Below are 230686 nucleotides of genomic sequence, written 5' to 3'. Positions count from 1 at the left end.
CTACTAATATTGGCATATATCCTTTAGATTTAGGCATCGGAAACTCTTTGTGAGCGGCTACTAAAATTTGGATATTTTTCATTTTTTAAAACGCACCATCCTGTTTTAATATACTTATTACACATTTAAAGAAAACTACTATATCAAACCATAAAGAAGCCTTTTTAACATACTCTAGTTCAATATCACAACGTTCAGGATAACCTACATTACTCCTTCCGCTTGCTTGCCATAATCCTAAAGCTCCTGGCTTGACAGAAAGAAACATTTTTCTATCTAAACCTCGATATTCTACAAGTTCTTTTTTAACAATTGGTCTTGGACCAATCAAACTCATTTGTCCCACGAAAATATTTAAAAATTGTGGAATCTCATCTAATGATGTTTTTCTTAAAAAAGTCCCAATTTTTGTAATTCGAGGATCTTCACCTTCTGGAAGTTTAAAATCATTTTCTATATATTTTTGATATAATTCTGGATTTTTTTCAGTACTTCATCCGCATTATATACCATAGATCTAAATTTCCACATCTTAAATGGTTTACCTTCTTTTCCTATCCTGGTCTGACCATAGAAAGGACTGTGCTTATCTTGACGATAAATCAAAAAAGAGATTACTAAGCTAGGAACAAATAAAACAATGATTGCTAAAGAACTAACTACAATATCTAAAGTCCTTTTAAAGAAATGATAGAAGACACGACCATCTTCATCACTTTTGATTTTTTCAAAAGTCTCTTCCTTTATTTCTTCTCTCTCCACTATGCTTCTATCCCCCATATAATAGCTAAAATATCCAAAACCGTTTCTTTTTCTTTAAAGGTTTCCAATTTAAATTAACATTATCAGAATTAATAATGTTTCGCGCATTTTGCTTAAAGCTATTAGCAACATCCAATCCTTGCGTCTTTTCCAACTTCTCATAAGCGTCATGCATTCGACTCTCTCGTTTTGGCAATGTGTGTGCATCTGAAGCAAAAGTTGCTACTTGTCCTGCTTCTACAAATCTATCAGCTAATTTTTCAATTTCTTTACCAAATACACCTACATACGAACTAGCAGTTATTTGTGTTAAACATCCTTGTTCAATAAATTCTTGTAATTTTTCTGGATGAGCCAAGATACCAGAATTTCTTTCTGGATGAACAATTATTGGTGTTATCCCCCGTCCCAATAATTTAAAAGTCATATCTTTGGCATAAGTTGGTACATCTTCACTTGGAAATTCCAATAACATATATCTGCCATCTTCATCACAAAAAAGGATATCATCGTCGTCCAAGGCTTGAGGTAAATTACCATTTAAACGAACTTCTTGACTAGGAAAGACCGTTAAAGGAATGTTGTTTTCTTCTAACGCTCTCTGAAAATCAGCAGTTTCTTTTATGATATCTTTTTTATGATTTAGGTACTTTCCGTTTAAAGTATGCGGCGTCATCAATGCATGAGTAATTCCATCTGCCACTGCTGCCTCAGCTAACCCTAATGATGAATTTAAATCAGGCGATCCATCGTCAATACCTGGCAATATATGTGAGTGAATATCAACTAATACCATTTTCTCTACTTCGATTCTCCATCTTTTTGTTGACCATATCCATAGCCATATCCATTAACCGTAGCCATATCCATAGCCATCTGGACCCGTTCTTACGTCATTCATTACATACCCTAAAACATGTGTTTTTGTTAGCTTAAGCATTTCTAAGGCACGTTCAATACCTGCCTTTTGGGTAACGCCTTGACGAACAACAAGAACTACTCCATCCATTTCACCAGCAAGAATTTGGGTATCAGAAACTTCAAGAACAGGAGCAAGGTCTAAGATAACTAAATCATAGTGCTCCTTAACCATGTTTAAGAATGCCCGCATTCTATTAGAACCCAATAATTGTGCTGGATTAGGTGGAATAGGACCAGCAGGCATAACTGAAAGATTTGGAATAATATCTTCTCTTACAATATCTGCCATGTCTACTTCATTAGAATGTGATGTTAGAATTGTTGTCAATCCTACTCGGTTAGGAATATCAAAAGTTTGATGCAACGTAGGTCTATGAAGATCGGCATCAATTAGTAATACTTTCTTCCCTGCTTGAGCCATAGTCACAGCAGTATTAACTGTAACAGTTGACTTACCTTCACTAATATTAGCAGAAGTAAAGGCTAAGGCCTTAATTTGATGATCGACACTTGTAAAATCAATATTTGTCTTTACAGTTCTAAATTGTTCACTAACTGGATTTTGTGGTTTAGCTACAGTTATTAACTTAGCACCATATTGCATGGTTTCATCAGTACCACGTTTTTTACGTCTATTAAATAATCCCATTTATACGCTCCTATACTCGTTTCTTCTTACCAGAATTATTATTATTGTTAATACTAAAATTATTAGATAAGTGGAAGTGTGATACATGACCTAAATTAGTTAAACCTAATTCCTTAGTCAAGTAATCGTCGTCTCTTACTGTAGTATTAAATGAATCACGTAAAACGATTAACGCAACACCAATAATTAAGCCAAGTACGATTCCAGCTAAAGTAAAGAGTGTAGTTTTTGGAAAAGTTTTAATACCACGTGTAGCTGGAGACACAATAGTTACATTATTAACATTCATAATGCCCTTAATCTTACTCTTAAATGTCTGAGCTACCGCATTTGCAATTGCCTGAGTCTTTTCAGGATCGTTACTTTTAGCACTAATAGTGAAGACTTGTGATTGTTGTTGTGTAGTAACAGAAACGGCTTTTTGCATTTCTTTAGCACTAACATTATATCCACGACCAGCTCTTCTAACTACTGCTGGTTCTGCTGGACTAACTAATTTCTTAGTACCATCTGCCAAAGTTCTGTATTTAGCCTTCTTAGCAGGCTTTACTACCTCAGTAGGGTTCTTAATCCACTTAGAAGCATCTTTTAAGATAACTGGACTAGTAACAATATCCTTATAGGTATTAATCACCTGAACATCAGCTTGTTGTGCATTAAATGCTTGATTTGCATCATTTTCATTACGCTTCTGGTTAACTAAGATTTGAGTAGTTGAAGTATATTTAGGTTCAACCACAAAAGCAGCTAAGATAAAACCAACTGCTCCTAAGCCAATTGCCCATAAAATAATAGACCAGATATGTGCTCGAAGGAGCATCCATAATCTACGTAAATCGATTGTATTTTCAGTTTTTGTACTGTTTTCCACTTTTTCCTATTCTCCTGTCTTTAAGGTTTCCGGCTTAAGCCCTAAGGCAGCTCGTAACTTATTACTAATTCTTTGACACTCTGCTTGACTAACTGATTCATAGGCAACGCCGCCTTCCCAGTCGCCTTGTCCATGAGCGTAGTCAGTAGTCACATTATCAGTTGCATGACGATAATTCTGAGCTAAAGCAACCATATTGTCAAAAGTTAAATTCGTCATGGTTTGCTTAGAAACTGAGTTCAAGAATGGTTGGTTTACGACTGTCTTGTAAGAAATGGAACTCTTTAATAATGCCATAATTACAAGTCTTTGTCTCTCTTGACGCCCATAATCTCCTTGAGGATCGTCATATCGCATCCTACTAAATGCCAAAGCTTTCTTCCCATTCATATGATAAGTTGCGCCCTTAGTAAAATGATAACCTTCATAATCAAAGGTTAATGGTGACTTAACTGTCACTCCTCCAACTTGATCAATCGCCTTTTCTAATCCTCCCATGTTTACCATTACGTAAGCATCAGTTGGAATATTGAAGTACTTTTTGATCGTTTTGACAGTTTCGTCTACACCACCATAAGTATAAGCTGAATTAATCTTGGCTGGTGAATAATCTGGATAACCCGGTAAGTTAACTTTCATGTCTCGAGGCAAACTAACAACTGTAGTCTTATTAGTCTTAGGGTTAATTACCATCATCATGATGGTATCAGTTCTACCCTTGTAAGAACGGCCAAATTCACCTGTATCTGTTCCTAATAAAAGCAAGCTCATTGGCTTTTTATCTTTAAGGGTGTCGCTAACCTTTCGATCACTAATTTCGTTACTCATCGGATTATACATATTGTTAGTGGCAACATGGATATTGTGCCAAGCGATAATAACCGCAATGATGTCCACCACAAGGAAAACACCTAATACAATCCAAAAGATACGCCAAAACTTTTTACGTCGATGATGACGGTGATGATGTGAGCGATGTCTTAATTCATTATCACTATTATTATGATCCATTTTATTCCTCTTTTATTTTTCGTTTTTTAGTAACACTAAAAATCATTATACAAAAAATATTTGAAAATTCATAGAAAATTCACAATTAGCATAAAAAAACACTTTTATTAAATATAAAACATGCTCTAAATAGCGATCTAACCACCTTCACGCATATAAGTATACTTTCACCCCCCCCCATAAAATCAATATGACTTCGTTTAAAAACTCATTATGTTATTTATTTAAGAGAGGATCTTACTTATTTTTACAGTGATTTTCGTAATTTTAAAAGCAAATCTTTTTTCACTCTCTGCAAGGTTCTTCTGGAGCATCCCGCCCGCTCAACCAATCCAGAAATTTCTCTTTGCGCCAGCAAATGCTCAAAGAACAAAAGTCGCTCAATCTTGTTTAACTTCTTAACTTCATCCTTCAAAACAACTAAGCTATCCCAATCAACTTCAAGTTTTGAAAAATCTTGTGCGTTATCTATTTCTTGATTTTTCTCTTCTCGGCGCTGAATCTTTCTTAATTCATCTAGCGTATGCCAAAGAATCTTTTTAAAAGCTAGCTTATCAATATTTTGATCTGGATTTTCTTCAATCATCCCTGCATAAATCAAAACACCATCTTGAAATAAATCAGCATAGTCTTGATAATCTCGCCTTACGCCGGCTGCCTTAATTGCTCCACCAACTAAACGACGATTTTCCCATGCTTTAATAAAACTTTCTTCTCTAATCATGTGACCATTCCTTTAAGTAATGTCACAAGCGCTTGTGCATTGAGCATCATATCAAGAACAAAGTCGTATCAAAATCCAAGAGCTAGGCAGCGCAAAACCTAGTCAACTCTAACTTTCTATCTTTTCTTTACTAACTCCTTTCCCTCAGCTTCGCTCTTTATCCTGTCAATTTCTGGTAAAGAAAAAACACGCTCAAAAAGCGTGTTACAAGATTGATTTAATTCTTCTAGACAATCGATAAATCAAGTTATGGTCCTGCACTTGCCAATCTTTGATATCAAAAAAGTCAGCACAATGGCGACCATAATTTTTGTGAAATTCTTCAATTGTTTCTTCAGCAAGCTCAGTTAAGTTCATGGCATTCTGAATTTTAGTTAAGTAAAAGTATTCTTGATTAGCAACCAAGTTATTCTTTCGGCACTTGCAGAGATTCAAATGAAAGCCATGCGAATTAGCATACTTCACTAGCATCTGTCCCAAAACATGATTATGAGTAATCCCCTCAGCTAACCGCTTATACAAGTGCGGCGCACAATCTTCAAACTCAAAGTTATAACTACAGCCATTCTCTTGATAAGAAAAAGTTACTTTTCCATCTTCTTGCTGTACTGTCTGCATATGATGCAAACCAATCCAGGAAGTATGCTTTTCAGAATGAGCTCTCATTGAAAAATAAGCGATCTCTCCTAAAGAAATTGTGTGACGATAATAAAAGCCAAGTTCTTTTTGCAGCTTCTTTTGTAAAACCGCTCCTAAAATCATTTGATCTTTTAACAAATGATTAATCAACTGACGGCTGTTTTTCTGGCATAAAATAATACCATCTTTTTTATCAAAAATTATTGTCTGATATTTTCCTCTAATTGGTCTTTGATGGAAATCATATAGAGCTACCATATTCTCATTTAATTCATAGTTTGAATTTTCAGATACAAATGGTACAAGGTCCGACGTGATTGCTGTGGTTTCTAATCTCTGCCTAATTAGATCTTTGGACCAGTTATTTAAGTCTTCATTATCTGGTAGTCCAACGTTAAAAAGATTTAGTTTGTTTTTCATTTTCATCTCCTTTTCAAAATTATATAACAGATATTATTCAGAACTATAATAATACCAGAAAATCACCATATAAAAAAGATCCTACGCTTATAAAAACGTAGGATCTTAAAATAACTTCTAAAAGTTCAAAAACTCTGCTGGCTTCATCCCTAAGGCTGCTCCAATCGCTGTCTTAAAGGTTGAAACATCTTGAACACCATCAAATTGCTGACCATTAATGATAAAGTAAGGTACTGACTGAATACCGCGGCTTTGCAAGTCAGCCTCTTCTTGCATAACAACATCTCGGTAATTACTTGATTCTAATAACTTCTTTACTTCATTTATGTCTAAATTGTTCTTTTTTGCAATTTCAAGCAGTACTTTATGATCGGCTAATTCCTTATTTTCAGTAAAGTATACATAGAATAAATCATCAGCTAAATTTGCAGTTAATTTAGAATCATGGTAAGTGTCCTTAGCCCATTGAACCATTCGGTGAGCATCCATCGTGTTAGTGTTATAAGCAGTTGCCTCATTAATTGTTAGACCTGCTGCTTTGCCTAATGTTTTAACGTGATCATAAGCTGCGTTTGCTTTACTTAATGGCATTGCCTTTTCATAAGCTAAGAGAGCAGCATTCGTATTCTTAGTTGATTTTGGTGCATCTAAGTCGATCTGGAAAGCATTAAGGTCATACTCAATCTTGTCTTCAACACCTAATTCTTTAATTGCTCTTTGTAAGTAAGTTTCACCAATGTAGCAGTATGGACATGCGTAATCGCTCCAAACGGAAATTCTCATTTTCAACTCTTCTTTCTCTTAATTACACTCTCACTTTTACAATAGAAACTTTGAGCAAAGAAAGCAACTATTTCCGCTTGCGTTTTAATTCTTCTTTAGTCGCAACCAAGTCAATAATCTTCTTTGGTGCTAGATTTGGGTACATATGAGTCAAATATGCTAATAATTCAACGAAGTTCAATAAGTAACTAGTTAGGTTATTTTCTTTCATCATCCCACCAGTGAAATTATTTTCTTTAACATTTGCAAATAAATAAAAATCATGGACAGTGTCTAACTTTTGATAAGTCAACAAATCACTAAAAACATCATTAATTTGCTTACGAATTTCTTGACCATCATTTATTTCACGTTTTACCGGCAAATCAATGGCATATGCGACATCCCCGCCGTGGACTAAGCCTAAGTAGGACTTCTCTTCAAGCATCATATCGCTGATCTCTTTAAATTTTTCATCAGTAAAATCCATGTTAACTTCTAGCGTAGTCAAATATCCTGCTAAAGCCTCTACCAAGTCATCCTCAGTCTTAAAAGCCGGGGTGACTAGATAAACATAGCGGTCAGTTCTAACAAATAAGAGGAAATAAGTTAAATCTAAACGCTGCAAATTCTTACTATACTTAATTAACACTTTTTCAAAGCGCAGACCTTCTGGAATTTCTAAATCAAACTGACCGCCTTGATAAGGAACACGGTAAATTTGCCAAAAATCTTCTATCTTAAAGCCATTAATTTCTCGATCTTCAAAAGCAGACTTATTAAGTAATTTAGCTGGAGCTGGGCGCTTTCTCTCTAAGTCTTTTATGACCGCAACTGGATTAAGAAGCTGGCGGTTGGCATATTCCATTAACATGACTTGAATATCATGATAAGTCGACATATTTTGATCGCTAGTATCATGGAAAAAAACATCCCCCAGCTGGTCAGTATAGTTAACTACTAATACGTAATCGCCAATTGCTCCTTCACTGACTAATTCTTCTGCAAAATCAACTACATCTTCAACGCGCTTTTCTGCTTTCTTAAATTTATCCTCAGAAAGCTTCTGACTAGGACGTTTTAACTTTCTCATAGCGTCTACGTCAAAGAGATCATCTTCTAAGTCGCCTTTTAAGACATCAATAAATTCATGATAATCTAAGTCAAGTTTTTGGACAAAAGTGCCAATCAACCTAAAAATTAGCCCTTCAGCTCTTGCTGGTTGATAAGAACGCCTCAAATTATCACTAATGAAGGTTTCTTCAAAATTAGGCGTCTGTACAACTATTGCTAGATCAATTGTATTCGGTGTTTCATACACCATATCAAGCAATTCTTTCATTCTCTTACTTAACATTTTTATTCCCTACCTATTCCAATCATCTCACTTGTCATCTATTATACGGATATTTATTTTTAGAAACAAAAAGGTCTGCCAGACGCAGACTTTTCGGCTAGATATTTTCACCATTCATGATGTTTGAAAAACTACCGTTTAATGACTTATCTTGGCTGACATGTAAGTTAACAACATTGCCTTTACTTGATTCATCTACCAGGACAATCGGCTTTTGCTTGTGCCAGCAGAAAAGAAAAGTCCTATGTTGACCATCTTTAGTCAAGTCATGATTATAAATAGCCATTACATCATAGTCATAATGATGCTCGCCTTGAGGACTCCAGCCAATACTAATCTTTTTACCGTTTAGTTTAAAAGTATCTTTTTTGAAGGCATCCGGATAAATGCGGCTTGCAGTAGTCAGCTTATTCTTACCATCATATTTAGTGTAAGTTTGCTTCTTGTTCTTACCATATTTATCCATTTCTTTAGCAAGTTTTTGATCCTTCTTTTTGTCCCAGTGCTTCTTTTGGACAGTTTTTGAACTCTTTTTGCTACTATTACTAGTCGAATTTGAATTATTTGAACAAGCACTAGCCCCGATTAAACTGAGGGCTACTGCACTCATTAGTAATATTTTTTTCATAGGCGTTTCTCCTTTTCTTTCATTATTATCCTACCATTTAATTTTGATCTTTGGAGCTTTTTAAGCTTATAGAAAAAGTGTAATTTCACTTTTAAGAAATTACACTTTAAATAGAAGAAACTTAATAATCAGAGATTAGTTAGTCTTCTGATACTGTTAATTGCTGCAATTAAATTTTCTTTTGCAGGCACACCTTTCATGATAACAGTTAAATTTTCATCTATAAGACTATCTTTTACAAATCATGTTGATATTTTTTCAAAAGCACAACCGAAATCCAAATTGAAATAAATGATGGTAAAACAATCACTACTAAAAGATCTGGATTTAAAATACGGACAGTTTTAATCATCTTGGTAATGGTATGAATTTTAGCAATATTATTGAAAATTGATTGATACACCGTAACATAAATCAGCGACCACTGAATGCAATATTCAATTAACGTTAATGTGATCTCTGAAATCTGATGAAACTTATTGAATTTTTCAATCCTTCATAGAGAAAAAGACCTGAAAGAATGACCAGGGCTCCCAAAAGCAGGAACAGGTTTCCCAGCTTCATATCGTGGATTCGATTAATAAATAAAGCAGCAATACCGAAAAAGATTAAAAAGTTAATGGTACTAAAAATTAGTAACACCAAAAATAAAATAATTGCCTTCAAGAAGTAAAAGCGATTTTTAGAAGTAAAAATATACCCCATAATTACTACCGCTAAAATAATTAAAAAAATTGGTAAAACTTGCATTATTTGCCTGACTTTTCAATCTTATTAATCAAAGCTTCACAGCCGCGATAAATATCTTGATATGCAGCCTCAAAATCACCCGTATACCATGGATCATCTACGTCCATCATTGAACCAGTAAAAGATAAGAGTTTATATTCTTTTCTTTCTGGATCTCCTGCCGAAATGTGATTCATATCAAAAAAGTTTTCTTCATCCATACCAACAATATAATCATACTTAGCGTAGTCGCTTTTAACCATTTTTCTAGCTTGACGATGATTAAAAGGAATACCATGTTCATTCATCACTCTTTGTGAACGTACATCAATATCGTGTCCAACGCCGCCAATAATTGCATCTTCAGTTGTAGCAGCAGATGCAATTTCATATTCATCTTCCTTACCCAGATCCTTGACAATTTTCTTAGTAATAAATTCAGCCATTGGTGAACGGCAAATATTACCATGACAAACAAACAAGATTTTCTTAGTCATTTTTCTCCCTTATTTCTTTAAAGTATATATTTCAATTCTAAAGCTAATTCATTTATTTAAGCAAGAAAAAATACCGATTAGAGTCTATCAGCTCCAACCGGTATTTTTCTTTTTTCAAAGGTTGTTGAAATATTATTAGTTCAATATTTTCAACGTCTTTTATTATAACAAAGTTAGACGGATTTAATCATTAAATTATGCAATTTTTTAAAATTACATTTTATCCTCGATCCAGTCCCAGAATTTATCCACGTTTAGTTTAGAAACACTAGAAAATGGTAAAAAAGATACATTCTCTTGTTTTAAATCTAGGCTCTTACCAATCTTCTGCTTAATTTGGCTTGCTTCCATCTTCTTAAGTTTATCCATCTTAGTTGCTACAACCAAAATTGGAATATCTAGATAGAGTGCATAATTAAACATATTAATATCATCAGCAGTTGGATCGTGACGCGCATCAACTAAAAGGACAAGCCCTTTCAAGTCAGCGCGAGTTTCAAGATAATCCTGAATCATTTCACCAAAAGCAGCTCTTTGCTTTTTGGAAACTTTCGCATAGCCATAACCTGGTACGTCAACAAAATATAGCTCATTATTTACTTTATAAAAATTAAGCGTTTGAGTTTTACCTGGTTGTTGAGAAGTACGAGCTAATTTACGACGATTAACAATAGTATTGATTAAGCTCGATTTACCAACATTTGAACGTCCAGCTAAAGCAAACTCTGGCAGATCATCCTTAGGATATTGCTTTTCGGAAACGGCACTAATTACAAATTCTGTATCTACGACTTTCATTATTTAGCCGCCTTACTTGTTTCTTGAGACTCATTCTCTTTATAAGTAATCTTAGGCTGCGCATGCTTAGTAATAACATCCTTGGTAACTTCTACCTTCTCAATATTATCTTCGCTTGGCGTGCGATACATTACGTCCATCAATGAATTTTCAACGATTGAGCGTAATCCACGTGCACCCATATGACGACTAATCGCCATATCAGCGATCGCCTTAAGAGCACCATCAGTAAATTCAAGATCAACATTGTCAAGAGACAGCAATTTCTTATATTGCTTTACTAAAGCATTCTTTGGCTCAGTCAAAATTCTAATTAAGTCTTCAGTACTCAATTTATCAAGTGTAGTGATAATCGAAATACGACCAATAAATTCAGGAATCAAGCCAAATTTAACTAAGTCCCCAGTTGTAAGATTCTTTTGCCAGTCGTCTGCATCTACTTGATTAAGACCATTTTCAGCACCAAAACCGATCGTCTTCTTGCCAAGACGATTCTTAACGATATTTTCAATGCCATCAAATGCACCACCAACAATGAATAAGATATTAGTAGTATCAATCTTAATCATCTGTTGTTGTGGATGCTTACGTCCACCTTGTGGTGGAACAGAAGCAATAGTTCCTTCTAAGATCTTAAGAAGAGATTGCTGTACACCTTCACCAGAAACATCACGCGTAATTGAAACATTCTCTGCTTTTTTAGAAATCTTATCAATTTCATCGATGTAAATAATTCCGCGCTGTGCACGTTCTAGATCATAGTCAGCATTTTGCAATAATTTAAGTAAGATGTTTTCTACATCTTCACCAACATAACCAGCTTCAGTTAAAGTTGTTGCATCTGCAATAGCAAATGGGACATTCAAGATTTTAGCCAAAGTTTGAGCTAGATAGGTCTTACCGGAACCAGTTGGCCCAATCAAAGCAATATTTGACTTTTGCAATTCAGTTCCAGAACTATCAATATCCATTTGACTAATACGTTTATAGTGATTATAAACAGCAACTGAAAGGACCTTCTTGGCACGATCTTGGCCAATTACGTATTCATCTAGTTGCTTTTTTATTTCCATTGGCTTAGGCAGATCTTTGGTTTCTTTGATAGAATCTGCTTTTAATTCATCATCAATAATTTTTTTGGAAAGATCAATACATTCGTTACAAATGTAGACTCCATTTCCAGCCACAATTTTTTTAACTTGTGACTGTGGTTTACCGCAAAAAGAACATTTTACTTCTTCTTGTTCAGTAATTTCGTTAGCCATGAGCCTTCCTCCTTTTCACTTACTTTATGTCAAAATAAGCTTAGCAGTTCACTTTGGCAGAGTAAAGAAAATTGTCTTATTAATTGATAGTAAAGAAAAAAGCGACTGTCATAGCCGCCTTTTCTTTAACTAGTTATCAACTATTACTTATCAGCCTTTTTTTCGTCTTCTTTGGTTGACTTCTTAGCAGTTGATTTCTTAGTAGCTTTCTTAGCAACTTGCTTTGCCTTGTCAGCAACTAAATCAATTGCTTTTCTAATAGCAATATCATGCTTAAGCATGTCATCACTCAAGCTACGACGAACAACTTTTTCATCCATGTTGTAGTCGTGTGCTAAGTCTTTAATTTCTTGCTTAATTTCATCAGCACTTGCATCAAGTTTTTCTTTAGCAACAATTGCTTCTAAAACAAGGTTAGTCTTAACACGTTCTGCAGCACCCTTAGCTAATTGTTCACGTAATTGAGCTTCAGTAGTACCAGTCAACTTGAAGTAAGTTTTTGGATCAATACCCTGACGTTGCATGTTGCCCAAGTATTGGTTCAATTGGTTTTGAACGTCTTCATCAATCATTGCTTGAGGAACTTCATCAATGGTTGCATTTTCTACTGCACCCTTGATTGCAGCATCTTGGATAGCGTCTTTTGCGTCTTCTTCCTTGTGCTTCTTCAAGTCCTTCTTGATCTTATCTTTTAATTCATCAAGTGATTCTACTGAATCATCAACGTCTTTAGCAAACTCGTCATCTAACTTAGGTAATTCCTTAGATTTCACTTCATGAATCTTAGTAGCAAAGTGTGCTTCTTTACCAGCTAAGTCTTTTGCACCGTAATCTTCTGGGAAGGTTACAACAACGTCTACATCATCGCCAGCCTTGTGACCAATAAGTTGATCTTCAAAGCCAGGAATGAAAGTACCAGAACCTAATTCTAATGAGTAGTTTTGAGCACTACCGCCATCAAATGGCTTACCATCAATAGTACCAGTGTAGTCGATAGTAACAGTATCACCTTTAGCAGCTTTACCGTCCTTCAATACTAATTCAGCATTTTGTTCACGACGCTTGTTTAATTCTGCATCTACGTCTTTAACTAAAACGCGAGTACTTTGCTTAGGAACTTCGATACCCTTGTAGTCACCTAATTTAACTTCTGGCTTAACAGAAACAGTAGCCTTCATTTCCCAAGGCTTGTTCTTATCCATTGAAACAGGAGTAATTTGTGGTTGACCAACTGGATCAATACCAGCTTCTTTAACTGCAGCAGCATAAGCCTCTGGTAAAACAATGTTTAAAGCATCTTCGTAAAGAGCTTCTTCACCATAAAATTGGTCAAAAACAACACGAGAAACGTGTCCCTTACGGAAACCAGGTACACGTAAGTTCTTCTTAACACGTTTGAAAGCTTGATCTAAGCCTTTTTTTACTTCTTCTTGTGAGATTTCAAAAGTTAATTCACCGGATGTTTTACCGGTCTTTTCCCATTTTACAGACATTAATTAAATACCTCCGATGTCAAATTTGGGTTTGCTATTGCACACTTAACTATATTACCCTAAACGCTGCTAAAACACAAATCCAGAGAGAGATTTATTAAATTTTTGAATAAAAAAAAGATGTATCCTAAGATACATCTTTTTTAAGAAGTCTGGAATTAGTCAAGAATTTCAGTAACTTGACCAGCACCAACAGTCTTACCACCTTCACGGATAGTAAACTTAGTACCTTTTTCAATGGCAACTGGCTTGATCAATTCAACAGTGAATTCAACGTTATCACCAGGCATAACCATTTCAGTACCTTCTGGCAATTCAATCTTACCAGTTACATCAGTAGTGTGGAAGTAGAATTGTGGACGGTAATCTGAGAAGAATGGAGTGTGACGACCACCTTCATCTTTGTTCAAGATATAAACTTGACCTTTGAACTTCTTGTGGGTTTGGATTGAACCAGGTGCAGCTAAAACTTGACCACGTTCAACTTGGTCACGGTCAATACCACGAAGCAATACACCAACGTTATCGCCGGCTTCACCAAGATCAAGAGTCTTGTGGAACATTTCCAAACCAGTAACAGTTGATTTTTCAACCTTGTCAGTTAAACCAACGATTTCAACTTCGTCACCAACTTTAACAGTACCACGGTCGATACGACCAGAAGCAACAGTACCACGACCAGTGATAGTAAATACGTCTTCAACTGGCATTAAGAATGGCTTGTCAGTATCACGTTCTGGAGTTGGAATGTATTCGTCAACAGTTTCCATTAATTTTCTGATAACGTCTTGTTGTTCTGGGTCACCTTGAAGTGCCTTCAAAGCTGAACCACGGATAACAGGAACATCGTCACCAGGGTAATCGTATTCAGTTAACAAGTCACGTACTTCCATTTCAACCAAGTCGATCAATTCTGGATCGTCAACTAAGTCAACCTTGTTTAAGAATACAACGATGTACTTAACACCAACTTGACGAGCAAGTAAGATGTGTTCACGAGTTTGTGGCATAGGACCATCAGTTGCAGCAACAACTAAGATAGCACCATCCATTTGTGCAGCACCAGTAATCATGTTCTTGATGTAGTCAGCGTGGCCTGGAGCATCCATGTGAGCGTAGTGACGATTCTTAGTTTCGTATTCTACGTGAGCGGTATTAATAGTAATACCACGTTCCTTTTCTTCTGGAGCAGCATCGATTTGTGAGTAATCTTCAGCTTGTGCCAAACCGTCTTCTGCCAAAACAGTAGTAATAGCTGCAGTTAAAGTGGTCTTACCATGGTCAACGTGGCCGATAGTACCAATGTTAACGTGCGGCTTAGTTCTTTCGTAATGTTCTTTTTCTGCCATTAATATGACCCTCCTGTAAATTTGCAAGAAGTCCGTTGAGTAAGTAACGGATAATTCTCTGTTGATTATTATACTACTTTCAAAGGTAAAAGCCTAGCTCGTACCCCTTTGAAAATATCCTTTATTGATTATACTAGATCCAGAGAAAATGTAAACCTTTTTTGCTCAATATCGGGACTAAAAATCAGAATTTGTTGCTTTTTCATATGCCAAATATTCATATATTTTATTTAGAAGTTTCTGATTTGCTCCGCCTTCTTTTTTCTCAAGATATTTTCTGAAATCATGAGCAAATTGGTCCGGATCTTTAATATAATCTCTTAGCCGTGGATAGAGCATCCCTAAACAAACATTCATTTCGCCAATCATTAAAGGTAATTTGCTTGGATCCTGTCTAAAATAATCAGCTAAACTTACGCAAACTTCTCGATAAATTGGACTTTTCTCAAGTAAGTCTGTTTCCTTAGGAATAAACTCTTTTGATTCTCCCAAAATATAAACTTGAATTTTTTCGTTATCTCCAAGTTTCACCAAGTCTTCGCATAATGAAAGCCGTAATGCAAAATTAGGAGATGGATCTATCAAAATACTTTTTGCTAGATTAGTAAAATTTTCTACGCTTAAACAGTATAAGAGCAAATAATCTCTTTCCTGAATATACTTAAGCTTTTTAAAATTTTTCATTATTTCTAGCTGCTTAATTTGGCTAACTGGTTCAATCTTGAGCGGTAACTTTTTATCAAGTAAGTATTCTAATTGCTTAGCTTCAATTGCATAATGCTGAAACTTCAAAATCTTAAGATAAGTGTCGTAAACCTTCTTATTAGAAAAAAGGTCAGGCTCCTCTTTAATTAAAGAATATGCCTGATCTCCCTTCTCTTGGCTTAAGTATATTTCACATAACTCACAAACAATATCTGAATCATGGCCTAATCGTAAAGCTTCAAGCAAATATTGTTTAGCTTGCGGCAAGTCATTATGTTCTTTAGCTTCCTTAGCTAAAAGCAAAAAATTGTCTTTGCTTGCATGTGTCATTATGCTTTTGCCTTCTTTTGTTCTGAATCTTTTTTATGATAACTTCTTCTATTTTGACGCTTTTCTGAATTATTTTCTTGGTTGTTTCGTCTAGCCATTGCACGATGTCTATTTTGGTTAACTTCCATTACAACTGGCAAAACAACCGGACGACGACCTGTTTGCTTGTAAAGATACTTTTCAACATCATTACGAACATCTTGCTTTAATTCAGTCCAGTCAAATTTCTTATGTTCAAAGTTATTGTTAACTGCTTCTTTGATTACATCAGAAGCACCATTCATCAAAGCATGGTTAGCCTTAATGTAAACAAAACCTCTAGTTGAAACACGTGGTTCTGAAATGATTTTCTTTTTCTTTCTATCGATAGTAACAGCAGCGATAAAGACACCATCATCAGATAAAACTTCACGGTCTCTTAAAACAATGTTACCAACGTCCCCAACACCAGAACCATCAATCATGATATCTTCACCAGGAACAGCATCGGTACGATAGAAACGACCCTTTTCTAAAGCGTAAGCATCCCCATTATGTGGTAAGAAAATATCTTTCTTATTCATTCCAGCTTCAATTGCTAGATCTTTATGAATTTCAAGTAAACGGTATTCGCCAATAACTGGAATTAAGAACTTAGGCTTCAATGTATCAATTAGCAATTGCAAATCACGACCGGTTGCGTGTCCACTAGTATGCTTATCTCTACCAAGTTCTTTAACCGTACCACCCGCACGGTAAATCATGTCGCTTGTCTGAGCAACCATTGTTTCAACTGAATGAGAAGGAGTAGTAGCGATAAATACCAAGTCACCCTTCTTGATTTTGATCATGCGGTGGCGGTTAGTTGCCATTTTTTGAAGTGACTTAAGTGGCTCACCCATGCGACCAGTTTCTAAGATCACTAATTCTTTATCAGGAATCTTCTTTAAATCTTTACTATGAACTAACAAGCCTTTAGGGACATTTAAGTAGCCTAATTTCATGGCAGTGTAGACAATTTTACCCGCATCTCTGCCAGTTAAGAAAACGTGTCTTCCAGTTGCTGCTGCTGCTTGAAAAATCTCTTGGACACGGACAATATTCGATGCTTTAGCTGCCGCAATGATGCGGCCGTCATAGTTTTCAAATATATTAAAAATATACTTTTCAATGCTAGTCTGACGATCGTTTGGAAAGTTAGCTTCAGCATTAGTTGAATCACTAAGTAATGCTAAAACGCCTTTTTGTGCAATTTCAGACAAGCGTACAAAATCAGTCCGGAAACCGTCTTTTGCTGATGGATCAAACTTAAAGTCTCCAGTGTAAACAATTTCTCCTTCTTTAGTAGAAATATCAATACCTAAAGAATCTGGAATTGAGTGCGTAGTCTTAAAGAAAGATACATTTGCATTCTTAAATTCAATTTCTGTATCTGCATCAATAACATGGAATAAGTCATTTTTACGACGTCTATTTTCACGTTGGACAGCAATCTTAGCTAATTCAATCGTTAATTTTGAACCAAAGACTGGAATATCATAATCTCTTAAGATATATGGCAAAGCACCAATTGAATCAGCATGACCGTGTGTTAAGAAAATACCGGCAATCTTATCACCATAATCACGGAAGAAATCTAAGTCAGGGATTACGACATCAATTCCAAGTAACGATGAATCAGGATATTTTAAACCTGCATCCATAATAAAAATTTCGTCTTCTACTTGAACAGCGTACATATTTTTACCATTTTCACGTGCGCCGCCCAAGATCATTATCTTAATCTTTTGTGACATTTTCTTGCTTCTTTCTATATTTACTTAAATTATTTATGGATCTTAATGATCAAAACGAAGTTAATCTAATTAATTTTACCATATACTTATATGAATTTGAAAGAAACAAAAAAGCTACTCTTTATGACAAAGAGTAGCTGAGGCTTATGAATTATTAAGATTAACGACGTAAACCTAACTTGTTAATTAAATCACGGTAACGTTGAATATCCTTGTTCTTCAAGTAACGAAGTAAGTTACGACGGTGACCAATCTTCTTAAGTAAGCCAACGTATGAGTGGTGGTCTTGCTTGTTAGCCTTTAAGTGAGCGTTCAAGTTGTTGATATCACTAGTTAAAAGTGCAATTTGAACTTCTGGAGAACCAGTATCGCCATCGTGACGTGCGTATTCTTTAATTAATTCATCTTTCTTTTCTTTTGAAATAGCCATTAGAAAATACCTCTCTTTTAAATAATTGCCATTAACAACGTTAACCGTCGGCGGCGGGAAAACAGCGTTAATGGTTCCAACAAATAATAATATTACATTGAAGTTTTTAAAAAAGCAAGCCCAAATTACCTTGCACCAAAAGCTTCTATTAAGTATAATTAACGAGTAAATCTATTTTATCGAGGTGATTTTGATGCCACAAATTAAATCAGCAATTAAACGTGTTAAGACTACTGCTACTGCTAACAAGCGCAATGCTGCTGAATTAAGTAAATTGAGAACTGCTGTAAGAAAATTCAACGAAGCTGTTGAAAATGACGCAAAAGATGTCCTCGATTTAGAAGTTAAAGCTGCACGTGCTTTAGATAAGGCTGCTTCTAAAGGTCTTATTTCTAAGAACAAGGCTAACCGTGATAAGTCACGCTTATCTAAGAAGGCTGCTAACAAGTAATCACTTGCTTGACACTTTATATTAGACAAAATAAAAGCTCGGAGATAATTCTCCGGGCTTTTTTGTCGTCTAAATTTTTAGTAAGAAAAGTTTTAAAAACTCATCCCCGCGATATGTTCCATTTTTATATCCAAAATCAAGTTCAATTGCCTGCTTTAATAGTCTCGCTAACTTGTTCAAAGAAACTTTATTCTCCATAGCTAACTTTACCCGATATGGATTTACCTTTAACTCTTTAATAATTTGATCTTTACTCCAACGCCGATTTTGAAGAACTTTAACGCAAGTCAAAAATTCAATTTGCGACTCAAAAATAGCTAATAATTGAATCGCACTTGCTCCTTCTCTTAGATGATCATCTAAACGCTGAGTAGCTTCTTGATAATTTTTATTAAAAGCGGCTCTTAATATTTCAAAAATATTTTCTGAAAGAGAGCGATCAATATTTTCATTAATTAGGGTCTCTGTAATTCTTTTATCTTCCCCAACAATATTTTTTAATTTCAAGTAATTACTTAACGCTGCATCTAAAACTTGATCACTTCTTTGGATTAAAATTTGCAGCGCCATGTTCGTAATTTGGTAGCCTTCTTCCTTGCTAATTGCTTTAATTACCCCACTCACTTCATAAGGCTTAAGCGCTGTTTCAACAACATTAACATGCTCCAGCAAAAATTTACTGATCTTTTTTCGGCGATCGATTTTTTCATAATTAGCTACAAAAGCCACTATATCTTCTAAGTCATCTAAATGTTCAATAATTTTAGTTAATTTTTCAATTTGCTTTTTATACTTTTGCGGGACCTTAGCCATTAAAAAGAAAGGATTCTTAACAACGACAATTTTCTTAGAACTAAACAAAGAAGACTCTGTTAAAGTAGCCATTAGTTCATCCAACCCATCTTCAAGGCAATCCACAATTATTTGATCAAGGTCTGTAAATTTCTTTTGATTAAGATAATTACGCACTAAATAATCATTAAAAAAAGAATCTGGTCCCTGGATCAAAAGATTAGCATTCTTAGGATTAGTCTGTTTAAAAAGAGAGATTAATGTCATTTTGTATTTCCTTTATAAAAAGTCGTAATTGTCTCACTGTTAAACGGTGAGTAATTCCAAGTAATTGTACCACTATCTTGCGTATTTAAGTATGGGATGCTCAGGTCTTTCAATGTTTTTAAAGTTTCCTGATGGGGATGACCAAAGCGATTATTTCGTCCTGATGAAATAAAAACAAGTTGCGGATTTAACTGTTTTAAAAAGTCTGGATCACTAGAAGTCTTACTACCATGATGCCCCAGCTTGAAATAATCTACTTGTAAATTATAGTGATTTAAAATTTCTTTTTCTCCTTCTCTACCTAAGTCTCCGCTAAAAAGCCAACGTCTATTTGCTAACTTAAAAGTTAAAGACAGAGAATCTTCATTTTTACCCAAGCCAGGTTTAAAAGGATAAACTACATCAAAATTTAAATCTTTAGTTTTAACTTTATCTCCTGCAAGTAAGGGAACTAATTGGACATCTTTTAAATGTCCATTTATTTTCCTTCTAAAAGATTGGTTATCTGTTAATCCTCTAGCAAAATATAATTTTTCTACTGGAATTTGATCAAGGAGTGCTTTTAAATCACCAATATGATCTGCATCCTGATGACTTAAAAAAACGCCATCCAAATGATCAATTCCTTGAGCATATAAAAATGGAATCGTAATTCGGTTTAATTGCGGCTCGCTTTTCCTTTTACCAAAATTCAATTTTCCACCGGTATCTATTAAATAATTCTTTCTGTTCAAAGGCGTAGTAATCAAAATGCTATCGCCTTGGCCAACATCAATAAAAGAAACTTGTCCTTTTAAAGGAAAATGAATCAAGCAAAAAATACTAACATATGCTCCAACTATGATCGATCTTAACTTTAATTTTTGAATCTTATGTTTAGGTAAAATAATTAAAAATACTGTCACAACTAATAAAAATATTGTTTGCAGCCAATTGATTTGACCAAAAGTTACTAAGCCCAATTGCTTATCAGCAATAAAATTAGTTAAATCTGCAAGTCCTTTAAAAATTGGTTCACTTAACTTTACAGTTGCTGGCAAACACCAAAACAAAAAAATTACAATAAAGGTCAGTGGTAAGAGAATAAAATTAAAAATTGGAACAATTAAAAAGTTATAAATGACAGTTAAAAAATTAATCCGATAAAAATTATGTAATAAAATCGGTGTGATTAACAAATTAAGAGCAAAATTCTGTCTAATTTTCTTAAAGTCTTTACTTATTTCTAGACCAAAAACTAGTAAATAGCTCAAAATAGCTCCACTGCTTAAAAATAATAAAGGATTAAAAAGCAAATGCGTTAAAACCACTATCCCTAACTTGTCGCCGCTACTAACCATAATTTTCTTTCTTTTAAAGAAAACACCCCAAAAGTAACTTAAACTTGCACGAACAAAGCCAGCCTGAAAATTAGACAATAAGATTTCGATTACTAAAAAAGTAACGCAAAGTATTGTAACCTCTTCTTCTGTTCTCTTCATCACTGTCCCTAGCCATGTAATACCTAAGATATATAAACTCACATGTAAACCGGAGATACTCAGAAGATGAATAATGCCTAAGTCTCGATAACTATTCAGTAAAACCTTATTATCTGTACTCGGGTTTTGTGCTAACACCATTTCACTAGCAAAAAATCTAGTATATTGGGGCATTTTTTCAAAATAATTCATCAAAAATTTACGGAGCATATGAACCCAATCAAAAACAACAATATGCTTAGGATAAATTTGATAACTCTCAAGCTTAACTCTTTCCCTGATTTTTTTACTGCGATAATATTTTTGATAATCAAATTCACCAGGATTCGTTGCAGGCATAATTGTTTCTACTTTTGCCTTGTAGTTTACCAAATAAACGGCATGATATTTATTTAATTCCTTTTCAAAAGACTTATTTGCACTTCCATTGACTAAAACTTTATTCTTCCCTATTTTTCCTTCTCCATAGAAGAAATTATCACTCACCTTCACTTGATCACTATATATTAGAATCGGCTCCCCAATTTCTAATTCACTTGTTCTTTGATTAATAAAGCATAAAGTTATAATTACTCCTAAAAATATTGCAACTAAATGCCAATATTGCGGAAATTTATAAATTAGCAACAAACAAAAAATAATTAAAAACAATGTAGCAACAATACCTTGGATAAGGTTACTGGTCTGCAAGATAAGAAAAGTTGCTGAAATACAAACTAAGCCAAGCAATAAATAAAATCCAGTGGCATAGAAACTAGAGTGCCAACTGATCTTTGAGCTTTTCAAAAGTTTTTTCACCAATTCCTGTTACCTTGGTCAAATCTTCAATTTGCTTAAAGCCACCATTTTGATCACGATAAGCAATGATTTGCTCTGCCTTCTTTTGACCAACGCCGTTTAACTTTTGTAAGTCCTGCACCGTTGCTGAATTTAAATGAACTTGCTCTGAATTTGAACTAGAAGAATCAGAAGCAACATTATTACTATTAGAAGTTCCATTTCCAGGAAGATTTTCTACTTTTTCACCAATATGCGGGACATAAATTTGATCTTGATCTTTTAATAAGGCTGCTCGATTAATTGCCCGCGTCTCTGCTTTATCAGTTAAGCCGCCACAAATTCTCAACAAATCGTTTAGTCTAGCCCCATTTTTCAATGTATAGACACCACTATGTCTAACAGCTCCAGCAATGTCTACAGTTACTGTGTTTTGCTTTGATGAGCTATTTAAGTTTGATGTAGATTGGGTAGTTTTATTCTCACTTTTAGAAAATTCCGTTGACTGGGTCTTATTATTTTCGCTCAAGACCTGGGTGTTATTGACTGCTGGCTGGTTATTTTTCTGAATAAAATATCCTCCACCTAGGATCAAAACAATAATTCCAATCACCCAAATTTTCTTTTCTATTATGAATTCTTTGATTTTTTCTAAATCCATTTTTATCACCTCATTATTTATTACGAAAAAAAGCAGCAATTTTTTTGCTGCTTTCAATTTATTTTTCTAAATAATTTAGTGCATCTTCGAAACAAGCTACTGGCACAATCTTCATCTTAGTATGTATTTTCTTAGCAGTTCGGACTGCTTCGGCATAATTTGTTTCATTCTTTTTAACACCTTCTGGTTGATCAGTTGGTGCAAAAAAGACTTTCATTCCTTGACGGCTGGCGGCTATTACCTTTTTATCAACGCCGCCAATCATTCCTACCTTACCATCACTATCAATTGTTCCCGTACCAGCTATTTTCTTAGAACTAAGATTCTTACCAGTAAACAATTGATAACACTCAAGTGTAAACATTAAACCTGCAGACGGGCCGCCAATATCTCCTGCATCAATTTTAACTGCGGGATCAGTTATGACCTTCGTATGATCTACCAACTGAATACCAATTCCATAACGACTGGTCCCAGATAATTTAACTGTTTTTCCCGAAAAAGTCAGATGCTTCTTTCCTCGAATAACTGCTATTTGTACTTTTTTATGCTTTAATGAAGAAACGTATTTTATTAGATCCTGACTAGAAGAAAATTTTCTACCATTTACGCTAACTAGAATATCTCCAACTTTCAACTTATTCTTAAAAGTTGAATTTTTCATAACTTCCATCACATAAACGCCTAAAAATTCTTGACGATACGGGACTTTTGCTTTCTTAGCTGCGTAATAGATTGCATTGTTCTGACTAGTTTCCATGTAGTATTGCTGCATTTGATTATATTCAGCACTACTTGATGTCCCCATTAATTCAGTCTTTGAATAACGACTATCTCCTGCCCTAAAGAAACTAGTTAAATAGTCAATCATAACTGCAGGACGTTCACTCACAGTTACTAGATAAAAATTAGGATTAGGTTTTCTTGTACTTTTAACATACTTACTAATTTGAAAAGCTTCCCCCGGCGCTTCAATATAGTATTGCGTAGGCCATAGACAAAAAACAACTGCTATTAAAAATGCTGCTATTCCTAGCAGCCAAAATTTTAATTTTTTATTTTTCTTCATCATTTCGATTCCTCAGCTTTTCTTTCAAAGCAGCTGCCACTGACTTTGGAACTAGAGTTGAAACATTGCCACCAAAAAATACTGTTTCTTTAATCATACTTGAAGAAATGAAGCTATCTTCTGGACGAGTAAACAATAAAACTGTATTTAATTTTGGATCTAAAGTCTTATTAATTCCAGCAATATCACGCTCATAATTAAAATCAGTGGTATTTCTCAATCCTCGAACAATTGCCCCAGCATTAAGCTCATGAGCTACTTCAACAGTCAATTCAGCTGGACGAGCAATCACTTCAACATTTTCATCGTTTTCAAAAACTTTTCTAGCCAAATCTAAGCGCTCTTTTTCATCAAAAAGATACTTCTTACTTGTATTCGTCATAATTACTACATACAGTTTTTCAAACATTCTGGCTGCTGCTTCAACCACCTCAACGTGACCATTGGTTATTGGATCGAAACTCCCAGGGAAAATTGCCTTTGTCATTTTACTTCCTCTTGTAAACTTTTACTTTTGTTCTACCTAACTGATGATCCTTAATAATTGAAAAGCCAGAAACTTCTGGTAATTCATCATGCTCATCAGTCTCAGCTACAATCAATGCATTATCATTTAATAGATCATTTTCAAGTAATTTAGTCATAATCTTAACAATCTTTTGCTTAGCATACGGAGGATCAAGAAAAATTAAATCAAACTTTTTCCCTTCCTCGTTTAAAATTTTAATGGCACGATTATCACTACACTTTAGAACTCTAAATCTATCTTCTTCTTTAGTAAGTTCAACATTTTTCCTAATAATTTGACATGCTTGACCACTAATATCAACTAAAACTGCATTGTCATAACCGCGAGAAACAGCTTCAATTCCTAAAGCTCCACTACCAGCATAAAGGTCTAATACTCGCCCACCATTAAAAAATTGCCCCAAGGAGTTAAACAAAGAGCCCTTTACTTTATCGCTAGTCGGACGAGTAGCATTACTTTTTAAAGTATGTAAATTACGTTTAGCATATTTTCCTGCAATAATCCTCAAACTCGTAAATCCTCGTTTTCTTCTCGTAATTTTTCTGCTTCTTCTTTTAGTTCACGCATCATCTTTTCTTCGTGTTCAGCAGAAAAATCAAGCTTATCGGTTTTTGAAGTTTCTACTGACTGGACATAATTCTTACTCTTTAATTCAGTAATTACCTTTGAAGCATATTCTGAACTTACATATAGAACTACATACTTATTTTTACGTGAAAAATAGATAATATTGCCAAATCGGCGCAACTTGTATTGATCGCTAATTTGATAAAGCCAAACAATTATTTGTGTGCGCGCCGTCATTTTGTTATTTGACTCATCTTTAAAAACCAAACTCAAAGTACACTCCTACTTTCTATCATTGTCTTCTTTTCAGCAGCTGAAATATTTAAGACTAATCCTAAAGCAGCAGTTAAGACAATCATTGAAGATCCACCATAAGAAATAAATGGCAAGGTTACCCCAGTGATCGGCAAAAGACCCAAAACTGCTCCTACATTAAAGAGCGTTTCGGTAAAAATCATAGTTACCACACCAAAACAAACCAAAGCATTGAACTGTGAATCAGCGTGAATTCCAACTTCCATAATGCGCCACATCAGGAAGAATAATAAGGAAATAATCACAATCGCACCAATTACACCTAACTCTTCAGCAGTAATAGATAAAATAAAGTCGGTATATGGCTCTGGTAAATAACCTCTTTTTTGCATACTGTTACCTAAGCCAACACCAAATAAACCGCCATTGTGAATTGCATAATAGGAATTAACTAACTGAGCACCACCAGTTTTTTCTAGTTTGAAGGGATGAACAAAGGCTAATAAGCGTTGGAACTGATAAGAATCCTTAATGAATCCTGGTGTCCAAACCAATAACACTAGCATCAGCAAGACAATCCCAACGAAAAGCCCGATAAGCCAATAAACTGCTAACTTAGTTGGAATACCAGAAACACTGTACATCACAAACACAATCATAAACAGAATGGCTGAGCCACCAAAATCTGGTTCTAAAATAACCAGTCCAATCATCATAAACGAAATAACTGTCGGTCCAAATAAATTATGCCAAATTTGACCTGGAACAAACTTTCCATCCCGTCTTGATAAAACAAAAGCTAAATATAGTACTAAAGACAACTTGGCTACTTCCACAGGTTGAATATTAATAAAACCCAAATTGATCCAGCCAACTGCACCGTTAATAGCAGCTTTTCCATGACTAATTACTTTCAAGACAATCAAAAAGAATAGCATTAAAAATGAAATGCTTAAGTAAGACATAACAAATTTTCTATTTTTGAATATTTTTAATTTCAAAGCAAAACATGGAATTCCAAAGAATAAAAATGCAGCAACAAAATATATAATTTGCCTTTTCATATATACACTAGGTGAAAAGCCATTTACTAACAAAATATCTGAACTTGCTGAATAGACCATGATAACCCCAATGGTTGACAAAATCAGGTATGGGATCAAGATGCTATAGTCTAAGTATCTTAATTTTTGTCGCACGATATACTTGCCCCTTTAGTTAAATAATCTTTCTCATTATATCACTACCTTTACGGATAAAAAAAAGTAGCTCCACAAAATGAGCTACTTTTAAAAATCAAATAAGAATTTAACTACTTATTACGTCTCTTATCTGCCTTTTTTCTTTCGTTAGTGTTTAAGATCTTCTTACGTAAACGAATGCTTTCTGGAGTTACTTCACAGTATTCATCATCATTCAAGAATTCAATAGCTTCTTCCAAAGTCATAGTCTTAGGAGTCTTAATTGAAGCTGAGTGGTCCTTACCTGCTGCACGGGTGTTAGTTAAGTTCTTACCCTTAGTTACGTTAACAGCAATATCGCGTTCACGTGATGATTGACCTACAATCATACCTTCGTAAACTTCAACACCAGCACCGATGAATAATTCACCACGTTGCTCAACTGATTGAAGTGAGTAAGTAGTTGATTGACCTTGGTTAATTGAAACCAAAGCGCCATTACGACGACCTGGTTCCCAGTTCTTAACTACTGGCTTATATGAATCAAAAGTATGGTTCATAATTCCGTAACCAGCAGTTTGAGACATGAATTCGTTGTTGTAACCAATCAAACCACGTGATGGTACTAAGAATTCAAGTCTAGTTTGACCATTACCAGTAGATTCCATATTCTTCATTTCACCTTTTCTTTGTGAAAGAGAATCAATAACTGAACCTACGTAAGCATCTGGTGTATCAACTTGAACTGCTTCAAATGGTTCACACATTTGACCATCAATTTCACGGTAAATAACCTTAGGACGTGAAAGTTGTAATTCGAATCCTTCACGACGAAGTTCTTCAACTAAAATTGACAAGTGTAATTCACCACGACCAGAAACAGTCCAGGCATTTAATTGATCAGTTGGTTCTACCTTCAAAGAAACGTCAGTACGAGTTTGACGAATCAAACGGTCTTCAAGTTTCTTAGGAGTAACTTGGTCACCTTCACGACCTGCAAATGGTGAGTCGTTTGCAACAAAGTCCATTTGAAGAGTTGGTGGATCAATCTTAAGAAGTGGCAATGCTTCAGGCTTATCTGCAGAAGCAATAGTTTCACCGACATAAATATCATTAATACCTGAAATAGCAATAATGTCGCCGGCTTTTGCTTCTTGAATTTCGTTACGTTTCAAACCGAAGTAACCGAATAACTTAGTAACACGGAAGTTTTGCGTTGAACCATCACGTTTCATAACAGTGATGTTGTCTCCAACCTTAACTTTTCCGCGGTAAATACGACCTACACCGATACGACCTACATAATCATCCCAATCAAGCATAGTGATTTGGAATTGTAAAGGTTCATCAGAGTTATCAACTGGAGCAGGAATGTTCTTAACAATAGTATCAAAAATAGGATCCATTGTTTCTTCTTGCTTAGCTGGGTCTGAGTCATATGAAGAAGTACCATTTAAAGCAGATGCATAAACAACTGGGAAATCAAGTTGTTCATCACTAGCACCTAATTCAATGAATAATTCAAGAACTTCATCTAGAACTTCCTTTGGACGAGCACCTGGACGATCAATCTTGTTAATAACTACGATTGGCTTAACACCAGCTTCTAAGGCCTTCTTAAGCACAAAACGAGTTTGTGGCATAGTACCTTCGTAGGCATCAACAAGTAATAAACATCCATCAACCATGTGCATGATACGTTCTACTTCACCACCAAAGTCAGCGTGTCCTGGTGTATCCAAGATGTTAATTGTAGTGTCACCATACTTAACAGCAGTGTTCTTAGATAAGATTGTAATACCACGTTCACGTTCAATAGCATTGGAGTCCATAGCACGGTCTTCTAGGTTCATGTGCTCTGGCAATGTATCTGATTGTTTTAATAATTGGTTAACCAAAGTAGTCTTACCGTGGTCAACGTGTGCGATAATGGCAATATTTCTAATATCGTCTCTTCTTTGCAAAAGAAATTCCTCCCCGAACTTCATAAAAAAACTGTGACTCCAGTCACAGCTATCTTATGCAAAATAATAATGCAGTTATTGAAGCTTTATATCTCTATAGTTTCGTTTTACAATTCTACTCTAAAAATATCATGCCGTCAACGAAAGTACAAGCTGTGAACTGTTTATTTTTAACAAAAATATTATACCAAAAACTTCGATTATTGCCGTCTTTTCTTTCAATTGTTATCATATTCATAGCAAATTTGAAATTAAGGAGATATTTATTTTGATTTTAATGCATGATATTACGCGCGATGGCAACCCTGTCTTAAGACAAGTTGCTAAGCCTTTAACCTTCCCATTAGCTGATGAATATAAAGAATTAGCTGACGAAATGATGCAATATTTAATTAACTCGCAAGATCCTAAAATTGCTGAAAAGCACCAATTAAGAGCTGGCGTTGGCCTAGCTGCTCCTCAAGTCGGCAAGAGCATTCAGATGGCTGCCCTTTTAGTTCCAAATGATAAAGGTGAGATTATTTTCAAAGAAGTTTTTGTCAATCCAAAAATTCTTTCTGAATCAGTTAGAAAAGCTTGTCTTGCTGAAGGCGAAGGCTGCCTAAGTGTTGACAAAGATATTGAAGGCTATGTCCCTCGTCCTGATAAGTTAAAGATTCATTATTATACAGTTGATGGCGAAGAAAAGACAATTCGCTTAAAGGATTATCCAGCAATTGTTGCTTCTCACGAAATTGACCACTTAAATGGTCACTTATTCTATGACCGTATCAATAAGCGAAATCCTTTTGATTTAGCAGAAGATACCATTGTTATTTCTTAAAAATTAGTTCTTAATTTTTTGGAAATTGGGCGTTAGGACAAAATGTTCTATCGCCTTTTTACGTACTATATATAATGTAAATTGGTATACTTAAAAGTAAGTTTATGATAAAATTTTAATAGCTATGAATTTCTGCGACTTTTTCGCAGAAGTTTTTTTGAACGTTTTAATATAAGGAGATTATAAGAAATGATCTACAAAGTTTTATACCAAAAAGACCAGATCGTTAATCCAAGAAGAGAAACTACTAAAACTCTTTTTTTAGAAGCAGATAATGTAGTTGCAGCAAGAACTATGGTTGAGGATAATACCCCCTACAATATTGAACTCATCCAAGAATTAACTGGAAACTCACTTGCTTATGAAAAGCAAAGTCCAGATTTTAAGCTGACAACTTTCAAATCTGAAGATAAATAACGACCTTGAAATTAAAGAATAATGAAGTCGGCGTTTTCGCTATAGGGGGTCTAGGCGAAATCGGCCGTAATATGTACTGCGTTGAATACCAAGATGAGATTATCATCATGGACTGCGGTATCAAATTCCCAGAAGATGACATGATGGGAATTAATTATGTTATCTCAGACTATTCTTACCTTATTAAGAATAGGAAAAAAATCAAAGCATTAGTTGTAACTCACGGACATGAAGACCACATTGGCGGAATCCCTTACCTTTTAAAGAAGATTCCTGAAACTCCAGTTTATGCAACACCATTTGCCCTCGCTTTAATTCGCGGGAAACTTGATGAACATGGAATTTTAAATTCTAGTGAACTTCACGAAGAGCATGAAGATACGGTTTTGAAATTTGATAAGCTTTCAGTCAGTTTCTTCAGAACAACTCACTCAATTCCTGATACTTTGGGAATTGCAGTTCATACTCCAGAAGGTGCAGTAGTCTTTACGGGAGATTTTAAGTTTGACTTAACCCCTGTAATGAATCAACCTGCCCCTGACTTTCAGAAGATGGCTAAGTTAGGTCAAGAAGGCGTACTTGCCCTCCTATCTGACTCAACTAATGCAGAAGTTCCAACCTTTACAAAATCAGAAAGATTTGTTGCTCACTCCCTACACGATATCATCACTGGAATTAAAGGTAGAATTATTTTTGCTACTTTTGCTTCTAACCTTTATCGTGTATCAACTGCTATTAAGGCAGCTGTTGACACTGGAAGAAAAGTCGCAATCTTTGGTCGCTCAATGGAAAATGGTGTTCAAAACGGTATTGATCTTGGCTATCTAAATATTCCTGAAGGAACTTTAGTCGATGCCAATGAAATCAACCATACTCCACCTGAAAAAGCGATGATTTTATGTACTGGTTCTCAAGGAGAACCACTTGCAGCTCTTTCAAGAATTGCAGATGGAACTCACCGTCAAATTTCATTACAACCAGGCGATACAGTAATCTTCTCATCTAACCCTATTCCGGGCAATACAACTAGCGTAAACCACTTAATTAATAAGTTAACTGAAGCGGGCGCTAATGTTGTTCATGGTAAGATTCATAATGTCCACACTTCTGGACACGCTGGTCAAGAAGAACAAAAGATGATGATCGAGTTAACCAAGCCTGAATACTTTATTCCTGTCCACGGTGAATACAGAATGCAAGTTGTTCATACTGAAACTGCTCAGTCTACTGGAATGGCTAAAGATCATACCTTCGTTCTAAAAAATGGTGATGTACTTGCTTTAACCAAAGATTCATCAAGAATTGCTGGTCACATCAATATCCCGGATGTCTTTGTTGACACTTCTGGTAGTGACGATGTTGGTAATATCGTCGTTCGTGACCGTCAAATTTTAGCTGAAGAAGGTCTTGTGGTAGTGGTAGCAACTGTTGACTACAAACATCAACGTGTTTTAGCAGGGCCAGATATTTTAAGTCGTGGTTTTGTTTATATGCGTGAATCAACTGAATTGATTAGTCAAGCACAGAAGCATGTCTACCATGTTCTTAAGACTGAAATGGCTAAAGATCCGCAACCAAAAGAAAATGAAATTAGAAAGGCAATTATTGAGAATCTTCAAGATTTCTTATATTCTAAGACTGAAAGAAGACCGATGATTTTGCCAATGCTAATTGAAAAGAAATAAAATAAGCCCCAAATGGGGCTTATTTTTATATGAATTAGGCAATTAACAATGAAAAAGGTTCATTTACTTGTAAATTTAAAATCTGGTAGCGATAAAGGCGCAAAAGCCCTCAAAGAAATTGAAGCTGCTCTGAAAAAAGAAAAATTGGCATATAATATACAAATTTCTACTTATCCTGGACAACTCGTTCCGATTGCAACTAAGACAGCTAATGAAATTAACAATAATCATGAATGTATTGTTGTAGTTGGCGGTGATGGATCTTTGAATCAGGCTTTAAATGGGGTAAAAAATTCACTTCATCCTGACACTCCCCTTGCCTATTTTCCAGCTGGTACCGGAAATGATTTTGCTCGAGCAGCCAAACTTCAAAATAACCCCTTGAAATTTATCAAAAAAATCAAAAATCATCCAACAGTAACAAATGTCGACTGTGGCAGATATCAAGATTTGCTTACAGGTGAAGAAAAATACTTTGTCAATAATTTAGGAATTGGCTTTGATGCGTTTGTGGTCAATAAAACCAATCATTCAAAGCTCAAAACTAAGTTTAACAAAATCAATATAGGGAATTTAACTTATGGAATAAATATTGCTCAAGCTCTCAAGGGACAAGATAATTTCAAAGTTAAGATTTTAACTAATGAACATACTTATTCCTACGATCACGCATACTTAGTTACGACAACTAATCATCCCTACTTTGGCGGTGGTGTTCCAATTTTGCCAATTGCTAATATTTATAATCATAAATTAGATATTGCGATTGTAGAAAAGCCTAACTTGGCCAAATTCTTGTATCTCTTTTCTAAGCTTCTCCTCAATGGATCACATATGCAAAGCAAGCAATTTCATTATTTTGAAGCTAATAAAATTGAAGTAGAAACCTATCAAGCAGAATACGGTCAACTTGATGGAGAAGAATTGAATAGAAGAAAATTCCACTTAAAATTTGAAGTTGATCATTTTAAACTTTTGAAATAAATGCAAAACAAGCCATCTCATAACGAGGTGGCTTGTTTTACTAATCTCTTGTTTTTAATTTTATATCTTCCATCCCAATCATTGGGTCAATTTTACCAGAATAAATTAAATCAGGAGTTAAAATATAGTCTTTGGGTTCATTTATTTCTTCCTTAATTTCAGTTTGAACCTGCTCTTGTTTAGTATTTGCGTTAGAATTATGCTCAACTACTTCTTTCAGTCCTAGCTCATGCCTGATCTTAGAAGCTAAATCCGTCTTACGGTCATTTCCTGGCGTACGTAAGGCCATAAGGTAAGCCTTTTTTTCTCCTACCATGACAAGATTTTTCTCAGCACGGGTAATTGCCGTATAAAGCAAGTTACGTCTCAACATCATATAATTCTGCATAGTAAGATTCAAAATAACTAACGGAAATTCAGATCCCTGCGACTTGTGAATTGTAATTGCATAAGCACGAGCAATATCATTTAAATCTTTAACGTTAAATTCTATTTCTCGACCATCAAAATCAGCAATTAAGATCTTCGCCTTATCATCTGGATTAAGTCCAATAATTTTGCCAATTTGACCATTATAAATATCCTTTTCGGGATTATTTTGTAATTGAAGAATACGATCGCCAATTCTAAAGCTTTCATTATGCGCTTCAATTACTTTAGTTTTTGAAGACATTGGATTCATTACATCTTGCAAGATATCGTTCAAGTGAGTGATTCCGCCCTGACCATTATACATAGCTCCAAGGACCTGAACATCATCCTTTTTAAAACCACGCTTAATAGCTAAGTTAACAATCTGATCAATTGCATCTCCAACTAAACTAGGTTGACAAGGGATAAAGGAATAATTCTTAGTTTTATTAAAAATTATCTGTTCAGCAGCTTCTTCGTTAATTGCATGAGCTAGCTTGATAATTGATGAATCTTCTCCTTGCCGATGGATTACCTGGAGTCTAGTTGTTGGGAATGCTTCTGACTTAATTAAGTCACTGAAAATATTTCCCGCTCCAACCGAGGGCAGCTGATCTTGATCCCCAACAAAAACAATTCTTTTCGTCGAATTAATGCCTGATAACAACTGCTTAAATAGAAACATATCCACCATCGACATTTCATCAATGATTAGAATCTCGCCATTTAATTCATTAACATCAGTTGCATCATTTTCTCCAATACCTAATCCTAATAAACGGTGAATAGTTTTAGCAGAAATATCAGTAATTTCGCTCATTCTCTTAGCTGCTCGACCAGTTGGTGCAGCTAATAAAAATGGTGGATCCTCACTATATAAAGCCCCGCTCGGAATCTCAGCAAGTTCCTTTAAGCACATTAAAATTCCATTGATAATTGTTGTCTTACCAGTACCTGGTCCACCAGTAAGGATAGAAATTGGATTATTTAAAGCATTTTTAATCGCATTCTTTTGCGTTTCGTCATACTTAATCTCAAGTTCTTCTTCAGCATGATTAATTGCCTGCTCAATGTTTTCATCACTGAAGTCTTCTTTTTTTACCCGATTTTTGACTAGACGTTTTAATTCATTTGAAATATCAAGCTCCGTTTGAAAAATTTCTTGCAAGGCTGCTTTATCACCTGAAACAACTACCTTACCTTGTCGCTGAAGCTCATTCACGCTATTTGCTAAGTCATCATAAGAACTAGCCTGAACCAATTCATACGCTTGCGTTAATAAATCATCTAGTGCCACATAAGTGTCTCCCAGCGTACTTAGAGCATTCTGCAAAATACTTAAAATTGCACCTCTAACCCTTCTTGGATCATTTAATTCAATTCCAAGTGCTTGGCCAATATTATCAGCTGTTTTAAAACCAAAACCTCTAATTTCACCAACGGCTTGATAAGGATCTTCTTCAAGTTTTTTAAGAGAATCTCCATGATAGGCCTTATAAATATTTCCAGCAGTTTTTTTATTAATTCCATACTTAGCTAGTTTAATAACAATTTCTGAAAAAGAATCCATCTGATTAATTCCAGATAGTAAACTATCTTTCTGCTTTTGTGTTAAATCAAGGTCATCAATTTCAGTTGGATTGGCCTTAATCAGGTCTAAAGCATTCGTTCCTAGACTATCAATAATTCTTTCAGCAGCTTTTTTACCAATACCAGGGAATTTATCAGAACTTAGATATTTAGCTAGACTTCCCTCTTCATGTGGTAAAACAGGTTCATATGAACTAACACGAAATTGTTTACCGAATTTTTCATGTACAACAATTTGACCGACAAATTTATAAGTCGATCCAATCTGAATATCACCAAAATTACCAGTTACCCGGATATTATCACGATCATAATCTGCTAATTTGCTAATTAAATCTACATCAATAATTTTGAAAAGATCCTGATTATTTTCAAAAACAATCCCATTAATTCGTCCAGTAAAACTAGTTTCTGCCATTTTTACCTCTAATCAATTTTGCTACAGCATTGTATTGTTTTTGCGCTTGGGCAAAATATTTTGGATTCTGTTTTTTCGAAACTTTAAAATATTTTTCTGCCTTATCAGGATTAGTATCAAATAAAGTTAAACCTAGCAAGAAGTTAACTTTTGCATTTCTTTGATCTTTTAGAATCTTACTATAAGTTTGATTTGCTGATTTTAAATCTCCCAGACTAAGCCAAATATCACCTATTAATTCTAAAGTCCTCTCATCCTGATTTTTCAAAGTTAAAGCATAAGCTAGTGCCTTTTGATATTGGCCTAACTTCATAAAAATCAAGGACTTTTGATACATCGTTTCTTCATCATCTGGAATCGAATTAAGTAAAGCTAACGATTTAGCAAAATCTCCCTGCATGTAGTAACAAACAGCAATGTTATAAGTTAAAGCCTCTGGTTGATCAACAAGTCCTCGAGCTTTTTCTAATAATTCTAAAGCTTGATCAGCCGAATTTTGTTCAATCAAATAAGTTGAAAGCTGTAAATAATTTTCAATATTTTTAGGATGATTATTTATTTTTTTAATCAATAAGTGTATAGCATCATCAACTTTGCCAGCATCATATAAGTTGGCTATTTTTTTATCCATTTTTAAATTGTATCCCTACTAGTAATCTTTCGATCTAAATAGCTTGTTTCATTCCATGCTATTTCATTAAAGGTCTTTCCTTGATTTTCAGTGTCAAGAATCGTCAGGCTAGTATTAGTCAAGCCGCCACGTTTTCTAATATCAGCAACGTCATAACCTTCAAGAGTTCTAATTAATGCACATAGAGCTGCCCCGTGGCTCACCAAAAGCACCTTATCATCTTTATTTGGATAGCGTTTAACAATATCACTAATTAAACTTTTACCACGTTTAATCATGTGTTCAAAGTCTTCACCATGAAAAGTTGATGGATCGTAGCGTTCTGGCGAATAACGAAAGGCCTTAATTTGATCAGGGTATTGACTCTCAGCGTCAACAAATTTCATTCCCTCAAGATCGCCAAGATTAAACTCTTTTAGGCGATCATCTACAATAACTGGAACAGTAATCCCCATATCATTTCTAAGCATTACAGCAGTAGTTAAAGCACGTTGTAAAGGACTAGCATAAAAGGCCCTAAACTTAGTTCCCTTTAAGTACTCAGCTAATTTTTTAATATCTTCATAGCTTTCTGGCAATAGTGGTGAATTACCACTACCTCCTTGATAGCGCCCTTCTAAATTCCACTTTGTTTTTCCATGTCTAACAAAATATAATTGCATACTTTTCCCTCCACTTTTACTATTTATTATAAGTTTTCAGGACAGAAAATAACAGTTTCTAAAAACAAAAAGAAGCCTCATTGAGACTTCTTTTGACTATACTAATTGTAATTGCTTTTCATTCTGGTAAGCACGGTCAATAGTTGCTCCGCCAAGACATTCTTCGCCATTATAAAAAACAATTGCCTGTCCTGGTGTAACGGCACGTGCAGGCTCATCAAATTCAACATGGACTGTATTATCTTTTGCATGGTAATGCATAGTAACACCAACATCTGGCTGGCGGTACCTGAACTTAGCTGTACACTTCAAGTCAATGTCATGATCGGGTAAACCAGTAAAGAAAGAAACACCACTTGCATCTAAGCTAGTAGCATATAAAAGCTTACTGTCGTATCCCTGTTCAACGATCAATTCATTCTTTTTTAAATCCTTACCAACTACAAACCAAGGATCAGTTGATTCCTTCGTTGAACCTAAACCAAGACCAGATCTTTGACCGATAGTATAATACATTAATCCAGCGTGCTCGCACACAACTTTTCCATCAGGAGTAACCATCTTTCCTGATTGAGCTGGTAAAAACTCACTCAAGAATTTTCTAAAATTACGTTCACCAATAAAACAGATTCCAGTTGAATCCTTCTTCTTGGCAGTTGCAAGGCCTGCAGCAATTGCGATTTCACGCACCTGAGGCTTGGTTAAGTTAGCAAGTGGGAAGATTACCTTTTTCAGTTGATCTTGTGAAAGTTGACTTAAGAAGTAAGTTTGGTCCTTATTGCCATCCTTTGGCCGCATCATATGTACAATACCATTCTCATCAACTTTGGTTGCTGCATAGTGCCCCATTGCAATATAATCTGCATCTAAGTCCATTGCAAAGTCTAAGAAGGATTTAAATTTTATTTCTTTATTGCACATTACATCGGGATTAGGAGTTCTGCCTTTTTTATATTCATTTAAGAAATATTCAAATACTCGCTCCCAATAATCTTTTTCAAAGTTAATAGAATAATAAGGAATGCCGATTTCATCTGCAACTTTTTTTACATCTTCGTAATCTTCAGTTGCCGTACAAACTCCGGAATCATCAGTATCATCCCAATTCTTCATGAAGACGCCGACAACATCAAAGCCTTGTTGTTTGAGTAAAAGAGCAGAAACTGAAGAATCGACTCCCCCACTCATTCCAACAACGACTCTAATTTTGCTGTTATCTACCATTTTATCTTTTTCTCCTTTTAGCAAGGTGCAATAATCTGACGATCTTCAAGATCCTTTAAAATGAAGTCAAGTAACTCAACCATTGGTGCTAACTGCTTATTTTTAAAAATATTAACTTTCTGTAAGCCATTAGTATCAGTGACTACCATTGTTAAATGATCTAAATCTTCGTTAATTGTTAGTTTCAACTGACAGGTCGCATTATAAGGGGATTCATTATATAAAGGATGCTTATACATGAAATTGCCTCTTTTAGTCTTAGTAAAGCCTGCATCAATTAAAGCGTAACGCTTAATTTCTGGACTAATTGTAAATTTACGATTATCGCCATTAATAATTACTGTATTTGCCATAAAATATCACTCTCAATATTATTATCTTATTTTTTGTAAGTGTCAAGTATATAATTTTCAATAACATTATACATTAAAACAAGTTCTAGCCAAAAATGGTTAGAACTTGTTAATTATTTACTTAATCGTTGACACATTTTAACTAAGCTATCTGCAAAACCTTTAACTTCATCTGCAGTAGTAAAACGTCCAAAACTAATTCGAATCGATTCTTCAATACGAGGAGAGTTTTTACCATACATTGCCTCTAACACATGAGAGGGATTTAATGAACCTGCTGTACATGCCGATCCACCTGAAACTGCATAACCATTCAAATCTAAGTTAGTCAAAGCAGAATAAGTTCCAACGCCCTTTAACCACAAGTTTAAAACGTGATGGGAAACGGCTCCCTTAAGTGAGCCATTAATTTCATAGTCAATCTTATTTTGATCAAGTTCATCAAGAATTATTTGCTGAAACTTTCGATAATTTTCCTGAAGCTGTTTTTTGTCCATCTCTCTCAATTCTTGGGCAGCAACGCCAAAGCCGGCAATTCCTGGAACATTCTCAGTCCCTGGACGACGCTTTAGTTCTTGCTCTCCTCCTAAAAGAAGATTACTTACATTTAAGCCATTTTTTTCATAAAGAAAGCCCAAAAATTTAGGTCCGTTAACCTTATGAGCAGAAGTAGATAATAAATCGATATTCATATCTTTAACATCGATTTCAATATTTCCAAATCCTTGCACGTCATCTACATGAAAATAGGCATTTGAGTCTTTAACTAGTTCACCAATTTCTTTTAGAGGCATGATTGAACCAACTTCATTATTAACTGCCATTACTGAAACTAGAATCGTATCTGGCGTTAATTCTCTCTTTAAGTCCTTTAAATTGATATGTCCAGCTTCATCTACATCAAGATAAACAATTTCATATCCTTCTTGAGCTAAACGTTTCATTGGATTCAAAACAGAGGGATGTTCAATCTTGGTAGTAATTATTTTCTTGCCAATCTTCTTTCTAGCACGTGCTGTCCCAAAAATTGCAGTATTATTACTTTCAGATCCACCACTAGTAAAAATAATTTCTTTATCTTCTGCATTAATTGTTTCTGCTAGTTGGTGACGAGCTGCTTCAACCACTTGACGTGCTTTACGTCCAAATGCATGTTGACTAGAAGCATTTCCAAAATCATTGGTCATCTCACTACTAATTTTTTCAATTACTTTTGGATCCATCGGAGTAGTAGCCGCATTATCCAAATATACATTTTTTCTAGTCATGTTATACCTCTTTATCTTTCTTACATTTTGGAAGTGGCTATTTTATTTTAACATAAAAAATAGACTAAGTTCATCTGAACTTAGTCTATCATTACCCTAATCTAAAACTGTTTCTTCAAGATAAGATGAAATTACGCTGGCTGCTTTAGCACCCACTTCTTTAACAAACTTATCAAAGTCATTATCAGCATTAGCATCGCCATTATCTGAAATAGCACGAATAGCAACTAAAGGCGTATTGAAATGTCTAGCAACTTGTGCAAAAGCTGCTCCTTCCATTTCCACCCCAAGTGCGTCAGAAAAGTTCTTTTTAATTTCATCTTTTTGTGCTTCAGATTGTACAAAAGTATCCCCCGTAACAACAAGACCTTCTTTAAAGTCTACATTTTGGCTTAAAAGATACTTCTTAAATGCTTCACGTGCTGGGCTCTTAAGATTAAATCTTGCTGGTTCACGTGGAATTTGACCTTCAACGTATTCTCCAGCGCTCACACAATGTGCATCATGGTAAGCAAAACTATCTACCAAAATTAAATCTTTTCTTTTCACATTTTCTTGCATTGAACCAGCAGAACCAGTCATAAACACTAAGTCAATATCTTCTTTAGTTAATAAGCTAGTTAAGTTCATAGCCGCATTAACTTTTCCAATTCCACTAAGACCTAAGTAAATGTCATTTCCATTAATTGAAAAGTGATCAAATTCAGTTGTACCAAAAACTTCTTTAGTTTCAGACTTAAAATGCTTTTTATAAAATTCGGCCTCTTCTTCCATTGGAACAATAATCGCAATTTTCATTTTTTACCTCTAAATCTAAAGTTTAAACAAAGCGAACAAAACTATAATTAATAAAACAACAACAATTAAAATTGCATAGTTCAAACGCTTTTTTAAACGATTAATTCTATTTTCACGCTCTTCTTCTGAAGAAAAATCCTCTCTTGATTCAAAATTAGCAGATTCCTTAACTGTTGGTTCTGGATCAACCTCATCAACTTGTTGATCATCTTTCTTCAAGCGCTTAAAATTATCAAAAATTTTTCTTATTTTTTTCTGCTGTTGCTTTTTACGATAATCTGCCCGTTTTTCAGTCATTACTTTGGTTTCCTGTTAAAATCATATTTTCCCAGAATGTAATTGCCATAACAGTCTTAGCATCCATAATCTTGCCTGACGCAATTAATTGTTTTATCTCAGGAAGACTGTACCATTCTTGAGTTAAAAATTCATCTTCATCAAGAGGACGTTTGTGCTCAATTTTTGACAAAGTATCACAATAGAATAAATGAATTTTTTCATCACAGAATCCAACTGAAGTATAAAATTCACTTACCTTTTCCCAATATTCTGCCTTATAGCCGCCCTCTTCATTTAACTCTCTTTTCATTGCATCAAGTGGAGATGCATCTGTTTCGTCAATTAAACCTGCAGGAATTTCTAGAGTTAATTGTTTGATAGGTTCTCGCCATTGCTTTACAAGAAGCATTTTTTTCTCATCATTAATTGCAATTGCTGCACTAGCATCGGGATGCTTAACTATTTCACGAGTTGCTGTTTTTCCATTAGGTAGACTAATAGTTTCAACGTTTAAGTCGATAAGTCTACCTTCGAATACAGGCTTGTTTGAGATTTCAGTTTCTCTTAGATTCACTTAATTTCTCCTTTTAGTCATGATCAACATAAACGTTGATACATTGTAGACCCTTTTTTCCTTGTGCTAATTGGTAACGTACTCTTTGTCCTACATTTAACTTTTTATAACCCTCTTCTTTAATCGATTTATAAAAAACAAAATAAGATGAGTGCGTTAGATCATCCTCAATAAATCCGTACGCAGAATTCGAATCGAATTGTTTAACAGTACCCTTACGCATTATTTCTCTAAGCCTTCTTTTTCTGCTTCAGGAAAGTTTTCAGCTACAATAGCTGCACAACGCGCACATAATTCTGGGAAGCGTGAGTCACTACCAACATCAGTTGTAGTACGACGACATCTTGGACAAACTTCACCAGCTGCATGTTCTACCACGATTGAAGCAGTTGATAATTTTTCTGCATTTTCAGGTGCTTGATCATCACTGATTGTTAAATCGGAAACAATTAAAATCTGTCTTACATTTGCATTTAATTTATCAAGAAGTTTTCTAGTTTCTTCAGTTGGGTAAAGAGTAACGTGTGCTTCAAATGACTTACCAATTACCTTAGCGCTACGTGCTTCTTCAAGAGCCTTCAAGACATCAGAACGAACCTTCATAAAGTCATTCCAGTCTGTTAGAACTTCATCTTCATTAGCAAAATGTTCTACTTCTGGCATATTAGCAAGTTGAACGTAATCTTCCGGTTCCTTTAAATAGCCCCAAACTTCTTCCATCGTATGTGGCAAGATTGGTGTCATCAACTTAGTTAACTTAACTAAAACGTCATAAATCACAGTTTGCATTGAACGACGAGTTTCGCTGTCTTCTGGATCGATATAAAGAACATCCTTAGCAAAGTCTAAGTAAAAGGCAGATAAGTCATTTGAAATAAAGCTAAATACTTTCTTATAAACACTATTGAAATCAAACTTATTGTATGCTTCAATAGCTTCTTCAATCAAGCGATTCAACTTGATTTCCATATATTGATCAACACCAGACATGTCTGGGTAAGCAATTGAATTTTGCTTAGGATCAAAGTCAGTAGTATTAGCGAGCATAAAGCGCATAGTATTTCTAATCTTACGGTAACTTTCAGCAGACTGACGTAAGATATCTTGAGAAACAGCGACATCAGAAGTAGTATCTGCTCCGGCTACCCATAAACGAATAATTTCTGCACCCATTTGCTTAACCACATCATTAGGTGAGATTACATTACCTAATGACTTAGACATCTTGTGTCCCTTATCATCTAACACAAATCCTTGTGATAAAACTTGTTTATAAGGAGCTTTACCGGTTACAGCTACTGAAGTAATTAAACTTGAGTTAAACCAACCACGATATTGGTCACTACCTTCAAGGTATAAGTCTGCTGGGAATCCTAAACCATCTCGCTCTTTCATTACACCAGCCCATGATGAACCAGAATCAAACCAAACATCTAAAATATCGGTTTCTTTTCTGAATTTACCATTTGGTGAATGCTCTGACTTAAATCCTTTAGGAAGCAATTCTTCAGCAGTATGAGTATACCAAGCATTAGAACCTTCCTTTTCAAAAATTTGAGCAACGTGTTCAATTGTTTCCGGAGTAACAATTGGTGTGTCATCTTCTGCGTAGAAGATTGGAAGTGGAACACCCCAGGCACGTTGACGAGAAATTACCCAGTCACCACGATCTTTAATCATATTGTAAAGACGAGTTTTACCCCAGGTTGGAATGAAGCTAGCTTTTTCAATTTCTGCTAAAATTTGATCTCTAAATTTATCAACCGAAGCAAACCACTGAGTAGTTGCACGATAGATAACTGGTTTCTTAGTGCGCCAGTCATGTGGGTATGAGTGAGTGAAGAAGCTAAGTTTTAAGAGTGCACCAGCTTTTTCAAGTTTATCGGTCACCACTTTGTTAGCATCATCATAGAACATACCAACTAGGTCAGGATCTGGCACCTCTTTAGTAAATCTACCTTGTGCATCCATTGGACCAAATACTGCCAAACCATAACGACGACCAACATTGTAGTCATCCTCACCAAAACCAGTAGCATTATGAACTAAGCCAGTACCATCATCATCAGTAACATAGGTATCGTTCATAACTAGACCATATTGACCTAACCCAGTCTTACCATAAAGAGGATGTCTATATGTCATTCGGTCGAAATCAGTACCCTTTAGGGTCTTAAGAACTTTATAGTCTTTCCAGCCTAAATCCTCAGCAACTGCTGAAAGGCGATCAGCACCGATCACATACTTTTTACCGTTAACTTCAACAACTACATAATCAAATTTGGGATTTACAGTAATTCCGACGTTACTTGGAATAGTCCAAGGAGTAGTAGTCCAAATTACAAGTGAAGTATCTGAATCTAAGATTCCTTTTCCATCTTCAATTGGGAAAGCAACATAGATTCTTGGTGATTTAATATCATGGTATTCAACTTCTGCTTCAGCCAAAGTTGATTCACTTGACCATGACCAATAAACAGGCTTCTTACCCTTGTAGATGTAACCTTTTTTGAACATTTCGCCGAATACTCTAATTTCTTCAGCTTCAAACTTAGGCTGTAAAGTAATATAAGGATGATCCCAATCGGCCATTACGCCTAAACGCTTAAAGTCGGTCATTTGCTTCTTAACTTGTTCTTCAGCAAATTGACGGCAAAGTTCTCTATACTTTGCGCGATCTATACTTTTACGATCAACGCCCTTTTTAGCTAGTTGCTGTTCAACTGGAAGACCATGCGTATCCCAACCAGGAACATAAGGAGCATAATAACCATTCATATTCTTGAAACGAACGATAATATCCTTAGAGATCTTATTTAATGAGTGACCCATGTGAATATTACCATTAGCAAATGGAGGGCCATCATGAAGGTCAAAGCGAGGCTTGCCTTCATTGAGCTTTAATCTTTGTTCATATAATTTATTTTCTTCCCATTCTTTTTGCCATTGAGCTTCACGCACTGGAAGATTTCCGCGCATCTTAAATTTAGTTTTGCCCAAATTCAATGTATCTTTGACTCTCATAAAAAATCCTTTCTTATATAAAAAAAGCTTCATCCCAAATAGGACGAAGCTTCTCGTGGTACCACCTAACTTGAACAGAACAACAGAATACAGTTATTCCATTCCACTTATATCTGTGTATCGCACAGACAAACGTTTAAGCCAATTGGCAGCTGATTAACTTTCGACAAGTGTTAGTCTTTCACCATCACTAACTCGCTAAATCGTCTACTTGTTGGTACTGTCGACTTAAATTAGTTATTTTTTAAATCATCCGGGAAAATAATTACAGGACCATCACGCCGCTGGGTATTTTCTTCTGTAGCATGCATGCTTTCCTTAACTGGACTATCTCCGGTCAAGACACCTGGCTTATCTTCCTTTTCTTGAACAGAGTTTACTTCATTTACCGCATTATTGTCAACCTCTGGATTAGCTGATACAACATTTTCTTGTGGTGCTACTTCGTTATCCATTGGACCATCAGGAATTGACTCATCTTCAACTGGTTGCGATCCATCTGCTGGATACAAACGTGAACGACCATAATATTTATCTAAGTAATATTGCCAATCAGAATCACTTAATTCTTTAACTTGATCCTTTAACATTCCTTGAACGGCTTCTCTAAAGTCTTCAACTTTTGCCTTAAGCAAATCATAATCATGATTCAAAGTATCATACTGGCTCTGAAGTTCGGCTCTCTTTTTATCCCCATCATCTTGAGCCTTTTTAAGAATATCATCCGCGTCTTGATTAGCTTTTTTGATAATTTCTTGAGCTTCGACATTTGTCTTCTTTTTAATTTCTTCAGCATTTTCTTGTGCAGAAATTAAGGATTCATTAATCGAATCTTTTACTTTGTCATATTTTTCAACACGTTTTTTTAACTCAACATTTTCATTTTTTAAATCAACAATTTGGTCAAGTGCATCCCCATATGCATCAACAATTCGATCTAAAAAACTATCTACTTGTTTGGAATCATATCCACGAAGTTTAGTTGCAAACTCTTTATTATGAATATCCATTGGCGTTAATGTCATATTATCACCTTTTCTTTGCTTGCCATGCCTTTATTTCAAGTCGTTTCTTACCTTTCTTCGTAGTGGTAAGATTAATAATCTCATATCTACCATAATGGCGAATACTAAGCATATCCTGTACAGAAACAATTATATTAGATTGAGCTACAAGATGCCAATTTAATTTTACTTCACCATCTTCAATCATCTTTTTAACTTGGCTTCTACTTAAATTAGTAACAGCGCTAACCACTGCATCTAAACGTAAAGAAATGGTAATCACACTCAATTCTTTACTATCATCTTCTTGCACTAAAACTTTTGAAAGTGGAAATTCATGCAACTTTACTTTTGTCCTACCAACACGAGTAACTTGTTCAAGGAAGTAATTCTTCAATTCAGTTTTAACAAAAAACTGCCACGTTCCATTCTCATCATTGATAATATCGCCAAAAGTATCTAATTTAATACCTAGATGGGGCAAGACACCTAAGATTTGACTATGAGTAAGTTTAGCCCATTTGTGCGGATAAGCAATTTCAAAAAGTGTAATTTTAAACATTGAGGGTTCATATGCTTGAATCCAATCGCATAAAAGCAGCCTCTTTTTTTCAGCATTTGAAAAACCACCAAAGCTATACAATTGTGCATAGCCACCAACAATTTCTCTAAAAATATATTGTTCCCTAGGATTTAAGAAATCAGTCAAAATTGGCTCATTTTTAAATAAGAATTGATTAAAAAGACCGACGAAATAATCTACCGTCGGTCTTTCACTTTCATCAAAATGTTGATAAAAACTACTAGCTTGTCTTTTTTCCATTTTATCTAATAAGTACGTACCTAATTATATTTGCTATCCAATAAAGAACATAATTATTTACAAAATAAATTACTAATAAAGCTACCACTGGAGCAAAGGAAATTCCGGCTATTGGAGGGATGAAACGTTCAAATATCTCCAAATAAGGTTCAACGATTTTTCCTAATACTCGACCAACTTTAGTTACAAGTAACCTTGGAATCCAAGTTAGTAAAGTATAAATTACAATCAGAAAGCTATAGATATTCAATAAATCAGAGATAATACGTAATATCCAGCCTACAATTGAAAATATCATTAATCCATTTTATCTTTCTTTTCAACTAATTCAGCAATTTTGCCATCAGTTTCAAATTTAGGTGGAGTTGCCAAAAAGATTTTATCGCCAACGCGCTGAATTTCACCGTTTAAGGCATAAACAGTACCAGTGATAAAATCAACTATTCTACGTGCTTGTTCATCATCCATACGAGCAAAATTAATAATAACAGCCTTGTTATTGAGAAGATTTTGAGCTACTTCTTTTGCATCGGAATATACACGTGGTTCGTACAATACAATCTTGCTAGTAGCACCTACGCCTGAATTGATAGAAACAACATTAGCTCTTCTCTCATTTTTTTGAGCTTGAGGAACTTCTTCCCCTTGTTGTTCTGCTTCAGAATATGGTGCTTCATTCATTTCATCATCTTCAGCAATACCAAAAAATCTGCCTAATTTGTCAAAAGCCATAATATTTTCCTCCAAATATTAATCCTGACGACGATGCTTGAAGAATGGAATATCATTGTCTGATTCATCATCTGCACTAGTTTCGATTTGAGAAATGCTAGTAGAGTCGTCTGAACTAAATGAATCGAACTCATCGTCATCTTTTTCTTCATTTTCTACAGGTTGTGGACGCTTATTTTCTTTTCTATCTTGCTTCCAAACGCTTGTGGGGTCAAGTAAAGTATCTTGAGATTCTTTCTTTTCTGCATTTACTTCTGGAGTAGCTGGAGCAGAAGTTTCGTTTGAAACTGTATTTTCAACTTTAACTTCTGAAGTTTCCATTGGTGAAGGAACTGTTTCAGTTTCTTCCTTCTTTGCAGGTTCTGGATTTACTACTTCTTGACGGCTTGGACGTGAAGGGCGACGCATTGGTTGTTTTGAAGCCTCTTCTTCTGCTTTTGAGTCAATTCCAGTAGCAATTACTGTAACTACAACTTCATCGCCCAAGTTTGCATTAATTGATGTACCAAAAATAATATTTACTCCATCACCAGCAGCTTTTGAAACAATATCAGAAGCATCTTGAGCTTCAAATAAAGTTAAATCTGGTCCCCCAGTAATGTTAAGCAATACTTGCTTAGCACCATCAATTGAAACTTCCAATAATGGAGAAGAAATAGCAAGTTTAGTAGCTTCAACAGTTCTATTTTCACCACTAGCACGGCCAATTCCCATTAAGGCTGCACCTTGATTTTCCATAACAGTCTTAACATCAGCAAAGTCAAGGTTCACATAGTCAGTTGAAGTAATCAAATCAGAGATACCTTGAACACCTTGACGAAGAACATTATCAGCTTCTTTAAAGGCATCCATCATAGGCGTCTTCTTATCAACCATTTCTAACAAACGATTATTAGCAATGATAACTAAAGTATCAACATATTGCTTTAATTGAGCAATTCCTTCTGCCGCATTTTTTGAACGCTTTGGTCCTTCAAAAGTGAATGGACGAGTAACTACTCCAACAGTTAAAGCGCCAGTTTCACGTGCGATCTTAGCAATTACTGGAGCAGCACCAGTACCAGTACCACCACCCATACCAGCGGTAATAAAGATCATATCTGCACCTTTAAGTGAGTCTTCAATTGTCTGTTGACTCTCCTCGGCAGCTTTTTGACCAACCTCTGGATGAGAACCCGCACCTAAACCACGAGTAAGTTTAGGTCCAAGCTGAATCTTGTTTTCTGCTTTATTGCTATTAAGAGCTTGTACATCAGTATTTGCAGCAATAAAAGAAACACCTTGTACTCCTTCATCAATCATTCGGTTAACGGCGTTACCACCGGCACCGCCAACACCGATTACTTTAATGACTGCATTTTTGTTGTCATCAGAATCGAAAGTAAAATCCATTTACTAAACCACCTTATTATTAATCAAAAAATTTCTTAAAGAATTCTTTGATTCCTTTTTTATTATTCTTATTATCATCATTCTCTTCAGACGTAGAGACCGTTGATGTAGCACTAGTCTTATTATAATCTTCTTTCTGCTCCATTTCACTAGGAGTTAGACGTCTTTTGAAAAATTTCATATTTTCTTGAGACGAAGATTGATTAGAAACAGGTGTAGCAACCTGATTTCCATAAATAACGCTGTTAACTAAATAGTCAATATCTGCCAAGCTATAAGCATAATTTACTACTCCATAGCCTGCTGCATACATTGGATTCCGTAGTCCCATTTGGTCAGGTTGAAAAATTCGAGCTTTAACGCCAAAATCGTCTTTTACAATATCGTCAATTCCTTGAAGTGCACTACTTCCACCCGTAATCACAACACCGCCCGGCAGGCTAAATGCATCATGAGACTTTAGTCCCTTTCCAATTCGACTAAAGGTTTGATCAAGACGAGCATTGATTATTTCACTCAAATACTCTTCATCAATCATCTTAGGAGCATTCTCGCCTACCACATTAACTGGAAATTGATTGTCACTAGAAGTTAAACTTGGATCAGCATATCCAAATTGCAATTTGATCTTTTCAGCTTCTTTTTTAGATGTATTCAGGACAACTGAGATATCATTGGTGATATCAATTCCACCTTCTAAATCAATTGTCGCGTACTTAATCTTATTTTCGTGAATTACAGTGGCTGTCGTTGAACCTCCACCTAAATCGAGAATAATTGTTCCAAATGTTCTCTCGCCTTCATCAAGAGCCACACTTGCAATTGCTAATGGTGTAGGAACAAAGAAGTTATTTTGATACCCTGCTCTTTCAATAGCTTTGCGAATATTGTGCAGGTCGGCACTAGGCGCAGTTAATAATATGCCATGAACTTCGAGAGAATGCGCGATCATTTTTCTTGGATCGTCCACATCCGTTTTTCCATCAATTAAAAATTTATTAGGTAAAAAAGCAATTGCTTCTCTACCATCTTTTAAAGCAGTATCGATCGCAGTCACTAAAACACGTTTTACATCGTTATCTGTAACTTCTCTACCATTTTCTTCAATATTAATTAATCCGACTGCATTCTCCAATTGTAATAAGCCTACTGGAATTCCAGTCACTACTCGATAAATTTTAGAATTTGTCTTTTGTGCTACTTTCTTTAAAACAGCACTGATACTTTCAGCAGTTTGATCAATATCAACTATTTTTCCATGCCGCATTCCTTTGGTAGGTCCATTTGCGGCACCAATAATTTGCATTTCATTTGATGCAGTGTCTGCGACAACTGCTTTTACGCTTGTTGTTCCTATATCCAAGCCTACAAGTAAATCAGTTTTATCCAAGGTAATGCCCCCAAAACATAACTATACAATAAATTTTAACATATGGCTTACATTCTCACTAATCTCAAGTCAGCCCTAATTTTACTTTTTCTGCTTGTGTTAGCGGCCTGCTATAAGCGCCAATTTCAAAGTCAATTACTGACGGTTCTTTAAGCTGACTCTTGATTTTGTCATAGTACTGTATCTTGCTTTTAATTGTTGAAAGATTTCCAATAACTATATTATTATCTTTCATTACTAAAACGATCTGTGTCGGTCTGCGCGTTTCACCACTCAGCATCTTTACTTGATCGCGAATATGTTGTGGGAGACTGGCATAAACCTTAATATCTTCGCTAAGAGAAACTTTCTGATTATATCCAATGAATAAAGGTTTATTTTTATCAATTTTGTTTTTATCAATCACCTGACTACCCACTTTTCCTGTAGCCAAAATTTTTCGATAACCTATCCCTTCATGGATATAACCAATAATTGGACGTTCTTTAATAGTTAGAATTAAATGATTAGTATTCTGTACACTCACCTGTACTTTTTCTATTTCAGGAAAAGCATCCGACAATTGCTTACTGTATTCTTTTCCTTTTAGTAAACAAAATACAATCTTATTTCCAGGAGAAATATTTGCAGTTTTAACTACCTGCTTACTATTTAACTCGGGTGCACCCTTCACCTGAACACTTGCTACATTAGCTTTTGGAGATACATAATAGCCCAAGGCCAAAATACAGCATAATGAAAAAAGAATTATAAATCCCAAGCGTGTTAACAAAGCATGTCGTCGTTCAGCCTGCAATTTAGTTAGTGAGGCAGAGACCCGTTTTTTCTCATTATTATTAACTTTATTTTTATAATCAATCCATCCCGATAATTCTTTTTTAGGATCTTTCTTGGTTATTTTATCTTTCTTTTTGGTCACATACCTCACTTCCTTTCATTATTTGTTTTTAATTAAACCTTCCATTACTGAAATTACTTGATCGGATGCATCCGGTACACCTAATCTCTTTGATGCTTCACTCATCTGTTTAGCATAATTTGTATCCAGCAGAATATGATCAATCGACGATACAAAATTATTTGGATTCAAATCATCTTCTGCAATCACTAGAGCAGCGCCTGCTTTTTCCATATCCATCGCATTCTTCATTTGATGATTATGAGTTACATTAGGACTAGGAATCAAAATTACAGGAACTCCAAGTGCAGTAAATTCGGCCAAACTAGTTGCACCTGATCTTGCTACAACACAGGTCATTTGTGGTAATAAACCTGGCATATTATCAATATAAGGTACAATTTTCACGTTTGAGCTAATTTTCTTGCCAGCCAATTTCTTTTTGACATCACCATAATATAGTTGCCCAGTAGCCCAAATAACTTGATATGGCTTTGTTTCAAGTTCTGGAAGAGATTTTTCAACGATTTGATTAATTGCCAAAGCGCCACGAGAACCACCAAAGATCAGAACAGTTGGCATATTAGGATTTAAGTCCCACTTTTTAGCAATATCAACGTTTTCTTTGTTTAGTCCCAGAACTTGCTGAGAGCGTGGATTTCCTGTTTTAACAAGTTTCTTTTTTTCTGAAAACTGCTTTGCAGCATCATCAAATGTGTAACAAATTTTATCGACATAATGCGCTAAGAATTTATTAGCTAATCCAACAACAGAATTAGATTCATGAATAATTGTTGGTACATGCATTTTGGCTGCTTCATAAACAATCGCACCTGAAACGTACCCACCAGTTCCGACTACTACATCAGGCTTGAAATCCTTGATAATTTGTTTGGCTTCTTTAGTAGCTTTAATGAAGAGCTCAATTGTCTCAAAGTTCTTTAAAGGATGTTTACGATCAAATCCTTTGATTTTTAATGTTCTAAAAGGAACTCCAGCTGCGGGAACGATCTTAGACTCTAATCCACGATCAGTTCCAACAAATAAGATCTCATCGTTTGTAACTAACTTACGTTCTTTCAAACGCTCGATTAACGCCATAATTGGATAAATGTGGCCACCAGTTCCGCCACCAGAAAAAATTACTCTCATTTTACTTAGTCTTTAATTCCTTAATAAATTTTACAAAAAAGTCTCCACGTTCTTCAAAAGTATTAAATTGATCCCAAGAAGCACATGCTGGTGAGAACAAAATAACATCTCCTGCTTCACTCAGTTCATATGCACGTGGAACAGCTTCTTGTAAAGTATTAACAATAACAATATCTTTAATGCCAGCTTTACGAGCAGCATCAGCTAAAAGATATTTAGTTTCACCATAAAGCACAATTGATTTTACATGTTTTTTAAATAGTGGGACAAGAGAATCAAACATAAAGCCACGATCTAATCCACCAGCAATTAAAACTTCTGGTTCTTTAAACGAAGGAATAGCTACTGTAGCTGCTTCAATATTAGTTGATTTTGAATCATTATAAATCTTACGATCATTGTAAGTCATTACATATTGCAGACGGTGTGTAGCACCAGTAAAAGTACTTAATGCATATTGAATATCACTGTCGTCTGCACCCATCAATTTAGAAATAGCAATTGCTACTAGGCAATTTTGTTGGTTATGAATACCTGGGATCTTAATATCGCTGATCTTCATAATTTGATGATCATCTTTACTTTCAAGATATTCATCACCAATAAAATAATCTGCTGTCTTATCTGTTTCAGAAAATGTTTGGACTTTAGCTTTAGTTTTCTTTAATTCTCTGTCTAAAATATTCTTTTGATCAAAGTTAGCAATAAAATAATCGTTTTGATCTTGGGATTGAGTAATTCTTAGTTTAGCTTCAACATAATTATCAAAGGTCTTATGGTAATCAAGATGAACATTGTTGTAAATATCTACAATTGCTGCTACTTTAGGCTTAATATCCGTTACACCAAGCAATTGGAAGCTAGACATTTCTACTACAAGTAAATCTTTATTTGTAGCTTTTTCGACAACTTCTGAAATTGGCACACCAATATTACCAACTGCATAAGCGTGGCCACCATTTTTAGATAAATGATGATCCATAATTCTTTGTGTGAGCATGACAGTAGTCGTTTTACCATTTGAACCAGTAACACAAACATATGGAGCTTCACTTACATTAAGTGCAATCTCTGGTTCAGTGATAACTGGAATGTTTAGTTTTAGCGCTTTTTCAACCATTGGATTTTCATAAGGAATGCCGGGGTTTTTAACAAGATAGTCGAATTTTTCCTTATCAAAAATCTCTACTGGATGATGTCCCGAAATAACTCGAACACCTAATTTATCTAATTCGGCTGCGCGGTCATCATTAGATAAGTCCTTTTTATCATTTAAGGTAAGTTTAGCACCTAGCTTTAAAAGAAGTTTAGCTACTGAAAAGCCACTCTTTCCTAAACCTAAAATTAAAATATTTTTATTTTCATATGTTTTTATTTTTTTCATTTTAAAATTAACCCCAGATAATTAAATAAATAATACTTCCAATTAAACCAACAATCCAAAATACAATATCAACTTTCCATTCAGGCCAGCCAAGCATTTCGAAATGGTGATGGATCGGTGTCATCTTGAAAATTCTTTTTCCAGTAGTTTGGAAAGAAATGACTTGCAAAATAACGCTGAGTGTTTCTAAAACAAATACAATTCCGATTAAAAGTAATGACCATGGCCGATGAAGGAAAATTGATACAGTTGCTAATCCTCCGCCAAGAGCTAAGGAACCTGCATCCCCCATGAAAATTTTAGCTGGTTTGTGGTTAAAAATAAAGAAACCAACTAAACCACCAATTACACTTAAAGTAAATGCAACAATTACCCAATTTCTTTCTTGGTAGGCAATCCAGGCATAAGTTGCGTAAGCAATAATAGATAAACCAGTTGCTAAACCATCTAAGCCGTCGGATAAATTAACTGCATTTGAAAATCCAACTAACCAGAAAAGTACAAATAAACTGAATAAGAAAGAATTTCTTACCATTCCTGCAAATGGAATATATAATTCAAAGGCAAAATGATCGCTAAATGCTAGGGCAATAATCAAAGCAGCAATGATAATTTGACCTAACAATTTCTGCCAAGCTTTTAATCCTAAATTACGTTTGAAATATAACTTAATTCCATCATCTAAGAAACCAATAATTCCATAGCCTAAAAAAGCGATAATTAAAATCCAAGTAGTCTTATTTAAATCTTTCTGCCAAATTAAAACCCATAAGGTGGAAATAACACTGGCAAGCATGAAGACAACTCCACCCATAGTTGGGGTACCAGATTTTTTCTCATGCCATTTTGGCCCTTCATCTCTAATCACTTGGCCTTCATGTTTCATTCGCATAAAGCCAATAAACAACGGTAAGAAGATAACCGTAAGAGCAAAACTGCTAATGAACGGTATCAAAGAAAACTGCATTTTGTATTACTCCTTTAACTTTTTGTTATTTCAAGTTTACTGATAACTTACTATTTTTATCAATTACTTTTCCAGATGGAATAGATTGTTTTGTAACTTTCCCTTTTCCATTAATTGTAATTGGAATATCAGTTGTTGTCATAAAGCTATTAACCTCAGCTTCTGTCCACCCGATCATGTTCGGGCAAGTAACTTGACCACCGGTAAATAAGAAAATCTTATCATCCGTACCTTGTTTTACCCCGGCACTAACTGATTGACGACTAACTGTTTTGCCAGTTCCGATAATCTCAATTGAAACGCCAGCGTTGTTAGCCTCTTCTTTCGCTTTTTCAATACTTTTACCAGTTAAAGCTGGAACAGTTACTTTTTCGTTAACCTTTGCTGTCGAATCTGAAAGAGAAATCAAACGATTCATAATCGGCTTAAAAATAGAAGAAAGAATTGTTTCTGCTGGTTTAGACATCTTTTGAGGTTGCTTCATTGTTAAATAAACACAATAGCGTGGATTATTAGCAGGCGTTACACCAACTACAGAGAAAATATAGTTATTATCACCTGTTAAATATCCTCCATGTGGTCCAGCAATTTGAGCCGTACCAGTTTTAACAGCGATACTCTTTCCTGGCATCTTATAAGCAGCCCCTGTACCATAAGATGCATTCACGACATCTTGCATTCCCTTTAAGACAGTTTTTGCTGTCTTAGCAGAATAAATTGGAGCACCAACTTTTGTACGGTGGAATTTTTCTACTACTTTTCCTGAAGGAGAAACTATTTTCTCAACAAATTGCGGCTTCACCATTTGTCCATTATTTGCTAAAGCGCTATATGCTTGCATCATTTGCATCGCATTAACGTTAACACCCTGTCCAAATGCTGTAACTGCTTGGTTTAATGGGGTAGAAAAGTTTAAAATTCCAGCTGTTTCACCAGGAAGGGTTACTCCTGTTTTTTTGCCAATTCTGTATTTATTTAAATACTCTTTCCATGTCTTAGCTCCCATCTTTTGCTCAAGCTTTACAAACCCAACATTACTTGATCTTGGAAATGCTTGGCTAAATGGAATACTTCCCCAACCACTATTATTCCAGTCATGAATTGTTGATCCTTGAACAGTAACTGCACCAGATTTATATTGCTCATTAGGGTTGTAATTTCCACTTTCAATTGCACTTGAATAAGTCAAGACCTTAAAAACTGAACCTGGTTCATAAGAATCTTGAACTAGTATATTACGCCAAGAAGTATCTAAACCTTGTTTGGTCTGAGGGTTAAAAGTAGGACGCTGAGAAGCAGCCAAAATTTTACCAGTTTTGATATCTTCTACAACTGCTGTTAGCGCCTTCGGCTTATATTTATCTTGTACTTGAGACATTAAAACTTCCAAATAACTTTGGAGTCTTGAATCAAGCGTTAAGTAAATATTATCACCATCTTGAGTTGCACGAGTTGTCTTTTGACCATTAGGTAATTGATAATTTTCCGCATCCACAAATGCTTCACGATAACCATCTTTACCCGCTAACTGCTTGTCAAAATAAGCCTCGATTCCCATAGTACCAACTAAATTACTTGTTCCCTGACTTTTTTGAGGTTGAGCTAAGCCAATAATATGCGAAGCAAAATTACCATTTGGATAAAGCCTAGATGGCGTTTCAACAAATTTAATTCCTGGTAACTTCATTGCCTCAATCTTTTTCTTTTGAGACAATGTTAAGCCAGTACCCGCAGAACCAAATTCTACCTGAAAAGCCTTATGCTTCGGCGTCAAATATGAATATATTTTTTCTTCACTTAACGGAAGCACCTCGGCCAACTTTTGTGCGGTCTTACGTTTGTTTGTCACATACATTGGCTTATTATGATAATCAATTGAACTCTTGTCTAAAATTGCATATACAGTAAAAACATGAGCATCTTCTGCAAGAGTTAAACCATTTTTATCATAAATTGTTCCTCTCGTCGCTTTTAGAACTTCATTTCGCCGGTAAATTTGATTTACTCGCTTATTTAAATTCTCACCAGCAACCTGATTCGAAATACCTATATATAAAAATCTACCTATAAATACAAGAAAAACCAAAGCCAAGACTAGCTGGAGGATTCTCCCCACCGTAAAGCGGTAGCCGTGGGCTTTGGATCTATTTCTATTTAAGTTATTAAACTTTTTCATTAACGGACATTCCTAATGTTACTCTCAACCAAGTGCAAGCCTTGATCACGGGCAATTTTATTAATTCTAGTAGTTGACGTTAATTCACCAATCTCCTGACGAAGATCAGTGTTATGACTCTTTTGAGAAATTATCGTCTGCTCAACATTTGCTAACTGGTGCTGGGCACTAGTAGCAGAAATGCTGGCTGAAACCAATAAAATCATTAATCCTAATGTAATAAGTGAACCTAGAACGACTAAACTTTTTTCAAATGCTGTCCAAGGAACGCTTTTGGGATTAAGAACAATTGCTTTCTTTGGCTGCTCAGTCTGCTGTTGACTTTGTTGATAATTTAAATTTCTTGCTGAGCTATCAGCCATCTTCTTCTCCTTAAATATTAACTAAAAAACTATAATTTCTCTGCAACCCTTAACTTGGCACTGTGTGAGCGGTTATTTTCTTCTAATTCATCACTACTTGCCATGATAGGTTTGCGACTAATTAATCGCAATGTTGGTTTACTGTCAGCCGGAACCATCGGCATTCCGCGTGGTATCTCGACTTCAGAATACTTTTTAAAGATCTTTTTGACGATTTTATCTTCGTGAGACTGAAAAGTAATCACACTAATTCGACCACCCGGTCTCAATAGCTTAATTGCTTCTTCAAGAGATTCTTGCAATACACCTAATTCATTGTTAACTGCAACTCGAATTGCTTGAAAGCTCTTCTTAGCAGGATGCCCTCCACTTCGTCTTGCATATGCTGGAATTGCATCCTTAATTACATCTACCAAATCAAATGTAGTTACAATCGGTTTTTCTCTTCTTCGATCTACTATCTTTCTAGCAATCTGACGAGAAAACTTTTCATCTCCATACTTATACAAAATGTCACTTAGTTCTTTTTGTGACCAAGTGTTTACAATTGTATAGGCATCTAACTCTTGGCTTTGATCCATCCTCATATCTAATCGAGCATCAAATCGATAAGAGAAACCTCGTTCAGGTTGATCAAACTGCGGAGACGAAACTCCAAGATCGTAATATATACCATCTATTCCATCTGAAATTCCCAGCTCTACCAGATTTTCTTTCAAATGACAGAAGTTATCGTGAACCAGTATTAATTTAGGTTCAGCTCCTGGTTTCAATTCCTCAGCAAAACTTTCTTTTGCCATCGAAATTGCATATTCATCTTGATCAAATCCAATAACTGTTCCTCTATTCAACTTACTGAGTAGATATCGGGCATGACCGCCACCACCAAAAGTTGCGTCAACATAAAGACCATCATCTTTTGGATTTAAATTGTCTATTGTTTCGTGCAAAAGCACACTTTTATGCTTGAATTTCATAATTTTTATAACTCGATGTCATCCAAGTCTTCTGCGATATCGTCATAGTTCTCATTGGCTTCTTCTGAGAAATCATTCCAGCGTTCTGCTGACCAAATTTCAATTCGATTAGAAACACCAACGATCACACATTCCTTAGTGAGTGCGGCATGCTCTTTCAGTGTCATGGTCAGATTAACACGTCCTTGCTTGTCGAACTCACTCTCCATCGCACCTGAGTAGAAAAGACGCGTAAACTTACGTGCACTTCTCTTTGTCAGTGGAAGTTTGGCTAACTTAGCCTCAATTTTTTGCCATTCTTCGATTGGATAGCCAAAAATACAGCCCTCCATTCCACGAGTAAATACCATCTTCTCGCCAATCTCGTCTCTAAATTTGGCCGGTATAATGAGCCGCCCTTTACTGTCGAGATTATGATGATACTCGCCCATGAACATGGTCTAGCCCCCTTTCCAATGAATAATTTACCACACTTCCCCACTTTCTACCACAAGTTTTACACTTTTTATTTAGATATTCTGTTATTTTATGATAATCATAATTTTATCCAAAACAAAATGCCCTTATCACAAGGATAAGAGCACTTTGATTTTTAATAGAAAAAGTGGGGAAAAACGTTATAATAACAGCAAAATTAAGAGACCCACATACCAAACAATGGAAGAAGCAGCGAGATAGTGCCACAATGTACCCAAAGTTTTTGCAACAGAAATATTTTTATTCTTGACAGCGGTATAAACAGAAACAATTACTACCAAAATAAAATATAATAAAAAGCCATAAGGCAAAAATGACGGTTGCTTAGTTTCTTGCGTCAAGAGCTGACAAGCTGCAATGAAAAAAAATGGTAAAATATCATAACCACTAAATTGAGCCTTAGGAAATAACTTCATTAAAAAAGCTGCAACGACGATCCCACATAAAGGGACTAAAAAGATAAGCAAAAAATTCATGAAAGACCTCCAATAAGTTTATTTTAAACTATTTCAATTAAATATAAAATTATAATTAAAATCATGGTAAACTAGAATTATTAATTTAGGAGGCAGCTATGAGAAAACGTAAGAAAAAATCCGGATTTCAGAAATTAACTATTGTTATGGCCTGGTTCATGGCAGTGATTACCCTTCTTGGTGTAGTAGCTACTGCCTTAATCGGAACTGGTGTCTTTCAATTTTAATTATTTTACGCAAAAAAGGAGTCGTAATCATGCGACTCCTTTTTGTTTAAAAATAATATTCTTTTTTCAAAAATGGATACTCTTCAGCAAGTTTTACCCAAAACCAATAAGTACACAAAACTAAGATAAAACACCATAGCAAATTAGGTAAAATACTATTTAAAAAACTTGCAAAAGATAATTGAATTATCCCTACTAGATTTAATGTTAGATAAACATAAAAGCTCACACAGAGATAAACAACTAAACAAATTAATAAGCGAAACCAAAATACTTCAGGAAGAAAACGTGCACTCTGTTGAATAAGAAAACAAATTAAGGGAAATGCTACTGTATAGATACCAATCACGCCTAAATAGTAAAGGTCCGCAATAAAGCCTAACCCCAAACAAAGCCAGATATTGGCATCATTTTTATCATCGCATAGGGCTATTAAAGTAATCCCAACAACTGTCAGCCAGCAACTGCCAGAAAAGCCTCGATGAAAGATAAAAGTTTGTAAATTATAGGCTAATACTCCATCCAAAATTAGCGCCATAAATAAGGCAATGGCAACATACCATCGACGCAATTCTGCCATTACTCTTCAACCTTTCTTTTAATTACAGATACAACCGATGGATCATTAAGGTTACCAGCCGGCTGAATTTCAACAACATCTGATAAGCCAAAAGTATCTCGTGTTGTCTTTGTAACTGTTCCGATTAAAAGACCTTTTGGTGATAAACCACCCATTCCACTAGTATAAACTTGAGTACCTTTCTTTAATTTCTGCCCATCAACCACTTGTGTAAACGCTAATTGATTATTTCCTTCAACAGAAATCACACCATGCACCTTTTTACCATTAGCTGCATCAGCTTCTACAGCAAACTTATTTGTAGACTTATCAGTTGTAGTAATTAATTCAACTTTAGAAGTTGTACTATTTACCTCAACCACTCTTCCGATTACGCCTTTACCAGACATTACTGGCATATTTTTCCTAACTCCAGCTCGTGACCCTTGATCAATAACTAATAAATCTGACCAAGTATCAGCAGCACGAGAAATTACGGACCCATTGATGATAGTATAGTCGGTTAAAGTTTTCTTTAATTTTAGAGCTTGTTTTAATTGCGTATTTTCTGCTTCCAAAGAGCTGTTCCGTGCCTTAGTTTGAGCGAGGTTATCAATTTGTTTTTTCAAATGATCATTTTCAGCTTGAGTATTGAATAAATCTTCGACATTAGCCACCCCATTAGAGACCAAATTAATTGGCCAATTCACTACTCTTGTAACAATTGAAACTGTATCATTACCAATTTTTTGAACTAAGAATGGCGTTTCTCTCTTATTACGTAAGCGGATGGAAATAGACAACATACTTAAAACTAAAATAACTAGTACGAAAATTGTCAATAACTTTTTGTTTTTGAGAAATTTTTTCATCTACTACTATCTTCCTAATTTAAAAGTTAATAGAAAAAGACCGGCTTTTACGCCGGTCTCCAAATTAACGTCTCTTACGCATAACTTCAATATTTTTGAGAGATTCACCGGTACCAATTGCAACACAATCAAGTGGATCTTGAGCAATAAAGACTGGAACTTTAGTAGCGTCTGAAATAACCTCTGGTAAGTTCTTTAAAAGAGCTCCACCACCTGTTAACACAATACCATGATCAATAACATCTGCAGCGATTTCAGGAGAAGTTTCTTCCAAAGTTTCTTTAATCGCTACAATAATATTTTGAACTACTTCTTGAATTGCCTTTGAAACATCTACTGCCTCAATATCAATTGATTTTGGCAATCCTGTTACAAGATCACGACCACGGATATTCATTGATTCAATTTCTTTTGCCTTTTCAACTGAAGCAGAAGCAATCTGAATCTTAATTGTTTCAGCGGTTCGTTCACCAATTAATAAATTGTAGTTTTGGTGAATGTAAGTTGCAATTGCACTATTGAACTTATCTCCTGCCATTCTAGTAGAACGGGAGGATACAATACCACCTAATGAAATAGTTGCAACATCAGTAGTTCCACCACCAATATCAACTACCATTGAGCCGGTTGGATCCATAACAGGAAGACCAGCACCAATAGCTGCTGCAAATGGTTCTTCAATCACGTATGCTTCACGTGCACCTGCAACTCTAGCCGCGTCAATAACTGCTCTCTTTTCAACTTCTGTTACACCTGAAGGCACACAGATCATAGCAGCAGGCTTTGAATTACCCACAGTCTTTTCCATGAAATATTTAAGCATTGCAGCAGTTGTATCGTAATCAGCGATTACTCCATCTTTCATCGGACGAATAGCAACAATTGAGCCAGGAGTTCTACCAATCATTTCTTTGGCTTCTGAACCAACAGCAATAACTTCACCCGTTTGAGTATTTTTAGCAACAACAGAAGGCTCACGCAAAACGATGCCTTTACCTTCAATATAAACGAGTGTGTTGGCAGTTCCCAAATCAATCCCAATATTTTTAGATCCTAATCCAAACACGCAAAATCTCTCCTTAAATTTATCTCTTTAATTATTTTAGCCTAAATCGTATCTTTATTTAGTCTTAGATATTATAGCATAGAAAATCTAATGTAAAAATTTGCTTTAAGAAAATTTGCTCATACTTAAGGAAGACTTAAAGAAGTTCCATCTCTCGAAAGCTTAAATAAGTATTATCAGTCACAATAAAATGATCCAGAAAATCAATTCCCATACACTTACTTGCCTCTGCTAATTTCTTAGTAAATCGCAGGTCATGCTGAGATGGTTGTTCATCCCCACTTGGATGATTATGAGCTACAAAAAAAGCCGTACTGTTATAAATTACTGCCCAGCGAAAGATATCTCGTGGATGGGCAACTGCCCTATTTACTGTCCCTTGAAAAATCAACTTTTCAGCAATAATTTTATTCTTTGAATCAAGATAAATTCCATATAGTTCTTCTTGCGGACGGCCACATAACTTATCAGCTATATAGCATCCTACCTGCGAACTAGAATAGAAACTCTCAATTTCTTTATTATTAACGCCTTTTATACGCTCTAGCATGAGCTGCAGTACGACTGCTAATTCATCTTCGCATTTGGGACTAGCCGCATACTGCCACATTTCCTTAAAACTACTTATGCCTACTTCTTCTAGCTTTTTAAATAAACTATCAAAAGTAACAATATCTTTTTCTTTCAAAGATCTAGCTAATTTTTTTACTAGATCGACATCAGTTTGCAATAGTTCTTCTTTTTTCATAAATATCAATTACTCCTTTGATATTTATTACGAAAAAACTATTTGATTTTTTTAAGAAAACTGTAAAAATCTTTGCAAATTAATGTCGCATTCTTTTTATCTAAAATTGTTGGTTGCTTTAAATCTGGAACCATTACGCATTTTAAACCTGCAGCACTTGCAGACGCAACACCTGTGCTAGAATCTTCAAATACTAACAAATTATCTTTTGGCAGTTGCATCTTTTGAGCTGCTAGCAAATAAATATCTGGTGCAGGCTTAGCCTTTATTTTTCCTGCTTCGACATCTTTATAGCTTAGATAAAAATCAAAATAGTCCTTTATTTTTAGAACTTCTAAATTATGAGCTACTACTTCATCATAATTACTTGATGCAATTGCGAGTTTGATATTTTTTTCTTTAAACTCTACTAATGCATCTCGTACACCTGCTTGAAGCTTCAGTTTTCCTTGATCAGTCCACTCCCAAACTAGCTCATCAGTTCTTTTAATAAACTTATCGCGATCTGCTTCAGTCTTAAAATGTTGATGATAAAATTCTTCCATTTCTTTAACCGAGGAACCAACAAGCTTTAAGTAACTATCATCTGGAATGTTTAAATTTGCTTCTTTAGCGGCAACAATATTTGCATCCCAATATAGCTTTTCAGAATTAACTAGTAATCCATCCATATCAAAAATGATGCCTTCAATTGGTTCAGCAATATTTTCAACTTTCATTTTTTACCTCTTTTGCAGTAATTCAAAACTGCACCAACCAAATAAAAAGATCCCGTCACTAATAGGATATCATGTGGCTTCAATTTATTCTTCAAGTTAGTATAAGCTACTTCGAAATTTTCTTCATAATTATATTTTTTCTGAGCTTCTTTAGGAAAATCTTCTAATCTCGCAGCTCTAGGATAATCTATCCGAGTTAAGGTAACTTTTTCATCTTCGAATAAATTGGTGACTAGACCCAAATCCTTGTCTTTCATCATTCCAAGAAGTATATATATTTGACCTTGGTTCTCTTTTCGAATCAAGTGCAAAAGATTCGTCATCGCCTGCAAATTGTGTGCTCCATCAACAATAATTTTAGGTGCAGTCTGAACAATATCATATCTACCAGGAATTTGCGTCTTATTAATCGACGCTTCAATCTCTTGTTTATTTAACTGTAAATTCAAAAGTTGAACCGCCCGAACTGCCACCCCAATATCATATGCTTCTACTACAGGACGCTTCAAAAATTGATACTTATTTTCTAAATCTTGATATTCAATAGCTGTTTTAGATAATTTAATTTTAAAATCTCTTCCCAATAAAAATGATTTCGATTTTTCTGCTTGAGCTTTATCAAGTAAAATATCTAAAACATCTTGAGGAATATTACCTAGCACAACTGGTTTATTCTGTTTGATTATGCCACTTTTCTCCTTAGCAATATCTGCTAAAGTTGGTCCAATTATTTTTTCATGATCCAAACCAATAGTTGTAATAATACTTACTTCTGGTGTAATCACATTAGTCTTATCATGCTCGCCTCCAATTCCGACTTCAATTACTGCATAATCACATTTTTTTTGAGCAAAAAATTGGAAAGCAAGAGCTACTTCATATTCAAATGTTACTAAAGAAAAATCAGGATCAGTTTTTTTCAGTTCTTTTATAGCTGCTTCAATTTTGTTAGCTACTTCGACTAAGTCCCTATTACTTATATTCTTGCCATTTAATTGAATTCTTTCATTAAATTCATAAATATAAGGTGACACAAAAAGGCCAGTCTTTTGACCGGCCTTTTGTAATAGATTACTCAAATAATAGGATGTCGACCCCTTACCATTCGTCCCGGTAACATGAATTGTCTTAACACTATCTTGAGGATTATTTAATTGTTTTAAAATCCTTTTGACGTAACTCAAATCATTTTTAGGGTGCAGCTTAGGTAAAGAATATATTCTGTTAATTACTTGGTCAACATTAGTAAACTTCACTTCTATTTACTTTCCTTTAATTCTTTCATACGTTCACGAACACCAGCAAGTTGACTTTCGTAGTCAGCTTTCTTTTCCTTCTCTTTGTTTACAACAGCTTCAGGAGCATGAGCTACAAAGCCTTGGTTTGCAAGTTTCTTTTCAGCTCTTTGTACTTCTTCTTCAAGACGCTTTTCTTCTTTTTCCATCTTCTTAAGTTCATCGTCAACGTTAACTAATTCAGTTAATGGAACAAAAATCTGAGCACCTGGAATTACGGCAGTTTTTGCAAGCTTTGGTGCCTCAATATCTGCTGCAACTTGCAAATCTTTAGGGTGCAAGAAGTTTTCTACATACTCGAAATTGTCATCCAAAATATGTTTATTTGCTTCATCATCTAATTGAATCATGATGTCAATTTGTGAAGACATTGGAGCATTAACTTCCATACGAATATTACGTACAGCCTTGATAACTTCAATTAAAAATGCCATGTCATTATCAGCTTGCTTGTTTTCAAATTCTGCATGAGTTTCTGGATATTTAGCAGTCATAATTGACTTACCTTCATGGGGCATTGAAAGCCATAGTTTTTCAGTAACAAACGGCATAATTGGGTGCATTAAACGCAAAATTTGATCAAGAATCCAAATTAAGTTTTCTTGCTTTCTAGCCTTTAATTCTTCGTCATTACCATTTAAAGCGACTTTAGAAATTTCAATGTACCAGTCACAGAAGTCATTCCAAATAAAGTTATAAAGTTCGCGACCAGCTTCACCAAACTTATACTCATCAAATAAACGAGTAACCTCTGATACAGTATGATTTAATCTATCAAAAATCCAGCTATCTGCTAAATCAAACTGCGTAGTGTCTGGCATGTGAGCAGGTTTTGCATCTTCAGGCAAGTTCATAATTACAAAACGACTTGCATTCCAAATTTTGTTGATAAAGTTCCAAGCAGCAGCTAATTTCTTTGGATCATAACGAGTGTCTTGACCAGGAGCAGTACCGTTTAATAAGAACCAACGTAGAGCATCGGCACCATACTTATCAACAACATCCATCGGATCAACACCATTACCGAGTGATTTACTCATCTTGCGTCCTTGTTCGTCTCGCATCAAACCGTGCAAAACAACATCTTTAAATGGACGCTTCTTAGTAAAGTGAAGACCTTGGAAAATCATTCTTGATACCCAGAAGAAAATAATGTCATATCCGGTAACTAAAGTGTTAGTTGGGAAGTAACGCTTAAAGTCTGGATTATCAGTATCTGGCCAGCCTAATGTTGAAAATGGCCAAAGTGCACTTGAGAACCAAGTATCTAGAACATCTGGATCTTGTTCCCAGTTTTCAATATCTTTAGGTGCTTCTTCGCCAACGTAAGTTTCACCAGTCTTCTTGTTGTACCAAGCTGGAATACGGTGACCCCACCATAATTGACGAGAAATTACCCAATCATGAACATCTTCCATCCAGTGGTTCAAAGTACCTTCAAATCGCTCTGGCACAAAGTTAACTTTACCATCAGTCTTTTGATTCTTAAGAACTTCTTCGGCAAGTGGCTTCATCTTAACGAACCATTGCTTTGAAAGTCTAGGCTCTACTTGAACGCCAGAACGTTCAGAGTGACCAACTGAGTGAACAATTGGTTCAACTTTAATTAAGTATCCTTCTTTCTTTAAGTCCTTAACTAGAGCCTCACGAGCTTCAAAACGATCCATACCAGCATACTTACCAGCTTCTTCGTTCATAGTTCCGTCATCATTCATTACATTAATTCTTTCAAGATTATGACGGTTACCTACTTGGAAGTCGTTAGGATCGTGCGCTGGCGTAATCTTAACTAAACCAGTACCAAATTCTGGATCTACGTGTTGGTCTTCAATAATTGGAATATGACGACCAACAAGTGGAAGAACTAATTCTTTTCCTACAATATCTTTATAACGCTCATCCCCTGGTGCAACAGCTACAGCTGTATCACCAAACATAGTTTCAGGACGAGTAGTTGCAATTTCAACAAAGCCTGATCCATCTGCAAATGGGTATTTTACATGGTAAAATGCACCCTTATCGTCTTTGTGAATAACTTCAATATCACTAAGAGCAGTTTGTAATTCTGGATCCCAGTTAATAATATATTCACCGCGATAAATTAGTCCTTCGTTATATAATTGAACGAAAACTTTTCTAACGGCTTTTGAAAGACCTTTATCTAAAGTAAATCTTTCTCTTGAATAATCAAGAGATAGTCCCATTTTAGCCCATTGACCCTTGATGATATTTGCATATTCATCTTTCCAGTCCCAAACTTGCTTAACAAAAGCTTCACGTCCCATCTGGTGACGGTCTTTACCTTGTTTACGCAGCTTTGCTTCAACTTTAGCCTGAGTAGCAATACCAGCATGATCCATACCTGGAAGGTAAAGAGTATCATAGCCTTCCATTCGCTTAAAACGAATTAATGTATCTTGAATTGCTGTATCCCAGGCGTGTCCTAAGTGTAATTTTCCAGTTACATTTGGTGGTGGAATAACAATTGAATAAGGGTGAGCCTTTTTATCGCCAGATGGCTTAAAAAGATCTTCATCAAGCCATTCTTGATATCTACCCTTTTCAACCTCATTAGGATTATATTTAGGTGCTAAATCTGTCATTAAAATTCCTCCAATAAAAAAGTCCTAGACAACCTATATTGTCTAGGACGAAATTTTCCGCGGTACCACCTACGTTAAGTATACAATTGTATACCTCTCTTATAAGCGATAACGGTGCTGAAGTGTCCGGATTAACCTACTAAAGTTCAATTAATCAGCTAATCAAGCTACTCGTAAAATTCTGAAGTCTCTCAGCATACTGACTTTTCTCTGTACTACGAATTTACTCCTCTTGATTCCTGCTTTGTTTATGATTATAGCATGAAAGAAAACAAGAGAAAAGGTGAGAATTACCCTCTATTTTCTCTGATTACTTTTACCAACTGAATTAAAACTGTCGGAATAATTGCTAAAATCACGATTAGCCAAACTTCTTGTCCGCTTAATGGCTGAACAGCAAATAATCCATGAAGTGCTGGTACAAAGAGAATTAAGGCTAAAAGTGCAGTGCCCAATGCAAAGGCTGCTAAACTGTACCAATTGTTTTTAAATCCAATTTTAAAAATGCTATGTTGTGAACGGCAATTAAAGCCATGAAGCAAACGTGCAAATGTTAAAGTTGAAAATGCCATAGTACATGCAATTGCAGGACTGTCTTTTAAGCCAATTAAGAATGCAGTAATAACACTTAACGAAATTAAGAAGCCTTGCGTACTGATTTGAGTAACAAATGGTTTATCTAACAAACTAGCTTTAGGATCGCGTGGTTTACGCTTTAAAATATCAGGATTTCCTGGCTCCATTCCGATTGCTAAAGCTGGAAGCGAATCAGTAACTAAGTTAATGAATAAAAGTTGTACTGCAACAAATGGTACTGGCAATCCAGCAATTGAAGCAAATAAAACAGTAATAATTGCCGATAAGTTACCCGATAATAAGTAACCAATCGCATTTTTGATATTTTCATAAACTGTTCTACCATTTGCAACAGCTTTGATAATTGTAGCAAAGTTATCATCAGTTAAAATCATACTTGCTGCATCTTTTGATACTCCTGTACCTGTGATACCCATTGCCACACCAACGTCAGCCTTCTTAAGAGCGGGAGCGTCGTTAACACCATCACCAGTCATTGATACAATGTGGTTCTTTCTTTGCCAGGCATTAACAATTCTGATCTTATTTTCTGGAGAAACACGCGCATATACTGCAACTTTTTCGATTTGTTGATCTAATTCTTCATCGCTTAGGGCATCTAATTCTAAGCCAGTTAATGCCAAATCTCCATCTGTAAAGATACCAATCTTTTTAGCAATTGCTACTGCAGTTACCTTATGGTCACCCGTAATCATCACTGTTCTAATACCAGCTTCTTTTGCACGAGCAACGGCTGCAACACTTTCTTTTCTTGGTGGATCCATTTCTGAAACTAAACCAATGAAAGTTAAGTCTTTTTCAGTATCGGCAGATAACTCTTCATCGCTTTCTTTATATGCAAATGCAAGCACTCTTAAACCATTCTCTGAAAAATGATTATTTTGTGCTAAAATCTCTTTTCGATCCTGTTCAGTGATTGGTCGTACTTCATCCCCAAAGCGAATATTTATACAACGCTTAAGTAAAACATCGATTGCTCCTTTAACAAAAATTGTAGGAACAGTATGTATCAGGTGCTTTGTACTCATCAACTTTCGATCAGAATCAAAAGGTACTTCTTCCAAACGATCTAAGTGATTTCTTAATTCACTCTCTGATAAACCTAGCTTTCCATTTCCAAGATCAATTCCTGGTACCTTACGATACATTTCAAGCAATGCGGATTCTGTTGGGTCACCAATCTTCTTACCATCAGATAAACTAGCATCATTATTCAAAACTACATCGTATAGTAAATAGCGGTGCAATTGATTACTTAAGTTAAGTTCTTCGGGCTTAAGAACTTCACCACCAATATAAATATCTTCAACAGTCATTTTGTTTTGAGTTAAAGTACCAGTTTTATCAGAACAGATTACTGAAACTGAGCCCAATGATTCAACAGCTGCTAAATTTTTGATAATGGCATGTTCCTTAGCCATTTTTTGCGTTCCCATAGCTTGAACAATTGTAACGATTGAACTTAAAGCTTCTGGAATAGCAGCAACAGCTAGTGCTACTGCAAATAATAGCGCGTCTAGTAAAGGTTGACCACGCCACATTTGTAATCCTAAGATCAAAGCACAGAAAATCAAAATTGCGGTTGCCAAGCGTGATGAAAATTGATCAAGTGAAACTTGAAGAGGCGTTCTACGCTCCTTAGTTTCATTCATTAAGGTGGCAATCTTACCGATTTCAGTATCCATTCCAGTTGCTGTAACTAAGACATTTGCTCGTCCATATGTTACAAGCGAACTAGAATAAACCATGTTTACTCTGTCTCCTAAGGGAACTTCCTTATCAAAAGTTGTATCTAATTTATCAGTATTAGTTGACTCACCAGTTAAGGAGCTTTCATTTACTTGTAATGAAAAATTATCTAAAATTCTACCATCAGCAGTAACTAGATCGCCTGCCTCAAGTAAAAGAATATCGCCAGGAACAACATCTTTTGCGGCAATTTCTTGTTTTTCACCATCCCTTAAAACTTTTGCCGCAGGTGCTGACAAAGACTTTAGGGCTTCTAATGATTTTTCAGCTTTAACGTGTTGGACTGTTCCTAAAATTGCGTTCAAAATTAAAACAACAATAATAACTGCAGTACTTTCTAAATTACCAGTAAACGCAGAAATCACAGCGGCAACAATCAAGATGATGACCATTAAATCTTTAAATTGCTCTAAAAAGACTTCTAAAATACTTTTTTTCTTACCTTCGATTAAAGCATTTGGTCCTACTTGTGCTAATTTTTCTTGAGCAACTTTATTTGTTAACCCCTGCTTTTCATTAGCTCCTAATTCTTTGATAAGCTCTTCTTTGCTTTCACGATAGTATGCTTTCACTTAAACCCTCCATCTAATAGGAAAAACAGACTTTGGCATAAAAAAGAGACCACTGTCTGAACAAAAAATGTTTAGCCAATAGTCTCACCATTTAAACTTACAGCGGAAAAATTAATTTCGTTTTGACGCCGCAAGTACACCTTATGCCGGTTACTCCCTATATGTTGAGTATAAGTTTATCATGTTTTACTTACGCTAGCAATATTTTTATTGTCTTATCCATTGCGAACCACCCAGATTATAAGCAGTTTTTCCGTCAATTTTTTTCACCGCAAAATAATTCCAGGCACTATTAGCAGCTAGTTTTCTACCAGAGTTTTTCTTAAAGGAAGGATCTGTATACACAGCAGTTTTCTTTCGGAGTATAATCTTTCCAGTCTTTGCTTGAGGCGCAAAATCATTCGAATTCTTTAAATCATTATAATTTATCCATAAATTTGGTTTAACATGATAATAAAGCTTATTTTCCTTTAATTTAACTTGATTAGCATATACTCGTCTGCCATTTTTTAACAATATGTCTCCAGAGATATTGTTGCTTGGATAAGAAACTGATTCATAGTGTCTCTTAAAGGCATCATTTGCATGTAGAACAGTCGCGAGTTTAATAGGAAAATCAGTTAAAATTCCTGATACTCCTGCTTCTGGCTGCACATATTGTTCCATTTGATCTACCGTATTAACACCCCAGAGTAAATAACCCTTTTGATGCTCATTTAAATAATTTGCAGTTTTTTCAGAATAAAAATTATTTGCATAATATTTAGACAAAGATAATGATTGATAATCTCCAGATAATTGCGTAGTCGGAATTTGAGGACTTACTTTTGAGCAGGTTATTAAAGCCTCTTTAGAAAAAGATTCCAGCAGCACACGTTTTTCTAACTGATATTTTTTTATTAATTGCAGTAACAATTTAGTATCATCGTCACCTTTAGGCTCAATCATAAACTTGACATTTGAATTTTGATAGCGCTTAAAAACATCCTCAAGACTATGCATTGATTCATTATTTTGATTTATATATATATTTAGTTTTCGATACGGATAATCCTTAATGTTTCTATCAATTCCAAAAACGCGACTCATATTTTCATCATGACTAACAACCAAAATATTGTCGGCAGTCTTTTGTAAATCAAGTTCTAAATAATCTACATGTGCACCAACTGCACGATCATAGGCCACCCAACTATGTTCCGCATACCTACCATTCTCATTATCCCCTCAATGCGCTATATTTAAAAAACCGCAAGAAAAGGGAAAAACAAGAAATAGTAGAAAAATAGCAACGGTAAATCTTTTCATCTTATTTTTACTCTTTCTAAAGTAGGTCAAATTATTTTTACTTAATCTCAGCTAGATCAATCTCTTTATATTCTCCGCGCTTTAAATCAGCAGGTAAATGTAATTTGCCCATGGAGACTCTATCTAGTTCCAATACTTTCATCCCAACTGCTCCAAACATTCGCTTAATTTGATGATACTTTCCTTCTTGTATCTCAATCACAATTTGTGACAGATTATTATCCTGATCCTGTTTTAAAACTTTTAATTTAGCGGGCTTTAACTTAGTCCCATCACCTAAAATTAACCCTTGAGCAAATTTCTCAGCAGTTTCTTGATCTGCCACACCAGCAATTTTTGCTCGATATACTTTAGCGACATGCTTATTTGGGGCTAACAGTTCATGGGCTAGCGGCCCGTCATTTGTTAAAAGCAACAAACCAGTCGTATCCTTGTCTAATCTTCCAACAGCTGCAATATCTTGATAGCGATCCTTTGGTTTAAGCAAAGAAATAACAGTTCTTTGACTCCTATCTTCAGTTGCTGAAATAACTCCCTTGGGTTTATTTAATAAAAAATAATGATACTTTTTATACATGATTTCATTACCATTAACAGTAATTTCATCAGTTTCTTTGACTTGCTTTTTAGGCGTAGTTACAACTTTCCCATTAACAGTAACTACTCCCTTTTTTAATATGCCGTGAACCTCTTTACGCGAACCAACATTCATATTGGCTAAATATTTATCAATTCTCATTTACTTTATCTTTCTTAAATAAAAAAGTGCCAGCGTCTGCCAGCACTCTTTTTATAATAATTCTGCGTCTTCTTCAGCCTTGTCATCCAAGAATTTTTGATTTGAATAAATTGGAGTAATTTCCATTCCATCAATAGCACGCTGAATCATCCCTTCAGCATCAAGTCTATTTTCTAATTTACGAGCTTCATCTAGCTTTGGCTTAGTCTTAGGACGTGGTGGAGCAAAAATTGTACAACAATCTTCAAATGGTTCAATAGAAAGATCAAAAGTACCAATTTGTTCAGCCAATTTAATAATTTCAGTTTTATCCATTGTAGCTACGGGACGAAGAACCGGTGTTGAAGTTACATCATTAATTGCAACCATAGATTCTAGTGTCTGAGAAGCAACTTGGCCAACAGATTCACCATTAAAAATAGCTAGACCGCCACGCATTGCACGAATACGGTCTGCTAATTGAAGCATAAAACGACGTTGGATAGTCATTAAATAGCCTTCTGGTAATTTCTCCTTAATTTGTTCTTGGATTTCAGTAAAAGGTACTGCAATAAAGTTAATCTTTCCAGAATAATTAGCTAAAATTCCAGTAAGTTCTTTTGCTTTAGCGAGTGCTTTTTCAGTAGTATATGGTGGACTAAAGAAGTGAACCATATCAATTTCAACTCCACGCTTCATTGCTAAATAAGAAGCCACTGGAGAATCAATTCCACCTGAAAGCATCATTACTGCTCTTCCTGCAGTACCAACTGGCATCCCACCTGCACCGTGGAGAAGCTGATTTGAAATATAAATTGCATCTTGACGAACTTCAATTCTCAAGACTAAATCAGGCTTCTTCATCTTTACCTTTAAGTTATCCATATTATCAAATAAGTAGTCACCAATCATAGCGTTTAATTGATTAGTGTCATATTCAAACTCATGGTCACTGCGTCTAGTATTAACTTTAAAAGTCATTCCATCCTTAAAAGTTGCTTGCATCAATTCAAGGGAAGCCTTCTTGATAGCATCAAGATTCTTTTCAACCTTTATAGTTGGCGAATAAGTTTGAATACCGAAAACAAGTTTTAATCGCTGATCGATTTTATCAAATGGAGCTCCATTCAAGACAATATGCATTCGATCATGCTTAGGATGTATTTCAATTTCTGGGAAATCTTGCAAAGCTCTTGTTACATTACCAGCTAATCTCCCAATAAAATCTTTACGATTTTTTCCTTTAGTGGATAGCTCGCCATAGCGAACCATTACTTCTGTATATTGCATATTTTCACCTTATTTCAAATGATTAATTTCAGCGAAGTGCTTATATATTTTATCAAAAACTGAAATAAATTGCTCAGCTTCTTCAATAGTATTACTTGGATCGAAACTTAATCTAATCGCACCAGTTGCTAAATCATCTTCAACCTTCATTGCATTTAAGGTTCCGCTCTCAACGCCACTTCTTGAAGAACAAGCACTAGTAGTGGAAACATAAATTTCCTTAGATTCAAGCGTATGAACTAGAGTTTCTCCACGAATCCCCTCTAAAGAAAAGCATAAAACACTTGGAATAAATTTATCATTTATCGGAGAGAAAATATGAATTCCTGGCTTTCCATCTAAATAAGAAATGATTTTTTTCTTAACTGCTAGTTCTTGTGCTGCATTCTTTTTTTCATCTGATAAATATAAACGCATTGCCTTAGCGGTAGCCGCAATTGCAGGCAAATTTTCTGTGCTAGAGCGTAAGCCCTTTTCTTGACCACCACCATCAATTAGTGGCTTGATCATCTTGCCCTCTTTTTTATAAAGAATACCAACACCGCGAGGTGCATGAAACTTATGAGCTGATAAACTCATTAAATCAACCCTATCAGTAAATACTTCATCCCAAATATCTTTTCCCAAGGCTTGGACATTGTCAACGTGAAAAGTAACATTAGGATAATCTTCTAATACCTTACTAATTTCCTTAATTGGTTGGATTGTACCGATTTCATTATTTACACCCATAATTGAAACTAAAATAGTTTCCTTATCTAGGGCAGCTTTTAAATCATCTGGATCAACCTGACCATTCTTATCAACTGGTAGAACAGTCACACGAAAACCTAAGTCTTCAAGAGCACGTACTGAGTTTGAAACAGCAGCATGCTCAACACTTGAAGTAATAATATGATTTCCAAATTCTTTCTTAGCTAAAGCTGTCCCTTTAATAGCCCAATTATCTGATTCACTTCCACTTGAAGTAAAAAAGATTTCATGTGGTTTTACATTTAATAAACTAGCAATTTGCTTTCTAGAAGCTTCCAAAAGTTGGTGTGAACGATCTCCCATTTTGTGTAGACTTGAAGGATTTCCCCAAATATCCTTTGTTACCTTGTCATACGTTTCCAAAACTGCAGGATAAACAGCAGTTGTAGCACTATTATCAAAATAGATCAATTTTCTTTCTCCTCTAAAAAACGACCATTAAAATGGTCGTTTGATAATCATATAAAATACTAACTTAAAAAGTCTATCGCTTCAATCATTTACTCTTCTTCTTCGGCTTCTTCCTGCTCACTATAATACTCTTTTTCAATTCTTTGATAACTCCCAGGCTCAACCTTTTCTAAGGCAGTCGCAATTACGTCTAGCGCTTCCTTATATTCATATTTATTTTGATACAAGTCATAAGCTTCTTTGCGAGCACGCTTAATCTCTGGATTTGAAATATACTTATTAGAATATTGCATAGTTAGCTCAACCAGGTCAGCGGAATTTAGAATCTCATCGGCTTCTTTCTTTAAGCGTTCTATATCTTCTTGAATTTGGATCAATTCGCTAGATATTTTTTCCATATTTATTCTAACTTGATTCAATTCATTATCTGTATGCTTAACTTCATTCAAGACTAAAGTATACATTTGAATGAAACTTTCAGGTTTTCCAGGTAATCGGCGCCGTTCAACTTTTCGATAAACCAAAGAAATTTCTTGTTTGAAATGAATAATAGAATCGTTAGCAATTTTTTCTGCGTCAAATAATCCGTCTACATCGCCTGAAAGTCTCTTTTCAGTCTTTTCAATTTCTTTTAAACTATCAAGCATTGTTAACCATTTATTTTCAATTTGTGAGTAAACACCGTCACCATCAGCAATTTTTTGACAATCAACATCAAAATCGGCATTCATCCGGCTGACCTGACTTTTTAGTTGTCTAGCTTCAGCTAGTTCACCATGCGTTAATTCATAACTCTGATCAACATGTTCTAATTTAGCTACAAGCTGATTAGATGCATTACTCATATGAGAGAGAATCTGCACAATTTTATCTTGGTTATTGTCAACAAACGGTCGTGCTTTAAATTCTTTAGTAAGAATATCATACAAACTATCGATTCTTGTACTTACTTCTTTATTACTCTTCTCAACCTTTGCAAGATCTAGTTTATTGAGGCTCTTTTTATTTTCATCAACTAATTCTCTTAAGCTTTTAATCTCTTCTAAAACATCAACCTCTGTAATCTTATACTTGTCTTTTACCATTTGACGATAAGTATTGCTAAGCTCATTGAGTTGATCTGGAAAAACATTTTTTAGTTCTTGATCAAAGTTCTCTATTTTAGGAAGATCAGTCTTTAATGATGTAAGTTTAGTATCAATCTTAGTCAATACCTTTTTAGCTTCTTCATGATCTCCCTCACCAGACAAATTCTTGGCAGTCTGAAAATCACTCTCTAAGGTTGCTAAATCTTCTTCAATTTGATCAATTGCATTTCCATAATTAAAAGACTGCGACAAAATTTTCTTGCGTAGTTGCTGATAATCTTTTGATAATGCAGCATAGTGTTTTTGATTATCACGATTTGCTTCTAATAAATTAGTAAATATTTGTTTACTACGTTCACCATTATCTTGATTAGTTTGCAATAGTTCAGTTGCTTCTTTAATTAGTTGATGCGTTTTTATCAGATTAAACTTTGCGTTAAGTCCCGCTGCTTGTTCAAGAAGATGCTTCAATTCTCCAACATCTTTAGTATCAACTTTTTGATATACTTTTTGCCATCTTTTAAAAGTCTCTAAACTTTTACCGGCTAATTCCATCTTTTGTAGACGCTTGATGTCTTCTTCAACACTCAAATCTTTTAACTCATCAGTTAGCGCATCTAATTCCGCAATCTGGTGATTAAAATATTTATTAAGGATAACAACTGTAGCAATTACAGCAATTATAGCAATTAATATTACAATAATAAGAATAGATAACCCTGATGACATAATACCCTCCATATTTCATATTAATTATACCAGACTTCATCTCAATCCCAGCTAGAAAATCCTTACTTTTACTTGCTTTAAATTATATTTCTTACTATAATAGTCTTCGTGTAAAATATTTGCAGCAATAAGTGACAAGAACGTCAACATCTTGAGGCGTTTAGTGAACGAGTAACCCGCGCTGCACTGGGCGAAACATGCAACTTGAGATGCACGAATGTTGAACTTATTTCTCATATTTTACTCCAAAAAATTACTATTTTTTATGGAGGATTTTTTTATGTCAAGATATACTGGTCCAAGTTGGAAACGTTCAAGACGCTTAGGTATCTCACTTTCAGGTACTGGTAAGGAAATTAGCCGTCGTAACTACGCACCTGGTGATCATGGTCCTAACAACCGTGCTAAGGTTTCTGAATATGGTCAACAATTAAAGGAAAAGCAAAAGTTACGTTGGATGTTTGGTTTAAATGAACGTCAATTCCAAAACTTATTCATCCGTGCCGGCAAGATTCGTGAAGGTAAGCACGGTGTTAACTTTATGGCTTTACTTGAAAGACGTTTAGACAACATCGTTTACCGTTTAGGTTTAGCTTCAACTAGAGAACAAGCTAGACAACTTGTTAACCACGGTCACATCTTAGTAGATGGCAAGCGTGTTGACATTCCTTCATACGAAGTTAAAGTTGGTCAAGAAATCAGCTTAAGAGATAAGTCAAAGAACTTGCAACAAGTTAAGGACGCTTTAGATGCAGTTGTATCACGTCCACCATTTGTTTCATTTGACGACAGCAAGATGACTGGTACTTTAGTTCGTCTTCCAGAACGTGACGAAATGGAACCAGAAGTTGATGAAGCTCTTATCGTTGAATGGTACAACAAGAAGCTTTAATATTTACTGCTTCATTACAAAAAGTCTTTCCAATTGTGGGAAGACTTTTTTGTTTTCTCCTCTTCTACTTTGCTACACTAAGAATAAAACTTTTAACCATAAAAAGGAAAACAAAATTATGACTGAAGATTTAAATACACGACTTGAAAATGCTGCTAAGGGGATTACTCCTCAAACTTGCCCAGATGAGCGAAGAAGATATTTAGGTTCTCTACGAGAGCGAGTTTTAGTACGAATGACTGTAGAAGAAACCAATAATCCAACCTTAGATACCCTGTTTTTAAAACATATTAATGATTTCAAGGGATATACCATTTTAATCAATGGAAAAATGCCTCAAAACAATTTTATCAACAAATTAATGGGCTTATGTTCGCAGCAAGATATAAAATTTACCTTAATAAATGATGATACAGCAAAAGATGAGCCAAACGCTACTGGCGTTTTAGTAGTTTCAAAAACTGCTATTAATCATTATCGGATTGAAATTGATCAAGTTTATGCTCCAGAAGCTCCTCATGAACAACTTTCCGAACCCAAAAAAGAAAGTTTCTGGAATAGATTATTTAGAAAAAAGGATTAAAGATGAAACCTCTTGCTTATCGTATGCGACCCAAGAACTTAGATGAAGTGGTTGGACAAGAACATTTAGTAGGAAATAAAAAAATAATTAGAAGAATGGTTGAAGCCAAACTATTGTCTTCAATGATCCTTTACGGTCCCCCAGGTATTGGAAAAACTAGTATTGCCAGTGCAATTGCTGGTTCTACCAAATATGCTTTTAGAAAGCTTAACGCAGCAACAGATACGAAAAAGGATCTTCAAATTGTTGCTGAAGAAGGAAAAATGAGTGGCACAGTTATTCTTCTTTTGGATGAAATTCATCGACTGGATAAGACCAAGCAAGATTTTCTTCTTCCGCTTTTAGAATCAGGTAATATTATTTTAATTGGAGCAACAACAGAGAATCCATATATATCCATCTCTCCTGCTATTCGATCCAGGTGTCAGATTTTTGAATTACATCGACTTAAAAGTACTGATATCTCGAAGGCAATTGATCGTGCGCTTACCGATTCTGAAAATGGTTTAGGAAAGTACAATGTTGAACTAACAAAAGATGCTCGTAACCTTTTAATAGACAAAGGAAATGGCGACTTAAGATCAACGCTTAATGCCTTAGAATTAGCTGTTTTATCAACTGATCAAGAGAAAAAAACTAAATCTCCTAAAGATAAATTAATTATTGATAAAGCAGAAATGCAAGATTCCATTCAATTCAAGTCCCAAAACTACGATGCAAGTGGTGATGGCCATTATGATTTAGTATCTGCATTTCAAAAATCAATTCGCGGCTCTGATACTGATGCTGCCCTTTATTATTTAGGTAATCTTTGTGAATCAGGCGACCTAGTAGCAATTTGTAGGCGTTTATTAGTAATTGCATATGAAGATATTGGCTTAGCAAATCCGCCTGCATGCAGCCGCGTCGTTAATGCAGTTCAAGCTGCACAAATGGTTGGCCTTCCAGAAGCACGTATTATTTTGTCAAATGCAGTTATTGAACTTTGCTTATCTCCTAAAAGTAATAGTGCAATTGTTGCAATTGATTCTGCAATAAGTGACATTCAAAATAAGCAAAATGATCCTATACCTGATAGTTTAAAAGATGCGCACTATAAAGGAGCACAAAACCTAAACCATGGAGTTTCATATGTCTACCCACATGATTACCAAGGAGATTGGGTTGCCCAACAATATTTACCTGATAATTTAAAAAATGTATCTTATTTTAAACCTAAGGGTAATTCAAAAATAGAAGATGCACTTAAAAGACAGTATCTTCGACTTAAAAAGATGCAACATGACGGCTTACAAAAGTAAATTCAATTTGTTGACATTAACTGTATCTTTGCTAGAATATAGTTGATCTGAGTTGATCAACCTAATTACAAAGTTGACCGATCAAACTAAAGACGTTGGAATTTATGAATAACATCTGAATCGGAATACTAGTCTAATCTAGGATCCATATTCACTGCGACATAGATTCAAATATTGAACACTGCGGGTTCAACAAGCGTCATTACGTTGCAGTCAACTCAGATTCCAGTGAAATTTAAGGAAGCGGCGCAAGCCGCTTTTTTTATTAAGTGAGGGTTTACATAAGTGGTATTAAAAGTCTTAATGCTAATTTTTATATTATTAGTATTTATTACAGCTTGGTATTTAGTTAGAAGTAAGAACAAGGGACAATTTATCATTTTTACTTTTATTGGAAACAGCAAAATCAATACTTTGTTTACAGTAACAAGTTTAGTACTAGTTTTAACCGGTATTATTGGAATTATTATCTTGTTTACTTTACCCAAAATATTTAATTTCATTACCTTGATCATTGCTGCAATGGCTATTTCAATTTTTTCTTTCACCTTTATGAATTTAAATGAATAGTTTTATTACTCTATTTAAATCAAATTTTGGTAAAATATTGATGGAGAGGTGATCAACATGTTAAAACAATACCAACATATCCAAGTTGCCGTAGATGGTTCTAAAGAAGCTGACGTTGCATTTAGCAAAGCTGTTGAAGTAGCCAAAAGAAATGGTGCTACTCTTGAAATTCTTCACGTAGTAGATACACGTGCCTTTCAAGATGTTTCAAGCTTTGATTCTGCAATGGTTGAACAAGTATCTGAAGAGGCAAAAACTAAAATCGAAGAATATTATAACCGCGCAAAAGATGCCGGTGTTAAAGATGTTCATTACTCAATCGAATTTGGTTCTCCAAAGAATATCATTGCTCATGAATTTCCTGAAGAACACAATATTGACTTAATTATTCTAGGTGCCACTGGTTTAAACGCTGTTGAAAGACTTTTAATCGGTAGTATTACGGAATACGTTACTCGTACTGCAGCTTGCGATGTTCTAGTAATCCGTCAGCCAGCCGCACAAAATGAAGATATTAAGAAAAATCAAGAAAATTAACGGTACCAAAAAGACCTTATCCTAAATGGACAAGGTCTTTTTTTTAACTTAAAAATCTCCTGCAGTACTAAAAATATAGTCTTTATGGTGCCATTTCATTGATAAAATGAGTCCAATACCGATCATATTACCCAGCAAGGCAGATCCCCCTTGAGAAACAAACGGAAGCGGGATACCAGTTAAAGGTAATAGATCGATTCCCATTCCAATATTTTCAAAAACATGGAATAAGATCATCATAATAATCCCAGTAGAAATGTATGAATAAAATGCATTTCTTGTTTCAAAAGTAATTTTAACCATTTGAAAAATTAGATAGAAATAAATCAAAATCAAAGCACAGCATCCAACAAATCCTAATGATTCACCAATTACTGAGAAAACCATATCTGATGTTCTAACTGGAACATAGACACTCACTTTTCCAAAACCATGGCCCCAAATTTGACCAGACCCAATTGCCTTCATACTCTGCCATAACTGATAGGCACCTGATGAAGTATCTTGAGAAGGATTAAGCCAAGAGTTAATTCTTTGAAATTGATAAGCTCTAAAATTAAACGCACTTCCTAAAAATGCCTGTCCCCCAGGTGTAGTAACCAAAAGAATAGCTGCCGCGCCAATAATAAAAACTAATCCATAGACTGGTATAATTATTTTCCAGCTTATTCCTGAAACTAAGATTACTCCACCAACAATTGCAAAAAACACAAGCATAGTACCAAAGTCATTCTGCAACTTTAGTAAAACTGCAACTGGAATTAGCCAAGCAAAGATTTTTCCAATTAAAACGCAATCAGTTTTAAAAGTATGGGCATATTGCTCATTATGTCGTTCTACTACCCTGGCTAGCATCAAAATGAAAGCCGGTTTCATTACCTCGGATGGCTGAAAAGTTAATGGTCCAAGTTTAAACCAACTCTTTGCACCAGTATCTTGAAACACCTGCTTATTATATAAAAACAGCACAGCAATTAATAAAATGATACCTATACCATAAGCTATGGGCGCGATTTTAAAAAGCTGTTCTGCATCAAATTGCATCACAAAAATTACTAATCCAATTGAAACTAAATACCATACAGCTTGAATTAAAACAGCTTTTTTGGGACTTCCCATCTTGGGATCATTTACTGTTGCCACCCAAATACCATACAGACTGATGACTGCTAATAAAAAGACTGGAACTACAACACCCCATGCGATGCGATCATACCAATCTGCTTTATTTTCAACTTTTGTCATTGTATATCCCTACTTTGTTTATTTTTCATGCAAAGTAAAGTATGAAAGTAATTCATTAATAGCACTTTCTAACGTCTTAGAGTAAAGGCTATGGTTAGTTTTAGAAGATACTACATGATAGCGTTCCTCTTCTTGTTCAATAATTCCAATAGAACGCTTACCTGGAATAATAACTTCCCATGTAGGCATAGGAGTGCCCTTTCTTTCATTAACTTCAATATCAATACTTTCCAATTTTCTAGACATATATATATATTCTCCTACTTTTTATTCGAATGAAATGCCTGCGCAATAATTTCATCTTCATATCGTTCCGGATGCGGATTACGGCGCAGGGTAAAATAATCTGGTACTGGATCTACTCCTCCCTTAACAAAAGGATTACAGCGTATTATTCGCGATATTCCCATTATTAAGCCTAAAATTGCCCCATGCTTTTTTAAAGCGTCAATCATATAAGTTGAACATGTAGGATAATACCTACATGTTGGTGGCAAAATTGGAGAAATAAACTTCTTATAAACATTTACCAACCCAATTAACAATTTATTCATTTTAACTTAAAAATTCAAAAAAATGAACCCATGTACTAGGAAAGAAAATTGCAAAAGGATTACCGCTTGCAACACCGCATCCAATAAGTGCTCCTAAAAGCATTGTCACAAACAAATACAAAATTATCTTTCCCACTTTTTTTAAATGTTTATTTACTAATGAAAAATCAAAACTTTCTCTATTCATAATTAGTGTCTCTGGTGATTTTCAATATTTTTAAGTAATACACCTGTACCATTTGCTACAGCTTCTAATGGATCGTCGGCTTTTAACACAGGGACTTGAAGATAGTAAGTAATCAATTTATCAATATTCTTAAGCAAAGCTCCACCACCAGTCAGCATAATACCACGATCAATGATATCCGCCGATAATTCTGGTGGAGTTTGTTCCAAAACTTCTTTTGTTGCTGCAACAATTGACATTAATCCGTCTTCAAGAGCTTTTTGCACTTCTAACTCATTGATTGCTACCTGCTTTGGCAAGCCATCAACCATATCACGTCCTCGGACAGTCATTGTCTTAGTTGGATCAGCTTCAAAAGCAGTTCCTAACTGAATCTTAATCTGCTCAGCAGTATGTTGACCAACCAAAAGATTCTTGCTTCTCTTAATATAACTTGCAATGGCCTGATTCATCTTATCACCAGCCCAACGAAGTGAACGAGAAGTTACAATTTCTCCCATTGACAAAACAGCAATATCTGTCGTACCACCACCAATATCAATAACCATATTTCCTTGAGGTTTAAAAATATCTAGGCCAGCACCAACAGCTGCTACTTTGGGCTCAAAATCTAAATATACACGTCCACCACCAGATTTTTCAGCTGCTTGAATAATTGCTTTTTGCTCAATTGAAGTAACCCCTGTAGGAGCACAAATCAAAATATTTGGTTTAGACATAAAACCTTTTACATTTAATTTTTCAATAAAGTAGCTGAGCATCTCTTCTGTGATGTCAAAGTCAGCAATAACACCATTCTTTAATGGTCTAATGACTCTAATATTACCTGGTGTACGTCCTACCATCTTATATGCCTCAGTACCGACTGCGACAACTTTATCTTTATCAGTATCAACAGCAACAACAGAAGGTTCATTCAAAACAATCCCTTTGCCGGATACATTTATTAGAACATTTGCGGTTCCTAAATCAATTCCTATATCTCTTGCCACGCTAGTGCCTCCAGTATTTAATCATTAAAAATTGTAACATAAATACCGCTTTACTTTAAGAACAAGTACAAAGAACTGCCATTCTAAACAATTTCTTATGAAAATCCTTAAAAAAACATCTTTAAAGCAAGTGATTGATCTACTAAGGCTAAAATAAATTGCCCTACTAAAAAACCTAATGCAATAGAAATAAAAAGTAAAAAGATTTGAATTTCAAAAGTATGACCTTTCTTGAATAATTGATCAACTCTCAATCCTTTTACAGCCTTAAAAGAAAATGCAATAGTTACCAAATATGTAATAAGACTAACAACAGCATGAACTCCCACTTGTTTCATCATATAATTTTCTCCATAAAAAAAGACGAACAAGATGTTCGTCTTTTTCTTCTATTATTTGCCGTAATTTTCACGTACATGTAATCTATTAACTGCACGACGCAAAGCAATTTCAGCTTCTAACATTTCTCTTTCGTTATGTTTCTCTTTAGCTTCTTGCATGTGTTGTTCAGCACGCTTCTTAGCTGATTGAGCACGTTCAACATCGATGTTGCGCGCACGTTCTGCACTATCTGCTATGATCGTTGCTTCATTATTTGAAAATTCAATGTAACCACCATTAACAGCAATGTGGTCAACACGATCATTCATTTCATGCGTTCTCTTTACTCGAACTTCACCAATGGCTAAAGGAGTAACGATTGGAAGGTGATCATACATAATCGTACGTTCACCATCAATTGCTCTCATTGCTACCATAGTTGCATTATGAGAATAGACAATTCCATCTGGTGTTACAACGCTAACTTTTAAAATCTTTTCTGGATCTGCCATAACGCATCACCCTACTTTGCTTCTAGCATTGCTTTTGCTTCAGGATTTTTAGGAGTAACTCCCATCTTTTCAGCCTTCTTGACAACGTCTTCAATCGGACCAACGTTACGGAAAGCATCTTCTGGAAGATCATCTAACTTACCATCAATGATCATCTTGAATCCTTTAATTGTTTCTTTAATTGGAACATAAGAACCTGGAAGACCAGTAAATTGTTCAGCAACAAAGAAGTTTTGCGAAAGGAAGAATTGAATCTTTCTTGCACGTTCAACAATTAATTTTTCATCGTCTGATAATTCATCCATACCTAAAACGGAAATGATGTCTTGCAATTCTTGATAACGTTGCAAAATATGCTGAACTTGAACAGCAACTTCATAGTGCTCTTCACCAACAACTTCTGGATCTAATGCGCTTGAAGTTGATTCAAGTGGATCAACAGCTGGATATATACCTTGTTCAACCAAACGACGTTCTAGGTTAGTAGTAGCGTCCAAGTGAGCAAATGTAGTTGCTGGAGCTGGGTCGGTATAGTCGTCAGCTGGAACATAAACAGCTTGAATAGAAGTAATAGATCCCTTCTTAGTTGAAGTAATACGTTCTTGCAATTGACCCATTTCAGTTGCTAAAGTTGGTTGATAACCAACGGCACTTGGCATACGACCAAGAAGAGCTGAAACTTCAGAACCAGCCTGAGTGAAACGGAAGATATTATCAATAAACAATAATACGTCCAAACCTTCAACATCGCGGAAATATTCCGCAATAGTCAAACCAGTTAATGCAACACGCATTCTGGCACCAGGTGGCTCGTTCATCTGACCAAAGACCATGGCAGTCTTTGATAAAACTCCAGATGCCTTCATTTCAAAGTAAAGGTCATTACCTTCACGTGTTCTTTCACCAACACCAGTAAATACGGAAATACCACCGTGTTCTTGAGCGATGTTATGAATTAATTCCTGAATAATAGTTGTCTTACCAACACCGGCACCACCGAATAGACCAACTTTACCACCACGAACATATGGTTCAAGCAAATCGATAACTTTAATACCAGTTTCAAGAATTTCTTCACTCGTACTTAACTCATCGTACTTAGGTGCTTCTTTATGAATACCTTCACGTTTTACATCTTTACCTAAAGCAGGACCACCATCAATTGGATCACCTAATACGTTAAAGACACGTCCTAAAGTATCTTTACCAACAGGAACAGAAATTGGAGCACCAGTGTCTTCAACTTCCATTCCACGTCTCAAACCGTCGGTAGATTCCATTGAGATAGTTCTTAAAACACCATCACCAAGTTCTAGTGTAACTTCAAGAACAAGAGTATCACCATTGTTATTTGTGACACGTAAGGCGTTATTAATATCAGGCAAATCTTTATCTAGTGGAAATTCCACATCAACGACAGGTCCAATAACTTGGACAATTTCGCCTTTACCCAAAACATCTACCTCCTTTTCTATTTTATTCTAAGGCATTTGCTCCACCGATAATTTCAGTAATTTCGGTAGTAATCTGTGCCTGTCTTGCTCGGTTCAATTTTGTCTTCAAACCAGATACAACATCATCAGCATTTTTAGATGCACTCTGCATTGCAGTCATTGAACTGGCATGTTCTGCAGTTTTAGCATCCAAAATAGCACCAAAGATCATTGATTTAGCAAACTGTGGTAAAACTGTTTTTAGCACTGAATCAACATCTGGTTCAATAATATAATCTTTTGGCATTGTATCTTTATGATTAATATCAATGTCAGATATTGGAAGCATGCTCTCTACTCTAAAAGCAGAAGTCAATGTATTTACGTGGTGCGTATAACAAACGAAAAGCTCATCATAAACGCCATTTAAATACATTTTAACAGCAGTCTGGATAATGTCTCTTACTTCATTGTAAGTTGGAACATCACTTACTCCGCTATATTCATACACAACATTTAGATTTTGTTTCTTAAAGAATTGTGCTGCTACACTACCAACTGCCAAAATTTTAACGTCTTTATCTTGAGCATCAGCATCTTTAAAAATACTCATCATATTCTTAATAACTTGACTGTTATAAGAACCAACTAAACCTCTATCACCACTAATTACTAAGTAACCAGTAGATTTAATTTTCTTACGAGGTTGAACTAAAGACGCAAGAGTACCTAAATCAAAAAAGTTACTATAATCGATGCTGGCAGAGCCACCAAATTCGTTATATTCTTTGGTTTCTTTACCTAATTGCTTCACAATTTGTGAACTCATCAAGTGAGAAACTGTTGCTCTAACCTTATCGTTATAAATAGTATATTCTTGATCCAGCTTTTCAGTTCTATTCAGTTTAACACCAGAAACCATTCTCATAGCTTCAGTGATCTGACCTGTCTTCTGGATTGAAGCAATCTTTTTTTTCAGTTCAAGGAGAGATTCTGCCAATGAAAAAACCTCCTCTTCTATTTCTTACTGATTGAAAAACCTTCGTTGAAGTTCTTTAAAGCTTCGTTAAGCTTATCTTCCTCAGGTAAATCTCCCGTTGTCCGGATTACATCAAGCAAGTCATTATAGTTACTTGCAAAGTAATCATATAATTCAAGTTCATAACGTTGAATATCCGGTACAGGGATAGCATCCAAAAAGCCATGTGTTAAAGCATAAAGAATCAATACTTCATCTTCAACAGGAAGTGGCTTATGAAGTGGCTGCTTCAATACTTCAACAGTACGACGACCACGGTTTAACTTAGCTTGAGTAGCTTGGTCAAGATCACTACCAAATTGAGCGAAACTTTCAAGCTCTCTATATGAAGCTAAGTCAACACGCAATGTACCTGCTACTTTCTTCATAGCCTTGATCTGTGCACTACCACCAACACGAGAAACAGATTCACCAGCGTTAATGGCAGGACGAGTACCAGCGAAGAATAAGTCGGCTTCCAAGAAAATCTGTCCATCAGTAATGGAAATAACGTTAGTTGGAATATATGCCGAAATATCTCCAGCTTGAGTTTGAATAAATGGTAAGGCAGTCATTGAACCGCCACCAAGTTTCTTATTCAGCTTAGCACTACGTTCCAGTAAACGAGAGTGTAAGTAGAATACGTCACCTGGGTAAGCTTCACGACCAGGTGGACGACGAAGAAGTAAGGAAATTTCACGGTAAGCAACGGCTTGTTTACTCAAGTCATCAAATACGATTAATACATCCTTACCATTGTACATAAACTCTTCACCCATAGCAGTACCTGCATATGGAGCGATGTAAAGCATTGGTGCTGGTTCACTAGGTCCAGCTTCTACTACAATTGTGTAGTCCATAGCACCAAATCGTTTTAAGGTTTCAACAGAGTTTTTAACTGTTGATTCCTTTTGACCAATGGCAACGTAAATACAAATGACATCTTGTCCTTTTTGATTAATGATTGTGTCTAAAGCAAGAGCAGTTTTACCTGTCTTACGGTCACCAATAATCAATTCACGCTGTCCTCGACCAATTGGAACTAAAGCATCGATAGCTTTAATACCAGTCTGTAAAGGTTGGTTAACGGATTGTCTATCCATAACACCAGGAGCTTTACTTTCGATAGGTCTAGTTTTATCAGTCTTAATCTCACCTAAACCATCTACTGGTTGTCCTAATGGGTTCACAACACGACCAATTAATTGATCGCCAACAGGAACTTCCATAATTCGACCAGTACGCTTAACTTGGTCACCTTCACGAATATCATCAAAGCGACCTAAGATGATGATACCAACATCATTAGCTTCTAGGTTTTGCGCAATACCGTATGAACCGTTAGAAAATTGTAACAATTCACTTGATAATACGTTATTTAGACCGTGAGCACGGGCGATACCGTCACCGACGTAGGTAACAGTACCAACTTCGTTGACGTTGAGCTTATCATCATATTTCTCAAGTTGTTGCTTGATCAAAGCGCTAATTTCTTCCGCTTTAATGCTCAATGGTTTCACCTCTTTTATCTATTTTCAATTAATTGCTCACGAATTTGTTGCAATCTAGTTCTTATCGAACCATCAATAATGCGATCCCCGACTTTGAGGATTATACCTCCTAAGATACTGGAATCCACTTCATTTGTCAGAACCAATTTCTTAAAACCATACTTCTTAGCATAAGCTTGACTAATACGATTTAACTCGTCCTCATCAAGATTAATAGCACTCACTGCTGTGCCAGAAGCAATATTTTTATCTTCATCATAGAGCGCATCAAATACGTTGATAATTTCAGTCAAGGCATTGAATCTTCCATATTCTAAGAGAAAGTCTAAAAAATTCTTTGTCTCAGAAGAAAACTCGCCACTAAAACTTGATAAAAAATCTTCTTTTTGATTCTTTCGAATAATTGGATCGCTTAACAAGCGTAGCATATCAGGATTCTCTTTAGCGACTTGAAGCAACACATTCATATCTTCGTGTACTTCATCAAGCTTTTTAGCATCCTGTGCATAAGCAAACAAAGCTTTACTGTATCTGGAAGCAATTTCTTCTCTACTTAAAGCCATTAGTCATTCAGCCCCTTGATAAATTGATCTACCAAGTCCTTTTGATCTGCAGCAGATAAACTCTTACTAATTACTTTTTCAGCAATTGCTACAGAAATATCTGCTACTTGATCACGAGCTTCGTTTAAAGCATCTGTTTTTGCTTGCGCAGCGTCTTTAGATGCTCTTTCTCTAATTGCGGCAGCTTCTTGATCAGCCTGACTAATAATACTACTCTTAGTCTTTTCCGCATTGCTCTTTGCAGTAGAAAGAATTTGTGTTGCCTCTTGTTTAGAGTCTTTCAAGGCCGCTTCACGTTGATTAGCAAGAAGAGCTGCCTTTTTACGGTCACTTTCTGCTTGATCAAGGTCGCTGATCACCTTTTGACGACGCTTTTCCATCATCTTTGTTACTGGGCCCCAAGCAAAATGCTTAACCAAAAGGAGCAGAGCTGCAAAGATCAGAAGATAGTAAAGCGTATCTCCTAACTCTAATTTTAAGGCTGCAAACATAAATTGCATGTCTCAACCCTTCTTTCTCGTAATTACGATCTTATCTCTAAAACGCAAATTACAGGAATAGAATCAAGAAACCAATAACGATAGCCAAAATAGGAACGGCTTCGATCAAACCAACACCGATAAACATAGTTGATCTCAAGTTGTTAGCAGATTCTGGTTGTCTTGCGATACCTTCAATAGTTTTTGAAATAACTTTTCCGTTACCCCAGGAAGCAGCTAAAGCAGCTAAACCGGCGGCAATTGCGGCAGCTAAATATTTCATAGAAAAAACCTCCGTAAAATTATTCTTCAGTAACCTTCTTACCAATGTACACCATTGATAAAGTTACGAATACATATGCCTGGATAGAGCCAATAAAGACAGAGAAGCCTTGCCAGATTAAAGTTAGTGGAACCGAAGCGATGACGGTAAACCAACCCGCACTCTTTGCAAAACGTCCACCGATTAAAGTTAGTAAAACTTCACCGGCATAAATATTACCGTAAAGACGTAGTGATAACGTCAAGAAATTGGTAAATTCCTCAATAATATTGATTGGAAGTAAAAATCCAACCGGTTTTGCATAATTTGCAAAATAACCTTTAGCACCAAACTTCTGAACACCAAAGTTATAAGACAAAAGCAATGTCATCATAGCCATAGTCATTGTAATCAATGGGTTGGCAGTTGGTGATTTGACAAGGATATGGTCATTAATTGAAAACTCAAAGAACAAACCTAACTGATTCATAAAGAAAATGAACATAAATAGGGTAAAGGCATAAAGAGATAGATGTTTTTGTGCATCTACATCAGCAACATTATCTTTAACAATTCCATTTGTAAAATCGATTAGATACTCTAACAAATTTTGCTTTTTATTAGGTTTTAAAGAAACATTGCGTCCTAAATACCAAACAAGAAAGAAAACCGCAATTGCGACTAACGTTCCCCCTAAGCAGTTAGTTACATTGAAATTCAAGCCGAATACATTAACGACTACAGATTTCTCATTCACTTCGTGACCTCCCTTCTTGTGCTGAATACCTCAAACACACTAAAAATGATAACACCCAAAAATTTCAATTTCAAAAGATTTTTGAGTAAAATTACTTAGTTCCGAACAATCTATCTCCTGCATCCCCTAGGCCTGGATAGATGTAACCGTTATCCATTAATTTTTCATCTTCTGCTGCTGCATAGATGTCAACATCTGGATTTGCTTCTTGAACGGCCTTTACACCTTCAGGAGCTGCTACTAAAACAGCTAAGCGAATGTTTTTAGCACCGCGCTTCTTTAATGCTCCAATAGCCATATTTGCGGATCCACCTGTTGCAAGCATTGGATCAACAATAATACATTCACGTTCTTCAATATCTGGTGGCATCTTGAAGAAATATTCATGTGGCTTTAAAGTCTCTTCATCACGATACATACCAATATGTCCAACTTTTGCAGATGGGATCATTTGAAGAACACCATCAACCATTCCAAGACCAGCACGCAAAATTGGTACAATAACCAATTTCTTACCTGCTAATTCTTTTTGAGTTGACTTTCCAATTGGAGTTTCAATCTCAACATTCTTCAATGGCAAATCACGTGTCATTTCATACACCATGAGTCCACCAATTTCACCAACAATTTGACGAAATTCATTCGTACCTGTATCCTTCTTACGAATGATCGTCAACTTATGTTGGATCAACGGGTGATTCAAAACGGTAAACTTACCCATAATGGCCTCCTATTTTAAAAATAATACTTCGTTCATTATTTTAACAAATTATTAGATAAATGTTTCTTAAATCGTACGAAAAAAGGCATGTTTTTGATACATGCCTTTTAATATTAATGAAAATGATGTCCAGCAGCTGCTTTGTTTAAGCGATTCATATATGCAGGACTAATTGCTCCATGATCAAAACCTTGCACATAAATACGCTTAATATTATTTTCGCTATCAAAGTATCTGAGAGCACCGAATAAGTTGTGCGCTGCCTTATCAATTGTTTTACCTAAACTATATTTATTAGAACTATCAATTTTATCAAGCACTTCATCTAAAGCAGCTACTCCAGTTTCCTTATCCCATTTAATTTTTGAAAAGTCTGCTTCTTTATCAACGATAAATACTGGAGCACTAGGGGCATAATGACGATATTTCATCCCTGGAGCCTTTGGTACACCTTTAGTTTGAGTTGTACCCTTATTCATCAAAACTTCCTCTCCAAGCACTTTTGAAATTTCTTCAGGAGTAATTTCTCCAGGGCGAAGAACAGTTGGTGTTTCTACTGATAAATCAACAATTGTCGACTCTAAACCAATTTCCGTTGGTCCATTATCAATAATTCCAGCAATTTTCCCCTTTAAGTCATGATAAACATGTTCTGCTGTTGTTGGACTTGGCTTGGTTGAAGTATTGGCAGACGGACCTACAATTGGCTTTCCTAGCTCACTAATTAGGCCATGGGTCATTTCATCATCTGGGCAACGAAAAGCAGCAGTTGGGAGTCCTCCTGTTACAGCATCCGGTAAAGTACCTTCTTTAACAAAAAGAATAATTGTTAATGGACCAGGCCAGAAATGCTTAATTAATTTCTTTGCTCGCTCTGGTACTTCATTAACATAATTTTCCATCATTTTTTCATCAGAAACAGTGACAATTAATGGATTATCACTTGGACGTCCTTTAGCCGCATATACTCCTTTAACAGCTTTTTCATTAGTTGCTAAAGCACCAAGACCGTATACAGTTTCAGTTGGAAAGGCTACCAATTCACCTTTCTTCAAGAGTTCAACTGCTTCAGGAATTTGTTTTTTACTGAAAATCTTAGTTTCCATTATTTCTTCCACCTTCCATGAACCATCCTTGGCTTACCTGCTAAGTCATTTCTAAACTCAATTTTAAAGTCTGGCAATTCCGTTTCAAACAAATCTTTTAATTGATCTTTTTCGCTAAAACCAAATTCCAGAAAAAATTGCCCATGAGAATACAAATGCGAACGAATTTGTTTAGCAAATTTTCGATAAAAATCCAAGCCATCTTCTCCACCATATAATGCAGTATCTGGTTCATTTTTTATTACATTTGCATCCATTAAACCTTTTTCGCTAGTTTTAATATAAGGTGGGTTAGAAACAATAGTATCAAACTTTTCTAAACCTATTAAAACATTAGCTTTACGAGTTCTAACATCCAAGTCATATTTTAAAAAGTTTTCTTCGCTTTCACGTAAAGCAGCATCAGTAATATCGCTAGCATATAGAATTAGATTTTCGATTTTTTGATCTTGAGCCTGCTTCACTAAAGCAACCATAATTGCTCCCGAACCAGTACCTAAATCAAGAATTTTTTCACCAGATTTAATATTTTCAAGAGCCCACTTAACAAGCTCTTCAGTTTCAAATCTAGGTATTAAAACACCGCGATTAACCAAAATTTTATAACCATAAAACCAAGCATATCCCAAAATATATTGCGGAGATATTCCTCTACGCAATTTTTTCATATCTTTCAATGCTTGTTTTTCTTGATCTAGATTTAATTCATCATTTATATGTAATGCAAATTTTGAAGGTGTATAGCCTAATCGTTCGCCCAGGACATAGTCAACGTCATCTGAACGAAGTTCAGGACTATCTTTTAACACAGCTTCTTTTATCTGCTTTAAACTTTTAGGCATTTTCTTCAGCCATCTTTTCTAGTTGTTGGGTCTGGTAATAAAGAACTAAGGCATTAATAATCTCATCAAGTTCACCGTTCATTACTCGGTCTAGCTTGTTCAAAGTTAAGCCAATTCGGTGATCAGTTACACGATTTTGCGGATAATTATATGTTCTAATTCTTTCTGAACGGTCTCCAGTACCCACTGCATCTTTTCTTTTAGCATCATATTTATCACGATTTTGACTTTCATAATAATCATAAACACGTGATTTTAAAATTTGCATCGCTTTTTCACGGTTTTGCTGTTGACTACGTTGATCTTGCATAGCAACTACAATTCCAGTTGGAAGGTGAGTCATACGAACAGCACTAGAAGTTTTGTTAATGTGCTGACCACCGGCACCAGATGAACGATAAACATCCACACGAATATCTTTAGGATCTAAATCAATATCTACTTGTTCATATTCCGGCATAACTGCAACTGTCGCAGTCGAAGTGTGAACACGGCCTTGAGATTCAGTCACAGGTACACGTTGAACACGGTGAGCTCCATTTTCATACTTTAATTTTGAGTAAACTTTATCGCCGGTAATCATAACAGCAACGCGCTTATAGCCTCCTACTTCAGTTGGCTCTGAGTCAATTAAAGATACTTTCCAGCCTTGAGTTTCAGCATATTTCTCATACATTCTAAGTAAGTCACCAGCAAATAAGGATGCTTCATCCCCACCAGCAGCTCCTCTAATTTCCATAATGATATCTTTATCATCATTGGGATCTTTAGGAAGCATCAAAATCTTGATTTCATCTTCTAATTCAGCAACTTCTTTTTCTAATTCAGAATTTTCTTCCTTAGCCATTTCAACCAAATCATCATCAGATTCACTTGAAATAATTTCTTTATTGTCGTCGATTTCTTTTATATCAGACTTATATTTTCGATACTTTTGTACGACTTCGCGCATATCAGCTTCTTCTTTAGAAATTTCCATATAACGCTTAGTATCATTAATAACTTCCGGATCGGCCATCATTTCTTGAAGTTCTTCATAATGGGCAACTAATCCTTCTAATTGGGCCATCACTTTATCCATTTTTATTATCCTTCCTTACTTTTATCTTTGTTTATCGGGATGAAAATAGTGAAAACGACACACGGGATAATAAGACTCATCTCCGCCAATTTGAACTTGTTCACCCTCATAAACAGGTTTTCCAGAATTAATTCGTAAATTCATTGTAGCCTTATGACCGCAATAGTGACAAATGGTCTTCATTTCTTCTATTTTATCAGCAAAAATCAATAAGTTTTCACTGCCTTCAAATAAATGATTTTGAAAATCATTCTTTAAGCCAAATGCCATAACGGGAATCTTTAATTCATCAACAATTTTTGCACATTCTAAAACATGATGTTTCTTTAAAAACTGCGCCTCGTCAATTAAAACACAAGCTACAGTCCCATTACCAGACTCAACATCATTCTTATTCATTTTTGAAACATAATCAAACAAATTCAAATCTTCACTAATCGGCTCAGCCTTACGGTGCAGGCCAATTCTAGAAGCAACTGTACCAACACCGCTCCTATCATCCACACTACTCGTCATCAAGGCAATTTTCCGACCTTGCGCCTCATAATTATGGGCAACCTTTAGTATTTCAATTGACTTACCACTACTCATTGCACCATAGCGAAAAAACAATTGCGCCACTGCAAAATTCCTCCATTATCAAGTTTATGTACTTTCACTAGTATTATCCTAATTAGTATAAAGTAAATTTAAAAATCGTGCAGGTAAAAATAAAAAGGTCGTTTTCATTTTATTGATATGCTATAGTAAAATTTAGTTTTAAAGTGAGGGATAAGAATATGAATTTAAAATCAGGCATCGCTAAGGTAGCCGGTAAATCATCTTACTGGTTTCTTCATAATGTATTAAAGGGCGGGACGAGTTTTCCTGGAAAATTTGCCATGAAAATTGATCCTGAAGTATTAAATTCATTAGCAAAAGGCTATGAAACGATCATTGTTACTGGAACTAATGGTAAAACAATGACAACTGCTTTGATTGTAGAAGCATTAAAGAAAAAATATGGCGATATTTTAACCAATCCATCCGGCTCAAACATGCAACAAGGAATCGTTACAGCATTTTTAGCTCATAAAAATAAGAAAGCCAAAAAGAAAATTGCTGTACTAGAAGTTGATGAAGCAAATGTAAAAATGGTAACAAAATTGCTTCATCCGAGTGTATTTGTTTTGACAAATATTTTTCGCGATCAAATGGACCGTTATGGTGAAATTTATACTACTTACCAAAAAATTGTTGACGGAATTAAATTAGCCCCAAATGCTACAATTATTGCTAACGGGGATGCAAGTATCTTCTCTTCAGTTGAGCTTCCAAATAAAAAAGTATTTTATGGATTTAAGTTACCAGATGATAAAGCTGAAAATGACTTTAAAGCTCCAGTAAATACTGATGGTGTGTTATGTCCAAAATGTGATCATATTTTACATTATCATGAACGAATTTACGCAAATTTAGGAGATTTCTTCTGCCCTAATTGTGGTTATCATAGACCAGAATTAACTTATAGTGTAAATCAAATTATTGATCAAACTCCAAATAGTTTAAAATTCAAAATGGGTGAAAAAGAATACAGTATTGGCATCGGAGGAACTTATAACATCTACAATGCTTTAGCAGCTTATTCTGTTGCGCGTGAATTTGATTTAAGCGAGGAAGAAGTTGCTCAAAGTTTTGCTGAAAACAAGCGAATTTTTGGTCGCCAAGAATTAATTAATTATGCCGGCAAAGAAATCGACTTAATCTTAGTCAAAAATCCTGTTGGCCTTGATGAAGTTCTTCATATGCTCAACACTGAGAAAGATAACTATTCTTTAGTTGCTCTTTTGAATGCAAACCATGCAGACGGAATTGATACCTCTTGGATTTGGGACGCAGACTATGAAGGCCTCAACAAAGATAAAATCAAAAAAGTATTAGTTGGTGGGAAACGCTGGCATGATATGGGCTTTAGATTAGAGGTTGCTGGATTTAATCCGGGTCTAATGACCACAGCTACCAATAATGATGCTTTATTAGATGAAATCTCAAAATTACCAACTAAAAAAGTATATATTCTGGCTACATACACTGCTATGCTTTCACTTCGTAAAACTATGGGTGAAAAGAAAATTATTAAAGCAGGTATGTAACATAAAAGGCCACTGTCGCTTATGACAGTGGCCTTTATTAGCCTTTATAAATATTTTCTTTTAGAAATGTATCAACTATCTTTTCTCTCATCGCTAGAAAGACATGATTATGTCCACTAGGATGGATTCGATTAGTTAAGACAACCATCGCAGTTTGATTAAGGCGATCAATTAAGATAAAAGTACCAGTAAAACCTGTGTGATAAATAAGTGGATGCTGATCAACTGGATCAAAGCGTAAATCCCATCCCCAAGAACGAGGATGTACGTTTTTAGGTGTTTCAATTTGAAATAAGTTAGCTAATGTATCCTGCTTTAAAGGTAGAATATCATGACGTAGTCCTAAATAAGCCTGCGTCATTTTTATTAGATCTTCTAAGTTTGAAAATAAGCCAGCTGACCCACAATCCTTACCTAGTACACGTGCTTTAGGATCATGTACAATTCCTTGCAGTAACTCACCTTGTTCAGTATAAGCGGTAGGCACACAATCAGATGCTTTTGGATGAAATGTTGTTTCCTTCAGCTTAGCTGGTAAAATAATCTTCTGCATAATTACATCTTGGACAGGTAAACCATATATTTTTTCAAGTACCAATCCCAATAAAATAAAATTGGTATCTGCATACCGCATTTTCGTTTCAAATTCATCAGTAACTGGTAAGCCGATAATTGCTTTTAGTAAATCAGGAGCTGCTAGTTCATCTCGATTAGGAATCCAACCACGAATTCCACTAGTATGCGTCAATAAATGATTAAGGCGAATACGATCATCTTTAAATTCAGGAATAAACTCTTGAAGTGGCTCAGTAAAATTAAGTTTACCCTCTTCTTTTAATTTTAAGAAAACATTAGTAGTCCCTAACACCTTAGTTAAACTTGCTAAATCATAAAGTGCAAATGGACTAAGTTGTTCAATCTCAGGCATCAAACTAGCAAAACCTACTGTTGATGTAAACACCTGTTTTTTCTTAATAAATGCGTAGTTTACCCCTGGTACAATGCGCTCACTAACCATACTTTCAATTAAATGCTGAGTCTTAAAAAATTCTATCATCCTACCACCTGGATTATAAAATAAAACCGCCAGATCAACGATCTGACGGTAACATATTGAGATATTCGGGCTCGAACCGAAACATCCAGGAACCAGAATCCTGTGCCTTACCAATTTGGCTATATCTCAGTATTATCACCCGTACGAGAATTGAACTCGTAACTCCACCTTGAGAGGGTAGCGTCTTAACCATTTGACCAACGGGCAAATTCAACATATGTAAATATAATTGAATATCGTAAATCTGTCAAGTTTCATAATAATTTTTCTTAAAAAGTAATTTTAAATGAAAAAAGCTGCATCACGTCTTACTCACCATGATGCAGCTTTTCAATTATATCACTTATTATCCTACTTTATGACATAGTTTTACTACTTTTCTCAATCTCTTTAATTCGATTAATGTCCATTTTCAGCAGATTTTGTTTTAATTCTAGCCACTGTTTACTTAAATTTTTACTTTTTTTCTTAGCTTTTGTTTCTGAATAAGTAACTAATTTCTCTAAGTTAGAAAAGTTCTGGATTAGTTGATGCGCTTGATTTTGAATCAATTTAAAATCGTTTTTCACATCTTTTGTATTTTCACTGACTTGTAAAATTGCACGAATCTGCGGTTGACAAAAATCTTGCAAAACACTGGTAATTTCTTGCAATTTTGCAACATCTTTTCTATCAAAATGCAGTAAATCCTTCTGTTCATCCTTTTCTACAAGATCAATTGCAACCTCATTTCTAAAATAAAGCTCTTGAGCAAAACCATGGATATCTTTTTCTACCGCCAAGAAATTCTTGTTCATTATTAATTACACTTTCTTTTACTTATTTTCTTTACTCAGCTTAAACATAATCCAATCACATATCAAAATCAAAATTCCAAGGCCAAAAGTGAAATAAAATGCTGCCATACTTCCCTGAGCAGTCAAAGTAGTGTATTTTGCTGTATGCTTATTCTGAAAAATAGCTATAATTGCTGCTAAAATTGCTGTTCCCATTGAACCAGCTAGTTGTTGCGCTGTCTGACAAACAGCAGTTGCGTCTGACTTAAGGTTATTATCTACTATTTTCAAGCTTTGGGCCATTGTATTACTGAACGACATTCGATGTCCTAACATCAAAATTCCATAAAAGCAGATAATCATCCAGGTATTTAAGTTTAGTCCCCAATTAGCCAATAAGAAGCTCCCTAATGCCATTAAAAAAGCTCCACCATATAATGGCACTCTTGCACCTAAGCGATCATATAAACGGCCAAAATACGGATTTAAAAGTCCAGCAATAATACTTCCTGGAAGTAAAACCAGACCACCGATTAAAGAGCTTTGTTTGTTAACAATTTGAATATAATTGGGTAATACAAAACTTACACCAATATTGATAAATTGAAGCAAAAAGTACGCAAATGCCCCAAAAACGAAAGCTTTATCTTCAAAAACTTTCAAGTCAAGCAACTTTCGAGTAGATCTTTTTGAAATTGTCACAAATAAAATGAACAAAACAACCGTTAAGATTAATAGTCCCCAAAGACGCCAGTTTTGTAATCCTTTACTTAATTGATTTACACCAATAACTAAGCTTACTAAACTAAGACTTAAAAATATATAAGCTAGCCAGTTAAATGACTTCTTTTGAACCGGATGATAACTTCCAATTACAAAAATACCGGAAATAAAGACAAAGAGGGCAAAAATTGCAGCAATAATGAAAATCCAGCGCCAATTAAGATAATACGAAACACTGCCTCCAAATGCAGGACCTAAAGTCGGTGCCATTGCAATTACTAAACCAGCAATTCCCATGTAAAATCCCCAGCTTTGCCTAGGCATTACCTCCACGATTAAATTAAACATCATCGGAGTGCATAGACCTACTCCCAGAGCTGAAATTAATCTTCCTAAAAGCAAAATGTAGAAACTTGATGCAAAAGCAGAAATCATGCTTCCAGTTATAAAGGCAACTGCTGCTGAAATGAACAATTGTCTTGCTGTAAATCGTTCATTTTGATAAGAAGAGCTAATCATAATAATCGCAATCATCAGCAAATAGCCAGTTGTAATCCATTGAATAGTGTCCAATGAAACTTGGAATTGCTTCATCATAGCAGGAAAAGTTACATTTAAACTAGTTTCAGTTAAAATTCCAACAAAAGACATGAATGCTGTTGCCAAAACTGCAAGTGTATTTTTAGTTTGTACTTTCATTTTTTCTCCAATAAAAAAGAGTGGAGGCAATCGCCTCTACCCTTTCTTTAACTATTAATTATAGTTATATTAATCCGCATACTATCAAAATATGCTAAGTAGATTTATTTTAAACGTTTAGTCAAATCATCATGTAAGTCTTCATAACCAGGCTTGTTCAAAAGACCAAACATGTTTCTCTTGTAACTTTCAACACCTGGTTGGTTAAATGGGTTAATACCGTTCAAGTAACCTGAAATACCTACAGCTAATTCAAACCAGTAAATTAAGTAACCTAAAGTGTGAGCTGATTGATTTTCAATATCAACAGTCATAACTGGTACTCCACCATCAGTATGAGCTAAAACTACACCTTCATATGCACGATCATTTACGTAGTTCATAGTCTTACCTGACAAGAAGTTCAATTGATCTAAGTTTTCTTTATCGTCTGGAATAGTTACATCATGTTCTGGATTTTCGACACGAATAACAGTTTCCATTAAATTACGACGACCTTCTTGGATATATTGACCAAGTGAGTGAAGATCAGTAGTGAAGTTAGCGCTAGATGGGTAAATGCCCTTTTGATCCTTGCCTTCTGACTCACCCATTAATTGCTTCCACCATTCACCAAACATTCTTAATGATGGTTCATAGTTTTCAAGTAATTCAGTAGTATAACCCTTACGATAAAGAATGTTACGAAGAGCAGCATACTGGTAAGGATTATCTTCTGATACATCTGGATCAGTGTATGCAGCACGTGCATCTGCAGCACCCTTCATCATTGCATCAATATCTCCACCAGCTACAGCAATTGGAAGTAAACCAACAGCTGATAATACTGAGAAACGACCACCAATATCATCTGGAACTACAAATTCTTCGTAGCCTTCTGCATCAGCTTCAGTCTTTAACGCACCCTTAGCACGGTCAGTAGTTGCATAAATTCTCTTAGCAGCTTCTTCTTTACCATACTTCTTGATTAACTTATCCTTCAAGACACGGAAAGCAATTGAAGGTTCAGTAGTAGTACCAGACTTAGAAATAATATTGATTGAAAAGTCCTTGTCTCCTAACCATTCAAGTAAGTCATAGAGGTATGAACCTGAAAGAGAGTTACCACAAAATACAACAGTTGGATACTTTTCTTTTTCTCTGCCATAAAAAGAACTATTTAAAAATTCAATTGAAGCTTGGGCACCAAGGTAAGAACCACCGATACCAATACCAACTAAAACTTCAGAATCATTTTGAATCTTCTTAGCTGCTTTTTTAATACGGTCAAATTCGTCTTTATCATAATTAATTGGTAAATCAATCCAACCACGGAAGTCACTACCTGCGCCAGTACCTTCGCGTAATTCTTTATCTGCAGCAGTTACCATTGCTTGCATTTCCTTTAATTCATTTTCATGAACAAACGGAGTTAATTTACTTGCATCAAAGTGAACAACTTTACTCATTATTTAAACTTCCTTTTTTGTAACTTTTTTCACGTACAAACCTTATTTTAGCAGTTACTTCTTCATAAAACTAGAGTTTTTATTATAAGAATCGATAAATAATTCGATATATTATAAAACCAATTATCGTACCGCAAACATTAAAAAAGACATCGTCTATATCACTTACACCAGTTTCAAGAACAAATTGTAATCCTTCAATACAAACTGAAAGACAACCACCGGAAAAAATCGTTAAAAGCATATTTTTTTTCTGAATAACTGTTGGAAATAATAAACCAAATGGAACGAACCATAAAATATTTCCAAGCGAATTATAGAAAAAATCAAGCATACTCTCTCCCTGGGTCAGCTTAAGCGTTTCTTTCATAAACACTAGATTAATATCACTTAAATTGCGATGAAAATTAAAGGTTAATTGCCATGGAAAATATGTATCTCTAAATACCGTAAGCATTAATAATAAAATGACATAAAAGCTAAAAATCCAAACGCATGCTTCTGATTTTAATGTTCTTCGATGTCTTATAAATAATAGCCAACATAAACGAATAATTGCAAAGATAATAAAATAAAAAATTGTCTTATCTAAGCTATACAAAATTAGCTTAATTAGAGCAAAATGATTAATATGTGCTGCATAATGATGATAGATATATTCATATAAGGGTTGTAAAAAAAGCATAACCTAACCGACTCCGTAATTTTGGCTTAATTATAACGTAAAGCTCTCTATGAAAGACATTTTTTTCTAAAATATTAAAAAATCGCAAACCTTTAACAAAAGTTTGTCGTTTTTTAAAATTACCAGTAAAATATTCCTTATTAAAAGGAGTAGTGAAGCGTGAATAAAATAAAACGTAATTTTTGGCAAACTAGAATTGGATTCTTAACAATCCTTACACTTTGCTTTTGGGCAAAATATATGTATGCGGCTTATTTTGATTTTAAGCTTGGTTTAAGTGATCCATACCAGCATTTTATTGTTTGGTTAACTCCACTTGGTACATGTATCATTATCTTGAGCTTAGGACTTTATTTTTCTAAACCACTAATTTCATACATTGCTATGCTGGTTTTAGATACAATAAATACAATTTTACTCTTTGCAAATGTAATTTATTATCGTCAATTCTCAGATTTTTTAACCAGTAAAACTATCCAAAATACCGGTAAAGTATCACAAGGGCTAGGTAAAAGTACTGTTGCTCTACTGCATCCCAGCGATATCCTTCTCTGGCTTGACCTTATAATCATTATTATCTTATTAATTATAAAGGTTATCAAAATTGATCCACGTAAATATGGCTTTAAGCGACCATTTGCAGTTTCATCATTTGGGGTTTTCATGCTAACCTTGAATATGTTTTTAGCTGAAACTTCACGTCCACGTCTGTTAAGAAACACTTTTGATCGCTCCTATGTAGTTAAATACTTAGGAATTGATACTTATTCAGTATACGATCTTTTAAAAAGCGCACAGTCAAACCAAGTTAAGAAAAATGCTAATGCCGAAGATATTAATCAAGTATTAGCTTTCACTAAAAAACATTACGCTAAAGCTAATCCAGAATATTTTGGAAAAGCTAAAGGTAAAAACGTCATTGTCTTACACCTCGAAAGTTTCCAGCAATTTCTAATTGGCTTAAAAGTTAACGGTCAAGAGGTCACGCCATTTCTCAACTCGCTTTATCATAATAAAGATACAGTTAGTTTTAGCAACTTCTATCATCAAGTAGGCTTAGGCAGAACTAGTGACGCTGAGAACATGCTTGAGACTGGAACATACGGTATTTCAGACGGTTCATTATTCTCTTCCCTAGGGTCTGAAAATACATTTCAAGGTGCTCCGCAAATTCTTCGTCAAACTGGCTACACTTCAGCTGTTTTTCATGGTAATACTGGAACATTTTGGAATCGAAATGAAGTATATAAGAATCTTGGCTATAATTACTTCTTTGATGCAAACTACTTTTCACAAAAGAAAAATGACAAAATTGGATATGGACTAAAAGATAAGTTATTATTTGGTGAAAGTATCAAATATCTTGAACAAATGCAGCAACCTTTTTATGTTAAATATTTAACTGTTACTAATCACATCCCATTCCAATTAGACCCAGAAGATAAAGACAATAACTTTACTACTACTGATACTTCAAATACAACAATCAATAACTACTTCGAAACAGCCCATTATCTTGATCAATCAATCAAAGAATTTTTTGATTATCTAAAAAAGAGTGGTCTTGATAAAAATACAATGGTCATTCTCTATGGTGACCATTATGGTGTGGGTAGTTCAGACGACGAACTATCTGCTTTAGCACCTGTTCTAGGCAAAGACTTCAACAATTGGACATCCTATGATACTGCTGAACTTCAAAAGGTTCCATTCATGATACATATGGATGGAATCAAAGGTAAAGTAGATAATAAAATTAGTGGTGAAATTGATGTACTTCCAACCTTACTGCACCTTTTAGGAATTTCAAATAAGAATTATATTCAATTTGGACAAGACCTATTTTCTAAACAATATCGTCAAGTCGTTGTCTTTAGAAACGGCACGATAATTACTCCTAAGTACGTAATCATTGGCGGTAAAGGAACCAAAGGAACAGTTTACAACCAGCAAACTGGAGAAAAAATTACTAAATTTAATAAAAAGCAAAAAGAAGAAATCAATAAATTAGCTAGCTATGGACGCACTTCACTACACTATTCAGATTTATTGAATAATCATAATCTTTTACGATTCTACACTCCTGCTGGCTTTATTCCGACAAATCCAAATGAGTTTGACTATAAAGTCAATTATCAAAAAATGCTGACATTACGAAAACAACTTGGTAACAAATCTACGTCTCTATATTCTCAGCATAAAGGCACAACTACCGATCTTTACAGCACAGATGCTTCTGAAATTGATAAAGACGAAATCAACAAGGTTCCTGAGAATATTCAGTCTGCTACAAGCGACAAAGACAAAAACCATCAGGACAATGCTCCTAAAAAAGATAATCCTGAAAAATAAGTCAAAAAGTGTCTGAGAAAAACCCAAAAAATGAAAAATCCTACTAAATCTAACATTGATTTAGTAGGATTTTGTTTTAAGTTAAGATCTGAAATTTGTTAAAAATAAGATTTGCCTTTGCCACTCTTTAATCTTTAATAAATTCTTTATAACCCTTATCATACAAAGTCACAGTAAATTTTGCTCCCTTGCCTGGTTCTGAATCTACATCAATCTTACCGCCATGTTGCTTAATAAGCGATAAAACAATAGAAAGCCCTAAACCTGATTCTCCAGACCCAATTTTAGCTCTAGATGGATCAGCCTTATAAAATCTTTCAAAAATATACTTCATCTGCTTTTGATTCATGCCAATACCAGTATCTGCGATTTCAAACTGGGCTCCATGTTTAATTCTCCAAGCAGAGATTTTGATTTTTCCATTTTCAGTAAACTGCAAAGCATTTTGAACTAAATTGACCATTATCTGCGTAAATCTGTCTTTATCTGCATAAACCTCAACTTCAGGTGGACAATTAAGAATCAACTTATCATTTTTTTGAATAGCTTTTTGTTTCATCTGAGTTAGTAAGTTCGTTAAGACTTCAGTAGCATTGAATCGAGATTGAATTAGACTAATTTTATTATTTCTGATTTTTTCGTAATCTAAGTTTTCATTTACTAACCTAATTAGTCGTTTAGTTTCACTATGCATCAAAGCAATTGACTTAGGCTTTGCCTCTTCAGGAATAGCATCATATTCAAAACCCTCAAGTAATCCATTAATTGTAGTTAAAGGCGTCCTCATTTCATGGGCAGCGTCAGCCATAAATTGCTCTCGTCTTTTCTCTTGTGCCTTGATTTCATCATTTGACTCTTTTAACGCATTAACCATAATATTAAAATTACGTGCCAAGTCATCAATTTCATCAGTATCTTTATGTTTCAAATGCACATTAAAGTCACCTTGAGCGACTTTTTTAGTAGCATTTGATAAAAGTTTGATTTTTCTAGAAATATAATATGACAATATAAAGCTAATTAGACCACCAATTACCAGAGAACTAAGCAAGGCTGTAATTAGATTATGTTTTTCACGTACAATCATCTGTTCGACATTCTGTACACGTGAACCAATCCAAATAACTCCAACCAGTTTTCCTTTGCTACGCCAAGGAACAATTACACTGGTATAAGCATCCTTATTAGAAAAAGACGTCACACGTCCATCTTCATGATCATTTCTAATTCGAATAGTTTTTCCATTCTTCAGTTGCTTAAACAATTTCTGTGGCAAAGCCCAGTTCATTGTAGTTTCAGGATAAACTTGCCTATTTTTATTATTAAAAATGCGAAGATTTACATCTTCGCCTTCCATTACTACCTGTAAATTCTTTAAAAATTTTGCATCTAATTCATGTCTAGGATTATCTTTAGCTAAAGCCAATTTTCCAATTGAGGTTCCATACCCCTCTAAACGTGAATAGCTTTGAGAATATGCCTGAATGGTGGCAAAGTGAATTGTGGATGAGCCGATAATTACAATACTGGTAATAATTACCAGCAGAAAACCCAACATTTCTTGGTAGAATAGTTTCAATTTCTATACCTCAGAATCGTCAAACTTATAACCCACGCCCCAAACTGTTTGCACCACTTGAGGACCAGCTTTCTCTAATTTTTGCCGTAATTTTTTGATATGAGCATCAACAGTTCTTTCTTCACCGAAGAATTCATATCCCCAAACTAATTCTAAAAGCTTATCTCTAGAAAAAACTTGTTTTGGCTTTTGAGCCATAGTATAAAGTAAATCAAATTCCTTCGGGGTTAAACCTTCAACAATATTATCATCAAAGCGCACTTCTCTTCGATCTTTTGAAATCTTTAAATGCTTAGTAATTACATCGTACTTTAAACCATTAGAAGCATGCATATCTTTTTCTATATGACTTCTTCGATATAAAGCTTTAATGCGAGCAATCAATGCTAATGGACTGAATGGTTTAGTAACATATTCATCTGCACCAATGCCCAGTCCCAAAATTTGATCAGTTTCTGAGTCACGTGCCGTTAACATAATGATTGGAATTGAAAGAGAAATAGCCCTAATTTCTTTAGCTACTTCCATTCCATCCTTCTTAGGCAAGTTAAGATCTAACGTTACAATGTCATAAGAATCTGGATGCGCCTTAAACATCTCAACAGCTTCTACACCATCTTTTGCTATATCTACTTCCCATTGTTCTTTACTGAAGAACATCCTCATCATTTCTGCAACAGAATTGTCATCTTCAACCATTAATATCTTTAGCATTATTTATCCTTAAATCCTTTTACTCTAATATGTTTAATTTTATCTGGTTCAATATAATCATGTGGTAATTCATGCCGGGCACGTAAAAAAGCCTGCAATTTCTTTTCAGTTAAGATTATCGGAGCCAAAATAAACAAATAAAAAGTAAGTAACCAGATTAAGAAATAGCGATCCCAGTGTAATAAATGGATTCCTAATCCTAATAAAAATTGAATTAAACCAAAAAGCATAAAATAATTTCGTGCAACTTTTTGAGCATACTTGTAACTTGTCTCATTAACTGAAGCCAAATATGACATATATCCATAAACTTGATTCGGATTAGGTGAAGGAGCGATCAGCCAAATGACTCCGATTACAAACATTATTACCCCGCAACCAATATATATCATTTGACCAACTCCATTCACTTAAATTTATTCTTTACCAGGAGCCGAAATTACTAAACGTAAGTCACCGCTAAAACTAAAGTCCTTCATTTCATTAGGAATAATAAAATTAGTACCCAATTTAATATTATATTCTTTGCCATCAGCAATAAACTTACCGTTACCTTTAATTACAGAAACTAAAAGATAAGGATGATCATTTAGACTCCAATCAAAACTCCCATCAACATCAATCTGCCATAAATAAAAATGCGGTGACATTGGTGGCTGAGCCAAAGTAGTAATCTTTGCATCTCCTAATGTTTCAGATGTAATTTTCAGCTTCGGATCTTTATGTGGTACTTGAATAGTATCAAGAGATTGCTTAATATGCAACTCTCTCTTTTTACCAGTTTTCTTGTCTACTCGATCCCAATCATACAATCTATAGGTTACATCACTTGATTGTTGCGTTTCAATGACCATAATCCCTTTAGTTAAAGCGTGAACCGTTCCAGAAGGTACATATAAAAAGTCTCCCTCTTTTACTGGTACATAACGTAACAATTTGGACCACTTTCCATTTTTAATCCAATCTTCTAATTCTTCTTTACTGGTTGCATTGTGCCCATAGATAAGTTTAGCACCAGGTTCAGCATGAAGCACATACCAACTTTCAGTTTTTCCAGAATCATTTTCATGAATTCTAGCGTATTCGTCATCTGGGTGTACTTGAACAGACAAATTATCATTTGCATCTAAGAATTTAACTAATAGCGGAAATTCCTTAGTTTTTGGATTACCAAATAATTCTGGATGCTCTAAATATACTTCTCTTAATGTCTTTCCTTTTAAAGGACCAGCATTAACTGTCGAAGCGTCATCTTTATATCCAGATATTACCCAAGCTTCTCCAACTTTTCCATCTGGAATATCATATCCTAAAACTGTATTTAACTTACGACCACCCCAAATTTTTGGCCTAAAATATGGTGTTAAAAATAATGGTTCCATAAAAAAATCACCTCAATAAAAGTATATATCTTTTTGAGATGGCTTTGAAACCACTTTCAACTATTTTTTGAATATTTTTTAATTCCAGTAATTAAACGACTAATTCCATCTTCTACCATTGAAATTGGTGATGCTAGATTAAGACGTAAAAATTTATTGCCATTACCGCGATAAATAATACCAGGTGAAACGATTAGCCCAGTTTCTTTTCTAATATAATCAGCTAATTCTTGACTATTTTGTGAGATTTCACTCACATCTAACCACATTAAATAAGTTGCAGGACCAGAAACAATTTTTATATCTTTTAACTGTTTAGTTATTTTCTTTTCAGCATAAGCAAAATTATTGTCAATTACCGCTAATAACTCATGTAACCAATTAAACCCTTCCGTATAAGCAGCAATTGTCGCTGGAATAGCTAAAAGATTAGGTTCAGCTAGTTCATCGCTATTTAATCCACGATTAACGATATCACGTAAATTATTATCAGGAATAATCACAGTTGCGGCATGAAGGGCGGCAACATTAAAAGTTTTACTTGGAGATACTAAACTAATTACATTGCTTCTTAAGGGTTTAGCAATAGAAAAAGCAGGTGTATATTTGACGTTATTACGCACTAAATCCCCATGAATCTCATCAGACAGAAGAATTACATGATTTTCTTGACATAAAGAAGCAATTCTTTTCACTTCGTTCTTTTTCCATACAATTCCTGTAGGATTGTGCGGATTACAGAAAATCATCAAAGTAGTTAAAGAATTAGCCAGCTTTTCTTCTAGATCTTGCCAGTTAATTTCATACTTCCCATTACTATAAATTAAATCACTTGATAATACATGCCGACCGTTATTTTCAATAGAATTATAAAAAATATTGTAAACTGGCTCTTGCACTAATACATTATCACCTATATGAGAAACACGTCTAACAATTGACGAAATGGCTGGCACAACTCCAGTAGCAAAAATCATCCAGTCTGGATCAGCATCTGCACCATGCTCTAATTGATACCAATGACTTACTGCATTAAAATAATCGGCTCCGGCTTCTTCATAGCCAAAGGCACCTAGTTCAAGTTTTTCACGCATTGCTAAAACAATCTCAGGTGCTGTTTTAAAATCCATGTCCGCAATCGACATTGGTAATTCACTATCTTTAACATTCCACTTAACTGAATCTGTATGTCGCCGATTTATCACGGTTGTAAAATCATAATCCAATTTTATTCACCCTCTTGATTTTGATCAGAAACTGAACCTTTTTTAACGATTGTTTCCTCAGAGATAATCTTAGTATCACGAGGATCCACCTTTGCTGGATCAATAATTAATGTTTCAATCTTCTTCGCTTTAATTACTCCAGAAATAGGATTTTTAACGCTCGTAATCTTACTCTTAATAGTTGCGTTAATGTTACTACATTTTTCTAAAGCTAAAGTCGTCTGATTTAAAATACAGTTTTCTAAAGTAACATGATCCATGTAGCAAAGCCCTTGATCACTTTCAATAGTACAATCTCTGAAAATAATATTGCTACTATTCCAGCTTAAATATTCCCCATCTATTTGACAATTAATTAAAGTTACATTCTCACAATTCCAAAATGCATCTTTAGATACAAAACTACAATTTTTGCAGACAATATTTTTAGCACCATCAAAAATATAGTTTCCAATCACGCGCACATTTTCCATATAGATGTCAGAACTATCTTTTCCAAAATAGTCACCATTAATCTCAGTATTTTTAATAGTAATATCCTCACAAGTCCACATTGTTTCTTCAGCATCAGAAAAAAATACGTGATCTAAAGAAACATGTTTACATCTTCTAAATAATTTAGGAGCCTGCAAATTGGAGTTTTTAATTGAGATATTATTAGTGTACCAAATACCACTTCTTGACATTGTTTCAAATGTGCTATCAGTAACTTTAATATTATTTGAATACCATAAAGGATATTTATATTTAAAAATATTAGCCTTTATTTCTAAATTCTGCGTTTCTTTTAGCGGCGATTCTCCTTCACCGAACGTAACATTCTCTAAAATTGCGTTAGAAAGACCATATAAAGCTCTTTCTCCTTCAAAGTATTTTTCATTAATTTCTTGCATAAATTTCCTCTTTATTAAACTCTTTCAAATATTTAGTCTAAATTATGAAAAGTAAATGTCTAATATTTGCTAAGCATAATGAAATATATTTTTATGCTATAGATTGGCTTTTCACCACGATTACTTTTCAAATTTATTATAGGGAAAAGATAATTTGGAGAAAATTTACAGTTTTTCATACTAGAATAAATTATATTTATAGCAAAAAAAGATGAGTCATATTAAAACTCATCTTTTTTATAAATTTAGTTATTACGCTTGCGTTTTGAAATACCTGCTAAACCGATAACTCCTAACATTGAGCTTACAGCACCTAAAATTGTTGCAGCAATACCGTCTTTAACTCCTGCCTTTGGAGGTTCTGACTGAGTAGTTTTCTTAACTGGAGTAGTTGGAACTTCTGGAGTACGTGGAGTATCAGGAGTATTTGGTGTTGTTGAGTTTTCAGGTTTCTCTGGAGTTGTTGGAACATTTGGAGTCACAGGTTGATGTGGTTTCAAACTATAACTATTAATTGCATCCCAATCAATAAACTTGCCCCATTCTCCATCTAAAGCAGCACTATTTGGAGAATCTTTTTCGAGACTACCAATCATATTTTTATTTTCACTATCACCATTCCAAACCCAAACACCTTGATTAGTTAATTTGGCTAAAACAGTGGTAGTATTATCTGGATTCAGTTGCAAGATAAAGCTTGGTGCCCAAGTCGAATTGTTACCTTTTCCAGCTACTTCACCACGATTAGTCATATAAGCTGTAATTAAAAGTTGATTTTCTTTTCCTTCAATAGGAACTGCATAATATGAATATGTCGCCGTACGCCAATTTGCGGGTACTGAAGCGGTTAATACAACACCAGAACCATTTAATGGCACATAACCATGCGTTAAACTATCAGAAACAAAGCCAATCATCGCTACATTGTCTCCAACAACCTTATTAGCAAGCCGAGTAATTTCTCCTTTAGTTCCTCGAGACAATCTTGTTGCTGAAAATAGATAATACTTATTTCCAACTTTAACAATATCAGGTCTTTCCATTTCATCGCTAACCATTAATGACGTTACTAAAGGTGAGTAAACATCATCTAACTTAACAGTTGGATTGTTTTGATCCCCACTTAATTTTAAAATTCCCAGTGCACCATTAGCCACAGAAGCGAGAGCTTGATCATCATTATTACCAAAATAGCTCAAGAAATTATTGACATTGAACTTATCATTTCCACCATAATTAGCCCATCTATAAACTTGATCTTCGCCTTGGTAATTATTGCTTCCAGTGTTTGCTTCAAATACTAAATAACGATCACCATTCTCTTCTTCCACTACATGAGGATCTCGTAATGTATAATTATCTCTATTTCTATTTTTACCATTTGAGAATTGATCATAAGTTTGATAATGTTTACCATCACCAATAAAAATCACATGATCATTATCAACACTAGCAATTGAAACACCATTGTTATCAACATTTAACTTCAAATTAGCTGTTGCCAACTGTTGATCATTTAGCTTACCATTTGATGTATCATTTTTTGTATAAAATAGTTGAACAGAACCATCTTTATTTACAATGGCAGATCCTGACCATTCCTGTAAATCAGGAGTTTCATTATATCCAAAGATAGAACCCGCATTTCTCCAATGCGAGAATTCATTATCATTATATTTATTATACAAAAGATAAATATGATTATCGTTCTTTTTAGGCATTCCCATCATTGCAATGACAAGTTGGTAGCCCTTATAGTTTGATACATAACCAGTTATAGGGTCTTGTACTGGCCACGAATCCCAGATTTCCAAAGTTTCAGTTTTACCAGTTTGTGCATCTTTAGTTACCGCTGCATCCATATTTTTTTTCTTTTGCATTAAAATATGGAACTGCATATTTTGGATCTCTTCTTATAAGAGCCTGTCCAATTGCATCTAAATCGTTTAATGTTAATTTTGTTCCGTCTTGTGGATCATTATCAAAATTAACTTTATTTAAATTATTAATTTGATCATTAGTTAATTTTGTGACATCAATACCAGAATTATTAACAATTTCTTTGATTTTTCCCTTTAATTCGGTTTTCTCTGAAGAAGTTGAACTTTGCCCTTGAGAATTATTATCCTTAAAATGATCGGAAATATTGTCAGAATCTTGGTTTAAATCACTAGAGGCTTTACCATTATTAATGATTGCAGAAGAAATTGGAGTACTTCCTACTTGTGTTGATGAACTATCTTCCTTACTGTCATTAACTTGGCTACTTGTTTCTTTACCAGAATTTAAACTAGAGTTTAGATTTGTCTCAGTTCCAGCTACTTTGTCGTTCGTAGCATTTTCTTTTAATCCACTATTATCATTTTTGTTAACCGAAGCAGATGCTTTTACTGTGGTAACTTGACTAGCATTAGCATTATCAACAGTATCAGTATTAGTAGCAGCATTTACAGTGGAAGCACTTAATACAATTGCTGCTGTAGACAAGGTCCCCATTAATAAAGATTTTCCGCTTAAAGACATCTTTTTATGTTTTTTATTTTCCAACATCTTTTCTCCTCCTACATGCTAAGCGTTTAACATTTCAACTAACAGACTATCATCTTTTATTATAAAAATAAATATTATTTTGAAAAATTTGTATAGCTTTAAAGATCTACACTTTTTCATTAAATGTCAATCGTTTATCAATTTTGTATCAAAAAGACATATAAAAACCGTATTGAATAATAAGATTCTATAATTTTTCATGTTGATGAATATTTATGATATTCTATTGAAAAGATTTTCATTATATAAAGAAAGAGGTGAAGAGAAATGAATAAACTCATTCCACAAGAATATGATGAAGTTATTTTAAAAACAGGTGAATTAGTTTGTCTAATGGACCAATTAGATGCAACTCACTTTTTACCTGATTATGGCGTTGAAACCCCTGAACAAGAAAAGAAAACAATGGCTATGATGCCAATTTCAATTGACGATATAGAAAAAGTTGTTTATAGACCTAAAGGCGCTCAGTAATTGACCGAGCTTATTAGCTAAAAACTGTCATTAAAATTTCTAGTTAATAAAAAAGTTACCTTCTTAGGTAACTTAAATCAACTTATTTAAATATCTTCTATAAACTCCATTTCACAGCTAAATATATAAAAATAAAACCACCTTTTTAGCCAAAAGTTAGCCAAAAGGTGGTTTTATCATGCTTGAGTGTTGATAAATCAACATTCCTTAAACTATTTATGGAGATGAGGGGAATTGAACCCCTGTCCAAACGTATTCCGTCGTTAACCTCTACGATCATAGTTATATTACTTAAATTTCGTTTTGATAAAACGCCATATAACAGGGCTAAACTATCAAAACTAACCTAAGAATCTTATTTCTAACTATTAAGGTAAGTAGTTAAACGTAGCTCGTTAAATGGTAAGACCCGCAGACAGACACGAGCAATCCGTCATTGGATCACGCAGGCTGACTAAGCAGCTACTGCGTAAGAATTTTCGTTATTTGCAGTTATAATTTAACTGTGACGTTTTAACGTAGACGTGACCTACGAATCGCAGTCAACGCGAATCTACGCCTGTCGAATCCCAAAACATCCCCAGATGTTTCAATGATATCACAGTCACTGTTAAAATGCTATAATCTTGCTCTCACGATTACTTATCTAATTTAGCTAAACGAACAACGTCACGTGCGATCATTAACTCTTCATTGGTTGGAACAATCATTGCAGTAATCTTTGAATCTGGTGTAGTGATAATTCCTTCCTTGTTGACCTTATTAGCTTTTTCATCATATTCAAGACCAAGCCAAGTTAGGCCATCCATAATCTGCTTTCTTACACTTGCATCATGTTCTCCGATTCCTGCAGTAAAGACTAAAACATCTAAACCACCCATTTCAGTCATATAAGCTCCAATATAGCGAACAATTCGGTTAATAAAAATATCTTTTGTAAGTTTAGCCTGCTTATCACCATTTTTAATTGCTTTTTCAATATCTCTCATATCTGGGGAGATTCCTGAAAGACCGAGTAAACCAGATTTGGTGTTTAACATCTTAATAACTTCATTAAAGCTAGTAATGTTGCCTTTTTTCATAATAAATTGAAGTAAAGAAGGATCAACGTCACCACTTCTAGTACTCATTGTAATTCCTGCAACCGGACTGAATCCCATTGAAGTATCAAAAGACTTCCCATCTTTAATAGCAGTGACAGATGCACCGCTACCTAAATGACATAAAACCATCTTTAAATCTTCAACTGGCTTCTTTAGTAAATCAGCTGTGCGACGTGATACATAGCGAGCTGAAGTACCATGTGCACCATATTTTCTAGCACGGAACTTTTCATAGTACTTATATGGTACTGAGTATAAGTATTGGACAGGATCTAACGATTGGTGGAAAGAAGTATCAAAAACAGCAACCTCAGGTACATTAGGTAAAACTTTCATGAAAGCATAGATGCCGTCAGCTTCAGCTGGGTTATGCAATGGTGCATAGTCACTCATATTATAAATCTTCCAAAGATTATCATCTGTAATGACTGTACTATCAGTAAATTCTTCACCACCAGCAACGACACGATGCCCTACCCCAGCAATATCTGCTAAAGAATCGATAACATTGTATTCTTTAAGCCAACTTAGCAACTTTTGAACTGCTTCTTCTTGATTAGCAATATCACTTTGTTCATCATGTTGACTACCATCTGCTAAAGTCATTGTGAAAACAGAACCTGGTAAACCAACACGGTCAGCCATACCAGATGCAATTACTTTTTCATTATCTAGAGAAAATAATTTGTATTTAAATGATGAACTACCTGAGTTTACTGCTAAAACTTTTTTCATTTTATATACCTCTCGTATTATATAAATTAATTTTCACTCTTATGATACCAGTCATTTAGTTTCATATTAAATGCTACTAAAGATTCTGGTTTCTTTAATGAATCTAATTTAGCCACCAAAACTTCTCGCTTGAGAGCATGTTCCCCATGATTTTGGAAAACTAAAATTGATTTTTGTTGAATTTGGCTTGAAAACATGTCATCAGGCAAATCGACAATCGCCTGAATATTAACTTTTTTAGCCAGCCAAGTCATGAATTCAGTAGATCCTTTACCAGTAAATAGTAATCTAGGTACTACTAAAAATGCAAAACCATCACGCTTAAGATTATTTACTATTTGTTCAATAAATAAAGTATGGGCAAACGAATGTCCCTCTTTTGCATGATTTTCGAAACGCTCAGCATTATTATCCAATGGATAATAACCTACTGGCACATCACTTACCACTATATCCGCTTTTTCAATCATCCATGGATCTAAAGCATCTTGACAATATAAATCAATCTTTAAATCTTCAAGATGGGCGCCAATATCTGCTAAATCCAATAATGCTTCTTCATTATCAATTCCAATTAATTTGTAATTGTTTTGTGAATGATTTTCCTGAATCAGCTGTCTAATAACCGAATAAAGTAAATTTCCAGTTCCAATTGCGGGATCAACCACAGTTTTTTTACCTGTCGGAACGATTCTTTGCCAAATCAAAGCAATTACTGTAGCAATTACTGAAGGTGTGGGCATCAAGTTATAGTCACTGGCATCTTGAGTAATTGCTTTTAAAGTTAATAAAGTAAATATTTGTACTTTTAAGGTACGTGGCAAATTATCATAATCTAATTTACGATACTCTTCAGTTAATTCAGCTACGGTTTCTTTATCTGGGGCACCTGATTCTACTTTGATTTTTCCATTTTCTAGATTATCAAAGGTTTCCGTCAATGCCGATGAAAAAGAAACATTCAGCGCTTTTTGTAAATGCTCAATAGCTGTCTGAAATTTTGGATATAATTCTTCTACTTTTTGCATTTTTCTTCCTTCTTTAATATTCCTTCTAATATTCTATAGGTATCATCAAATACTAGCAAGCAATCATTGTTACTTGGAAAAATAATTTATCAAAGAAAGATTACTTTCCATATTTTCAGTAAAACTGCGTTGATACATCATTACAAAGGTAATGCAAATATTAATAAGCAGCAAACTACTAATTAAGGCACTTCCCTTAAGCCTTTTTACTCTTATCTTTTTTCTCATCCTGTATTTTATTTTCCTTTTTCTTTGGTAAATCTGTTTTGAAAAACATCTCGCTTTGTCTACCATCTTTTTCAGTTACTAAAATAGAAAAAGAATCTTTTGAAGTAGAACATTTTATTTTTTTAACTTGAAAAAGTAGCGGCATGTGTCCTCCCTCATCTGTTCTCATTCTCAAAACATCATTTGAACTCATATCAATTACATATGTATCGTAAATTAAATCACCATTCTTTTTCTTCTTATCCGATAACTTTCTAAGAACAATTTTAGTTGGATCTGAACCCGTTGTACTTACCTCAACATGTCCACTTTCTTTTAAGAAATTATTTATCTGTACATAACTATACGAAATTTCATTAACTCCGGTTTTCTGGCGATTAATTTTTCTAAGTGTGCCTATAAGTCCAAATAATATTTGCGCACATAAAATAGTAACTGCGATTGCAAATACAGCTTCTAATAAGGTAAAACCCTTTATCTTTTTCATTATTTTATTTTCTATGATAGACATGATCATGCACTAATAATGTCTTCTTATCACTATGTCTAAAAATATATTCCGCATAAGCCTTATCTACTCGTTTTTCAATCTGTTTTTCAGTCTGTCTATTTTGTTTAATTGTTATCCCTAAAAGCAATACTCCTAAACAGGCTATCGTGAAGCCTACACATGCTTCCAATAAAATGAAGCCCTTGACTTTTCTATTCTTCAACCATCCTACCCCATGTCATCTGTATTTTAATTTTCTTTTCTTTGCTTCCACTCTTAACAGTAATTGTTCTCGGCGATATGGTTCCGCGATTGCTAATATATAAATTATCAAAATTATAAACTCTAACATGTCGATTCAAATATACTTTTGACACTTGATGCGGCTCCATTATCTGAATTGAAGAATTATTGTCAAAATATGATAAAAAATACGACTTCTTTTCTACTGTTGAGAGATGCAAATACTTATTGATAGTTGATCTAATTTGACGCGTGGTACTGTCTAAGATTATCTGTTCCTTAATATTTTTAACATAAAGCGTTGGCATTAACACGAGTAAACAAATTATTGTTAAAGTAACTATCGTTTCAATCAAAGTAAAAGCTTTTATTCTCTTAAAAATCATTTCTGCGGTAATTTTTCATATCTTTCTTTTTGTTTTTGAGAAATATATTCCTTCTTTACTAGCTCTTCTAATGAAGTACCATCTCCATTATCTTCAGCTAATTGTCTTTGGGTCTCAATCGTTGTTCTTAAGGCTTCATCTGTTTTGGTAGTCGCTCTTTCTTTTTGCTTACTTAAGCCCGGAACAATTAACAAAATTAGCATCGCAATAATGGCAATTACAATTACCATTTCAACTAAGGTAAATCCTTTTACCTGTTTATTTTTCATAATAAAATGCTTTAACTTTCTCATTTTTACCTCTACATTGTTTCCATTAAATGATACATTGGCATTAAAATTTTTAAATACATTCCTAGAATACAAATTCCAATAAAAATAAAGCACAGCGGCTGCAAATTAACGATTAAACTGTTTAATTTGAGATTTAATTCATAGAAAAGTGTCTTGCTAAGCAATAATGCTCTTTTCCCAATTTGCTCTCTTGTCGTTCCAGTCTCTAAAAGCATAATTAAATTATTAGAAATAAAAGCTTCACTCTCAATAATTGCTTTAATTTCAATTCCTTTTTCTAATTGATTCTTCACTTTTGCTCCTAAAACTTGTTGCAACGAATTCTTTGGTTGCTGATCAGTAAGTTGACAAATTTTTTGCAGTGAGAAGCCATTGATCAGTAAAACAGCTAAGTCAGACACGATAAGATAGTGAACATATAAATTTAATGTTGGTCCAATTATAGGTATCCTAGTTAATTTATTCAGGGCATAATAATCTTGTTTATTGAGCAACATGATTATCTTACTAATAAGAAATGCACCTATAATAACTAACAACACAAGTCCACCTAACATTAAATTACTCGTCCAGTCATTATCTGACATTTCTGTCTTTAAAAAGGTTTGCATACAAATCAATAGCGTAACCATCATTCCAATTAAAAGTGCTGGATAAGCCAATTCTCCTCGCAATTTCTTTAACTGCTTATTTTTCAATCGAATAAGTTTACTTAATTGGTCTAAACAAGACAATAGATTTCCATCAATAATCGCCATATTTATTTGTGCAGATAAAGTACTAGAAAATCCCACTTCATGCAATACATCTCCAAGTTGCCTGCCTTCTTCAACTTGTTTACTTATATAGACTAATTGGCTAGAATTACCACTCCATATTTTAGGCAGTAGTTTTAAACTAGCATTAAGCGAATAACCATTAATTAGTGCTTGTCTTAAATAATCAATAAAAATTAATTGAGCAGCGCTGTTTAGTTTATCCTTCTTCATAAAGATGCTTCGTATCTTCACTAATCTTTCCTCTTTCAACTAACTGCTCTAAATTACTTTGCCAATTACTCAAATCATGGCGATTGTCATTAAACGCAATAGCTTGATCAAGTATTTTTCCATACCTAATATCCATTAAACAAGCAACTTTATTTTGATTTTTTATTGGTAGCAACCTTTGATAAGAAACAGCTGTCAGACAATTGCATAATTCATCTTTAGTGATTCCTAATCCTTCAAGACGTGAAATTGTTTGCAAGGCTGTTTTCGCATGAATAGTTGCTAAAACCAAATGTCCACTTAAAGCTGCGTTAATACTGATTTTGGCAGTTTCTTGATCTCGAATTTCCCCAATAATTAAAATATCCGGCCTATGTCGTAAAGCAGCCTTTAGTAAATCTGGATAAGCAATTCCCGCAACAAGATTTACCTGTGTTTGTAAAAAATTGGGATTCCAAACCTCGACCGGATCTTCAATAGTCATTACAACTTTTTCTTTTCCCACTAGTTGTGCTAGTTCATACATGGTTGAAGTCTTTCCCGATCCTGTTGGACCACTAGTCACTATCAACCCCCGTTGATTGGTAAGTCTTTTTAGCAAATCGAATTGTTCCGAGAGAAAATAATTATTACTTTTTTCTCCATAAATTAATCGAATTACTAAAGACTCATCTCCCTCAAATTCCCCCACACTTGAAAAGCGTAAAAAAACCTTTTCATCCCCAAATTTAGTCTGATAAGCACCCACTTGTGGTCTACGACGCTCAGATATATCCATTTGCGCCTGAAACTTGAAATAATTAAGTAATTCTTTTCCTGCTTGCTGGCCTAATTCTTTTATTTTACTCAAGCCTAGGGCAGTTCGAATCTTTATTTCATAGCCTCCAATAGCTGGAAAAATAAAGATATCACTAGCATGGCTTTTAATTGCTTTTTCTAAAATAACTTCTGATACTTCGTTCATAATTAATCCCTCCTTTGCCATACACTTATTAGTACGCAAAAATGTAATAGTTTTTTTATTATTTTAAAAATTGAGTAAAAAAAAGACTGACGCAAAGGTCAGCCATAAAAAAATAGACCTAAAATGAAAATTAGGTCTATTTCTTGATAAATTATTATTCATCATCATCTGCAGCGGCAGTATAAACATTAGAAACATCATCGTTATCTTCTAATGCATCAATTAAATGAGAAAATTGCTCTTTTTTATCTGCTGGAACTGGAGTGGTGTTTTGCGGAATCATAGTTAATTCAGCGTTAGCTAACTTGTAGCCAGCTTTTTCTAAAGCATCACGTACAGCTGTAAATTGCTTAGGATCAGTGTAGATTTCAAATGCATCATCACTAGTTTCTAAATCATCCCCACCAGCGTCCATAACATCAAGTAAAACTTGGTCTTCGTCAGCATCAGTAGTGGAACGATCAATTACAATATATCCCTTACGGTCAAACATGTAAGCAACAGAACCAGTTGCACCGAGTGAACCTCCATTACGAGTAAAGGCAACACGAACATCAGAAGCAGTACGGTTCTTGTTATCAGTTAAAGCTTCAACTAAAACTGCAACACCACCGGGTGCGTAGCCTTCATAGGTAATTTCATCATAATGTTCATCTGAATTACCTTCAGCCTTCTTAATAGCACGTTCAATATTAGTCTTAGGCATGTTTGCTGCACGTGCTTTATCCATAACCATACGTAAAGTAGGATTTCCTGAAGGGTCAGGACCACCACTCTTTGCAGCCATATAAATTTCACGAGATAATTTTTGGAAAACTTTACCTCTCTTAGCGTCTTGCGCATTCTTGCGGCCTTGAATATTGTGCCATTTTGAATGTCCTGACATAAGAATCCTTCTTTCTTTTTATTTAATATAGTTAACCTTGTCAATCATAACGCACTCAAGGTTTAAATTCAATCTATGATTAATTATGAATTACTTTTTTCTTGATGGTGTCTAATCCAGTAGATAAAAATACAGAATAAAATAGCTAAAAGTGCTCCGGCTGAATCAAGAGCAACATCGTGAAGACTTGGAGTTCTATCTCCAGTCAAATATTGGTGAAATTCATCTAATCCCGCTAATCCAATAATCCCTAGCCAAATAAATAAGGGGCCACACCATTTTTTAAATAAGCGGTCTAAGCCTAAACAAGCAAATAAACCAACTAAAAAATATGATGAAAAATGGGCAAATTTTCTCATGACAAATTGAGTCATTCCCGCTTCCCCATTGTCCAAAAATGCATTGTGCCAACGTCCAGCATAATAGATATTCCACTTTCCAACTACTCTTTCAATAATTGGAAAATGTCGATGAATAAATCCTGGTGACATCTCTTGTTCGTGATAAGTCATTGAACTAGAAATAAATAAACCTAAAAGCACTAAGAGCATCAAACAAACAAAGATCATTTCTCGCTTCGTTAATACTGTTTTTTTCATTTTTCAACTTTCCTACTTTCAAGTTCTTCAGCAACCAAAATAATTATTTTTTTAGCAATTTCAATTTTAGTTGTCTCTACTATATTCTCGATTGTTTTATCTTGCCTTAAAATCGTAACTTTATCTTTATCGCTACCAAATACTCCATGACTGACATCATTTGCAACAATCATATCAGCGTTTTTCTCTTGCAGTTTTTTAGAAGCATTTTCTAATAAATTGTTTGTTTCAGCGGCAAAGCCAACAACAACTTGGTTTGCCTTTTTTATACTTCCCATTTTTTTCAAAATATCAGGAGTTTCTTTCAAATAAATCTTTAACTCATCCCCCTGATCCTGCTTTTTGATTTTATGAGTAATATAATTTACCGGTTCATAATCTGCTACAGCAGCTGCCATAATCAAAGCATCTGCTCCTAAAAAAGCAGTCTTAACAGCTGAGAGCATTTCTTCAGTAGTTTCTACCTTAATATTTTTTAAATTAGGTGAGTTAGGTAATGAAACAGCAATGTGTCCTGAAATTAAAATCACCTCTGCCCCAGCAGCAAGAGCAGCTTTAGCTAAAGCTATTCCCATCTTACCACTCGAACGGTTACCCAAAAAACGAACTGGATCAAGTGGAGATATGGTTCCACCTGCAGTAATTACAATTTTTTTACCAGCTAATACTTTTTTAGCTTGAAGAGAATCATCTATCCAAGCCATAATGTCATCTGGCTCTGGCATCCTTCCCTTGCCGCTATATCCTTCAGCTAAGCGCCCAGTAGCAGGATCCATTACAGCAATTCCATCTTGTTTTAATAATGCTAGATTTCTTTGAAAGGCTGGATTACTCCACATATGACTGTTCATAGCTGGAACTACGTATTTAGGTGAAGCTGTTGCTAAAAAAGTCGTAGTTGCCGCATCATCAGCAATACCATTTGCAATTTTGGCAATAAAATTAGCAGTTGCTGGGACTACAACAGCCATTTCTGTCCAATCAGCCAATTCAATATGCTGGATCTGATTAGCTCTTTCTTTTTCCCAGAGATCAGTCAATACTGGATACTTAGTTAAAGCAGCTAATGTTTGGGTACCGATCAAGTGGACAGCTTCTTTTGTCATAGCTACTCTTACTTCATGTCCTTTTTTTTGAAAATTTCGTACAACATTAATTGCTTTATAGGCAGCAATACTACCTGTAATATAAATTGTAGCTTTCATTTCTTCTCAACCTTAATTTCATAATTTCTTTCTACTATAACACAAGCCAACTAAGACAAATTATTAAAAAATAAATTATCAAATTAAAAAACATTACCAGATTCTGATATGATTTATATTGAATAAAGATATAGCTCCAATACCTTGAAAGGATAAATATACAAAATGAAAAAATATTATCAAAAGATTTTTTCTCTTTTTATTGTAATGGGAACATTATTTTTTGTTCTTACTGGTTGCTCCAAAAAGGATAATTCATCGTCTAACAAAATATCGATTGTTACGAGCACCAATGTTTATGCTGATATTGCCCAAAATGTTTTGGGTAAGTACGGTAAGACAACAGCCATTATTACTAGTAGTTCCACCGATCCCCATGATTTCGAACCAACTACTGCAGATGCAAAAAAAGTTCAAGACGCCAAAATTATTGTAGCTAATGGTTTAGGATATGATTCCTGGCTAGCAAAATTAGCTAAATCAAGTAATAAGTCTGCTGTCTTAGTTGGCGAAGACTTAATGAATTTGAAAAGCGGTGATAATCCTCATATCTGGTTTGACTTAAATATGCCAACCAAATATGTCAACTATTTGGTAAAGCGTTTATCTAAAATTGATAAAAAGCATGCAAACTATTATAAAGAACATGGAACTAAATACTTAGAAAAAATAAAAAAAGTTCAAAAAATGGCTGATTCTATTGATGGTACAAAGCAAAAGCCAGTATATGTTAGTGAACCAGTATTCGATTACGCTTTGAAAGCTACCCACTTTAAGATTGGTGATAAAGCTTTTGAAGAAGCAATTGAAAATGAAACCGATCCAAGTGCCAAAATTGTTCATCAAATGAATCAAACTATTAATAATCGTGGTATCTCTTTCTTTGTTAAGAACTCCCAAGTAAATAGTTCCACTGTTAACAATTTCGTTAAAAGAGCTAAATCAAAGAAGATTCCAATCTTGCAAGTTCGTGAAACCATTCCAAACAATACAACTTATTTGAAGTGGATAACAGAAAATTACCAAAATTTAGCAAATATCAATAAAAAGTTAAAATAATTACCAAAAAAGAGGCATAAGCCTCTTTTTTATTACCCTAAAATATCTTTTAATTTGCTATTAAATTGCTTAGGAATTTCCGCCATAATTACATGACCAGTTGGTGACATAATAAAACTATCTACTTGATCATTTTTTTCTTCAAGAAGTTTTTCATATCCTTCACGATAATACGGACTCTCCTTAGCAATAAAAAAAGTAATTGGAATTGATGCGTTTTCTATAACTTTTCGCCAATCTAGCGACATATGATTTTCTAATAAGTCCACATTATCTTTTCTATTAAACGGATCTTCTTCTTTTGCTTTCATGAGTTGGGCATAAACATTATCATCTAGTCCTGCAAAAGTTTCGTGAACATGAGGTCTTTCTTGGCATTTTTCATGATAATTTTCACTTGTATAGTCCATAAAACCATACTTCCAATTCCTATCATTAAGCATCTTAGGTGATTGATCTATCACTAATGCACGTTTAACTACAGTTGGCCATTTTTTTATTAGACAGAAAATAATCGAAGCGCCCATTGAGTGTCCCATGAAAGTAGCCTGTTTAATTTTTAGAAAAGAAATTAATTCTTCTAAGTCTTGTGTTAGACGGGCAATATTATGACCTTTTTCTGTTCGTTGGCTCTTCCCCATATTCCGATGATCATAAGTAAGTACTTGATATCCTAAATTATTAAGAAATGATACTTGAGCAGACCATATTTCTTGATATGCCCCAAAACCATTAACTAAGACAATCGTCTTCCCTTTCCCAGTTAATTTATAATTAATTTTTATATTATCACTTGTTTCAAACAGCATTTTTACTCCTTATTCTGCTTAATTCTAATGAATAAACATCCAACTACAGCAATAATCGCAGTAATCAGTGCTTGACTTAATCCACTACTTAAACTTACATTGATCCCGGTATAAACGCTTTGTTGAAGCGAGCTTGTGGCAATTTCAGCTGCATATGATAAAACCCCATATGAACCTACTGCGGCAATTAAAAGTGGTAAAATTGCAATCTTTTTACCAAATAAAACCATTACCATTGCCAAAATATAAAGACCAATTAGTAGGAAATAAATCAAATGATAAATCTCGGCTGCTTGTTTTACATCAGCAGAATTCTGCCTTAATTGTTCATTTACTAATTGTAATATTAACTGATTAAAAACTTGTTCTTGCTGCGTATCATTATTTAGTTTTAAATCAGATGCAGCTAATTTACCATTGGCTAAATAATTAGTACTCAATTGATTTAGCCCTTGATATGATGTCTTTAATTCAATATTTTTGGGTAATTGTGATAAAAGTGTATCTTCGATTCCTGATTCTTGCAAAAAGGCAACTCCCATTTGCAAGTCACTATTATTCGCTTGGTCAACAACTTTATTAATTGAGCTTTTCACAAGACCAGCGGTACTATCAACTTTCAATTCAACTGGACTTGTTAAAGTCAAACTCAATGAAATAAAGATTAATCCAACTACAACTAATCTCCAAATCCATTTTATAAATTTCATTTTTTCTCCTAACGAAAATTTTAATAGTCTTTTATAATCCCCAAAATAATACATAAAGTTTTTTGGGGTGCTATATAATAAAAGTGTAACAAATATTAAAGGAGTTCAGCATGATTGATGAAAAACTAAAAGAATTTTTCAATAAATTTCCTCATATCAAGGAAAATAAACCTTTACAAAATACTCTGAGTAAAAAAATCAACAACCTAATAAAAAAAGAAATTCAGCATGGTGCAAGTCAGGTCGAAGCAGAACAAAAAGCACTTTTAAATTTAACTGATCTAGACACTTTATTATCACAATTAAAGAATTTAGAAGAAACTGACTACAGTAAATACAATGACTTTTTTGCTAAAATCTTTGATTCAAAATTAGTTAACGAATTAAATCTCAAATTAAATCAAATTGATGAGATTCACCTTAACTACCGTTTGGGCGATATTTTGGTCTTACCCACTAATTCATCAAACTTAATTGTGCATGACTTTATGTCTCGAAACATTGAAAATCTTCATTCAACGGTCGAAAAAGCTGGCAATGTCTTAAAAATTACCCAAGGTCCACGTAAGCTGGTTGGAATTTTTAAAAACAAAACTTTATTATTTTTACCTAAAAATTTTACTGGTTTTCTAACAATTAGAAGTCAAAGCGGTGATGTTTATATTAATAAAGTCACAAATTATTGCCTGCTTGATGTTACTGCAGTTTCTGGAGATTTATTGTTAGCTCACTCTAAGCTTAAACGCGTCCAGGCAGACCTAAAGTCAGGCGATATTGCTGTTTCTAGTACATCTGCGAATGTGTTTCATATTAATGCGCATTCTGGAATTTTAACTAGCGATCATGTTTGCGCAAAAGAAGAAATTTCTTATCATACAAGCAGTGGAAACATAGATTTAGATAATATTTCTACCAAAAACTTTTTTATTGATACAAAGAGTGGAAAAATTATTATTAATGACCTTAATAGCGAAAGAATGGATTTAGTCACTGATACAGGAAATATGAGCCTAAATAATATTAAAGGTAGCGGTGATATTAAGTCTGGAATTGGTAAAATAAATTTATCAATTGCTGATAAATCTAACTTTAGTTTTTCAATTAAAAGCAGAGTTGGAAGTATCCGTGTAAATGTACCAAGAACAGAATTATTTAAATTCAAAATTAATACTAAGAAAATCGGTCCTACCGATCTTCCACTCGACTCCATTATTTATGGCAATAATGAATACGATGAAATTGAAGGATACGTTGGCGATGAAAATTCAAGCAATTCACTAATAATCACAAGTGAAATCGGAAAAGTATCAATTAAAAACTAAAATTAAATAGCCTTAGAAAAAATGCTAGCAAACCTAAAATTTGCTAGCATTTTTTCTAAATCATTAATCCAACTTTATATCCTGCAAAAACTAAAATTAAGCCACCGCCATAAGATAATAAAGCATAAAGAAGAAATATTTTATAATTATGGTCTTGCCAATGAGAAAGCAATTCAACATTTAATGTAGAAAAGGTCGTATAACCTCCCAGTACCCCAGTTCCAACCAAAGCATAAATAAATGGCGATAAGTTGCGCGAAAAAACTAGTCCTAACAAAAATGCTCCAGTAAGATTTATTAATAAAGTGGCATAAGGAAAGTTGCTAGACCAATGTTTTTTACCATAATTAGTAATTCCGTATCTGAGAACTGCTCCCCAAATTGCTCCAAAACCAGCTGTTAGAAGTGCACTTATCATGCTCTTATTGCCAACTTTCTACCTAATATTTTTCCTGTAATCATTCCTAAATAAGCAAATAAAAATCCAATAAAGATTGAACTAAAGAAATATATCAGTGCCTGATTATTCATTCCGTTTTCTAATTGCTTAAACGTATCCAAATGGAAACTAGAAAAGGTTGTAAATGCACCTACAAAACCTGTACTTAACCCTGTAACTAGCCAATCTCGTCCTTCTCTAAATTCAATAAAGAAATATGTTAGAAATGCCAATAAAAAGCAACCAATGATATTAGCTACAAAAGTTCCAGCCTGTGACCAAATTACATTTAAATAAGCACGTAATGCACCTCCAAAAAATGCAAATAAACCAACACTGATATAATTTTTCAACTTTTTATTCATTAAAAACCAACCTTCTTATTGCATATGCAATTCCATCTTCATTATTTGTTCGAGTAACATAATTAGCTCGCTTCTTTATCTCTAATACCGCGTTTCCCATAGCCACTTTATAAAAATCTGGAACGTCAAACATAGAAATATCATTTTTTTGATCACCAAAAATCATTACTTCATCTTGTTTAAGATTAAGTTTCCGTGCCAATTCTTTCAAAGCGTTTCCTTTTGAAGCCCGCTTAGAATTAATTTCAATTAATGTTTCATCAGAGGTAGAAACATTATATTTTTCAATAACTTCTTGAGGTAAACCACGATAAACCCTTTCCATTTCTGATGGAGCACCTGAAAACATAGCTTTTGTAAATTTTAAATCTTTTGCTATATCTTTTAACTCACAAACTTCAATTGGCATTCTAGTTAGCCAACTTTCACGCGATAAATAGTAGTTGACAAAGTGATTTAATGTAATAAACTTATCCCTTACTTCAACATGAAAGTTAGCTTTCAGTTGCTGAGCTATTTTTTCAAAAAACTGGAAATCTTGATAATTTAGTAATTCTTCAACTACCGCATTTCCTTGTGCATTCAAAACCAGAGCGCCATTAAAAGCAACAGCATATTGATTAGGATCTTGCAGATCTAACTGATCTAAATACTCTTTAATTCCTGGAAATGGCCTCCCCGAGCAGGGAACGATTTTGATACCTGATCGAGATGCTTTTTGTAAAGCTTCCTTTGTTTCATAACTTATTTCTTGTTTATCATTCAATAAAGTTCCATCAAGATCAACGGCAATTAATTTTATCTTCATCAATTTTCTCCTATGTAAACGTTCGCTTTCCTTTCTATTATACAAAAAAAGACGACACTACTCCCTTATTACACATAAGAAAGTAGGCGTCGTCAGATCTTAATCGGTTAAATTGGTGAACGCCATCACCTATTATAATTTAATCAAGGCAGTTTATTTTGAACCCATCTCTTCTTCAACGACTTTAGCCACTTCTTCACAATACTTATCAGCTAATTCTTGTGTTGGTGCTTCAGTCATAACACGAAGTAAACTTTGAGTTCCAGATGGACGAACAAAAATCCGTCCTTCATCGCTCAATTCTTCTTCTACCTTTTTAATTGCTTCGGTAATACGCTTATGTTCTTTCCAGTCTTTTTTATCTTTAACAGGAACATTGATTAAGCGTTGTGGATATTCCTTAAAGTCGCTTAATAATTCACTTAATGACTTACCGGTATCCTTCATTACGTATAATAAATGCAATCCAGTAAGCATTCCATCACCAGTATTATGATAGTCACTGATAATAACATGACCAGATTGTTCACCGCCTAGATTATAACCATTAGCTCTCATTTCTTCTGAAACATAACGGTCACCAACTTGAGTTCTGACATTCTTAAGGCCACGTCTTTCTAAAGCCTTAGTAAAGCCTAAGTTACTCATCACAGTTGTAACAATCGTATCTTTCTTTAAACGGCCATGATCAGCAAGATATGAACCAATTACATACATAATATGGTCGCCATCGACTTCGTTACCATTTTCATCAACAGCAATACAACGGTCAGCATCCCCATCAAATGCTAAGCCCAATTGAGCACCTTGCTTTACAACTTCTTCTTGTAACTTCTTAGTATGAGTTGCACCTACATGATCATTAATATTTAAGCCATTGGGATGAGTTGCGATTGTAGTAAAATCAACGCCCATATCAGCAAATAATCTTGAAATTAAAGCACTAGCTGCGCCGTTTGCACCATCTACAACAACTTTAATTCCGCCTAATTCTTCAGGTAAAGTATTTTCAATAAATTGCAAGTACTTTGAAGCACCTTCGTGGTAATTCGTTACAGTACCTAAACCTTCAGCTGAAGGACGTGGAAGCGTATCTTCTGGTGCATCAATTAATTTTTCAATTTCTTCTTCTTTAGCATCAGATAGTTTTAAACCATCACTACCAAAGAACTTAATCCCATTATCTTCAACTGGATTATGAGAAGCTGAGATTTGAACACCAGCATCTGCACCTTGAGCACGAACTAAGTAAGAAAGGCCTGGGGTCGTAATCACACCAACTTCTAAAACTTCAATTCCTACGGAAAGTAAACCAGAAATCAATGCATATTCTAACATTTGTCCAGAAATACGAGTATCACGCGAAACTAATACTTTAGCTCTTTCACCATCTTTTTTATCTTTGGTAAGAACATATCCTCCATCACGACCTAATTTAAAAGCCATTTCTGGAGTTAAGCCAGCATTAGCAACTCCCCGTACACCATCTGTTCCAAAATATTTAAGCATAATTTTTAACAACCTTTCCTTGTTTTATTCCTTTTTAGCAGTAGTATCAGTCACCTTTATATGAACTGGTATTACTGATGGTGAAGCCTTAACTACGCCCTTTGGTAATTTAATTGTTACATCTCTTGTAACATCTTGATTAATGCCACTTAAATCAACCTTTAAAGGAAGAGATGTTATTTTCTTTAGCGTATTCTCATCACCATATATCTCAACTGTTTCTTCTTTCGCGGTTAATGAATAAACATGAGTTGATGATTCATTTTTGGACGTCACGTTTATTTTAACCTTTTTTTTCGACAAGTTAATTGGGATAGTAATGTGCGCTGTTGCTGGATCAATAGCAACATTGAGTTGATGTCCTTCTTTATCAAGTGCTACCAGCATTTCTTCACGCTCAAATGTGCTGTCTATTCCCTTTGGTAAATTTGCACGAGCTACGATACGATCAACTTGGTTAACTTCGCTCTTAGCGCCAGTAATGTTAACAACTTCTGGATCGCTCTTTGCTGTGCCAAGATTATACCCATGAGATACAGCACTCTTATTATACTCTATTTGTACAGGAAGGGTACGAGATTTTCTTTTTTGAATGTTTACGCGCACTTTACTTGGACTCACACTATAAGTTAACTGAGTACTTAAACCATTTACCTTAATTGGTACCGTATGTTCTCCAGTTTTTAAATGGCTTAAATCAATATAAACACGAAAATTTTGAGTATTAATAGTTGAAGTAACCAGCGCATTTGATCCTTCTAAAGTAAGATTTATTTTTTCGGGATAGCCAGTTACATAATACTTATCAGTATTAACAGAAACTTGCAGGGGAGCTTTAATTACTTGCGTCTTGGTCGCAGTTTTCAGAGTTTCCTCTCGACGTCCTTGAGTTACAAACCCCTGTTGATTAGACGAAACATAAATGGCCAGTAAAATTGCCAATATCAATGCAACAATGCGATAGAACCAAGGTTTATCAAAAAACTTTTTCATTTTTTATTTGACCCCCAATTCCAAACATGATTTACAATTCGTTGATACCATTTTGGCTTCTCTTCTTCTTCCTTTGGAACTAATTGAGCATTTAAGTACTTCAAATACTCTTCTCTAGTCAAATCAAGCATAAATTGGCTATTACGAGTGATTGTTACACCACCTGTTTCTTCAGATACAACAATTGTAATTGCATCAGTAACTTCTGAAATACCCACTGCTGCCCGGTGACGAGTTCCTAGCTTTTTAGGAATCATACTATTATCTGAAAGTGGCAAATAAGCAGCAGCAACCGCAATTCGATTGTTTCTAATAATTACTGCACCGTCATGTAATGGAGTGTTAGGAATAAAGATGTTGATTAATAACTCGCCAGTAATATCTGCATCAATCGGAATACCAGTTTCAATATAATCTTCCAAACCAGTATTTTGCTGGATCGTAATTAAAGCCCCAATTCTTCTTTTGGACATATATTGAATCGCCTTATCTAATTCTCCAATCATTTTCTCAGCGGCCTGTTTTTCAGTCATAGTTGTGCCACCAAAAATTGGCGATCTTCCTAAATGTTCAAGTCCACGTCTAATTTCTGGTTGAAAAATAACGATTGTTCCAATTACAGACCAAGAGAGAATTTGATCAACAAAATACGTTAGGGTATGTAAGTGTAATAATCCGGCTATAATTCTAACTACGATAATTAGAGATATTCCTTTAACTAATTGAACAGCCTTGGTTCCTCTTACCAACATAATTAAGCGATAAATAATATACCAAACAATCAGAATATCAATAATGTTCATTAAATTTTGCCAAGTAAATATTTGCTCAATGTTAAATTTCACTACTCATCCCTCCTAAGCCTTAATTATACCTAAACTACCGTCTTATCGACCATACATTTTAAATTCAAGAAACAGATCATTATATTCCTGAATTTTCTTAGGGCCTAAATCTTGATAAACTTGTAAATTTTTCATTGCTTGTTTGCTTGGATAAAATTGCTTATCATTTTTTATCTCTTTAGGTAGTAATTTTTGAGCTTTGATATTTGGCGTTGCATAACCAATATACTCGGCATTTTGAGCAGCATTTTTTGGATCAAGCATAAAATTAATAAAAGCATATGCCCCTGCTTTATTTTTAACAGTACGGGGAATAACAAAATTATCAAACCACAAGTTTGAACCTTCTGGTGGAACCACATAATGTAAATGTTTATTATCATTTAACATTGTCCGCGCTTCACCAGACCATGTTACACCAACAGCTGCTTCATTCTGAATCATATACATTTTTAGCTCATCAGAAATAATAGCCTTTACATTGGGGCCTAATCCATCTAATTTAGTTTTAGCTAATTTAAGATCTAATGAATTAGTAGTATTTAATGACTTCCCCATCGACGCTAATGATAGTCCCATAATATCTCTAGCAGAATCAACTAATAAGATATTATGACGATAATCTTTTGACCAAAGATCGTTCCAATGCTTTATCTGTCCAGGTTTTACAAACTTGTCATTATACACAATTCCTAATGTCCCCCAGAAATATGGGACTGAATAAGTATTCTTAGGATCAAATGAGTGATGCAAAAATTCACTTCCGATATTTTTATAATTTGGAATTTTTTTTGTATCAATTTTATCAAGTAACTTAGCCTTTCGCATTTTCGAAATCATGTAATCAGAAGGAACACAAATATCGTAAGCAGTGCCTCCCTGCTTTACCTTCGTATACATAGCTTCATTCGAATCAAAGGTTTCATAAATTACATGATAGCCAGTTTGCTTTTCGAATTTTTTTATCAGCTTAGGGTCAATATAGTCGCCCCAATTATAAATAATTAAATTCTTATTATTGGCGCTAACACCACTATTATCTAGCTTCTTAGCCCAAGCCTCTAACCCCAAGCAAACTGCTAAAATAGCTAAAATTCCAATCAATAACTTTTTCATTGTGCACGCCCCTTACCGATATGGGATTTGTGATTAGTAATTACATAATAAATTAATACCAAAACCATTACGAAGATAAACATTAAGGTACTTAAGGCATTGATCTCTAAATTAATCCCTTGCCGTGCGCGTGAATAAATTTCTACAGATAATGTTGAAAATCCATTTCCAGTTACAAAAAAAGTAACTGCAAAATCATCTAATGAATAAGTCAAAGCCATAAAAAAGCCAGCCAAAATTCCCGGTGTAATAGCTGGAATCATTACTTTGCTATAAACTTGCCAAGTCGAAGCACCCAAATCTCTAGCAGCATCGACTAAAGAGTAATCAAATTCTTTTAAACGCGGTAAAACCATTAATACAACAATCGGAATTGAAAATGCGATATGACTTAATAATACTGACCCAAAGCCCAAACCAATTCCTAAAAAAGTAAAAAAGATCAAAAAACTGGCACCAATAATTACATCTGGTGAAACCATCAAAACATTATTTAATGCTAATAAAGTTTTTTGTCCTTTTTTATTCTTAGTCTGACTAATTGCAATTGCACCAAAAGTTCCAATTACTGTCGCAATCAAACTAGATAAGAGAGCTAATAAAATTGTTTCTAGAAAAATTGCTAGTAGTCGATTATCGTTAAATAAATCCTGATAATGACTTAAAGTAAATTTTTCAAAATGATCCATATTATGACCACTTGAGAAAGAATAATATATTAAATAAAAGATGGGTAAATACATCAAAACAAGGACAAAAGCGAAATAAATCCGGGACCATTTTATTTTTTTCATAGCTTGATCTCCTTTTTACGACGATGATCAGACGAAGTAAATAGCATAACAATTACCATTAGGACTATTAATACAACCCCAATTGTCGATCCCATTGACCAATTCATTGTGGTCATAAAATATTCTTCAATTGCAGTACCAAGCGTAATTACTCTGTTTCCGCCAATTAATCTTGTCAACATGAATAAAGAGAGTGAAGGAATAAATACTGCTTGAATTCCTGACTCAACTCCAGATTTAGAAAGTGGCCATAAAACCTTCATAAATGTTTGCCACTTACTTGCACCCAAATCATAAGCTGCTTGAATTACAGCCGGATTAATATCACAAATTGCATTATAAATCGGTAAAATCATAAATGGAATTTCAATATAAGCCGCTACAAAAATAAAAGCGAAATCAGTAAATAAAATATTTGCCGGTGCTATACCAAAAAGCTTTAAAAAGTTATTTAGCAATCCATGCTTGCCGAAAATTCCGATAAATGCATAGGCTTTTAAAAGCAAATTAATCCAAGTTGGTAAAATAATCAAAAGTAGCCAAAATTGCTGATTTTTCATTTGACTTAAAATATATGCAATCGGATAGGAAATTAACAAGGTAATTAAGGTAATTAAAAATGCATACCAAAATGAATTTAGCGTCATTCTCAAAAAAGTTCCATTAACAAAAAATTGTTGGAAATTTTTCAAGGTAAAACCATCATCACCTTTAAAGGCATTAATAGTAATTAAAATAATCGGAGCAATAACAAATAAACCAAGCCAAAGTACATAAGGCACAAGAAAAAATAGCCTACTCTTTTTCATATCTTACTCTTCTCCTTCATATGCCTCTAAACGTTTATCAAATTCTGCTTCGCTTTCACAAAAACGCATCACATGAATGTCCTCAGGATCAAAATATACCCCTACTTCTTTTCCAATGCTAGTTGGATTAGTCGAGTGAATCAGCCATTCATTTTCATCACTATCAATGGCCTTAATTTCAAAATGATCTCCCAAAAAGAGCTGACTTTCAACCATAACTCTTAACTTTCCATGTTCAATATCAGTAATATCTAGATCTTCAGGCCTTAAAACGACCTCTACTTTTTCTCCTGGTTTAATTCCTGCATCAGCACATTCAAAACGGTGATTACCGAATTCCACTTCATAATCTTTAATCATTCTTCCGCTCAGAATATTTGAATCACCTATAAAGCGAGCTACGAAATCATTAACTGGTTCATCATAAATATCAACTGGACTTCCACTTTGTTGGATTTTTCCTTCATTTAAAACAAAAATTTCATCACTCATAGCTAAAGCCTCTTCTTGATCATGAGTAACAAAAATAAAGGTAATTCCTAACTTTTTTTGGATTTCACGCAATTCAAATTGCATATCTTTTCTTAAACGCTTATCTAAGGCAGATAAGGACTCGTCTAAAAGTAGAACTTTTGGCTGATTCACAATTGCTCTTGCAATTGCAACACGTTGTTGCTGCCCACCACTTAATTCAGAAATTTCGCGATTTGCAAAGCCATTTAACTGAACCATATGAAGAGCTTCTTTAACAGCTAACTTTATTTCTTGCTTATCTTTTTTCTTGATTTGCAAACCAAAAGCAACGTTTTCAAAAACATTCATATGCGGAAATAAGGCATAATTTTGGAAAACCGTATTAATTTTTCTCTTGGCTGCATCCAAGTTGGTAATATCTTTTCCATCAAAAAATACTTGACCACTTGTTGGTTCACTAAATCCAGCAATTATTCTTAAAATAGTTGTCTTGCCTGATCCTGATGGCCCTAATAAAGAATAGAATTTCCCTGATTCAATCGTTAAATTAATATCTTTTAGAGCCACAAACCCATCGTCATACTCTTTACGCACATGCGTTAATTTAATAATATCGCTCAACTTTTTCACCATCTCATCAAAAAAGCTACAAGCCGTTACTTGTAGCTTTGTCGTAGTATCTAATCTTTTTCTTTTCCTATAATTCTTACTTCAGTTTGCAAATCAACATCAAAATCTTTTTTGATCGTCTTTTGAATTAAATGAATTAAATCTAAATAATCAGTAGCTGTAGCACCACCAACATTGATAATAAAGCCCGCATGCTTCATTGAATCTTCGGCACCACCAATTCTTTTTCCCTGAAGACCCGCTTTAATTATCATTGGACCCACAAAGTGGCCTGTTGGGCGCTTAAAGACGCTTCCACATGAAGGATATTCAAGTGGTTGCTTTGCTCTACGTAAGCCATTAAAGTATTCCATTTTAGCCTTAATGGCCCACTTATCTCCTGGTTCAAGTCCAAAAGTAGCACTGATTACTATATCTCCAGTTTCCTGAACTAGTGAATGACGATAGCCAAATTCCATTTCATCGTGAGTATAAGTTTTAAATTTGCCTTCACGAGTTAAGACCCGAACAGATTTAATGACAAATTCTGTCTCGCCACCGTAAGCACCAGCATTCATGAAGACAGCTCCACCAACGCTACCAGGGATACCAGCTGCAAACTCTAAACCACTTAAGCCGGCCTCACATGCTGCTTCAGATGTATCAATAATTCTAGCGCCAGCATCTGCAGTAACTGTTGCTTCTTCTTGGTTAGCAACAATTTCATCCATCTTAGTAAGAATTAAAACTAGACCTGAAATTCCTCCATCTCTAATAATTAAGTTAGAAGCATTTCCAATAACAGTCAAAGGTAGGTTATTAGTTTTAACTGTTTCCACTAAGATTTTTAATTCATCTAAATTTTTAGGAAAAGCAAGATATTGCGCAGGTCCACCGGTCTTAGTAAACGTAAAGCGGCTCAATGGAATATTTTCTTGAATATCAATTCCCTGTTTTTTTAAGTCCATTAGTTGCATTTTCAATCTCTCTTTTCCTTAAATAATCGTCCCTTTAATCATACCGCAATAAATAGCTAGTTTTCTACCTTAAGTGTTATACTAAAAAGAAAAATAATATTTTATTTAGGGGATAAAAATGAACTTTACTGCAATGGATTTTGAAACGGCAAACAGTCATCCTGAAAGTGCATGTTCTCTTGCCTTGGTTATGGTTAGAAACAATGAAATTGTCGACCGTTTTTATACAGTTATTAATCCGCAAATGCCTTTTGATGGTCGAAATATCAGAGTTCATGGTATTACTGCCGAAGACGTTAAAAATGCACCAACAATGGCTGAAGTTTGGCCTAAAATAAAAAAATTGTATCAACCCGGAATGTTAGTAGCTGCTCATAATGCACGGTTTGACTGCCGGGTAATGGAAAAGTCGCTCGCCCGCTATAATATTCCAGCTCCTCACTACTTTGCAATTGATACTTTAGCAATTAGCAAGGCGTTCGAACCTGATCTTCCTAATCACAAATTAGACACAGTGTCAGAAGCTTTAAATATTAACTTATGGCATCACCATAACGCTTTAAGTGATAGTGAAGCTTGTGCGGGAATTTTAATTGAAGAAAATAAACGTGTTGGAGATGATCCAATCAAAAAAATGGTTAAGCCAATCTAAGCTTAACCATTTTTATTATTCAAAAGATCTTTTTATATCTGATAACCAAGCTTGGTTTCTCTTACCAACAGCTTTAAATTCAACTATTCGTTTGGTTGAATCCCATGAATCATCAATCCGCTTAATCGTTACTTCAAGATAATCGTTTGGCAAATCATCAATAATAAATTGTGGCCACTCAATTACCACTAATCCGTCTTCGGCTAGATATCCAGGCATGTCAATACTTGATAAGTCACCATCTTCTAGCCGATACATATCCATATGAAAAAGTGGTATTTTACCTTCACGATATTCTCTAACAATTGTAAATGTTGGGCTTTTAACAGGACGTCTAATACCTAATGACCGAGCAATTCCTTTAGTCAGAGTGGTTTTTCCAGCACCTAAATCACCAGATAAGAGGAGCAGGTCATGTCCCTGGCTACTTTTTCCAATTGCCTGACCTAATTTTTGCATTTGTTCATCAGAATTTATTTCTAATGATTCCATTTTACTTCTCCATGTTTGCTTGAGCAGCAGTTAAAATAGCTAATAAGTATACATCCTCTGTTTTACATCCACGTGATAAGTCGTTAATTGGAGCAGCTAATCCTTGCAATACAGGCCCAATTGCACTAAAGCCACCTAAACGCTCAGCAACCTTATACGAAATATTACCTGACTGAAGTTCAGGGAAAATAAAAACATTAGCATGTCCAGCAACTGCAGAACCTGGAGCTTTTGCTTCTCCTACGCGCGGAACAATAGCGGCATCAAATTGTAATTCGCCATCGCAAACTAAATCTGGATATTTTTGATGTACTAAATTAGTCGCATCTTGGACTTTAGTTACCATTGCTCCTTTTGCTGAGCCCTTAGTCGAAAAACTAAGCATTGCAATTTTAGGATCAAGCCCAATCATTTCAGCTGTTTTACTGGATTGATAAGCAATTTCGGCTAATGTCTCACTATCAGGATCAATATTAATTGCGCAATCCGCAAATATATATTTTTCGTCTCCACGTTCCATAATCATCGCACCTGAAACACGGCTCATTCCCTTTTTAGTTTTAATAATCTGCAGAGCTGGACGAACAGTATTAGCCGTTGAATGAGTAGCACCAGAAACCATTCCATTAGCTTTTCCTTCATATACTAACATGGTACCAAAATAAGAAACATCTTGTAGAATTTCTTTTGCTTCTGCTAAAGTATTCTTTCCTTTTCTTAATTCCACAAAATCTTGGCACATTTTTTCAAAATCTGGGTAGACAGCCGGATTGATAATCTCAATTGAACCTAAATCAACATTTAATTTTTCAGCAGATTTTATCACTTCATCGGGTTTTCCTAACAAAAGTGGTTCAACAATTCCCTCTTCTGCAAGACGAACAGCAGCCTTAATTATTCGCTCATCATTTCCTTCGGGAAAAACAATCACTTTTTTTGATTCTTCTGCTTTTTTCTTAAGTGAGTCAAATACTTTCATAACAAATTAAGCCTTTCTTTTTATCTCTAGCTAATATTTTACAATTTCAAAGCTTTTTCTCAAAACAAAAACTATGCCATATCTGATTGGCTTACTTCCTGTGGCAATTGCCAATCAATTGGACTCTCACCAAATTTAGTCAAGGCATCATTACATCTCGAAAACGGACGGGAACCAAAGAAACCACGGTCTGCTGAAAAAGGACTAGGATGCGCAGACTTGATAATGACATTCTTTTCTTCATCAATTAACGGAATTTTATTTTGAGCAAATCTTCCCCACAAAATAAATACAACTTTCCCGCGATCGCTAAGAGCTTTAATAGCTGCATCAGTGACTATTTCCCAGCCTTTTCCCTGATGGCCATTGGCATTTCCATAAGGCACTGTTAATACTGCATTAAGCAATAAAACTCCCTGATCTGCCCACTTTTTCAAATAACCATGATTTACTGGAATGGCACCAACATCATCATACAATTCTTTATAGATATTTTTTAACGATGGCGGCAAAGCAACACCAGGATTAACACTGAAACTCATTCCCGTAGCTTGTCCCGGGTTATGATAAGGATCTTGGCCTAAAATCACAACCTTAGTATCTGCAAAAGAAGTCAATTTAAAAGCAGTAAAAATATGATACATATCTGGAAAAATCTGCTTTGTTTGATATTCACTTTTTAGAAAATCATGTAATTTTTGATATTGTTCACTATCAAAAGCGGGTGCTAAAATTTCATCCCAATCATTTCCAATTAATTTTTTCATATTTATTCTATCCTCTTGTATCTCTAAGAAATCCAAGTTCATGATATCATATAGATAAAAGATCGGAGGACTTAAAATGATTAAACTTATTGCAAGCGATATGGATGGCACACTATTAAATAAACAAATGCAAATTTCATCTGAAAATATTTCTGCTATTAAAGAAGCACAAGCTAAAGGAATCGAATTTTTAGTAGCAACTGGGCGGGCACCTTCTGAGTCGCAAGGAATATTGGCAAAAGCTGGACTTCACACTGGTTTCATTAACTTAAATGGTGCAATGGTTTTTAATACGGCGGGCAAATTAATTGTAAATGAGCCAATACCTAAAGAAGAGAGCTTCAAGATTAATAAGTTACTTAAAGATTCTGGCTTCTATTTTGAGATAGTGGGAGCAGATCATGTTTATTCTGATTCTCGTTTGCGAAGGATCGCTAACTTTTCTGATCTTTTAGTTGACCTTAATAAAAAACTAACTTTCAAAAAAGCAGTTTCTTTTGCTGCTGGCTCCGACGAAATCATGAAAATCAAATACGTCCCTGATTTTAAAGACCTACTTAAAAAGCCATCATTTGAAGCAATGAAATTTGTCGCTTTTCATCCAGATGGTCCAAAAGTCTTTAATCATATTCGCGAAGAAATTAAAAAAATTGGTGATTTAATTGTTACTGCAAGTTCTTCAACTAACATTGAAATAAATAATATTAAGGCTCAAAAAGGAATTGCTTTAATGGATTACGCAAAACTGCAGGGCTATCAGCCTAATGAAGTGATGGCTATTGGTGATAATCTTAATGACGAATCAATGATTCGAATGGCCGGTATTGGTGTTGCAATGGAAAATGCCGCACCTGAAATCAAAAAAATTGCTAATTTTATTACTAAAACCAATAATGAGAATGGTGTTGCATATGCAATTCGCCATTTCTGTAAATAAACATAATTTTCCCTAAAGGCAGATGAAATTATGCGTTATACTGTCCAACTTACCCAAGGTCAAACTTGTGGTCAAATCCCGGTCAAAAACCACCAGGGAGAGATTGTCTATATTTTAAAAGGAAACCTTAATGAGTTTAATCAACCGATCATTCTCACTGATATTAATCATGTTGAGATTGGGCGGCTCTATTTAGACTCTAATCTTCTTCTAACTAGCTATAGCGTTGATGTAATCAACCACTCCCTAGTCAAAGTAAAAAAAATAAATAGTCGGTTTGCAAATTTATTCTATATTACTAGATTAAACTATTGGATTAAAGGAAGTTTAAAACAAGGCAGATATAGTTTTTATTCAGGCATTAAAAAAGTGGCTAGCGTTTGTTCGCTAGTCACTGATGCTGGACTTACTTGGAGCTGTGATATTTCACGTCCCGAAGATGTCCCTTTTATTATTTTAATTAGTCTGCTCTTCACACAATGGCATACTAAACCTTTATTCCTACCAACTTTTAATTTTCAAAATAGAGTTAACGCTCTCTCTTAGTCGTAGTTTAAATAGTAGTGTGAGAAATTAAAGACTTGAAATTTATGAGAACAAATTTGTTTTTGAAAATCAATCAATTCAATAATAATCGCTAATTCTTCCAGTAAGAAACTATAGTTTTTATTACATCCATGGCTAATCCAAAAACAAATTCGATCATATAACAAGTTGGTCAATTGTTTAAGTATAAGTTCTGAAAAACTTCCTCTTTTATAAACATAAGATCGAATATACCGAAAGAAATGCTCTTTCATCTTTTCACACATACAATCTTGTTCACTTAAATGATAAGCATTATAAAAATACTGTTTATTTTTCTGAATATATTCACATAAAACATTAAGAAGTTGATTTAGACTTTCTTTTTTGTTTTTGCGTAATTCTTTTCTTAATTCAAACAAAATACAGGCTTCGATACAGTTATTTATCTTTCCATATCGTAAGTAAAAAGTTTTTCGACTAATTTTTGCTTTACTACAAAGTTTCGAAATATTTACTTTCTTTACATTTGGTTCAGATAACATACTATGTAAAGTTATTTGAACTCTTTCCAATTCTGCCAACATCTCATTTTTATTTCCTTTCTAAAAAAAGGATCACGCTACCTTTCTATGACTGACAGTTTTATTACTTTATCAGGTTTTATCAATCTAGACAATAGTAATAATGTAAATAGTGTTATTTTTAAATATTTCTTTAAATTTAATAATCAAAAAAGAGAATTAATCTATTTAACCTACGATTAATTCTCTTTTGATTTAATTAACTTTTTTAACCATATGATTATACATACGGTCTCCTATCGTCATTGTCGAAGTTGTTTTAAAGCCCATGTAATCATACAGACGAGCTGCTCTAGGATTATCTTGATCAACGTTCAAACTGATCTTTTTATATCCCTTCTGCTTAGCAACTTCAAGAGCAAACTTAATTAATTGCTGTCCAATACCTTCTCCCCAATGTTTGGGAGAAACTGCAATAGCATCCAGATACCATTCATGTGGCAATGCTTCTTTATCTGAAAAAATGATTGCATCAAGAGGCAGTCCGACCTTAGGATATGAACTTTTTAATGAAATATCAATTAGTCCTTGATCATCATAACCATACATTACCATTATCCCAACTGGACGATCCATTTCATCTGCTTCTACCCACATTCGATTATGAGAATACCGATAATGAGGTGAATAGAAGCCATGCTTCATCAAATCATAGAATTGACTTTCTGGAAGTGCTTTAATGGTATCCATATCCATTTCATCAAAAATTTGTTTTAAAATTGGAAAAACTAACGGGAAATCAGTTAATTTTGCCTTTCTAATCATTTTACCTACCTACTTAATTAAATTCCATACTTGCGGTGAATTTCTCGATCTTGATCACGTTTTTTAATTGTTTGTCGCTTATCGTATTGCTTCTTCCCCTGACCAACGCCTATTAATACTTTGGCAAAACCATGCTTCAAATAAACTTTCAAAGGAATAATTGTCATTCCTTGTTGAGCTTGAATTCCAGCTAGACGAGCAATTTCTCTTTTATGAAGCAATAAGCGCCGTGATCTCAAAGGATCATGATTGTAGCGATTACCTTCTTTATATTCACTAATATGAACATTTTCTAAAAAAGCAGATCCATTAATTATTTGAACATATCCATCACGTAAATTAATTCTGCGAGCACGAACTGATTTAATCTCGGTACCAGTTAAAGCGATTCCTGCTTCAAGAGTATCTTTAATAAAATAGTCATGATTTGCCTTTTTATTCTGAGCAATCAAGTTATCTGCTTTTTGTTTCATCGTTTTCTTCCTAATTACTTTTTATTAGTTTTAACAGTTGTATTCTGACGATGGCGAATCTTAAAATTATGACCATTATTTACACGGAAAGATTTATTATTCTTACCATTATTATTTCTATGTCCCTTATTAAAGCTACGCTTACCGCGACTATAACCTCTTTGTGGACGTTTTTTGGCATTTGGATCATAAATTTCAAAGTCTAATTGATGTTGCTCAACATCTGCATTGATTAACTTAACCTTAATTGGCATTCCAATCTTAAATTGCTTGTGAGAATTGCGACCTGTTAAAGTCAATGACTTTTCATCAAAGTTGTAATAATCATCGTTTAAGTTAGAAATATGAATCAAACCTTCAACAGTATTTGGCAATTGAATAAACATCCCAAAACTTGTTACTGATGAAACAATAGCATCAAAAGTTTGACCAACTTTATCAGCCATGAATTCCGTCATCTTCAAATCATTTACACCACGTTCAGTATCAATTGACTTTCTTTCTTGTGTTGAAGTTTGTTCAGCAACATCAGGAAGCTGTGACTTGAAATGTTTTTGGACATCCTTATCCATCTTTTTATCAGCATATTCATGAATCATTCGGTGGACCATTAAGTCAGAATAACGACGAATTGGAGAAGTAAAGTGAGTGTAGTATTTAGCTGCCAAACCGAAGTGACCAAGTGGTTCTGGAGAATAATGTGCTTGTTTCAAACTACGAAGCATCATCATTTGCACAACTGCTTCTTCAGGTGTACCTTCAGTCTTAGCTACCACCTTCTGTAAATCTTTTGGTTTTACATCATTTGGATCAGCTTTTACATTTAAGCCAAATGCACTTACAAATTCAAAGAATGATTGCATCTTTTCTTGATCTGGAGTTTCGTGAACACGGTAAAGAAAAGGAACATGCTTCTTGTAATAATCTTCAGCAACTGTTTCATTCGCCATTAACATAAATGATTCAATCATTTTTTCAGCAGTACCACGTTCATGAAGAACAATATCAGTTGGCTTACCTTTATCATCAACAATAATCTTAGCTTCTGGTTCTTCGAAATCAATTGCCCCGCGTTGGTGACGCTGTTTATATAAAATACTATGTAAATCAGCCATGTCATGAAGCATTGGAGCAACGTCTTCATATTTTTGCTCTAGCTTTTCATGATTATTTGGATCAAGAACTTTATTAACGTTGTTATATGTTAAACGACCATGGGATTTCATAACTGATGGATATATTCTATACCCAACACGCTTACCTTCTGGTGTTATCTCCATATCACATGAAAGAACCAAACGTTCAACGCCTTCATTAAGCGAACAAATACCATTTGATAATCTGAATGGAAGCATTGGAATAACACGGTCAACTAAGTAAGTACTATTACCACGAGCAAAAGCTTCTTTATCTAAAGGACTTCCTTCTTTTACATAATGGGACACATCAGCAATATGTACACCTAGGTGATAATTACCATTAGGAAGCTTCCAAACTACTACAGCATCATCAAAGTCTTTAGAATCGTCCCCATCAATTGTTACAGCAGGTTGATCAGTAATATCAACACGTTTTGCTTTTTCTTCCTCTGTTACATGATCTGGAATATTATTTGCCTGATCCATAGCATCTTCAGGCCAATCAGTTCGAATATCATTGTCAACTACAATTGACATAATATCAACACCAGGATCATTCTTATTACCAATAGTTAAAAGAGCTACACCTTGCATTTCATCAGGTTGATCTTCGTTAGGATATTTGGTAATAGAAATTTTTACCATATCACCCATTTGTGGCTTAACACCGTTATCGGTGATATTAATCTTATATTTCTTTAACTTACGATTTTCACTAACAACATAACTGTAAAAGCCACTTGATTTTACTACTTCATCAGCATACGGATGAAATTCACCAACTAAAGTTTCAACTCCACGTTCAGTAATTTCCTCAATTTTACCCTCAGGTCCTCTGCCATTCCATGGATTTGCACCTGCGATGATCTTTACTTTAACATGGTCTCCATCAATTGCAAACTTAGTATTGTGCTTATCAATAAAAGCATCTTCCATACTTTCATCATCAAATTTAACAAAACCAAATCCTTTATCATTTGCTTTAAATGTACCTTCAGCAACAGTATTCAATTGATTCAACTGATATTTTCCTTGACCATCAGTTACAATTTTTTTACTGTGCTCTAAAAAAGTTAAAGCTTTAACTAAATCTGGAAAATTTAATCTTTGATTACGGCTGAGATCATTTTCAAGTTGATCTACATCGTATTGCTCTTGAGGATTATGTCTGAATGTCTCATAAACATCAGCTAAAACTCGTTCATTTTGTGTCATTATCTAATTTGCCTCAATTTCTTTATAAGATAAGTTAAGCTAAAAGAAATTAAAAAGCCCCCCTATGACCGGAAGGCTTTTTTTACTTGGATGAAAGTATTGCCAAGATCAAAGCAAGAGCGAAAAAGAGAACCAACAATACAGCGGTAATTCTTTCCATTAATGCTTCAAATCCACGCTTTTTTGTCTGGCCACTAAATACTGCACCGCCGGACAATGCGTTTAAGGCATCTTGTTGCTTTTGCGGCTGCATCAATGTAGCAATAATAATTAAAAAGCTCACAATGATGAGTAGCGTCATGACGATATTATACAAAGCGCTGCCTCCATTACCTAAATTTCTTACTGTACTGATTTTACCATATTTAACTAACGAATGCTAAAAGAAAAAGGGAGCCACCTTAAGCGACACCCATTTTTCTTTCACTTTAAATATTAATTAAAATTGTTTGTGTAAATTATAGAAACTGTGAATTCCCTTGTATTGAGCAGTTGAACCCAAAGCTTCTTCAATTCTCATTAATTGGTTGTATTTAGCAATTCTGTCAGTTCTTGACATTGAACCAGTCTTAATTTGACCAGCATTAGTTGCAACAACTAAATCAGCAATTGTAGTATCTTCAGTTTCACCAGAACGGTGAGAAACAACAGCAGTGTAACGTGCTTCCTTAGCCATTTCAATAGCTTCAAAAGTTTCAGTTAAAGTACCAATTTGGTTAAGTTTAATTAAGATTGAGTTGGCAACACCCATCTTAATACCTTTTTCAAGATAACTAGTGTTAGTAACAAATAAATCATCACCAACAATTTGTACCTTATCGCCTAAACGTTCAGTAAAAGTCTTCCAACCTTCCCAATCGTTTTCGTCCAAAGGATCTTCAACGGAAATAACTGGATACTTGTCAACTAAATCTTCAATTAATGAAGTCCATTCTTCAGCAGTGTATTCACGACCATCAGCAACAGTTACATACTTCTTAGTATCCTTGTTGTAGAATTCAGAAGCAGCACAGTCAAAGGCAATAGCAATGTCTTGACCTGGTTTGTAGCCAGCACGTTGAATAGCTTCTACTAAAATTTCAAATGGTTCTTCGTTGTTCTTCAAGTTAGGTGCAAAACCACCTTCATCACCTACGGCAGTTGATTCACCACGTTCTTGCAATAAGCCCTTCAAAGTATGGAAAGTCTCTGCACCCATACGGACAGCTTCATGAAGTGATTTAGCACCAACTGGCATAATCATGAATTCTTGAATATCAACGTTGTTATCTGCATGCTTACCACCATTGATAACATTCATCATTGGAGTTGGTAAAACATGAGCATTTGGACCACCTAAGTATTCGTATAAAGGCAAGCCTAATTCATCAGCTGCAGCGCGAGCACTTGCTAATGAAACAGATAATATTGCATTAGCACCTAAACGACCTTTATTTGGAGTACCATCTAAATCGATCATAGTTTGATCGATTAAACGTTGATCAGTAACATCTAAACCGATAACAGCTTTAGCAATTTCGCCGTTAACATTTTCAACAGCAGTTAAAACGCCTTGACCACCAAAGCGAGACTTGTCACCATCACGTAATTCTACGGCTTCATGTTCACCAGTAGAAGCACCAGATGGAACAATAGCACGACCAAAGCCGCCTAATTCAGTATAAACTTCTGCTTCAACAGTTGGATTACCACGAGAGTCAAGAACTTCACGTGCGTGAATATCAGTAATAACAGACATGGAGATTCTCCTTTTTCTAATTCCGTTTAAATAAATTGTTAATTAATCTTGGTAGTTTACTAATGCTAAGAATGATTCTGGATCAAGTGAAGCACCGCCAACTAAACCACCATCAATATCAGGTTTAGACATTAATTCTTTAACGTTAGCTGGTTTTACTGAACCACCGTATTGAATACGAGCGTTTTCAGCAGTTTCTTCGTTGTACAAGTCTTTTACAGTTTCACGAATAGTCTTGCACATTTCTTCAGCTTGATCAGCAGAAGCAGTCTTACCAGTACCAATAGCCCAAATTGGTTCATAAGCAATAACAAGCTTAGAAACTTGTTCTGCAGTCAAACCATCTAAAGCAGCTTTGATTTGAGCAACTACCCATTCTTCTTGCTTATTAGCTTCACGAGTTTCAAGAGATTCACCACAGCAAATAATTGGAGTTACGCCATTAGCAAATAAAGCTTTAGCTTTTTTGTTAATGTCTTCATCAGTTTCGTGGAAGTAGCCACGACGTTCTGAGTGACCAATAATACAGTAGTCAATACCCATTTCGTTTAAAACTTTTGGTGAAGTTTCACCAGTAAATGCACCTTCAACTTCAAAGTATGCATTTTCTGCACCAGTATGTAAGTTTGAGCCTTCAGCAGTTTTCTTTAAAACATAAAGATCAACTGCAGGTGCAGCAATAACTGATTCAACTTTACTTGGATTTGGTAACTTACCCTTAACTGCATTTACAAATTCAACAGTTTGTTCTGGGTTCATATGTAATTTCCAGTTACCAGCAATAATTGGTGTACGCATTTAAAAATTCCTCCTAATTTTACTTGTCAGAAACACAAGCGATTCCTGGTAATTCTTTACCTTCAAGGTAGTTAAGTGAAGCACCACCACCAGTAGAAATGTGGCTGATCTTAGGAGCAATTCCCAATTGCTTAGCAGCAGCAGTTGAGTCACCACCACCGATAATAGTTACAGCATCCTTCAAGTCAGCTAATGCACGACCAACTTCCAAAGTACCTTCTGCGTAGTTTGGCATTTCGAATGCACCCATAGGTCCATTCCATACAACAGTCTTAGCATCCTTTAAGATGTCTCTAAATTTTTCAACAGTCTTAGGACCAATATCAAGACCCATTTCATTGTCAGGAATATCATCACCAACAACTTCGTGAGGAGCATCGTTTGAGAATTCAGTTGCTGCAACATTATCTACAGGCAATACAATCTTATCGCCAGCTTTTGCTAATAATTCTTTTGCGAGTTCAACTTTATCAGCTTCAAATAATGATTTACCAATCTTGTGGCCTTGTGCAGCTAAGAATGTGTAAGCCATACCACCACCAATTAAAATGTGATCTGACTTAGGAATTAAGTTTTCAATAACACCAATCTTATCTGATACTTTTGCACCACCAAGGATAGTTACAAATGGATGAACCGGGTTTTCAACAGCATCACCTAAGAACTTGATTTCCTTTTCAAGTAAGAAACCAGCTGCTGCAGGTTTACCAGCCTTCTTCATAGCAGTTGCAATACCAACATTTGAAGCGTGACTTCTGTGAGCAGTACCAAATGCGTCGTTTACAAATACATCGCCAAGACTTGCCCAGTATTCGCCAAGTTTTGGATCGTTCTTAGATTCACGTTTACCAAAGTCATTGTCAATATCTTGGAATCTAGTGTTTTCAAGAACAATAACGTCGCCATCTTTCATTTTATCGATGGTTTCTTCAACTTCTTTACCTTCATTTTCTGGTACAAAAGTTACAGGCTTCTTTAATAACTCACTTAAGCGTTCTGCTACTGGACGTAATGATAATTCCTTCTTGTCAGCATCTGACTTTACACGGCCCAAGTGGCTCAGCAAGATTGCTTTACCACCATGTTCAATAATGTACTTAATAGTTGGCAAAGCAGCAACGATACGGTTATCATCACCAATAACACCATTTTTAATTGGAACATTGAAGTCAACACGAACTAAAACTTTTTTACCTTTAAGATCAAGGTCTGAAACGATTAATTTAGCCATTTAAATTAATTTACCTCCGATAGATTATTTGAAAAAAGGCGGAGGAAGTAATTCCCTCCGCCTTCTCTCGTCTGCTTACTAAAATCAATAATTAATTAATGATTAAAGAGTAGCAAATTTCAATAAAGTACGAACCATTTGGCAAGTGAATGAGTATTCGTTGTCGTACCAAGCAACAGTCTTAACTAATTGCTTGTCACCTGCAGTAGTTACCATGGTTTGAGTTGGGTCAAAGATTGAACCAGCAGTCATACCTAAAACGTCGCTAGAAACGATGTTGTGGTCGTTGTATGCAAATGAAGGACTTTCGTACTTCTTAACTGCTTCGTTAACTTCGTCAGCAGTTACATCCTTGCTTAAGATTGAAACTAATTCAGTTACAGAACCATCTGGAACTGGAACACGTTGTGCGTGACCGTTCAACTTACCGTTCAATTCTGGAACAACAAGACCAATAGCCTTAGCAGCACCAGTTGAGTGAGGAATAATGTTGATAGCTGCAGCACGAGCAGAACGTAAGTTACCACCACGTACAGGACCATCCAAAAGCATTTGAGTTGAAGTGTAAGCGTGGATAGTAGTCATAGTACCAACTTCAATGCCGAATTCCTTTTGTAAAGCATTAACCATTGGTGCTAATGAGTTAGTAGTACATGAACCAGCTGAAACAATCTTGTCGTCAGCAGTCAAAGTATCATCGTTTACGCCGTAAACAATGGTCTTCAAGTCTGAACCAGCAGGTGCAGAAATTAATACACGCTTTGCACCAGCCTTAAGGTGAGCTTCTGACTTAGCTTTGCTAGTGTAGAAACCAGTACATTCAAGAACGAAGTCAACGCCATCATCCTTAACCCAAGGAATGTTTTGTGCTTGTGGTTCAGCGTAAACACGGTACTTCTTACCGTCAACTACGATTGAGTCATCAGTTGCTGAAACTTCGTGGTTGAAAGTACCATGAGTTGAGTCGTACTTAAGTAAGTGAGCTAAAAGTGCTGGAGTAGTCAAGTCGTTGATTGCAACAACTTCAATATCTGAAGACTTTTCGCCTAAATCCATAATACGACGGAATGCTAAACGACCAATACGGCCGAAACCGTTAATACCAATTTTAACTGTCATATCCTATATTCCTCCTTAGGAAATATGTAAGTAACAATTTATTTTAAACGGGAATTACTTCCCCTTTAAAACCAAGTTTGAGGCTCCTTCATCCGTGATCAACCACGTCTGTTTGGGAGCATGATGCATGTAAGCCGCAATTGCTGCAGCCTTGCTGGCACCAGCAGCAATTGCGAATACATGAGGTATTTTATCTAAATCTTCTAGTTGAAGACCAATACGTGGGATACGTTTAACAAGTCTACCTTGTCGGTCGAAGAAATACCCGAAACATTCGGCCACAGCTCCATCATTTCGAAGCTTAGAATTAGTCATAACATCTAAGCCACGTCTCTTTGACATGACATCTGCTCTACCAACTCCATGTATCACCATATCACTATTATAAATGTTTGAAATCGCATTCGCAATATCTGTGTCTTGAAGTAATAAAGTCAAGGCTTCAGATGATACATTTTCTGGTAGATATAGGCCTTTATGCCTACCTCCCGTTTCAGATGCCATCATCTGAGCTACAGTATTGCTTTGAATTTCAACACTTTCTCCAACTGCTCCCCTTCCAGGAACAAACAACAAATCGCGATAGCGACTTAATTTAGGAGAAAGATGACGAGCTACTCCAGCAACAGTAGTACCACCCAATACGGTAATGATACTTTTTCCTAGCGGTAAAAGAAGATCCAGGGCAGAATTAAGTTGTTCACCCATCAAATCAACTACACGCTCTTGCCGATCCATATCACCAGGAACAATAATTGCTCGATCAATACCCAACTTCTGTGCCAATTCAATTTCAGTTTGGCTTGCATTGAATAAACGATCAATTAATGGAACAGCTTCTTTTAAAGTTCTCTTTCCTTTATCAGTTAATTCCATCCCATAGCTCTGAATATTGATCAGACCTAATTGTCGCAAATAATCAGTTTCAGTTCGCACATTGCGCTCGCTTAATCCTAATTTTTTAGCAACAACTCGTCGCCCAACTGGAGCTAACAGCGAAATCTGTTCAAGAACAAGAAAACGTTGCCGAATTATTTTTAAAACATCAGGAACTAAGCTTTGCAACAAGGTTAAATCCGAGTCCATTGCTCGCTCCCTCTATTGGGTCAAAATCGATACCGCCATATGACGGTCAGCGACCCAAAAAGCTTAAAAATATTAGAGAGACGCGAATTGATTAACTTCAGATTCACATTTCTCTCTCGACATTTTTTAGTATAGCAATATCTTTTTTTAAATTCAAGATATATCCTTCAGAATAATTAATTTGTACTTTCTTCTTTTTTTGATATACTTATTTTAGTTTGTCGTGCCCTTAGTGTAATGGATCGCACGTAAGATTCCGGTTCTTAAAATCTGAGTTCGACTCTCAGGGGGCGCATAGTACGAGACAGTCAGTCAATCTGGCTGTCTTTTTTTGTATTTTGTCACTTTATTTAGAAAAAATCTATCATCTGTAAGCATTTTCGTTATAATTAAATTTGGTGTTAATTATGTACATAGACAGAAAGGTTATTTTATGATCGAAGAAGAAAAAAAGTCTAATGCCAAAAAAATGCTCTGGCCAACGCTAGCGATGATGGCATTTTCAACTGTCTGGGGCTTCGGTAACGTTGTTAACGGTTATGTTTACTTTGACGGTACCAAAGTTATATTCAGCTGGATATTAATGTTCCTGTTATATTTTGTTCCCTATGCATTAATGGTTGGAGAACTAGGTGCAACTTTTAAAAATGCTAATGGTGGTGTTTCCTCATGGGTTAATGCTACTATGGGTGCAAAGTGGGCCTATTACGCTGGGTGGACATATTGGGCATGCCACGTAGTATATATTTCAAGTAAAGGTACTGGTGGCTTAAGAGCCATGGCTTGGGGAATCTTCGGCAACACTAAATGGTATGATGGTCTTCCAACTGCTTGGACTCAATTTGCCACTTTAGTGGTCTTCCTCTTTTTCTGCTGGGTTACTACTAAAGGTATCCCAGTACTTAAAAGTTTAGCCACTATCGCTGGATCATCAATGTTCATCATGTCAATTTTATTTATTATTATGATGTTTGCTGCACCAGCAATTAACCCCCATGCTGGTTATTACTCAATCAATTTTAATTGGAAGAGTTTAATGCCCACATTCAACCTTAAATATTTAACATCTCTTTCAATTTTAGTTTTTGCTGTCGGTGGATGTGAAAAGATATCTCCTTATGTAAACAAAGTTAAAAATCCAACCAAAAACTTTCCTAAAGCAATGATGGCTTTAGCAATTATGGTCATGGTTTCTGCAATTTTAGGAACTTTTGCTATGGCTTTAATGTTTGATCCTAAAGTTGTTAACAACAATCTAAACGAATATATTTCAAATGGTGCTTACATGGCCTTTCAACGTTTAGGCGAGTATTACCATGTTGGTGGTTTATTTATGTATATTTATTCATGGTGTAACGTTATTGGCCAATTCTCTACTTTAGTTATTAGTATTGATGCCCCTTTAAGAATGCTACTAGGTAGTAAAGAAGCTAAAAACTTTATTCCTAAGAAGCTTCTTAAGATAAATAAACATGGTGCCTACATTAACGGTATCTGGATGGTTGTAATTCTTTCAGGTGGTTTAATTGCAGCACAAGCTTTATTACCTGATGCACAGGCAGTTATGGCTCAATTAGTTAAATTAAATTCAACTACAATGCCAATGCGTTACTTATGGGTATTCGCAGCATATATTGCACTTAGAAAGCAACAAAAGAAGTTTGATACTTCTTACCAAATGACAAAGAATCAAGGATTAGCTTATACAGCTGGGATATGGTGTTTTATTGTTACAGCAGCATGTTGTATTTTAGGAATCTACTCACCAGATCCATTTACCCTATTTCTTAACATCATTACTCCAATTATCTTGATTGTTTTAGGCTTAATTTTGCCAGCAATCAAAAAAAGAGAAGATGGAACTAACCCATTAATGAAGTAACTTTAAATGAACGATATGCTTGCTATATCGTTCATTTGTTCTACATAAAATTAAGTTTGATTAGTTGACATGATTAAAAGTAAGTGATTTAATTAGCACTGTACTTATTAGAGTGCTAATTTTGTTTAGGAGGTAAAATTAATGCTCGTACCTACAGTTATTGAACAAACTGCACGTGGTGAACGTGCTTACGACATTTACTCAAGATTATTAAAAGATAGAATTATTATGCTTAGCGGTGAAATTAACGACCAAATGGCCAACTCAATCATCGCTCAACTTTTATTCTTAGATGCACAAGACAATACTAAAGATATTTCTCTATACATTAACTCTCCAGGCGGTGTTATTACTTCTGGTCTCGCAATTATGGATACAATGAACTTTATTAAGTCAGATGTATCTACAATTGCAATTGGTATGGCTGCTTCAATGGCTTCAATTCTTTTGACTAGCGGAACTAAGGGTAAACGTTTTGCATTACCAAATTCAACAGTTCTTATTCACCAGCCTTTAGGTGGTGCACAAGGTCAACAAACCGACATTCAAATTGCAGCTAATGAAATCTTGAAGAGTCGTAAGAAGCTTAACCAAATATTACATGAAACTACTGGGCAACCTCTTGATAAGATCCTTAAAGATACTGAACGCGATAATTACTTATCAGCAGAAGAAGCTAAAGACTATGGTCTAATTGATGAAATTTTGGTTAACCAAAAGAAAGACTAGTTTAATTTAACAAAAAATAGAGCTCACGATAGATGTGAGCTCTATTTTTTTGACTAATTTTCTTCTTTTAACTGTTGCGCCATTTCACGAATTTTTTGAAAACGGTGGTTAACTCCTGACTTTGAAATTGGGCCATCTGGAACCTGAGCTGCAACTTCTTTGAGTGAAAGTTCAGGATGCATTAATCTAAAGTGTGCTAGGATTGCCAATTTTTCTGGCAAATTTTCTAACCCCACTTTTTCTTCAATTAATTGAATATCCTCAACCTGCTTAGCTGCTGCATTCGCAGTTTTCTTCAAATTTGCTGTATCGCAATTTACTAACCGATTCACCGAATTACGCATATCCCGCATAATTCTTAAGTCTTCAAATGCTAACATTGCATTGACGGCACCTACAATATGTAGAAAATCACCAATTTTTTCAGCTTCTTTTAAATATACAATATATCCATTACGTCTTTTTGTAGCTTTTGCATTTAAATAAAAGAAACTATTCATTAATTCCAGTAAATCATTATTATGATTTTCATAAAGAGAATAGATCTCTAAATGATATCGACTCGTTTCAGGATTATTCACACTTCCAGCTGCTAAAAAAGCGCCTCTTAAGTATGACATTGCCCTTTGTTCTGATGTCATAATCTTCTCAGGAATTCCGGTAATCAAGCCATTATCACTGTCAAATATCTCTAGATCGCTTAAAATTTCATGAACTTGTTTTTGAAGCCTAACTAAATATTGATAATTTTTCTTTAACTTCATTTTCTTAGAAACAATTAGCAGCGGCTCGATTCCATAGGCTGTTTTAATTAAAGAAAATATTCTTCTAGCAATGGCTGGATTTTCAGTTGTGATATCTAGACTAAATTGATGGTCATGAAGACTAAGTACTCCGTTCATTCGCAAAAAAGCTGCTAATTCTGCCTTAGCATGTTCTGGATGAACTGGCAGACTAGTAAGTTCTTTTTTTACATCACTTGCGTATGAAACCATTAACTAATCCTGTTCCTTTTTTCTTCGGCAATATGCTTCAAAAGCCAAATTTAAAATTTCATCGGCTACTTTTTTACCATCATGAAAAACTAATCCACTATGCTGATCAATAAAGTCAGCCGTAATTACACGGCAATCCTGAGCCCGTAACCCAGCAAAATCATTTCTTACCGGTTCAAGATAAGCATCATAATCTGCCGGATTAAACTTACTCATATCAATTTTAGCTCCGTTAACTAAGGCAGTATTAATATAATGACCACCTAAATGATCATTAATAACTTGAACGTGTTCCGCTGCTGTGAAATGATCTGTTTCACCTTGCTGCGTCATGATATTACAGATATAAATAACTTCAGCCTTAGTTTGTCTCACAGCATCACCTAAATTAGAAATCATCAAATTAGGTAAAATTGAGGTAAACAAACTACCTGGTCCTAAAACCACTGCGTCTGCTTGCATAATTGCAGCTAAAACAGGTAAAACTGCCTTTGGCTCATCGTCAGAATCAGTATCAGTTACCCATACCCGTTTAATGCGCTTATCCTTTGAAGTAATTTCTGTTTCACCAGCTTCAGTTGTCCCATCAATAAATTCTGCATTTAAAGTTAAGGGTTCGTTTGAAGCAGGGAAAATTCGCCCATCAATTCGCATCATTCTTGATAACGATTGAACAGCATCAAAAATATTCCCTTGCATTTCATCTAAAGCGGCAATAATTAAATTTCCAATTGCATGACCTGCAAAAAATGAGTCAGATGAATTAAAACGGTATTGAAAAATATCTTTTTCTTCCTGTGGTAAGTCGGATAAAGAAACTAGCACATTTCTAATATCGCCTGGCGGCACCACATTAATATAATCTCTAATTGCACCTGATGATCCACCATCGTCTGCCACAGTTACAATAGCTGTTATATCGGCATTTTGTTCCTTTAAAGCATTCAAAATAACAGGTAACCCTGTCCCACCACCAATAACAACAATTTTAGGGCGACGTCCGCGAATGACACGTACAATTTTATTTTCTCCGTACGCCATCTCCCAACAATCTCCTTTATTGTCCAATATAACGACTAATTTCTCGATGAGAAATATCAACAGGATATTTCTTAGCCAAATCAACTGCTAATTGGCGAGCGATTGAAACGCTCCGGTGTTGACCACCAGTACATCCAATTGCAATAGTTAATTTTTCTTTTCCTTCCGCAATATATCCGGGAATAGCCGTCTCTAACATGTCTAAAAACTTAGCATAAAACTTTTTAGTTTCTTTCTTGCTCATTACATAATCAAAAACTCGACGATCTAAGCCAGTAAATGGTTTAAGTTGAGGAATATAGAATGGATTCGGTAAAAATCTCACATCCATTACAATATCAGCATCAATTGGAATACCATACTTAAAGCCGAAACTCATTACTTCAATTGAAAAAGTCCGAGTTTGATTATCTCCAAACTTATCTACTAATTTAGCTTTTAATTCCTTAGTAGTTAAACGGGAGGTATCAATAATTATATTTGATATATTTTTAGTTCTTGATAAAATAGCTCTTTCTTCTTGAATTCCATCCAATAAGCGTCCTGTATGAGCTAATGGTGGCAAACGTCTTGTTTCCTTATACCGAGATACTAATACATCATCTGAAGCATCTAAAAACAAGACAGTCGACTGAACATTTTGACTATCTTCTAAAGATTTAATTTCGTCAACCAAATCTTTGTAGAAGCTTTTTACTCTCAAGTCAACAACTACTGCTGCCTTACTAAAATCTGATGAATTGTTAATTAATTCCCAGAAACTTCCCAATAATTCTGGTGGTAAATTATCTACCACAAAATATCCCATATCTTCTAAAGCTTTGATTGCCACAGTTTTACCTGCGCCACTCATACCAGTAACAATCAATAATTGTTTCTTTTGTTCAGCCATAGCTATCCCTCCTTAATCGCTATTATAACATACCGGGTGTTTCATTTTTTGAATAAAATAAAAAGTCGTTGTCACAAGTAGTTATCATAATCAACTACTTTAAAAACGACTTTTTATTTTATCTGTGCATCCATGAAACAAAAATTTCATTGATTCCAAATACCATTAACCAAAATGCTACCAAATAAACCAAAGTAATAGCAGCAAGCACTGGATTAAATAGCAAAGCAAAAGCAATAATCAAACTAACAATATTCAAAATTAAGCAGAGAACAAAATAGCCAGTTGAATATTCGCGCAAGTGCCATGAAAAGATAATACCGATAATTGAGTCGGCTAAGAACCAAATAGCAAATAAAATAGCTAAGGTTAATCCACCAATTTCACGTGAACATAAGAATAAAACTCCGATTACAATATCGACAATTGCTGAAATTAACGTAACCCAGCTTAAATCAAAAATATTATGGAATTTTACATATGCGGAAATCCAAATAATTCCTTGTAAAATTGACAAAATACCAAATACAAATACAAATGCGCTTAAACCACGACCAGGGTAACGTAATAGTAAGAATGATGCAACAATAAACAAAATTCCTGCTATGAATGAACCCCAATCAAAGCCTTGGTGTCTAGAATTATAAATATCGTTCATTTTTATATCCTCCTAGATAATATTCTACACTTAATTTACTAAAACACCATTAACTTTATTCCTGCTCATCTTTGCTATTCATTAACTTTTTAGTTAACTTAATATCTCGCTTGAGAACTGGTTTTAAGTATTGTCCCGTATAACTTTCTTTAACTTCAGCAACTTCTTCTGGAGTACCAGTAGCCACAACTTGACCACCGCCATCTCCACCTTCAGGGCCTAAATCAATCAACCAATCAGCGTTTTTAATAACATCTAAGTTATGTTCAATAATTAAAACAGTATTTCCCTCATCGACTAAGCGCTGCAATACTTCTAATAACCGCTTAATGTCATCAGTATGTAAACCCATTGTTGGTTCATCTAAAATGTAGAAATTATTACCCGTGGAAAGCTTCTGTAATTCAGAAGCTAATTTCATTCTCTGTGCTTCCCCACCAGATAAAGTTGTGGCTGACTGCCCAAGTTTTACATACCCCAAACCAACATCAACGATTGTTTGTAGCTTACGATGAATTTTAGGAATATTTTCAAAAAATTTGCAAGCTTCATTAATTGTCATATTCAAAACTTGCGAGATATTTTTTTCACGGTAAGTTACCTCAAGAGTTTCTGAATTGTATCTTGTCCCATGACAAACTTCACAAGGTACATAAACATCAGGTAAGAAATTCATTTCGATTTTAATAATTCCATCACCATGACAAGCTTCGCATCTACCGCCCTTAACATTAAAAGAAAATCTCGCTTTAGTATATCCACGCATTTTTGCTTCATTAGTTTGTGCAAATAAAGCTCGAATATCATCAAATACACTAGTATAAGTTGCAGGATTACTACGTGGTGTCCGCCCAATAGGGCTTTGATCAATATCGATAATTTTTTCGATGTTTTTATATCCCTTAATTGACTTATACTTTCCTGGTTTAGCTGAATTATTATTTAATTTTTGTGCTAAAGCACGCTTCAGAATCAAGTTTACAAGAGTTGATTTTCCAGAACCTGAAACGCCGGTTACTACAACAAATTTCCCTAGAGGGAAATCTACTGAAATATCCTTCAAGTTATTTTCTGCAGCACCAGTAACAGTAATTTTTTTACCATTACCCTTTCTTCTCTCTAACGGTACAGGAACGATCTTTTTACCTGATAAATATTGTCCAGTTAAAGATTTAGGATTCTTCATCACTTCTTCTGGTGTACCAGCAGCCATTACTTTTCCGCCATATACACCTGCTCCTGGTCCCATATCAACTAAGTAATCGGCCTGTTTCATCGTTTCATCGTCATGTTCGACTACAATTAAAGAATTACCAAGATCCCGCATCTTTTTCAGCGAAGAAATAAGTCGATCGTTATCTCGCTGATGAAGACCAATTGATGGCTCATCCAAAATATACATAACGCCAGATAAATTAGAGCCAATTTGGGTTGCTAGTCTAATTCTTTGTGCTTCTCCACCGGATAAAGTTCCAGCAGAACGAGATAAAGTCAGATAGTCTAAACCAACATTCTTTAAGAAAGTTAATCTATCACGTACCTCTTTCAAAATTGGTTTAGCAATCATCTTTTCTTGTTCACTTAATTTTACTGAATTAAAAAAGTTCAATGACTTAGAAATTGACAGATCAGAAGCTTCAGCAATATCTTTGCCATTTACTTTTACTGCTAATGCCTTTTCATTTAATCGCTTACCGTGACAAGTTGAACAAGTAAGTTCAGTCATATACTTACCCATTGCATCACGCATAAATTTTGACATTGGATGATGATAACGACGATTGATATTATTTAAAATTCCTTCAAATTCTTGAACAGTATCATTTACACCAAAGTCACCTTCAAGATGAAATTTGATTTTTTTCCCTTTAGATCCATTTAAAATTAGATCTTTTTGCTTTTTAGTTAATTTTTTATATGGCTTGTCCACAGGTATTTTTAAAGCCATACATGCTTGCTCAAGCATGGCAGTATAGTATTTTGAATTAGACCATGGCACTAAAGCTCCCTCTGCTAAAGTTTTATCCTTATCAGGAATAACTAAATCTTCATCAACTGATAATTTCATCCCCAATCCATCACAATCAGGACAAGCTCCAAAAGGCGCGTTAAATGAAAATAAACGAGGCTCCATTTCGCCGACCGTAAAGCCACATATTGGACAGGCATAGTATTCAGAAAAGTTAATACGTTCACCCTTAATCACATCAACATCCATGTAGCCATCTGCCAAACGAAGAGCAGCTTCAACAGAATCAAATAAACGACTTCGAATATTTTCTTTAACAATTAAGCGGTCAACAACAATATCAATGCTGTGCCGTTTATTTTTGTCTAGGTCAAAATCATCAGTGATTTCATGCATTTCACCGTCTACAATTACCCGTACATAACCCGCACGCTGGATTCGTTTAAATACTTCCTTATGTTCTCCTCTTTTAGCGCGAATAATTGGAGCTAAAATCTGAATTCTGCTTCTTTCAGGTAAATCCATTACGCGATCTACCATCTGATCCACGCTTTGTCTCTCAATCAAAGTTCCATCATTTGGACAAATTGGATGACCAACGCGTGCCCACAATAAACGCAAATAGTCATTAATTTCTGTTACAGTTCCAACTGTTGAACGCGGATTATGAGACGTCGTCTTTTGATCAATGGAAATTGCGGGATTTAAGCCATCAATTGAATCAACATCAGCCTTATCCATTTGGCCTAAAAATTGTCTAGCATAACTTGATAGTGACTCAACGTATCTTCTTCTACCTTCAGCATATAAAGTATCGAAAGCTAATGAACTTTTTCCTGAACCTGATAAGCCGGTAATAACTACTAATTTATCTTTTGGAATCGATAAACTTATATCTTTTAAATTATGTTCACGCGCTCCATGAATTACAATTTTATCATTTGCCATTTAGCTTTCCTCCTCTACTTTTTCTTTTCATGTACTTGCTTTTGTAAATCCATAATTGCATCACGTAAGTTAGCTGCTTCTTCAAAATCTAGTTTCTTTGCAGCTTCTTGCATTTGAGCAGTCAAAGTTTTGATCATGGTTTGCTTTTGTTTCTTAGTCAATTCATCAAAGTTTAGATCAGCAAAACTTTCTTTATTTTCCTTCTCATCACTATCTTTAGTAATTGAAATAACATCCCTGATAGGTTTAACAATAGTTTTAGGTGTAATGCCGTGTTCTTTGTTAAACTTCATCTGCAAACTACGTCTTCTTTCTGTAGCATCAATTGCTTCTCGCATCGAATCCGTAATTGAGTCTGCATACATAATTACCTTACCATTTGAGTTTCTAGCAGCACGTCCTATCGTTTGAACTAAAGGTCTAGTTGAACGTAAAAAACCTTCCTTATCTGCATCTAGAATTGCAACTAAAGACACTTCCGGTACATCGATTCCTTCTCGCAAAAGATTAATTCCGATTAAAACGTCAAATTTACCAAGCCTTAAGTCTCTAATAATCTCTAAACGTTCTAATGTCTTGATATCTGAGTGTAAATAGCGAACTTTGATCCCCAGGTCTTTCAAATAATCAGTTAAGTCTTCTGCCATCTTTTTAGTTAAAGTCGTAACAAAAACGCGTTCATCACGATCAATTCGTTTATTAATCTCACCAACTAAATCGTCAATTTGTCCCTTAATTGGTCTAACTTCAATTTCTGGATCAAGCAGTCCAGTAGGACGAATAATTTGTTCAACTTTATGATCAGTCTGATTTAACTCATAGTCTCCAGGAGTTGCTGAAACATACATAATTTGGTTTACATGCTTTTCAAACTCTTCTAATTTTAGTGGTCGGTTATCCAGAGCTGAAGGTAATCTAAAACCATAATCAATCAAAGTTTGCTTACGAGCTCTGTCTCCGTTATACATCGCCTTTAATTCTGGCATTGTAGCATGCGATTCATCAATTAAAATTAGAAAATCATCAGGAAAGAAATCAAGTAAAGTATGCGGAGGCTGACCAGCTTTACGTCCTTCCATGTGCCTAGAATAATTTTCAATTCCGTTAGTGTAGCCAACTTCACTCATCATTTCCATATCATAGGTAGTTCTTTGCTTAATTCGTTGAGCTTCTAAAAGCTTACCTTCTCCCTCGAATTTTTTAACTTGAATATTCATTTCATCTTTAATTGAAGCCAAAGCTCTTTGCATAATTTGTTCATTAGTAACAAAGTGTGTTGCTGGGAAAATAGAAACTTGTTCGCGTTCACCAATTACCTCACCAGTCAAAGAATCTACTTCAACAATCCGATCAATTTCATCACCAAAAAATTCAACTCTAAATGCATGATCAGAATAACCAGCAGGAAAGATCTCTACCACGTCACCGCGGACTCTAAAACGACCACGTTGAAAATCAATATCATTACGATCATATTGAATATTCACCAAGTCCCGTAGTAATACATCACGGCTAATTTCTTGGCCTTCAGAGATAGATACTACACTTGCTGCATACTCTCTTGGATCACCTAAACCATAAATACATGAAACTGAAGCAACGACAATTACATCATTTCTTGACATTAAATCACTGGTAGTTTTATGACGCAACTGGTCAATTTCATCATTAATTGATGAATCCTTTTCAATATATGTGTCCGACTGTGGCACATAAGCTTCAGGCTGATAATAATCATAGTAAGATACAAAATAATCAACGGCATTTTTAGGGAAAAACTCTTTGAATTCACCATAAAGCTGACCAACAAGAGTTTTATTATGCGAGATTACTAAAGTAGGTTTATTTAATTTAGCAATTACATTCGCCATAGTAAAAGTCTTACCTGTCCCAGTAGCACCCTCTAAAATTTGGGCCTTTTCACCGTTTTCAAAACCATCAGTCAACTTTTTAATTGCTTGCTCTTGATCACCTGCTGGTTGAAATTTAGAAACAAGTTCAAATTTTTTGTTTTTTTGTCGTCTAATCATTTTCGATCCTCCGCAAAAAAAGTTGGACTAAAATAGCCCAACTTCTATTAACGTATTCATTTTACTACAGCGAACGTATTTTCGCACTATTTTTGCATTACTTTAATAAATTTGCTAATGCATCTTGATATTCTTCAGCTGCCTTTTCCGCAGTTTCAATATCCTTCTTGTTTACACCAACATAAGCCTTAATTACAGGCTCTGTTCCAGATGGACGAAGAGCAACCCAAGTTTCATCATCTAAGAAGTACTTCAAAACATTAGATTTAGGGAAGCCAGTTAATGGAGTCTTTTTGTTTCCTTCAATGGTTTCTTGAGTTTCAAAGTCTTGGATTTTTACAACTTTGGCACCATTAATTTCAGTTAAGTGCTCTTTACGTAATTTACTCATTAATTCAGCCATTTTCTTTTGACCACCAATACCTGGCATTTCAATAGCCCTGGTAATTTCGTAAGCCACACCATACTTTTGCCAAATTTCTTGCAAACCATCAAAAACAGTCATGCCTTTAGATGCATAGTAACTTGCTACTTCTGCAAACATCAATGCACCTTGCATAGCATCCTTATCTCTAGCAAATGGTTTAAATAAGTAGCCGTAACTTTCTTCAAAGCCCATTAAGAATTTACCGTCATTTTCTTTGTTCATGCGGTCAACTTCTTCACCAATGTACTTAAAGCCAGTTAACACATGCTTGGTCTTAATACCAAAATCATCAGCGATCTTAAATGGAAGTGCACTAGAAACTACTGAAGTTACTAATTCATAATCAGATGATAAAGTTCCGTTTTCTTTCATGTGAACTAATAAGTAGTATGCCATTAAAGTAGCAATTTGATTACCAGTTAGAACTTGGAAGTCACCATCTGATTTTCTAACAGCCGCACCCATTCTATCGGCATCTGGGTCGGTTGCAATAATAACATTTGCATCTACTTCATTAGCCAACTTAAAGCCTGGTTCAAACACATCACGGTATTCGGGATTTGGCTTAATAGTTGTAGGAAATTCAGGATCAATAATTGATTGACTTGGAACTGGAATGACATTGTCAAAACCGCCTTGTCTGAATGCGCGATCGTAAAGCATTTTACCAGTACCATGCAATGGAGTATAAATAATCTTTAGCTTATTAGCGTTAGCTTTAACCATTTCAGGATCAACAGTAACATCCTTCAAATGAGCTAAGTAAGCTTCATCCACATCTTCACCAATTAATTGTAATGTACCCTTAGCACGCAATTCTTCTACTGGAGCAGCTTTAACGCCAAAAATATCATCAACTTTTTGAGCGTAAGCAAACAAGCGATTTGCATTTTCTGGAGCCATTTGAGCACCATCTTCACCATATACCTTGTAGCCATTATATTGCTTAGCATTATGGGAAGCAGTGATATTAATCCCAGCAAAAGTATTTAAATGACGAACAGCAAATGACAATTCAGGAGTTGGTCTTAAATCATCAAATAAATAAACATGAATTCCATGTGCACCTAAAATACGAGCAGCATGCTCAGCAAATTCTCTTGAGTGATAACGTGAATCAAAAGAAATTGCGACACCACGTTTTTTAGCTTCTTCACCATTTTCATCAATTAATCTTGCAAGTCCTTCGGTTACTCTTCCCACAGTAAACAAGTTAATTCTGTTAGTACCTGGTTCAAGCCGTCCTCTCATTCCAGCAGTACCAAAATTAATATCTTGTCCGAAAGCATCTTCAATCCACTTTTCATCTTTACCTAATTTGTTTAATTGATCTTTTAAATAATCAGGTAAATTATTTGCATTAGTCCATTGACTATAAATTTCTTTTGCGTTCATAATTTCCTCTTTACGTAAATTTTATGGTTTCATCTGCTATTTTAACGCAAGTTATAATGAAATTGCTATCATAATTAACAATTTAATTATTCTGCTCGCAAAAGATTTAACGTCTTCTTTTCTATTCGATATTTGAAAAAACTCTTAATTAACTAAAGTTCCAGTTAATCTTTCGCTCAAACTTTTCATAAGGAAGTAAAGTGATTTCACCTAAGTTTATCCCTTCTGCTGGTGGGCATTGTGCTTCTAAAGTAATTCCGTCATATTGACCAATATTGTTTGCAATACCAGTATGATTAAAGTGGTTAGCTGTATAGGTAACAATTGCAGGAGCATTAGTTGTCATAACCATTTTATGTTTATCAGATGTTAAAACTGCTGCTGGTTGCATCCCATTTAAGATAAAGGGATGATCTAAACCATTGCGTAACTTAATTTGACTATTATCACTGTTTAATGTTTCAGCTATTCTCTTACCTTTTCGAAAATCAAAAACTGTATTTTCTACGCTTTGCATTCCTTGATTTGGTAGCCCATCTTTACCAACTGGTAAATAGTAATCGGCTGCAAGTTGTAATTGTAAATCAGTTGCTTGTTCACCTAAATTAAAATAAGTATGGTTTGCTGGATTAAAAATAGTTAATTGATCACTAACCGCTTCAAGCTTATATGACACATTATTTTCATTATCTAGCTTGTAAGTTACATGTAATTTCATATTGCCAGGATAGCCATTATCACCATCTGAATCAAAAAGGAAAAGATCAGCTTGAGATTCTTGATTGGAATTTTTTAATTTAAAATTCCAAACTTTCATGTCAGTACCAATACCACCATGAATATGATTTTCTCCATCATTTTTAGGTAGTTGAAAAATATGATTTCCATGTTTCCATTGTCCTAAGCGAACACGACCACAAATTCGACCAACTGTTCCACCTAGAAAATTTCTCTCTTTTGAATAGTCTTCCGGACTGTTTAATGACAAGATCATATTTTCACTATTGAGTAGAACTTTTTCTAAAGTTGCTCCGTAATTAAGAAGCTTAACTTGCATCCCATGATCATTTTCAAGGCTAATCTCGCATAGATCTTGCCCATCTTTTACACCATATTTTACAAAACTTGTTTTCATTTTATTTATCTACCTCGCTTACTAAAGCCTTGGTAAATTTTTGCCAACCAGCTTCTCCATCTTTATTATTTTTAAAGACACCAGCACATTCAAGAACTTGATCAAACACTTCGACTAGAGCCTGTTGCAAAATACTATCTACATTCTCTCTAGTAATCTGATGCTCTGCTTTGATTTTCTTGGCCCAATCAAGATGGCTATCAGCTATTTCATTATCTTCATTAAGTAAATATTTTTTAACTTCTTCTAGTTCTTTCTTAAGTCTTCCTGGGAGAATGGCTCTTCCCATAACTTCGATTAAGCCAATATTTTCTTTTTTAATGTGCCAAAGCTCAGCATGTGGATGAAAAATTCCTAATGGATATTTATCACTAGTATTGTTATCACGAAGAACTAAATCTAAAACGAAATCTTCTCCTTCACGATGCATAATTGGAGTAACTGTATGGTGTCTAGTTTCACCATCAAAGGCTTTAATTTGACGATCTTGGTCACTATAGTGATCCCAAAAATCAATAATTTTACTGCCCAAATCAATTAAATCTAAGGAATTTTTACTAATTAAGCGTAAATCACTCATAGGCCAATCAACTACTCCAGCTTTAACTTCTGGGTATTGATCAAAATTAATCACTTTTTTTATTTTCGCCTTCATCATTGGAAAGACGTGACGACCACCTTGATAATGCTCATGAGCAAGCATCGAGCCACCAACAATTGGCAAATCAGCATTTGAACCAACAAAATATTCTGGTAGTTGTTTCTCAATATCTACTAAATTAATTAAAGTCTGCTGATTAATGATCATCGGAATATGCTTTTGATCTAAGAAAATACAATGTTCATTAAAATATGCATATGGTGAATATTGAAAGCCCCACGGACGGCCACCAATCATTATACGAATTATTCGCAAATTACTACGTACATTCTTTCCATATCCGCCAACATAGCCTTCATTTTCAAGACAAAGTGCACATTGAGGATATTTATTACCGGTACTATGAGCTGCCGCAGCAATCGCCTTAGGATCTTTTTCAGGTTTTGAAAGATTAATCGTAATTTCTAATTCATGATTCTTAGAGCTCTTTCCTGAAAAGACAATATTTTTGGCAATAGCTTCTTTTTTTACATAATTATTATCAACGCAAAGCTTATAAAACCAATCAGTTGCTGCATTAGCAGATTTTTGCATTTTTTGCCAGAAAATTTCATTTACTTTTGAAGGCGTCGGCGTTTTTAAATCATATAACTTATCATTTAAAACTTCGCGTGAAGTATTGTCATCAGGAATAATTTTGCGATCAACGGCTATTTGAACAAGTTGTTTTACTGGAGATTGTTTTCCATCATATTCTTGATCTTCATCACCTACTAAAGCTTTGATCTTATTAATTACATATACACGATCTAATTCTTTATATGCTCCACTCGCAATGACTTCATCTGCAAATTTCTCAATAATTTTCATTTCTGTAGCTCCTTAAGCTTAAATTCTTTTTGTTCCATCTACAATTTCCGCATCATAGAAACTTGCATCGTACCCAACTGCATCACGATAAATTTTTCCAACATTTTGCTTAAATTTTTCAGCTTCATCCTTTTTTACAATTGCAATTGCGCTACCGCCAAAACCGCCACCAATCATTCTAGCGCCTAATACACCATCTTGTTTCCAAGCTGCTTCAGCTAAAGTATCAAGTTCTTTCCCAGTTACTTCATAGTCGTAATGAAGAGAAATATGAGATGCATTGATTAAACGCCCTAGCTTTTCTAGATCATTATCTTCCATTGCTTTGGTTGCTCTGATAGTTCTACCATTTTCACTAACAGCATGGCGAGCACGTTTTAACTCTGTTTCGTCATTAATTAAGTATGAATATTCATCAAAAGTATTATCGTCAAGTTCACCTAAAGCTTTAATATCTAGTTTAGTTTGTAATTTTGCTAAAGCGTTGTGACATTCGCTAACACGATCGTTATAAGCAGAGTCTGCTAGGGTATGCTCTTTGTTAGTCGACATAATAATAATTTCGTAATCACCTAACTTAAGTGGTTTATATTCATATTTCATTGTGTTGCAATCAAGAAAAATAGCACTATCTTTCTTTCCCATAATGCATGCAAATTGGTCCATAATTCCTGAGTTTAATCCCACGAATTCATTCTCAGTTTTTTGACCCAGTCTTGCTAAGCTAGGACGATCCACATCTAAATCAAACTCATCCTTCAAAATCATTCCCATTAACATTTCAATCGCAGCACTCGAAGATAAGCCAGATCCTGATGGTAAATCAGCTTTAACATATAGATTAAAACCATGATTAATCTTTTCTCCATATTCTCTTTGACGAAGATAGGTGATCATTCCCTTAAAGTAATTAGCCCAAAAGCGATCATCTTTTTCTACTGAATCATCATTTAAATCAAATTCGACAATATCGCCATCGACATTACCTGAATAAAGACGAACTTTATTGTCAGTCCTTGGACCATAGACACCATAAACACCTAAACTAATTGCTGCTGGAAAAACATGACCACCATTGTAATCTGTATGCTCTCCAATTACGTTAATTCGACCAGGTGAGAAAAAGACATCCTTTCCTGCTTCACCAAATATTTCTTGATAATCTTTAAGTAATTCATCTTTATTCATAATTTTTACCTCGTAAATCAATTATTTATTTGTAATCGTTTTCATAGACGATTATAAAACTATTTATTAATTTAGTAAATATATTTACTGGTTTTCATAATAAAAAGTGTATTGAACTAGTTCAATACACTTAGTTAAAGCTCTTTCTTATAATTAAATTAGTATTCATCGTAACGTGAACCTTGGGCAAATCTGAGTTGGTTATTCTCATCAATAAAACAGAAATGGCTAACTTGCTCAAAGCAGTTTGATCGATATTATATGAAGTAAGAGGCGGTGAAATGTATTTAGCTACTTCACTATTATTAATACTAATAATAGCAGTATCTTTTGGAACCCTAATTCCTACCTCATTGAAGTATTGTAAAACCCCAACACTTAAGGTATCTGAAGCAATAATAAAGGCATCCGGTAAATTTCTACCTAATTTTTTAACTACTTCTTTTGCTAATTGATAACCATTTTTTACACTAACAATTCCTTTAGCAAAAACTTCAGTCTTTTTTATTCCTTGTGTTTTGCAGAACTCTGTAAATGTAATTTCACGAATATCACGTTGAGGTTGATGGTCTAAAGTAAAACTTTCAGCCCCAATATAACCTAAATTTGTATATCCTTGAGCAATTAATTTCTTAACTGCATCTTGTACAGTCAATTCAAGATTAGGTTGAACCGAATCAAATAATTGCGGTGCTGGATTGATATCAATAAATACACCGCTTGGCAAAACATTATGCAGTCTTTTCAGTTCCTTATAGTTAAGTTCAGCCGTACCTACTCCAAGAAAGCCCTGAAAAAGTGAAGCTTGCTTTATCAATTCATCTACTTCTGTAAATAATGTTAGCTTAATCTCTTTCTCTATCGCTACCTTTCTAATGGCATCACGCAAGAAAGAAAAATACTCATCCTGCAGTTGCTCATTTCCATTTACACGATAGAGTACAGCAATTTCTGGTTTTAGGTTATTAACTTTATTGTTGTTCTTTTTAAAATATCCTAGTTCATTTGCAACCCTTAAAATTTTACTTTTTGTTTCAGAAGTAACTGAAAGACGTGGATCATTACTTAATAAACGCGATACAGTCGCTGGGGAAAAACCGGATTTAGCAGCGATTTCTTTAATTGTTGTCATATTTCCACCACTTTTCTCTATTCACAATTACTTTATCACAGTCTTAATAATTGTGCTATTACTAAATTATTTACTAATCAAATAAATCATTTATTGATTTTCGTGCTATAATGTAATCGATTTCAAATAAATAATTCAGTAAAGGAGCACACCATGCGAGTATTAGTTATTGGTGGGGCCGGTTATATTGGTTCTCACGCTGTTAGAAAATTAATTGAAGAAGGTAACGATGTCGTTGTCCTTGATTCTCTCTATACTGGCCATAGAAAGGCTGTTGACAAGAAAGCCAAGTTTTACCAAGGCAATATTGAAGACACTAATTTAGTAAGCAAAATCTTACGTGATGAAAACATTGATGCTGTAATGCACTTTGCCGCTTACTCATTAGTTCCTGAATCAGTTAAGAAACCACTTAAGTACTACGACAATAACGTTTCAGGTATGATTTCTCTTCTGCAAGCAATGGATGACGCTAAAGTTAAATACTTAGTATTCTCATCTTCTGCTGCAACTTACGGTATTCCAAAGACTTTACCAATTACTGAAGATACACCGCTTGATCCAATCAACCCATATGGCGAAACCAAGATGATGATGGAAAAGATTATGCACTGGGCTGACAAAGCTGACGGCATTAAGTCAATCGCTCTTCGCTACTTTAATGTGGCTGGTGCTTTAAGCGACGGTTCAATTGGTGAAGACCATGGTCCTGAAACTCACTTAATTCCAAACATCTTAAAGAGTGCTATTTCTGGCGATGGCAACTTTACTATCTTTGGTGACGACTATGACACTAAAGACGGTACTAATGTCCGCGACTACGTTCAAGTTGAAGACTTAATTGACGCTCACATCTTAGCACTTAAGCACGTGATGGAAACTAACAAGTCTGACGTCTTCAACCTAGGTACTGCTCAAGGCTACTCAAACTTAGAAATCCTTGAAGCTGCTAAAAAAGTTACTGGCATTGACATTCCTTACACTATTGGACCAAGAAGAGGCGGAGATCCTGATTCTTTAGTTGCTGACTCAAGCAAGGCTCGTAAAGTCTTAGGCTGGAAGCCAAAACATGAAAATGTTGATGATGTAATTGCAACTGCTTGGAACTGGCACAAGAGCCATCCAAAGGGCTACGAAGATAAGTAAAAGGTAATATTTTATAACATATATTTTAATTTTACATACACAAAAAGCTGTCTATCAACAAACTAATGATAGACAGCTTTTATTTGATAATTTACTTTTCATTCAAGCCTTGGTAGTAATTATATACTTCTTGACCAGCAATACTTCCCTCACCAACTGCAGTTGCAATTTGGCGAAGTTCCTTAGCACGTACATCACCCAAAGCAAAAATACCCTTAACTTTAGTACGCATATTGTTATCTGTCAAAATCCAGCCTTGTTCATCTGTAATACCAAGATCTTTAAAAACAGCAGTTTGTGGTTGAATACCAACATAAATAAACACACCAGCTACCTTAACTTCTTTTTCTTCACCAGTTTCTTTATCTTTGTATTTAACTGCAGTTACTTTATTGCCATCGCCAACAATTTCTTCAGTTTGAGCATTCCAGATAAACTTCATTTTCTTGTTTTCAAAAGCCTTCTGTTGCAATTCGGCCTTGGCACGAAGTTGATCACGACGATGAATAACAGTTACAGACTTAGCAGATTGAGCCAAATATAGCCCTTCTTGAATAGCTGAGTCACCGCCACCAATTACTGCAACATCTTCGTCTCTAAAGAAAGCAGCATCACAAACGGCACAATAAGATACACCTTTTCCAGCATATTCTTCTTCTCCTGCAACGCCAAGATGCTTATGAACAGCTCCGGTTGCAATAACTACTGCACCTGCTTCATATTCACCTGAATCAGTCTTAATAATCTTTTTATTACCATCCTGCTCAATACTTTGTACATCGCCATAAGCAAATTCAGCCCCAGCGTTCATAGCAGTTTGATACATCTTTTCACCCAATTCAGGTCCTTGAATATCAACAAAGCCAGGATAATTATCAATACCAGCCGTATTATTCATCTGACCGCCATAAATCCCGCGATCAAGAATAACAACTTTTAAGTTAGCCCGAGCAGCATATAATGCAGCAGTTAATCCACCAGGACCTGCTCCAATCACAATTACATCATAATTTTTTCTCTCAGACATATTTTCGCCTCTATTCTTACTTTTTGTAAGTATATATTACTATGAGAAAATAAAAATTGCAATCCTTTTGCTTAAAGTTGAATTTCTGGCTTTGGAGTTCTTCCCATCATTTGTTTAATTTCATCTTCAACATTGGCATTTTCATATAAAACACGGTAAATTGCTTCACTAATTGGCATATCAATTTTCTTTTCTTGAGCCAATTCGTGAACAGCTTTAACAGTAGTAGCTCCTTCGACAACTTGTCCCATATTTTCTAAGACATAATCTAAGCTCTTGCCTTCACCAATTTGCTTACCTGCACGCCAGTTACGAGAGTTAACTGAGGTACAAGTAACGATCAAATCACCGATACCAGACAAGCCTGAGAATGTCATTGGTTTTGCACCAAAATAATTTACTCCTAAACGTGTGATTTCTGCTAAACCACGAGTCATTAAAGCTGCCTTAGCATCATCGCCATATCCTTGCCCAACCAAGATACCAGCCGCAATTGCAATAACATTCTTAACTGCTCCGCCTACTTCAACACCTACTAAATCGTCATTAGTGTAAAAACGAACATAGTTATTTGAAAATACTTCCTGGATTCTCTTTGCATTTTCTTCGCTAGTTGATGCACAAGCAATTGCAGTCAAATCTTTTTGAGCAACATTTTCAGCATGACTAGGACCTGAAATAGCTACAATTTTTTCACTATTATTAGGATAAATTTCTTCAGTTAAAATATCTGAAATTAATTTTTTGCTTCCTGGTTCAATTCCTTTAGTTGCAGTCACTAATAAAGGAGTTGCCCCACTTTTATCTAATACTTTACGTACATTTTTAGCAACAATTCGAACTGCTTTAGTTGGTAAAACAAATAAAACAATCTCTGCACCTTCTAATGCTTTTTCTAGATCTCCAGTAGCTGGTACATTAGGATTAAGTTCCCAATTTTTCATATAATGAGTGTTCGTATGGTGCTCGTTGATTTCCTGATTAACACTATCAATATTTCCATATAACACTACATCATTTCCATTATCAGCTAACATTGAACCAAGAACTGAACCCCATGATCCATTACCTAAAACTGCAATTTTTGCCATTTTCTTACTCAAACTTTCTATAAAAAATATTTCTTTCAATCTCTATTATACGGGTATTTTAATCCGCTACCAGCTAAATACCACTTCGGCTTTATAACCTTTCGACGATAAATCCAAAGAATAATCGCCCCAAAGAACAAAATCAAGCTTAATGCCTGTGAAACTCGAATCGTATTAGCGATATATAAACTATCCGTTCTCATTCCTTCAACAAAGAATCGGACAGCAGAATACCAAATTACATAACTTAAAAAGATTTCCCCCCGCTTAAACAAATGTTTTTTATGCCTTAAACTCAAAATTAAAATTAAACCAATCAAATTTAAAGCCGATTCATATAAATAAGTTGGTTGATAATATGAACCATTAATATACATTTGTTGAATAATGAAGTGCGGTAAATGTAAACTTTCTAAAAATGATAAGGTCGTTTTAGCGCCATGTGCTTCCTGATTCATAAAATTGCCCCACCGTGCAATTACTTGAGCAGCCATCACACCAGGAGCAATAATATCAAGCATCAAAAACGGAGGAAGCATTCTTTGATGACAAAAAATTAATAACACTATTAAGCCAGCTATCAAACCGCCATAAATAGCAATTCCACCATTCCAAATAGCAATTATTTGATCAGGATGTTGCGAAAAATATCCCCATTCAAAAACTACATAATAGATTCGAGCACCAATAAAACCAATTGGAGCTGCCCAAAGAAGGAAATCAATGAAGTCATCAGGCATAATTTGTCTTTTTTTTCCTTCATTAATTGCCATTAAAGTGGCAACCAAAACACCAGTAGCCATCAAAATGCCATACCACTTAACCTGAATTGGTCCCAAATCAAAAGCTACCGGATTTAAAGCTAAACTCATTTCTTGCTTTCACCTTCGTCTTTTTTAGAATTATCTGAGATTAATTCAGTAAGATTTTGTTCAAATTTTTGGCTTGCGTCATATCCCATCTTCTTAGCTCTAAAGTTCATCGCAGCAACTTCAATAATAATTGCTAAGTTTCGTCCAACTTTAACAGGAACCGTTACTTGAGGAACGTCTACTTCAAAAATCTCACGTGTCTTTTCATTGAATCCCAAACGATCATAGTTAGCTTTAGGATCCCAATTTTGCAAGCAAATTATTAATTGTATTTCAGTACTATCCTTAACCGCGCCAGCACCAAAAAGATTCATCACATCAATAATTCCAATTCCTCGAATTTCCATTAAGTGCTTCAAAATTTTGGGAGCTTCCCCAACTACAGTCTTATCATCTTTTTGGTAAACATCAACTCGATCATCTGCAATTAAACGGTGTCCTCTTTTAACTAAGTCTAAGGCAGTTTCTGACTTACCAACACCAGAATTTCCAATAATTAAGACACCCATTCCGTAGATTTCTACTAAAACACCGTGAATACTCTTTCTTGACGCTAATTTTTCATCTAAAAACTGAGTAATCACACTTGATAAATGCGTTGTAGCCATATTGCTAGAAAAAACAGGGATATTCTCTTTCTCAGCAGCCTCAAGCATTTCGGAAGGAATTGGTAAACCACGAGACACAATAAAACAAGGGGTCTCAGGAGTAGCCATCTTATTAAAAACCCGCTCGCGTAAATCATGGTCTAAACGTGCACTATAAGAAATTTCGGTTCTTCCTAAAAGTTGAATTCGATTTTTAGGATAAAAGTCAAAATATCCTGTTAATTCTAACCCTGGTCGCGAAATATCTGAAGTATCAATTAACTTTTGACTTAAATATTCTTTTCCTTCAATAATCTTAAGTGAAGGTACATCTTTTACTAATTCGCTAACTTTAACTGCTTCAACCATTTTTGTTGTCCTCTTTATCTTCTACATCTTTGACTGAAACATCTCGTGCTTTCTTTCGCTTTTGATTATTGCTAGTTGGCTGCACTGGATTATGAATACCAGAATCAGTTGAATCTTTCTTATTACCTGAAAACTTAGCTATCAACCAAATTATCAAGGCAACAATTAATGCGGCCGGTAAAAGTCCAATAAAGAACTTAAACACGGAAAATAAGATACTTAAAATAACTAATGCAGCTAATACTAATATTAAAATAGTTACAAATCCCATAAGCTTTTTTCCTTAACATTTAGTTTGGATTTTTTTGACTTAAAAGCCACTGTAAATAAGCGTAAATAAAATTATCTAATTTTCCATCCATTACGCCATTCACGTCACTTGTTTCAAAATTAGTTCGATGATCTTTCACCATATTATAGGGATGGAAGACATATGAACGAATTTGAGAGCCAAAACCGATTTCTTTTTGATTGCCTTTGAGTTCTTCTGTTTGCTTCTTTTTCTTTTCCTCTTCCAGCTGGAACAATTTAGCACGCAGCATATTCATTGCAGTTTCTCGATTTTGCAATTGAGAACGTTGAGCTTGTGATGAAGTAACAATTCCAGTAGGCAAGTGGGTAATTCTAACAGCACTTGAAGTCTTGTTAATATGCTGACCACCTGCACCGCTTGAACGATAAACATCAATTCTTAAATCATCTGGATTAATATCAACCTCAATGCTCTGATCAATCTCGGGTATAACCTCAACCGAAGCAAAAGAGGTATGGCGTCTTTTAGCGGAATCAAAAGGAGAAATTCTGACTAGCCGGTGGACGCCATTTTCTGACTTAAGTAAGCCAAAAGCATTCTTACCTTGAATTCTGACACTTACACTTTTAACTCCCGCTTCCTCACCAGGCTCATAATCTTCAATTTCAAATTTTAAATCATGATTAGCTGCATAGCGTTGATACATTCTTAAGAGCATATCAGCCCAATCCATGGCCTCTGTGCCACCTGCACCAGGGTGGATTTCCATCAGAGCATTATGTTGGTCATATTTATCTGATAACAATAATGATAATTCATAATCATGAAAACTTTGTGATAATGAAAACATCTCTTTAGCTAATTCTTCACTTAACTCAGGATCTGGATCAGTTTTAAGCAATTCTAAGGCTGTTTGAGCATCTTCAAACTTTTCTTCAAGTTGTTTGAAATTTTCGCTCTTTTCTTTCATCCGATTAGTTTCATTAATTAAACTTTGTGCTTGTTCTTGATCATCCCAAAAACCGGGTTCCGCCATTTTCTGCTCATTGATTGCAATCCCCTCGTTTAATGAATCAAAGTCAAAGAGACCTCCTAAAATGTTCTAACTTAGGATTCAATTCATTTAGTTTTGCTTGAATTTCACTAATCTCCATTTTTATATTCCTCACATCATCTAAATCACTTTTACTTTAATAATAGCAAAAAAGAGAGACATTATCTGCCTCCCTTTGTTTTATCGACTAATGTTTTGTCGTATTTGAGCCTTCATAAATAGACGGGTGGCATCAAATTCGATATCACTGATCATTTCTTCAAACATTCTATAGCCTGCTTCTTGATATTCAACTAATGGATTAAGTTGTCCATATCCTCTCAAACTAATAGATTGACGTAGTTGATCCATCGCATCAATATGATCAGTCCAGCGTTCATCTACGACACGCAAGATAACAACTTTTTCAAATTCTAGCATTTGCTCAGGATCAGCCAGTTGTTTTTCCTTTTCGGCGTAATTATCTTCGGCAATCTTGTAAAGACGCTTTTTAAGTTCTTCAGCACTTAAGTGCTTAATATTAAGTTTCTTAGTAGTTTCTTCATCAGTAATAGCAGATGAAATAAAGTCCCTTAATTGATCGTTGCGCCAGTCCTTTTTATCGCCTTGCGTATACATATCAACTTGATGATCGATAGTTCGTTTAATCATTGGCATCAGCACAGGTTTTAATGATTTTTCTTCAGAAATAACCTGCATTCTTTCCCCATAGATAATTTCACGTTGAGTACGCATAACATCATCATACTGCAAGGTCTGCTTACGAGTATCGTAGTTGTTACCTTCAACACGTTTTTGAGCTGATTCAACCTGCTTAGTGATCATCCGTGATTCAATTACTTTATCATCATCATTATCAGAGATTCGATCAAGGAATAATTTTACACGGTCCCCACCAAAACGTTTCATCAAATCGTCTTCTAGAGAAAGATAAAATCTTGTTACACCAGGATCTCCTTGACGACCAGATCTACCACGTAGCTGATTATCAATACGACGAGATTCATGACGTTCAGTACCAATAACTGCCAAGCCACCTAACTCTTTTACACCAGGCCCTAACTTGATATCTGTACCACGACCGGCCATGTTAGTAGCAATAGTTACTGCTCCTCTTTGACCAGCATTCATAATAATTTCTGCTTCTTTAGCATGGTTCTTGGCATTCAAAACAGCATGCGGAATACCAGCTTGATCAAGCATCTTACTTAAACGCTCAGAACTTTCAATTGCCACAGTACCAACCAAGACAGGCTGTCCTTTAGCATGACGTTCCTTAATTTCTTTTACTACAGCTTCAAATTTAGAATCTAAAGTTGGATATAGGATGTCAGGCAAATCTTTACGAGCAATTGGTCGGTTAGTTGGAATAGTAATTACTTCCATGTTGTAAATTTCACGGAATTCTTCTTCCTCTGTTTTAGCCGTACCAGTCATACCAGCAAGTTTTTTGTACATTCTAAAGAAGTTCTGGTAAGTAATGGTTGCTTGCGTTTTTGATTCTTCTTGAATCTTAACTCCTTCTTTAGCTTCGATTGCTTGGTGAAGTCCATCAGAATAGCGACGTCCTTCCATTACACGTCCAGTGAAGGAGTCAACAATCATAACTTCGCCATTTTGAACTACATAGTCAATGTCTTTTAACATAATGTAGTTAGCTCTTAAAGCTTGGTCAATGTGGTGAACTAAAACCTGATTATCAATATCATATAAGTTCTTTAAGCCGAAATGTTCACAAGCTTTTTTAATTCCTTGGTTGGTCAAATTAATAGTTTTAGTTGGCCAATCAATCTTGTAATCACCGTGATCTTCATCGTCATCCGCATCATCATCACTTTTATCTTCAGTTAAAGTCTTAACAAAGCGGTCTGCACGAATATATTCACTATTAGCCTGCTCTGCTTGTCCAGAAATAATTAAAGGTGTTCTAGCTTCATCGATTAAAATTGAGTCAACCTCATCGATAATTGCATAGTTAAGTGGACGTTGCACCATTTGATCCTTGTAGACAACCATGTTATCTCTTAAATAATCAAATCCTAATTCAGAGTTAGTGGAGTAGGTAACGTCGCAGTTATAAGCGTCTCGCTTTTCATCTGCAGACATAGAATTAAGGTTCAAACCCACAGTCAAGCCAAGCCACTTATATAGTTGACCCATTTCACTTTCGTCACGGCTTGATAAGTACTCGTTAACTGTTACAACATGAACGCCTTTTCCTGTTAAAGCATTTAAATAAACAGGTAGAGTAGCTGTTAAGGTCTTACCTTCACCAGTCATCATTTCTGCGATATTCCCGTAATGAAGTGCAATACCACCAATGATCTGAACGCGGAAAGGATATAATCCTAAAACTCTCTTAGCTCCTTCACGTGCTGTCGCAAAAGCTTCTGGCAAAAGATCGTCTAACGTCTCGCCCTTTTCTAAACGTTTGCGAAATTCGGGCGTTTTTGCTTGTAATTGTTCATCAGACAATTTTTCATATTCGTCTGCTAAAGATTCTACCTTAGTTGCTAATTTTTCAAATTTTTTTAATTCTCTTCTGTCATTGTCATAAATTTTTTTAAGAATATTAGCCATTTAATCGGTCCTTAAGTTTACATTTTGTGCACAAATCTAAAATAATACTATGTAATTTTAACATTAATTTGGAAAAATGAGAAACCTACTATTGCAAGAAAAAGCCTCTTAAGCTAATTCATTACTTAAGAGACTATCAATTAATAAAATTGTTTTAATTATTCGTTAGTTTCAATTAAACCGTAACGACCATCATTTCTGCGATATACAATACTTGTACCGTTAGTATCTGCATCTTCAAAAACAAAGAAGTCATGACCCAATAAATCCATTTGCAAAACTGCTTCTTCTGCGTTCATTGGTTTCAAATCTAAGTGCTTGTTACGAACAATATCAAATTCCTTAGGTGTCTTCTTTTCTTCTTCTAAGTCTTCATAGAAGAAGTCTTTCAATCCCTTTTCACGGCTCTTTCTATTAATACGAGTCTTGTATTTTCTAATTTGACGCTCTAATTTTTCAGAAACGAAATCAATGCTCTTGTACATATCATCGGTTGTATCTTCAGCACGTAAAACTAAGTATGGAAGCGGAATTGTCACTTCAACTTTAGCAGTATGATCTGGATAAACTTTTAAATTGATATGAGCAATTACATCGGAATTAATTTCGAAGTACTTTTCGAGCTTATCCAATCTCTTTTGAACATAATCTCTTAAGGCATCAGTAACTTCGATATTTTCTCCACGAACATTGTATTTTAACATTGTAGATTCTCCTTCCAACGTCTTATGACGTTTTTCTTTACACATCTAGTATAGCAAATTGTAAGCGGTTTTACTAATCATTTATCTACTAATTGTAAAACTATTTATTTTACAATTAGGATAAGCTTCTAATACCGCATCCCGAGCATGATATAAGGTCCGTCCCGTTGTATAAATATCGTCCAACAACAAAATTTTTCCTCGGACATTCTTGTTTCTAATTGCTGAAAATGTCTGCTTAGTTAGCAACCGCTCTTGTCTATTTTTTTCACCTTGGGCTTTTTCAGTATCCGCCTTAACCAATAAATCTGTTAAAGGGACAAATTTTTGATAAATAGAAGCAATTGTTTCAAATCCTCTTTTTCGTAAATGGCTGGGAGAACTAGGAATCGGGACATAATAATCTGCTTTTGGCAAAGAATTAACTAATTCAGCTAGTACATAGCTCAAAACGTAGTCGCCATAGCGTTTATACTGCACCATCAAGTCATGAAAAGCTTCATTATATTGATATATGGCTTTATTGTCTAATATATTGCCTGCGTATTTTTGCTGCCATTTAATACAATCAGAGCACAATCCTTTTTTATTTATTTCTTTGTTGCAGCCTGAACATACGATGCCTTTCTTTTTGTTAAACTTTTGTAAACAATCAGAACAGGTATACTTTTCTTTAGATTTAACAAATGAAAAAATTATTTCGTAATTAATTTGTCTCCTAAAATTAGACTTACACAGTAGACATTTACTCATCTATTCATCATCCTAATCTGTCTCATTGCTTCTCGGATACTTTTAGTATATTTGTGATAACAAAACAAAACTAATCCATCTCGATCATCAGCACTTCTCCCAACTCTTCCTGCAATCTGAACTAAGCTTGGCGTATTATAAATTGGATCATCGGCAGCAATCACAATTACTTGAACATGCTTAAAAGTTACTCCTCGTTCTAAAATTGTTGTCGTCAGTAAAATATCTATCTCTCGCTTGCGAAAGCTAGCAACTTTTGCCTGTCGATCCTTATCACCTGCATATACACTAACAATCTTACTTACTTTAAAAATTGAGCTTATATATTCTTCATAAGCCGGTAATTCTTTAATTCGAGGAACAAATATTAAAAGTGGCTTTTTCATATCAAGAATTTGCTTAATTTGTTTAATCAAAACCGGATGAACTTTTCCCTTATTTGAAATAAAAGACTTAAAAAAATATTTTTCTTTGGGGACTGGTAACAAACCTTGATGAAATCGCCTCTTAAGTAAAGAATAATTTATTGTTTTATTTTTCGCTTGCCTTAATAACTTTGAGTCTGGCGTTGCTGTTAGAAAAAAAGTACACCCTGCTTCCTTTACCGCGTTTTCTGCCGCAAAATGCAACATCTTATTTTCATAAAAAGGAAAAGAATCTACCTCATCAATTACAATTAAGTCAAACGCATGATAAAACTTTAAAAGTTGGTGCGTTGTACAAATAACAAATTGTTCATCACTTATCTCATGATGTTCACGCCCATGGTATTTGCCAATTTCTACTTTTTCAAAAGCCGCTTGAAAACGTGGAAACAATTCATCAACTACGTCAATTCTTGGAGTAGCAATTGCTATTCGAAAACCGCCTTTTAAAACTTCTTCTACTACCTTAAATAGCATTTCAGTCTTACCAGCCCCAGTTACTGCATGAATCAGATGATTACGCCTATCTTTAAAAGAATTCACTAATTCCTTGGAGATCAATTCTTGCTGTTCAGTTAGCGTGCCATCCCAGCTTAAAGGCATAAGTACTTTAGGATAATTGACATTCTCAACGTTTCGTTCTAACTCATCCCCTTCTGTTATTCTTCCTAGCCCAATACACTCTCGGCAATACCGTCGCCCATCTGGTAATTTCGATACTGCTTTGGTGTTACATCGCTGACAAATTCCATTTATCATTGCAGGAACTTTTGTAGTTTCGCCGTTTATGTTATGGTTATTCTGATCAGATATCCATTGGCGTCCTTTTAATTCGGTCATCAATATCACCCTATGTTAATTACGCATTTGGAGGCGATTTTTTGTCATCAAAACCATTAAATTATTTAACAATTGGTAAAACTGGGCAGCATGAGCTAATTATTAAGAAAAGTAAATTTATTTGTTCTTTAGCCCGGACTGAAACAGTAGAAGAAGCTCAAGAATTTATTGAACAAGTTTCTAAAAAATATCATGATGCTACACATAATACCTATGCTTATACTCTTGGATTAAATGATAACCAAGTTAAAGCAAGTGACAACGGTGAACCTTCAGGAACAGCTGGAATTCCAGAACTAAAGGCTCTACAACTAATGAAGTTAAAGAATGTAACAGCCGTTGTCACCCGATATTTTGGCGGCATTAAGCTAGGAGCTGGTGGCTTAATTCGTGCTTATTCGAATTCAGTAACCGAAGCTGCGCAAAATATTGGCGTTGTTAAGTGCGTTATGCAGCAACTAATTCAATTTTCAATTCCATATAACCGAATAGATGAAATCAATCATTACTTAGAAGAAAATCGAATTTCAATCGCTAGCCAAGAATATACTACAAATGTCACTATTCAGATTTATTTAGACTTAGATCAAATTCAAAAAGTTGAAGACAGCTTAATTAATCTATTATCTGGAAAAGTAGAATTTAATAAACTAGATCAAAGATTCAACGAAATTCCTGTTACTGATTTTAATTTCCATGAGCAATAAAAAAAGATTTACGTTAATATCAACGTAAATCTTTTTTATCTGGATTCTTTTTATTTAATCGTCTAACATTTACTTCAGGATCTGCACGTTCCATTTTATTAATAGTTCGTTGCAAGAAATGCAGAAGTGGCTTATATTTTTCACCTAATAATCCAATAGTCTCAACAAAAAGTTCAACTGCAAACAACAAGCCCAAAATTAATAACCAAATCCCCCATCTAGGTGAAACTAATGAAAGAAGTGATACAAAAGAAAAAATAAGTGAAATTCCATAAATGGCTAAAACCGTTTGACGATGTGTCAGTCCCATTCGCATTAACTGGTGGTGTAAATGGTGCTTATCAGCCTGAGAAATATTCTTTTTATTCAATTTCCTGCGGATCATTGCATATACTGTATCAGTAATTGGAACACCTAAAATAAGAATTGGTACTAATAACGATACAAAAGTTACATTCTTTAGTCCCTTTAAAGAAAATACCGAAATCATAAAGCCAATATACAGTGCACCTGTATCTCCTAAAAAGATCTTAGCAGGATGGAAATTATATGGTAAAAATCCTAATAAACAAGCTGCGAGCATAATACACATAATTGGAACATAGTGCTGCCAACTCTTTAGGAAGAAAAAGCCGACAATTCCCATCGTTACAAGAGAGATCAAAGTAACTCCTGTAGCTAGGCCATCGAGCCCATCAATTAAATTAACGGCATTAGTTAAAGCTAAAATCCAAAAAATAGTAAGAGGAAAACTCCACCAACCTAGTTGAAGATGACCTAATAATGGCAAACTTAATTCTCTAACTTTAATTCCAGCTAAAAAGTAAACAACTAGGGATGCTATAAAGATTCCAAACATTTTTTGTCTGGGTTTTAGTTCTAAAATATCGTCAATCAATCCAGTCAAAATAATGACACTAGATGCTAGTAATACTGAAAAAAGCTCATGTGTGGGGAAATCTTTCCTTAACAAAACAAACTCTCCAATATTAAAAGCTACAAAGATAGCTAGGCCGCCAATAGTTGGCATTGGCTTTTTATTAATTCGGCGAGCATTTGGATTATCAACTGCACCTAATACGAAAGCTAATTTTCTAATAAAAGGAGTTATAGCAGCAGTAATAATTACTAATAAGAATATTTTTACAATTGTTTGAAACATAACAATCTACTTTCTTAAACTTCTTTTTCTCATTATACCTAGACCCCAATCCAAACACAATAAAGCAATAAACAAAAAAAGACGAATCTTAAGATTCGTCTTTATTTTGCTATTGCAACAGCACGTTTTTCTCGAATAACCGTAACTTTAATGTTACCAGGATATTCCATATCTTGTTCAATTTGGTTTCTAATATCATGAGCAAGAATAGTAGTTCGAGCATCTGAAATTTTATCAGGTTCGACCATCACTCTTATCTCACGACCTGCTTGAATTGCATATGCTTGCTTTACGCCAATATGTCCTTTAGCTATTGTTTCCAGTTGCTCTAAACGACGAATATAATTTTCTAGAGATTCGCTTCTAGCACCCGGACGAGCTGAAGAAATTGTATCAGCGGCCACAACTAGTTCTGCAATAAATGATAATTTAGGAACATCATCGTGGTGAGCAGCAATCGCATTCACAACCAAATCTGGTTCATGATATTTCCGTGCAAGTTCAACACCAATTTCTACATGGGAACCTTCAATTTCATGATCAATTGACTTCCCAATATCGTGTAATAATCCTGCGCGTACCGCTATTTTTTCGTCTAAACCAAGTTCAGCAGCCATCACACCAGTTAATTTGCCTACTTCAATAGAATGAGACAAAACATTTTGTCCATAAGACGTACGATACTTTAAGCGTCCCAAAATTTTTACTAATTCTGGATGCATCTTATGAATTCCAAGTTCCATTAAAGCACTCTCTCCAGCTTCGTAAATGTCATCATTCACTTCTTTACGAGCTCGATCAACCATTTCTTCAATCCGTGCTGGGTGAATTCGACCATCCTTAATCAAACGCTCTAATGCTCTTTTTGCAATTTCACGTCTAATTGGATCAAAACCACTTAGGACTACTACATCCGGTGTATCATCAATAATCACATCTACACCAGTTAAAGCCTCAAATGAGCGAATATTTCTACCTTCACGGCCAATGATACGACCTTTCATATCATCATTTGGTAAATTAACTACTGAAACAGTCTTTTCCGAAACTGTATCAGCTGCACTACTTTGAATTGCATCGACAATTACTTTACGAGCAAAATGATCCGCTTTTGCTTTAGCAAGTTGATTACTTTCTTCAATCATTTCTGCTCTCTCTTTAACCAGTTGGTCGGAAAGCTTGTCTAAAACGATCTTTTTAGCATCTTCTTGACTTAACTCTGCAACTTCATAGAGCTTTTGCTCTCGCTCGGTCACTAATTGATCAGCTCTTTTTTCTTTTTCTAAAACTTGAGCCTGCAATTTTTTAATTTGGTTTTCTTTTTGTGTGAGTTGTGAATCTTTTTGATCCAGCAAACTATCTTTATGATCAATAGCATCTTCACGTTGCAGTAAGCGATTTTCTTGTCTAGAAACTTCTTGTCGCCGCTCATTCAATTCATTATCTACTCTTTCACGATAATGATGAATTTCTTCTTGTGCTTCCAAGATCTTTTCTTTTTTAGCATCAGCTGCAGCTTTTCTCATCGCTTCTTTTTGAGAAGCAAGATCAGCCTCTACCGCTTTAGCCTTACTTTCTGCATCTGCCAAGATGTGTTTTGCATCATGGGCTGCATTCTGAGCTTGAGTCTCCCATTTATTCTTACGAAGACTATAACCCGCACAACCTCCAACTAAGACAGAAACAATAGCGACAGCAACAGGAACTAAAATTGTATTTATCATATCTTTTACTATCGCCTTTTTTATAGAATTATTTCACACATTATTAATAATAAAAGTATCCGGAAGTGATGTCAATCATACAAAAAACCTTGACTTTTAAAAGCCAAGGTTTAACTGTATTTGTTTACTAGTTTTTTTTACTTTTCTCATTGGAAGCATCATCTTTTACCGCTGCTGCTTCCTTCTCCTGCTTTATTTTTTCGGGGTTTTCACGCTCTTCAATAGCTTTAGCATCAATTCCATATGCTTTACGCACTTTTTCTTTTACTTCATCATACACATCTGGATGTTCTTCAAGGTACTGCTTAGCATTCTCACGTCCCTGACCAATTCGATCATCACCGTATGAATACCATGAACCAGCCTTCTTAATGATATCCTTGTCAGCAGCCATATCAATTAATTCACCAGTTTGAGAAATTCCTTTACCGTACATGATATCAACTTCTGCCACTTTAAATGGTGGAGCAACCTTGTTCTTAACAACCTTTAGCTTAACACGGTTACCAATTACATCAGATCCTTGCTTGATCTGTTCTGCGCGACGAACTTCTAATCGAATAGTAGAGTAGAACTTTAAAGCGCGACCACCAGGAGTAGTTTCTGGATTTCCAAACATCACACCAACTTTTTCACGAATTTGGTTAATGAAAACGGCGATTGTCTTCGTCTTAGAAATATTTCCAGAAAGTTTCCGCAAGGCCTGACTCATTAATCTCGCCTGTAAACCAACGTGAGAGTCTCCCATATCACCATCAATTTCAGCTCGTGGTACTAATGCAGCAACTGAATCCACAACCAAAATATCAATTGCACCACTGGCAATCAAAGTATCTGCAATTTGTAATCCTTCTTCACCAGTATTTGGTTGAGATAAAATTAATGAATCAATATCTACACCTAATGCCTCAGCATAAGCCGGATCCATAGCATTTTCAGCATCAATGTATGCAGCCGTTCCGCCACGCTTTTGAACTTCTGCAACAGCATGAAGTGCTACTGTAGTTTTACCAGAACTTTCTGGTCCATATACTTCAATAATTCGTCCACGTGGATAACCACCAACTCCAAGAGCAGCATCTAAAGCTAGTGAACCGGAAGGAATAGTGGAAATTTGAGTGTCTACTTTTTCACCCATACGCATAACTGCGCCTTTTCCAAAGTCTTTTTCAATCTTCTTTAAGGCAATGTCTAAGGCCTTCTTTTTATCATCTTTAGCCAAATCTCTTCCTCCTTATTCATTTATAATAATTATACTTGGTTTGACTACCTAAAAGCAAGAGAAATACAAACTAGCGTTCATATATATATTTCTCTAATTTTTATTACGCAAACTAACTTTATTTTTTTCAAAAAAAAGAAGCATTTCTGCTTCTTTTCATTTTAAATTTCACCTTTAAATACATCGCCACTTTGCTTAAAGTAATCATAACCTGAGTAAATTGTAAAGATTAAGCAAATATACAATAAAATGGTACCGATGTAGTAAACGTCACCAAGCAATAAGAAAATGATGGACAACATTTGCGTAGTTGTTTTAATCTTACCTGGCATTTTGGCAGCTAAAACTTGACCTTTATTCTCAGCTAAAATCAAGCGTAAGCCAGTAACAGCCAATTCACGACAAACAATAATAGCCACTACCCACGCAGGTGCTAGATTTAAAGAAATTAAAAATACAAAAGCAGTCATTGTTAGCATCTTGTCTGCTAATGGGTCAGCAAATTTTCCAAAATTGGTTACCAAATTTCTTGAACGAGCGATATGACCATCTAAAAAGTCAGTTATTGATGCCACTGCAAAAATCACTGCAGCTAATACATGAGACCAGTAAATATGTGCACCTAAAACAATTGCACCACCAGCCGGCCAGTTAAAAATTAAAACTAGCATAAAAACTGGAATCATAAAAATTCTAAACATAGTTAATTTATTTGGTAAATTCATTAACGGTTACTTTGACCTCCATTATTTTGATTGGTATTCGTTTACCCTTGAGTATTTTGAGTGTTTTGAGTACCTTGTTGATTTTGCTGTGTCTGCGTATTCACATTATTCGTAGTAGTAGAACTTTGAGTAGTTGCGCTACTTTGTTGAGTACTAGTAGTTTGACTATTTTGTCCACTAAAAGTAAATCTGACCGTCATTGGTGAAGCAGGATTCGTTGAGTTATGGGCATTCACCTTCTTACCAGCTAAAGTCAAAGTAGTCGAAACGCTATTACCCATTTGCACAGAAACACTATTTACATTCTGCGGTAATTGAACTGAATGCTTACCGTTTCCCTTTAATGTTCCTTGCCAAACTGAAGAACCATTAACTAAAATTTGTGCCCAAACTTCATTCTTAGTGGTGCCTAAAGTTAAAGTACGGTCATCTTTCATCCCGCTAACACGATAACTATTATTACCTAAACTAGCCATTTTAACTTCTGAAGTCTTAGACTTTGGAGTTGATTTCTTCTTTGATGAAGTTTTAGATTTTGAAGATTTAATACGAGAAGAAGAAACAGTTACGTTCTCAGCTTGATTTGCTGATTGCTGATTAGTTCCAGTAAAGAAACGAGTATAAACAATATAAACTACCAAAATTACTAAAACAACACCAACTACAGTTGCAATCTGAGGTAGGTAACTACGCCACATTCCTTTACGACTATTTGTAGTTTCTTTAATTTTCTCACTTTTATTGTCGATGGAGTTTTCAACGTATTCCTCAGGCTTTGCTTCAGGAACCTCTGATTTATAGTCCGCTAATAGTTCTTTACCATTAAGACCAACCACATCGGCGAATTGTCTAATAAAGGCTCTAACATAAAAATCTCCTGGCAATTGATCAAAATCATTATTTTCAATTGCTGTAAGATATCTACGCTGAATCTTTGTTATTTTTTCAACATCTTCAATTGACATGCCCTTTGCCTTACGAGCACTACGTAATTTATCTCCAATATCTGCCATAATATCCTCTCAACTTTTTGCAATAATTCAAATATGAGTATACCAAACTAATCAACCATTAAACAAGCCAGCCACCATCAACATAAATAGTTTGGCCAGTCAAATAGTCTGAACGTTTATCAAGTAAGTTTTCTACCCAAAAAACTATATCACTAGGTTCAGCTAATCTCCCTGCGGGAATTTCATTTTTTACTTCGTTTAAAGTTTCTGCATCAAAAATTGCATTCATTGGTGTATCAACTGCCCCAGGAGCAATCACGTTTACCGTTAAATGAGCTGATGCGACTTCACGTGCATATCCTTGTGCAAAGCTAGATAAACCACCCTTACTGGCACTATATACGCTTTCTAACGCACTTGCTTGGCCGCCATATACCGAGCCAATAAAGATAATACGTCCATGTTTTCTTTTTAAAAGCTGTGATTCTAAAAGAGAAGTGATCTTTATTGGCACTAATAAATTAATTTGCATAATTTTTTCTATTTGAGTCAATTCTTGACTACCAAGGAATTGATAGTTAGTTATCCCTTGAGTGAAAATAGCCGCATTTAATGGTAAAAGGCTAGCGACTGTAGTTTTAATTACTTCATCTTCAGCCAAGAAATCTAACTTTAAAGGAAAGAATTCTTGACTTGGATATTTATCAATAAACTCTACCACCATTTTTTCAGCTTCTTGACTGCTATGATTAAAGTGAATGTATAAAGACCAGCCTTTTGCAGCAAGCTGGGCTGCAATGGCCTTACCAATTCCTCCTGTTGCACCAAAAACTATTGCACGTTTCATTTAATCAGCTTCCTCTTTGCCTTTTAAAATTGTAGTAAATATATCACTTTTAGCTAAAATATTATCAATTGCTGTATAAAATTCATTAAAACTTAAGGATTGAATTACGTGAGCTGCAGTATTAAAGTCTTCATTTTCTAAACTATATTCAGCTTCTTCGATTGCAACTGTACTTAAATCATCAAATTCTCTAATCGTCTGTGCCAAGGCCTCTTTCTTTTGGAATACGAATGCCTCTTTTGATATTGGAACTTCTAGTAGCTGATTTTTGGTATTTTCTAAAAATAAATCTGGCTTATTCGAAGCGCCAATAATCGTAGCAAAATTTCCTTCAGTAGTATAAGAAACTTGAAGCTCCATCGGAGAATTTAAAATTCCCTGCTTTTGCATTTCTTCAAACCAGGGACTGGTTACTCCCAACTTAGCTTGGAGCATCATTTCAAGAATTGTTTGTGCAGTACTATTTTTTAGACCAACTTTTTCAAAGTTAGGCAGCCTGATCCCTATACCAACGCGTGAAGTAGCTAGATCAGAATCAATAATGGTATTATGCTGTTTTTTTGGACTTACAAGAGTTAATTTTTTAGGAGCAACTTTTTTAGAAATTAAATATTTACGCTCAAGTTTCCCTACTTCACGCAGGACTTCTTTTGTTTGATTTTCGCTAAATCCACCACATGCGACAAATTCCATTCGACCACTAACATAATTATTATCATAAATTTCCTGTAAAATTTCTGGCGTCATCTTTTTTAAACTAGCTTTGGTTCCAGTTAAATCCTCCGCCAAATTTGTCTTAGGAAACATCATCTGCATCAGTTCATAATTTACTTGCCAATTCGGATCGTCTTGATACATCGCTAACTCTTGAGCAATGATCTTTGCCTCTTTTGTAACATTGCTTTTAGTAAAATACGTTGTTCCTACTAATTCAAAAATCAGTGGCAACACTTGCCGCCAATGTTCAGTAAAACTAGCATAAAACATTGTTTCGTTATACGTAGTAAATGCATTAGTAGAAGCACCAACTGCTTCAAATTGCTGCGATATATCACCATTCTTTTTGGCAAATAATTTATGTTCCAAAAAATGAGCTCCGCCACACAACTTCTGAGGATCACTTCCACCAAAATCCACAATAATTCCCATAAATTTTTGTGCAAATAATGGCCTTCTAATTACCTTTGCTCGAAATCCAGACTTATAATCTCTGGTAGTTACATCTAATTTTTTCATTTTAAACAATAGCTTTCATTAAAGTATAATTTTTGACTAAAGTCGATTAACTTATCTATTTTAAATTGCTCAACATCATTAATTCGTTGTACAAAAGTATAGTCGCGACCTCTTAAAGCATTTGCCAGCATTTGAATTAAAATTAAATCCTGTCGATCAGCACTTATTTGATAATTACGCTTCAAAGCAGCTTTAGCTTTATTAAAAACATCTTTGTCCACTTTTCCTTCTTGGACCGCCTTCACACCGTTTTTAATTGCCTTAGAAGCAACTGCAATCTTTTCTTTAGAAATTCCTGTGCTAATTAAAAAAAGTGAATTATTAACATAATTAGTTGCGTCAATGGCATACGCTGCTCCTAATTTTTTTCTGACCTCAGTAAACAACTTAGATGACTCATCCCCAGCAAGATATTCTCCTAAGAACAGACCTCCAAATTGTTTAAAATATACTGGCAAGGACTGATCATAGCCATAACCAATTAAAAGCTGCGCTTGTTCACTCTTAAATTGTACTTCTTTTTCTACTGGATCTTCCGTAGTCGCTAAAGATAATGTTGGCACAACAAAATCATCAAAATAACCGGCCCAATCAATTCGATTTTGAACTAAATCAGTTAAACTATCAGGATCTTGTGCTTGTCCCAAACAAAAGGCAGGCGCATTTTTTAGTGTATTAAAAAATGACTTAATTTCTTCTAAGCTAGCATCTTTTAATGTCTTCTCATCGCCAAAAACACTATCTTGATAATTAGGTGTATTTCGATACCAAGTATTAAAAAAGCCGTTCAAAGCAAAGTTTGCAGGTAGTTCATAGTATTGTTTTCTTTCCTGTTCAAGCTGTCTTTTGGCTAGCTCTAATAACTGACCATCAAAAAGCGGCTCCTTTACCACCTTGAAAAAGGCATCCATTACTACTTGATAATTATAGTCTGGATCAAGAATTTCACGAGGCTCAACAAAATTTATAGTGTAAAAAACTACAATTTGATTTCCAAATACTTCAGGAAAAACTTGTAAACTCGCATTATATAGATTAGAAAAAGTCCTTGCCTGAATATTTATACCCGGAAAACTTTTACTAGCATTGCTCTGCATACAAGCTAAAATATTTGCCAAAGCCAATGTCTTCTTATCTAAAGGCAAACGCAAAAAACAGCCTAAAGTGGCTGTTTTAAATTTTAAATTATGGTCAATTCTAATATTCGTCATAATTACTGATCATCATCCTTTTCTGGTGGAATAAGTACTTGTCTCGGTTTAGATCCTTCCGAAGGTCCTACAATTCCCTTTGCTTCCATTGCATCCACAATTCTTGCTGCTCGATTATAACCAATTCTAAATCGACGCTGAAGCATCGATACGCTTGCTGACTGCTGTTTTCTGACTAAGGCTACCGCTTGATCATAGAACTCATCTTCAGGCTCATCTTCGCCATCAGTTTGATTTTCAGAATCATTCTTTGAAGGAATCATGTCTTCGTTATATACCGCTTCTTGCTGCTCTTTTACCCACGATACTATTTTTTCTACTTCATTTACAGAAATAAATGCTCCTTGAACACGCTCAGGCTTAGCTGCTCCAATTGGTAAGAAAAGCATATCTCCACGTCCTAAAAGCTTTTCAGCTCCAACTTGATCTAAAATAGTCCGTGAATCTACTCCACTAGAAACAGCAAATGAAATTCGAGACGGAACATTTGCCTTAATTAAACCTGTAATAACGTCGACACTTGGTCTTTGCGTTGCCAAAATCATGTGAATACCTGCCGCACGTGCCATTTGTGCTAAACGAACAATTGCGTCTTCTACATCATGACCAGCAACCATCATCAAATCGCTTAATTCATCTACAATTACTACAATATAAGGCAATTTTTCCATTACTGTATTAGTCTTATCGGCATTATTTTCAGCTACCTTTTGATTATATTCAGTAATATTGCGAACTCCCCCAGCTGCAAAAAGCTGATAACGTCTTTCCATTTCTTTAACAGTTTTACGTAAGGCATTTGTAGCTAGCTTTGCATCTGTAACAACTGGAATTAATAAATGAGGAATCCCATTATATACAGAAAGTTCAACCATCTTCGGATCAATTAAAACTAGTTTGACATCCTCTGGGTAGGACTTCATTAAAATACTAGTAATAATTGTATTAATTGCTACTGATTTACCAGACCCAGTAGACCCAGCAATTAATAAGTGCGGCATCTTGCGTAAATCTGCCGAGATTACTTTTCCTTCAACGTCTTTACCTAAAGGTACATCAAGTGAAATATCTTTTGCTTTTGAGTCTTGATGAAGCATTACGTCTTTAAAAGAAACAGCCGAGGTAGTTCGATTAGGCACTTCAATCCCAATTAATGGCTTTCCTGGGATTGGGGCTTCAATACGAATATCTTTAGCAGCCAAAGCTAAAGCTAGATCATCTGCTAAGTTTACAATCTTGCTTACCTTAACTCCCACTGCAGGCTGTACTTCATAACGAGTAACAGTTGGTCCTAAGACTGCTTTTTTGACAATAACATGTACACCAAAACTCTTAAAAGTAGATTCTAAAACTTCAGTATTTTTCTGAATTAAAGATTTATCTTGACTCTGATCAACGCTTTTTATCGGTGCTAACAAATTAATTGGAGGCTTCTGATAATTAGCATTTTTTGTTTGAGCGTGTTGCTTAGTCTCTAAATCACCATGATCAACATCCTGAAGTTCCTGCTTCATCTTTTGATCTTCTTCGGCATAAGAATGTGAAATTGGCAAATCATCAGTTAAATTATCTCCAACTTCTGTCTCTGACGCAGCTGTATTTTCTTGAGAAACCTCAATTGGAGGAACAAAATGAGGTGTTTCTTCAAGATCTTGAGTTTTATTTGAAATAGGTGCATCTTCCGTGAAATCAGCTGTACTTGGGAAAGTATCATCATGATTATCTAACGGATCCGTCAATTTTTCACGATTATTTAATTTTTCTTGCTTACTCTGCTCATGCTTTTCGACTAAATCATTATATTTATTCTTTAAAGCATCTCCAGCATCTTTATTTTTCTCAATTACTAATTGCGAGCCTTTTTGAAAACCAGATAGTAAAGTAGCAAACTTGACATTACAGATCATCAAGACCCCAACCAGCATCATTAGTAAAGATATTACTTCTGAACCTACGGTACCTAAAATTGGAAAAATAAGTTGATAAAACATACTTCCAATAAAGCCACCACCAACTTTGGTCGTGATTTGAGCACGAGAAAATTCTTCACCAATTGATGTTAAAAAGGCGTTGACAAATCCTTGATGGATCATCATTTGATTGAAAACACGAGAACTTTCCCAAAGGAGTAAACCTAAATAAAAAATCCCTAATCCGCTTCCTATTTTTAGACCAAAACGAGGTGGCTGATTATAAATTACCATGACCAAACCAACTAAGCCTAAAACAATACTAGCTAAATAGTGACTATCGCCAACAAAAAAGCGAATTAAGTTAATTAGTTGTTGACTAAACAAGCCGAAATGAACGCAACTTAAAACTGCTATTAAAACAAGTACGATTCCAGTGATGACCCATTCCATACTCTGCTTTTTCTTCTTAGTAGTTGTCTTTCTCTTTCTTTTTGTCCTGCGTTTTCGCTTTTTAGCCATCAAGACACCTTCTCAATCTTTTTACTTATCATCTTTGTCCTTTTGGTTGTCTCTGTTTAATTCGTTAAAGTTTGATTTAAAACTAAGGTTAACTGGATGATCTAAAGTTAATTGGGTAATTTCATAAGTTAAAGTTTCAATTTGTTCAACTAATGGTCTAGAGAGTAACTGGTAATCTGATGGTTCCAAATCAGTCCCATCGCCAAAATAATCAACAAATTGAACAACTCTCGTAATTACACCACTAACGGTAAAATCACCAGGTGCGGGAGAAACCTCGAATGGAACGGCAATTTCAAAATACTTACCAGTTTTTCCCTCATCTTGGCTACCATCATCTAAATCTTGGTAAACCTGTCTTAATGAAACATTAACTTCATTTTTTACCTTTTGTTCATCATTTAAATCATAATGAAAAGAACGAACAACAATTGGAGTCATATTTTTAAAATCCATTTTAATTCTCTCCTAAATTTCTTTCATAACGTTCAGGACGGTTGTAATTATCTTTTAACTTATCATTTTCATAATGATGGCTCGTTTCCATATTTGGAAAGCCTTGCTGTCTCAAAGCTTCTAAAAGGACCATTGCTACTGAATTTGATAAATTATAACAACGAATATTATCGGACATAGGGATTCTAAGATTACGATCATAATATTCTCGCATGAAAGTTTCTGGTAAACCAGTCGTTTCTTTTCCGAAAACGAAATAATAATCTTTATTAGGATCAGTATAGTCTACTTGAGCATAATTTTTTGAAGAAAATTTTGAAATTAAGTACATTTCATCATTTGGACCAAGAGTCTTTAAAAAGGCATCTAAGTCATCATGCATTCTAATATCAACTTTATCCCAATAATCTAATCCTGCACGTTTCATTTTTTTATTATCAATTTGAAAGCCGAGCGGTTCAATAAGATCTAAGACTGTATTCGTACCCGCACAAGTTCGAGCAATATTTCCCGCATTTGCAGGCATTAATGGCTCATAAAGTACAACGTGGTTTGTCATAAAAAAGCTCCTCTTGTAAAAAAACGTAGCACCTGTAATGAGGCAAGTACCACGTTTAATTTTCTACCTAATTCTACTCTTTAGACTTTAGATTTGCATCATCTGATTCCGATATCTCATCATAAAGAGTTGAAATCTTACGATAATAATTAAATAGTCTAGTCACAATAATCTTAATTACAGCATAGACTGGGATCGCAAAAATTACGCCCCATAAGCCGGCAACAGCGCTTGCGCCAATTAATAGTAAAATAGTAGTAACTGGATTCATGTTCATCTTATTCCCCATTACCAATGGCGAAATAACACGTCCCTCAAGCGTTTGTTCAATTGCAAAAACGATTAAAACCTTCACCAGCATCATGGGTGAGCTAATTAATCCCAAAATAATTGCTGGAATAAAGGCAATAAAAGTACCGAAATAAGGAATCATGTTTAGCACACCAGCTAGAACAGCTAATGTTATACCATAATTTAGGCCAATTACCGAATAGCCAATCGCAAACATCACTCCAACCCAGAAAGCAACTGTAATTTGTCCTCTAATATATGATGCTACAGCTCCATTAATATCACTAAGTAAACTTGAAAAACTAGGTTGTAATTTTTGCGGAGCGAATTTAGTCACATAAGGATTTAGACGATGACCATCTTTTAACATAAAGAATAAAACAAAAGGTGCTGTTAATAACGTCATAAAAATCATTGTAATAACATTAACAGCCGACGACAAATTACTCAAAGCTAAGTTAAAACTATCTTGACCAGTTTTAAACATCTTTGTCTGAGCATCAGAAATGACCTGATTGATTCCACTACGAACTCCATTTAAACGAGGATCGTGGATCATCTTTTCAAAGCCTTTTTGTGCATCTTGCCAATAAGCTGGCCAGTTCTTAATTAAAGAATCAGTTTGATGTTGAATAATTGGGATCAAAGTATTAATGATCCAAATTAATCCTCCCAAAACAATTACAAATAGCAAAATAATTGTAATTATACGTGGTACTTTTAGCTTCTTTTCCATCCAGTCAACGACTGGATCCATTAAGTAATATTGGATTGATGCAACCAAAACTGGTGGCAAAATTGCATTAAAAAATGTCCAAAAGGGATTTAACACAAAAGAAATTTGGTTAAACACCCAAATAATTAAGAAGAATAATAAAATATTAAGTAATACTATGCTAAAACGATTATTTAAAAACCATTTAACAAAAAAATTATTCTTCTGATGATGTTTTTCTACTTCCATAGCTTCCCCTCTTATCTATGTTCGTAGGTGATCCAGTCTCCCACTTTAAATTCAGGCATTTCTTCTTTTGGATCTTTATCTAAATAAATTGCATTAGTCATCGGCTTTTTCGGAACTTCATTAGTAAATACTAAAGTTGCATGTCCAATAGCCTGCATGTTCATTTGAACCATTGGACCAACGTACAAAGCTAAATAAGTAGTGCCATCAATTGTAATTGAGTCGTCTTTTTTAAAAACAAACTTTTCAACTGGTGTTGCCTCATCAAATTTTTGTAAAACAGCAACATCTCGCAACTTATCAGTTGCTTTATTATCAAATAAAATTACGATATTATCATTTGGATCTAACGCTTCTGATCCAATAGCAGTAATTGTAGAATTCCACTTCATTTTTATCAACCTCTTTACTAAATTTTACCATATCACTTTGCCTAGCTGATAACACTTAATAACAATTGCCTATTCTAGCCAAAAGGTAGAGAATAAATATGTTACGGAAAGCTTTTATCAGGAGGTAAAACTATGAAAGTTTGGTTTGGTGGCTATACTAGCCATGACTCAAAAGGAATTTATACTGCTAATGTAGAAAAAAATGAGGATGATATTAAACTAGTTGATGTTAAAAATATTGTTGAAATTGATCGTCCAACTTATTTTCAACTAGTTGGTGACTTATTATTTACCATTATTCAAAATGGTGACCAAAGTGGAATCGCTACTTACCGCATCAAAGATGGAAAAGCAAAACAGTTAGATACCTATTTCCATGAAGGAGCAGCACCTTGTTATATCAGTGTCGACTCACAAAAGCACTTAGTCTTTACTGCAAACTATCACTTAGCCACTATTAACGTTTTTTCTTACGATGAAAATGGAAAATTAACTTTTATTACTAACGATACACATGAAGGACATGGACCAAGAGCAGAACAAGATCAAGCCCACCCACATTTCTTTGATGAAACTCCAGCTGGTAATCTAGTTTCATGTGATCTAGGAATTGATGCGGTTGATTTTTATAAATTAGATGGAGATAAATTAAAACATTTAGCTCGCTATCAGATGGAAAAGGGCTTTGGTACTCGCCACCTCGTCTTCTCACCTGATGGAAAAACTATGTATATTGTTGGTGAGTTATCAAGTCAAGTTAACGTTGTTCGTTTAAATGAAAATACTTGGAAATTTGAAGATGTTGCAACTTATAAGACTATCCCTGACGACTTCAGTGATCACAACGGCGCGGCAGCTATTAGAATTTCTAAAGATGGTAAGTTTATTTATATTTCTAATCGCGGTCATGATTCAATCACTGTCTTCAAAGTTCTAGACGATGGAAAACTAGAATTAGTACAAAGAATTTCCGTCTTTGGATCATTCCCACGCGACTTTAACTGGGACAAAGACGAAAAATATCTTGTAGTGGCTAACCAAAATACTAATAATGCCACCTTATACCGTCGTAATTCCGAAACAGGTAATCTAACACCTATCCAAAAAGATATTCCTGTGCCAGAAGCTACACGCGTTTTATTTGAAGAAGATTAGTCTTATAAATAGTTATCATAAATTATTAAAATTCTATTTTGCCATGATTTTCATGGCTTTTATTTTATCCTACTTAGAAGGCAAATTTTACATGCAAAATAATGCTACTGATAAACTTTCACCATTAAAAAAATTAACCACTGAGCAACAAGATTTAGTTAATCAAATTATTAATTTTACCAATCAACATCTTCAAAATAACTATCCCGCCATTTTTACTATTTATGGCGACGCTGGAACTGGAAAAAGCGTAGTTCTTTCTGCACTTTTTGATCAAATGCAAAAATTACGTCACGATAAGAATAGCAATTTTTATCAAACTAATAATTATTTTCTAGTAAATCATCCTGAAATTCTTAAGGTTTATAAACAAATTGCAGGTTCTCTTCCAGAATTACTAAAGAAAAATTTTCAAAGACCAACTAGCTTTATCAATCAACTAGATAAAAAACAAAAAAAGGCAGACATTGTCATTATTGATGAGGCACATTTACTTCTATCAAAGCCAGACCACTACAATAATTTTTATCATGATAATCAATTAGTTGAAGTTATTAAACGAAGTAAGGTAGTCATTCTAGTTTTTGACCCCTATCAAGTGCTTAAAATGAAGACACTTTGGACCAAGGACCGACTAGAAAAAATTACTCATTCTTATCCATATAAAAAATACTACTTAAAGCATCAATTTCGAATGAATGCTTCCTCAGATCTGATCGATTGGTTTAATTCTTTTACTGAAAATATGATTATCAAACCAATTCCAGATAATGCAACAAAGAATTATGACTTTCGTATTTTCGATGATGCAGAAAAAATGCGGAAAGAAATTGTCAAACGTAACAAAGAAGTTGGATTAAGCAGAATTCTTTCTACGTCTGGTTATCCTTCAACATTAGATGGTGGAAAACACTATATTCAAGAAGGAAAGTTTAAAATGCCATGGGATCAATATAATTACACCTCAACGCCTTGGGCAGAAATACCTGAAACAATTAATGAAGTTGGGTCAATATATACTTGCCAAGGTTTTGATCTAAACTACACAGGTATTATTATTGGACCGCCAATTAGTCAGGTCCCTGGTCAAAATAAAATTCAAGTTAATTTAGATAAAATTACCGATATTGAAATGTTTAAAAAAAGAAAGGATTTGACCGATCCAACTGAAATTAAAAAGCTAGAAGAAAGAATGGTACTTAATTCTTTAAACGTACTTTTTAAACGAGGAATTATGGGAACTTATCTTTATGCACATGATCCTTTACTTAGAAAAACGCTAGTTTCGCTATTTAAAAATAAGCAAAATAAGTCAAAATAAGTAATAAATTATTACTTTCGACACAAAAAAGGTTACGGCTTCAAAGCGCCGTAACCTTTTTTCTTAATTCTCATTCAAATAAATTGTTACAATTTTAAATCAAGTTTGCTTCTTCAAGCAATTCCTCAATCCATGTTCCCTTAATCTTCTTCATCCCTGCTTTAACGGCAAGTTTTTCAGGAAGAGGCATTTCTTGATCTGCTAGCTTCTTCTTGTCAGCCATATAGTACATTGCACGGAGCAATTCACGAATATCATAGACAGAATCCCAAACTTCTGGAACTCCGCGGTCTACATTAAGTAAGGTGTAAACTGACTCCATCGCAGTTCTAACTGAATATTCAGTAGTAAAGACAGTATCTCTAGTAGGACTTTCAGCAAAGTTACCAATAAAGGCTAAATTCTTTGAACCTTCTGGTACAACTGCTGGACGGTCACCATCATGACGAGGCATGAAGTAACTAGTGATATAAGGCATATATACTGGAACAGTATTCATATTTTCTTCTGAAGAAAGTTCTTTAATTTCACTTTCTGGAACACCTAAGTGATACAGCATTTCTTCAGCAATTTCTTGTCCGGTACAGTCAACTACCTTTTTCTTAATATAATTTCCCTCAGTATCTGAATATAAAGCATAGATCCAAACTACGATTTCGTTTGGCTTTTGCGTTGGGAAGTGCGGTTGACGGTGGATAGTAAAGCTTAAGCCCCAGTTAGAATCAGTAACTGTGATAATACCACCAGTATTTACTTTGCCATCATACAAACTACGTTTAGTTAATCTTTCAAAGTAAGGTGCAACCTTTTTATTCTTCAAGGTTGTAGTTGCAGAAACAAACCATGATCTTTCTGGAAGATTTTCACTAAAGACATCAGGATGACCAAATGCTGGGTCTTGCTTAGCTAAGTTCTCCCATAATCTCCATGAACCACCTTTAGCATGAGTAATTGGTGCTGGCGTAGTTTGATTACCATAAGTTGAACTTTCAGTAATCGAACCGTTAGTCACAAAGACAAGATCATTTTCAGTTAAGTCGATATCTTCTTGCTTACCGTCTTTCTTCATAACAATCTTTTTAGCAACTTTTTCGTTACCTTCATGATCGACTAGCACGTTTTCAACTTGAACGCCGTACTCAAACTTAACGCCATGATCTTTTAAGTATTTAAGTAGTGGCTTTACCATCGAATCATATTGGTCATATTTGTTGAACTTCAAAGCAGTAAAGTCTGGCAAACCATCAATATGGTGAATAAACCGCATGCAGTAGCGTCTCATTTCTGCAAGAGAGTGCCACTTTTCAAAAGCAAACATTGTTGACCAATAAGTCCAGAAATTAGATTCAAAGAATTCTGGAGAGAACCATTCTTCAATAGTCTTTCCTTGAATTTCAGATTCCGGTGTCAAAACTAGTTTAACTATTTCACTAGCATGTGAACCTAGTTGATACAAACCATCAGTTGGCAATTCATTACCACGTTTATGAATTAAACGGCAATTTGATGAGTTCGGATCTTCTTTATCAAGCCAATAATACTCATCTAAATAGGATGTTCCTGGTATTCTCAATGAAGGAACAGAACGATACATATCCCACATACATTCGAAGTGGTCTTCCATTTCACGACCACCACGAACTACAAAACCAGCATTAGGACGCTTAGTTCCGTCTAAAGAGCCCCCAGCAACATCTAATTCTTCTAAAATATGAATCTTGTCACCAGCCATTTTAGCATCTCTAACTAAGAAAAATGCTGTTGAAAGACCAGCTAATCCACTACCAATAATATAAGCAGATTTTTTATCTACATCTGCTGGCTTTTTTGTGTCTGCAAAAGCTTCATAATTTCCCTTTGAATAATACATACAAGTGATCCTCTTTTCTATATTAGGATAGTATTAACACTTCTTATATTCAATTCTATGTAAAGCGGTTACAATAGTCAATGTATTTGACTATTATATTTATAATTTATTACTTATTAGCCTTTGCCACAAACATTTCATATCCACTGGTTCTGAAATAGTAACCTCCTGCTTACGTTCCGAAAAAGGATCATCAAACTTAAGATAAAAGCAATTCAAAGCTTGTCGTTTAAAATTATCTTTAATCCCATACAAGGGATCACCAAACAAGGGATGGTCAAGATACTGCATGTGAACTCTAATTTGATGAGTTCGACCAGTTAATAACTGTAATTCAACTAAGCTTGCACCATTAACTTGGTCTAAAACACGGTATTTTGTAATTGAGCGTTGACCATTAGCTACTATTCCGCGTTTAACGCTGGCATCTAGTTTACCAATTGGCGCATCGATAATCCCTATTTCTTGTTCTTTACTAAAATTGCCATGCACAATTGCATGATATTTTTTAATAAAACAATCCTTCCCCATTTCGCTAAATCGAGCATGAGCAACTGCATTTTTTCCAACTAAAACTAACCCTGATGTATCACGATCAAGTCTTGTAATAACATGTGGCTTAAGATCTTTCTGCCCATTTTTCTGAAAATAATATAGCAATCTGTTAACTACTGCATCATTATCTTCATAGCGAGATGGGATTGACAAAACGCCAGCTTCTTTATTAATGACTATATAATCATGCTGTTCAAGAACAATATTCAGCTGATTAGTAGATGGTTTTAGCCATTGATTTTTCTTCTCTTCACCTAAGATAAAGATTACTTCATCCCCTGAATGTAAAAGATAGCTAGTATAGCGGCGATGGTGATTTACCAAAATCATCCCACCATTATGCTGGCTATTAGTTAAAGCTCTTTTAGAAAAACCATTTCTTAACAAAAAACGCCCCAATTTTTGAGGTGTTTTATTTTCAAATTTTAATTTAAAATATTGCATAATTATTTATTTTTAGGTTGCCCAATAAAGGCATCCTCTACCCGATTCCAAAAATGAGTATGTTGATACTTATCAAACCGAATAACATGTTGAGAAATACGGTATTCAATTTTCTTAATATGCTTGTGATTAAATTCATATCCATCATAGGTTACTACGTAGTGATCATCACTTTCTGGTTTAATAGTTATCCATTCATCTGGAGCAATAACTATTGGCGATGACAAAGTTCTGAAAACACGGTTATTAATCGAAGCTATTTCAGTCATCTGCAAGGCTTTTAAACGGGGGTGAATAACTGCGCCGCCTAAAGATTTGCTATAAGCGGTAGAACCTGTAGGCGTTGAAACACATAATCCGTCTCCTTTAAAGCTCTCAAAGAATTGATCTCTAATATAAACATCAGCCTTTAAAGTCTTTGAAACTCGTTTAATTGTTGCTTCATTCAAAGCGAGCAACTTTTTCTTTTCACCTGAACCAGTAGTAATAATTAACTCTAGCAGTGGATAAGAAGCGGAAGAGGGTTGCTTCTTAGTTAAATTATCAACCATCTTACCAATTTCAAAGTTACGCCAATCAGTATAAAAGCCTAAGTGTCCTGTATGTACACCAATAAACCTTATTTGATCAACTAAATTTTGATATTTGTGAAAACCCGAAATTAAAGTTCCATCTCCCCCAATTGTGATTACCACATCAGGATTCTCAGGATCAATTTCAATCTTTCTAGAATCAAGTAATTTTTCTAATGCCTTAACTACTGCCAAGGTTTCAACTTTTTCATTATAAACGAGTGCGACTTTCATTATTGTTCTTTTCCTTTAGATTTAGTAAAAATTCTCTGTGCTTCCTGCACTTCATCTTTAATTGATGACATTTCTTCATCTAACTTATAAGCAGCTTCAGCTGTTGATTTAAGTCGCTTAGAAATATCTTCTGGGTACTTCCCTTGATATTTATAATTTAAAGTATGCTCTACTGTTGCCCAAAAATTCATTGCCAAGGTCCGAATTTGAATTTCGGCAATAATCTTTTTTGGTCCATCAGGTAAAAAAACAGAATATTCAATTACCATATGGTAAGAACGGTATCCAGATGGTTTTGCGTTTTGAATATAGTCCCTTTCTTCAATTACCTGCATATCTTGACGCTGGTGAATTAGGTCAACTACTCGATAAATATCATCCACAAATTGACACATAATTCGAATGCCAGCTATATCTTGCATATCGTTCTCAATGACATCAGGAGCAATAACTCGCCGCGTCATTTTTTCTTTAATTGAATCGACGGTTTTTACGCGTCCGACCACGAATTCAATCGGCGAATGCTCACCCTTGTTTAAAAAACTTTGTCTAAGTGATCGAAATTTAACTTTTAATTCAGATACAGCCTGTTGATAAGGCCATAAAAATAAATCCCAATCTTTCATGTATAAATCCTTTCCGTTTCAAACAAAATTATTCTACCATAGAGAGGGATAACATTAACTAGTGAAAGGATAAAATTATGAGTAAAAATTTAGAAATCGAATCAAAAACACTCCTAGATAAAGATACCTACGAAAAAATGCGTGATGCATTTACCGCTAAATCAGATTTTATTCAAAAGAACTACTACTTTGATACACCTGATTTTGACTTAAAAAATAGTGATGCCAGTTTAAGAATTAGAATTCTAGTTGATCACGCTGAACAAACTATTAAGGTTAAGGAAACCAAACCTAAAGAAAATAAATATAGTGAAAGAGTAGAAATTAATAATCTTTTGTCAGTAGCCCAAGCCGAGCAAATGGCTCAAAGTGCATATGAAGGTACTTTTTTCTTATTTGGCGGTGATGTTGGTAATTATTTACAAAAACATTATTCTAAAGAATCCATTCACTCTTTAAAATTAATTTCTTGGAGTCAAACACGAAGAATATTAGCCGTTGGACCAGAAAATTGTGAATTAACTCTTGATTTAACAGAATTTCCAGATGGCTATTATGACTTTGAATTAGAAATTGAAAATGATGATCCAGCAACCATACAAAAAGTACTTGCTGAATTAGAAAAGCAGTTTGATTTCAAAGCTAACAAGGAAAATACTAACCAAAGTAAAGTAAAACGTGCTTGGGAACACAAAAAATAAAACAAATTTTTTTCCATTTCGTTCATTTTCTGATACAGTATTCATGAACTTGGACGGAGGAAATAGCAAAATGTTTGAAATATTTTTCTTTGTTAATCCGATTGGAATTAACTGTTATCAAAATGAACAGGAAATAATTGCTGCAGTCAGTGGTTATAAACAAAATATTTCTTACCACTTTATTCCCATGACTACCATGAACACAATTCGTAACGATATCAGAGCGAGACATCTTTCATCAAGTAATGTCGAAATTTTTAACACTTTTAGTCAAAGTGCTTACAATGCAACCAAAGATTATCACATCCTAAAATTAATAGTAGGTAATAAAAAAGCTAGACAATATATCATTAAATTGCAACATGCTATTAATGATATGGGCAAAATTTATTCATCAGAGCTTATTAATGAAATTTTGAGCTCACTAGATGTTTCGATTAAGAGCTTCAAAAAGAATCGAGAATCGAATTACATCAAGCTTTCAATGGATAAAGACTTAAAACTTGCCGATGACTTGAATGTTGTAACTACTCCAACTACGATTATTTTTAATTATGATAATGACCGTGGAGACTCAGGAATGATGATTGAAGGTTGTGCAAATCGAGAAGAAATTGAGTCAGCAATCACTGGGGATAGACAAACTAGTAGTGATAATAGTTTACGCTTATTATAATTTATTGAGCTAACTGGCTTTTAAGTCAGCTAGCTTTTTTTGTAGAAAAATTATTATTGGACTTTTTTCCTTCGGCTCTCGTAATTTTAAGAAGAGCTCATCTGGAATATCTGCCACAGAATAATGTAACTGATATAATAACGAAGCAATTTTCAGTCCCAGTTTACTTTTTTGATTAATTTGCTTTTGTAGATATATTTTTTGATCTTGAATATAGCTTATTTTATTTTTTCTAGTAGATGGAATGAAAGTAAACAAGCTTGCCACGCCTCTTTCATCTAATGAAAAAGTTTTAATTTCATAACTTAGTTCAGAACTAAGTGCTGCCATTAAAATATTATATTTTAATGTAATCACACAACTAAATGGATTAATTTCTAAATAATACCATTGCCATTGTGTACTGTATCTTAAAAAGATTTTTTGAGAACGATTAATTTTATTTTTCAAATAATGCCTTTTCCCGACAATCCAAATATCTTTAATCTGCAATTTTTTATATAAGGCATGGCGATGTGCAAATTCTGCCCCACTCAAGGGTGCGCATTGCACTTCAAAAGATAATCTATTTTCTACTAATACATCTGCTCTCAATTGTTGATCTAAAAGTGGAACTTCAATATCTGCTCGAAGTCCATTTGCTTTTAACGCAGTGCACAATAACTGTTTTGCCTGTAAATGCTCTTCCTTTTCCCCTGTTCCCTTTACCTGATAAAAATGTTTAAAAAATGGCTTTTTTTCTTCCGATAAAATCAGAATCATTCGATGCCGACAAGATGGACAAAGATAAGATTCTTGATTCAACTTTTTTAATCCCTTACTAACTTGTTCTGCTTCATTAATTGCTAAGACTAATTTTTGATTTAAAATAGCAGCATACATTTTATCGCCCATTATTATATACGCAAAAAGGAGATGATTTTTTTCATCTCCTTTATTTTTTAATCAAAATATTGTCTTAGATTTCCTAACGCGTCTTGCCTAATCAAACACTTTGCATTTTTCTTTATTTTTTGGAATTGCTTTTCTGTCATTCCATTTCCATATTCATTAGCAATTACCCACGTATCTTCAGGCTTTAATTCAACATAATTGTCATCTAAGTAGGCTAAATCTAAATAATATTCATGATGGTAAGTATATAAACTAGATGCTAAGCCATCAACTTTTAATGCATCCGCTAAGGCGGCAACTAAATCAATACTATCAATCTTAAAGACTCGGCGATTATCACTAATTAATTTATCTTGATTATTAATTTTTGTTTTACGATCATCATTATCCGATCCGGCGCCTAATCCCTTTAACAGATCACGTAATTGATCGTTAGGGTTATCACCGACATCTTCATCACTATCAGGTACTTTAGAAATTAGTAACTCTAATCCAGAACTACTTGGCATAACTTGAAAAGTAACCGGATCGCCTTTAGCAAAAGTATGATCTGTATCGACTTCACTTAAAATTTGATAGAAGAAATGTTGAATTTGACTTTTATTTCCTAATAAATCGAGCATTGTTATTCCGCGCTCTTTAAGTTCATCTGCATCCATTGTTACACGAATGGTGTTCTCACTTATTCTGTGTACTTCCACTTGTTATCACCTCGAAGTCTCTTGTCTTTAATACATTGTAACCTATTTTCTTGCTCATACAAAAACGCTAGCTTAAAAAGGCTAACGTTTTTACAATTTTTAATTAAAGATCAGCTGTCATTGCTTGGATTTCTTCAAGCTCTAAACGACGAACCTTTCGAGGAAGAAATCTTCTAATTTCATCTTCGTTATATCCTACTTGTAAACGTCTGTCATCCATAATGATTGGACGTCTTAATAAACTTGGATTTTTTTCAACAAGATCAATTAATTGATCAATTGATAAGTCATCTAAATTGATTTTTAAATTTTGGAATGTACGAGAACGAGTAGAAATTATTTCTTCCGTTCCATTTTCAGTCATACGTAAAATTTGCATGATTTCTTCTTTGTTCAATGGATTAGCAAAAATGTTTCTTTCCTTAAAAGGAATATCGTGTTCTTTTAACCATGCTTTTGCCTTACGACATGACGTACAACTTGGTGATGTATATAAATTTAACACTTAACTCCACACTCCTTTGCGTGTAGAAAAATAACTACCGTTTCACTTACAATTATTATTGTATCACAAATACTTGTTTTTTGTAAGTTGTAATTAGATTTCTTCTTATTAGCTTACAAATATTACTTTATCAGTAAATAATGAAGTTTGTGTGAAGTTTTGAAAGAAAAAAGAGTACTTACGTACTCTTTTTCTATTAATCATTAATGTTAAGCTTCTTCATAGTTTCTTCAACTAACTTCTTGTTTTCATCGGCAGTTTCTGAAACAAAACAAGCTTTATTAGCTAATTCTTTAATATCTTCAGTATTGATCTTCTTCATCAAACTTCTGATACGTAAGATTGAAGTTGCACTCATCGAATATTCATCAAGTCCCATTGATAAAAGAATTGGGAACATGATATCATCACCAGCAGCTTCACCACACATACCACACCAAATACCGTTTTCATGAGCACCATCAATAGTGTGCTTAATCAAACGTAAAACAGATGGGTTATATGGTTGATAAAGATAAGAAACATTATCGTTACCACGATCGGCAGCCATAGTATATTGGATTAAATCGTTAGTTCCAATTGAGAAGAAATCAACTTCTTTAGCAAATTGGTTAGCTAACACTGCAGCAGCTGGAACTTCGATCATCATACCAACTTGTAGGTCGTCACCGACCTTAACGCCTTCTTTAACAAGTTTATCTTTTTCTTCAGCTAAGATTTGCTTAGCTTCACGTAATTCTGCCAAAGTACCAATCATTGGGAACATAATTCCTAATGGACCATATGCAGAAGCACGAAGTAAAGCTCTTAATTGAGTTCTAAAGATATCCTTGTATTGCATTGAAAGACGAATAGCACGAACACCTAGGAATGGGTTCATTTCTTCTGGAAGATCCCAATAATCTAAGTGCTTGTCACCACCGATATCACAAGTTCTAATGATAGTTTGCTTACCATCCATATCTTCGATAACTTCCTTATAAGCATCGAATTGAGCTTCTTCAGATGGGAAGTCTTTTGAATTCATGTATAAGAATTCAGTTCTGTACAAACCAATTGCTTCAGCACCGTTTTCTTTTACACCCTTCATATCATTAGGAGTACCAATGTTAGCGGCAATAATAAACTTCTTATTATCTGCAGTTACAGATGGTTCATTCTTTAACTTCTTCCATTCTTCCTTTTGCTTAGCAAAGGCTTCACCTTTCTTGGTGTACTCTTCAACTTGAGCATCAGTTGGGTTAACAATAGCATCACCATCTAAACCGTCAGCAATAAGCATATCACCATCTTTAACGTCTTTAGTAATGCTTTCAGTACCTACAACAGCTGGAATTTCTAATGAACGAGCCATGATTGCTGAGTGAGCAGTTCTACCACCAATATCAGTTACAAATCCCTTAACATACTTTTTGTTAAGTTGAGCTGTATCACTTGGTGTTAAATCATAAGCCACAACAACAACTTCATGGTCAATAGCTGCAGGATCTGGTAATTTCTTACCAAGAAGGTGTGCCATAATACGTTTTGAAACATCACGTACGTCAGCTGCACGTTCTTGCATATATGCATTATCAGTCATGCCTTCAAAGATGGTAATAAACTTTTGAGCAGTTTCATCTAATGCAGCTTCAGCATTAACTTTTTGATCTTTGATTTCTGTTTCAATGGCACCAGTAAATTCTGGGTCACTTAAGAAGAGAAGGTGAGCATCAAAAACTTGTGCTTCTTCTGCTCCTAAACTTTCCTTAGCCTTATCACGAACTTTTTCCAGTTCTTTAGTTGATTCTTCAACAACTTTTTTAAAACGAGCTACTTCAGCATCAACATCGCTAACTGAGGTTTTAGAAAACGAAAGGTCAGGTTCTACCAAAAGGTAGGCTGGTGCAACTGCAATACCATCACTGGCAGCAATTCCCTTTAAAGTTTTCGACATTATTCAGCTAAACCTTCCTTTTTCATAGTGTCAGCAATAGCTTCGATTGCTTCTTTAGCATCGTCACCATCAGCAGTAATAGTTACATCTGCACCTTGGCCAACACCTAAAGACATAACACCCATAATTGACTTCAAGTTTACTGATTTACCGTTGTATTCCAAGTTAATATCTGAATTAAACTTAGATGCTGCTTGTACCAACAAAGTAGCTGGACGAGCATGAATACCAGTTTCAGCAACAATATGAAATTCGCGTTTTTCCATTTTAAATTATCTCCTTTAAAATCAAAAATAATCGGGAGTTTTATACCCACTCGTTTATTAGGTTATCATGTTTTTTAAATGAAAACAACACAAATGTAAATGTTTACATTATAAGTTGCTTAATTTTCATTATCAGATAAGGTATAGATTATATCCCCACCACGTTGAGCAATTCCAGTTATACTTTGCCTTTTACCATAGCTTCTAAGTGCCAATTGAAATTGAAAGGCATCTTTAGGACTAACTCTATATTCTTTTAGTTCGCCACTCACGATTTGATCTAGTATTTTTTTATAATCCATATCTTATAAATTTCACTCCTTAAATTTTGTTAGTCTAGTAAAAAATTAATTCTTCACCTATTGTAGCAATTATTCAGCAAAAATCTAATCTAACTACTTGCAATTAGTAAGTATCCGTACTATGATATTACCAAGTTAGCACTTGAGTATCAAGAGTGCTAAAATAACAATATAGCCTGTATATTATAAGAAAGGCGGAAATATTAATGCTATGCGATAACTGTCATGAACGTCCTGCCTCAATTCATCTTTATACAAATGTTAATGGGCAAGATCGTGAAATATCATTATGCCAACAATGTTATCAAGAATTAAAAAATCAACAAGGGCAAATTAATAATATGAATAATAACAATGCTTTTTTTGGCGATTTTGATGATTTATTAAACGCCTTAAACAATAGTAATAACGAACAAAATAACTCTCAAGAACGGGATCCACGAATGCAAATGGGTGGTGGACGTCGCGGTGGTAATAACGGTGGTCAAAAATCATTATTAGACCAATATGGAACTGACTTAACTGATCTAGCAAAGAAAGGAAAAATTGATCCAGTTATTGGACGTGATAAAGAAATCGCTAGAGTTATTGAGATCTTAAACAGACGTACCAAAAACAATCCAGTTCTTATTGGAGAAGCCGGCGTTGGTAAAACAGCCGTTGTTGAAGGACTAGCACAACAAATTGTCGACGGATCCGTTCCTGCTAAGCTACAAGATAAGCGTATTATTTCACTAAATATGGTTTCGATGGTTCAAGGTACCGGCATTCGTGGTCAATTTGAACAAAGAATGCAGCAACTAATTAAAGAACTTGAACAAAATGACAATATCATTTTATTTATCGATGAAATTCATGAATTAGTCGGTGCGGGTAACGCTGAAGGTGGTATGGACGCTGGCAATATTATCAAACCAGCCTTAGCTCGTGGAGATTTCCAACTAATTGGTGCAACTACCATCAAAGAATATCGAAACATTGAGAAAGATTCTGCTTTAGCACGTAGGTTTCAACCAGTTGAAGTTAAAGAACCAACTACTGAAGAAACAGTTAAAATTTTACAAGGTATTCGTAAACGCTACGAAGATTATCACCATGTTCATTATACTGATGAAGCAATTCAAGCTGCCGTTGCCCTTTCATCTCGTTACATTCAAGATCGTTTCTTACCTGATAAAGCCATTGACCTTCTAGACGAAGCTGGTTCAAGAATGAACCTTACCATTCCTTATGTCGATAGCGAAAAAATCAAAGAAAGATTAGATGCAGCTGAAAACTTAAAGCAAGAAGCCTTGAAGAATGAAGACTATGAAAAAGCAGCATACTATCGCGATCAAATTGAAAAATATGAAAAATTAAAAGATCAAAAAGTAGATCCAGATCACACACCTCAGATTACCGAAAAGATCATGAATAAGATTGTTGAAGAAAAAACTAATATTCCTGTTGGCGACCTACAAAAACAGGAAGAAACTCAATTAAAGAACTTATCAACCGATCTTAAAGATAATGTAATTGGTCAAAATAAAGCTGTTGAAACTGTTGCTCGCGCAATTCGTCGTAACCGTGTTGGTTTTAACAAGTCCGGTCGTCCAATTGGCTCATTCCTTTTTGTAGGACCAACTGGCGTTGGTAAAACAGAGTTAGCTAAGCAATTAGCTAAACAAATCTTTGGTACTGAAGATGCGATAATTCGTTTTGACATGAGTGAATATATGGAACAATATTCAGTATCTAAGTTAATTGGCTCTGCTCCAGGTTACGTAGGATACGAAGAAGCAGGTCAATTGACTGAGAGAGTACGTCACAATCCTTACAGCTTAATTCTATTTGACGAAATTGAAAAGGCTCATCCGGATGTACTTCACCTCTTCTTACAAATTCTTGACGATGGTCGCTTAACTGATTCACAAGGTCGTACTGTTTCATTTAAAGACACAATTATTATTATGACTTCTAATGCTGGTCAAGGAATTAAAGAAGCAAACGTTGGTTTTGCTGCTGAAAACAGTCATCAAGAACAATTTAAGAATACCCTTGGTCAATACTTCAAACCTGAATTTTTAAATAGACTAGATGATATTGTTGAATTTAATTCACTTGATAAGAAAGACTTAATTAAGATTGTCGACTTAATGCTTGCTAATACTAACAATATGGTCAAAGATCAAGGTCTTCATATTGAAGTCACTCCAGAAGCAAAGGAACTACTTGTAGAAAAAGGTTATGATCCATCTATGGGTGCTCGTCCACTTCGTCGTACAATCCAAGAAGAAATCGAAGACAAAGTTGCAGATTACAAGTTAGACAATCCAGCTGCTAAAGACTTAAAAGCTGATGTAGTAGATAACACGATTGTAATCAGCGAAAATTAAGTGTTCAAATACTAAAGAAGAGCCACATAAATGTGACTCTTTTTTTATTTATTTTTATAAATCTTCTAAAAAGGTTATACTTAAGTTGGGATTTTAAAGACACATTTATATTATCGAGGTTATAAATATGATGCATTTAATTGATGTTACAAATAGCTACCGTGATTTGGTTCAAAGACAGCTAGCAGCTACCAATAGTCAATTCGTAAAGGTTTACTCTTTAGGTAATACCACAATAGTATATAGCGAAACTACTGATAAAATCGAAATCGTAATGGAAAATCATAAACGTCCTATTAGACAAGACGAAGTAGAGTTTGTCATTAAGCGTTTAATTCATGAAGATCGCATTTACGATATAACAGTTGATAAGAGTAGAAAGATTATTTCTATTACTTGCGATCGATAAAATCGCATTTAAAAAGCCATGGAAAATTCCATGGCTTTTTATTTGGGCTTTATTATAATCTTGAAGTTAATTCAACATCTGGATATTTATCTTTAAACCATCTTTCTGCAAAAGCATTTTCAAACAGAAATAGTGGCTCACCATTTCTATCTTTTACTAACAAGTTACGCGAAGATGACATCTTAGGATCTAACTGATCTGGATTAATCCAGCGTGCTACACGATTACCTAAAGTATGAAGCTCTACTTCTGAATTATATTCGTTCTTCATTCTAAAAGAAAAGACTTCAAACTGTAATTGACCAACTGCACCTAGGATATAATCATCAGTTGCATAACCACGATAAAGCTGAATTGCACCTTCTTGAACCAGTTGGTTCATCCCTTTATGGAAAGACTTTTGCTTCATAACATTCTTAGCAGTCACACGCATAAAGATTTCTGGTGTAAATTGCGGCAAAGCTGGATAAACAATCTTTTTCTTACCAGCGTAAATTGAATCACCAATTTGAAAGTTACCTGTGTCATATAAACCAACTATATCGCCAGCAACCGCATCAGAAACTTGAACTCGTTCGCTAGACATAAATTCAGTTGCATTATTTAATCTAACTGGCTTTCCAGTTCTAGCTAAAGTTACGTCAATCCCCTTTTTAAATTCCCCGCTTCCGATTCTTACAAAGGCAATTCGATCACGATGGTTAGGATTCATATTAGCCTGAATCTTAAAAACAAACCCAGAAAATTCAGGATCGTCTGCAGCTAATTTTTCATCATCATTAACAACATGTTCTTGAGGAGCTGGGGCTAAATTAACAAAACTATCTAAAAAAGTCTCAACACCAAAATTAGTTAAAGCAGATCCAAAGAAGACTGGAGTCTGGTCTCCTTTTAAGATTTTTTCTTTATCAAAAGTATTTCCTGCTTCTTTTAACAAATCAATGTCATCTAAAGTTGATTGATATAAACTATCTTGTGCTAAAGGTTCATCTTCTGATAATTTTCCATTTTTATCTAATGGTAAATAGCGATCATCATCATCTTTTCGATAAAGTTCAACACGATTATTTGCAATATCGTATAATCCTTTTAATTGCTTTCCCATACCAATTGGCCAGTTCATGGCTACGCCTTCAATACCGAGCAAATCTTCTAATTCAGCAATTAAATCTAGCGGTTCGCGTCCATCACGATCAAGCTTGTTCATAAAAGTAAAGATAGGAATGCCACGCTTTTTTACAACCTTAAATAACTTTTTGGTTTGAGGCTCAATACCCTTAGCTGAATCAATAACCATTACCGCAGCATCAACTGCCATTAAAGTCCGGTAAGTATCTTCAGAGAAATCTTGGTGTCCAGGAGTATCAAGAATATTGATTCTCTTTCCCTGATATTCAAACTGCATTACTGAACTAGTTACTGAAATACCACGCTTCTTTTCAATTGCCATCCAGTCACTAGTTGCATAATGTCCACTTTTACGTGCTTTAACCGTACCTGCACTTCTAATTACTCCACCAAAAAGAAGCATTTGCTCAGTAATTGTTGTCTTACCCGCATCAGGGTGAGAAATAATCGCAAATGTGCGTCTTTTTTTCACTTCATCAGTTAACTTTGTCATTAATCTTTAGCTTCTTCCTTTTCTTGTTTTTCTGGAATTGTAAGTAACAGCGTTAATAAACGCGAACCCTTCATGCGTCTAGTTGTTAAAACCATCCCATTATCAAGTTTGACGCTTAGCTTTTCTCCTTTAGCTGGAATCATCCCTAATTTAGTGATTACGTAACCAGCAACAGTATCCACGTCTTCCATTGCTAAATCGGTTCCGAATTCTTCATTAAAATCAGCTAAAGGCATCTTCCCGTAAATTACATATTCTCTTGGAGAGATTTTTGAAAATAGGACTTCAGCCTTATCAACCTCATCATCAATGTCACCAACAATTTCTTCAATTAAATCTTCAATTGTTGCTAGTCCTACGACACCACCATATTCATCAGTTAAAATTGCAAGCTGCCTTTGAGTTTGCTGCATCTCAACTAACAATTCACCCAATTCAATTGTTTCAGGTGCAAATAAAGGCTTAAACATTACCTGATCGTAATCTAACTTATCAAAACCGATCTTATGGGCTTTTCGTAAAACCGTTCTAATATGAATGACGCCAACAATCTTATCCTTGTCACCATCATAGACCGGTACTCTTGAATAAGGTTCTTTTAAGATTTGATCTAAGTTTTCTTGAAAATTATCATTGATATCAACCATAAAGGCATCTGTTCTAGGAACCATTACTTCTCGAGCCATTTTTTCTTCAAACTCAAGAATACCTTCCATCATTGAAAATTCACGATCACTAATCTCTTTTTGTTCATGTAATTTATTTAAAATTTTATTCAGCTTGCGTTGTCCATCAATATCTTCATCGCCGCGAAATTTAGCTCTTAATTTGCTAAATATATCACCCGCACCGGGATCACTACTCATCTTAAATTCTCTCTTTCTATTACTGCCTTAATCCCTACTTTAATCATAATTATCGGTAATTATATCATACGGTAATCTATGATAAAATAAAGAACAAGAAATGGGGTCTTATAGATGAAAAAACAAAATATCTACTTGGTATTTACATTCTTATTATTAATTCCGTATCTTTGCAGTTTAACTTTAATCGGCATCTGCTACAATGCTTTAGTTAGACACTCTAGCGATCTTCTTCGAAGTTTTATTGGTGCCTTAGTTGGAACAATTATTATGTTCGCTATCAAGGCAACCATTCAGCGACCACTTGATTTGGTCTCCGCTAAAGTACCAGATAACTTCTTTAAGCAAATTCTACGTTTCTACAGTATTCGTAGACGTAAACTTTTCTTAATTGGCAACTGTTTAGTTGACTTTGTGCTTTGCTGGCTTGCGATGGATCTTGTGAGAAGTTGTTTCTCATTATCCTTTATTATTGGTAACTCGGTTGGCATTGTTTTATTAATCATGCTAATTTCGACATGTATTGGTGCTTATATCGAATATGACAACCTATCTATTGACCCCAAGCAGAAATAATTATTATTTAGCATTACCGTCAGAACTGGCATCCAGATATAAAATCTGTGCCAGTTCTTTTGTTTCTAAGTTCAACTTTGCTAAAACATACGGTTTTTCACTATCTCCCAGATTCTCATACATTGTAATACCATCTTTAGATAATTTATCTAAAAAAGTCGGAATCACAAAATTTAAAGGTTGACTAAAGAAAGCCAAATTACTATTAGGCGTATCAATTTCCGCAATTTCTGAAGCGGGCAATTCAAATTTATTTAATCCAGCACCAGGCATCTGCTTATCATCAGCTAAAACACCATACCAAAACATAAAGTTCTCTGGTCCAAACACCACCAAACTTGCACGTTCATTTTCATAGCCATTGTCTTTAATAAACTTTTGAAAGCCTGGATCACTTTCCATTTCTTGAATAGCTGCTGTATAAGTTTTATTTTCATCAATTTGGTTTGGCATAAAAACCTTACCAATAAAATTATGTGCCGAGTATTTTTCTTTCTTCATTTTCTCTCCCCTTAAAAAAACTACGATCTAAATCAGGACGTAATTGGTTATATCTTTCATACCAAATTTGTGCGAATTTTTTAGCAAACGGGCCCTTCTTTTGATCAATCCAATCTAATAATTCAAAACTAGTACTACGCAAAATACTATCAATCTCTTCACTGTAATGCCAGCGTTTTTTGTTCATTGCATACTCGTCCGCATCAAGCAATCTAATCTCCCCATCAGGAAACACCTTAATATCTAAATCATAGTCAATATATTTCAGTGCTTCTCGATCTAATATAAAGGGACTAGCTAAATTAGCATAATATGCAACTCCATCAGGTCTGAGCATTGCAATCACATTAAACCAAAGTTTACGATGAAAATAAACAATTGCTGGTTCACGGCTAATCCACTTTCTACCGTCTTCTTCTGTAATCAAAGTTCGATCATTAACGCCAATAATAATATTTTGCTCTGTTTTAACTACCATAGTGTCACGCCAATTTCGATGCAACGTGCCATTATGCTTATAACTTTGGATTGCGATATAATCGCCTTCACGAGGCATTTCCATAATGTGCGCCTCCTCACTAAACATTATACCAGCAAATTAATATTCATCTATTTCTTCTAAATCTACTACTTCGCCATTTAAGAAACTATCAATTTCACTACTTGAAAAGCCATGTTGAAACAGATATCTTTTAACTTTCTGCTTTCTTTTAAAATCTTCATCTCTGCGATAGCGACGCCATGCCTTACTTCCTTGTTTTTTTAAAGCTTCGATTTGGTCATCCTCATCGTTTTCTAAATCTAATTTCTCAATTACTAATTCACCTAGCTCTTGATCAAATCCGTGAGCTCGCAATTTGGTCAACGCCTTTTGCTTAATATCCTTATATGAAAGTTTACCTACTTGATGAATAAGTGAGTGCACTAAGCGAAGACCTGCATCAATCCACTCTTCATCTTCAATTTCATAAAGTGCCTCTTGAATAACGTCAGCTGCAAGACCTTTTTGCTTTAATTTTCTATCAACAGCTCTCGGTCCATCTTTTCCAACTCGAAGATTATTCTTGATAAACAAACGAGCAAAATTGTTATCATTTAAATAATTCAACTTAATCAAATTCTGAACGGCGGCTTGACTAGCATCCTGACTAATTTCATGTTTATTTAAATACTCTAAAATTTCATATACACTACGTGGCTGATAACTTAAATAAGACATCGCTAGCTGAATAGCATGACTATCTGATTCAGCTTTTTTAATTTCTTTAATGTCTTCAGTACTTAATTCTGTTCCCTTTAAAAGTCTTTTTTCCGCTAGGGTCCTTTCACTTACGCTAAAAGCATACTCATTATCAATAAAAATATTATAGCGTCCTTTACGTTTTTGCGTGCTTATCTTAGTTATAATTGGCATTATCGCACCTTCTTCATTTTTTGGTTTCTTCTATATTATAATAAATTAAATACTTGTATCACTTGAACATAACGCTTATGCTTATTGTGACACTTTTTTCATGAATCAATCGAAATGAGGGCCTTATTTTGACAAAATTTATTAAAAACAAGCAAGAAAAAGATATTATCATCACTATTAAACGGCTAGGTATTAATGGTGAAGGGATCGGATATTATAAAAAGAAAATTATTTTTATTCCCGGTGCTCTTCCAGGTGAAGTTGTTGTTGCAAAAATCATTGATAGACACCCACATTATTTAGAGGGCGAATTAGTTCGAATTAAAGAAAAGTCTCCAGATAGAGTGGCTTTCCCGAAGGGCGTAGATCCGGCCGTTGGCGGCTTAGAATTAGCTCATCTTTCTTATCCAAAACAACTTGAGTTTAAGCAACACCTAATTCTAGAATCTCTTAGAAAATATCATCCAAGAGACTACATTAAGTATAAAGTCAAAAAGACTATTTCAGCTCCAAATGCCTGGCACTATCGCAATAAAGCTCAATACCAAATTGAATTCAATAAAGGAAAGAGTAAACTTGGCCTGTACGCTCCTAACTCACGTCGTTTAATTGATCTTCCTGAAATGCCAACTCAAACAAAAGAAACACAAAAAACAGAGCGTGAAATTAAAAAGTTAATCGATAAACTTCATATTCGAATTGCTGACTTTAGACGTCATAATGATGGTATTAAAACTATTGTAGTTCGTCAAAGCCATGCTAGTGGGGAAATCCAAGTAACTTTAATTACAATTGGTAAAAAAATTAGAGACCTTAAATTACTAGCCAGCCAAATTATGAAACTTCCTAATGTAGTTTCTGTTTTTCAAAATGAAACACAATGGCAAAATCCTCAAGTTTGGGGCAACAAAACAATTAAATTGTTTGGAAAATCACATATTATCGAAGAAATACTAGGTAAAAAATTTAAACTCTCACCTCGTGCATTTTTCCAGTTAAATCCAGAACAAACTAGTACGCTTTATTCAGAGGCACTTAAATACCTAGACTTAACTCCAGATCAAACTTTAATTGATGCTTATGCTGGGGTTGGTACTCTAGGGATTCTAGCAAGTGACCAAGTTAGACAAGTCATTGGGATTGAATCTATTCCTGAAGCTGTAATTGATGCCCAAGAGAACTGCCACTTGAATCATGTGAGAAATGCAGAATATATTCAAGGAAATGTTGAAAAGTTACTTCCTGAATTAAAAAATCAAGGTGTCCCAATTGATGCTTTGATCGTCGATCCTCCACGTACAGGATTAAGCAAAAAGTTAATTAAGACTCTACTTGAAGTAAAACCAGAAACCTTTGTTTATGTTTCTTGTAACCCAGCTACACTTGCAAAAGATTTAGTTCTTTTAAGCGAAGCTTACGACGTTCGCGTTATTCAACCAGTTGATATGATGCCTCAAACTCCACGCTGGGAAGGTATTACAAAATTAGTTTTAAGAAAAAATAAGTAAGTAAAATAATATTATTTTTAGCAGTCCTAGGGACTGCTTTTTTTGCTCATAAAAAAGGTTGTAGACTGCCTGGTCTACAACCTTTTTTCAAGTGGATGAGGTAAATACTATCTAGCGCCATAACATCAGTATCTGGGTTCAATATTATGACTTGATCAACATCACTTGTTTGCATCTGTATTGAATAACGACTATTTGATCTTACTAAGAGAATCTTGTCTTTAAAACACTACAATCTGGAGATAAAAACTTTTTACAATATTATTCTACCTCTCCACATGTCTTATTATAACAACTATGTAAGCGAATACAAGCTATTTAACTTTATATTGACGAATATCATCACAAATTCCCGCAAAATAATATCTCCCTTTTTCTTCATCACTAGTAAGTTCAACATTATTTTGGGGATCTACTAAACTCGCTGAAAAGATTTTCTCATATTCAGGAACACTTAATTTCTTTCTTTTATCTAATAAAGCCTCATCAGCATCCTTATCAAGCTCATTCTCATATCCTTCAACTACATTTGCTGAATAAAATTCGGCCATGGCACCTGAGCCATAAGAAAATAACCCAATTAAATCGCCAGCTTTTAAACCACCATTTTCAAGTAAACTAAGTAAACTCAAATACAAAGATCCAGTATAAATATTGCCAACATTAGCATTTAATTCTTTAGACGCAGTAAACCTATCCATTAAGCGGGCATTTGTTTCTTCATCTACTCCCTCAATGGCTAAACGATTAGCCTTCAACCCCATTTTAGTAAAAGGTAAGTGATAAATAATAGCAGCAAAATCTTTTGTTTCAAGTCCCTTTTGCTTCTTATAATCAGAAAAAGTATGTTTAAAAAAATTTAAATAAACTTGAGTTGAATATTTTCCGTCTACTTTGGCAGTTTTAGAATAATTTGGTCGCCAGAAATCATTAATATCTTCACTATAAGCGCTATGGCCTTCATTAATTTCTAGAATTCTTGGATTGCTAGAGATTAATAAACTAACGCTTCCTGCTCCCTGAGTTACTTCGCCAGCAGTATTGATTCCATAGCGAGCAATATCACTACCAATAACAATTGCAGTTTGATCAGGATGAAGTCGTACAAAATCTTGAGCAATCATTACCCCTGCTGTTAATCCAAAACATGCTTCTTTAACTTCAAACGCTCTAACGGTTGGATCAAGTTTTAAAGCTGATTTTACAAATAAAGAACCTGATTTAGATTGATCAACACTACTTTCAGTACAAAAAATCAAAAGCCCAACTTTAGATTTGTCAATTTTGTTTATATACCGTAATGTAGCATTAATTCCCATTGAAACCGCATCTTGAGTTGGATCAGCCACGCTCATCCTTTTCTGCCCAATTCCAATTAAAAATTTATTTGGATCTTGGTTTCGTGCATGAGCCAAATCTACCATATCTACATACTTATTTGGAGTAAAATATCCAATTTGATCAATTCCAACCTTCATTTAATTCTTTTCCTTTCTTATTTCATCTAAAAATCTCACAGCGGCTTCTTGAGTATATTGTTTACTTTCTTGCAGCTTTTCTAAAACCTTTGCCTTCTCATCTTCATTAGCCTTTAAAGTAGCAACCAAGTTTCTTGCTTGCAATTTCATATGACCAGCCTGAATTCCCTTAGTAGAAATTGCTAATAGTGCTGAAAAATTATTGGCTAAACCAGTTGCCGCAATGATCTCGGCTAATTGTTCAGCAGACACCTTACCTAATAAGTTAAAACTCTGCTGAATATCTTGACGAGCCTTGATAGAACCACCAACTACACCAATTGCTAAGGGGATCGTTACTGTTCCAATTAATCTATCATTTGCGATGCTCCACTTACTAAGTGAAGTATAGCTACCATCTTTATTCGCCCATACGGCAGTTGCTGCTTCTACTCCGCGATAATCATTACCAGTTGCTACTAAGACGCTATCAACACCGTTCATTATTCCTTTATTATTAGTTACGGCTCGATAAATATCCGTTTGACCAATTTCACTAAGTAAAACTATTTTTTTAGCTACCTTGGGTCCACCAACGCTATTAATATCCAAACTTACTTTGGCTGTAGTTAATTGAGTCGGATAGTTAGATAAAATCGCATACATGGTTTGTTCAACATTTATCTGCTTTTCTAACTTGTTTCCTAAGAATTCTAAAATAGCATTTGTTTTATTTGCTCCCATTGCTTCTGCAGGATCAACTAATACTTTAAGAAAAACCAAATTATCTTTTCTAGAAGCTTCAATTTTTCGAACACCGCCACCATGCTTAACTAAACTAGCAAATTTACGATTAGCTAATTCAATTAACTCAGGAAATTCTTTAGTAAATCTAACTAAATCAAAATCATGTGCCACTTCTAAAACGATTTGCCCGTAGATTCCATTTCTAATGCTAACTGCTTCTACTCCACCATTTTGATTAAAAATTTTACTTGCATGATTAGCTGCTGCAACAACTGATGGTTCTTCCACCGCCATTGGCACACAATAACTTTTTTCATTGACAATTAACCTCGGTAAAATTCCCAAAGGAAGTCGAACCTGACCAACTACATTCTCACTGAGTGTATTCAATCTTGTTAAAGTATCCGAATCTATTTTACTTAATTCAATTCCTTCTTCTTCAAGAAAGTTTCTTCTCTCTTCTGGTAACCATTGATAAAACTTCTTTTTAGATAATTCTTCTGATTTCATATGCAATTCCTTGACCGCCACCAATACATAACGAAACAATCGCTCTTCGACCATTGATCTTGCGTAAACTATTCACTGCACTTATTACTAACCGCGTACCTGTCGCACCCAATGGATGTCCTAAACTAATTGCTCCACCAGCAATATTTAGCTTTTCTTTTGGAATATTCAAATCACGAGCTACAGCATAAGCTTGCGCCGCAAATGCTTCATTAATTTCAACTAAATCATAATCATCAATTGTACTATTAGTTTCTTTTAGCAATTTTTTAATTGCAAAATATGGTGCATATCCCATATAAGCAGGATCACAGCCAATTTCCGCATAAGCACCTAAATAAGCTAATGGCGTTAAGTCTAATTCATCTAATTTTTGTTGATTGGCAAGAAGCACCATACTTGCTCCGTCAGTCAATGGAGATGAATTTCCTGCTGTAACACGACCATTTACTTTAAATACAGGTTTAAGCTGTCCCAAGGCATCTAAACTAGTATCTGGTCGAATCGTCTCATCATGATCTAGTACTTTCCCGTTTAACTTGATAGGGGCATACTCTTCTTCAAACCAATTATTCTCTTGAGCCGCATAAGCCTTGGCATGAGAATCACGTGCGAATTCATCCATATCTTGACGAGTAACTTGGTATTTATCAGCAACATTTTCAGCAGTAATTCCCATTGGCTTTTCAGAATAGGCGTCACCAATGCCATCTATCATTAAACTATCTTGATATACTGGATTTTTATCATGCTTTTTACTCTTATTGAGTAAAAGAGGAGCATTTGTCATGCTTTCAGCTCCGCCAACAACAGCAATTTCATAATCACCAAGTAACATTTGCCCTTGTGCAAACCGTAAAGCTTTTAAACTAGAACCACAAACATCGTCAATGCTTGTAGCAACAATAGACTCAGGTAATCCTGATTTTAAAGCAATTTGACGTGCAACATTTTGCCCTAAACCAGCACTTAAAACATTGCCAATTAGAATGTTATCGATTTTATCTTGCGATACTATATTCTTTTTTAATAAGCCTTTCAGTGCTAAGACACCTAAATCAACAGCATTTTCGTCCTTGTAAAATCCACGATATTTGCCAAAAGGAATTCGATTCATTCCTACAATATAAACATCTTGTAACACGCTTCCACCTCTTAGTAAAAATTATTACAATAACTATGATAGCTCACAAATCTAAACAGAAACAAAAAGCGCTATATTTTTTAATTAATTCTAAAAAAAGATTGCTAATCAATCTTAGCAATCTTTTACAAATATCTATTTAGAAAAGCTTTGACCTTTTTCTGATACTGAGCAGGCTTAGTTGCAAATGACTTTGCATGTTTAGCACCTGGAACAATCCAAAGCTCTTTTTTACCTTTAGAAGCTTGGTAATTATCATATACCATTTTAGTTGGAACAAAAGTATCCTTTTCTCCATGAATAAAAAACATTGGTCGCTTATTCTTTGCGACTTGTCTTATACTGCTACCATCCCCTAAGAAATATCCAGCTCTAAGTCTAGTAATTCCGCTTAACACTTCAACTAATGGAAAACGTGGAAAAGTTGGTAAATGGTACAAGTCCTCTGCTTCATGTTCAACCTCGTCCTTAACATTAGTATAACCGCAATCTTCAATATAGGCTTTTACTTGTCTCGGCATTGTTAATCCGCTTGCCATCATGGTTGTTGCTCCTCCCATACTGACACCGAAAATAGCAATTTTACTATCAGAACCATTCTTTTGAATAACTTCTTTAGCCCATTTTTTAACATCTACTTTTTCACGCCAGCCATATCCAATATAGTTTCCTTGACTTTGTCCATGTCCACGAGCATCAGGTAAAAGCGTATTATAGCCAAGTTTATGAAACATAGCTGCATAAGCTCCCATTGTATCTTTATTATTCATAAAACCATGTAGAATAATCACTGTCTTTTTAGAATTTGCAGCTGGAATATAATTTGCGTCTAACTTTAAATTATCATCCGCTGACTTTATAACCCATTTTTGTTTATGAACATCTTGATACCATTTTTTCTCCCTGTAAAGCGGATCACTCTTTACTAGCTTAGTATCATTACTGATAAACGACTTATGACCAGGAACGACAGCAACCTGATAAAAATATAGCCCTGCAGCTATAAAAATGCCGCAAACTGCTAAAATAGAGATAATAATAATTTTTATTTTCTTACTCTTTATCTTCATTGGAAGACCTCTGTTTCAAAAATATAATCTATATTATATCTATTAAATATAGAAATCAAGAGCTGGTGAAATATTATGTATCTAGATGATCTTTTAACTTTAACTTCTGATCTTCATCCAAACTTTCAATTTTTTTACCAAACCAGTAAAACTGGTCCTTTATACCCTATCAGTAAAATTCAAGTCGAAGGAGATCAATGTTTGTTATTTATAGGGAAAAAGGCAAAGACAGTTACCCAAATCATGCAACTGCTTGGTAAATTAAAGTCTACTCATATTCCAGTATATGTTTATTTAAATAATTCAAATAAAAAAGCAAAAATTTTTGGTGTGCAAATTAACTTAGAAAAGGGACAAGCTTATACACTATAAAACTATATAAAAAAAGAATGAGGCTCAGCTTGACCTCATTCTTTTAGTTTTTATCTAGGTATCTATTTAAGACCTGCAATACCCCATTATCATTATTGCTAGGAGCAAGATATCTTGCATGCTCTTTCGCGATCTCCATGCCATTCTCCATCGCATAACTATATTTGGCAAAATCAAGCATCTGAATATCATTACCACTATCGCCAAAAGCAATCAAATCTTCACTAGTCAAATTAAAACGAGCAAGTAGATTCTTTAATCCAGTAGCCTTATTAATCCCATACTTAACTGCATCTATAGCTATCGGATTAGAAGCGAACGTAGTGACAAGATTTCCGTATTGCTTATTAAAATCTTGCTCAATATCTTTTGCAATTTTACTATCATAGTGAAAAGTTAATTCAATAAAAACGTCATCAGGTAAATTCTGCCAGTCACTAATTTCAGTACTTTCCTTAGCAAAATATTGCAGAAATTCTTTATCTTTTGCAGGCGCTTCAGTTCCAATATAGGCCTTTTTTCTGCCATAGGCCATTGTTGCCATACTGCCATATTTATTATGAACAAAATTAATTAAATTGATAGCTTGTTGTTTACTTAATCCTTCAACAGCAACTTCTTTCCCTTCGACAATTAATCTAGAACCATTAGCAGTTACAAAATCCATTCGATCAATAAACTCTGGAAAATCATTTTTTAACCAAGCAAATGGTCTTCCACCAGCTACAATAAATCTAATATCATGTTTTTCAAGCTTAGTTAAAACTTGATCAAATAATTGATGATCATAACTTCTCTGGTCATTCAAAAAAGTCCCATCCATATCAACAGCAACAGCTTTAAAAGGAATCTTCATCTTTTTCTCCTTACTAACGACGGCTCAAAGCACCATTCAATTTCTTACGATATACAAAATAAACAATTAAAATTATTGGCACAATAACTAATAGGACAGGATAAAAGTAAGCTGGAGCTAAATTTTGAGCAGTCACGCCACCAATCATTGGGCCAGCAGCCATTCCAATATCAAGTCCTAGATAGAATGTTGAACTAGCTAACCCCTGTTCTTCAATTGGAGCTAACATCAGAGCAGTTGACTGATTAACAGAATAAATAACCCCATAACCAATTGAAAGCATAATAGCTGCGAAACCCATCAACCAATTATTAACCATAAAAGCTGCAACAATTAAAAATAAAATTGTTGCTATTAGGCTTAGCCAAAACCAAAATCCAAAGCGAATTAAATCGAAATATTTTTTTAAACCAATTCTAATCAAGAGCAAAGCAATTGCATAGATAACAAAGAAATACCCTACCGCAATTGAAAAATGTTGTCTTTCAACATACACGACAATATCAGCTTGCGTAATAAAATATGGGATTGCAAAGAAAGTAGTTAGCAAAGCAATAGGAATAGCATCTTTTTGAATAATTTTAATTTTTCTTTTCTTGCTACTATTAATCTTAGGCTTAGCGTGATCTCCAACAAATTGGATAGAAATAATCATTAAGATTGCAGCGACTACGGCAAGCCAAAGGGCGGACTTATAACCAATAACTTTATATAGATTGATTGCTAAAGCAGGCGCAAGAGCCATTGCTAACGCATTCATCAGACCATAAAAGCCCATTGCCTCTCCAACATGACTACGCGGTACTAAAAATGCTAACCAAGTTGTCATACAAACAGTTGCTAAAACAAAGCCAGTACCGTTAATTAATCTAAAAATTAGCAACCAATTACCTGACGGGGAGAGGCAATACCCGGCAACTCCGATCAAAATCAATACTCCGCCAATAAATGATAAGCTATACTTTGAAAAACGGTCAGTTAAATTACCAGCTACTGGGCGTAAAAACATTGACACTACACTCATAATTCCAGTTATGATGCCAGCAAATACTGCACTTGCACCTAAACTGATTGCATAACCATTAATTAGCGGCGTTACAAACATTACTGAAAACATAAAAAAGAAAGACGCTGCCATAACTAAAATAACGTCTTTAGTATAAATCGATTGCTTTTTTTCCAATCACTTAACCCCTCTCTAACATACCCCTTAACTTTATCACATTTTTCAAACAATCAAAAAAGCCAGTTGAAATTACTCAACTGGCTTGATTATCTTTTTCAGTTAATTAATAACCCATGTAGCGATCTCTTTCCCAATCAGAAACTGATTGATTATATTTAGCCCATTCAAGATTCTTAGAATCAATAAAACTTTGAGTTAAATGTTCACCTAAGGCTTTTTGAATTAATGGATCAGCCTTAAATGCCTTAACAGCATTATGCAAAGTAGATGGAAGTGGTTTAATACCACGTTTAGCTCTTTCTTCTTCAGACATTTCAAAAACATTAGAAGTAATAGGTGCCATTGGTTTCTTTGCTTCTTTAATACCATTTAGACCAGCACTTAAGCATGCTGCAAGCAAAAGATATGGGTTAGCTGTTGGGTCAGCTGAACGCATTTCAAGACGAGTATTAATCTCTTCAGCATCAGGAATTCTAACAAGTGGTGAACGGTTCTTTGAAGCCCATGAAATATAAACAGGTGCTTCAAAACCTGGAATAAGACGCTTATATGAGTTAACAGTTGGATTACCAATTGCTGTAATTGCACGAGCATGTTCCAAAATACCGTTTAAGAAGTAAAGAGCAGTATCTGATAAGTGGAATTCACCATCTTTATCGTAGAAGACATTCTTGCCATCCTTAAACAAGGACATGTTAGTATGCATCCCGTTTCCTGCTTGACCTTCTACTGGCTTAGCCATAAATGTGGCATATAAACCATGCTTTCTTGCTACTTCACGTACGACCATCTTAAAAGTTTGAACACGGTCAGCAGTTGTTAAAGCATCATCAAATCTAAAGTCAATTTCTTGTTGACCGTCTCCTACTTCATGGTGAGCTGCTTCAACTTCAAAGCCAATACTTTCTAATGTTTCAACAATATCACGACGGCATCTTGCACCTTCGTCATCAGAGGTCATATCAAAGTATGAAGCATGATCAGGAACTTCAGTAGTCCAGTTGCCATCTTCACCTAACTTAAATAAATGAAATTCTGCTTCAAAACCAATATCAAAATCAGTAAAGCCCATATCATTCATTTCTTTAAGGATACGCTTCAAGTTATTTCTTGGGTCACCTTCAAATGGTTCACCATCGGTCTTATGAACAGAACATACTAAACGACCAATCTTTCCGCCCTTTTCATCTCCCCAAGGTAAAACTGCCCAAGTTGAAAAGTCGGGATATAAAACCATGTCACTTTCTTCTAGACGAACAAAGCCATCAATTGAAGAGCCATCAAAACGGATATCGTTAGTTAAAACTTTATCTAATTGACTAGTTGGAACCTCAACAGCCTTAGAAGTTCCATTAATATCAGTAAAAGCTAATCTTAAGAAACGAACATCGTTATCCTTAACACTCTTTTTAATATCTTCTGCAGTAATAGTTTTACTCATTGTACACACCTATTCTAAAGGATTATACCTGTTCCAAGCGATTGGTATAGTCCTTAAAAATCTATTAACTACTTGTGCTAATGCACACTGAAAACAATAACAAACTAGATTGGTCTCGTCAATCAGTATTAATATTTTTTTAGATATATTTTAAACTGTTTGTTATGAATATACCAGTAATATCCTATCATAACCATAACTTTTTTATTTATTTATTTATTTAAAAAACTTTTTATTTCATTTAGAGCTTTTTCTGGCGTCTCCCTATCATGTAAAGGATCTAACCAGACAACAGGCAATTGATGTTTAAAATACGTTAGCTGACGTTTGGCATATTTTCGCGATGCTTGTTTTAGTTTATTTACGCATTCATCAAGCGTTTTTTCACCTGAAAAATATGGGAAAAATTCTTTATAGCCAATCGCTTGAATTGCTTGATGCTCACGAGCACGGTTGTCATAAACAAATCTTGCTTCTTTAAGTAACCCAGCGGCCATCATTTTATCTACACGTTTATTTATTCGCTGATAGACTTCTTCTCGATCACTATTTAACCCAATAATCAAGGCATCATATCTAGGAGAAATTTTTTCTTGCTGCTGACTAAATAACTTACCTGTTCGACTAATCACTGTTAATGCTCTAAGAGTTCGACGACTATTTTGTGGAGCTATTTTTTTGGCAGCATCAGGATCCTTTTCATTAAGAAGCTGCCATAATTTTTCTGCACCATTTTCTTTTAAATATTTTTCCCACTTAGGATCTACACTTGTTTGATAATCACCAGGTTCACCTAATTGCAGCTTATTTACTAAGGCATTAATATAAAAACCCGTTCCGCCAACAACTAGTGGAATAGACCCCTTAACTACAATTTGATTAACAGCTTTTGTACCTTCAGCAACGAAATCTTTAACAGAATATTCTTCAAAAATGGAACGCTGGTTAACCAAATAATGTTTTACTTGTCTTAGTTCTTCAGCTGTTGGCTTAGCAGTACCAATACTTACCTCTTGATAAATTTGCATTGAATCTCCAGAAATGATTTCTGCATTAATTTTAGGGGCAAGTTTCAATGCTAGGTCGGTTTTTCCAATTCCAGTGGGTCCAATCAGGACAATAATTTTTTGCATAAATAATTCCTCTTATTTCTTGATATCCATTCTAACAAAAAACTACTATTTCTTCAGACTTAATATAGCAAAAGGCTTTATCGAAATAAGAATTATTGCTAAAATTTGAATTGATAAAATAATTTTTAGGGAGGCATTAACCATGGCAAAGAAATTTGGTGCTGGTGTCGTAACTGGCGTTTTAGCAACTGTTGGCGCACTTGCTGCAGGACTTGCTACTTATAAAAAAAAGGTAGTAGAACCTGAACAAAAAGAAGCTGATAGAATCGAACAAAATAGAATTAAAGCCAATAGAAAGAGTTACTCAGCTCATCAAGGTTAAATAAAAAAGAGAGATTAATCCCTGTAATAAGGATTGATCTCTCTTTTAGTATTTAGAAGACTTAGTTTGGCCATCCCATTTTTCAAAGCCGTCTTTCAGCCAATATACTTTTTTATAGCCTTTTTTCTGCAAAAAGCGTGCTGCTCTTACAGTTAATGCACTTGAATCAGAATAAAGATATACGGGTAAATCTGGACGGATTTCTTGATATTGATACTTAAACATTGTGTAAGGAATGTTACGTGCTCCTAGAATATGTTCTTTCTTAAATGGGCCCTTTTCACGTACATCAATAATTTGTGCTTTTCTCTTACCCTTTTCAAACTCTTCATTAGTTAGCGCACCACCGACACGCTTCGATTGAATCCATGTCCAAAGCCAGCTTAAAGCAAAAGCCAAAATAATGATGATTAAGACAAAATTGATGATCCCAAAAATATTCATTAATTACTTACTCCTAATATAAGAATTTCTATAGTACTATAATAATCCATTACTATCTTTTGTGCTAGTTTCCTTTTCTTCTTCAATTTCATGCTCGTGACTCAAAATTAACTTAGCATTCATGTATTCTTTTTTAGAAACTACACCGGCATGATATAAATTATCTAATTCTATTCCCATTAATTCAATATCCCATTTACGTTTGCCAACATAAACAATAATATTAAACTTTTTAAGTAGCTTTTGAACATCGTGTAAATTTTTCATTATTAATTATTAATCACTATTCCTTGATGTAAGCAAAATACAACATAAATAATTGTAATAACGGCTGCAATAACTCTTAATTTATGATGGTATTGTCTTAAGTGCGCACTACCAAAAATTATTCCCAATAGAAAACCAGATATTAAACCACCTAAATGACCTAAAATATCAATATGACTTGCAAATAAATCAAGTGCCAAATTGATAATAGCTAGGGCTAAAGCCTGCTTTCCTAAATAATTAATTGCAGGAATTGCACGGTTAGCTAAATAAAGTGCGATGACTACTCCAAAAAGTCCAAACAACGCTGTTGAAGCGCCAGCACTAACTACAGAATCACTGCCATACGCATAGCTTAGTAAATTTCCACCAATTCCTGACAGCAAATAGACGCTTAAAAATCGCCAATGCCCTAACAAAGGCTCCATAAATTGCCCAATATAATAAATCATCACAGCGTTAGAAGCAATATGTAGCCATCCAATGTGTAAAAATTGAGCAGTAAACAGCCTCCACCATTGATGTTCAACGGTAACTAGCTGATTATTCATTGCACCTAAGCCAAGCAAAGTATTAATATTAGTCGATCCACCCATTATTGTTTCAAGAATAAACACAATAAAGAGCACTATTAAAATAGCATTTGTAATAAATGTGCTAGAAAATCGACTAAATTTCAATTTTTGCATCTCGTCTCTTCTTTCTTATTTAACTAAAATTAACTTCTCAATCGGAATATCATGTTCTTCAACCTGCCATGAAGTTCGCTTAAAAAGTTGGACTGAATTGACTAAGCTAAGCGTTCTAGTTGGATACTTTTCTAAAAAGCGATCATAATAGCCCCCACCAAAACCAAGACGACTATTTTTATCTAAACCGTAAGCTAGACCGGGAACAATCATTAAATCTAAGTTATTATTCACGATAGCTTTTGAATCACGATTTTCTAAAACACCAAACTTAGTTTTAACTAATATCGTATTTTTATCATAAAGTGTAAATTCCATCTTCCTCTTTGGCAAGCATCGCGGAATATATACTCTTTTACCCATCTTCCATAAAGAAGCAATAATAGGCACTGTACTAACTTCTAGAGGCATTGAAACAGAAATACCTATCGATTCTGCGCTAGCTAAAAGTGAATTTCTAAGTAGCTCTTCTTTTAAGATCTTATCTTCAGATAATTTTTGCGTACTATTCGCAAATTCAGTTAATCTCTTTATTTGTAATCTTCGTAATTCGTTTTTACTAATTAAATGCATTAAATAATATCTCTGGATACAAAAAAACAACAGGAATTGCCTGTTGCTTTGATTACTTAGTTTCGCGGTGAAGTGTTACCTTTCTTTCAACTGGGCAATACTTCTTTAAAGCTAAACGTTCCGGATGCTTTCGCTTATTCTTTTCAGATAAGTAACTTCTATCGCCACATTCGGTGCATTCAAGGATAATATGTTCTGCCATCTTTTCCACCACCTACTTATTTAGTTAACTGTTAAACTATACCATGTTTTGCGTACTTTTACCAGTACTTTTCTATTTATTAAGCTTGAAGTAGTCTTCAACCATTGCCTTGGCAACTTCAAGGGTATATTTACCTTCCTTATCAGGATCAAGTCCTGGGAAAACAACCGCAACAGCAAGTTTAGGATCCTTTGATGGTGCATAACCAACAAAAGTCGCGTTAATAACTTCTGGAGCGTTAGAATTACCCGGATTATCTTCATCATAATAGAAAGTCTGAGCAGTACCAGTTTTTCCAGAAATTGAAGGCTTAACATTTTTCAGTGAGTGAGCTGTTCCCCATGAGTTAGTACCATGGACAACACGATAAAATCCTTGGTGAATAACATCAAGTTGATCTTGCGTCCAAGGAATACGCATTTGAACCTGTGGCTTACTGTTATAGAGAATAGAAACTTTATTTCCTTGAGCGTTAGTTTCACCAACAGATTGAACTAAATATGGACGCATACGATATCCACCATTAGCAATAGTTGAAACATATTGAACTAACTGAATCGGGGTATAAGCATCATAGTTTCCATAAGCTAAGTCAAGTACAGAACCACTAAGTAGTTGCCCCGCCGAATTATATGAGCGACCTTGAATACCAGATACTTCACCTGGAAGATCAACCCCCGTCTTTTGTCCTAAACCAAACATTGCGAAGTTACGTCTTAACTTTGTAAATGCATCTGAAGGCATAGAAATAAAGCTATGTGGCGTATATTTTGCATTAACCCACCTTAGAGCGAGCTGCATCATATAGATGTTACTTGAGACTTCAAGTGCCGTTGGTGCATCTAAGCTACTAAAAGTACCAACTGGATAAACAGATTTCTTAATCGGTGAACCTGGTAAGTAAATTGGTGTATCTGGCATTACACTGTTAGTTGGTGAAATAATACCATTCATTAATCCACCTGCAACAGTAGCACCCTTGATTGCAGATCCCATAACAAATGATTTATTAATTACACCTAATGCATCATCTGTATTCTTTCCAGTTTTAGCATTATGATCAATACCTGCAATTGCTAAAAGCGCACCGGTTCTAGGATTCATTGCCACAGCATATGCACCATTAGAGTATTGAGTAGCGCCCGCAGCTTGAGCAGAAGCATATACTTTTTTCAAAGTCTTTTCAACTTCTTGCTGGTACTTAGCATTCATTGTCAAAATCAGGCTTGCACCACTTTGACCCTTATATACAGTCTTAGTTTGTTCAACCCCATCTTTAGCCTTAGTTACTACTTGCGACTTAGATTTAGTACCCTTCAAAAGCGGTTCATATTTTTCTTCAAGGTAACTCGTACCAACTCGATCATTACGTGAATAGCCTTGAGTCAAATAGTATTGTAGGTTATCACTCGGTAGACCTGCTTTTTCTGAAGAAACTGAACCGATAATACTCTTAATCGATTTTCCGTTTGGGTAGCTTCTAGACCAGTCTGTTCCAATACCTACACCAGGCAATTCAGATAAGTGTTCCCCAACCAATGCCATTTCACGATCAGTTAAACCTTTATTCTTAATATAGATAGTCGAAAGTGTATATGCACCGGAAATCTTATTAAAAATTAAAGCAGCTGTTTTTTGACGCTTAGTAAAATGAATATTTTGTTTTTCTGCACGTTTTAAGACATTATTATATATTTGACTTGAACTTAGCGCATCACCATTACTGTCATAGCGTTCAGATTTAGGTAATTTTGCTGTTTCCTTTTCTGAAATTTTGCTATTAGCTAAGTAATAATCATATAACTGCCTTTTTGTGGGTTTTTCATCATCAAGTGTTATATATTGACTTAAATGATTAGAAACTTTATATATTTGACTAGACGTAATGCTAGAATTTTTGGTATAAGTAATTGCGTTATTGGCTTTATTACCTACCAAAATCTTGCCACTGCTGTCATACATCACACCACGTGGTACGTTATTAGATACAATTTTTTGGTCTGTTTGTTGCACTTCCGCTTGAAAACGACCACCATAGAAGAGTTGCAAGTAAGCTAATTGACCAATTAATAATAAAAATAAAACTAAAATGACGCCCAAAATAATTTTCATTCTTAGGGGCGTCGAAGTGGAATTTCTATTCGAACCTTTACTTTGTTTTAAATAATTCAAAATTCTAACCTCACTAAACTAGAATTGATTTTAGCAAAAAACGGATCTAAATTCTATTTTTCTATCAATGAAAATCGCAATAATTATATATTCTTAAGAAGTAGGGACTCTATCAATGTTTATCAACCAAGTTAAAACATATTTCAAAAACAATTATCTATATTGGCTTTCCTTTTTACTACCTGCCTGCATTTTTGCAAGCTACTTTATCTATCGCAATCATGAAATTCTAACTGTTGATTTAGGGCAGCAATATATTGATTTTCTAGCTTTTTATAAAAACAACTTATTTTCTAATCCGCTAAATCTTATTTTTACATTCAGCAGTGGCTTAGGTAATTCCTTTATTGGAACCTGGGCTTATTACTTAACTAGTCCCTTCAACTTTTTATTATTTATTTTTTCCAAGTCGCAATTACCCGAAGCAATTCTTTTAATTATTAGTTTAAAAATTGGAAGCATCGGACTTAGCAGTTTTTATTATTTTCAAAAATTCTTCAATGGCGATAACAGAATTTTTGCTCTTGCAGCTAGTCTAGCCTTCTCATTAAGCGGATTTGTTGTTAGTTATAACTTAAACTTAATGTGGCTTGACAGTTTAATTTTGCTACCTCTGTTGCTTGACTCTATTGATAAATTAGGAAACAAAAGGCAACACTACTTCTATCTTACCATGATCACTTTTTTATTATGGTTTACTAATTTTTATACTGGTTTCATGGTGCTTTTCTTCGGCTTACTTTACTTTATTAATACGCTATTCAATTCTTCTTTTTCTAAGAGACAAATTATCTTTCAATATTTTACTAAAAGTTTTCTTGGCACCAGTTTAGCTGCAATCATATTACTACCATCTTTCTTTGAAATATTAAATGGAAAAATTCATTCAGATACTACTTTATCAATGGGATTTCAATTTGCTCCATATCAAACATTTTATAAATTGACTGTAGGTGCTTTTAACTTTACTGAAATGGAAAAAGGGCTGCCTAATATCTTTTTAACTAGTATCTTTACTCTTCTTTGCATCCTCTATTTCATCAACCATCATTTTTCTATTAAAGAAAAGGTAGCCTCCGCGTTATTACTAGTATTTTTATTCTTTTCCTTTAGTTTCAATCCTCTTATTTTACTTTGGCACTTAGGTCAATACCCAGTTTGGTATCCAGCTCGCTTTAGCTTTATCTTTTCTTTTTACGCAATTTATCTCGGAGTTCAGGTTCTTGCTCACACGCAGAAATTTAGTATTAGCAGCAAAATAGTGTCTTTTCTTCTGGTAATTAGTTTAAGCTCATTTCTTTTTCTAAATCTTCATCAAAAAGAATTTTTAAATCAAACAAATATTACTTTAACTATTCTCTTTTTATTATGTAGTTTGTTAATTCTTTTGT

General features: G+C 34.7%; 230 protein-coding genes, 2 tRNA genes, 1 other RNA gene, 4 pseudogenes, 1 riboswitch and 1 other annotated feature (2 of these 239 cut by a window edge). Of the genes and pseudogenes, 34 read left to right on the top strand and 203 right to left on the bottom strand.

The window, feature by feature from the left end; all coding sequences use genetic code 11:
* From AB5359_RS01790 to rpsO, 21 genes and pseudogenes are all read right to left on the bottom strand, one after another.
* Positions 1-82 (bottom strand): annotated as a pseudogene (locus AB5359_RS01790) (DUF4422 domain-containing protein); it reaches 697 nt to the left of the window's first position.
* Positions 83-85: 3 nt separating this feature from the next.
* The gene (locus AB5359_RS01785; RefSeq protein WP_368279989.1) at positions 86-406 is read right to left on the bottom strand and encodes a sugar transferase; all 321 of its coding nucleotides are present in this window, start codon (positions 404-406) and stop codon (positions 86-88) included.
* A gap of 47 nt (positions 407-453) precedes the next feature.
* The gene (locus AB5359_RS01780; protein ID WP_368279974.1) at positions 454-762 is read right to left on the bottom strand and encodes a sugar transferase; all 309 of its coding nucleotides are present in this window, start codon (positions 760-762) and stop codon (positions 454-456) included.
* A 25-nt stretch (positions 763-787) separates the two neighbouring features.
* Positions 788-1558 (bottom strand): tyrosine-protein phosphatase, encoded by a 771-nt coding sequence (locus tag AB5359_RS01775; protein ID WP_048686505.1) that lies wholly within the window; start codon positions 1556-1558, stop codon positions 788-790.
* Between the two features lie 5 nt (positions 1559-1563).
* Positions 1564-2332, bottom strand: a pseudogene (locus tag AB5359_RS01770) (CpsD/CapB family tyrosine-protein kinase).
* Positions 2333-2342: 10 nt separating this feature from the next.
* The gene (locus tag AB5359_RS01765) at positions 2343-3203 is read right to left on the bottom strand and encodes a YveK family protein (RefSeq protein ID WP_368279973.1); all 861 of its coding nucleotides are present in this window, start codon (positions 3201-3203) and stop codon (positions 2343-2345) included.
* Between the two features lie 6 nt (positions 3204-3209).
* Positions 3210-4214, bottom strand: coding sequence for an LCP family protein (locus tag AB5359_RS01760; protein WP_048686499.1), 1005 nt, complete (start codon positions 4212-4214; stop codon positions 3210-3212).
* A gap of 247 nt (positions 4215-4461) precedes the next feature.
* Positions 4462-4938: a hypothetical protein gene (locus AB5359_RS01755; protein WP_048686498.1), complete on the bottom strand. Its 477-nt coding sequence runs from the start codon at positions 4936-4938 to the stop codon at positions 4462-4464.
* A 204-nt stretch (positions 4939-5142) separates the two neighbouring features.
* The gene (locus AB5359_RS01750) at positions 5143-5997 is read right to left on the bottom strand and encodes a hypothetical protein (protein WP_048686497.1); all 855 of its coding nucleotides are present in this window, start codon (positions 5995-5997) and stop codon (positions 5143-5145) included.
* 117 nt (positions 5998-6114) lie between these two features.
* Entirely contained in the window at positions 6115-6780 is a 666-nt protein-coding gene (locus AB5359_RS01745) for a DsbA family oxidoreductase (RefSeq protein ID WP_048686495.1), read from the bottom strand.
* Between the two features lie 67 nt (positions 6781-6847).
* A complete protein-coding gene (locus AB5359_RS01740; RefSeq protein ID WP_048686494.1) occupies positions 6848-8116 on the bottom strand; it encodes a hypothetical protein in 1269 nt (422 codons plus the stop codon).
* Positions 8117-8213: 97 nt separating this feature from the next.
* A complete protein-coding gene (locus tag AB5359_RS01735) occupies positions 8214-8744 on the bottom strand; it encodes a DUF4767 domain-containing protein (RefSeq protein ID WP_048686493.1) in 531 nt (176 codons plus the stop codon).
* Positions 8745-8979: 235 nt separating this feature from the next.
* Positions 8980-9494: pseudogene (locus AB5359_RS01730) on the bottom strand (hypothetical protein).
* The gene (locus AB5359_RS01725; protein ID WP_003648640.1) at positions 9494-9970 is read right to left on the bottom strand and encodes a low molecular weight protein-tyrosine-phosphatase; all 477 of its coding nucleotides are present in this window, start codon (positions 9968-9970) and stop codon (positions 9494-9496) included. The pseudogene AB5359_RS01730 and the gene AB5359_RS01725 overlap by 1 nt, the downstream one beginning before the upstream one ends.
* A 213-nt stretch (positions 9971-10183) precedes the next feature.
* On the bottom strand, positions 10184-10768 hold the full coding sequence (gene yihA / locus AB5359_RS01720; protein ID WP_048686489.1) for a ribosome biogenesis GTP-binding protein YihA/YsxC: 585 nt from the start codon (positions 10766-10768) through the stop codon (positions 10184-10186).
* Positions 10768-12033, bottom strand: a complete 1266-nt coding sequence (clpX, locus tag AB5359_RS01715) for an ATP-dependent Clp protease ATP-binding subunit ClpX (protein ID WP_368279971.1) — start codon at positions 12031-12033, stop codon at positions 10768-10770. The genes yihA and clpX overlap by 1 nt, the downstream gene beginning before the upstream one ends.
* A 143-nt stretch (positions 12034-12176) precedes the next feature.
* Entirely contained in the window at positions 12177-13526 is a 1350-nt protein-coding gene (gene tig, locus AB5359_RS01710; RefSeq protein ID WP_039156275.1) for a trigger factor, read from the bottom strand.
* 158 nt (positions 13527-13684) lie between these two features.
* Entirely contained in the window at positions 13685-14875 is a 1191-nt protein-coding gene (gene tuf / locus AB5359_RS01705) for an elongation factor Tu (RefSeq protein ID WP_003648636.1), read from the bottom strand.
* Between the two features lie 177 nt (positions 14876-15052).
* Positions 15053-15910 carry a hypothetical protein gene (locus AB5359_RS01700; protein ID WP_048686487.1) on the bottom strand — a complete coding sequence of 286 codons (858 nt, stop codon included), beginning with the start codon at positions 15908-15910 and terminating at the stop codon, positions 15053-15055.
* Entirely contained in the window at positions 15910-17685 is a 1776-nt protein-coding gene (locus AB5359_RS01695) for a ribonuclease J (protein ID WP_003648634.1), read from the bottom strand. Before AB5359_RS01695 ends, AB5359_RS01700 begins: the two co-directional genes overlap by 1 nt.
* 160 nt (positions 17686-17845) lie before the next feature.
* The gene (rpsO, locus tag AB5359_RS01690; protein ID WP_003647135.1) at positions 17846-18115 is read right to left on the bottom strand and encodes a 30S ribosomal protein S15; all 270 of its coding nucleotides are present in this window, start codon (positions 18113-18115) and stop codon (positions 17846-17848) included.
* 193 nt (positions 18116-18308) lie between these two features.
* Here rpsO and rpsT point away from each other — a divergent pair, with 193 nt between their 5' ends.
* On the top strand, positions 18309-18566 hold the full coding sequence (gene rpsT, locus AB5359_RS01685; protein WP_003647133.1) for a 30S ribosomal protein S20: 258 nt from the start codon (positions 18309-18311) through the stop codon (positions 18564-18566).
* Between the two features lie 69 nt (positions 18567-18635).
* Here the strand turns inward: rpsT and holA are convergent, their stop codons facing one another.
* The 9 genes from holA to typA form a co-directional block, all read right to left on the bottom strand.
* Complete coding sequence (gene holA / locus AB5359_RS01680; RefSeq protein ID WP_048686485.1) at positions 18636-19625, bottom strand: DNA polymerase III subunit delta; 990 nt, start codon at positions 19623-19625, stop codon at positions 18636-18638.
* Positions 19622-21907, bottom strand: a complete 2286-nt coding sequence (locus AB5359_RS01675) for a DNA internalization-related competence protein ComEC/Rec2 (RefSeq protein ID WP_048686483.1) — start codon at positions 21905-21907, stop codon at positions 19622-19624. Before AB5359_RS01675 ends, holA begins: the two co-directional genes overlap by 4 nt.
* Complete coding sequence (locus AB5359_RS01670) at positions 21861-22544, bottom strand: helix-hairpin-helix domain-containing protein (RefSeq protein ID WP_048686481.1); 684 nt, start codon at positions 22542-22544, stop codon at positions 21861-21863. The genes AB5359_RS01675 and AB5359_RS01670 overlap by 47 nt, the downstream gene beginning before the upstream one ends.
* A gap of 58 nt (positions 22545-22602) precedes the next feature.
* Positions 22603-23613, bottom strand: a complete 1011-nt coding sequence (locus AB5359_RS01665; protein WP_048686651.1) for a SepM family pheromone-processing serine protease — start codon at positions 23611-23613, stop codon at positions 22603-22605.
* On the bottom strand, positions 23600-24100 hold the full coding sequence (gene coaD, locus AB5359_RS01660) for a pantetheine-phosphate adenylyltransferase (RefSeq protein WP_003648626.1): 501 nt from the start codon (positions 24098-24100) through the stop codon (positions 23600-23602). Before coaD ends, AB5359_RS01665 begins: the two co-directional genes overlap by 14 nt.
* Before the next feature lies 1 nt (position 24101).
* Positions 24102-24650 (bottom strand): 16S rRNA (guanine(966)-N(2))-methyltransferase RsmD, encoded by a 549-nt coding sequence (rsmD, locus tag AB5359_RS01655; RefSeq protein WP_048686478.1) that lies wholly within the window; start codon positions 24648-24650, stop codon positions 24102-24104.
* Complete coding sequence (locus AB5359_RS01650) at positions 24647-24982, bottom strand: YlbG family protein (protein ID WP_003648624.1); 336 nt, start codon at positions 24980-24982, stop codon at positions 24647-24649. The genes rsmD and AB5359_RS01650 overlap by 4 nt, the downstream gene beginning before the upstream one ends.
* Positions 24979-26163, bottom strand: coding sequence for an FtsW/RodA/SpoVE family cell cycle protein (locus tag AB5359_RS01645; RefSeq protein ID WP_048686476.1), 1185 nt, complete (start codon positions 26161-26163; stop codon positions 24979-24981). The genes AB5359_RS01650 and AB5359_RS01645 overlap by 4 nt, the downstream gene beginning before the upstream one ends.
* Positions 26164-26276: 113 nt before the next feature.
* Positions 26277-28133 carry a translational GTPase TypA gene (gene typA / locus AB5359_RS01640; RefSeq protein ID WP_003647125.1) on the bottom strand — a complete coding sequence of 619 codons (1857 nt, stop codon included), beginning with the start codon at positions 28131-28133 and terminating at the stop codon, positions 26277-26279.
* Positions 28134-28377: 244 nt separating this feature from the next.
* On the opposite strand from typA, the gene def reads away from it, so the two are divergent.
* The 4 genes from def (at position 28378) to AB5359_RS01620 (ending at position 32018) form a co-directional block, all read left to right on the top strand.
* Entirely contained in the window at positions 28378-28932 is a 555-nt protein-coding gene (def, locus tag AB5359_RS01635; RefSeq protein WP_020807147.1) for a peptide deformylase, read from the top strand.
* A gap of 189 nt (positions 28933-29121) precedes the next feature.
* Entirely contained in the window at positions 29122-29349 is a 228-nt protein-coding gene (locus AB5359_RS01630; protein ID WP_003648621.1) for a DNA-dependent RNA polymerase subunit epsilon, read from the top strand.
* Positions 29350-29354: 5 nt separating this feature from the next.
* Positions 29355-31034 carry a ribonuclease J gene (locus AB5359_RS01625; protein WP_368279969.1) on the top strand — a complete coding sequence of 560 codons (1680 nt, stop codon included), beginning with the start codon at positions 29355-29357 and terminating at the stop codon, positions 31032-31034.
* Between the two features lie 48 nt (positions 31035-31082).
* The gene (locus AB5359_RS01620; RefSeq protein ID WP_048686472.1) at positions 31083-32018 is read left to right on the top strand and encodes a diacylglycerol kinase family protein; all 936 of its coding nucleotides are present in this window, start codon (positions 31083-31085) and stop codon (positions 32016-32018) included.
* A 40-nt stretch (positions 32019-32058) separates the two neighbouring features.
* On the opposite strand, the gene AB5359_RS01615 is transcribed toward AB5359_RS01620, so the two are convergent.
* The 26 genes from AB5359_RS01615 to AB5359_RS01490 form a co-directional block, all read right to left on the bottom strand.
* Positions 32059-34437: an ATP-dependent RecD-like DNA helicase gene (locus AB5359_RS01615; protein ID WP_048686470.1), complete on the bottom strand. Its 2379-nt coding sequence runs from the start codon at positions 34435-34437 to the stop codon at positions 32059-32061.
* Positions 34424-35068: a lipopolysaccharide assembly protein LapB gene (locus tag AB5359_RS01610; RefSeq protein WP_039156254.1), complete on the bottom strand. Its 645-nt coding sequence runs from the start codon at positions 35066-35068 to the stop codon at positions 34424-34426. Before AB5359_RS01610 ends, AB5359_RS01615 begins: the two co-directional genes overlap by 14 nt.
* Positions 35069-35070: 2 nt before the next feature.
* Complete coding sequence (locus AB5359_RS01605; RefSeq protein WP_020807150.1) at positions 35071-35730, bottom strand: histidine phosphatase family protein; 660 nt, start codon at positions 35728-35730, stop codon at positions 35071-35073.
* Between the two features lie 96 nt (positions 35731-35826).
* Positions 35827-36954 (bottom strand): tRNA 2-thiouridine(34) synthase MnmA, encoded by a 1128-nt coding sequence (gene mnmA, locus AB5359_RS01600; RefSeq protein ID WP_048686468.1) that lies wholly within the window; start codon positions 36952-36954, stop codon positions 35827-35829.
* A 17-nt stretch (positions 36955-36971) separates the two neighbouring features.
* Complete coding sequence (locus tag AB5359_RS01595) at positions 36972-37307, bottom strand: DUF1831 domain-containing protein (RefSeq protein WP_003647115.1); 336 nt, start codon at positions 37305-37307, stop codon at positions 36972-36974.
* 113 nt (positions 37308-37420) lie between these two features.
* Positions 37421-38575, bottom strand: a complete 1155-nt coding sequence (locus tag AB5359_RS01590; protein ID WP_048686466.1) for a cysteine desulfurase family protein — start codon at positions 38573-38575, stop codon at positions 37421-37423.
* Positions 38576-38671: 96 nt separating this feature from the next.
* Positions 38672-39373, bottom strand: coding sequence for a 5'-methylthioadenosine/adenosylhomocysteine nucleosidase (locus AB5359_RS01585; RefSeq protein WP_003648612.1), 702 nt, complete (start codon positions 39371-39373; stop codon positions 38672-38674).
* Between the two features lie 15 nt (positions 39374-39388).
* Complete coding sequence (locus AB5359_RS01580; protein ID WP_048686464.1) at positions 39389-39670, bottom strand: hypothetical protein; 282 nt, start codon at positions 39668-39670, stop codon at positions 39389-39391.
* Complete coding sequence (locus tag AB5359_RS01575) at positions 39663-40226, bottom strand: NUDIX hydrolase (RefSeq protein WP_003648610.1); 564 nt, start codon at positions 40224-40226, stop codon at positions 39663-39665. Before AB5359_RS01575 ends, AB5359_RS01580 begins: the two co-directional genes overlap by 8 nt.
* A 13-nt stretch (positions 40227-40239) precedes the next feature.
* A complete protein-coding gene (locus AB5359_RS01570) occupies positions 40240-40449 on the bottom strand; it encodes a cold-shock protein (RefSeq protein ID WP_020807155.1) in 210 nt (69 codons plus the stop codon).
* Positions 40449-43250, bottom strand: coding sequence for an isoleucine--tRNA ligase (gene ileS / locus AB5359_RS01565; protein WP_048686462.1), 2802 nt, complete (start codon positions 43248-43250; stop codon positions 40449-40451). Before ileS ends, AB5359_RS01570 begins: the two co-directional genes overlap by 1 nt.
* A gap of 233 nt (positions 43251-43483) precedes the next feature.
* Positions 43484-44275, bottom strand: coding sequence for a DivIVA domain-containing protein (locus tag AB5359_RS01560; RefSeq protein WP_039156241.1), 792 nt, complete (start codon positions 44273-44275; stop codon positions 43484-43486).
* A gap of 4 nt (positions 44276-44279) precedes the next feature.
* Positions 44280-45077: an RNA-binding protein gene (locus tag AB5359_RS01555; RefSeq protein ID WP_368279966.1), complete on the bottom strand. Its 798-nt coding sequence runs from the start codon at positions 45075-45077 to the stop codon at positions 44280-44282.
* Position 45078: 1 nt separating this feature from the next.
* Entirely contained in the window at positions 45079-45375 is a 297-nt protein-coding gene (locus AB5359_RS01550) for a YggT family protein (protein WP_003647107.1), read from the bottom strand.
* Positions 45375-45809, bottom strand: a complete 435-nt coding sequence (locus AB5359_RS01545; protein ID WP_003648605.1) for a cell division protein SepF — start codon at positions 45807-45809, stop codon at positions 45375-45377. The genes AB5359_RS01550 and AB5359_RS01545 overlap by 1 nt, the downstream gene beginning before the upstream one ends.
* Positions 45810-45827: 18 nt before the next feature.
* Positions 45828-47201, bottom strand: a complete 1374-nt coding sequence (ftsZ, locus tag AB5359_RS01540; protein ID WP_039156234.1) for a cell division protein FtsZ — start codon at positions 47199-47201, stop codon at positions 45828-45830.
* A 19-nt stretch (positions 47202-47220) separates the two neighbouring features.
* Positions 47221-48591, bottom strand: a complete 1371-nt coding sequence (ftsA, locus tag AB5359_RS01535) for a cell division protein FtsA (RefSeq protein WP_003648603.1) — start codon at positions 48589-48591, stop codon at positions 47221-47223.
* Positions 48592-48655: 64 nt separating this feature from the next.
* Positions 48656-49510: a cell division protein FtsQ/DivIB gene (locus tag AB5359_RS01530; RefSeq protein WP_039156229.1), complete on the bottom strand. Its 855-nt coding sequence runs from the start codon at positions 49508-49510 to the stop codon at positions 48656-48658.
* A gap of 18 nt (positions 49511-49528) precedes the next feature.
* The gene (gene murG / locus AB5359_RS01525) at positions 49529-50641 is read right to left on the bottom strand and encodes an undecaprenyldiphospho-muramoylpentapeptide beta-N-acetylglucosaminyltransferase (protein WP_003648601.1); all 1113 of its coding nucleotides are present in this window, start codon (positions 50639-50641) and stop codon (positions 49529-49531) included.
* 1 nt (position 50642) lies between these two features.
* Complete coding sequence (murD, locus tag AB5359_RS01520; RefSeq protein WP_003648600.1) at positions 50643-52025, bottom strand: UDP-N-acetylmuramoyl-L-alanine--D-glutamate ligase; 1383 nt, start codon at positions 52023-52025, stop codon at positions 50643-50645.
* 7 nt (positions 52026-52032) lie between these two features.
* The gene (mraY, locus tag AB5359_RS01515) at positions 52033-52992 is read right to left on the bottom strand and encodes a phospho-N-acetylmuramoyl-pentapeptide-transferase (protein ID WP_048686459.1); all 960 of its coding nucleotides are present in this window, start codon (positions 52990-52992) and stop codon (positions 52033-52035) included.
* 25 nt (positions 52993-53017) lie between these two features.
* Complete coding sequence (locus AB5359_RS01510; RefSeq protein WP_048686457.1) at positions 53018-55168, bottom strand: penicillin-binding protein; 2151 nt, start codon at positions 55166-55168, stop codon at positions 53018-53020.
* A complete protein-coding gene (ftsL, locus tag AB5359_RS01505) occupies positions 55168-55530 on the bottom strand; it encodes a cell division protein FtsL (protein ID WP_003647099.1) in 363 nt (120 codons plus the stop codon). Before ftsL ends, AB5359_RS01510 begins: the two co-directional genes overlap by 1 nt.
* Before the next feature lie 29 nt (positions 55531-55559).
* Positions 55560-56507, bottom strand: coding sequence for a 16S rRNA (cytosine(1402)-N(4))-methyltransferase RsmH (rsmH, locus tag AB5359_RS01500; protein ID WP_048686454.1), 948 nt, complete (start codon positions 56505-56507; stop codon positions 55560-55562).
* A gap of 5 nt (positions 56508-56512) precedes the next feature.
* Positions 56513-56944: a division/cell wall cluster transcriptional repressor MraZ gene (gene mraZ, locus AB5359_RS01495; RefSeq protein WP_003648596.1), complete on the bottom strand. Its 432-nt coding sequence runs from the start codon at positions 56942-56944 to the stop codon at positions 56513-56515.
* A gap of 180 nt (positions 56945-57124) precedes the next feature.
* The gene (locus AB5359_RS01490) at positions 57125-57460 is read right to left on the bottom strand and encodes a DUF3397 domain-containing protein (protein WP_003648595.1); all 336 of its coding nucleotides are present in this window, start codon (positions 57458-57460) and stop codon (positions 57125-57127) included.
* A 98-nt stretch (positions 57461-57558) separates the two neighbouring features.
* Between AB5359_RS01490 and AB5359_RS01485 the strand changes: the two genes are divergently transcribed.
* Complete coding sequence (locus AB5359_RS01485; RefSeq protein WP_003648594.1) at positions 57559-57687, top strand: DUF4044 domain-containing protein; 129 nt, start codon at positions 57559-57561, stop codon at positions 57685-57687.
* 46 nt (positions 57688-57733) lie between these two features.
* On the opposite strand, the gene mreD is transcribed toward AB5359_RS01485, so the two are convergent.
* The 13 genes from mreD to ezrA all read right to left on the bottom strand — a co-directional run bounded on the left by mreD (position 57734) and on the right by ezrA (position 74764).
* Positions 57734-58267 carry a rod shape-determining protein MreD gene (mreD, locus tag AB5359_RS01480; RefSeq protein WP_048686451.1) on the bottom strand — a complete coding sequence of 178 codons (534 nt, stop codon included), beginning with the start codon at positions 58265-58267 and terminating at the stop codon, positions 57734-57736.
* A complete protein-coding gene (mreC, locus tag AB5359_RS01475) occupies positions 58267-59118 on the bottom strand; it encodes a rod shape-determining protein MreC (protein ID WP_020807166.1) in 852 nt (283 codons plus the stop codon). The genes mreD and mreC overlap by 1 nt, the downstream gene beginning before the upstream one ends.
* A gap of 64 nt (positions 59119-59182) precedes the next feature.
* Positions 59183-60184, bottom strand: a complete 1002-nt coding sequence (locus AB5359_RS01470; RefSeq protein WP_003648591.1) for a rod shape-determining protein — start codon at positions 60182-60184, stop codon at positions 59183-59185.
* 136 nt (positions 60185-60320) lie between these two features.
* The gene (locus tag AB5359_RS01465; RefSeq protein WP_049159284.1) at positions 60321-60932 is read right to left on the bottom strand and encodes a RadC family protein; all 612 of its coding nucleotides are present in this window, start codon (positions 60930-60932) and stop codon (positions 60321-60323) included.
* A 38-nt stretch (positions 60933-60970) separates the two neighbouring features.
* Positions 60971-61651, bottom strand: coding sequence for an HAD family phosphatase (locus AB5359_RS01460; protein WP_003648589.1), 681 nt, complete (start codon positions 61649-61651; stop codon positions 60971-60973).
* Positions 61648-62907: a folylpolyglutamate synthase/dihydrofolate synthase family protein gene (locus tag AB5359_RS01455; RefSeq protein WP_048686445.1), complete on the bottom strand. Its 1260-nt coding sequence runs from the start codon at positions 62905-62907 to the stop codon at positions 61648-61650. The genes AB5359_RS01460 and AB5359_RS01455 overlap by 4 nt, the downstream gene beginning before the upstream one ends.
* A gap of 2 nt (positions 62908-62909) precedes the next feature.
* Positions 62910-65549, bottom strand: a complete 2640-nt coding sequence (locus AB5359_RS01450) for a valine--tRNA ligase (RefSeq protein WP_048686443.1) — start codon at positions 65547-65549, stop codon at positions 62910-62912.
* Between the two features lie 40 nt (positions 65550-65589).
* Positions 65590-65798 (bottom strand) — a binding site (T-box leader).
* A gap of 41 nt (positions 65799-65839) precedes the next feature.
* The gene (locus AB5359_RS01445) at positions 65840-68467 is read right to left on the bottom strand and encodes a cation-translocating P-type ATPase (protein WP_077410431.1); all 2628 of its coding nucleotides are present in this window, start codon (positions 68465-68467) and stop codon (positions 65840-65842) included.
* A 207-nt stretch (positions 68468-68674) separates the two neighbouring features.
* Positions 68675-69655, bottom strand: a complete 981-nt coding sequence (locus AB5359_RS01440; protein ID WP_239669373.1) for a glycerophosphodiester phosphodiesterase — start codon at positions 69653-69655, stop codon at positions 68675-68677.
* Positions 69656-69812: 157 nt separating this feature from the next.
* Complete coding sequence (locus tag AB5359_RS01435) at positions 69813-70514, bottom strand: pseudouridine synthase (protein WP_048686440.1); 702 nt, start codon at positions 70512-70514, stop codon at positions 69813-69815.
* A 51-nt stretch (positions 70515-70565) separates the two neighbouring features.
* Positions 70566-71783: a tRNA uracil 4-sulfurtransferase ThiI gene (gene thiI, locus AB5359_RS01430; protein WP_368279964.1), complete on the bottom strand. Its 1218-nt coding sequence runs from the start codon at positions 71781-71783 to the stop codon at positions 70566-70568.
* Between the two features lie 9 nt (positions 71784-71792).
* Positions 71793-72947, bottom strand: coding sequence for a cysteine desulfurase family protein (locus tag AB5359_RS01425; RefSeq protein WP_039156190.1), 1155 nt, complete (start codon positions 72945-72947; stop codon positions 71793-71795).
* Positions 72948-73036: 89 nt separating this feature from the next.
* Positions 73037-74764, bottom strand: coding sequence for a septation ring formation regulator EzrA (gene ezrA, locus AB5359_RS01420; RefSeq protein ID WP_048686435.1), 1728 nt, complete (start codon positions 74762-74764; stop codon positions 73037-73039).
* A gap of 280 nt (positions 74765-75044) precedes the next feature.
* Here ezrA and rpsD point away from each other — a divergent pair, with 280 nt between their 5' ends.
* The 5 genes from rpsD to AB5359_RS01395 all read left to right on the top strand — a co-directional run bounded on the left by rpsD (position 75045) and on the right by AB5359_RS01395 (position 78647).
* Positions 75045-75656, top strand: a complete 612-nt coding sequence (rpsD, locus tag AB5359_RS01415) for a 30S ribosomal protein S4 (protein ID WP_003647084.1) — start codon at positions 75045-75047, stop codon at positions 75654-75656.
* A gap of 118 nt (positions 75657-75774) precedes the next feature.
* Complete coding sequence (locus AB5359_RS01410; protein ID WP_003648578.1) at positions 75775-76239, top strand: YueI family protein; 465 nt, start codon at positions 75775-75777, stop codon at positions 76237-76239.
* Between the two features lie 2 nt (positions 76240-76241).
* The gene (locus AB5359_RS01405; RefSeq protein ID WP_077410432.1) at positions 76242-77540 is read left to right on the top strand and encodes a replication-associated recombination protein A; all 1299 of its coding nucleotides are present in this window, start codon (positions 76242-76244) and stop codon (positions 77538-77540) included.
* A 285-nt stretch (positions 77541-77825) separates the two neighbouring features.
* On the top strand, positions 77826-78110 hold the full coding sequence (locus tag AB5359_RS01400) for a hypothetical protein (RefSeq protein WP_003648576.1): 285 nt from the start codon (positions 77826-77828) through the stop codon (positions 78108-78110).
* Positions 78111-78167: 57 nt separating this feature from the next.
* On the top strand, positions 78168-78647 hold the full coding sequence (locus tag AB5359_RS01395; RefSeq protein WP_020807180.1) for a universal stress protein: 480 nt from the start codon (positions 78168-78170) through the stop codon (positions 78645-78647).
* 48 nt (positions 78648-78695) lie between these two features.
* Here AB5359_RS01395 and AB5359_RS01390 read toward each other — a convergent pair whose 3' ends face one another.
* From AB5359_RS01390 to AB5359_RS01300, 19 genes are all read right to left on the bottom strand, one after another.
* Positions 78696-79892, bottom strand: a complete 1197-nt coding sequence (locus tag AB5359_RS01390) for an FtsW/RodA/SpoVE family cell cycle protein (RefSeq protein WP_048686431.1) — start codon at positions 79890-79892, stop codon at positions 78696-78698.
* Between the two features lie 18 nt (positions 79893-79910).
* Positions 79911-80138: a DUF2969 domain-containing protein gene (locus AB5359_RS01385; RefSeq protein WP_003647078.1), complete on the bottom strand. Its 228-nt coding sequence runs from the start codon at positions 80136-80138 to the stop codon at positions 79911-79913.
* Between the two features lie 14 nt (positions 80139-80152).
* Positions 80153-80446, bottom strand: coding sequence for a membrane protein insertion efficiency factor YidD (gene yidD / locus AB5359_RS01380; protein WP_020807181.1), 294 nt, complete (start codon positions 80444-80446; stop codon positions 80153-80155).
* A gap of 1 nt (position 80447) precedes the next feature.
* Positions 80448-80633 carry a DNA-directed RNA polymerase subunit beta gene (locus AB5359_RS01375; RefSeq protein ID WP_003648572.1) on the bottom strand — a complete coding sequence of 62 codons (186 nt, stop codon included), beginning with the start codon at positions 80631-80633 and terminating at the stop codon, positions 80448-80450.
* Positions 80634-80635: 2 nt separating this feature from the next.
* Complete coding sequence (locus tag AB5359_RS01370; RefSeq protein WP_003648571.1) at positions 80636-81625, bottom strand: rod shape-determining protein; 990 nt, start codon at positions 81623-81625, stop codon at positions 80636-80638.
* A gap of 107 nt (positions 81626-81732) precedes the next feature.
* Positions 81733-81966, bottom strand: a complete 234-nt coding sequence (locus tag AB5359_RS01365; RefSeq protein ID WP_003648570.1) for a DUF1146 family protein — start codon at positions 81964-81966, stop codon at positions 81733-81735.
* Positions 81967-82017: 51 nt separating this feature from the next.
* The gene (locus AB5359_RS01360; RefSeq protein WP_003647073.1) at positions 82018-82458 is read right to left on the bottom strand and encodes a F0F1 ATP synthase subunit epsilon; all 441 of its coding nucleotides are present in this window, start codon (positions 82456-82458) and stop codon (positions 82018-82020) included.
* Positions 82459-82469: 11 nt separating this feature from the next.
* A complete protein-coding gene (gene atpD, locus AB5359_RS01355; RefSeq protein WP_003648568.1) occupies positions 82470-83912 on the bottom strand; it encodes a F0F1 ATP synthase subunit beta in 1443 nt (480 codons plus the stop codon).
* 22 nt (positions 83913-83934) lie between these two features.
* A complete protein-coding gene (locus tag AB5359_RS01350) occupies positions 83935-84891 on the bottom strand; it encodes a F0F1 ATP synthase subunit gamma (RefSeq protein WP_003648567.1) in 957 nt (318 codons plus the stop codon).
* A 17-nt stretch (positions 84892-84908) separates the two neighbouring features.
* Positions 84909-86420, bottom strand: coding sequence for a F0F1 ATP synthase subunit alpha (gene atpA, locus AB5359_RS01345; protein ID WP_004897610.1), 1512 nt, complete (start codon positions 86418-86420; stop codon positions 84909-84911).
* A gap of 14 nt (positions 86421-86434) precedes the next feature.
* Positions 86435-86983: a F0F1 ATP synthase subunit delta gene (locus AB5359_RS01340; protein WP_048686429.1), complete on the bottom strand. Its 549-nt coding sequence runs from the start codon at positions 86981-86983 to the stop codon at positions 86435-86437.
* Positions 86983-87483, bottom strand: coding sequence for a F0F1 ATP synthase subunit B (gene atpF, locus AB5359_RS01335; protein WP_003648564.1), 501 nt, complete (start codon positions 87481-87483; stop codon positions 86983-86985). The genes AB5359_RS01340 and atpF overlap by 1 nt, the downstream gene beginning before the upstream one ends.
* 49 nt (positions 87484-87532) lie before the next feature.
* Positions 87533-87745: a F0F1 ATP synthase subunit C gene (gene atpE / locus AB5359_RS01330; RefSeq protein ID WP_003648563.1), complete on the bottom strand. Its 213-nt coding sequence runs from the start codon at positions 87743-87745 to the stop codon at positions 87533-87535.
* A gap of 19 nt (positions 87746-87764) precedes the next feature.
* Positions 87765-88481, bottom strand: a complete 717-nt coding sequence (gene atpB, locus AB5359_RS01325; protein ID WP_003648562.1) for a F0F1 ATP synthase subunit A — start codon at positions 88479-88481, stop codon at positions 87765-87767.
* 91 nt (positions 88482-88572) lie between these two features.
* Positions 88573-89202 (bottom strand): uracil phosphoribosyltransferase, encoded by a 630-nt coding sequence (gene upp / locus AB5359_RS01320; protein WP_003647066.1) that lies wholly within the window; start codon positions 89200-89202, stop codon positions 88573-88575.
* A 113-nt stretch (positions 89203-89315) separates the two neighbouring features.
* Positions 89316-90308 carry an L-threonylcarbamoyladenylate synthase gene (locus tag AB5359_RS01315; RefSeq protein ID WP_048686427.1) on the bottom strand — a complete coding sequence of 331 codons (993 nt, stop codon included), beginning with the start codon at positions 90306-90308 and terminating at the stop codon, positions 89316-89318.
* Complete coding sequence (gene prmC / locus AB5359_RS01310; protein WP_368279961.1) at positions 90308-91150, bottom strand: peptide chain release factor N(5)-glutamine methyltransferase; 843 nt, start codon at positions 91148-91150, stop codon at positions 90308-90310. Before prmC ends, AB5359_RS01315 begins: the two co-directional genes overlap by 1 nt.
* Entirely contained in the window at positions 91143-92231 is a 1089-nt protein-coding gene (prfA, locus tag AB5359_RS01305) for a peptide chain release factor 1 (RefSeq protein ID WP_020807186.1), read from the bottom strand. The genes prmC and prfA overlap by 8 nt, the downstream gene beginning before the upstream one ends.
* 21 nt (positions 92232-92252) lie before the next feature.
* Complete coding sequence (locus tag AB5359_RS01300; protein WP_003648558.1) at positions 92253-92852, bottom strand: thymidine kinase; 600 nt, start codon at positions 92850-92852, stop codon at positions 92253-92255.
* Positions 92853-93010: 158 nt separating this feature from the next.
* Between AB5359_RS01300 and AB5359_RS01295 the strand changes: the two genes are divergently transcribed.
* Positions 93011-94363: a Mur ligase family protein gene (locus AB5359_RS01295; RefSeq protein ID WP_003648557.1), complete on the top strand. Its 1353-nt coding sequence runs from the start codon at positions 93011-93013 to the stop codon at positions 94361-94363.
* Between the two features lie 37 nt (positions 94364-94400).
* On the opposite strand, the gene AB5359_RS01290 is transcribed toward AB5359_RS01295, so the two are convergent.
* The 7 genes from AB5359_RS01290 to AB5359_RS01260 form a co-directional block, all read right to left on the bottom strand.
* On the bottom strand, positions 94401-95420 hold the full coding sequence (locus AB5359_RS01290; RefSeq protein WP_048686423.1) for a serine hydrolase: 1020 nt from the start codon (positions 95418-95420) through the stop codon (positions 94401-94403).
* Between the two features lie 56 nt (positions 95421-95476).
* Positions 95477-95549, bottom strand: a tRNA-Gln gene (locus tag AB5359_RS01285).
* Between the two features lie 6 nt (positions 95550-95555).
* Positions 95556-95627: transfer RNA gene (locus AB5359_RS01280), tRNA-Glu, on the bottom strand.
* Between the two features lie 149 nt (positions 95628-95776).
* Complete coding sequence (locus tag AB5359_RS01275; protein ID WP_020807189.1) at positions 95777-96217, bottom strand: hypothetical protein; 441 nt, start codon at positions 96215-96217, stop codon at positions 95777-95779.
* Positions 96218-96235: 18 nt separating this feature from the next.
* The gene (locus AB5359_RS01270; protein ID WP_048686649.1) at positions 96236-97618 is read right to left on the bottom strand and encodes a DHA2 family efflux MFS transporter permease subunit; all 1383 of its coding nucleotides are present in this window, start codon (positions 97616-97618) and stop codon (positions 96236-96238) included.
* Positions 97619-97722: 104 nt separating this feature from the next.
* Entirely contained in the window at positions 97723-99066 is a 1344-nt protein-coding gene (locus tag AB5359_RS01265) for a glucose-6-phosphate isomerase (protein WP_048686421.1), read from the bottom strand.
* 82 nt (positions 99067-99148) lie between these two features.
* A complete protein-coding gene (locus tag AB5359_RS01260; RefSeq protein ID WP_003648552.1) occupies positions 99149-99751 on the bottom strand; it encodes a VanZ family protein in 603 nt (200 codons plus the stop codon).
* A 159-nt stretch (positions 99752-99910) separates the two neighbouring features.
* Between AB5359_RS01260 and AB5359_RS01255 the strand changes: the two genes are divergently transcribed.
* The gene (locus AB5359_RS01255) at positions 99911-102103 is read left to right on the top strand and encodes an LTA synthase family protein (RefSeq protein WP_048686419.1); all 2193 of its coding nucleotides are present in this window, start codon (positions 99911-99913) and stop codon (positions 102101-102103) included.
* A 127-nt stretch (positions 102104-102230) separates the two neighbouring features.
* On the opposite strand, the gene AB5359_RS01250 is transcribed toward AB5359_RS01255, so the two are convergent.
* The 7 genes and pseudogenes from AB5359_RS01250 to AB5359_RS01220 form a co-directional block, all read right to left on the bottom strand.
* Positions 102231-103682, bottom strand: a complete 1452-nt coding sequence (locus tag AB5359_RS01250) for a HAMP domain-containing sensor histidine kinase (protein ID WP_020807193.1) — start codon at positions 103680-103682, stop codon at positions 102231-102233.
* A gap of 3 nt (positions 103683-103685) precedes the next feature.
* Positions 103686-104396, bottom strand: a complete 711-nt coding sequence (locus AB5359_RS01245; RefSeq protein ID WP_048686416.1) for a response regulator transcription factor — start codon at positions 104394-104396, stop codon at positions 103686-103688.
* Complete coding sequence (locus tag AB5359_RS01240) at positions 104396-104788, bottom strand: SdpI family protein (protein ID WP_048686648.1); 393 nt, start codon at positions 104786-104788, stop codon at positions 104396-104398. Before AB5359_RS01240 ends, AB5359_RS01245 begins: the two co-directional genes overlap by 1 nt.
* Before the next feature lie 24 nt (positions 104789-104812).
* Positions 104813-105778: a mannose-6-phosphate isomerase, class I gene (manA, locus tag AB5359_RS01235; RefSeq protein ID WP_003648547.1), complete on the bottom strand. Its 966-nt coding sequence runs from the start codon at positions 105776-105778 to the stop codon at positions 104813-104815.
* 56 nt (positions 105779-105834) lie between these two features.
* A complete protein-coding gene (locus AB5359_RS01230; RefSeq protein ID WP_048686414.1) occupies positions 105835-107004 on the bottom strand; it encodes a MalY/PatB family protein in 1170 nt (389 codons plus the stop codon).
* Between the two features lie 2 nt (positions 107005-107006).
* Positions 107007-107897, bottom strand: a complete 891-nt coding sequence (locus AB5359_RS01225) for a DUF3737 family protein (protein WP_048686412.1) — start codon at positions 107895-107897, stop codon at positions 107007-107009.
* A gap of 245 nt (positions 107898-108142) precedes the next feature.
* Positions 108143-110447: pseudogene (locus tag AB5359_RS01220) on the bottom strand (glycoside hydrolase family 68 protein).
* A gap of 267 nt (positions 110448-110714) precedes the next feature.
* Here AB5359_RS01220 and AB5359_RS01215 point away from each other — a divergent pair.
* Positions 110715-110921 carry a hypothetical protein gene (locus tag AB5359_RS01215; RefSeq protein WP_020807897.1) on the top strand — a complete coding sequence of 69 codons (207 nt, stop codon included), beginning with the start codon at positions 110715-110717 and terminating at the stop codon, positions 110919-110921.
* 216 nt (positions 110922-111137) lie between these two features.
* Here the strand turns inward: AB5359_RS01215 and ssrA are convergent.
* From ssrA to coaBC, 12 genes are all read right to left on the bottom strand, one after another.
* Positions 111138-111503: a transfer-messenger RNA gene (gene ssrA, locus AB5359_RS01210) on the bottom strand.
* Between the two features lie 56 nt (positions 111504-111559).
* Positions 111560-112759, bottom strand: a complete 1200-nt coding sequence (locus AB5359_RS01205) for an acetate/propionate family kinase (protein ID WP_048686410.1) — start codon at positions 112757-112759, stop codon at positions 111560-111562.
* A 26-nt stretch (positions 112760-112785) separates the two neighbouring features.
* The gene (locus tag AB5359_RS01200; RefSeq protein ID WP_003648490.1) at positions 112786-113787 is read right to left on the bottom strand and encodes a class I SAM-dependent methyltransferase; all 1002 of its coding nucleotides are present in this window, start codon (positions 113785-113787) and stop codon (positions 112786-112788) included.
* A gap of 196 nt (positions 113788-113983) precedes the next feature.
* Positions 113984-114502, bottom strand: coding sequence for a competence type IV pilus minor pilin ComGF (gene comGF / locus AB5359_RS01195; protein ID WP_039157977.1), 519 nt, complete (start codon positions 114500-114502; stop codon positions 113984-113986).
* Between the two features lie 4 nt (positions 114503-114506).
* The gene (locus tag AB5359_RS01190) at positions 114507-114728 is read right to left on the bottom strand and encodes a type II secretion system protein (protein WP_048686408.1); all 222 of its coding nucleotides are present in this window, start codon (positions 114726-114728) and stop codon (positions 114507-114509) included.
* On the bottom strand, positions 114718-115134 hold the full coding sequence (locus AB5359_RS01185; RefSeq protein WP_020807902.1) for a type II secretion system protein: 417 nt from the start codon (positions 115132-115134) through the stop codon (positions 114718-114720). Before AB5359_RS01185 ends, AB5359_RS01190 begins: the two co-directional genes overlap by 11 nt.
* Complete coding sequence (gene comGC / locus AB5359_RS01180) at positions 115131-115427, bottom strand: competence type IV pilus major pilin ComGC (protein WP_039156129.1); 297 nt, start codon at positions 115425-115427, stop codon at positions 115131-115133. Before comGC ends, AB5359_RS01185 begins: the two co-directional genes overlap by 4 nt.
* An 8-nt stretch (positions 115428-115435) precedes the next feature.
* Complete coding sequence (locus tag AB5359_RS01175) at positions 115436-116416, bottom strand: type II secretion system F family protein (protein WP_048686406.1); 981 nt, start codon at positions 116414-116416, stop codon at positions 115436-115438.
* Positions 116403-117380: a competence type IV pilus ATPase ComGA gene (gene comGA / locus AB5359_RS01170; RefSeq protein WP_020807905.1), complete on the bottom strand. Its 978-nt coding sequence runs from the start codon at positions 117378-117380 to the stop codon at positions 116403-116405. The genes AB5359_RS01175 and comGA overlap by 14 nt, the downstream gene beginning before the upstream one ends.
* Before the next feature lie 154 nt (positions 117381-117534).
* Positions 117535-118266 carry a YebC/PmpR family DNA-binding transcriptional regulator gene (locus tag AB5359_RS01165; protein ID WP_020807906.1) on the bottom strand — a complete coding sequence of 244 codons (732 nt, stop codon included), beginning with the start codon at positions 118264-118266 and terminating at the stop codon, positions 117535-117537.
* Positions 118267-118349: 83 nt separating this feature from the next.
* Positions 118350-118865 (bottom strand): VanZ family protein, encoded by a 516-nt coding sequence (locus tag AB5359_RS01160; RefSeq protein ID WP_003648482.1) that lies wholly within the window; start codon positions 118863-118865, stop codon positions 118350-118352.
* On the bottom strand, positions 118862-120070 hold the full coding sequence (gene coaBC / locus AB5359_RS01155; protein ID WP_048686404.1) for a bifunctional phosphopantothenoylcysteine decarboxylase/phosphopantothenate--cysteine ligase CoaBC: 1209 nt from the start codon (positions 120068-120070) through the stop codon (positions 118862-118864). Before coaBC ends, AB5359_RS01160 begins: the two co-directional genes overlap by 4 nt.
* Before the next feature lie 165 nt (positions 120071-120235).
* Between coaBC and AB5359_RS01150 the strand changes: the two genes are divergently transcribed.
* Positions 120236-121129 carry a metal ABC transporter solute-binding protein, Zn/Mn family gene (locus AB5359_RS01150; protein ID WP_077410434.1) on the top strand — a complete coding sequence of 298 codons (894 nt, stop codon included), beginning with the start codon at positions 120236-120238 and terminating at the stop codon, positions 121127-121129.
* A gap of 32 nt (positions 121130-121161) precedes the next feature.
* On the opposite strand, the gene AB5359_RS01145 is transcribed toward AB5359_RS01150, so the two are convergent.
* Positions 121162-121938, bottom strand: coding sequence for an alpha/beta fold hydrolase (locus AB5359_RS01145; protein WP_048686400.1), 777 nt, complete (start codon positions 121936-121938; stop codon positions 121162-121164).
* 2 nt (positions 121939-121940) lie between these two features.
* Positions 121941-122648 carry a hypothetical protein gene (locus AB5359_RS01140; RefSeq protein WP_035429590.1) on the bottom strand — a complete coding sequence of 236 codons (708 nt, stop codon included), beginning with the start codon at positions 122646-122648 and terminating at the stop codon, positions 121941-121943.
* Positions 122649-122758: 110 nt separating this feature from the next.
* Between AB5359_RS01140 and AB5359_RS01135 the strand changes: the two genes are divergently transcribed.
* Entirely contained in the window at positions 122759-123970 is a 1212-nt protein-coding gene (locus tag AB5359_RS01135) for a DUF4097 family beta strand repeat-containing protein (protein WP_048686398.1), read from the top strand.
* 55 nt (positions 123971-124025) lie between these two features.
* Here the strand turns inward: AB5359_RS01135 and crcB are convergent, their stop codons facing one another.
* From crcB to murB, 11 genes are all read right to left on the bottom strand, one after another.
* Positions 124026-124388, bottom strand: a complete 363-nt coding sequence (gene crcB / locus AB5359_RS01130) for a fluoride efflux transporter CrcB (protein ID WP_077410435.1) — start codon at positions 124386-124388, stop codon at positions 124026-124028.
* Positions 124385-124774, bottom strand: a complete 390-nt coding sequence (locus AB5359_RS01125; RefSeq protein ID WP_048686394.1) for a CrcB family protein — start codon at positions 124772-124774, stop codon at positions 124385-124387. Before AB5359_RS01125 ends, crcB begins: the two co-directional genes overlap by 4 nt.
* Positions 124767-125582: a Cof-type HAD-IIB family hydrolase gene (locus tag AB5359_RS01120; RefSeq protein WP_020806679.1), complete on the bottom strand. Its 816-nt coding sequence runs from the start codon at positions 125580-125582 to the stop codon at positions 124767-124769. Before AB5359_RS01120 ends, AB5359_RS01125 begins: the two co-directional genes overlap by 8 nt.
* A gap of 76 nt (positions 125583-125658) precedes the next feature.
* Positions 125659-125721, bottom strand: a riboswitch (Fluoride riboswitch).
* A 14-nt stretch (positions 125722-125735) separates the two neighbouring features.
* On the bottom strand, positions 125736-127091 hold the full coding sequence (gene glmM / locus AB5359_RS01115) for a phosphoglucosamine mutase (protein WP_049159378.1): 1356 nt from the start codon (positions 127089-127091) through the stop codon (positions 125736-125738).
* A 24-nt stretch (positions 127092-127115) separates the two neighbouring features.
* Positions 127116-128084, bottom strand: coding sequence for a YbbR-like domain-containing protein (locus AB5359_RS01110; protein ID WP_003648472.1), 969 nt, complete (start codon positions 128082-128084; stop codon positions 127116-127118).
* Positions 128081-128929, bottom strand: a complete 849-nt coding sequence (cdaA, locus tag AB5359_RS01105) for a diadenylate cyclase CdaA (RefSeq protein WP_368279956.1) — start codon at positions 128927-128929, stop codon at positions 128081-128083. The genes AB5359_RS01110 and cdaA overlap by 4 nt, the downstream gene beginning before the upstream one ends.
* A gap of 42 nt (positions 128930-128971) precedes the next feature.
* Entirely contained in the window at positions 128972-130045 is a 1074-nt protein-coding gene (locus AB5359_RS01100) for a PotD/PotF family extracellular solute-binding protein (protein ID WP_003648470.1), read from the bottom strand.
* Entirely contained in the window at positions 130042-130839 is a 798-nt protein-coding gene (locus AB5359_RS01095; protein WP_003647028.1) for an ABC transporter permease, read from the bottom strand. The genes AB5359_RS01100 and AB5359_RS01095 overlap by 4 nt, the downstream gene beginning before the upstream one ends.
* Positions 130836-131648: an ABC transporter permease gene (locus AB5359_RS01090; protein WP_003648469.1), complete on the bottom strand. Its 813-nt coding sequence runs from the start codon at positions 131646-131648 to the stop codon at positions 130836-130838. Before AB5359_RS01090 ends, AB5359_RS01095 begins: the two co-directional genes overlap by 4 nt.
* A 3-nt stretch (positions 131649-131651) precedes the next feature.
* Entirely contained in the window at positions 131652-132743 is a 1092-nt protein-coding gene (locus tag AB5359_RS01085) for an ABC transporter ATP-binding protein (protein ID WP_368279953.1), read from the bottom strand.
* A 59-nt stretch (positions 132744-132802) separates the two neighbouring features.
* Positions 132803-133708: a UDP-N-acetylmuramate dehydrogenase gene (gene murB / locus AB5359_RS01080; RefSeq protein ID WP_048686389.1), complete on the bottom strand. Its 906-nt coding sequence runs from the start codon at positions 133706-133708 to the stop codon at positions 132803-132805.
* 118 nt (positions 133709-133826) lie between these two features.
* Between murB and AB5359_RS01075 the strand changes: the two genes are divergently transcribed.
* Positions 133827-134360, top strand: coding sequence for a 3'-5' exonuclease (locus AB5359_RS01075; RefSeq protein ID WP_048686388.1), 534 nt, complete (start codon positions 133827-133829; stop codon positions 134358-134360).
* Between the two features lie 15 nt (positions 134361-134375).
* On the opposite strand, the gene tsaE is transcribed toward AB5359_RS01075, so the two are convergent.
* The 3 genes from tsaE to AB5359_RS01060 form a co-directional block, all read right to left on the bottom strand.
* Positions 134376-134852: a tRNA (adenosine(37)-N6)-threonylcarbamoyltransferase complex ATPase subunit type 1 TsaE gene (gene tsaE, locus AB5359_RS01070; RefSeq protein ID WP_048686385.1), complete on the bottom strand. Its 477-nt coding sequence runs from the start codon at positions 134850-134852 to the stop codon at positions 134376-134378.
* A 1-nt stretch (position 134853) separates the two neighbouring features.
* Entirely contained in the window at positions 134854-135831 is a 978-nt protein-coding gene (pta, locus tag AB5359_RS01065; protein ID WP_003648464.1) for a phosphate acetyltransferase, read from the bottom strand.
* A gap of 71 nt (positions 135832-135902) precedes the next feature.
* Positions 135903-136598, bottom strand: a complete 696-nt coding sequence (locus tag AB5359_RS01060; RefSeq protein WP_035429585.1) for a uracil-DNA glycosylase — start codon at positions 136596-136598, stop codon at positions 135903-135905.
* A gap of 76 nt (positions 136599-136674) precedes the next feature.
* On the opposite strand from AB5359_RS01060, the gene AB5359_RS01055 reads away from it, so the two are divergent.
* Both AB5359_RS01055 and AB5359_RS01050 read left to right on the top strand, forming a co-directional pair.
* Positions 136675-137535: a Cof-type HAD-IIB family hydrolase gene (locus tag AB5359_RS01055; RefSeq protein ID WP_048686383.1), complete on the top strand. Its 861-nt coding sequence runs from the start codon at positions 136675-136677 to the stop codon at positions 137533-137535.
* A 30-nt stretch (positions 137536-137565) separates the two neighbouring features.
* A complete protein-coding gene (locus AB5359_RS01050; RefSeq protein ID WP_039156101.1) occupies positions 137566-138081 on the top strand; it encodes a hypothetical protein in 516 nt (171 codons plus the stop codon).
* Here AB5359_RS01050 and AB5359_RS01045 read toward each other — a convergent pair.
* From AB5359_RS01045 to AB5359_RS01000, 10 genes are all read right to left on the bottom strand, one after another.
* Positions 138078-138647, bottom strand: coding sequence for a TetR-like C-terminal domain-containing protein (locus AB5359_RS01045; protein ID WP_048686381.1), 570 nt, complete (start codon positions 138645-138647; stop codon positions 138078-138080). The two genes, AB5359_RS01050 and AB5359_RS01045, sit on opposite strands and share 4 nt — an antisense overlap.
* 192 nt (positions 138648-138839) lie before the next feature.
* Positions 138840-139409 (bottom strand): GNAT family N-acetyltransferase, encoded by a 570-nt coding sequence (locus AB5359_RS01040; RefSeq protein WP_368279952.1) that lies wholly within the window; start codon positions 139407-139409, stop codon positions 138840-138842.
* A gap of 17 nt (positions 139410-139426) precedes the next feature.
* A complete protein-coding gene (gene smpB, locus AB5359_RS01035; protein WP_003648457.1) occupies positions 139427-139882 on the bottom strand; it encodes an SsrA-binding protein SmpB in 456 nt (151 codons plus the stop codon).
* 14 nt (positions 139883-139896) lie between these two features.
* Complete coding sequence (gene rnr, locus AB5359_RS01030; protein ID WP_048686379.1) at positions 139897-142236, bottom strand: ribonuclease R; 2340 nt, start codon at positions 142234-142236, stop codon at positions 139897-139899.
* Positions 142237-142318: 82 nt separating this feature from the next.
* Positions 142319-142552 carry a preprotein translocase subunit SecG gene (secG, locus tag AB5359_RS01025; protein ID WP_003647016.1) on the bottom strand — a complete coding sequence of 78 codons (234 nt, stop codon included), beginning with the start codon at positions 142550-142552 and terminating at the stop codon, positions 142319-142321.
* 123 nt (positions 142553-142675) lie between these two features.
* Positions 142676-143974 (bottom strand): phosphopyruvate hydratase, encoded by a 1299-nt coding sequence (gene eno / locus AB5359_RS01020; protein WP_048686377.1) that lies wholly within the window; start codon positions 143972-143974, stop codon positions 142676-142678.
* Between the two features lie 42 nt (positions 143975-144016).
* Positions 144017-144772: a triose-phosphate isomerase gene (gene tpiA / locus AB5359_RS01015; protein ID WP_368279950.1), complete on the bottom strand. Its 756-nt coding sequence runs from the start codon at positions 144770-144772 to the stop codon at positions 144017-144019.
* 19 nt (positions 144773-144791) lie between these two features.
* A complete protein-coding gene (gene pgk / locus AB5359_RS01010; protein WP_003647013.1) occupies positions 144792-146003 on the bottom strand; it encodes a phosphoglycerate kinase in 1212 nt (403 codons plus the stop codon).
* Positions 146004-146105: 102 nt separating this feature from the next.
* The gene (gene gap, locus AB5359_RS01005) at positions 146106-147122 is read right to left on the bottom strand and encodes a type I glyceraldehyde-3-phosphate dehydrogenase (RefSeq protein ID WP_048686376.1); all 1017 of its coding nucleotides are present in this window, start codon (positions 147120-147122) and stop codon (positions 146106-146108) included.
* A gap of 54 nt (positions 147123-147176) precedes the next feature.
* Entirely contained in the window at positions 147177-148208 is a 1032-nt protein-coding gene (locus AB5359_RS01000) for a sugar-binding transcriptional regulator (protein WP_048686374.1), read from the bottom strand.
* A gap of 433 nt (positions 148209-148641) precedes the next feature.
* Between AB5359_RS01000 and AB5359_RS00995 the strand changes: the two genes are divergently transcribed.
* Together AB5359_RS00995 and clpP are read left to right on the top strand one after the other, a co-directional pair.
* Positions 148642-150090 (top strand): APC family permease, encoded by a 1449-nt coding sequence (locus AB5359_RS00995; protein ID WP_020806688.1) that lies wholly within the window; start codon positions 148642-148644, stop codon positions 150088-150090.
* A 141-nt stretch (positions 150091-150231) separates the two neighbouring features.
* Positions 150232-150819: an ATP-dependent Clp endopeptidase proteolytic subunit ClpP gene (gene clpP / locus AB5359_RS00990; protein WP_003647009.1), complete on the top strand. Its 588-nt coding sequence runs from the start codon at positions 150232-150234 to the stop codon at positions 150817-150819.
* Between the two features lie 53 nt (positions 150820-150872).
* On the opposite strand, the gene whiA is transcribed toward clpP, so the two are convergent.
* From whiA to AB5359_RS00935, 11 genes are all read right to left on the bottom strand, one after another.
* Positions 150873-151814, bottom strand: coding sequence for a DNA-binding protein WhiA (gene whiA, locus AB5359_RS00985; RefSeq protein WP_003648451.1), 942 nt, complete (start codon positions 151812-151814; stop codon positions 150873-150875).
* A 3-nt stretch (positions 151815-151817) separates the two neighbouring features.
* Positions 151818-152855 (bottom strand): gluconeogenesis factor YvcK family protein, encoded by a 1038-nt coding sequence (yvcK, locus tag AB5359_RS00980; protein WP_003647007.1) that lies wholly within the window; start codon positions 152853-152855, stop codon positions 151818-151820.
* A 16-nt stretch (positions 152856-152871) separates the two neighbouring features.
* Entirely contained in the window at positions 152872-153747 is an 876-nt protein-coding gene (gene rapZ, locus AB5359_RS00975; protein WP_003647006.1) for an RNase adapter RapZ, read from the bottom strand.
* A 118-nt stretch (positions 153748-153865) separates the two neighbouring features.
* A complete protein-coding gene (locus tag AB5359_RS00970) occupies positions 153866-154405 on the bottom strand; it encodes an HdeD family acid-resistance protein (RefSeq protein WP_048686364.1) in 540 nt (179 codons plus the stop codon).
* Between the two features lie 55 nt (positions 154406-154460).
* On the bottom strand, positions 154461-157322 hold the full coding sequence (gene uvrA, locus AB5359_RS00965; protein WP_048686363.1) for an excinuclease ABC subunit UvrA: 2862 nt from the start codon (positions 157320-157322) through the stop codon (positions 154461-154463).
* Positions 157323-157336: 14 nt separating this feature from the next.
* On the bottom strand, positions 157337-159352 hold the full coding sequence (gene uvrB, locus AB5359_RS00960; protein WP_039156081.1) for an excinuclease ABC subunit UvrB: 2016 nt from the start codon (positions 159350-159352) through the stop codon (positions 157337-157339).
* Positions 159353-159449: 97 nt separating this feature from the next.
* On the bottom strand, positions 159450-161174 hold the full coding sequence (locus tag AB5359_RS00955; RefSeq protein ID WP_077410439.1) for a phospho-sugar mutase: 1725 nt from the start codon (positions 161172-161174) through the stop codon (positions 159450-159452).
* A 148-nt stretch (positions 161175-161322) separates the two neighbouring features.
* Positions 161323-162309 (bottom strand): aldose epimerase family protein, encoded by a 987-nt coding sequence (locus tag AB5359_RS00950; protein ID WP_048686359.1) that lies wholly within the window; start codon positions 162307-162309, stop codon positions 161323-161325.
* A gap of 1 nt (position 162310) precedes the next feature.
* Complete coding sequence (locus tag AB5359_RS00945; RefSeq protein WP_048686357.1) at positions 162311-163780, bottom strand: UDP-glucose--hexose-1-phosphate uridylyltransferase; 1470 nt, start codon at positions 163778-163780, stop codon at positions 162311-162313.
* A gap of 18 nt (positions 163781-163798) precedes the next feature.
* A complete protein-coding gene (locus tag AB5359_RS00940; RefSeq protein WP_048686355.1) occupies positions 163799-164968 on the bottom strand; it encodes a galactokinase in 1170 nt (389 codons plus the stop codon).
* A gap of 130 nt (positions 164969-165098) precedes the next feature.
* Complete coding sequence (locus AB5359_RS00935; protein WP_048686354.1) at positions 165099-166100, bottom strand: LacI family DNA-binding transcriptional regulator; 1002 nt, start codon at positions 166098-166100, stop codon at positions 165099-165101.
* Positions 166101-166253: 153 nt separating this feature from the next.
* On the opposite strand from AB5359_RS00935, the gene galE reads away from it, so the two are divergent.
* Positions 166254-167246, top strand: a complete 993-nt coding sequence (gene galE, locus AB5359_RS00930; protein WP_126327906.1) for a UDP-glucose 4-epimerase GalE — start codon at positions 166254-166256, stop codon at positions 167244-167246.
* Positions 167247-167337: 91 nt separating this feature from the next.
* Here galE and trxB read toward each other — a convergent pair whose 3' ends face one another.
* From trxB to AB5359_RS00880, 10 genes are all read right to left on the bottom strand, one after another.
* Complete coding sequence (gene trxB, locus AB5359_RS00925) at positions 167338-168273, bottom strand: thioredoxin-disulfide reductase (protein WP_003648441.1); 936 nt, start codon at positions 168271-168273, stop codon at positions 167338-167340.
* 71 nt (positions 168274-168344) lie between these two features.
* Positions 168345-169364: an NAD(P)H-dependent glycerol-3-phosphate dehydrogenase gene (locus tag AB5359_RS00920; RefSeq protein ID WP_048685223.1), complete on the bottom strand. Its 1020-nt coding sequence runs from the start codon at positions 169362-169364 to the stop codon at positions 168345-168347.
* 35 nt (positions 169365-169399) lie between these two features.
* Positions 169400-170236, bottom strand: a complete 837-nt coding sequence (gene lgt / locus AB5359_RS00915) for a prolipoprotein diacylglyceryl transferase (RefSeq protein WP_048685219.1) — start codon at positions 170234-170236, stop codon at positions 169400-169402.
* On the bottom strand, positions 170233-171192 hold the full coding sequence (gene hprK, locus AB5359_RS00910) for an HPr(Ser) kinase/phosphatase (RefSeq protein WP_020806699.1): 960 nt from the start codon (positions 171190-171192) through the stop codon (positions 170233-170235). Before hprK ends, lgt begins: the two co-directional genes overlap by 4 nt.
* A complete protein-coding gene (locus tag AB5359_RS00905; RefSeq protein ID WP_003648437.1) occupies positions 171185-171463 on the bottom strand; it encodes a hypothetical protein in 279 nt (92 codons plus the stop codon). Before AB5359_RS00905 ends, hprK begins: the two co-directional genes overlap by 8 nt.
* Before the next feature lie 19 nt (positions 171464-171482).
* Positions 171483-172599 (bottom strand): peptide chain release factor 2 gene (gene prfB / locus AB5359_RS00900; protein ID WP_113532452.1). Its coding sequence is split into 2 segments (ribosomal slippage): positions 171483-172526 and positions 172528-172599, totalling 1116 coding nucleotides; the frame shifts between segments, so codons are not numbered across the junction.
* 80 nt (positions 172600-172679) lie between these two features.
* Positions 172680-175079: a preprotein translocase subunit SecA gene (secA, locus tag AB5359_RS00895; RefSeq protein ID WP_020806701.1), complete on the bottom strand. Its 2400-nt coding sequence runs from the start codon at positions 175077-175079 to the stop codon at positions 172680-172682.
* Positions 175080-175237: 158 nt separating this feature from the next.
* The gene (raiA, locus tag AB5359_RS00890) at positions 175238-175783 is read right to left on the bottom strand and encodes a ribosome-associated translation inhibitor RaiA (RefSeq protein WP_003646990.1); all 546 of its coding nucleotides are present in this window, start codon (positions 175781-175783) and stop codon (positions 175238-175240) included.
* A gap of 81 nt (positions 175784-175864) precedes the next feature.
* Positions 175865-176536 carry a ComF family protein gene (locus AB5359_RS00885; RefSeq protein WP_077410445.1) on the bottom strand — a complete coding sequence of 224 codons (672 nt, stop codon included), beginning with the start codon at positions 176534-176536 and terminating at the stop codon, positions 175865-175867.
* Complete coding sequence (locus tag AB5359_RS00880; protein ID WP_180374231.1) at positions 176533-177720, bottom strand: DEAD/DEAH box helicase family protein; 1188 nt, start codon at positions 177718-177720, stop codon at positions 176533-176535. Before AB5359_RS00880 ends, AB5359_RS00885 begins: the two co-directional genes overlap by 4 nt.
* 122 nt (positions 177721-177842) lie before the next feature.
* Here AB5359_RS00880 and AB5359_RS00875 point away from each other — a divergent pair, with 122 nt between their 5' ends.
* Positions 177843-178508 (top strand): YigZ family protein, encoded by a 666-nt coding sequence (locus AB5359_RS00875; RefSeq protein ID WP_020806704.1) that lies wholly within the window; start codon positions 177843-177845, stop codon positions 178506-178508.
* A gap of 19 nt (positions 178509-178527) precedes the next feature.
* Here the strand turns inward: AB5359_RS00875 and AB5359_RS00870 are convergent, their stop codons facing one another.
* The 13 genes from AB5359_RS00870 to AB5359_RS00810 all read right to left on the bottom strand — a co-directional run bounded on the left by AB5359_RS00870 (position 178528) and on the right by AB5359_RS00810 (position 192682).
* Entirely contained in the window at positions 178528-179670 is a 1143-nt protein-coding gene (locus tag AB5359_RS00870) for a glycosyltransferase family 4 protein (protein WP_048685213.1), read from the bottom strand.
* A 101-nt stretch (positions 179671-179771) separates the two neighbouring features.
* Positions 179772-181394 (bottom strand): ribonuclease Y, encoded by a 1623-nt coding sequence (gene rny / locus AB5359_RS00865; protein ID WP_003648427.1) that lies wholly within the window; start codon positions 181392-181394, stop codon positions 179772-179774.
* A gap of 127 nt (positions 181395-181521) precedes the next feature.
* A complete protein-coding gene (gene recA / locus AB5359_RS00860; protein ID WP_048685210.1) occupies positions 181522-182616 on the bottom strand; it encodes a recombinase RecA in 1095 nt (364 codons plus the stop codon).
* 161 nt (positions 182617-182777) lie between these two features.
* On the bottom strand, positions 182778-183341 hold the full coding sequence (pgsA, locus tag AB5359_RS00855; protein WP_020806708.1) for a CDP-diacylglycerol--glycerol-3-phosphate 3-phosphatidyltransferase: 564 nt from the start codon (positions 183339-183341) through the stop codon (positions 182778-182780).
* A gap of 41 nt (positions 183342-183382) precedes the next feature.
* Positions 183383-184354 carry a helix-turn-helix domain-containing protein gene (locus AB5359_RS00850; RefSeq protein ID WP_368287185.1) on the bottom strand — a complete coding sequence of 324 codons (972 nt, stop codon included), beginning with the start codon at positions 184352-184354 and terminating at the stop codon, positions 183383-183385.
* Positions 184355-184412: 58 nt separating this feature from the next.
* Positions 184413-185141, bottom strand: coding sequence for an SDR family NAD(P)-dependent oxidoreductase (locus AB5359_RS00845; protein ID WP_048685203.1), 729 nt, complete (start codon positions 185139-185141; stop codon positions 184413-184415).
* Positions 185142-186377, bottom strand: coding sequence for a pitrilysin family protein (locus AB5359_RS00840; protein WP_048685200.1), 1236 nt, complete (start codon positions 186375-186377; stop codon positions 185142-185144).
* Positions 186374-187588 carry a pitrilysin family protein gene (locus AB5359_RS00835; RefSeq protein ID WP_039156050.1) on the bottom strand — a complete coding sequence of 405 codons (1215 nt, stop codon included), beginning with the start codon at positions 187586-187588 and terminating at the stop codon, positions 186374-186376. The genes AB5359_RS00840 and AB5359_RS00835 overlap by 4 nt, the downstream gene beginning before the upstream one ends.
* 2 nt (positions 187589-187590) lie before the next feature.
* A complete protein-coding gene (locus AB5359_RS00830; protein ID WP_368279943.1) occupies positions 187591-190020 on the bottom strand; it encodes a DNA translocase FtsK in 2430 nt (809 codons plus the stop codon).
* 21 nt (positions 190021-190041) lie between these two features.
* The gene (locus AB5359_RS00825) at positions 190042-190476 is read right to left on the bottom strand and encodes a DUF1149 family protein (RefSeq protein ID WP_003648419.1); all 435 of its coding nucleotides are present in this window, start codon (positions 190474-190476) and stop codon (positions 190042-190044) included.
* Between the two features lies 1 nt (position 190477).
* A complete protein-coding gene (locus AB5359_RS00820) occupies positions 190478-191035 on the bottom strand; it encodes a tRNA (cytidine(34)-2'-O)-methyltransferase (RefSeq protein WP_048685191.1) in 558 nt (185 codons plus the stop codon).
* A 73-nt stretch (positions 191036-191108) separates the two neighbouring features.
* Positions 191109-192290: an AI-2E family transporter gene (locus tag AB5359_RS00815; RefSeq protein WP_039156044.1), complete on the bottom strand. Its 1182-nt coding sequence runs from the start codon at positions 192288-192290 to the stop codon at positions 191109-191111.
* An 11-nt stretch (positions 192291-192301) separates the two neighbouring features.
* Positions 192302-192682, bottom strand: coding sequence for a PTS glucitol/sorbitol transporter subunit IIA (locus AB5359_RS00810; protein ID WP_003648416.1), 381 nt, complete (start codon positions 192680-192682; stop codon positions 192302-192304).
* Between the two features lie 132 nt (positions 192683-192814).
* On the opposite strand from AB5359_RS00810, the gene AB5359_RS00805 reads away from it, so the two are divergent.
* Positions 192815-193837, top strand: a complete 1023-nt coding sequence (locus tag AB5359_RS00805) for a lactonase family protein (protein WP_048685187.1) — start codon at positions 192815-192817, stop codon at positions 193835-193837.
* 91 nt (positions 193838-193928) lie between these two features.
* On the top strand, positions 193929-195158 hold the full coding sequence (locus tag AB5359_RS00800; protein WP_048685184.1) for a DUF2075 domain-containing protein: 1230 nt from the start codon (positions 193929-193931) through the stop codon (positions 195156-195158).
* A gap of 94 nt (positions 195159-195252) precedes the next feature.
* On the opposite strand, the gene AB5359_RS00795 is transcribed toward AB5359_RS00800, so the two are convergent.
* The 4 genes from AB5359_RS00795 to AB5359_RS00780 form a co-directional block, all read right to left on the bottom strand.
* Positions 195253-197028, bottom strand: coding sequence for an oleate hydratase (locus AB5359_RS00795; protein ID WP_048685182.1), 1776 nt, complete (start codon positions 197026-197028; stop codon positions 195253-195255).
* A gap of 99 nt (positions 197029-197127) precedes the next feature.
* On the bottom strand, positions 197128-198027 hold the full coding sequence (locus AB5359_RS00790) for an RluA family pseudouridine synthase (RefSeq protein ID WP_049161593.1): 900 nt from the start codon (positions 198025-198027) through the stop codon (positions 197128-197130).
* Positions 198028-198029: 2 nt separating this feature from the next.
* Positions 198030-198833, bottom strand: coding sequence for an NAD kinase (locus AB5359_RS00785; RefSeq protein ID WP_003646970.1), 804 nt, complete (start codon positions 198831-198833; stop codon positions 198030-198032).
* Positions 198833-199459 carry a GTP pyrophosphokinase family protein gene (locus AB5359_RS00780; RefSeq protein ID WP_003646968.1) on the bottom strand — a complete coding sequence of 209 codons (627 nt, stop codon included), beginning with the start codon at positions 199457-199459 and terminating at the stop codon, positions 198833-198835. The genes AB5359_RS00785 and AB5359_RS00780 overlap by 1 nt, the downstream gene beginning before the upstream one ends.
* Positions 199460-199536: 77 nt before the next feature.
* On the opposite strand from AB5359_RS00780, the gene AB5359_RS00775 reads away from it, so the two are divergent.
* Positions 199537-200160 carry a CYTH domain-containing protein gene (locus AB5359_RS00775; RefSeq protein WP_048685176.1) on the top strand — a complete coding sequence of 208 codons (624 nt, stop codon included), beginning with the start codon at positions 199537-199539 and terminating at the stop codon, positions 200158-200160.
* 70 nt (positions 200161-200230) lie between these two features.
* Complete coding sequence (locus AB5359_RS00770) at positions 200231-200836, top strand: DsbA family protein (RefSeq protein ID WP_180374229.1); 606 nt, start codon at positions 200231-200233, stop codon at positions 200834-200836.
* Between the two features lie 9 nt (positions 200837-200845).
* Here the strand turns inward: AB5359_RS00770 and AB5359_RS00765 are convergent, their stop codons facing one another.
* From AB5359_RS00765 to AB5359_RS00740, 6 genes are all read right to left on the bottom strand, one after another.
* Positions 200846-201718, bottom strand: coding sequence for a competence protein CoiA (locus tag AB5359_RS00765; protein WP_065423754.1), 873 nt, complete (start codon positions 201716-201718; stop codon positions 200846-200848).
* Positions 201719-201777: 59 nt separating this feature from the next.
* Positions 201778-202431, bottom strand: a complete 654-nt coding sequence (locus tag AB5359_RS00760; protein WP_039156029.1) for an adaptor protein MecA — start codon at positions 202429-202431, stop codon at positions 201778-201780.
* 103 nt (positions 202432-202534) lie between these two features.
* The gene (gene spxA, locus AB5359_RS00755; RefSeq protein ID WP_003648406.1) at positions 202535-202936 is read right to left on the bottom strand and encodes a transcriptional regulator SpxA; all 402 of its coding nucleotides are present in this window, start codon (positions 202934-202936) and stop codon (positions 202535-202537) included.
* Positions 202937-203132: 196 nt separating this feature from the next.
* Positions 203133-204872: a phosphoenolpyruvate--protein phosphotransferase gene (gene ptsP / locus AB5359_RS00750; RefSeq protein WP_048685167.1), complete on the bottom strand. Its 1740-nt coding sequence runs from the start codon at positions 204870-204872 to the stop codon at positions 203133-203135.
* The gene (locus AB5359_RS00745) at positions 204872-205138 is read right to left on the bottom strand and encodes a phosphocarrier protein HPr (RefSeq protein ID WP_003646961.1); all 267 of its coding nucleotides are present in this window, start codon (positions 205136-205138) and stop codon (positions 204872-204874) included. The genes ptsP and AB5359_RS00745 overlap by 1 nt, the downstream gene beginning before the upstream one ends.
* Before the next feature lie 119 nt (positions 205139-205257).
* Complete coding sequence (locus AB5359_RS00740) at positions 205258-205440, bottom strand: hypothetical protein (protein ID WP_003646960.1); 183 nt, start codon at positions 205438-205440, stop codon at positions 205258-205260.
* A 206-nt stretch (positions 205441-205646) separates the two neighbouring features.
* Here AB5359_RS00740 and AB5359_RS00735 point away from each other — a divergent pair, with 206 nt between their 5' ends.
* Together AB5359_RS00735 and AB5359_RS00730 are read left to right on the top strand one after the other, a co-directional pair.
* On the top strand, positions 205647-207815 hold the full coding sequence (locus AB5359_RS00735) for an ATP-dependent Clp protease ATP-binding subunit (RefSeq protein ID WP_048685164.1): 2169 nt from the start codon (positions 205647-205649) through the stop codon (positions 207813-207815).
* 130 nt (positions 207816-207945) lie between these two features.
* Positions 207946-208224, top strand: coding sequence for a DUF1827 family protein (locus AB5359_RS00730; protein ID WP_020806725.1), 279 nt, complete (start codon positions 207946-207948; stop codon positions 208222-208224).
* Positions 208225-208276: 52 nt separating this feature from the next.
* On the opposite strand, the gene AB5359_RS00725 is transcribed toward AB5359_RS00730, so the two are convergent.
* Both AB5359_RS00725 and AB5359_RS00720 read right to left on the bottom strand, forming a co-directional pair.
* A complete protein-coding gene (locus AB5359_RS00725) occupies positions 208277-209845 on the bottom strand; it encodes a peptide chain release factor 3 (RefSeq protein WP_020806726.1) in 1569 nt (522 codons plus the stop codon).
* A complete protein-coding gene (locus AB5359_RS00720) occupies positions 209845-210711 on the bottom strand; it encodes a hemolysin family protein (protein WP_003648401.1) in 867 nt (288 codons plus the stop codon). The genes AB5359_RS00725 and AB5359_RS00720 overlap by 1 nt, the downstream gene beginning before the upstream one ends.
* Before the next feature lie 114 nt (positions 210712-210825).
* Between AB5359_RS00720 and AB5359_RS00715 the strand changes: the two genes are divergently transcribed.
* Positions 210826-211287: a hypothetical protein gene (locus AB5359_RS00715; RefSeq protein ID WP_048685163.1), complete on the top strand. Its 462-nt coding sequence runs from the start codon at positions 210826-210828 to the stop codon at positions 211285-211287.
* A 3-nt stretch (positions 211288-211290) separates the two neighbouring features.
* Here the strand turns inward: AB5359_RS00715 and AB5359_RS00710 are convergent, their stop codons facing one another.
* From AB5359_RS00710 to recX, 3 genes are read right to left on the bottom strand one after another with little or no spacing between them, the layout of a single operon-like run.
* Positions 211291-211788 (bottom strand): hypothetical protein, encoded by a 498-nt coding sequence (locus tag AB5359_RS00710; protein ID WP_048685160.1) that lies wholly within the window; start codon positions 211786-211788, stop codon positions 211291-211293.
* On the bottom strand, positions 211760-212350 hold the full coding sequence (locus tag AB5359_RS00705) for a DUF402 domain-containing protein (protein WP_020806730.1): 591 nt from the start codon (positions 212348-212350) through the stop codon (positions 211760-211762). Before AB5359_RS00705 ends, AB5359_RS00710 begins: the two co-directional genes overlap by 29 nt.
* Positions 212351-212386: 36 nt before the next feature.
* Positions 212387-213202, bottom strand: coding sequence for a recombination regulator RecX (gene recX, locus AB5359_RS00700; RefSeq protein WP_048685157.1), 816 nt, complete (start codon positions 213200-213202; stop codon positions 212387-212389).
* A gap of 128 nt (positions 213203-213330) precedes the next feature.
* On the opposite strand from recX, the gene rlmD reads away from it, so the two are divergent.
* Entirely contained in the window at positions 213331-214710 is a 1380-nt protein-coding gene (rlmD, locus tag AB5359_RS00695) for a 23S rRNA (uracil(1939)-C(5))-methyltransferase RlmD (RefSeq protein ID WP_048685153.1), read from the top strand.
* A gap of 314 nt (positions 214711-215024) precedes the next feature.
* Here the strand turns inward: rlmD and AB5359_RS00690 are convergent, their stop codons facing one another.
* The 4 genes from AB5359_RS00690 to AB5359_RS00675 all read right to left on the bottom strand — a co-directional run bounded on the left by AB5359_RS00690 (position 215025) and on the right by AB5359_RS00675 (position 219638).
* A complete protein-coding gene (locus AB5359_RS00690; protein WP_048685149.1) occupies positions 215025-216188 on the bottom strand; it encodes a hydroxymethylglutaryl-CoA synthase in 1164 nt (387 codons plus the stop codon).
* Positions 216189-217424 carry a hydroxymethylglutaryl-CoA reductase, degradative gene (locus AB5359_RS00685; RefSeq protein WP_048685146.1) on the bottom strand — a complete coding sequence of 412 codons (1236 nt, stop codon included), beginning with the start codon at positions 217422-217424 and terminating at the stop codon, positions 216189-216191.
* The gene (locus tag AB5359_RS00680; RefSeq protein WP_003648393.1) at positions 217402-218568 is read right to left on the bottom strand and encodes a thiolase family protein; all 1167 of its coding nucleotides are present in this window, start codon (positions 218566-218568) and stop codon (positions 217402-217404) included. Before AB5359_RS00680 ends, AB5359_RS00685 begins: the two co-directional genes overlap by 23 nt.
* Positions 218569-218693: 125 nt before the next feature.
* Entirely contained in the window at positions 218694-219638 is a 945-nt protein-coding gene (locus AB5359_RS00675; RefSeq protein WP_048685143.1) for an alpha/beta hydrolase, read from the bottom strand.
* Positions 219639-219713: 75 nt separating this feature from the next.
* Here AB5359_RS00675 and AB5359_RS00670 point away from each other — a divergent pair, with 75 nt between their 5' ends.
* Positions 219714-220010 carry a hypothetical protein gene (locus AB5359_RS00670; RefSeq protein ID WP_368279937.1) on the top strand — a complete coding sequence of 99 codons (297 nt, stop codon included), beginning with the start codon at positions 219714-219716 and terminating at the stop codon, positions 220008-220010.
* Positions 220011-220053: 43 nt separating this feature from the next.
* Here the strand turns inward: AB5359_RS00670 and AB5359_RS00665 are convergent, their stop codons facing one another.
* From AB5359_RS00665 to miaA, 4 genes are all read right to left on the bottom strand, one after another.
* Positions 220054-220866 (bottom strand): Cof-type HAD-IIB family hydrolase, encoded by an 813-nt coding sequence (locus AB5359_RS00665; protein ID WP_368279936.1) that lies wholly within the window; start codon positions 220864-220866, stop codon positions 220054-220056.
* A gap of 13 nt (positions 220867-220879) precedes the next feature.
* Positions 220880-222049: an MFS transporter gene (locus AB5359_RS00660; protein WP_039156002.1), complete on the bottom strand. Its 1170-nt coding sequence runs from the start codon at positions 222047-222049 to the stop codon at positions 220880-220882.
* A 106-nt stretch (positions 222050-222155) separates the two neighbouring features.
* Entirely contained in the window at positions 222156-223493 is a 1338-nt protein-coding gene (locus AB5359_RS00655; protein WP_039156000.1) for a glutamine synthetase family protein, read from the bottom strand.
* A gap of 212 nt (positions 223494-223705) precedes the next feature.
* Entirely contained in the window at positions 223706-224626 is a 921-nt protein-coding gene (gene miaA / locus AB5359_RS00650; RefSeq protein WP_048685137.1) for a tRNA (adenosine(37)-N6)-dimethylallyltransferase MiaA, read from the bottom strand.
* A 142-nt stretch (positions 224627-224768) separates the two neighbouring features.
* Here miaA and AB5359_RS00645 point away from each other — a divergent pair, with 142 nt between their 5' ends.
* Positions 224769-224948: a DUF3042 family protein gene (locus tag AB5359_RS00645; protein WP_004897769.1), complete on the top strand. Its 180-nt coding sequence runs from the start codon at positions 224769-224771 to the stop codon at positions 224946-224948.
* A 45-nt stretch (positions 224949-224993) separates the two neighbouring features.
* On the opposite strand, the gene AB5359_RS00640 is transcribed toward AB5359_RS00645, so the two are convergent.
* The 6 genes from AB5359_RS00640 to AB5359_RS00615 all read right to left on the bottom strand — a co-directional run bounded on the left by AB5359_RS00640 (position 224994) and on the right by AB5359_RS00615 (position 229295).
* Positions 224994-225392: a rhodanese-like domain-containing protein gene (locus AB5359_RS00640; protein ID WP_003648385.1), complete on the bottom strand. Its 399-nt coding sequence runs from the start codon at positions 225390-225392 to the stop codon at positions 224994-224996.
* Between the two features lie 36 nt (positions 225393-225428).
* Positions 225429-225659 (bottom strand): YqgQ family protein, encoded by a 231-nt coding sequence (locus tag AB5359_RS00635; RefSeq protein WP_003648384.1) that lies wholly within the window; start codon positions 225657-225659, stop codon positions 225429-225431.
* A 2-nt stretch (positions 225660-225661) separates the two neighbouring features.
* Positions 225662-226348, bottom strand: coding sequence for a rhomboid family intramembrane serine protease (locus tag AB5359_RS00630; RefSeq protein WP_048685133.1), 687 nt, complete (start codon positions 226346-226348; stop codon positions 225662-225664).
* Positions 226349-226363: 15 nt separating this feature from the next.
* Positions 226364-226921 carry a 5-formyltetrahydrofolate cyclo-ligase gene (locus AB5359_RS00625; protein WP_048685130.1) on the bottom strand — a complete coding sequence of 186 codons (558 nt, stop codon included), beginning with the start codon at positions 226919-226921 and terminating at the stop codon, positions 226364-226366.
* A 52-nt stretch (positions 226922-226973) separates the two neighbouring features.
* Positions 226974-227123 (bottom strand): 50S ribosomal protein L33, encoded by a 150-nt coding sequence (rpmG, locus tag AB5359_RS00620; protein WP_003646937.1) that lies wholly within the window; start codon positions 227121-227123, stop codon positions 226974-226976.
* 72 nt (positions 227124-227195) lie between these two features.
* Entirely contained in the window at positions 227196-229295 is a 2100-nt protein-coding gene (locus AB5359_RS00615; RefSeq protein WP_048685127.1) for a penicillin-binding protein 2, read from the bottom strand.
* Positions 229296-229410: 115 nt separating this feature from the next.
* Between AB5359_RS00615 and AB5359_RS00610 the strand changes: the two genes are divergently transcribed.
* Positions 229411-230686, top strand: partial view of a YfhO family protein gene (locus AB5359_RS00610; protein WP_368279934.1) — the start only. It continues 1304 nt past the right edge of the window; the window shows 1276 of its 2580 coding nt (coding positions 1-1276); it begins with the start codon at positions 229411-229413; its stop codon lies off the right edge, out of view.

The sequence above is a fragment of the Lactobacillus sp. RTP31084st1_F9_RTP31084_210423 genome, from assembly GCF_040919545.1.
GTDB classification, from domain to species: domain Bacteria; phylum Bacillota; class Bacilli; order Lactobacillales; family Lactobacillaceae; genus Lactobacillus; species Lactobacillus paragasseri.
Note: the sequence above shows the minus strand (reverse complement) of the source record. Positions and strands in the feature narration are given on the sequence as shown.

Coding starts and splice junctions, on each gene's coding strand:
- AB5359_RS01775 (WP_048686505.1), bottom strand. CDS start 1,558: ATGGTATTAGTTGATATTCACTCACATATATTGCCAGGTATTGACGAT.
- AB5359_RS01760 (WP_048686499.1), bottom strand. CDS start 4,214: ATGGATCATAATAATAGTGATAATGAATTAAGACATCGCTCACATCAT.
- AB5359_RS01755 (WP_048686498.1), bottom strand. CDS start 4,938: ATGATTAGAGAAGAAAGTTTTATTAAAGCATGGGAAAATCGTCGTTTA.
- AB5359_RS01750 (WP_048686497.1), bottom strand. CDS start 5,997: ATGAAAAACAAACTAAATCTTTTTAACGTTGGACTACCAGATAATGAA.
- AB5359_RS01745 (WP_048686495.1), bottom strand. CDS start 6,780: ATGAGAATTTCCGTTTGGAGCGATTACGCATGTCCATACTGCTACATT.
- AB5359_RS01740 (WP_048686494.1), bottom strand. CDS start 8,116: ATGTTAAGTAAGAGAATGAAAGAATTGCTTGATATGGTGTATGAAACA.
- AB5359_RS01735 (WP_048686493.1), bottom strand. CDS start 8,744: ATGAAAAAAATATTACTAATGAGTGCAGTAGCCCTCAGTTTAATCGGG.
- AB5359_RS01725 (WP_003648640.1), bottom strand. CDS start 9,970: ATGACTAAGAAAATCTTGTTTGTTTGTCATGGTAATATTTGCCGTTCA.
- yihA (WP_048686489.1), bottom strand. CDS start 10,768: ATGAAAGTCGTAGATACAGAATTTGTAATTAGTGCCGTTTCCGAAAAG.
- clpX (WP_368279971.1), bottom strand. CDS start 12,033: ATGGCTAACGAAATTACTGAACAAGAAGAAGTAAAATGTTCTTTTTGC.
- tig (WP_039156275.1), bottom strand. CDS start 13,526: ATGTCTGTAAAATGGGAAAAGACCGGTAAAACATCCGGTGAATTAACT.
- tuf (WP_003648636.1), bottom strand. CDS start 14,875: ATGGCAGAAAAAGAACATTACGAAAGAACTAAGCCGCACGTTAACATT.
- AB5359_RS01700 (WP_048686487.1), bottom strand. CDS start 15,910: ATGACACATGCAAGCAAAGACAATTTTTTGCTTTTAGCTAAGGAAGCT.
- AB5359_RS01695 (WP_003648634.1), bottom strand. CDS start 17,685: ATGTCACAAAAGATTAAGATAATGATCTTGGGCGGCGCACGTGAAAAT.
- rpsO (WP_003647135.1), bottom strand. CDS start 18,115: ATGGCTATTTCAAAAGAAAAGAAAGATGAATTAATTAAAGAATACGCA.
- rpsT (WP_003647133.1), top strand. CDS start 18,309: ATGCCACAAATTAAATCAGCAATTAAACGTGTTAAGACTACTGCTACT.
- holA (WP_048686485.1), bottom strand. CDS start 19,625: ATGACATTAATCTCTCTTTTTAAACAGACTAATCCTAAGAATGCTAAT.
- AB5359_RS01670 (WP_048686481.1), bottom strand. CDS start 22,544: ATGGATTTAGAAAAAATCAAAGAATTCATAATAGAAAAGAAAATTTGG.
- AB5359_RS01665 (WP_048686651.1), bottom strand. CDS start 23,613: ATGAAGAAAAATAAAAAATTAAAATTTTGGCTGCTAGGAATAGCAGCA.
- coaD (WP_003648626.1), bottom strand. CDS start 24,100: ATGACAAAGGCAATTTTCCCTGGGAGTTTCGATCCAATAACCAATGGT.
- typA (WP_003647125.1), bottom strand. CDS start 28,133: ATGAAGTTCGGGGAGGAATTTCTTTTGCAAAGAAGAGACGATATTAGA.
- AB5359_RS01630 (WP_003648621.1), top strand. CDS start 29,122: ATGATCTACAAAGTTTTATACCAAAAAGACCAGATCGTTAATCCAAGA.
- AB5359_RS01620 (WP_048686472.1), top strand. CDS start 31,083: ATGAAAAAGGTTCATTTACTTGTAAATTTAAAATCTGGTAGCGATAAA.
- AB5359_RS01615 (WP_048686470.1), bottom strand. CDS start 34,437: ATGGCAGAAACTAGTTTTACTGGACGAATTAATGGGATTGTTTTTGAA.
- AB5359_RS01610 (WP_039156254.1), bottom strand. CDS start 35,068: ATGGATAAAAAAATAGCCAACTTATATGATGCTGGCAAAGTTGATGAT.
- AB5359_RS01605 (WP_020807150.1), bottom strand. CDS start 35,730: ATGCAATTATATTTTGTTAGACATGGAAAAACAAAGTGGAATTTAGAA.
- mnmA (WP_048686468.1), bottom strand. CDS start 36,954: ATGGTAGATAACAGCAAAATTAGAGTCGTTGTTGGAATGAGTGGGGGA.
- AB5359_RS01595 (WP_003647115.1), bottom strand. CDS start 37,307: ATGGCAAATACAGTAATTATTAATGGCGATAATCGTAAATTTACAATT.
- AB5359_RS01590 (WP_048686466.1), bottom strand. CDS start 38,575: ATGACTAGAAAAAATGTATATTTGGATAATGCGGCTACTACTCCGATG.
- AB5359_RS01585 (WP_003648612.1), bottom strand. CDS start 39,373: ATGAAAATTGCGATTATTGTTCCAATGGAAGAAGAGGCCGAATTTTAT.
- AB5359_RS01580 (WP_048686464.1), bottom strand. CDS start 39,670: ATGACTGAAAAACGGGCAGATTATCGTAAAAAGCAACAGCAGAAAAAA.
- AB5359_RS01570 (WP_020807155.1), bottom strand. CDS start 40,449: ATGCGTAAGGGTACTGTTAAACAATTCGATTCGAATTCTGCGTACGGA.
- ileS (WP_048686462.1), bottom strand. CDS start 43,250: ATGAGAGTCAAAGATACATTGAATTTGGGCAAAACTAAATTTAAGATG.
- AB5359_RS01560 (WP_039156241.1), bottom strand. CDS start 44,275: ATGACATTAACGCCAATGGATATTCATAATAAAGAGTTTGCAACTAAA.
- AB5359_RS01555 (WP_368279966.1), bottom strand. CDS start 45,077: ATGGAAAAAAGACAAGCTAGTAGTTTTTATCAACATTTTGATGAAAGT.
- AB5359_RS01550 (WP_003647107.1), bottom strand. CDS start 45,375: ATGATATTTTCAATTGTAGGCTGGATATTACGTATTATCTCTGATTTA.
- AB5359_RS01545 (WP_003648605.1), bottom strand. CDS start 45,809: ATGGCTTTTGACAAATTAGGCAGATTTTTTGGTATTGCTGAAGATGAT.
- ftsZ (WP_039156234.1), bottom strand. CDS start 47,201: ATGGATTTTACTTTCGATTCTGATGACAACAAAAATGCAGTCATTAAA.
- murG (WP_003648601.1), bottom strand. CDS start 50,641: ATGAGAGTAATTTTTTCTGGTGGCGGAACTGGTGGCCACATTTATCCA.
- murD (WP_003648600.1), bottom strand. CDS start 52,025: ATGAAAAAAATAAAAACATATGAAAATAAAAATATTTTAATTTTAGGT.
- mraY (WP_048686459.1), bottom strand. CDS start 52,992: ATGCAGTTTTCTTTGATACCGTTCATTAGCAGTTTTGCTCTTACGGTT.
- AB5359_RS01510 (WP_048686457.1), bottom strand. CDS start 55,168: ATGAAAAAGTTTAATAACTTAAATAGAAATAGATCCAAAGCCCACGGC.
- ftsL (WP_003647099.1), bottom strand. CDS start 55,530: ATGGCTGATAGCTCAGCAAGAAATTTAAATTATCAACAAAGTCAACAG.
- rsmH (WP_048686454.1), bottom strand. CDS start 56,507: ATGAAATTCAAGCATAAAAGTGTGCTTTTGCACGAAACAATAGACAAT.
- mraZ (WP_003648596.1), bottom strand. CDS start 56,944: ATGTTCATGGGCGAGTATCATCATAATCTCGACAGTAAAGGGCGGCTC.
- AB5359_RS01490 (WP_003648595.1), bottom strand. CDS start 57,460: ATGAATTTTTTGCTTATCTTTTTAGTCCCTTTATGTGGGATCGTCGTT.
- AB5359_RS01485 (WP_003648594.1), top strand. CDS start 57,559: ATGAGAAAACGTAAGAAAAAATCCGGATTTCAGAAATTAACTATTGTT.
- mreD (WP_048686451.1), bottom strand. CDS start 58,267: ATGGCAGAATTGCGTCGATGGTATGTTGCCATTGCCTTATTTATGGCG.
- mreC (WP_020807166.1), bottom strand. CDS start 59,118: ATGAAAAAATTTCTCAAAAACAAAAAGTTATTGACAATTTTCGTACTA.
- AB5359_RS01465 (WP_049159284.1), bottom strand. CDS start 60,932: ATGAAAAAAGAAGAACTATTGCAAACTGATGTCGATCTAGTAAAAAAA.
- AB5359_RS01460 (WP_003648589.1), bottom strand. CDS start 61,651: ATGAAAGTTGAAAATATTGCTGAACCAATTGAAGGCATCATTTTTGAT.
- AB5359_RS01450 (WP_048686443.1), bottom strand. CDS start 65,549: ATGACAGATTTAGCACCTAAATATAATCCTAATGAGGTTGAAAAGGGT.
- AB5359_RS01435 (WP_048686440.1), bottom strand. CDS start 70,514: ATGAGAATTGATAAATATTTAGCCAATATGAATGTTGGTTCGCGTAAA.
- thiI (WP_368279964.1), bottom strand. CDS start 71,783: ATGCAATATACAGAAGTAATGGTTCGCTATGGCGAGCTATCCACTAAA.
- ezrA (WP_048686435.1), bottom strand. CDS start 74,764: ATGTCATCAGGGTTATCTATTCTTATTATTGTAATATTAATTGCTATA.
- rpsD (WP_003647084.1), top strand. CDS start 75,045: ATGTCAAGATATACTGGTCCAAGTTGGAAACGTTCAAGACGCTTAGGT.
- AB5359_RS01410 (WP_003648578.1), top strand. CDS start 75,775: ATGACTGAAGATTTAAATACACGACTTGAAAATGCTGCTAAGGGGATT.
- AB5359_RS01405 (WP_077410432.1), top strand. CDS start 76,242: ATGAAACCTCTTGCTTATCGTATGCGACCCAAGAACTTAGATGAAGTG.
- AB5359_RS01395 (WP_020807180.1), top strand. CDS start 78,168: ATGTTAAAACAATACCAACATATCCAAGTTGCCGTAGATGGTTCTAAA.
- AB5359_RS01390 (WP_048686431.1), bottom strand. CDS start 79,892: ATGACAAAAGTTGAAAATAAAGCAGATTGGTATGATCGCATCGCATGG.
- AB5359_RS01385 (WP_003647078.1), bottom strand. CDS start 80,138: ATGTCTAGAAAATTGGAAAGTATTGATATTGAAGTTAATGAAAGAAAG.
- yidD (WP_020807181.1), bottom strand. CDS start 80,446: ATGAATAAATTGTTAATTGGGTTGGTAAATGTTTATAAGAAGTTTATT.
- AB5359_RS01375 (WP_003648572.1), bottom strand. CDS start 80,633: ATGAATAGAGAAAGTTTTGATTTTTCATTAGTAAATAAACATTTAAAA.
- AB5359_RS01365 (WP_003648570.1), bottom strand. CDS start 81,966: ATGATGAAACAAGTGGGAGTTCATGCTGTTGTTAGTCTTATTACATAT.
- AB5359_RS01360 (WP_003647073.1), bottom strand. CDS start 82,458: ATGGCAGATCCAGAAAAGATTTTAAAAGTTAGCGTTGTAACACCAGAT.
- AB5359_RS01340 (WP_048686429.1), bottom strand. CDS start 86,983: ATGGCTTTAAGTAGAGAAGAAATTGCTTCCAGATACAGTAAAGCTTTG.
- atpF (WP_003648564.1), bottom strand. CDS start 87,483: ATGCAATTTATGTTTGCAGCCTTAAAATTAGAGTTAGGAGATACGCTT.
- atpE (WP_003648563.1), bottom strand. CDS start 87,745: ATGAAATATTTAGCTGCCGCAATTGCCGCCGGTTTAGCTGCTTTAGCT.
- upp (WP_003647066.1), bottom strand. CDS start 89,202: ATGGGTAAGTTTACCGTTTTGAATCACCCGTTGATCCAACATAAGTTG.
- AB5359_RS01315 (WP_048686427.1), bottom strand. CDS start 90,308: ATGGAAACTAAGATTTTCAGTAAAAAACAAATTCCTGAAGCAGTTGAA.
- prmC (WP_368279961.1), bottom strand. CDS start 91,150: ATGCCTAAAAGTTTAAAGCAGATAAAAGAAGCTGTGTTAAAAGATAGT.
- prfA (WP_020807186.1), bottom strand. CDS start 92,231: ATGGATAAAGTGATGGCCCAATTAGAAGGATTAGTTGCCCATTATGAA.
- AB5359_RS01295 (WP_003648557.1), top strand. CDS start 93,011: ATGAATTTAAAATCAGGCATCGCTAAGGTAGCCGGTAAATCATCTTAC.
- AB5359_RS01290 (WP_048686423.1), bottom strand. CDS start 95,420: ATGATAGAATTTTTTAAGACTCAGCATTTAATTGAAAGTATGGTTAGT.
- AB5359_RS01275 (WP_020807189.1), bottom strand. CDS start 96,217: ATGAACAAGAATTTCTTGGCGGTAGAAAAAGATATCCATGGTTTTGCT.
- AB5359_RS01270 (WP_048686649.1), bottom strand. CDS start 97,618: ATGAAAGTACAAACTAAAAATACACTTGCAGTTTTGGCAACAGCATTC.
- AB5359_RS01265 (WP_048686421.1), bottom strand. CDS start 99,066: ATGAGTAAAGTTGTTCACTTTGATGCAAGTAAATTAACTCCGTTTGTT.
- AB5359_RS01260 (WP_003648552.1), bottom strand. CDS start 99,751: ATGCTTTTTTTACAACCCTTATATGAATATATCTATCATCATTATGCA.
- AB5359_RS01245 (WP_048686416.1), bottom strand. CDS start 104,396: ATGCTAAAGATATTAATGGTTGAAGATGACAATTCTGTTGCAGAAATG.
- AB5359_RS01240 (WP_048686648.1), bottom strand. CDS start 104,788: ATGATATATATTGGTTGCGGGGTAATAATGTTTGTAATCGGAGTCATT.
- manA (WP_003648547.1), bottom strand. CDS start 105,778: ATGGAACCATTATTTTTAACACCATATTTTAGGCCAAAAATTTGGGGT.
- AB5359_RS01225 (WP_048686412.1), bottom strand. CDS start 107,897: ATGCAAGAAATTAATGAAAAATACTTTGAAGGAGAAAGAGCTTTATAT.
- AB5359_RS01215 (WP_020807897.1), top strand. CDS start 110,715: ATGAATAAACTCATTCCACAAGAATATGATGAAGTTATTTTAAAAACA.
- AB5359_RS01205 (WP_048686410.1), bottom strand. CDS start 112,759: ATGAAAAAAGTTTTAGCAGTAAACTCAGGTAGTTCATCATTTAAATAC.
- AB5359_RS01200 (WP_003648490.1), bottom strand. CDS start 113,787: ATGCAAAAAGTAGAAGAATTATATCCAAAATTTCAGACAGCTATTGAG.
- comGF (WP_039157977.1), bottom strand. CDS start 114,502: ATGAAAAAGATAAAGGGTTTTACCTTATTAGAAGCTGTATTTGCAATC.
- AB5359_RS01185 (WP_020807902.1), bottom strand. CDS start 115,134: ATGATTTTTAAGAGAATAAAAGCTTTTACTTTGATTGAAACGATAGTT.
- comGC (WP_039156129.1), bottom strand. CDS start 115,427: ATGAGAAAGTTAAAGCATTTTATTATGAAAAATAAACAGGTAAAAGGA.
- AB5359_RS01175 (WP_048686406.1), bottom strand. CDS start 116,416: ATGAAGAAGGATAAACTAAACAGCGCTGCTCAATTAATTTTTATTGAT.
- comGA (WP_020807905.1), bottom strand. CDS start 117,380: ATGAACGAAGTATCAGAAGTTATTTTAGAAAAAGCAATTAAAAGCCAT.
- AB5359_RS01165 (WP_020807906.1), bottom strand. CDS start 118,266: ATGTCAGGACATTCAAAATGGCACAATATTCAAGGCCGCAAGAATGCG.
- AB5359_RS01160 (WP_003648482.1), bottom strand. CDS start 118,865: ATGAAAAAAACAGTATTAACGAAGCGAGAAATGATCTTTGTTTGTTTG.
- coaBC (WP_048686404.1), bottom strand. CDS start 120,070: ATGAAAGCTACAATTTATATTACAGGTAGTATTGCTGCCTATAAAGCA.
- AB5359_RS01150 (WP_077410434.1), top strand. CDS start 120,236: ATGAAAAAATATTATCAAAAGATTTTTTCTCTTTTTATTGTAATGGGA.
- AB5359_RS01145 (WP_048686400.1), bottom strand. CDS start 121,938: ATGCTGTTTGAAACAAGTGATAATATAAAAATTAATTATAAATTAACT.
- AB5359_RS01140 (WP_035429590.1), bottom strand. CDS start 122,648: ATGAAATTTATAAAATGGATTTGGAGATTAGTTGTAGTTGGATTAATC.
- AB5359_RS01135 (WP_048686398.1), top strand. CDS start 122,759: ATGATTGATGAAAAACTAAAAGAATTTTTCAATAAATTTCCTCATATC.
- crcB (WP_077410435.1), bottom strand. CDS start 124,388: ATGATAAGTGCACTTCTAACAGCTGGTTTTGGAGCAATTTGGGGAGCA.
- AB5359_RS01125 (WP_048686394.1), bottom strand. CDS start 124,774: ATGAATAAAAAGTTGAAAAATTATATCAGTGTTGGTTTATTTGCATTT.
- AB5359_RS01120 (WP_020806679.1), bottom strand. CDS start 125,582: ATGAAGATAAAATTAATTGCCGTTGATCTTGATGGAACTTTATTGAAT.
- glmM (WP_049159378.1), bottom strand. CDS start 127,091: ATGCTTAAATATTTTGGAACAGATGGTGTACGGGGAGTTGCTAATGCT.
- AB5359_RS01110 (WP_003648472.1), bottom strand. CDS start 128,084: ATGAAAAAGTTTTTTGATAAACCTTGGTTCTATCGCATTGTTGCATTG.
- AB5359_RS01100 (WP_003648470.1), bottom strand. CDS start 130,045: ATGAAAAAGTTATTGATTGGAATTTTAGCTATTTTAGCAGTTTGCTTG.
- AB5359_RS01095 (WP_003647028.1), bottom strand. CDS start 130,839: ATGAAAAAAATAAAATGGTCCCGGATTTATTTCGCTTTTGTCCTTGTT.
- AB5359_RS01090 (WP_003648469.1), bottom strand. CDS start 131,648: ATGAAAAAGAGTAGGCTATTTTTTCTTGTGCCTTATGTACTTTGGCTT.
- murB (WP_048686389.1), bottom strand. CDS start 133,708: ATGCAACTAATGGACTTAAAAAAACAGGGAATTGATATTCAAGAAAAT.
- AB5359_RS01075 (WP_048686388.1), top strand. CDS start 133,827: ATGAACTTTACTGCAATGGATTTTGAAACGGCAAACAGTCATCCTGAA.
- tsaE (WP_048686385.1), bottom strand. CDS start 134,852: ATGGAATCATTAGAAATAAATTCTGATGAACAAATGCAAAAATTAGGT.
- pta (WP_003648464.1), bottom strand. CDS start 135,831: ATGAAAGTATTTGACTCACTTAAGAAAAAAGCAGAAGAATCAAAAAAA.
- AB5359_RS01060 (WP_035429585.1), bottom strand. CDS start 136,598: ATGAAAAAATTAATTGGAAATGATTGGGATGAAATTTTAGCACCCGCT.
- AB5359_RS01055 (WP_048686383.1), top strand. CDS start 136,675: ATGATTAAACTTATTGCAAGCGATATGGATGGCACACTATTAAATAAA.
- AB5359_RS01050 (WP_039156101.1), top strand. CDS start 137,566: ATGCGTTATACTGTCCAACTTACCCAAGGTCAAACTTGTGGTCAAATC.
- AB5359_RS01045 (WP_048686381.1), bottom strand. CDS start 138,647: ATGTTGGCAGAATTGGAAAGAGTTCAAATAACTTTACATAGTATGTTA.
- AB5359_RS01040 (WP_368279952.1), bottom strand. CDS start 139,409: ATGATTAGAAAGGCAAAATTAACTGATTTCCCGTTAGTTTTTCCAATT.
- smpB (WP_003648457.1), bottom strand. CDS start 139,882: ATGAAACAAAAAGCAGATAACTTGATTGCTCAGAATAAAAAGGCAAAT.
- rnr (WP_048686379.1), bottom strand. CDS start 142,236: ATGACACAAAATGAACGAGTTTTAGCTGATGTTTATGAGACATTCAGA.
- eno (WP_048686377.1), bottom strand. CDS start 143,974: ATGTCTGTTATTACTGATATTCACGCACGTGAAGTTCTTGACTCTCGT.
- tpiA (WP_368279950.1), bottom strand. CDS start 144,772: ATGCGTACACCAATTATTGCTGGTAACTGGAAATTACATATGAACCCA.
- pgk (WP_003647013.1), bottom strand. CDS start 146,003: ATGGCTAAATTAATCGTTTCAGACCTTGATCTTAAAGGTAAAAAAGTT.
- gap (WP_048686376.1), bottom strand. CDS start 147,122: ATGACAGTTAAAATTGGTATTAACGGTTTCGGCCGTATTGGTCGTTTA.
- AB5359_RS01000 (WP_048686374.1), bottom strand. CDS start 148,208: ATGGACTCGGATTTAACCTTGTTGCAAAGCTTAGTTCCTGATGTTTTA.
- AB5359_RS00995 (WP_020806688.1), top strand. CDS start 148,642: ATGATCGAAGAAGAAAAAAAGTCTAATGCCAAAAAAATGCTCTGGCCA.
- clpP (WP_003647009.1), top strand. CDS start 150,232: ATGCTCGTACCTACAGTTATTGAACAAACTGCACGTGGTGAACGTGCT.
- whiA (WP_003648451.1), bottom strand. CDS start 151,814: ATGGTTTCATACGCAAGTGATGTAAAAAAAGAACTTACTAGTCTGCCA.
- yvcK (WP_003647007.1), bottom strand. CDS start 152,855: ATGGCGTACGGAGAAAATAAAATTGTACGTGTCATTCGCGGACGTCGC.
- rapZ (WP_003647006.1), bottom strand. CDS start 153,747: ATGGCTGAACAAAAGAAACAATTATTGATTGTTACTGGTATGAGTGGC.
- AB5359_RS00970 (WP_048686364.1), bottom strand. CDS start 154,405: ATGAACGATATTTATAATTCTAGACACCAAGGCTTTGATTGGGGTTCA.
- uvrA (WP_048686363.1), bottom strand. CDS start 157,322: ATGGCAAATGATAAAATTGTAATTCATGGAGCGCGTGAACATAATTTA.
- uvrB (WP_039156081.1), bottom strand. CDS start 159,352: ATGATTAGACGACAAAAAAACAAAAAATTTGAACTTGTTTCTAAATTT.
- AB5359_RS00955 (WP_077410439.1), bottom strand. CDS start 161,174: ATGAACGCAAAAGAAATTTATAGTCAATGGACTAATGCAAATAATTTA.
- AB5359_RS00950 (WP_048686359.1), bottom strand. CDS start 162,309: ATGAAAACAAGTTTTGTAAAATATGGTGTAAAAGATGGGCAAGATCTA.
- AB5359_RS00945 (WP_048686357.1), bottom strand. CDS start 163,780: ATGAAAATTATTGAGAAATTTGCAGATGAAGTCATTGCGAGTGGAGCA.
- AB5359_RS00940 (WP_048686355.1), bottom strand. CDS start 164,968: ATGAATAAAGATGAATTACTTAAAGATTATCAAGAAATATTTGGTGAA.
- AB5359_RS00935 (WP_048686354.1), bottom strand. CDS start 166,100: ATGACAACAATTAAAGAAATCGCTGCTAAATCCGGTTTTTCCCCAGCG.
- galE (WP_126327906.1), top strand. CDS start 166,254: ATGCGAGTATTAGTTATTGGTGGGGCCGGTTATATTGGTTCTCACGCT.
- trxB (WP_003648441.1), bottom strand. CDS start 168,273: ATGTCTGAGAGAAAAAATTATGATGTAATTGTGATTGGAGCAGGTCCT.
- AB5359_RS00920 (WP_048685223.1), bottom strand. CDS start 169,364: ATGGCAAAAATTGCAGTTTTAGGTAATGGATCATGGGGTTCAGTTCTT.
- lgt (WP_048685219.1), bottom strand. CDS start 170,236: ATGAGTTTAGCTTTAAATCCGGTAGCTTTTGATTTGGGACCAATTCAG.
- hprK (WP_020806699.1), bottom strand. CDS start 171,192: ATGGTTGAAGCAGTTAAAGTTAGCGAATTAGTAAAAGATGTACCTTCA.
- AB5359_RS00905 (WP_003648437.1), bottom strand. CDS start 171,463: ATGGGATTTGTAACTATTTTAATATTAGTATTAGCTGCATTAGTTATT.
- secA (WP_020806701.1), bottom strand. CDS start 175,079: ATGGCTAATATTCTTAAAAAAATTTATGACAATGACAGAAGAGAATTA.
- raiA (WP_003646990.1), bottom strand. CDS start 175,783: ATGTTAAAATACAATGTTCGTGGAGAAAATATCGAAGTTACTGATGCC.
- AB5359_RS00885 (WP_077410445.1), bottom strand. CDS start 176,536: ATGAGTAAATGTCTACTGTGTAAGTCTAATTTTAGGAGACAAATTAAT.
- AB5359_RS00880 (WP_180374231.1), bottom strand. CDS start 177,720: ATGATAAATGGAATTTGTCAGCGATGTAACACCAAAGCAGTATCGAAA.
- AB5359_RS00870 (WP_048685213.1), bottom strand. CDS start 179,670: ATGTTTCAAACAATTGTAAAAATATTCTTATTAGTAATTATTACTGCT.
- rny (WP_003648427.1), bottom strand. CDS start 181,394: ATGATAAATACAATTTTAGTTCCTGTTGCTGTCGCTATTGTTTCTGTC.
- pgsA (WP_020806708.1), bottom strand. CDS start 183,341: ATGAATTTACCAAATAAATTAACTATGTTTAGAATTTTTATGATTCCA.
- AB5359_RS00850 (WP_368287185.1), bottom strand. CDS start 184,354: ATGGCAGATATTGGAGATAAATTACGTAGTGCTCGTAAGGCAAAGGGC.
- AB5359_RS00845 (WP_048685203.1), bottom strand. CDS start 185,141: ATGAAACGTGCAATAGTTTTTGGTGCAACAGGAGGAATTGGTAAGGCC.
- AB5359_RS00840 (WP_048685200.1), bottom strand. CDS start 186,377: ATGAAAAAATTAGATGTAACTACCAGAGATTATAAGTCTGGATTTCGA.
- AB5359_RS00835 (WP_039156050.1), bottom strand. CDS start 187,588: ATGACGAATATTAGAATTGACCATAATTTAAAATTTAAAACAGCCACT.
- AB5359_RS00830 (WP_368279943.1), bottom strand. CDS start 190,020: ATGGCTAAAAAGCGAAAACGCAGGACAAAAAGAAAGAGAAAGACAACT.
- AB5359_RS00825 (WP_003648419.1), bottom strand. CDS start 190,476: ATGGATTTTAAAAATATGACTCCAATTGTTGTTCGTTCTTTTCATTAT.
- AB5359_RS00820 (WP_048685191.1), bottom strand. CDS start 191,035: ATGACAAACCACGTTGTACTTTATGAGCCATTAATGCCTGCAAATGCG.
- AB5359_RS00815 (WP_039156044.1), bottom strand. CDS start 192,290: ATGGAAGTAGAAAAACATCATCAGAAGAATAATTTTTTTGTTAAATGG.
- AB5359_RS00810 (WP_003648416.1), bottom strand. CDS start 192,682: ATGAAGTGGAATTCTACAATTACTGCTATTGGATCAGAAGCGTTAGAT.
- AB5359_RS00805 (WP_048685187.1), top strand. CDS start 192,815: ATGAAAGTTTGGTTTGGTGGCTATACTAGCCATGACTCAAAAGGAATT.
- AB5359_RS00800 (WP_048685184.1), top strand. CDS start 193,929: ATGCAAAATAATGCTACTGATAAACTTTCACCATTAAAAAAATTAACC.
- AB5359_RS00795 (WP_048685182.1), bottom strand. CDS start 197,028: ATGTATTATTCAAAGGGAAATTATGAAGCTTTTGCAGACACAAAAAAG.
- AB5359_RS00790 (WP_049161593.1), bottom strand. CDS start 198,027: ATGCAATATTTTAAATTAAAATTTGAAAATAAAACACCTCAAAAATTG.
- AB5359_RS00785 (WP_003646970.1), bottom strand. CDS start 198,833: ATGAAAGTCGCACTCGTTTATAATGAAAAAGTTGAAACCTTGGCAGTA.
- AB5359_RS00780 (WP_003646968.1), bottom strand. CDS start 199,459: ATGAAAGATTGGGATTTATTTTTATGGCCTTATCAACAGGCTGTATCT.
- AB5359_RS00775 (WP_048685176.1), top strand. CDS start 199,537: ATGAGTAAAAATTTAGAAATCGAATCAAAAACACTCCTAGATAAAGAT.
- AB5359_RS00770 (WP_180374229.1), top strand. CDS start 200,231: ATGTTTGAAATATTTTTCTTTGTTAATCCGATTGGAATTAACTGTTAT.
- AB5359_RS00765 (WP_065423754.1), bottom strand. CDS start 201,718: ATGTATGCTGCTATTTTAAATCAAAAATTAGTCTTAGCAATTAATGAA.
- ptsP (WP_048685167.1), bottom strand. CDS start 204,872: ATGTCGAAAACTTTAAAGGGAATTGCTGCCAGTGATGGTATTGCAGTT.
- AB5359_RS00745 (WP_003646961.1), bottom strand. CDS start 205,138: ATGGAAAAACGCGAATTTCATATTGTTGCTGAAACTGGTATTCATGCT.
- AB5359_RS00740 (WP_003646960.1), bottom strand. CDS start 205,440: ATGGATTATAAAAAAATACTAGATCAAATCGTGAGTGGCGAACTAAAA.
- AB5359_RS00735 (WP_048685164.1), top strand. CDS start 205,647: ATGCTATGCGATAACTGTCATGAACGTCCTGCCTCAATTCATCTTTAT.
- AB5359_RS00730 (WP_020806725.1), top strand. CDS start 207,946: ATGCATTTAATTGATGTTACAAATAGCTACCGTGATTTGGTTCAAAGA.
- AB5359_RS00725 (WP_020806726.1), bottom strand. CDS start 209,845: ATGACAAAGTTAACTGATGAAGTGAAAAAAAGACGCACATTTGCGATT.
- AB5359_RS00720 (WP_003648401.1), bottom strand. CDS start 210,711: ATGAGTAGTGATCCCGGTGCGGGTGATATATTTAGCAAATTAAGAGCT.
- AB5359_RS00715 (WP_048685163.1), top strand. CDS start 210,826: ATGAAAAAACAAAATATCTACTTGGTATTTACATTCTTATTATTAATT.
- AB5359_RS00710 (WP_048685160.1), bottom strand. CDS start 211,788: ATGAAGAAAGAAAAATACTCGGCACATAATTTTATTGGTAAGGTTTTT.
- AB5359_RS00705 (WP_020806730.1), bottom strand. CDS start 212,350: ATGGAAATGCCTCGTGAAGGCGATTATATCGCAATCCAAAGTTATAAG.
- recX (WP_048685157.1), bottom strand. CDS start 213,202: ATGCCAATTATAACTAAGATAAGCACGCAAAAACGTAAAGGACGCTAT.
- AB5359_RS00690 (WP_048685149.1), bottom strand. CDS start 216,188: ATGAAGGTTGGAATTGATCAAATTGGATATTTTACTCCAAATAAGTAT.
- AB5359_RS00685 (WP_048685146.1), bottom strand. CDS start 217,424: ATGAAATCAGAAGAATTATCTAAAAAGAAGTTTTATCAATGGTTACCA.
- AB5359_RS00675 (WP_048685143.1), bottom strand. CDS start 219,638: ATGAAGATAAAGAGTAAGAAAATAAAAATTATTATTATCTCTATTTTA.
- AB5359_RS00670 (WP_368279937.1), top strand. CDS start 219,714: ATGTATCTAGATGATCTTTTAACTTTAACTTCTGATCTTCATCCAAAC.
- AB5359_RS00665 (WP_368279936.1), bottom strand. CDS start 220,866: ATGAAGATTCCTTTTAAAGCTGTTGCTGTTGATATGGATGGGACTTTT.
- AB5359_RS00655 (WP_039156000.1), bottom strand. CDS start 223,493: ATGAGTAAAACTATTACTGCAGAAGATATTAAAAAGAGTGTTAAGGAT.
- miaA (WP_048685137.1), bottom strand. CDS start 224,626: ATGCAAAAAATTATTGTCCTGATTGGACCCACTGGAATTGGAAAAACC.
- AB5359_RS00645 (WP_004897769.1), top strand. CDS start 224,769: ATGGCAAAGAAATTTGGTGCTGGTGTCGTAACTGGCGTTTTAGCAACT.
- AB5359_RS00640 (WP_003648385.1), bottom strand. CDS start 225,392: ATGAATATTTTTGGGATCATCAATTTTGTCTTAATCATCATTATTTTG.
- AB5359_RS00635 (WP_003648384.1), bottom strand. CDS start 225,659: ATGAAAAATTTACACGATGTTCAAAAGCTACTTAAAAAGTTTAATATT.
- AB5359_RS00630 (WP_048685133.1), bottom strand. CDS start 226,348: ATGCAAAAATTGAAATTTAGTCGATTTTCTAGCACATTTATTACAAAT.
- AB5359_RS00625 (WP_048685130.1), bottom strand. CDS start 226,921: ATGCATTTAATTAGTAAAAACGAATTACGAAGATTACAAATAAAGAGA.
- rpmG (WP_003646937.1), bottom strand. CDS start 227,123: ATGGCAGAACATATTATCCTTGAATGCACCGAATGTGGCGATAGAAGT.